General features: G+C 73.4%; 186 protein-coding genes, 2 tRNA genes and 4 pseudogenes. 67 read left to right on the top strand and 125 right to left on the bottom strand.

What is annotated here, in order from left to right:
- The 4 genes from I003_RS34540 to I003_RS0106200 all read right to left on the bottom strand — a co-directional run.
- On the bottom strand, positions 1–208 hold a 208-nt coding region (locus tag I003_RS34540), incomplete at its 3' end, for a leucine zipper domain-containing protein (protein WP_158688942.1).
- A gap of 122 nt (positions 209–330) precedes the next feature.
- Positions 331–1,236: an SDR family oxidoreductase gene (locus tag I003_RS0106210; RefSeq protein ID WP_027770719.1), complete on the bottom strand. Its 906-nt coding sequence runs from the start codon at positions 1,234–1,236 to the stop codon at positions 331–333.
- Positions 1,233–2,270, bottom strand: coding sequence for an alpha/beta hydrolase (locus I003_RS0106205; RefSeq protein ID WP_027770718.1), 1,038 nt, complete (start codon positions 2,268–2,270; stop codon positions 1,233–1,235). Before I003_RS0106205 ends, I003_RS0106210 begins: the two co-directional genes overlap by 4 nt.
- Positions 2,267–3,817 (bottom strand): flavin-containing monooxygenase, encoded by a 1,551-nt coding sequence (locus tag I003_RS0106200; RefSeq protein ID WP_027770717.1) that lies wholly within the window; start codon positions 3,815–3,817, stop codon positions 2,267–2,269. The genes I003_RS0106205 and I003_RS0106200 overlap by 4 nt, the downstream gene beginning before the upstream one ends.
- Positions 3,818–4,056: 239 nt before the next feature.
- On the opposite strand from I003_RS0106200, the gene I003_RS0106195 reads away from it, so the two are divergent.
- On the top strand, positions 4,057–4,827 hold the full coding sequence (locus tag I003_RS0106195; protein ID WP_027770716.1) for a MerR family transcriptional regulator: 771 nt from the start codon (positions 4,057–4,059) through the stop codon (positions 4,825–4,827).
- Positions 4,828–4,930: 103 nt separating this feature from the next.
- On the opposite strand, the gene I003_RS0106190 is transcribed toward I003_RS0106195, so the two are convergent.
- Positions 4,931–5,935, bottom strand: coding sequence for a DUF6528 family protein (locus I003_RS0106190; RefSeq protein WP_027770715.1), 1,005 nt, complete (start codon positions 5,933–5,935; stop codon positions 4,931–4,933).
- Positions 5,936–6,087: 152 nt separating this feature from the next.
- Here I003_RS0106190 and I003_RS0106185 point away from each other — a divergent pair, with 152 nt between their 5' ends.
- Entirely contained in the window at positions 6,088–7,095 is a 1,008-nt protein-coding gene (locus I003_RS0106185; RefSeq protein ID WP_486584109.1) for a sigma-70 family RNA polymerase sigma factor, read from the top strand.
- A 33-nt stretch (positions 7,096–7,128) separates the two neighbouring features.
- Here I003_RS0106185 and I003_RS0106180 read toward each other — a convergent pair whose 3' ends face one another.
- From I003_RS0106180 to I003_RS0106160, 5 genes are all read right to left on the bottom strand, one after another.
- Complete coding sequence (locus I003_RS0106180) at positions 7,129–8,466, bottom strand: sigma-70 family RNA polymerase sigma factor (RefSeq protein ID WP_037720170.1); 1,338 nt, start codon at positions 8,464–8,466, stop codon at positions 7,129–7,131.
- Between the two features lie 73 nt (positions 8,467–8,539).
- Positions 8,540–8,896: a YciI family protein gene (locus I003_RS0106175; protein ID WP_027770712.1), complete on the bottom strand. Its 357-nt coding sequence runs from the start codon at positions 8,894–8,896 to the stop codon at positions 8,540–8,542.
- Positions 8,897–9,003: 107 nt separating this feature from the next.
- Positions 9,004–9,873, bottom strand: coding sequence for a glutaminyl-peptide cyclotransferase (locus tag I003_RS0106170; RefSeq protein ID WP_027770711.1), 870 nt, complete (start codon positions 9,871–9,873; stop codon positions 9,004–9,006).
- On the bottom strand, positions 9,767–11,314 hold the full coding sequence (locus I003_RS34155; protein WP_486584108.1) for a DMT family transporter: 1,548 nt from the start codon (positions 11,312–11,314) through the stop codon (positions 9,767–9,769). Before I003_RS34155 ends, I003_RS0106170 begins: the two co-directional genes overlap by 107 nt.
- 219 nt (positions 11,315–11,533) lie before the next feature.
- Positions 11,534–12,448 (bottom strand): 3-hydroxyacyl-CoA dehydrogenase family protein, encoded by a 915-nt coding sequence (locus I003_RS0106160; protein ID WP_027770710.1) that lies wholly within the window; start codon positions 12,446–12,448, stop codon positions 11,534–11,536.
- A 98-nt stretch (positions 12,449–12,546) separates the two neighbouring features.
- Between I003_RS0106160 and paaI the strand changes: the two genes are divergently transcribed.
- Both paaI and paaK read left to right on the top strand, forming a co-directional pair.
- Positions 12,547–13,056 (top strand): hydroxyphenylacetyl-CoA thioesterase PaaI, encoded by a 510-nt coding sequence (paaI, locus tag I003_RS31585; protein WP_486584107.1) that lies wholly within the window; start codon positions 12,547–12,549, stop codon positions 13,054–13,056.
- A gap of 50 nt (positions 13,057–13,106) precedes the next feature.
- Positions 13,107–14,366, top strand: a complete 1,260-nt coding sequence (gene paaK / locus I003_RS0106150; RefSeq protein ID WP_199784240.1) for a phenylacetate--CoA ligase PaaK — start codon at positions 13,107–13,109, stop codon at positions 14,364–14,366.
- Positions 14,367–14,392: 26 nt separating this feature from the next.
- Here the strand turns inward: paaK and I003_RS0106145 are convergent, their stop codons facing one another.
- Positions 14,393–14,923 carry a GNAT family N-acetyltransferase gene (locus I003_RS0106145; protein WP_027770708.1) on the bottom strand — a complete coding sequence of 177 codons (531 nt, stop codon included), beginning with the start codon at positions 14,921–14,923 and terminating at the stop codon, positions 14,393–14,395.
- 104 nt (positions 14,924–15,027) lie between these two features.
- Between I003_RS0106145 and I003_RS0106140 the strand changes: the two genes are divergently transcribed.
- Both I003_RS0106140 and I003_RS0106135 read left to right on the top strand, forming a co-directional pair.
- Positions 15,028–15,636, top strand: a complete 609-nt coding sequence (locus tag I003_RS0106140; protein WP_027770707.1) for a hypothetical protein — start codon at positions 15,028–15,030, stop codon at positions 15,634–15,636.
- 372 nt (positions 15,637–16,008) lie between these two features.
- Positions 16,009–17,037, top strand: a complete 1,029-nt coding sequence (locus tag I003_RS0106135) for a LacI family DNA-binding transcriptional regulator (protein WP_051368111.1) — start codon at positions 16,009–16,011, stop codon at positions 17,035–17,037.
- Between the two features lie 61 nt (positions 17,038–17,098).
- Here I003_RS0106135 and I003_RS0106130 read toward each other — a convergent pair whose 3' ends face one another.
- The 6 genes from I003_RS0106130 to I003_RS0106105 all read right to left on the bottom strand — a co-directional run bounded on the left by I003_RS0106130 (position 17,099) and on the right by I003_RS0106105 (position 23,222).
- Positions 17,099–18,952: a sugar-binding domain-containing protein gene (locus I003_RS0106130; RefSeq protein WP_027770705.1), complete on the bottom strand. Its 1,854-nt coding sequence runs from the start codon at positions 18,950–18,952 to the stop codon at positions 17,099–17,101.
- Positions 18,953–19,293: 341 nt separating this feature from the next.
- Positions 19,294–20,622 (bottom strand): glutaminase, encoded by a 1,329-nt coding sequence (locus tag I003_RS0106125; protein ID WP_027770704.1) that lies wholly within the window; start codon positions 20,620–20,622, stop codon positions 19,294–19,296.
- A 27-nt stretch (positions 20,623–20,649) separates the two neighbouring features.
- A complete protein-coding gene (locus I003_RS0106120) occupies positions 20,650–21,318 on the bottom strand; it encodes an NAD(P)-binding domain-containing protein (RefSeq protein WP_027770703.1) in 669 nt (222 codons plus the stop codon).
- A complete protein-coding gene (locus tag I003_RS0106115; RefSeq protein WP_027770702.1) occupies positions 21,315–22,385 on the bottom strand; it encodes an LLM class flavin-dependent oxidoreductase in 1,071 nt (356 codons plus the stop codon). Before I003_RS0106115 ends, I003_RS0106120 begins: the two co-directional genes overlap by 4 nt.
- A 67-nt stretch (positions 22,386–22,452) precedes the next feature.
- Positions 22,453–22,884: a (4Fe-4S)-binding protein gene (locus I003_RS0106110; protein ID WP_027770701.1), complete on the bottom strand. Its 432-nt coding sequence runs from the start codon at positions 22,882–22,884 to the stop codon at positions 22,453–22,455.
- A gap of 29 nt (positions 22,885–22,913) precedes the next feature.
- Positions 22,914–23,222: a GNAT family N-acetyltransferase gene (locus tag I003_RS0106105; protein WP_027770700.1), complete on the bottom strand. Its 309-nt coding sequence runs from the start codon at positions 23,220–23,222 to the stop codon at positions 22,914–22,916.
- A gap of 442 nt (positions 23,223–23,664) precedes the next feature.
- On the opposite strand from I003_RS0106105, the gene I003_RS0106100 reads away from it, so the two are divergent.
- The gene (locus I003_RS0106100; protein WP_027770699.1) at positions 23,665–24,132 is read left to right on the top strand and encodes a MarR family transcriptional regulator; all 468 of its coding nucleotides are present in this window, start codon (positions 23,665–23,667) and stop codon (positions 24,130–24,132) included.
- 120 nt (positions 24,133–24,252) lie between these two features.
- Here the strand turns inward: I003_RS0106100 and I003_RS0106095 are convergent.
- The 7 genes from I003_RS0106095 to galU all read right to left on the bottom strand — a co-directional run bounded on the left by I003_RS0106095 (position 24,253) and on the right by galU (position 29,895).
- Positions 24,253–24,326 (bottom strand) — tRNA-Ala (locus I003_RS0106095).
- 71 nt (positions 24,327–24,397) lie between these two features.
- A complete protein-coding gene (locus I003_RS0106090) occupies positions 24,398–25,675 on the bottom strand; it encodes a gephyrin-like molybdotransferase receptor GlpR (protein ID WP_027770698.1) in 1,278 nt (425 codons plus the stop codon).
- A gap of 123 nt (positions 25,676–25,798) precedes the next feature.
- Entirely contained in the window at positions 25,799–26,377 is a 579-nt protein-coding gene (locus I003_RS0106085) for a GNAT family N-acetyltransferase (protein WP_027770697.1), read from the bottom strand.
- A gap of 35 nt (positions 26,378–26,412) precedes the next feature.
- Positions 26,413–26,943 (bottom strand): MogA/MoaB family molybdenum cofactor biosynthesis protein, encoded by a 531-nt coding sequence (locus I003_RS31580; protein WP_051368110.1) that lies wholly within the window; start codon positions 26,941–26,943, stop codon positions 26,413–26,415.
- Complete coding sequence (gene moaC / locus I003_RS0106075) at positions 26,940–27,431, bottom strand: cyclic pyranopterin monophosphate synthase MoaC (RefSeq protein ID WP_027770696.1); 492 nt, start codon at positions 27,429–27,431, stop codon at positions 26,940–26,942. The genes I003_RS31580 and moaC overlap by 4 nt, the downstream gene beginning before the upstream one ends.
- A 107-nt stretch (positions 27,432–27,538) precedes the next feature.
- Entirely contained in the window at positions 27,539–28,990 is a 1,452-nt protein-coding gene (gene glp, locus I003_RS0106070; RefSeq protein ID WP_027770695.1) for a molybdotransferase-like divisome protein Glp, read from the bottom strand.
- Positions 28,987–29,895: a UTP--glucose-1-phosphate uridylyltransferase GalU gene (gene galU / locus I003_RS0106065; protein WP_027770694.1), complete on the bottom strand. Its 909-nt coding sequence runs from the start codon at positions 29,893–29,895 to the stop codon at positions 28,987–28,989. Before galU ends, glp begins: the two co-directional genes overlap by 4 nt.
- Before the next feature lie 30 nt (positions 29,896–29,925).
- Between galU and I003_RS0106060 the strand changes: the two genes are divergently transcribed.
- Entirely contained in the window at positions 29,926–30,528 is a 603-nt protein-coding gene (locus I003_RS0106060; protein ID WP_027770693.1) for a 5-formyltetrahydrofolate cyclo-ligase, read from the top strand.
- A gap of 26 nt (positions 30,529–30,554) precedes the next feature.
- Here I003_RS0106060 and I003_RS0106055 read toward each other — a convergent pair whose 3' ends face one another.
- Complete coding sequence (locus I003_RS0106055) at positions 30,555–33,269, bottom strand: penicillin acylase family protein (RefSeq protein ID WP_027770692.1); 2,715 nt, start codon at positions 33,267–33,269, stop codon at positions 30,555–30,557.
- Between the two features lie 156 nt (positions 33,270–33,425).
- On the opposite strand from I003_RS0106055, the gene I003_RS0106050 reads away from it, so the two are divergent.
- The 6 genes from I003_RS0106050 to mscL all read left to right on the top strand — a co-directional run bounded on the left by I003_RS0106050 (position 33,426) and on the right by mscL (position 39,532).
- Positions 33,426–34,928, top strand: a complete 1,503-nt coding sequence (locus I003_RS0106050) for a potassium/proton antiporter (RefSeq protein WP_027770720.1) — start codon at positions 33,426–33,428, stop codon at positions 34,926–34,928.
- Between the two features lie 348 nt (positions 34,929–35,276).
- On the top strand, positions 35,277–36,605 hold the full coding sequence (locus tag I003_RS0106045; protein WP_199784237.1) for an MFS transporter: 1,329 nt from the start codon (positions 35,277–35,279) through the stop codon (positions 36,603–36,605).
- A gap of 67 nt (positions 36,606–36,672) precedes the next feature.
- The gene (locus tag I003_RS34535) at positions 36,673–37,047 is read left to right on the top strand and encodes an FmdB family zinc ribbon protein (RefSeq protein WP_037720166.1); all 375 of its coding nucleotides are present in this window, start codon (positions 36,673–36,675) and stop codon (positions 37,045–37,047) included.
- A 36-nt stretch (positions 37,048–37,083) separates the two neighbouring features.
- Complete coding sequence (locus I003_RS0106035) at positions 37,084–37,932, top strand: S-methyl-5'-thioadenosine phosphorylase (protein ID WP_027770689.1); 849 nt, start codon at positions 37,084–37,086, stop codon at positions 37,930–37,932.
- Positions 37,933–38,077: 145 nt separating this feature from the next.
- Positions 38,078–38,908 (top strand): hypothetical protein, encoded by an 831-nt coding sequence (locus I003_RS0106030; protein ID WP_486584110.1) that lies wholly within the window; start codon positions 38,078–38,080, stop codon positions 38,906–38,908.
- Between the two features lie 114 nt (positions 38,909–39,022).
- On the top strand, positions 39,023–39,532 hold the full coding sequence (gene mscL / locus I003_RS0106025; protein ID WP_027770687.1) for a large conductance mechanosensitive channel protein MscL: 510 nt from the start codon (positions 39,023–39,025) through the stop codon (positions 39,530–39,532).
- Positions 39,533–39,579: 47 nt separating this feature from the next.
- Here mscL and I003_RS36735 read toward each other — a convergent pair whose 3' ends face one another.
- Entirely contained in the window at positions 39,580–39,909 is a 330-nt protein-coding gene (locus tag I003_RS36735) for a hypothetical protein (protein WP_486584106.1), read from the bottom strand.
- Here I003_RS36735 and I003_RS0106015 point away from each other — a divergent pair.
- A complete protein-coding gene (locus tag I003_RS0106015; protein WP_027770686.1) occupies positions 39,862–40,962 on the top strand; it encodes a P1 family peptidase in 1,101 nt (366 codons plus the stop codon). The two genes, I003_RS36735 and I003_RS0106015, sit on opposite strands and share 48 nt — an antisense overlap.
- 72 nt (positions 40,963–41,034) lie before the next feature.
- Here I003_RS0106015 and I003_RS0106010 read toward each other — a convergent pair whose 3' ends face one another.
- Positions 41,035–41,979 carry an alpha-lytic protease prodomain-containing protein gene (locus I003_RS0106010; RefSeq protein WP_027770685.1) on the bottom strand — a complete coding sequence of 315 codons (945 nt, stop codon included), beginning with the start codon at positions 41,977–41,979 and terminating at the stop codon, positions 41,035–41,037.
- Between the two features lie 212 nt (positions 41,980–42,191).
- Positions 42,192–43,211: a sigma-70 family RNA polymerase sigma factor gene (locus I003_RS0106005; protein ID WP_027770684.1), complete on the bottom strand. Its 1,020-nt coding sequence runs from the start codon at positions 43,209–43,211 to the stop codon at positions 42,192–42,194.
- A gap of 465 nt (positions 43,212–43,676) precedes the next feature.
- Here I003_RS0106005 and I003_RS0106000 point away from each other — a divergent pair, with 465 nt between their 5' ends.
- Positions 43,677–44,798 carry a questin oxidase family protein gene (locus I003_RS0106000; protein ID WP_027770683.1) on the top strand — a complete coding sequence of 374 codons (1,122 nt, stop codon included), beginning with the start codon at positions 43,677–43,679 and terminating at the stop codon, positions 44,796–44,798.
- Positions 44,799–44,922: 124 nt separating this feature from the next.
- Here the strand turns inward: I003_RS0106000 and I003_RS0105995 are convergent, their stop codons facing one another.
- Positions 44,923–46,443: an MFS transporter gene (locus tag I003_RS0105995; RefSeq protein ID WP_051368114.1), complete on the bottom strand. Its 1,521-nt coding sequence runs from the start codon at positions 46,441–46,443 to the stop codon at positions 44,923–44,925.
- 134 nt (positions 46,444–46,577) lie between these two features.
- On the bottom strand, positions 46,578–47,240 hold the full coding sequence (locus tag I003_RS0105990) for a TetR/AcrR family transcriptional regulator (protein ID WP_027770681.1): 663 nt from the start codon (positions 47,238–47,240) through the stop codon (positions 46,578–46,580).
- A gap of 208 nt (positions 47,241–47,448) precedes the next feature.
- Between I003_RS0105990 and I003_RS0105985 the strand changes: the two genes are divergently transcribed.
- Positions 47,449–47,877, top strand: coding sequence for an OsmC family protein (locus I003_RS0105985; protein ID WP_027770680.1), 429 nt, complete (start codon positions 47,449–47,451; stop codon positions 47,875–47,877).
- A gap of 73 nt (positions 47,878–47,950) precedes the next feature.
- Here the strand turns inward: I003_RS0105985 and I003_RS0105980 are convergent, their stop codons facing one another.
- The 14 genes from I003_RS0105980 to I003_RS0105915 all read right to left on the bottom strand — a co-directional run bounded on the left by I003_RS0105980 (position 47,951) and on the right by I003_RS0105915 (position 61,775).
- Entirely contained in the window at positions 47,951–49,225 is a 1,275-nt protein-coding gene (locus I003_RS0105980) for a lytic transglycosylase domain-containing protein (RefSeq protein ID WP_486584105.1), read from the bottom strand.
- A gap of 55 nt (positions 49,226–49,280) precedes the next feature.
- Positions 49,281–50,018: a hypothetical protein gene (locus tag I003_RS0105975; protein ID WP_027770678.1), complete on the bottom strand. Its 738-nt coding sequence runs from the start codon at positions 50,016–50,018 to the stop codon at positions 49,281–49,283.
- A 64-nt stretch (positions 50,019–50,082) separates the two neighbouring features.
- Positions 50,083–50,655, bottom strand: a complete 573-nt coding sequence (locus I003_RS31570; RefSeq protein WP_078563773.1) for a hypothetical protein — start codon at positions 50,653–50,655, stop codon at positions 50,083–50,085.
- Between the two features lie 17 nt (positions 50,656–50,672).
- Entirely contained in the window at positions 50,673–51,311 is a 639-nt protein-coding gene (locus I003_RS31565) for a nuclear transport factor 2 family protein (RefSeq protein ID WP_027770677.1), read from the bottom strand.
- Entirely contained in the window at positions 51,308–51,850 is a 543-nt protein-coding gene (locus tag I003_RS0105960) for a hypothetical protein (protein WP_027770676.1), read from the bottom strand. The genes I003_RS31565 and I003_RS0105960 overlap by 4 nt, the downstream gene beginning before the upstream one ends.
- Positions 51,847–53,112, bottom strand: coding sequence for an MlaD family protein (locus I003_RS0105955; RefSeq protein ID WP_027770675.1), 1,266 nt, complete (start codon positions 53,110–53,112; stop codon positions 51,847–51,849). Before I003_RS0105955 ends, I003_RS0105960 begins: the two co-directional genes overlap by 4 nt.
- A complete protein-coding gene (locus I003_RS0105950; RefSeq protein WP_027770674.1) occupies positions 53,109–54,494 on the bottom strand; it encodes an MCE family protein in 1,386 nt (461 codons plus the stop codon). Before I003_RS0105950 ends, I003_RS0105955 begins: the two co-directional genes overlap by 4 nt.
- A complete protein-coding gene (locus I003_RS0105945) occupies positions 54,491–55,654 on the bottom strand; it encodes an MCE family protein (protein ID WP_027770673.1) in 1,164 nt (387 codons plus the stop codon). Before I003_RS0105945 ends, I003_RS0105950 begins: the two co-directional genes overlap by 4 nt.
- Positions 55,654–56,679 (bottom strand): MCE family protein, encoded by a 1,026-nt coding sequence (locus I003_RS0105940; protein WP_027770672.1) that lies wholly within the window; start codon positions 56,677–56,679, stop codon positions 55,654–55,656. The genes I003_RS0105945 and I003_RS0105940 overlap by 1 nt, the downstream gene beginning before the upstream one ends.
- Complete coding sequence (locus I003_RS0105935; RefSeq protein WP_027770671.1) at positions 56,676–57,707, bottom strand: MCE family protein; 1,032 nt, start codon at positions 57,705–57,707, stop codon at positions 56,676–56,678. The genes I003_RS0105940 and I003_RS0105935 overlap by 4 nt, the downstream gene beginning before the upstream one ends.
- Positions 57,704–59,002 (bottom strand): MCE family protein, encoded by a 1,299-nt coding sequence (locus I003_RS0105930; protein WP_027770670.1) that lies wholly within the window; start codon positions 59,000–59,002, stop codon positions 57,704–57,706. The genes I003_RS0105935 and I003_RS0105930 overlap by 4 nt, the downstream gene beginning before the upstream one ends.
- Positions 58,999–59,880: an MlaE family ABC transporter permease gene (locus I003_RS0105925; protein WP_486584104.1), complete on the bottom strand. Its 882-nt coding sequence runs from the start codon at positions 59,878–59,880 to the stop codon at positions 58,999–59,001. The genes I003_RS0105930 and I003_RS0105925 overlap by 4 nt, the downstream gene beginning before the upstream one ends.
- A 3-nt stretch (positions 59,881–59,883) precedes the next feature.
- Positions 59,884–60,762, bottom strand: a complete 879-nt coding sequence (locus I003_RS0105920; protein WP_027770668.1) for an ABC transporter permease — start codon at positions 60,760–60,762, stop codon at positions 59,884–59,886.
- Positions 60,759–61,775 (bottom strand): ATP-binding cassette domain-containing protein, encoded by a 1,017-nt coding sequence (locus I003_RS0105915; RefSeq protein ID WP_027770667.1) that lies wholly within the window; start codon positions 61,773–61,775, stop codon positions 60,759–60,761. The genes I003_RS0105920 and I003_RS0105915 overlap by 4 nt, the downstream gene beginning before the upstream one ends.
- Positions 61,776–62,510: 735 nt before the next feature.
- Between I003_RS0105915 and I003_RS0105910 the strand changes: the two genes are divergently transcribed.
- Positions 62,511–63,101: a hypothetical protein gene (locus I003_RS0105910; RefSeq protein ID WP_027770666.1), complete on the top strand. Its 591-nt coding sequence runs from the start codon at positions 62,511–62,513 to the stop codon at positions 63,099–63,101.
- A gap of 63 nt (positions 63,102–63,164) precedes the next feature.
- Here I003_RS0105910 and I003_RS0105905 read toward each other — a convergent pair whose 3' ends face one another.
- Together I003_RS0105905 and I003_RS0105900 are read right to left on the bottom strand one after the other, a co-directional pair.
- A complete protein-coding gene (locus I003_RS0105905; RefSeq protein ID WP_486584103.1) occupies positions 63,165–64,679 on the bottom strand; it encodes a DUF6801 domain-containing protein in 1,515 nt (504 codons plus the stop codon).
- 97 nt (positions 64,680–64,776) lie between these two features.
- Complete coding sequence (locus I003_RS0105900) at positions 64,777–65,406, bottom strand: hypothetical protein (protein ID WP_027770664.1); 630 nt, start codon at positions 65,404–65,406, stop codon at positions 64,777–64,779.
- Between the two features lie 599 nt (positions 65,407–66,005).
- Here I003_RS0105900 and I003_RS0105895 point away from each other — a divergent pair.
- Together I003_RS0105895 and I003_RS31560 are read left to right on the top strand one after the other, a co-directional pair.
- On the top strand, positions 66,006–67,217 hold the full coding sequence (locus tag I003_RS0105895; RefSeq protein WP_027770663.1) for a PucR family transcriptional regulator: 1,212 nt from the start codon (positions 66,006–66,008) through the stop codon (positions 67,215–67,217).
- 295 nt (positions 67,218–67,512) lie between these two features.
- Positions 67,513–68,763: a helix-turn-helix domain-containing protein gene (locus I003_RS31560; protein ID WP_051368109.1), complete on the top strand. Its 1,251-nt coding sequence runs from the start codon at positions 67,513–67,515 to the stop codon at positions 68,761–68,763.
- Positions 68,764–68,805: 42 nt separating this feature from the next.
- Here the strand turns inward: I003_RS31560 and I003_RS0105885 are convergent, their stop codons facing one another.
- Positions 68,806–69,270, bottom strand: coding sequence for an SCP2 sterol-binding domain-containing protein (locus tag I003_RS0105885; RefSeq protein WP_027770662.1), 465 nt, complete (start codon positions 69,268–69,270; stop codon positions 68,806–68,808).
- Positions 69,271–69,351: 81 nt separating this feature from the next.
- Between I003_RS0105885 and I003_RS0105880 the strand changes: the two genes are divergently transcribed.
- Positions 69,352–70,011: a TetR/AcrR family transcriptional regulator gene (locus I003_RS0105880; RefSeq protein ID WP_027770661.1), complete on the top strand. Its 660-nt coding sequence runs from the start codon at positions 69,352–69,354 to the stop codon at positions 70,009–70,011.
- Here the strand turns inward: I003_RS0105880 and I003_RS0105875 are convergent.
- Together I003_RS0105875 and I003_RS0105870 are read right to left on the bottom strand one after the other, a co-directional pair.
- On the bottom strand, positions 69,994–70,932 hold the full coding sequence (locus I003_RS0105875) for a MaoC/PaaZ C-terminal domain-containing protein (protein ID WP_027770660.1): 939 nt from the start codon (positions 70,930–70,932) through the stop codon (positions 69,994–69,996). The genes I003_RS0105880 and I003_RS0105875 overlap by 18 nt on opposite strands.
- Before the next feature lies 1 nt (position 70,933).
- The gene (locus I003_RS0105870) at positions 70,934–72,268 is read right to left on the bottom strand and encodes a 3-oxoacyl-ACP reductase (protein WP_027770659.1); all 1,335 of its coding nucleotides are present in this window, start codon (positions 72,266–72,268) and stop codon (positions 70,934–70,936) included.
- 104 nt (positions 72,269–72,372) lie between these two features.
- Here I003_RS0105870 and I003_RS0105865 point away from each other — a divergent pair, with 104 nt between their 5' ends.
- Together I003_RS0105865 and I003_RS0105860 are read left to right on the top strand one after the other, a co-directional pair.
- Positions 72,373–73,713, top strand: coding sequence for an acetyl-CoA C-acetyltransferase (locus I003_RS0105865; RefSeq protein WP_051368108.1), 1,341 nt, complete (start codon positions 72,373–72,375; stop codon positions 73,711–73,713).
- 25 nt (positions 73,714–73,738) lie between these two features.
- A complete protein-coding gene (locus tag I003_RS0105860; RefSeq protein WP_027770657.1) occupies positions 73,739–75,649 on the top strand; it encodes an AMP-dependent synthetase/ligase in 1,911 nt (636 codons plus the stop codon).
- A 90-nt stretch (positions 75,650–75,739) separates the two neighbouring features.
- Here the strand turns inward: I003_RS0105860 and I003_RS0105855 are convergent, their stop codons facing one another.
- From I003_RS0105855 to I003_RS0105850, 3 genes and pseudogenes are all read right to left on the bottom strand, one after another.
- The gene (locus I003_RS0105855; RefSeq protein WP_027770656.1) at positions 75,740–76,564 is read right to left on the bottom strand and encodes a hypothetical protein; all 825 of its coding nucleotides are present in this window, start codon (positions 76,562–76,564) and stop codon (positions 75,740–75,742) included.
- 198 nt (positions 76,565–76,762) lie between these two features.
- Positions 76,763–76,870, bottom strand: a pseudogene (locus I003_RS36730) (DUF2510 domain-containing protein); the annotation flags it as partial.
- Between the two features lie 113 nt (positions 76,871–76,983).
- Positions 76,984–79,140: a DUF6351 family protein gene (locus I003_RS0105850; RefSeq protein WP_027770655.1), complete on the bottom strand. Its 2,157-nt coding sequence runs from the start codon at positions 79,138–79,140 to the stop codon at positions 76,984–76,986.
- A gap of 224 nt (positions 79,141–79,364) precedes the next feature.
- Here I003_RS0105850 and I003_RS0105845 point away from each other — a divergent pair, with 224 nt between their 5' ends.
- A complete protein-coding gene (locus tag I003_RS0105845; protein ID WP_027770654.1) occupies positions 79,365–80,225 on the top strand; it encodes a peptidoglycan recognition protein family protein in 861 nt (286 codons plus the stop codon).
- A gap of 89 nt (positions 80,226–80,314) precedes the next feature.
- Positions 80,315–80,390 (top strand) — tRNA-Arg (locus tag I003_RS0105840).
- Positions 80,391–80,495: 105 nt separating this feature from the next.
- Here the strand turns inward: I003_RS0105840 and I003_RS0105835 are convergent.
- The 3 genes from I003_RS0105835 to I003_RS0105825 all read right to left on the bottom strand — a co-directional run bounded on the left by I003_RS0105835 (position 80,496) and on the right by I003_RS0105825 (position 83,901).
- Positions 80,496–82,592, bottom strand: a complete 2,097-nt coding sequence (locus I003_RS0105835; RefSeq protein WP_027770653.1) for a hypothetical protein — start codon at positions 82,590–82,592, stop codon at positions 80,496–80,498.
- 26 nt (positions 82,593–82,618) lie between these two features.
- Positions 82,619–82,858, bottom strand: coding sequence for a hypothetical protein (locus I003_RS0105830; protein ID WP_027770652.1), 240 nt, complete (start codon positions 82,856–82,858; stop codon positions 82,619–82,621).
- 458 nt (positions 82,859–83,316) lie between these two features.
- Positions 83,317–83,901, bottom strand: a complete 585-nt coding sequence (locus tag I003_RS0105825) for a TetR/AcrR family transcriptional regulator (protein ID WP_027770651.1) — start codon at positions 83,899–83,901, stop codon at positions 83,317–83,319.
- A 485-nt stretch (positions 83,902–84,386) separates the two neighbouring features.
- On the opposite strand from I003_RS0105825, the gene I003_RS36725 reads away from it, so the two are divergent.
- Positions 84,387–84,656 (top strand): hypothetical protein, encoded by a 270-nt coding sequence (locus I003_RS36725; protein ID WP_486584102.1) that lies wholly within the window; start codon positions 84,387–84,389, stop codon positions 84,654–84,656.
- Between the two features lie 112 nt (positions 84,657–84,768).
- Entirely contained in the window at positions 84,769–85,824 is a 1,056-nt protein-coding gene (locus I003_RS0105810; RefSeq protein ID WP_027770649.1) for an SDR family NAD(P)-dependent oxidoreductase, read from the top strand.
- 142 nt (positions 85,825–85,966) lie between these two features.
- Here the strand turns inward: I003_RS0105810 and I003_RS35925 are convergent, their stop codons facing one another.
- From I003_RS35925 to I003_RS0105780, 7 genes are all read right to left on the bottom strand, one after another.
- The gene (locus I003_RS35925) at positions 85,967–86,104 is read right to left on the bottom strand and encodes a hypothetical protein (protein ID WP_158688941.1); all 138 of its coding nucleotides are present in this window, start codon (positions 86,102–86,104) and stop codon (positions 85,967–85,969) included.
- A gap of 125 nt (positions 86,105–86,229) precedes the next feature.
- Positions 86,230–87,291, bottom strand: a complete 1,062-nt coding sequence (locus I003_RS0105805; protein WP_027770648.1) for a hypothetical protein — start codon at positions 87,289–87,291, stop codon at positions 86,230–86,232.
- Complete coding sequence (locus tag I003_RS31550; RefSeq protein WP_051368107.1) at positions 87,288–89,297, bottom strand: nSTAND3 domain-containing NTPase; 2,010 nt, start codon at positions 89,295–89,297, stop codon at positions 87,288–87,290. The genes I003_RS0105805 and I003_RS31550 overlap by 4 nt, the downstream gene beginning before the upstream one ends.
- A complete protein-coding gene (locus tag I003_RS0105795) occupies positions 89,294–90,103 on the bottom strand; it encodes a toll/interleukin-1 receptor domain-containing protein (protein WP_027770647.1) in 810 nt (269 codons plus the stop codon). The genes I003_RS31550 and I003_RS0105795 overlap by 4 nt, the downstream gene beginning before the upstream one ends.
- A gap of 47 nt (positions 90,104–90,150) precedes the next feature.
- A complete protein-coding gene (locus I003_RS0105790) occupies positions 90,151–91,497 on the bottom strand; it encodes a helix-turn-helix domain-containing protein (protein WP_027770646.1) in 1,347 nt (448 codons plus the stop codon).
- A 168-nt stretch (positions 91,498–91,665) separates the two neighbouring features.
- The gene (locus I003_RS0105785) at positions 91,666–93,414 is read right to left on the bottom strand and encodes an ABC transporter ATP-binding protein (protein WP_027770645.1); all 1,749 of its coding nucleotides are present in this window, start codon (positions 93,412–93,414) and stop codon (positions 91,666–91,668) included.
- Positions 93,411–96,770 (bottom strand): MFS transporter, encoded by a 3,360-nt coding sequence (locus tag I003_RS0105780; protein WP_027770644.1) that lies wholly within the window; start codon positions 96,768–96,770, stop codon positions 93,411–93,413. Before I003_RS0105780 ends, I003_RS0105785 begins: the two co-directional genes overlap by 4 nt.
- 220 nt (positions 96,771–96,990) lie before the next feature.
- Between I003_RS0105780 and I003_RS0105775 the strand changes: the two genes are divergently transcribed.
- Positions 96,991–97,695, top strand: coding sequence for a TetR/AcrR family transcriptional regulator (locus I003_RS0105775; protein WP_027770643.1), 705 nt, complete (start codon positions 96,991–96,993; stop codon positions 97,693–97,695).
- Between the two features lie 128 nt (positions 97,696–97,823).
- On the opposite strand, the gene I003_RS0105770 is transcribed toward I003_RS0105775, so the two are convergent.
- From I003_RS0105770 to I003_RS0105745, 6 genes are all read right to left on the bottom strand, one after another.
- Positions 97,824–98,231: a Rid family hydrolase gene (locus tag I003_RS0105770; protein WP_027770642.1), complete on the bottom strand. Its 408-nt coding sequence runs from the start codon at positions 98,229–98,231 to the stop codon at positions 97,824–97,826.
- An 88-nt stretch (positions 98,232–98,319) separates the two neighbouring features.
- The gene (locus I003_RS0105765) at positions 98,320–98,910 is read right to left on the bottom strand and encodes a hypothetical protein (protein ID WP_027770641.1); all 591 of its coding nucleotides are present in this window, start codon (positions 98,908–98,910) and stop codon (positions 98,320–98,322) included.
- A 109-nt stretch (positions 98,911–99,019) separates the two neighbouring features.
- Complete coding sequence (locus tag I003_RS0105760; protein WP_027770640.1) at positions 99,020–99,364, bottom strand: thioredoxin family protein; 345 nt, start codon at positions 99,362–99,364, stop codon at positions 99,020–99,022.
- Positions 99,365–99,377: 13 nt separating this feature from the next.
- Complete coding sequence (locus tag I003_RS0105755; RefSeq protein WP_027770639.1) at positions 99,378–99,788, bottom strand: MerR family transcriptional regulator; 411 nt, start codon at positions 99,786–99,788, stop codon at positions 99,378–99,380.
- A 74-nt stretch (positions 99,789–99,862) separates the two neighbouring features.
- Entirely contained in the window at positions 99,863–100,522 is a 660-nt protein-coding gene (locus I003_RS0105750; RefSeq protein ID WP_027770638.1) for a class I SAM-dependent methyltransferase, read from the bottom strand.
- A 64-nt stretch (positions 100,523–100,586) separates the two neighbouring features.
- On the bottom strand, positions 100,587–101,969 hold the full coding sequence (locus I003_RS0105745; RefSeq protein WP_027770637.1) for a radical SAM protein: 1,383 nt from the start codon (positions 101,967–101,969) through the stop codon (positions 100,587–100,589).
- A gap of 491 nt (positions 101,970–102,460) precedes the next feature.
- Here I003_RS0105745 and mihF point away from each other — a divergent pair, with 491 nt between their 5' ends.
- Positions 102,461–102,790 carry an integration host factor, actinobacterial type gene (mihF, locus tag I003_RS0105740; RefSeq protein ID WP_027770636.1) on the top strand — a complete coding sequence of 110 codons (330 nt, stop codon included), beginning with the start codon at positions 102,461–102,463 and terminating at the stop codon, positions 102,788–102,790.
- Positions 102,791–103,751: 961 nt separating this feature from the next.
- Here the strand turns inward: mihF and I003_RS0105735 are convergent.
- Complete coding sequence (locus I003_RS0105735; protein WP_027770635.1) at positions 103,752–105,860, bottom strand: hypothetical protein; 2,109 nt, start codon at positions 105,858–105,860, stop codon at positions 103,752–103,754.
- An 81-nt stretch (positions 105,861–105,941) separates the two neighbouring features.
- Complete coding sequence (locus I003_RS35920) at positions 105,942–107,849, bottom strand: D-alanyl-D-alanine carboxypeptidase (RefSeq protein WP_158688940.1); 1,908 nt, start codon at positions 107,847–107,849, stop codon at positions 105,942–105,944.
- A gap of 2,043 nt (positions 107,850–109,892) precedes the next feature.
- On the opposite strand from I003_RS35920, the gene I003_RS0105725 reads away from it, so the two are divergent.
- The 3 genes from I003_RS0105725 to I003_RS0105715 all read left to right on the top strand — a co-directional run bounded on the left by I003_RS0105725 (position 109,893) and on the right by I003_RS0105715 (position 112,272).
- Positions 109,893–110,642: a GOLPH3/VPS74 family protein gene (locus I003_RS0105725; protein WP_027770634.1), complete on the top strand. Its 750-nt coding sequence runs from the start codon at positions 109,893–109,895 to the stop codon at positions 110,640–110,642.
- A 342-nt stretch (positions 110,643–110,984) separates the two neighbouring features.
- Positions 110,985–111,842 carry a Scr1 family TA system antitoxin-like transcriptional regulator gene (locus I003_RS0105720; protein WP_027770633.1) on the top strand — a complete coding sequence of 286 codons (858 nt, stop codon included), beginning with the start codon at positions 110,985–110,987 and terminating at the stop codon, positions 111,840–111,842.
- A 220-nt stretch (positions 111,843–112,062) separates the two neighbouring features.
- Complete coding sequence (locus I003_RS0105715) at positions 112,063–112,272, top strand: DUF397 domain-containing protein (protein ID WP_027770632.1); 210 nt, start codon at positions 112,063–112,065, stop codon at positions 112,270–112,272.
- A gap of 163 nt (positions 112,273–112,435) precedes the next feature.
- Here the strand turns inward: I003_RS0105715 and I003_RS0105710 are convergent, their stop codons facing one another.
- From I003_RS0105710 to I003_RS0105695, 4 genes are all read right to left on the bottom strand, one after another.
- A complete protein-coding gene (locus I003_RS0105710; RefSeq protein WP_027770631.1) occupies positions 112,436–113,545 on the bottom strand; it encodes an ADP-ribosylglycohydrolase family protein in 1,110 nt (369 codons plus the stop codon).
- A gap of 161 nt (positions 113,546–113,706) precedes the next feature.
- Positions 113,707–117,102 carry a tetratricopeptide repeat protein gene (locus I003_RS0105705; RefSeq protein WP_486584101.1) on the bottom strand — a complete coding sequence of 1,132 codons (3,396 nt, stop codon included), beginning with the start codon at positions 117,100–117,102 and terminating at the stop codon, positions 113,707–113,709.
- Between the two features lie 154 nt (positions 117,103–117,256).
- Positions 117,257–119,920: a bifunctional FO biosynthesis protein CofGH gene (locus I003_RS0105700; RefSeq protein WP_027770629.1), complete on the bottom strand. Its 2,664-nt coding sequence runs from the start codon at positions 119,918–119,920 to the stop codon at positions 117,257–117,259.
- A gap of 94 nt (positions 119,921–120,014) precedes the next feature.
- Positions 120,015–120,935, bottom strand: coding sequence for an LLM class flavin-dependent oxidoreductase (locus I003_RS0105695; protein WP_027770628.1), 921 nt, complete (start codon positions 120,933–120,935; stop codon positions 120,015–120,017).
- A gap of 79 nt (positions 120,936–121,014) precedes the next feature.
- Between I003_RS0105695 and I003_RS0105690 the strand changes: the two genes are divergently transcribed.
- The 6 genes and pseudogenes from I003_RS0105690 (at position 121,015) to I003_RS0105665 (ending at position 130,889) form a co-directional block, all read left to right on the top strand.
- Positions 121,015–121,428 carry a hypothetical protein gene (locus I003_RS0105690; RefSeq protein ID WP_486584100.1) on the top strand — a complete coding sequence of 138 codons (414 nt, stop codon included), beginning with the start codon at positions 121,015–121,017 and terminating at the stop codon, positions 121,426–121,428.
- Positions 121,429–121,608: 180 nt separating this feature from the next.
- Positions 121,609–123,096: a CehA/McbA family metallohydrolase gene (locus I003_RS0105685; RefSeq protein WP_037720191.1), complete on the top strand. Its 1,488-nt coding sequence runs from the start codon at positions 121,609–121,611 to the stop codon at positions 123,094–123,096.
- A 665-nt stretch (positions 123,097–123,761) separates the two neighbouring features.
- On the top strand, positions 123,762–126,677 hold the full coding sequence (afsR, locus tag I003_RS0105680) for an SARP-family global regulator AfsR (protein ID WP_027770625.1): 2,916 nt from the start codon (positions 123,762–123,764) through the stop codon (positions 126,675–126,677).
- A 215-nt stretch (positions 126,678–126,892) separates the two neighbouring features.
- The gene (locus I003_RS35915; RefSeq protein ID WP_158688939.1) at positions 126,893–127,063 is read left to right on the top strand and encodes a hypothetical protein; all 171 of its coding nucleotides are present in this window, start codon (positions 126,893–126,895) and stop codon (positions 127,061–127,063) included.
- A gap of 313 nt (positions 127,064–127,376) precedes the next feature.
- Positions 127,377–129,594 (top strand): annotated as a pseudogene (locus tag I003_RS31540) (ATP-binding protein); the annotation flags it as partial.
- Between the two features lie 497 nt (positions 129,595–130,091).
- On the top strand, positions 130,092–130,889 hold the full coding sequence (locus I003_RS0105665) for a class I SAM-dependent methyltransferase (protein ID WP_027770624.1): 798 nt from the start codon (positions 130,092–130,094) through the stop codon (positions 130,887–130,889).
- Between the two features lie 73 nt (positions 130,890–130,962).
- Here the strand turns inward: I003_RS0105665 and I003_RS0105660 are convergent, their stop codons facing one another.
- Complete coding sequence (locus I003_RS0105660; protein ID WP_027770623.1) at positions 130,963–132,150, bottom strand: flavin-containing monooxygenase; 1,188 nt, start codon at positions 132,148–132,150, stop codon at positions 130,963–130,965.
- A gap of 87 nt (positions 132,151–132,237) precedes the next feature.
- Positions 132,238–132,891, bottom strand: a complete 654-nt coding sequence (locus tag I003_RS0105655) for a TetR/AcrR family transcriptional regulator (protein WP_027770622.1) — start codon at positions 132,889–132,891, stop codon at positions 132,238–132,240.
- A gap of 241 nt (positions 132,892–133,132) precedes the next feature.
- Between I003_RS0105655 and kbpA the strand changes: the two genes are divergently transcribed.
- Together kbpA and afsK are read left to right on the top strand one after the other, a co-directional pair.
- Entirely contained in the window at positions 133,133–133,993 is an 861-nt protein-coding gene (gene kbpA, locus I003_RS0105650; protein ID WP_027770621.1) for an AfsK-binding protein KbpA, read from the top strand.
- Positions 133,994–134,219: 226 nt separating this feature from the next.
- A complete protein-coding gene (afsK, locus tag I003_RS0105645; RefSeq protein WP_027770620.1) occupies positions 134,220–136,904 on the top strand; it encodes a serine/threonine-protein kinase in 2,685 nt (894 codons plus the stop codon).
- 21 nt (positions 136,905–136,925) lie between these two features.
- Here the strand turns inward: afsK and I003_RS0105640 are convergent, their stop codons facing one another.
- The gene (locus I003_RS0105640; RefSeq protein ID WP_027770619.1) at positions 136,926–137,807 is read right to left on the bottom strand and encodes an imine reductase family protein; all 882 of its coding nucleotides are present in this window, start codon (positions 137,805–137,807) and stop codon (positions 136,926–136,928) included.
- Between the two features lie 112 nt (positions 137,808–137,919).
- On the opposite strand from I003_RS0105640, the gene I003_RS31535 reads away from it, so the two are divergent.
- Together I003_RS31535 and I003_RS0105630 are read left to right on the top strand one after the other, a co-directional pair.
- Positions 137,920–138,312, top strand: a complete 393-nt coding sequence (locus I003_RS31535; RefSeq protein WP_106966254.1) for a winged helix-turn-helix transcriptional regulator — start codon at positions 137,920–137,922, stop codon at positions 138,310–138,312.
- A gap of 339 nt (positions 138,313–138,651) precedes the next feature.
- Positions 138,652–139,671 carry a helix-turn-helix domain-containing protein gene (locus tag I003_RS0105630; protein WP_027770618.1) on the top strand — a complete coding sequence of 340 codons (1,020 nt, stop codon included), beginning with the start codon at positions 138,652–138,654 and terminating at the stop codon, positions 139,669–139,671.
- Here the strand turns inward: I003_RS0105630 and I003_RS0105625 are convergent.
- The gene (locus I003_RS0105625; protein WP_027770617.1) at positions 139,649–140,644 is read right to left on the bottom strand and encodes an HTH domain-containing protein; all 996 of its coding nucleotides are present in this window, start codon (positions 140,642–140,644) and stop codon (positions 139,649–139,651) included. The two genes, I003_RS0105630 and I003_RS0105625, sit on opposite strands and share 23 nt — an antisense overlap.
- Positions 140,645–140,705: 61 nt before the next feature.
- On the opposite strand from I003_RS0105625, the gene I003_RS0105620 reads away from it, so the two are divergent.
- The gene (locus I003_RS0105620) at positions 140,706–141,101 is read left to right on the top strand and encodes a RidA family protein (protein ID WP_027770616.1); all 396 of its coding nucleotides are present in this window, start codon (positions 140,706–140,708) and stop codon (positions 141,099–141,101) included.
- Between the two features lie 60 nt (positions 141,102–141,161).
- Here I003_RS0105620 and I003_RS0105615 read toward each other — a convergent pair whose 3' ends face one another.
- Entirely contained in the window at positions 141,162–141,689 is a 528-nt protein-coding gene (locus I003_RS0105615; RefSeq protein WP_037720154.1) for a DUF1062 domain-containing protein, read from the bottom strand.
- 401 nt (positions 141,690–142,090) lie between these two features.
- Between I003_RS0105615 and I003_RS0105610 the strand changes: the two genes are divergently transcribed.
- Positions 142,091–142,990 carry a GNAT family N-acetyltransferase gene (locus I003_RS0105610; protein WP_027770614.1) on the top strand — a complete coding sequence of 300 codons (900 nt, stop codon included), beginning with the start codon at positions 142,091–142,093 and terminating at the stop codon, positions 142,988–142,990.
- A gap of 84 nt (positions 142,991–143,074) precedes the next feature.
- Here the strand turns inward: I003_RS0105610 and I003_RS0105605 are convergent, their stop codons facing one another.
- From I003_RS0105605 to I003_RS31525, 3 genes are all read right to left on the bottom strand, one after another.
- Positions 143,075–143,584, bottom strand: coding sequence for a DinB family protein (locus I003_RS0105605; protein WP_027770613.1), 510 nt, complete (start codon positions 143,582–143,584; stop codon positions 143,075–143,077).
- 82 nt (positions 143,585–143,666) lie between these two features.
- Positions 143,667–144,242, bottom strand: coding sequence for a hypothetical protein (locus tag I003_RS31530; RefSeq protein WP_051368105.1), 576 nt, complete (start codon positions 144,240–144,242; stop codon positions 143,667–143,669).
- A gap of 98 nt (positions 144,243–144,340) precedes the next feature.
- Complete coding sequence (locus I003_RS31525) at positions 144,341–145,762, bottom strand: MFS transporter (RefSeq protein WP_486584099.1); 1,422 nt, start codon at positions 145,760–145,762, stop codon at positions 144,341–144,343.
- 71 nt (positions 145,763–145,833) lie between these two features.
- On the opposite strand from I003_RS31525, the gene I003_RS0105590 reads away from it, so the two are divergent.
- Positions 145,834–146,880, top strand: coding sequence for a helix-turn-helix domain-containing protein (locus tag I003_RS0105590; RefSeq protein ID WP_051368104.1), 1,047 nt, complete (start codon positions 145,834–145,836; stop codon positions 146,878–146,880).
- Between the two features lie 84 nt (positions 146,881–146,964).
- On the opposite strand, the gene I003_RS31520 is transcribed toward I003_RS0105590, so the two are convergent.
- Both I003_RS31520 and I003_RS0105580 read right to left on the bottom strand, forming a co-directional pair.
- A complete protein-coding gene (locus tag I003_RS31520) occupies positions 146,965–147,855 on the bottom strand; it encodes an NAD(P)H-dependent oxidoreductase (RefSeq protein ID WP_078563765.1) in 891 nt (296 codons plus the stop codon).
- Positions 147,856–148,178: 323 nt separating this feature from the next.
- Complete coding sequence (locus I003_RS0105580; RefSeq protein WP_027770611.1) at positions 148,179–148,679, bottom strand: ATP-binding protein; 501 nt, start codon at positions 148,677–148,679, stop codon at positions 148,179–148,181.
- A 426-nt stretch (positions 148,680–149,105) separates the two neighbouring features.
- Between I003_RS0105580 and I003_RS0105575 the strand changes: the two genes are divergently transcribed.
- Both I003_RS0105575 and I003_RS0105570 read left to right on the top strand, forming a co-directional pair.
- The gene (locus I003_RS0105575) at positions 149,106–149,411 is read left to right on the top strand and encodes a helix-turn-helix transcriptional regulator (RefSeq protein WP_037720183.1); all 306 of its coding nucleotides are present in this window, start codon (positions 149,106–149,108) and stop codon (positions 149,409–149,411) included.
- On the top strand, positions 149,408–149,956 hold the full coding sequence (locus I003_RS0105570; RefSeq protein ID WP_027770609.1) for a hypothetical protein: 549 nt from the start codon (positions 149,408–149,410) through the stop codon (positions 149,954–149,956). Before I003_RS0105575 ends, I003_RS0105570 begins: the two co-directional genes overlap by 4 nt.
- A 19-nt stretch (positions 149,957–149,975) precedes the next feature.
- On the opposite strand, the gene I003_RS0105565 is transcribed toward I003_RS0105570, so the two are convergent.
- Positions 149,976–150,392, bottom strand: a complete 417-nt coding sequence (locus I003_RS0105565; RefSeq protein WP_037720152.1) for an STAS domain-containing protein — start codon at positions 150,390–150,392, stop codon at positions 149,976–149,978.
- 318 nt (positions 150,393–150,710) lie between these two features.
- Here I003_RS0105565 and I003_RS0105560 point away from each other — a divergent pair, with 318 nt between their 5' ends.
- Together I003_RS0105560 and I003_RS0105555 are read left to right on the top strand one after the other, a co-directional pair.
- Positions 150,711–151,286, top strand: a complete 576-nt coding sequence (locus tag I003_RS0105560; RefSeq protein WP_027770607.1) for a sigma-70 family RNA polymerase sigma factor — start codon at positions 150,711–150,713, stop codon at positions 151,284–151,286.
- Positions 151,283–152,464 carry a zf-HC2 domain-containing protein gene (locus I003_RS0105555; RefSeq protein WP_027770606.1) on the top strand — a complete coding sequence of 394 codons (1,182 nt, stop codon included), beginning with the start codon at positions 151,283–151,285 and terminating at the stop codon, positions 152,462–152,464. The genes I003_RS0105560 and I003_RS0105555 overlap by 4 nt, the downstream gene beginning before the upstream one ends.
- Positions 152,465–152,508: 44 nt before the next feature.
- On the opposite strand, the gene purU is transcribed toward I003_RS0105555, so the two are convergent.
- The 4 genes from purU to I003_RS0105535 form a co-directional block, all read right to left on the bottom strand.
- The gene (gene purU, locus I003_RS0105550; RefSeq protein ID WP_037720149.1) at positions 152,509–153,357 is read right to left on the bottom strand and encodes a formyltetrahydrofolate deformylase; all 849 of its coding nucleotides are present in this window, start codon (positions 153,355–153,357) and stop codon (positions 152,509–152,511) included.
- 21 nt (positions 153,358–153,378) lie between these two features.
- Positions 153,379–153,816 (bottom strand): SCO4402 family protein, encoded by a 438-nt coding sequence (locus I003_RS0105545; RefSeq protein ID WP_486584098.1) that lies wholly within the window; start codon positions 153,814–153,816, stop codon positions 153,379–153,381.
- 89 nt (positions 153,817–153,905) lie between these two features.
- A complete protein-coding gene (locus I003_RS0105540) occupies positions 153,906–155,405 on the bottom strand; it encodes a hypothetical protein (protein ID WP_027770603.1) in 1,500 nt (499 codons plus the stop codon).
- A gap of 39 nt (positions 155,406–155,444) precedes the next feature.
- Positions 155,445–156,947 carry an NsdA family TPR-like regulatory protein gene (locus I003_RS0105535; protein WP_051368103.1) on the bottom strand — a complete coding sequence of 501 codons (1,503 nt, stop codon included), beginning with the start codon at positions 156,945–156,947 and terminating at the stop codon, positions 155,445–155,447.
- 193 nt (positions 156,948–157,140) lie between these two features.
- Between I003_RS0105535 and I003_RS0105530 the strand changes: the two genes are divergently transcribed.
- Entirely contained in the window at positions 157,141–157,833 is a 693-nt protein-coding gene (locus I003_RS0105530; protein ID WP_027770601.1) for a bifunctional DNA primase/polymerase, read from the top strand.
- A gap of 82 nt (positions 157,834–157,915) precedes the next feature.
- Here the strand turns inward: I003_RS0105530 and I003_RS0105525 are convergent, their stop codons facing one another.
- The 14 genes from I003_RS0105525 to I003_RS0105460 form a co-directional block, all read right to left on the bottom strand.
- Positions 157,916–158,215, bottom strand: coding sequence for a hypothetical protein (locus tag I003_RS0105525; protein WP_027770600.1), 300 nt, complete (start codon positions 158,213–158,215; stop codon positions 157,916–157,918).
- A 121-nt stretch (positions 158,216–158,336) separates the two neighbouring features.
- Positions 158,337–161,384 carry a BTAD domain-containing putative transcriptional regulator gene (locus tag I003_RS0105520; protein ID WP_027770599.1) on the bottom strand — a complete coding sequence of 1,016 codons (3,048 nt, stop codon included), beginning with the start codon at positions 161,382–161,384 and terminating at the stop codon, positions 158,337–158,339.
- Between the two features lie 291 nt (positions 161,385–161,675).
- Positions 161,676–162,041 (bottom strand): SH3 domain-containing protein, encoded by a 366-nt coding sequence (locus tag I003_RS0105515; protein ID WP_027770598.1) that lies wholly within the window; start codon positions 162,039–162,041, stop codon positions 161,676–161,678.
- A gap of 149 nt (positions 162,042–162,190) precedes the next feature.
- Complete coding sequence (locus I003_RS0105510) at positions 162,191–162,532, bottom strand: hypothetical protein (RefSeq protein WP_027770597.1); 342 nt, start codon at positions 162,530–162,532, stop codon at positions 162,191–162,193.
- Positions 162,533–162,575: 43 nt separating this feature from the next.
- Positions 162,576–163,070 carry a Tad domain-containing protein gene (locus I003_RS0105505; protein WP_027770596.1) on the bottom strand — a complete coding sequence of 165 codons (495 nt, stop codon included), beginning with the start codon at positions 163,068–163,070 and terminating at the stop codon, positions 162,576–162,578.
- On the bottom strand, positions 163,067–163,462 hold the full coding sequence (locus tag I003_RS0105500) for a TadE family protein (RefSeq protein WP_027770595.1): 396 nt from the start codon (positions 163,460–163,462) through the stop codon (positions 163,067–163,069). Before I003_RS0105500 ends, I003_RS0105505 begins: the two co-directional genes overlap by 4 nt.
- Positions 163,463–163,581: 119 nt before the next feature.
- Positions 163,582–164,091, bottom strand: coding sequence for a TadE family protein (locus I003_RS0105495; RefSeq protein WP_078563763.1), 510 nt, complete (start codon positions 164,089–164,091; stop codon positions 163,582–163,584).
- 30 nt (positions 164,092–164,121) lie between these two features.
- On the bottom strand, positions 164,122–164,370 hold the full coding sequence (locus I003_RS0105490; protein WP_027770593.1) for a hypothetical protein: 249 nt from the start codon (positions 164,368–164,370) through the stop codon (positions 164,122–164,124).
- Positions 164,371–164,409: 39 nt separating this feature from the next.
- Positions 164,410–165,351, bottom strand: a complete 942-nt coding sequence (locus tag I003_RS0105485) for a type II secretion system F family protein (protein ID WP_027770592.1) — start codon at positions 165,349–165,351, stop codon at positions 164,410–164,412.
- Positions 165,351–166,271 (bottom strand): type II secretion system F family protein, encoded by a 921-nt coding sequence (locus I003_RS0105480; protein WP_027770591.1) that lies wholly within the window; start codon positions 166,269–166,271, stop codon positions 165,351–165,353. The genes I003_RS0105485 and I003_RS0105480 overlap by 1 nt, the downstream gene beginning before the upstream one ends.
- A gap of 6 nt (positions 166,272–166,277) precedes the next feature.
- On the bottom strand, positions 166,278–167,594 hold the full coding sequence (locus tag I003_RS0105475; protein WP_027770590.1) for an ATPase, T2SS/T4P/T4SS family: 1,317 nt from the start codon (positions 167,592–167,594) through the stop codon (positions 166,278–166,280).
- Complete coding sequence (locus I003_RS0105470) at positions 167,591–168,658, bottom strand: hypothetical protein (protein WP_027770589.1); 1,068 nt, start codon at positions 168,656–168,658, stop codon at positions 167,591–167,593. The genes I003_RS0105475 and I003_RS0105470 overlap by 4 nt, the downstream gene beginning before the upstream one ends.
- Positions 168,659–168,696: 38 nt before the next feature.
- Positions 168,697–169,422: a hypothetical protein gene (locus I003_RS0105465; RefSeq protein WP_027770588.1), complete on the bottom strand. Its 726-nt coding sequence runs from the start codon at positions 169,420–169,422 to the stop codon at positions 168,697–168,699.
- 543 nt (positions 169,423–169,965) lie between these two features.
- Positions 169,966–170,586, bottom strand: coding sequence for a hypothetical protein (locus I003_RS0105460; protein ID WP_027770587.1), 621 nt, complete (start codon positions 170,584–170,586; stop codon positions 169,966–169,968).
- Between the two features lie 102 nt (positions 170,587–170,688).
- Between I003_RS0105460 and I003_RS0105455 the strand changes: the two genes are divergently transcribed.
- From I003_RS0105455 to I003_RS0105445, 3 genes are read left to right on the top strand one after another with little or no spacing between them, the layout of a single operon-like run.
- Positions 170,689–170,985, top strand: coding sequence for a hypothetical protein (locus I003_RS0105455; RefSeq protein WP_027770586.1), 297 nt, complete (start codon positions 170,689–170,691; stop codon positions 170,983–170,985).
- Positions 170,982–172,340, top strand: a complete 1,359-nt coding sequence (locus tag I003_RS0105450; protein ID WP_027770585.1) for a putative T7SS-secreted protein — start codon at positions 170,982–170,984, stop codon at positions 172,338–172,340. The genes I003_RS0105455 and I003_RS0105450 overlap by 4 nt, the downstream gene beginning before the upstream one ends.
- Complete coding sequence (locus I003_RS0105445) at positions 172,337–173,050, top strand: hypothetical protein (RefSeq protein WP_027770584.1); 714 nt, start codon at positions 172,337–172,339, stop codon at positions 173,048–173,050. The genes I003_RS0105450 and I003_RS0105445 overlap by 4 nt, the downstream gene beginning before the upstream one ends.
- 40 nt (positions 173,051–173,090) lie before the next feature.
- On the opposite strand, the gene I003_RS0105440 is transcribed toward I003_RS0105445, so the two are convergent.
- From I003_RS0105440 to I003_RS0105430, 3 genes are all read right to left on the bottom strand, one after another.
- On the bottom strand, positions 173,091–173,426 hold the full coding sequence (locus I003_RS0105440) for a hypothetical protein (protein ID WP_027770583.1): 336 nt from the start codon (positions 173,424–173,426) through the stop codon (positions 173,091–173,093).
- Between the two features lie 102 nt (positions 173,427–173,528).
- Positions 173,529–173,831: a WXG100 family type VII secretion target gene (locus I003_RS0105435; RefSeq protein ID WP_027770582.1), complete on the bottom strand. Its 303-nt coding sequence runs from the start codon at positions 173,829–173,831 to the stop codon at positions 173,529–173,531.
- Between the two features lie 141 nt (positions 173,832–173,972).
- Positions 173,973–178,862, bottom strand: coding sequence for an FtsK/SpoIIIE domain-containing protein (locus I003_RS0105430; RefSeq protein WP_027770581.1), 4,890 nt, complete (start codon positions 178,860–178,862; stop codon positions 173,973–173,975).
- A gap of 212 nt (positions 178,863–179,074) precedes the next feature.
- Here I003_RS0105430 and I003_RS0105425 point away from each other — a divergent pair, with 212 nt between their 5' ends.
- Positions 179,075–179,719: a hypothetical protein gene (locus I003_RS0105425; protein WP_027770580.1), complete on the top strand. Its 645-nt coding sequence runs from the start codon at positions 179,075–179,077 to the stop codon at positions 179,717–179,719.
- A 60-nt stretch (positions 179,720–179,779) separates the two neighbouring features.
- Here I003_RS0105425 and I003_RS31515 read toward each other — a convergent pair whose 3' ends face one another.
- The 4 genes from I003_RS31515 to pdxH form a co-directional block, all read right to left on the bottom strand.
- A complete protein-coding gene (locus tag I003_RS31515; RefSeq protein WP_027770579.1) occupies positions 179,780–180,703 on the bottom strand; it encodes an alpha/beta fold hydrolase in 924 nt (307 codons plus the stop codon).
- Between the two features lie 445 nt (positions 180,704–181,148).
- Positions 181,149–181,835, bottom strand: coding sequence for an iron-dependent transcriptional repressor DtxR (locus tag I003_RS0105415; RefSeq protein ID WP_027770578.1), 687 nt, complete (start codon positions 181,833–181,835; stop codon positions 181,149–181,151).
- A gap of 166 nt (positions 181,836–182,001) precedes the next feature.
- Positions 182,002–183,528: a PAS domain-containing protein gene (locus I003_RS0105410; protein WP_027770577.1), complete on the bottom strand. Its 1,527-nt coding sequence runs from the start codon at positions 183,526–183,528 to the stop codon at positions 182,002–182,004.
- A 609-nt stretch (positions 183,529–184,137) separates the two neighbouring features.
- Positions 184,138–184,770, bottom strand: coding sequence for a pyridoxamine 5'-phosphate oxidase (gene pdxH / locus I003_RS0105405; protein WP_037720142.1), 633 nt, complete (start codon positions 184,768–184,770; stop codon positions 184,138–184,140).
- A 379-nt stretch (positions 184,771–185,149) separates the two neighbouring features.
- Here pdxH and I003_RS0105400 point away from each other — a divergent pair, with 379 nt between their 5' ends.
- Positions 185,150–186,256, top strand: coding sequence for a citrate synthase 2 (locus I003_RS0105400; RefSeq protein ID WP_027770575.1), 1,107 nt, complete (start codon positions 185,150–185,152; stop codon positions 186,254–186,256).
- Positions 186,257–186,304: 48 nt separating this feature from the next.
- Here the strand turns inward: I003_RS0105400 and I003_RS0105395 are convergent, their stop codons facing one another.
- The 7 genes from I003_RS0105395 to I003_RS0105365 are packed head-to-tail and all read right to left on the bottom strand — an operon-like array spanning position 186,305 to position 195,301.
- Positions 186,305–186,991, bottom strand: coding sequence for a TetR/AcrR family transcriptional regulator (locus tag I003_RS0105395; protein ID WP_051368102.1), 687 nt, complete (start codon positions 186,989–186,991; stop codon positions 186,305–186,307).
- Positions 186,979–187,782: an enoyl-CoA hydratase family protein gene (locus I003_RS0105390; RefSeq protein ID WP_027770573.1), complete on the bottom strand. Its 804-nt coding sequence runs from the start codon at positions 187,780–187,782 to the stop codon at positions 186,979–186,981. Before I003_RS0105390 ends, I003_RS0105395 begins: the two co-directional genes overlap by 13 nt.
- A 32-nt stretch (positions 187,783–187,814) precedes the next feature.
- Complete coding sequence (locus I003_RS0105385; protein ID WP_027770572.1) at positions 187,815–188,981, bottom strand: acyl-CoA dehydrogenase family protein; 1,167 nt, start codon at positions 188,979–188,981, stop codon at positions 187,815–187,817.
- On the bottom strand, positions 188,978–191,086 hold the full coding sequence (locus I003_RS0105380; RefSeq protein ID WP_027770571.1) for an ATP-binding protein: 2,109 nt from the start codon (positions 191,084–191,086) through the stop codon (positions 188,978–188,980). Before I003_RS0105380 ends, I003_RS0105385 begins: the two co-directional genes overlap by 4 nt.
- 38 nt (positions 191,087–191,124) lie before the next feature.
- Positions 191,125–192,723, bottom strand: a complete 1,599-nt coding sequence (locus I003_RS0105375; protein WP_027770570.1) for a carboxyl transferase domain-containing protein — start codon at positions 192,721–192,723, stop codon at positions 191,125–191,127.
- Complete coding sequence (locus tag I003_RS0105370) at positions 192,720–194,426, bottom strand: acyclic terpene utilization AtuA family protein (RefSeq protein ID WP_027770569.1); 1,707 nt, start codon at positions 194,424–194,426, stop codon at positions 192,720–192,722. The genes I003_RS0105375 and I003_RS0105370 overlap by 4 nt, the downstream gene beginning before the upstream one ends.
- On the bottom strand, positions 194,423–195,301 hold the full coding sequence (locus I003_RS0105365) for a TIGR03084 family metal-binding protein (RefSeq protein WP_027770568.1): 879 nt from the start codon (positions 195,299–195,301) through the stop codon (positions 194,423–194,425). Before I003_RS0105365 ends, I003_RS0105370 begins: the two co-directional genes overlap by 4 nt.
- Before the next feature lie 169 nt (positions 195,302–195,470).
- Between I003_RS0105365 and I003_RS0105360 the strand changes: the two genes are divergently transcribed.
- Entirely contained in the window at positions 195,471–196,061 is a 591-nt protein-coding gene (locus I003_RS0105360) for a Uma2 family endonuclease (protein ID WP_027770567.1), read from the top strand.
- Here I003_RS0105360 and I003_RS0105355 read toward each other — a convergent pair whose 3' ends face one another.
- Entirely contained in the window at positions 196,062–199,049 is a 2,988-nt protein-coding gene (locus I003_RS0105355) for an FAD-binding and (Fe-S)-binding domain-containing protein (protein WP_027770566.1), read from the bottom strand. It abuts the gene before it with no gap.
- A gap of 196 nt (positions 199,050–199,245) precedes the next feature.
- On the opposite strand from I003_RS0105355, the gene I003_RS0105350 reads away from it, so the two are divergent.
- The 5 genes and pseudogenes from I003_RS0105350 to I003_RS34515 all read left to right on the top strand — a co-directional run.
- Positions 199,246–200,643, top strand: a complete 1,398-nt coding sequence (locus tag I003_RS0105350) for a glycoside hydrolase family 10 protein (RefSeq protein WP_027770565.1) — start codon at positions 199,246–199,248, stop codon at positions 200,641–200,643.
- Positions 200,644–200,832: 189 nt separating this feature from the next.
- Positions 200,833–201,492 (top strand): hypothetical protein, encoded by a 660-nt coding sequence (locus I003_RS0105345; protein WP_027770564.1) that lies wholly within the window; start codon positions 200,833–200,835, stop codon positions 201,490–201,492.
- A complete protein-coding gene (locus I003_RS0105340) occupies positions 201,480–202,553 on the top strand; it encodes a hypothetical protein (protein WP_486584097.1) in 1,074 nt (357 codons plus the stop codon). Before I003_RS0105345 ends, I003_RS0105340 begins: the two co-directional genes overlap by 13 nt.
- Positions 202,554–202,616: 63 nt before the next feature.
- Positions 202,617–202,871 (top strand): annotated as a pseudogene (locus tag I003_RS34520) (WXG100 family type VII secretion target); the annotation flags it as partial.
- Positions 202,871–203,158: pseudogene (locus I003_RS34515) on the top strand (RHS repeat-associated core domain-containing protein); the annotation flags it as partial. The pseudogenes I003_RS34520 and I003_RS34515, both read left to right, overlap by 1 nt.
- Here the strand turns inward: I003_RS34515 and I003_RS36720 are convergent.
- On the bottom strand, positions 203,155–203,286 hold the full coding sequence (locus I003_RS36720) for a hypothetical protein (protein WP_486584111.1): 132 nt from the start codon (positions 203,284–203,286) through the stop codon (positions 203,155–203,157). The pseudogene I003_RS34515 and the gene I003_RS36720 sit on opposite strands and share 4 nt — an antisense overlap.
- Before the next feature lie 15 nt (positions 203,287–203,301).
- Here I003_RS36720 and I003_RS34145 point away from each other — a divergent pair, with 15 nt between their 5' ends.
- Both I003_RS34145 and serC read left to right on the top strand, forming a co-directional pair.
- Positions 203,302–203,676 (top strand): hypothetical protein, encoded by a 375-nt coding sequence (locus tag I003_RS34145; RefSeq protein WP_078563759.1) that lies wholly within the window; start codon positions 203,302–203,304, stop codon positions 203,674–203,676.
- Between the two features lie 134 nt (positions 203,677–203,810).
- Positions 203,811–204,929, top strand: a complete 1,119-nt coding sequence (gene serC / locus I003_RS0105325) for a phosphoserine transaminase (RefSeq protein ID WP_027770562.1) — start codon at positions 203,811–203,813, stop codon at positions 204,927–204,929.
- A 78-nt stretch (positions 204,930–205,007) separates the two neighbouring features.
- Here serC and I003_RS0105320 read toward each other — a convergent pair whose 3' ends face one another.
- On the bottom strand, positions 205,008–205,868 hold the full coding sequence (locus I003_RS0105320) for an ABC transporter permease (protein ID WP_027770561.1): 861 nt from the start codon (positions 205,866–205,868) through the stop codon (positions 205,008–205,010).
- Positions 205,865–206,914 carry an ATP-binding cassette domain-containing protein gene (locus tag I003_RS0105315; RefSeq protein WP_106966253.1) on the bottom strand — a complete coding sequence of 350 codons (1,050 nt, stop codon included), beginning with the start codon at positions 206,912–206,914 and terminating at the stop codon, positions 205,865–205,867. Before I003_RS0105315 ends, I003_RS0105320 begins: the two co-directional genes overlap by 4 nt.
- Positions 206,915–207,047: 133 nt before the next feature.
- Here I003_RS0105315 and I003_RS31505 point away from each other — a divergent pair, with 133 nt between their 5' ends.
- Positions 207,048–207,845 carry a TetR/AcrR family transcriptional regulator C-terminal domain-containing protein gene (locus I003_RS31505; RefSeq protein ID WP_051368099.1) on the top strand — a complete coding sequence of 266 codons (798 nt, stop codon included), beginning with the start codon at positions 207,048–207,050 and terminating at the stop codon, positions 207,843–207,845.
- A gap of 191 nt (positions 207,846–208,036) precedes the next feature.
- On the opposite strand, the gene I003_RS0105305 is transcribed toward I003_RS31505, so the two are convergent.
- Positions 208,037–209,041 carry a hypothetical protein gene (locus tag I003_RS0105305; protein WP_027770559.1) on the bottom strand — a complete coding sequence of 335 codons (1,005 nt, stop codon included), beginning with the start codon at positions 209,039–209,041 and terminating at the stop codon, positions 208,037–208,039.
- A 133-nt stretch (positions 209,042–209,174) separates the two neighbouring features.
- On the opposite strand from I003_RS0105305, the gene I003_RS0105300 reads away from it, so the two are divergent.
- The gene (locus I003_RS0105300; RefSeq protein WP_027770558.1) at positions 209,175–210,158 is read left to right on the top strand and encodes an aldo/keto reductase; all 984 of its coding nucleotides are present in this window, start codon (positions 209,175–209,177) and stop codon (positions 210,156–210,158) included.
- 249 nt (positions 210,159–210,407) lie between these two features.
- Positions 210,408–210,998: a Uma2 family endonuclease gene (locus I003_RS0105290; protein WP_027770557.1), complete on the top strand. Its 591-nt coding sequence runs from the start codon at positions 210,408–210,410 to the stop codon at positions 210,996–210,998.
- Positions 210,999–211,006: 8 nt separating this feature from the next.
- Here the strand turns inward: I003_RS0105290 and thpR are convergent, their stop codons facing one another.
- From thpR to I003_RS0105275, 3 genes are all read right to left on the bottom strand, one after another.
- The gene (gene thpR, locus I003_RS0105285; RefSeq protein WP_027770556.1) at positions 211,007–211,603 is read right to left on the bottom strand and encodes an RNA 2',3'-cyclic phosphodiesterase; all 597 of its coding nucleotides are present in this window, start codon (positions 211,601–211,603) and stop codon (positions 211,007–211,009) included.
- Positions 211,604–211,690: 87 nt separating this feature from the next.
- Positions 211,691–214,204: a cation-translocating P-type ATPase gene (locus I003_RS0105280; protein WP_027770555.1), complete on the bottom strand. Its 2,514-nt coding sequence runs from the start codon at positions 214,202–214,204 to the stop codon at positions 211,691–211,693.
- A gap of 10 nt (positions 214,205–214,214) precedes the next feature.
- Positions 214,215–214,481 carry a DUF2530 domain-containing protein gene (locus I003_RS0105275; RefSeq protein ID WP_027770554.1) on the bottom strand — a complete coding sequence of 89 codons (267 nt, stop codon included), beginning with the start codon at positions 214,479–214,481 and terminating at the stop codon, positions 214,215–214,217.
- A gap of 81 nt (positions 214,482–214,562) precedes the next feature.
- On the opposite strand from I003_RS0105275, the gene I003_RS0105270 reads away from it, so the two are divergent.
- Positions 214,563–216,032, top strand: a complete 1,470-nt coding sequence (locus I003_RS0105270; RefSeq protein WP_027770553.1) for an NCS2 family permease — start codon at positions 214,563–214,565, stop codon at positions 216,030–216,032.
- Positions 216,033–216,668: the final 636 nt, after the last annotated feature.

The following is a 216,668-nucleotide window of genomic DNA, read 5'->3' as shown; positions in this document are numbered from 1 at the left end:
TCCGGCGTGGGCTGCGATGCGGGCGGCAGGAGCGCTCACGCATCCCGGCCTCGCCCAGCTCCCGGTAGCGGCTCGCCCACCGGGATGCGGTGGTTGGTGAGACCTGGAACCGCTCGGCGGCCCGCCGCACGCTCCAGCCGTCCTCAACGACGCAGCGGGCCAGACGCAGACGACCGGTCTCGGTCAGCGGGGCATTACGGTGGTTCATGAGGGCCTTCTGATCGCTCGGTGGAGATGTCGCAATCCACACCGAACCCGGAAGGCCCTCACCCGTTCAAGAACCCCAGCCGAGACCTACATCACCGTCCACAACCTCCCGAGACAGAACAGCTAGTCCCGCGTCTCGCGCAGCGCCCGCGCCCGCTCGTCCGCCGCGCCGCCCGCGCCGACCAGACCGCCGCGCGCCTCCCGCGTCGCCGCGAGCCGCGGCGCCAGCTTCCGCATCTCCCGCCGCCCCAGCGGCCCGCTGACGACCGACGGCAGCGCACCGCGCACCGCCTGCATGCCGCGCAGCCACCACTGCCCGTAGACGTGCGGCGAGCGCCGCTCGATGCCCGCCACCAGCCGCTCGACCGCGGGCGCCAGCGGATAGGTCTTGTTGGACGGCCACGGCAGCCGCGCCCGCATGTCGCGCAGTACCTCGTCCTCGTCGGCGCCGCGCACCATGTCGGTGTCGGTCCAGCTCAGATAGCCGACGCCGACGTCCACGCCCTGATGGCCGACTTCGCCGCGCAGGCAGTGCGCGAACGCCTCCACGCCGGACTTCGACGCGCAGTACGCCGCCATCATCGGTGCGGGCGTCACGGCGGCGAGGGAGGCGATCTGGAGGTGGTAGCCGCGCGAACGGACCAGCGCGGGCAGGAAGGCGCGGGCGGTGGCCACGCTGCCCAGCAGGTTGACCTCGATGACCCGGTCGAAGGAACGGGCGTCGGAGTCGAGGAACGGGCCGCCGGTGGCGACGCCCGCGTTGGCGACCACCACGTCGACGCCGCCGAAGTGCTCCTCGACCTCGGCGGCGGCGCCCGCCATCGCGTCGTGGTCGGTGACGTCCGCGTGCCAGTGGGCGGCGTCGCCGGGCAGCGAGTCGACGACCTTCTTCAGCTCGTCCGGCTCCAGCCCCACCAGCGCGAGCCGCGCCCCGCGCGCCGACAGCCGGCGGGCCAGCAGCGCGCCGACCCCGCGGGCGGCGCCGGTGACGACGACCGTCCTGCCCTCGATTCCGTGCCAGCGGCTCATGCGCCCGCCTCCTTCTCCTCGGTGGCCGCGGCGGCGGCCGGTCCGGCAGGCGTCCCGGCAGGCGGCTCGCCGGCCGTCCCGGCGATCGTCCCGGACGCCCCTTCAGCCTGCGCCCGCGCCGGCGTTCCCGCCAGGTGGTCGCGGACGAGCCCGCGCAGCACCTCGGCGACCGCGTACGGCGCCTCGATGGGGGTCATGTGCCCCAGCCCGGCCAGCTCGGTGAACCCCGCGCTCTCCGGCAGCAGCCCGTCGATCTTCCGCGCCAGCCGCACCGGCGTCAGCCGGTCCGCGCTGCCGTGCACCACCGCGGCCGGCACCGGCATCCGCGCCACCTCCGCGTCCAGGTCCAGCGCCGCCAGGACCCGGCCCCACGTGCCGCGCGCCTTGCGCGGGGTGGCGAAGACGATCCGGGCGCTCGCCTCGATCTGCGCCGGAGTGGCGCCCCGGCCCAGGATCGCCTGGCCCAGGACCTTCTTCGACAGCGGCGTCACCGGCCCCATGGGCAGCCGTGAGACGAGCAGCGCGCGGTGCACCGCGGAGCGCAGCCCCCGGGCCCGTAGCGGCACCACCCGTGACTCGGGCACCAGCCGCGCGCTGCCCGTGCTGCACAGCAGCACGGCGGCGGCCCGCTCACGCAGGTAGGGACGCCCGGCGGCGGCCATCAGCGTCATGCCGCCCATCGAGTGGCCGCCGATCACGGCCTTCTCACCGGGGACCAGCGCCGCGTCGAGCACGGCACCGAGGTCGTCGGCGAGGGTGGCGGTCCGGTACGAGCCGTAGGTGCCGGCGGAGCTGCGGCCGTGGCCGCGCTGGTCGTACACGATGACCCGGTGGTCGGGTGAGAGCTGGCGGACGACCGACGCCCAGAAGGCGGTCGAGCAGCACCAGCCGTGCGCGAGGACGACGGCGGGCGCGTCCTTCGGACCGTGCTCCTCGACGTACAGCCGGGTGCCGTCGGCGGAGACGGCGGTCAGCTCCCGGCGGGGCACGGGCGGGGCGTACGGGCCGGAGGTGACGTGCATGAGCCGGGTCACCGGACTGCCTCCCCGCCCCGGCGCGCGCCGGCGGACTCCGGGGAGCTCTCCCCGGTACGCCGCGCTCCCCCGCCGGTGCGCAACACCTCGTACTCCTCCGGGTGCACCTTCCTCGTCACCTTGCGGAACTCGCTCGTCGTGCCCGGCCACACGGTGGTGTTGCGCCCGTTGGCGTCCAGGTACCAACTGTCGCAGCCGCCGGTGTTCCACACCGTGCGCTTCATCCGTTCCTGCACCCACGCGTTCCAGTTGCTCACCGCCGCCGGCCGCGCGTCGAGCGCGACCCGGCCGCCGGGCCTCGCGAGGTGGTCGAGACGGCGGAGGAAGTCGGCCATGTAGGTGAGCTGTGCCTCGATGATGAGGATCATCGAGCTGTTCCCGAGGCCGGTGTTGGGGCCGATGACCGTCAGCAGGTTGGGGAAACCGGTTGCGCTGGCGCCGCGCAGCGCGGCCATCCCGCCGCTCCACGCCTCGGCGAGCGTGGTGCCGTCGCGGCCCTTGATGCGCTCGGCGATGGGCATGTCGGTGACGTGGAAGCCGGTGCCGAAGACGAGCGCGTCGGCCTCGGTCTCGGTGCCGTCGGCGGCCACGAGGGTCGAGCCGCGCACCTCCTTCAGACCGGAGGCGACGAGGTCGACGTTGGGCTGGGTGAGCGCCGGATAGTAGTCGTTGGAGAGCAGGATCCGCTTGCAGCCGATGCGGTAGTCGGGGATGAGCTTGCGGCGCAGGCCGGGGTCCTTCACGGCCCGGGCCATGTGCCGCTTCGCCAGGCGCTCCAGGAATCCCAGCTCTCCCGGATGTCTGGTGAACGCCTGCACCTGAAGTTCACGGATGCCCCACAGGATGCCGCGGCGCAGCTTGGTCGTCGCGGGGACGCGCGCGTGCAGCCACCGTTCGGTGGCGCTGATGGTGCGGTCCGCCCGCGGCAGCACCCACGGCGCGGTGCGCTGGAAGACGGTGAGCCGGGAGACCTCGGGCTGGATGGACGGCACGATCTGGATGGCGGAGGCGCCGGTGCCGACCACGGCGACGCGCTTGCCGCCCAGCGGCACGTCATGGTCCCAGCGCGCGGAGTGGAAGACCTTGCCGGGGAATGTGTCGAGGCCGGGGATGTCCGGGATCTTGGGGTCGGACAGCGGCCCGGTGGCGGAGACCACGACGTCGGCGGTGAGTTCGCCGCGCGGGGTGTCGATCTCCCAGTGCAGTTCGTCGTCGTCCCAGCGGATGCTGCGCACCTCGTGGTCGAAGCGGACGTGCTGCCGTATGCCGAAGACGTCGGCGACCTGCTCCAGGTAGCTGCGTATGTGCCGCTGGCCGGAGAAGGTGCGCGGCCACTCGGCGTTGGGAGCGAAGGAGAACGAGTAGAGGTGCGAGGGGACGTCGCAGGCGCAGCCCGGGTAGCTGTTGTCCCGCCAGGTGCCGCCGAGCGCGCTCGCGCGCTCCAGCACGACGAAGTCCGTGATCCCCTCGCGGCGCAGCCGGACGGCGGCGCCGATGCCGCCGAAGCCCGAACCGATCACCGCCACCCTGACATGTTCACGCGTCATCGCCCTCGTCCTCCCAGCCGTGGAGTCGCGATTGCGCCAGCATTCACTGGCAGAATGAGAGTAGGCCGTGTCCTTACCGATGGGTAGGGGGCCGGCGCGATCGACTTCCGCCCGGGGGCGGGGTGTCGGCGGGAGGTCCTACCCTGGTGGTCCGGGCGTACGGCCCGGACCTGCGAGGACGGCGGGAGAACGGCGAAGGCCGCGCGGACCGGCCGCGGCGGACCGGCGGAGGGACAGAGGTGGGACGCGAATACCGGACGGAGGAGCTGGCCGAGCGCGCCGGCATCACCGTCCGCACCCTGCGCTTCTACCGCGAGCGCAAACTCCTCCAGCCACCGCGCCGCGAGGGCCGGATCGCCTGGTACGGCGAGGGCCACCTGTCCCGGCTGCGGACGATCTCCGCGCTGCTGGACCGCGGTCACACCCTCGGCGGCATCGCGGAGTTGATCTCCGCCTTCGAAAGCGGCAGGGACGTACGCGGCGCCGCCGAGCTGCTCGGCCTGGAGGAGACGCCGACGAAGCCGTGGTCGGAGGAGACCCCGGTGCGCATCACGCCGGAGGAGCTGGCCGACCGGTTCGCGGGTGAGGTCTCGCCGGAGAACCTGGCGACGTCCATCGACATGGGCTATGTCGCCGTGGAGGGCGAGGAGTTCATCCACGTCAGCCGGCGGCTGCTGGACGCCTCGTCGAAGCTGGTGGCCAGCGGGGTGCCGCTGGCCGCCGTGCTCGCCGCCGCTCGCGAGGTGCGCGCCCACGCCGACGACCTCGCCGGGCTGTTCACCGCGCTCATACGCGAGCACGTGCTGGCCGACGTCACGGAGACGCCGGCGGGCGAGCTGACCGGCGAGCAGGTGGAACGGCTGACCGACGCGCTGGAGCAGTTACGGCCGGTGTCGATGGAGGTGCTGGAGGCGGAGGTCGCCATGGCGATGGACCGGCGGCTGCGCAGGGAGTTCGAGGACGGGAAGCGCACGCGCGCCGGGTCCACCGCCGAGGAGCCCGAGGGCTGAACAGGCCGGACACCACCGGCTTTCAGGACGCCGGCGTCATCTCACCCGGGTGCGGGGCCGGGCACCGGAGGGGACGGCGCGGCCGGACTCGGCCACGCCGCGCTCACCGGGGTTCCGGCAGCCACCAACGGGCCTTGTAGATCCCGCCGTCCGGGAGCTTGTACGCGCCCTCCGGGTTGTGCGCCGAAACGGTCGTCGTCCACCAGGTCTCACCGAGACCCGGCTCCGGCACGGTGGTGGCGACCCGGCCGCTGCCCGGCACGTCGCTGACGGCCTTCACGCTGCGCCGGCTGATCTGCGCGGCGCCGGCGAAGTCCTGGCGGAACTCGCGCCGGGCGATGTCGTACTGGTACACCGCGTGGTTCGTGGTCAGCCACAGCCGGTCCGGGTGGCTCGCGACGAGGCCGAGGTCGTGCCCGCCGGCCCGCACCCCGTCGGGGTGCGGCAGGGCGGCGGTGTCGACGCGGGTGAGGGTGGGCTCGGCGGGGGTGCCGCCGACCTTCAGGGCGATCAGTTCGTCGTAGCCGAGGGCCCACAGCAGGCCGCGCCGCTCGTCCCACTGCAGTCCGTGCGCGTCGTCGAAGCGGTACTCGGCGTACGCGTCGGCGGCCGGACCCTGCGAGGCGGTGTAGATGCGGATGATGTCGCCGGTGCTGCCGGCGACGGCGACGTTGCCGTCGGGGAGCAGCTCGATGCTGTGCGGGTTGAGCGTGTCCGTGCCGCCGGCGAGGGCGCCCGCCCAGTAGCGGCGGCCCGTGGGCACCTCGACGACGGCGGCGAAGCCGAAGGAGGCGGTGGTCAGCAGGTAGGTACGGCCCTTGCGGCGGCGGGCCTTGGCCTCGTCGACGTACGTCCAGCTCTCCTGCGGCACGAGGTCCGCGTACCTCTCGTCGCCCTCCGGCGAGAAGGCCCAGCGCACGGCGTCCGGCGAGTCCCACGGCAGGCGCACATCGAGGACGAGGACGCGGCGGGACTTCTGGTCGGTGACGGCGACGGGCGGGGTGGGCTTCCCGCCGGCCGCGTGCGCGACGGCGGCGGGAAGGGCGGCGGCCGTGCCCGCGCCGAGCGCGGTGAGCAGGGCCGTACGACGGGTGGGTCTGCCGGTCATGGGCACTCCTGATCGGGTCGCTCTGATCAACATCTTCCGCACAGTGCCACGCCGGGTGGCCGGGAGTAAGCCCTTGCGGTGACCTGCTGGCGAATTCGGTGCATCTGTCACGACCGATGACCGTTGTCAGTGCCCGCCCGTACGATGCACACGTGACCAGACAAGACGTGGCGGAGCCCGCCGCAGAAGAGCCGGTGGAGAAGCGCCTGGAGTCCCACCGCGTCGAGCTGACCGGGTACTGCTACCGCATACTCGGCTCCGGCTTCGAGGCGGAGGACGCGGTCCAGGAGACGATGGTGCGCGCCTGGAAGGGCTTCGAGCGCTTCGAGGGCCGCGCGTCGATGCGCTCGTGGCTGTACCGGATCGCCACGAATGTCTGTTTCGACATGCACGGCAGCCCTCAGCGCCGCGCCCGCCCGATGGACCTGTCGTCCCCCGGCGCGGCCACCACGTCCCCGGAGGTCGCCCTCGGCTCGGCCCTTCCGGAGGCCACGTGGCTGGAGCCGATGCCGGACACGAAGGTCATCCCCGCCGGCGGCGACCCCGCGGAGGTAGCGGCCCAGCGTGACTCCGTGCGCCTCGCCTTCGTCGCCGCGCTGCAGCACCTGCCGGCCCGCCAGCGCGTGGTGCTGATCTTGCGGGACGTGCTCGCCTGGAGGGCGAGCGAGGTCGCGGAGCTGCTGGAGACCTCCGTGGCGTCGGTGAACAGCGCGCTGCAGCGCGCCCGCGCCACCCTGGCCGCCGAGGCCCCGGCCGACAGCGAGCCGGCCAAGCCGCTGGACGCGGACCAGCAGCGCTTCCTGGAGCGCTATGTGGACGCCTTCGAGCGGTACGACCTCGATGGGCTCACGGCGCTGATGCGCGAGGACGTCGTCCTCTCCATGCCCCCGCTCCCGCTGTGGCTGCAGGGCCCGGAGGCCGTCCGCACGTGGTTCCTCGGCACGGGCGCGGTCTGCCGCGGCTCCCGCCTGGTCCCCTGCGCGGCGAACGGGATGCCGGCCTTCGCGCAGTACCACCCGGATCCGGAGACCGGCGGCCACCGCGGCTGGGCGATCCAGGTCCTGGAGATCGAGGACGGCAAGGTCACCGGGATGAACAACTTCCTGAGCGCGGAGCGGTTGTTCCCGCTCTTCGGCCTGCCGCTGGTGCTGGAGACCTGAGCGCGGGCGGGCCGGCGAAGCCCGGCCCGGTCGTCACGGCCCGTCCGGCGAGGACTCCGCCCGGGTCTGCAGCAGCGTGCGCTCCTGCGTGTTGCGCGTCAGCTCCGCCGCGCGCGCGAACTCCTCCCGTGCCTCCTCCGCCCGCCCCAGCCGCCGCAGCAGGTCGCCGCGGACGCTCGGCAGCAGGTGGTAGTCCTTCAGCGCCGGCGCGTCGGCGAGCCCGTCGACGATCCGCAGCGCGTCCCGCGGCCCGGACGCCATGGACACCGCCACCGCCCGGTTCAGCTCCACCACCGGCGAAGGCGCCACCCTCGCCAGCGCCTCGTACAGCCGGACGATCTGCCCCCAGTCGGTGTCCCCGGCCCGCGGCGCCCGCGCGTGGCACGCCGCGATCGCCGCCTGCAGCGCGTACGGCCCGGGCCCCGGCGCCCCCGCCGCGACCAGCGACTGCGCACGCGCCAGCGCCGCGAACCCGCGGCGGATGAGCAGGTGGTCCCACCGCCGCCGGTTCTGCTCCAGCAGCAGCACCGGCTCGCCGTCCGGCCCCGTACGCGCCGCGGCCCGCGACGCCTGGATCTCCAGCAGCGCCGTCAGCCCGTGGACCTCGGGCTCCTTCGGCATCAGCCCCGCCAGCACCCGCGCCAGCCGCAGCGCGTCCTCGCACAGCGCCGGGCGCATCCAGTCGTCCCCGGCAGTCGCCGAGTACCCCTCGTTGAAGACCAGGTAGATGACTTCCAGCACCGACGCCAGCCGCTCCGCCCGCTCCGGCCCCTGCGGCTGTTCGAACGCCACCTCCGCCTTCGCCAGCGTCCGCTTGGCCCGCACGATGCGCTGCGCCACCGTCGGCTCCGTGACCAGGAACGCCCGCGCGATCTCGTCCGTGGTCAGCCCGCCCAGCAGCCGCAGGGTGAGCGCCACCCGCGCGGGCGTGGACAGCACCGGGTGGCAGGCGGTGAACACCAGCCGCAGCAGGTCGTCCTCGATGTCGTCGTCGAGGACCGCGGCGAGCTGCGCCTCGCCCTCCGGACGGCGGCTCTCCAGGTCGTGCCCGATCTCCGCCAGCTTGCGCGCGTAGCGCTCCTTGCGGCGTACGAGGTCGATGGCCCGCCGCCTGGCCGTGGCCATGAGCCACGCGCCGGGATTGTCGGGCACGCCCGAGACGGGCCACTGCTCCAGCGCGGCGACCAGCGCGTCCTGCGCCAGCTCCTCCGCCACGCCGATGTCGCGCACGACCCGGGCCACGCCCGCGATGATCCGCGCGGACTCGATCCGCCAGACGGCGGCCACGGCGCGGTCGGTGGCCCTCCGCGCGGCGGCGGGCGGCGGGGATACGTCCTCCCGCCGGGCGCGGGCGTCCTGCGAAGCCGTCACAGCCCCACATCAGAACAGCCCGCCCCGGCCGAAGGCAACTCGTCACGGCTTTGACCTGGGCCGTCACCCGCGGTCAGTCCTCCATGATCTCCCGCAGCTCCACGGTGATGACCCATTCCTCACCGTGCGCCCGCAGGAAGCGGTTCGCCCACTCCAGAGCCTCGTCCTTCGACTTGACCTGGACGATCAGATAGCCGCCGACCATCTCCTTGGACTCGGTGAACGGCCCGTCGACCACGGAGAGCTTCCCGCGGTCGGAGACGGCCCGCACGGCCTCCTCGGCCGGCTTCAGCCCGGCGGTGTCCAGCAGCACGCCGGACTTGGTCATCTCGTCCAGCAGCTTGCCCATCTCGTCCATGACCGCCTGGCTGGGCATGCCGTCCGCGGGGCTCTTCTCCAGGTCCGGCTCGATCAGCAACATGTAGCGCATCGCGCGTCTCCTCGTTCTCGTCGCGGGCGGCCGTGTGCCGTCCTTCTGCCCATGCGTCGAACGGCACCGTGCCGGATCGACACCCCGCGCGGACTTTTTCCGCGGCCTCAGCGCGGCACGAATCCGACCCGGAACATCCGGGGCCAGCGCTTGCCCGTGAGCAGGAACTCCTCGCCGCCCGGCACGGCGGCGATCCCGTTGAGCTCCTGGGCCCCGCCCCGCAGCTCCGCGGGCCGCAGCAGCCCCGAGGCGTCGATGTCCGCGGTGACGGCGCCGGTGTCCGGGTCGATACGGACCAGGGTGTCGGTCTGGTAGACGTTCGCGTAGACGCTGCCGTCGCCGGTGCACTCCAGCTCGTTGAGCTGGTCGACGGGTTCGCCGTCACGGGTGACGTCCACGTGGCCGACGGGCTCGAACGTCTTCGGGTCGCGGAACGTGAGCCGGGAGGTGCCGTCGCTCATGACGAGCCGGCCGCCGGTGCCGCCGTCCGTACGGTCGTGGCACAGGCCCCAGCCCTCGCCCTCGTAGCGCACGCGGCGCAGCTCTTCGAGGGTCTCCGCGTCGCGTTCGATGGCGATGCCGTTCTGCCAGGTGAGCTGCCAGAGCCGGGGACCGACGAGCGTCAGGCCCTCGCCGAAGAGCGGGGCGGGCAGGTCGCGGCGGACGACGGGCTCGCCGCCGACGGGGCCGCGGCGCACGGAGGAGCTGCCCTCCAGGCCGGTGCCCTCGTAGAGGACGTCCCCGCGCAGCTCCAGGCCCTGCGTGAACGCCTCGGGGTCATGCGGCAGGCGCTCCAGGATGCGTACCCGTAGCTCCTGGACGTCCTGCTCCGCAGGGGCCGGGCCGCTCGCTCCCCCGCCGGCTCCGCCCTCACCGGCGGGGGCGCCCCCGCTGGCCGCCGCCTCGCGGTCCCCTGTCGAGCACGCGGCCAGCGCCACGGTGAGGAGGGCGCAGGTGGTCAGGACGATGCGGCGCATGGGGCCACCATGGCACAGCCGCCGCACAGCACGGGGGCGGACCGGCCTCGGTGTCGTCGGCCCGGCGGGCGCCGGGCGGGCCGGCTAATCGGGAGCAGCCGGCGTGGTGCGGCGTCAGCGCGGTGCCGCCGGAGGCGGCGGCAGCGGCCATGATGAGCGCCGCCACCGCGGGAGACGGGCCCGCGGGGGCGGCGTTCTCCGGCTCCGGGACCCGGGGTGCAGGGGTCTCCGGCGCCGGAGTGCGGGGGTCGGTCGCGGACGTACCGGGGCCGGCTTCCGGAGTCCCGGCGGCGGCGCGGACGGCTTCGGGCACACCTGCCCCGGGCACGTCCGTCGTCGGCAGACCCGTCCCGGGCCCGGCTGTTCCGGGCCCGTCGGTCCCGCCCGCGCGGGTCCGGGTCTCCGTGGCCGGGGCGGTCTCGTACAGCGCCGCTGCCGCGCCCGCGTGGTACGCGGGGGCGGGTGCCGGTACGGAGCCGGGCGGAGCCCCGGGCCCGTCCGGAACCCCGCTGATCAACTCGGGCGGCGCGGCGGGGGCGGGTACCTTGCCGGTGACCGGTGCCGCGGCCCCGGGACCCGCAGCGGGGCCCGCGGGCTCCGCGGGGGGCTCCTCCGCCGGCGTACGGTGCGCCTGCACCGTCAGCTCTATCAGCCCCGCCGCCGCGACCGCGCCCGCTCCGACGGCGAGCAGGGCACCCAGCACCCCGTACCGCACCGTCTCGCCCAGCGCCGTGACGCCGACCGCCGCCGCTATCACGGGGTTGACCACCGTCAGCGTGGCCAGCGGCGCCGACAGACCCGCGCCGCGGTACGCCGCCTGCGACAGCAGCAGCCCCGCCGGGGCGAGGATCGCGATCATGCCGATCGCCAGCGGGTCGGTGAAGTCCGCGGTGACGTCCTTGGTGAACACCGACGCCATGCCGAACGCCGCGCCCGCGGCCACCGCGAGCGTCACGCTGCGGGCCGCAACGTGCCGTATCCGCATGCCCGCCAGCGTCAGCACGGCCAGCACGCCCACCGTCACCGCGGCCAGCGCCAGGGCCGTCGTGCCGGCCAGTTCCCGCGACTGAACGGGGTGGACCAGCGTCAGCAGGACCACCAGGCCCACGGTCGACAGCAGCGCCCCGCGCCAGGCGGCCCGCCCGGCGCGGCGGCCGAGGAACATCGCCGCCATCGGCAGCGCGAAGACGATGGTCAGCGCGCCCAGCGGCTGGACCAGGCTGAGCGGCCCGTACGCGAGCGCCACCACGTGCAGCAGCGCGCCCGAGGCGTTGAGTACGACGGAGGCCCACCAGCTCCCGCGGTGCAGGGGCGCGAACGTCCCGCCCGTGCCGTCGGCGTCGGTCGTCGTGGCCGCGACACGCTCCTGCACGAGGGCGGCACCGGCGTACGCCACCGCTGACACCAGCGAAAGCAGTACCGACAGCATGAGTGGGCTCATATCCCAACGATCCCGCGATCGGTGGCGAAAGTCGTCATCCTGGCGGATGCTCTGGGTCGTACTGCCGGAGCAGTACGACCCCTCGTGCAACCCCTCCCGAGTCGCATTCCGCCCTCATCGCGGCCCGGGCCGCAAGGGAGCGAGAGGGGGGCACCGGCGCCTGTGGGGGACGTGGAGGGAAGACCGGAACGCCGTCCGCTCCCGGCGGCGGGCGGGGGCTCACGGCCAGGCGTAGAACCCCTGGCCCGTCTTACGCCCCAGCTCGCCCCGCGCGACCTTCGCCCGCAGCAGCTCCGGCGGCGCGAACCGCTCCCCCAGCGTCCGGCACAGGTGCTCGGCGATGGCCAGCCGCACGTCCAGCCCGACCAGGTCCGTCAGGCGCAGCGGGCCCATCGGGTGCTTGTAGCCCAGCTCCATCGCGGTGTCGATGTCCGCGGGCGCGGCCACGCCCTCCTCGGCCATGCGGATCGCCTCCAGCCCCAGGGCCACCCCGAGCCTGCTGCTGGCGAACCCGGGCGAGTCCTGGACGACCACCGCCGTCTTGCCCAGCGTCCGCACCCAGCCACGCGCCGCCGCCAGCGCCGCGGCGCCGGTCTCCGGCGCGGTCACCAGCTCCACCAGCTCCGAGGCGGGAACGGGGTTGAAGAAGTGCATGCCGAGGAACCGGCCCGGCCGGCCGAGGGCGGCGGCCAGCTCGGCGACGGACAGCGAGCTGGTGTTCGTCGCCAGCACGGCGTCCGGGCCCACCGCCCGCTCGGCGCCGGCCAGCACCCGCGCCTTCAGCCCGGTGTCCTCCGGCACCGCCTCCACCACCAGCTCCAGCCCCGCGTCCGCCGGCAGCTCCGTGACGGACCCGACGGCCCGCACCCGCGAGAGCACCTCCGCCGGGTCGACCCCGGCGGCCAGCCGGCCCCGCTCGGCGGCCCGCCGCAGCCCGCCGGCGACCCGCTCCACCGCTGCCGCCGCCGCGTCCGCACCGCTCTCCACGATCACGACGCGCGATCCGGCGGTCGCGAACGACTGCGCGATCCCGGCGCCCATCCGGCCGCCGCCGACGACCGCCATCGCGCGGGGCGCCCCGGCGCGGGACTCCTCGGCGCCGGGCGCGTCCGGCGCTGTGCTGTGCTCCGTCATCTCGTACGTCCTGTCGTACCTCTTGACTGGGATCCGGCCGCTCCGCAAGCTAACCGAATGATCGGTCGGGCCACAAGGGGAGTCAGGTGGGGCAGCACATGACCGCGCCGCACGACGGCACGACGGTGTTCGCGGCCGACGCCGCGGCCCGCCGCCACGGCATCGAACTGCTGGAGGCCGCGCCGGGCGCCGCGACCCTGCGGATGGCGGTGACGGCGGAGATGGCCAACGGGCACGGCATCGCCCACGGCGGCTACGTCTTCCTCCTGGCCGACACCGCTTTCGCGTGCGCCTGCAACAGCCGCGGGGTCGCGGTCGCGGCGGGCGCGGACATCACGTACGCGGCGCCCGCGCACGTCGGCGACGTGCTGGTGGCGCGGGCCGAGGAACGGCTGTGCTTCGGGCGGAACGGGGTCTACGACGTGAGCGTGCTGCGCGGCACCGAGGTGATCGCGGAGTTCCGGGGCCGGAGCCGTATCGTCCGCGACCCCGCGACGGGAGCGAACGGCGCCGCCGGGGCACCCGGCGCACGCGGGGCGAACGGCGGACGGCACGGCACCGGAGCGGCACGCGCGTCCGACGGGAACGGGCCGGGGGGAACGGCGTGAGCGACACGACGGCCGGCGCCCACACCCCCCTGCTCGACGCCGGCGAGCGCATGACCCCCGGCGAGCTCGGCGCGTACCAGCTCGACCGCCTCCGCGCCACGCTCCGCCGCGCCTACGACCACGTCCCCCTCTACCGCCGCAAGTTCGACGCCGCCGGTGTCACCCCCGACGACTGCCGCACGCTCGACGACCTGGCCCGCTTCCCCTTCACGACGAAGGACGACCTCCGCGAGGGCTACCCCTTCGGGATGTTCGCCGTCCCCATGGCCGACGTCCGCCGCCTGCACGCCTCCAGCGGCACCACCGGCCTGCCCACCGTCGTCGGTTACACGGCGGCCGACCTCGACACCTGGTCCGGTCTCGTCGCCCGCTCCATCCGCGCCGCGGGCGGCCGGCCCGGTCACCGGGTGCATGTCGCGTACGGCTACGGGCTGTTCACCGGCGGCCTCGGGGCCCACTACGGCGCGGAGCGCCTCGGCTGCACCGTCATCCCCGCCTCCGGCGGGATGACCGCGCGGCAGGTGCAGCTCATCCGGGACTTCGCGCCCGAGGTCATCATGGTGACGCCCTCCTACATGCTCACGATCATCGACGAGTTCGAACGCCAGGGCATCGACCCGCGCACCAGCTCGCTGCAGGTCGGCATCTTCGGCGCCGAGCCGTGGACGGAGGAGATGCGCCACGAGATCGAGGAGCGGGCCGGGCTGCACGCGGTGGACATCTACGGCCTGTCGGAGGTGATCGGGCCCGGCGTCGCCCAGGAGTGCGTGGAGACCAAGGACGGTCTGCACGTGTGGGAGGACCACTTCCTGCCGGAGGTCGTGGATCCGGTCACGGACGAGGTGAGGGCCGCCGGCGAGAGCGGCGAGCTGGTGTTCACGTCGCTGACGAAGGAGGCCATGCCGGTCGTCCGCTACCGCACCCGCGACCTCAGCCGGCTGCTGCCGGGCACGGCGCGGCCGGCGTTCCGGCGGATGGAGAAGGTCACCGGACGCTGCGACGACATGATCATCCTGCGCGGCGTCAACGTCTTCCCGAGCCAGATCGAGGAAATCGTGCTCCGCACGCCGGGCGTGGCCCCGCACTTCCAGTTGCGGCTGACCCGCGAGGGCCGTCTCGACCGCATGACGGTACGGGCGGAGGCCCGGCCGGGGGCGCCGGTGGAGCAGCGGACGGCGGCGGGCGAGGCGATCGCGCGGCGGGTGCGGGAGGGCGTGGGGGTGGGCGTGGAGGTCGAGGTCGTGGAGCCGGAGACGCTGGAGCGCTCGGTGGGCAAGATCCGCAGGGTGGTGGACGAGCGGGAGGGGTGAGCGGTACGGGCCCGGCCCTCGCGCGCTCAGCGCGCCGCGACGCCCCGCGCCTGTTCGCCGTCCCGTTCGCCGTCCGGCGCCGGCCGCAGCGGCTTGGCGAAGCAGCGGCTCTCCGGATGAAGGCGGTAGTAGCCGAACTTCTCCGTCGGCTCGTACCCCTCCGACCGGTACAGCGCTATGGCCTCCGGCTGCTTCATGCCCGTCTCCAGCACCATCCGTGTCCGCCCCGCGGCCCGCGCGCTCTCCTCCAGCGCCGCGAGTATCCGCCGGGCCAGCCCGCGGCCCCGGGCCTCCGGGACCACGTACATCCGCTTCAGCTCCGCGTCACCGGCCCGGTGTCCCTCCGGCGTCGCGTCCATGGCCCGCCAGCCGCCGGTGGCGAGCGGGGTGCCGTCGGCGTCGTACGCCAGCAGGTAGAGCCCGCGCGGAGGCGCGAAGTGCAGCGGGTCCATCACCGTGTGATCACCTTCGCCGTACCGCTCCGCGTACTCGATCTGGACCCGGTCGTTGAGCATGACCGCGTCGGAGTGGTCGTAGGGCACGGCGACGATCTCCATGGCGCAATGGTACGAAGCCGCCGCCCGGTGCCGAACCGGGCATCCCGGTGCAGGTGGCCGGACCCGGAGACCACGAGGGGGCCCAGCGGCCATACTTTGGGACCGTGGAGGAGAACAAAGGTCTGAAGGTCACGCCCGTCAACGCCGCCGCGATGGACCCGGCCGCTCTGCCCGGCCTCGTATCGTCGCCGCCGGACGCGAAGGAGGAGGACGAAGCACCAGCAACAGACGAGAAGAAGGAACCCGCGACGGACGCGGAGGACGCCGGGGAGCCGGCGGACGCCGCGGACGCATCCGGGGACGACGACGGTGACACCGGCGGGGCCGGGGCTCAGGACGAGACCGGGGCCGCGGACGCCGACGGCAACGGGGTCGGGGACGCCGACGAGGACGAGGACGAGGCGACCGGGGCCGGGGACTCCGGCGACGACGGCCCCGTCTTCGAGGCCGCCGACCGCCGCGGCTCCGTGACCGTGAACAGCACCGGCGTCCGGTTCCAGCTCGACGACACCGAGGCCGAGTTCACGTGGCCGGAGATCGGCGCGGTCGAGTACAAGACCTCCCGGTTCGGCCGCCGCCTCGTCCTCAGCGTCCACGACAGCCGCGGCGTCTGCCCGGCCGAGGTGGAGGCCCCGGACAAGGCGACGCTGAAGGAGTGGGCGTCCGGCCTGGAGTCGGCCCTCGACGCCTACTTCGAGGACACGGCACCGTAACCGGCCCCGGGCCGCGGGGCCGCCGAAGAGAGGCCGGGACCGGCACGGAACCCGGCCGATCCGACGACGGCTACCTCGCGCCCGGGGTCGGACCACCCTCTCCTCAGAGGGGGACCGCCATCGCGCTGAACGGGGGCCGGCTCCTGCGGTGACGTGAAGCGGGCGTTGGCCGGCGTCGAAGACGCCGGGGGGCCGGACCCGGTCACCTTTCAGAGAGCGGGAGGGCGGGGGCCCCGCCGGGCCGGCCTTCCATGAACAGGGGCGGCAGGGGCAGGCGCACCTGGAACAGCTCTGCGAACGCTCGGCACCACGCTGTCCGCTTCCCGAAGTTCCCCGCGCGGCCCCGCCGCAGCCGCCTGAGAAGATGGCCCCATGCCGCCCCCGGAAGCATCGCCCCAGCGCGGCGCCATCGGCGTGCGCGACGTGGCCGCGCTCGCGCGGGTGTCGCCCACCACGGTGTCCAACGTGCTCTCGGGCAACCGTCCCGTCAGCGCCGCCACCCGCGAGCGTGTGCACTGGGCGATCGACCAGCTCGGTTACCGCCCCAACCTCTCCGCCCGCAACCTGCGGCTGCGCCGCGCCGGTCTGATCGCCGTCGCCGTACCCGAGATCGACATCCCGTACTTCGCCGAGCTGACGCGGCACGTCGTGCAGGCCGCCCGCGAGAGCGGCTACACCGTGCTCATCGACCAGACCGAGGGCCGGCTCGAAGCCGAGCGCTTCGTGCTCAGCGGCATGAACCCGGGCATGGTCGACGGCGTGCTCTTCAGCCCTCTGGGCATCGAGCGGCACGAGTTCGACAACCGCCGCGGCAGCACCCCGCTGGTGCTCCTCGGCGAGCGGATCACCGGTACCGGCGTCGACCACGTGGCGATCGACAACGTCGCCGCCGCGGCCGACGCCACCGCGTACCTGCTGGGCCGGGGCCGCCGCCGCGTCGCCGCGCTCGGGCACCAGGAGCCGCGCGGCGGCGGCACGGCGCCGCGGCGCACGGAAGGCTATCGCCGGGCGTTGCAGGCCGCGGGCGTGCCCTACGACCCGGCGCTCGTCGTCCACACGCCCTCGTACCACCGCCGCGACGGGGCCCTGGCGATGGCGGCGGCCCTGGACCGCGGCGCCCGTCCCGACGCGGTGTTCTGCTACACCGACCTCCTCGCCCTCGGCGCGATCCACACGCTGCACGAGCGGGGGCTGCGGGTGCCGGAGGACGTGGCGGTGATCGGCGTCGACGACATCGACGACGGCCGGTACAGCAACCCGACGCTGACGACGATCGCGCCGGACAAGGCGGAGATCGCGCGGACGGCGCTGGGGCTGCTGCTGGACCGGATCGCGGACGGGGGGCGGGCGGCGCGGCAGGTGGTGGCGGCGCACAGGCTGGAGGTCAGGAGGAGCGCGTGAGGGAGCACAGCGGCGGGCGCGTACGCACCCGGCGTACGCGCCCCTCCGCACACCGGCGGCTCTACGCCCCCGCGCCGCCCTCCTCCTCGTAGGCCGCCGCCCGGAGTTGCGCGGCCCGCACCCGCTCCACGTCGAGCTTCACCGACCGGTCGAACCGGTAGATCCCGTTCTGTTCCTGGAAGACGTCCGTCAACTGCGTGTAGCAGTACCCGAACATGTCCGGATCCCCCAGCAGCACCCCCGTCAGCCCGGCGAACCGCTCGTGGAACGCCTCCTCGTCGCGCGGTCGCTGCCCGTACCCCCACGAGACCAGCCGGTCCTCCCCCGCGGAGGCCGCTTCCTCGGGGTTCCACCAGATGCCGCCGAACTCGCTGCAGAAGTAGGGCTGCCCGCCGTAGGGCTGCGACCAGGTCTGCCCGGACAAGTCGTCCTGCGGGTTGACGAAGGGAGTGCCCGCACGCAGTCCGGCCATCAGCTCGCCGAAGACCTTCGGATCCTGCTCGTAGCAGTGCGAGTCGTAGACGTCGGTCTCCGGTACGCGGTGGGCGTAGCCGGAGGCGTCGAGAACGGGCCGGGAGGTGTCGGCGGCCTTGGTGGCGAGGAACATCGCACGGGTGACGTCGTCCAGGACGCTCTGCCGGTCGGTCAGCTCCTGCCGGGTCTCGTTGAGCGGGCACCAGCCGATGAGGGCGGGGTGGGAGTAGTCGCGTTCGACGGCCTCCAGCCACTGGGCCACGAAACCGGCGGTGGGCTGCTGGTTGTCGGGCCCGACGGGGCCCGTGTTGGCGCCCCAGTCGCCGAACTCACCCCAGACCAGGTAGCCGAGGCGGTCGGCGTGGTGCAGGAAGCGCTCCTCGAAGACCTTCTGGTGCAGCCGGGCGCCGTTGAAGCCGGCGGCCAGGGAGAGTTCGATGTCGCGGACGAGGGCGGCGTCGTCGGGGGCGGTCATCAGGCCGTCGGGGTACCAGCCCTGGTCGAGCACCAGGCGCTGGAAGACGGGCTTGCCGTTGATCAGGATCCGCTTCCCGTCGATCGTCACCGCGCGCAGGCCGGCGGTGCACACCGCACGGTCGATCACGGTGTCGTCGGGACCGGTCAGTTCCAGCGTCAGTTCGTACAGATGCGGGTCCTCGGGCGACCAGGCGCGGCGCCGGTCGCCCGGTACGGGCAGCACCAGGCGCGGCGCGAGATCGAAGTCCGCGGCGACGGCGGTCTCGACGACGATGCCGTGGGCGTCGCGCAGTTCGGCGCGGACGCGGTGGCCGGTGCGGCTGCCGGCGAGCGGGACCTCGACGTGGAAGGAGCCGGCGGCCAGGTCGGGGGTGATGCGGGGCCGCTGGAAGTGGGTGTCCGCGACGGGCTCCAGCCAGACGGTCTGCCAGATGCCGGTGGTACGGGTGTAGACGCAGGCGTGGTTGGCGTACTCGGTCGACTGCTTTCCGCGCGCCTGCGGCCCGTGCGCGGAATCCCGCGCCCGCACGACGACGACGGCCTCCTCCCCGGCCCGTACGACATCGCCGAGATCGGCGCTGAACGGGGTGAACCCCCCGCTGTGCCGGACGACTTCCCGCCCGTTGACCCACACGGTCGCATCGTGGTCGACGGCCCCGAAGTGCAGCAGAATCCGCCGCCCGGCCCACTCGCCGGGTATCCGCACGGTGCGGCGGTACCAGACGGCGTGGTGGAAGTCGGTGTCCCCGATCCCGGACAGCTCAGATTCGGGGCAGAAGGGTACGACGATCCGGTCGGGCAACTCGGAGCCGACGAGCCCGCGCTCGAACCCGCTGTCACCGGGATCGCGGGCGAACTGCCAGGTGCCGTTGAGGTTGAGCCACTCCGCCCGGGCGAAGCCGGGCCGGGGGTACTCGGGCCGGGGAGTCCCCGCGGGGGCGGAGGGTACGTACGCATCGGGCATGGCGAAGGTTCTCCTGGGGGAGGACGTCAGGTCGGACAGGGTGCGTCCCTGCCATCACAGCATCAAGATGCAACGTTGTAAACCACTCCCCGACCTGACTGGCACAGGCGGGATGCAACGTTAAACGGCGAATCCGGAGCGCTCGGCCCGGCTCCGGGACGCCCGGACACGGCAGGACCCGGCACTCACCCCCTGCCGGCGCCGGCCGAGCGCAGCCCGGTCAGACCCGGAGGCGGCCGGTGAACGGCACGCAGTACACACCCGCCAAGCGCGTCCCTGCCTGCCCGGGCGGTGACACCGCCCGCTACGCACAGGCGCGCAAGCGGCTCGCCGCCCGTGCGTCACGTCCCTCCGTGCGGTCGGCTCGTACGCCGGGTGACGGCCGCCTTGTGCGGCGGAAGCACCACTTGGCCCACGTCGCCCACGACCGTGACCCGGCCGCCGTCGCCGGGATCGGGATCGGGCACGAGCGATTCCGGGTCGACGAGGAAGACCTCCTGGCCGTCCAGCGTGAGCCGGCGCACGATCTCCAGCAGCATGCGCCGTGCCACGTCATCGACCGCAGAGACCCTCGTGAGGTCCAGAACCACCCCGGCTTCCGGCGGCGCGGTGGCCACGGTCTCCCGGACGATCCTCTCGGCCCCGGCGAAGCCGATCCCCCCTTGCAGTGCGAGGACCCGGATCGCACGCGGCCCGCTGCCGACGACGTCGTTGGACCGCACGACCGCGCGCCCGGCGGGCGGGACCTCCATCACATGCAGACCCATGTCGGAGGAGAATCGTTCGAACAGGGACACCCCGCGCACACTGTTCCCGTGGGAGTCCAGCCGGGGCGAGAACGTGGCGATGCCGATCTGGCCGGGGAGCGCCCCGATCAGTCCCCCGGCCACGCCGCTCTTCGCCGGAATGCCGACTTGCGTCGCCCAGTCACCGGCCGCGTCGTACATTCCGCAGGTGGACATGACGCTCAGCACCTGACGCACGACCTGCTCGTGCAGCACTCGCTCCCCCGAGACGGGGTTCACCCCGCGGTTGGCCAGTGTCGCGGCCATCATGGCCAGATCGCGCGCCGTGACGAGCACGGAGCACTGGCGGGTGTAGCCGTCCACGACGGCCCTCGGGTCCTCGGTGAGGATGCCGTAACTGCGGAGCATGTGCGCGATGGCGAGGTTGCGGTGCGCGTGCTCCATCTCCGACGCGCACACCGCCTCGTCGATCTTCAGCCGGCGGCCGGCGAACGCCGAAAGGCCGCGGACCACCCGCTCCACGCGCTCCGCCGGATCCGTCTCCACCGCCCCGGCCAGCGCGTGGGCGGTGATCGCACCTGCGTTGATCATGGGATTGAGGGGGCGCCCGGTATCGCTTTCCAGGGAGATCCGGTTGAACGCCTCACCCGACGGCTCGACTCCGACTTTGGCCAGCACGGCGTCGAAGCCGCGGTCGGCCAGGGCCAGCCCGTACGTGAACGGCTTGGAGATCGACTGGATCGTGAACTCGGTGTCGACGTCGCCGGCACCGTAGACCTCGCCGTCGACGGTGGTGAAGACCGCGCCGAGACGCTCGGGGTCCGCCGCCGCGAGTTCGGGGATGTAGCCCGCCGGCTCTCCGGACGTGTCCGGCTCGACGTCTCCGAGCGCCTCGGTCAGGTAGTCGGGAATCATCGACCGCATGCGTCCACCTTCCTCACGATCGGCGGTTCATGGGTGCTCCGGCACCGTGGCCGGAGCGGGGACGCCGGTGAGAGCGCGCAGCCGGCCGACGCCGACGTTGGCGCCGAAGGCGGGGGTGCCGGGCTCCAGCCGGGCGCCCGCGGCGAGGTCGCCGAGGGGAAGCGGATCGAATCCGAGCGTCCCGATCAGCTCCGACACGACGGCGACGTCCCCGGGCGAGTCACCGGCGAGCGCGATCGCCTTGCGCCCTGGGGTCCCGGCGGGGCGGGCCTCGTCCTCCAGGTCGTGGTAACCCATGTGGTTGAGGGCTTTGACGACTCGCGCACCCGTCAGAAACCGTTGCACGGCCTCGCTCGAGGAGATGCCGGACGGGACGACCGTGTCCCGGGGACCGTCGACCTCCCACCAGTGGTTCATCGCGTCGATGACGAGCTTCCCCGCCAGCTCGGAGACCGGGAGGTTGCGGTGTTTGCCGAGCGGGAGGGCGAGGATCACCGCGTCGGCGGTGCCCGAGACCCGGGACGGCCACGCGGCGGTCGCGCCGGGGGTGAGGATCTCGGTGGTCAGCGCGATCTTCGCGGGGTCTCCGGATCCGGAGACCAGGACCCGGTAGCCGGCCGCGACCGCCAGGCGCGCCAGGACGGTGCCGGCCTTCCCCGCCCCCAGGATGCCGACGGTGGTGACGGGGGCGGTCATCGTGTCGTCCCCGCCGTGGCCGCGGGCTGTTCGGCCAGAAGCTCGCGGACCCGGGGGATGACCCGGGTGCCGTACAGCTCGACCGAACGCAGCCGGGCGGTGGCCGAGACGGTGCCGGCGGCCGAATAGATCATGTCGAACCGGCCCGCGTCGATCGCCCGGACCGCCCGGGCGATCTTGTTCGCGACGGTCTCGGCCGAGCCGACGTACAGCGATCCGTGTGCCACCTCGGCCTCGAACTCCTCCCGGCTGATCGGCTGCCAGCCGCGCTGCGCCCCGATCCGGTCGCGGGTCTCCTTGAACCCGGGGTAGAACAGCTCTTTCGCCTCGGCGTCGGTGTCCGCGACGAACCCCGGCGAGTGCATCCCGACCGGCTGTGCGGTGGTGCCGAGCTGCTCGCTCGCCCGCCGGTACAGATCGGCGTAGGAAGCGAATCTGTCGGGTGCGCCGCCGATGATGGCGAGCATGAGCCGGAACCCGTAGCGGGCGGTGCGGATCACGGACTGCGGTGACCCGCCGACCCCGACCCAGGTATCGAGACGTCCCGACTCGGTCTTGGGGTACACATCGGCCTCGTGCAGGGGGGCACGGGTGGTGCCCTCCCAGGTGACCGGCGTTTCGTCCAGAAGCCGGTGGAACAGGTCGATCTTCTCCTCGAAGAGCACCTCGTAGTCCTTCAGGTCGTACCCGAACAGCGGGAACGACTCGGTGAACGACCCCCGTCCGAGGATCACCTCGGCGCGACCGCCGGAGAGCGCGTCGACGGTGGCGAACCGCTGGAACACCCGCACCGGGTCGTCCGAGGACAGCACCGTCACCCCCGAGGCGAGCCGGATGCGCTCGGTGGCCGTCGCGATGCCGGCCAGAACCGTCTCGGGGCTGGAGATCGCGTACTCCGGCCGGTGGTGCTCACCCAGCGCGACCACGTCGATACCGGTCTGATCGGCCAGCACCGCCTCGGCCACGGCGGCGCGGATCGCCTGCGCGTACGAGACGATCTCCCCACGGTCGTCACGGGGCCGGTCCCCGAAGCTGTCGATACCGAACTCGATCTGCGAAGCATCCATCGTCAACCCATCAGAGTCATGTCGTCGTGTCCGTGTGTGTGCAGGCGCGAGGCCGGATCGGGGCGGGTCAGGCGGGCCGGTCCGGGGCCGGCTGACCGCACACCCCCGCGTGGTCGCAGTACGGCTGCAGGCGGCTCTGCCCGCAGCCACACAGAACGGCCCTGGTCTCCGCGCGCGGGCCTGCCGCCGTCTCGATCTCCAACTCGCCGCGCGCGATCAACTGCCCGACAACGTTGCGCGTGATCTGCGTGGGCCGGTCCGCGGTCTCCGCCTCTCCGTCCGCGAGTGCGTACCGCAGCGCGCCCGAGGGACAACGCCGCACCACTGCGGCGAGCTGCTCGGCCTCGGCACCGTCCGGCCGGATCCACGGACGCTCACCCGGGTCGAAAACCTCCGGCAGCCCGTTGACGCATGCGGCGGCGTGCAGACAGCGCCCGGCTTCGAAGGTCACGGTGATCGCCTTGCCCTCGTACGCCTTCTTTCCGGTTCCCTTGCTCATACCGCCTCCCTCGCTGCCGTGCCCGGTGTTCAGTCGCTGACCCTGCTGCGGGACTGATACAGCAGGTCCTGGTATTCGGGGTGCCGGATGATCCACCCCGCGAAGAACGGGCAGGTGGCCAGCACCCGCAGACGCGCGGCACGCGCCTCGTCGAGGGCGGTGCGCACCAGCGCCGACCCGACCCCTCTGCCCGCGTACTCCGGCGGGACCTCGGTGTGCACGAAGGCGACGAGTTCCGGGGTACGGATGTAGTCCGCGAAGCCCGCAACCCGGGACTCTCCGTCGACCCTCGCCTCGTACCGGCGGGCGTCCGGAACGTCACTCACTTCCACCGACATGTGTCCTCCATTCGCCTGACGCGTGGGCCTTGTCCCACGGCGGTCGGCGCCGGGCCGTACCCGGCACGGGCGGGAGCCGGGACGGCAGCCATGTCAGGCTCCGCTCCGGCGGGGGCGGTGGCCGGGAGCTGCGTCTCCCGGGCACAGGCCGCGCCGCGGACCCCGCCGTACGGCGCCCGGACCCCGGCGGCACCCGCTCCGGTCTTACCGCGGGCCCGGCCCCGCTGCCACTCGCCCGTCACGGCCGGCAGGCGACCGGAACCACGCTCTCCCTCCCGGAGCTTCGCGCCATTTGGTTGACGCATCACCTACACTAACCGGGTAGTCGTTGAAACGTCAACTAGAGCCCGCTGCGCGAGCGGGGCGCCCCCCACGGGCCGGTTCGGAACCGGTCCCACCCGGGGGATGGATGAGCTGTCGGCGATCTCGTTACGCTCAGTTCATGGACGCAACGCCGCGCTGGCTGACCTCCGAGCAGGGGGCGGCCTGGGACAGCTTCATCCGCATGCAGGAGAAGCTCATCGGACGGCTTTCCCGCCGGCTCCAGGCCGACTCCGGGATGTCCGCCTCCGACTACATCGTGCTGGTCAGACTCACCGAAACCCGCGACGGACGACTGCGTTTCATGGACCTGGTGAAGCGGGTGGAATGGGAGAAGAGCCGGATGTCCCACCAGGTCGGGCGGATGGCGAAACGCGGACTGGTGGCCAAGGAGGAATGCCCCGACGACGGACGCGGAGCGTTCATCGTCGCCACCCCGGCCGGCTACAAGGCGATCGAGGACGCCGCGCCCGTCCACGTCGAACACGTCCGCCGGCTCTTCATCAGCGCCCTCACCCAGGAAGAACTCGACACCCTCGCCCGCATCTCGGACCGCGTCCTCGCACACATGGAGAAGCAGCCCGACTGACGCGGGCCGCCACGGCCAGGCGAAGGGCCCCGAAACGCAGAGATCCCGCCCGATCACGGGGATCGGCGGGATCTCGTCGACCGGGCTTGAGCCGACTCAGGAACGGTCCTGGAGGTGAAGTGGACCTGTGGGGATTTGAACCCCAGACCCCCTCGATGCGAACGAGGTGCGCTACCGGACTGCGCTACAGGCCCTCACAACGGAAGGAACCTTAGCATCCCGGATCGCCGCCCAGGAAATCGGTTCTCGTCGTCCGGGCAGCGCGCTACTCGTTGGCGGCGCGGGGGCGGGGCGGGTCGGCGTACTGGTCGAACAGGGGGGTGCGGTTGGTGGGGCGGGGGCGGCGGGACAGGGGGTCCGTCTCCGGGTCCGGGGTGGTCTTCGCGGGGTCCGCGGGCGGGGTTTCCGGCGGTGGCTCGTGGGGCTCCGCGGCGCTGGAGCGGGCCGAGCTCCAGGTGTCCGGGGCGTCGAAGTCCAGGCCCCGGGTGGCGCGGGGGGCCACCGGGGCCGTGACGTACGTGGGCAGCGGGACGGGGACGGGGTCCCAGCCGGCGTCCGCGGGGCGGTCGCGCTCGCGCTGCTGGTCGACCCACTCCGCGTGGTCGGTCTGCTCCACCAGCGCCCGGCGGTCCGCCTCGTAGGCCGCCGCCGGGGCGTCGAACGGGGCCGTGGCCGACGGGTCGCCGGCGTCGGCGCCGTCGCCTTCCCCGGCTCCGTCGCCGCGGCCGTCGCCGGCGTTGCCGTACGTCCGGCGCGGCCCGGCTTCGCGGTCCTCGCGCAGCCGGCGGGCCGCCGCCTCGCCGCGGGCCTGGTCGGCGGTGAACGTGCGGCGGCGGCGCTCCTGGGTGCGTACGCGGACGACGTACGCCGTGAGCAGCAGAACCGGGACCACGACGGCCCACAGGAAGCGCGGGCCGCCCACCGACGCCGCGACGGCGCCCGCCGTCAGCGCCACGAACAGCAGCGTCAGCGTGCGCCTCCGGCGCGCCAGCACCCGCGCCCGCGCCCGGCGTTCGGGGGTGGACTGGAGCTGCTGGTTGCGCGCGGGGGCGGGGCTCTCCTCCCGGGCGTGCGGGCCAGCGGGTGCGCCCGCCTGGGCGTCCGTACGCCCCGCCGGAGCCGCCTCCGGCTCCTCGTCCGCCCTCGCCGACACACCCTGACGTGCCACCGGCGCCGCCGGGGTCTCCGTGCGGGTACCGCGCCGGTGCGGGGCGGCGGCGCGGGGGTCGGTCACGGGCACGGCAGCGGCCCGGACGTCCACCACGCCGGGTGCGGCGGGTGCGGCGTCCGGGCGCTCGTCGTCGTCTCCGGCGTCCTCCCCGGAGTCCGGGTCCGGGCCGGAACCCGTGCCGGAGTCGGAGCCGTCCCGGTCCTGGGCACGGTCCGCCCCGCCGCCCCGTCCGGTCAGCAGCCGGATGGCGGTGCTGAAGCGTTCCGTCGGACGGGCTTCGTTCAGCTCGTCCTGCCTACGGAGCCACATCGGCACCAGGTAGGCGGCCCAGGCCCCGACGATCATTGCGTAGATGAGGCCGCTGCTGCTCACGCCTTACACGGTAGAGGCCGCGGCGACAGCGCATGGGCCAATTGGCTCGGTGTGTCGCACCATCTGGCTGATATCTCGACCTTTTCTTCTGACTTTTTACGGCTACGCTATCGAATATTTGTCTTATTTCTCCGAGTGGCGCAGCCCCCGCCACCGGTTGAGGAGCCCCTCCGGCACTTCCTCGGCGGTGAGCACGAACACCTGATGGTCGCGCCAGGCCCCGTCGATGTGCAGGTAGCGCGGGCGCACGCCTTCCTCGCGAAAGCCCAGCTTTTCCACCACACGGCGGCTCGGCATGTTCTCCGGCCGGATGCAGACCTCGATGCGGTGCAGCCCGACTGTCCGGAAACAGTGGTCCACGGCCAGCGCCACGGACGTCGGCATCACACCGCGGCCCGCGTAATCCCGGTCGATCCAGTAACCGACGTGCCCGGAACGCATCGAGCCCCACGTGATACCCGCGACCGTCAACTGTCCGCACAGCGTGCCCTCGTATTCGATGACGAAGGGCAGCATCCGGCCCGCGTTCGCCTCGCTGCGCAGGTGCCGGACCATCTGCCGGAATGTGGGGCGGCGGGTGTGCGGGGTGCCGGGCGGCGGGGGCGGGACGGTCGCCTCCCAGGGGCGCAGCCAGTCGCGGTTGCGCTTGTTGATCTCCCGCCAGGCGCGCTGGTCGCGCGCGCGGATGGGGCGGAGGGTCACGGGACCCTCCGTCAGCACCGCGGGCCAGGACGCGCTCAGGGGGCACCGCCCGGGCGTCCGGGCCGGCCGTCCGCCGGCCCCGGGCCGTCGTCGGCGCGCGCGTGGTCGCCGCCGTGCACCTGCTCGACCGCGTGCGGCAGCAGCCGCGCCAGCACCGCGAGCCCGTCGCGTACGCCGCCGGACGAGCCCGGGAGGTTCACGATGACCGTACGGTCCGCGACCCCCGCAAGGCCGCGGGAGAGAGCCGCCGTGGGCACCTTCGCGTAGCCGTACGCCCGGATCGCCTCCGGTACGCCCGGCAGGTGGCGGTCCAGTACCCGGGCGGTCATCTCCGGGGTGCGGTCGGTCGGCGAGACGCCCGTGCCGCCGGTGGTCAGGACCACGTCGTAGCCCGCGGCGACCGCCTCCCGCAGCACCGCCTCCACCGGCTCGCCGTCCGGCACCACCGTCGGGCCGTCCGCGGCGAAGCCCATCTCCGTCAGACCCGCGACGAGCAGCGGGCCGCCGGTGTCCGCGTACACCCCCGCCGCCGCGCGGTTGGAGACCGTGACCGCCAGGGCCCTCACGACCGGCTCCAGTCGCCGGACTTGCCGCCGGTCTTCGTCTCGACGCGTACGTCGGTGATGACGGCCGCCTTGTCGACGGCCTTGACCATGTCGACCACCGTGAGCGCCGCCACCGACACCGCGGTCAGCGCCTCCATCTCCACTCCCGTACGGTCCGTGGTGCGCACGGTCGCCGCGATCTCCACCGCGTCGTCGGCGACACCGAGGTCGACGGTGACGCCGGAGAGGGCGAGCGGGTGGCAGAGGGGGATCAGGTCGGGGGTGCGTTTGGCGCCCATGATGCCGGCGAGCCGGGCGGTGGCCAGGGCGTCGCCCTTGGGCAGCGTCTCGCCCGGGGCGGTACCGCGGAGCAGTTCGACGACGCGCGGCGAGACCAGGACGCGCCCGGAGGCGCGGGCGGTGCGTGCCGTGACGTCCTTGGCGGAGACGTCGACCATGCGGGCGGCGCCCGTGTCGTCGAGGTGGGTCAGGCGGCTTGGCTGGCTCATGGCGTCAGGAGCTCCCGGGGTGAATTCGCGCGGAGCCACCGTACCTCCACGGCCTGCCGTTCGGCTCCGCGCGTTTCCCGCCCCGGCGTATGCGGCCGGCCCGCCCCTCAGTCCAGGAGTACGACGTCCACGTCCGAACCCGGCGCCACCTCCGTGGTCTCCTCCGGTACGACGACGAGCGCGTTCGCGCGGGCCAGCGCCGCGATGAGGTGCGACCCGGCGCCGCCCACGGGGGTGACCGCCCCGGCGGCGGAGTCCAGGCCGCCGTCGGTCCGCCCGTGCTCGTACCAGCCGCGGAGGAACTGCCGGCGGCCCGCCGGCGAGGTCAGCGGCTCGTCGCCGGCCAGCCTGGCCCGTACCACCGGGCGGTGCACCGGCTCCACGCCCATCAGCCTGCGGATCACGGGCCGGACGAACATCTCGAAGGAGATGTACGCACTCACCGGGTTGCCCGGGAGCGCGAAGAGGGGGGTGCGGTCGGCGCCGATACGGCCGAAGCCCTGCGGCTTGCCCGGCTGCATCGCCAGCCGCCGGAACTCCACGCCGCCGCCCGCCTCGCCGTCCAGCTCGGCCAGCGCCTCCTTCACCACGTCGTACGCCCCGACGCTGACGCCGCCGCTGGTGACCAGCGCGTCCGCGCGGATGAGCTGGTCCTCGACGGTCGCGCGCAGCGTCTCGGCGTCGTCGGCGACGGCACCCACGCGATAGGCGATGGCGCCCGCGTCGCGGGCGGCGGCGGTCAGCGCATAGCTGTTGGAGTCATGGATACGTCCCGGGGTGAGCTGCTCGCCCGGGGGCACCAGTTCGCTGCCGGTGGACAGCACGACGACCCGCGGGCGCGGGCGGACCCGCACCGAGCCGCGCCCGATGGCGGCGAGCAGCCCGGTCTGCGCGGGGCCGAGCCGGGTGCCGGCGCGCAGCACGAGGTCGCCGGCGAGGACGTCGCTGCCGCGGGTGCGGACATGCCGGCCGGTGCCGGCGGGCGCGTAGATCCGCACCTCGCCGCCGGCGCCGGCGGGCGACTCGCTGTGCGGGCGCATGGCGTCGACCCGGCCGCGGCCCGTACCGCCGTCGGTCCACTCCACCGGGACGACGGCCTGCGTGCCGGGCGGCAGCGGCGCACCGGTCATGATGCGGGCGGCCTCACCCGGGCCGACGTGCGGCAAGTCGCCGCCGCCGCCCGCCGGTACGTCGCCGATGACGCGCAGGACGGCGGGGAACTCATCGCTCGCGTCCTCGACGTCGACGGTGCGCACCGCGTAGCCGTCCATGGAGCTGTTGTCGAACGGCGGGAGGGCGACGGCCGCGGTGACGTCCTCCACGAGGACGCAGCCCTGGGCGTCGAGGAGCTGCATCTCCAGCGGCTCCAGCGGGCGGATCTGCCGCAGTATGTCGTCGAGGTGCTCCTCGACGGACCAGAGTCCGGAGGACCTGCGCGCGGTGCGGCTCTCCTGTGCCGCGGCGCCGGTCTCCTCGGCCCCGGCCTCCGGCAGGCGTTCCGCACCGCCGGTCTCCGGCTCCTGCTCCCCCGTCTCCGTCGCCTTCACGACCTCGCTCAATCCGCCATCTCCTCGGCGACGTACTTCCGCAGCCACGCGCGCAGGTCGGCGCCGAGGTCCTCGCGCTCGCACGCGAGGCGGACGATCGCCCGGAGGTAGTCGCCGCGGTCGCCCGTGTCGTACCTCCGGCCCTTGAACACCACGCCGTGCACCGGGCCGCCGAGCGCCTCGTCCGCCGCCAGCCGCTGCAGCGCGTCGGTGAGCTGGATCTCGTTCCCGCGGCCGGGCTCCGTCGTGCGCAACACGCCGAAGATCGCGGGATCGAGGACATAGCGGCCGATGACCGCGTAGTTGCTGGGGGCGTCGGCGGCGGCGGGCTTCTCCACGAGGTTCGTGACGCGCACGACGTCGCTGTCCGCCGTGGTCTCCACGGCCGCGCAGCCGTACAGGTGGATCTGCTCGGGGTCGACCTCCATCAGCGCGATGACGCTGCCCCCGTGCTCGGCCTGGGCGCGCACCATGCGGGCCAGCAGCGGATCGCGCGGGTCGATGAGGTCGTCGCCGAGGAGGACGGCGAACGGCTGGTCGCCGACGTGCTCGGCGGCGCACAGCACCGCGTGCCCGAGGCCGCGGGGGTCGCCCTGGCGGACGTAGTGGATGTTCGCCAGGTCGTTGGACTCCGCAACCTTGGCCAGGCGCGCCTCGTCACCCTTCTTCCGCAGAGCCTCCTCCAGCTCGTGGTTGCGGTCGAAGTGGTCTTCGAGCGGCCGCTTGTTCCGCCCGGTAATCATGAGGACGTCGTCCAGACCGGCCGAGACGGCCTCCTCGACGACGTACTGGATCGCGGGCTTGTCGACCACGGGCAGCATCTCTTTCGGCGTCGCCTTGGTCGCCGGCAGGAAGCGGGTGCCGAGACCGGCGGCCGGGATGACAGCCTTGGTGATCCGAGTACGCGAAGAATCCATGTTCAGCACCATAAGGGTAGGTACGGACAAGTGGGCAGCGACCAGGCCGGAAAAGCGGCGTTGCGCCGCACCCTACTCGCGGCGCGGGCGGCCGTACCGCGGGACGAGACCGAGGCGGCGGGGCGGCGGCTGGCCCGCCGTGCGCTGGAGCTGCCGGAGCTGGCGGAGGCGCGGACCGTGGCGGCGTACGTGTCGGTGGGGCGCGAGCCGGGCACCCGCGAGCTGCTGGAGGAACTGCGGGCGCGGGGCACGGTGGTGCTGCTGCCGGTGCTGCTGGCGGACGACGATCTGGACTGGGCGCGGTACGGCGGTCCGGAGGCGCTGCGGGCCGCCGGGCGCGGACTGCTGGAGCCGGCCGGACCGTGTCTGGGGCCGGAGGCGGTACGCACGGCGGAGGCGGTGCTGCTGCCGGGGCTGGCCGTCGACGGGCGGGGGCTGCGGCTGGGGCGCGGCGGCGGGTCGTACGACCGGGTGCTCGCGCGGCTGGCGGACGGCGGGGGCGGAGCCGGGCCCGCCCTCGTCGTGCTCCTCTACGACGGCGAAGTGCTCGACCGCGTACCCGCCGAGCCCCACGACCGCCCCGTGACCGCCGCCGTCACGCCCTCCGCGGTGCACCGCTTCCCGCGGCCGTAGCCGCACAGCCACCCGGCCCGTACACCTCACGGCGACAGCGTCATCGTGTCCTTCGCGGCCTCCTGCACCGCCTTGGCCGAGAACGGCCACTCGTACAGCTCGCCCTTGGCCCACGCCGTCGTCTGGTCCGTGTAGTTCGGGTGGAAGGCGTGCCCGGAGGCGCCGGAGAGGTTGACCCAGCCGGAGGCGTCGAGGTCCGCCAGGTCCACCACCATCCGCATCGACGGAACCCACAGCACGTCGTATCCGCCCGCCGCGTTCCAGCCGGTGGCGTTGACGGCCGCCTCGCCGCCGCTGAGGTTCCACGGGCCGCGGTTGAGCAGCCACTGCACGACGCCCGGTCCCTCGGTGCCCAGCGTCTGGTTGCGCAGCATCAGTTGGTGCAGCCGGCCCCAGGACCAGGTGTCGATGTCCTTGCCCAGCTCGGCGGTCAGCTCCCAGCGGGCGTCGTTCATGGCGTGCTCGAACACTTCGTCGCGGTTCTCGTCGAGGGGCTCGCCGTCGCTGCCGGTGGTCTTCCACCAGCGGTTGTCCTCGTCCTTGAGGATGCTCCGGACGACCTCGAACCACCGGTCGCCGCCGTCCGGCTGGGCCGCGTCCGCGTCGCGCTCGCCGCACTCGCGCACGGTGGCCGGACCGTCGGGGTCGGCCGCGGGGTTGGCGGGCGGCACGTGCAGGCACTCACCCTCCGGGCGCAGCTCCTTGGGCATCTTGTCGCCGAAGGAGAGCTTGAGGATGCTGCGGAAGACCGCGTTGAAGTACGCGGCGGCGGAGGAGTCGGTGTCCTGGCTGTAGTCCCAGTCCTTCAGCAGGTCCTGGGCCTCGCGCACCATCGGGTCGTCGATCTCGATGTCCAGCAGCAGCGGGGTGAGGAGTTCGGCGATCTCGCTGTGGTTGTCGAGCTGCAGGGTGCGCATGTCGTCGGGGGAGATCTTCCCGCCGTCCTTGGTCTTCTCCTCGATGAGGTCCGCAATGCGCTTGCTGCGGGCGCCGTAGCCGGGGTCGGTGGTCAGCAGGTACGGGTAGGCGTTCTCGTCGACGACGGCCTGGTTGGCGGTGACGACGTAGCCGCGGTCGGGGTTGAGCTCCCACGGCAGATCGTCGAACGGGATGTAGCCGTCCCAGGCGTACGCCGGGTCCCAGCCGGGCGCCGGCAGGCTGCCGTCGCCGCTGCCGCGCCGCGGGATCTTGCCGGGCGCCTGGTAGCCGATGTTGCCCTCGGTGTCGGCGTAGACGAGGTTCTGCGAGGGCACGGCGAAGTCGCGGGCGGCGTCGCGGAACTCCTCGAAGTCCGCCGCCTTGTTGATGCCGAAGACGGCGTCCATGGTGCTGGACGGCTCCAGGGCGGTCCAGCGCAGCGAGACGGCGTAGCCGTCGCCGCGGTCGGGCGCGGAGTTGCCCACGGGGGCTTCCTTGCCCACCTCTGCCAGCTCGTCGCTGCGGTCCGAGATCACGGGTCCGTTGCGCGTGGTGCGTACGGTGATGCGTTTGTCGTCGCCCCCCGCGACCTTGATCAGCTCCTCGCGGGTGCCGAACTCGCGTGTCCTGCCGTCGTACAGATAGCCGTCGTCCTCGACCTTCTCCAGATACAGGTCGGCGACGTCGGCGCCCAGGTTGGTCAGCCCCCAGGAGATGTCGGCGTTGTGGCCTATGACCACGCCCGGCATGCCGGAGAAGGTGAAGCCGCTGACCTCGTAGGGGCAGTCGTCGCTGACCCTGGTGCACTGCAGGCCCATCTGGTACCAGACGGAGGGGAGCTGCGCGGACAGGTGCGGGTCGTTGGCGAGCAGCGGCTTCTCGGTGGTGGTCAGATCGCCGGAGACCACCCAGGAGTTGGAGCCGATGCCGCTGCCGCTGGGGCCGAGGAGTGCGGGGATGTCGTCCATGGTCTTCGCCAGCGAGCCCATCTGGCCGCTGAGGCCCGCGGAGGCGGCACCGTAGGTGTTCTGCGCCCCCTGCACGCCCTGCGCCCCGCCGGCGCTCTTCGGTATGAAGCCGTCGGTGCTCGCGGAGCCGCCCTCCACGATGGGCTTGTTGCGCTTGTACGGGTACGGCGGGTACAGGTCGGCGATCTCGTCCTCGTCGAAGCGCTGGGAGAGCAGCGAGCGGTCGATCTCGTCCTCGACGTTCGCCCGCAGGTCCCAGGCCATCGCCTTCAGCCAGGCGACGGAGTCGACGGGGGTCCACTTCTCCGGCTCGTAGTCGTTGACGAACCCCAGGGCGGCGTACTCCACGGACAGGCTGGAGCCGCTGTGGTCCGCGAGGTAGGCGTTGACCCCGTCGGCGTAGGCCAGCAGGTACTTCTTGGTCTCGGCGGAGAGCTTGTCGTCGTACTCCTTCTGCGCCACCTGCCGCCAGCCCAGCGTGCGCAGGAACTCGTCGGTCTCGACCTGGTCCTTGCCGAACATCTCCGAGAGCCGGCCCGACGTCATGTGGCGGCGGACGTCCATCTCCCAGAAGCGGTCCTGCGCGTGCACGAAGCCCTGCGCCCTGAAGAGGTCCTCGGCGGTGTCCCCGTAGAGCGTCGGTACCCCGCGGGCGTCGCGCTTGACCGTGACCGGCGAGACCAGACCGGGCAGTTTGAGCGATCCGGTGGTCTGGGGGAAGGAGTCGCGCACCGTGCTGACGGTCCAGAACGCGGCGGCGCCGACGCCCAGAACCAGCACGGCGGCGAGCCCGATCGCGACGTAGATGAGGCGGCGCCTCTTGCCTGCCGTGCGGCCGTTCTCGTTGACGGGCATGCCTGTCCTTCTGGAGCCAGCGGAGCACTTGCTGGAGCAACCTTAGGCGGCCGGTCAAGAGGCCCCGTACGGCCCCTTGGCTGTCCCGGAAGCGGCAGGCGGACGGACACTCAAGGTAAAATCTCCGTCAAGGAAGAAAAGACGAGAGGGAGAAAGCTGTCAGTCGAGGAACTCAACAAGCTCGCGCTCATCGCCGCCCTGGTTCTGCTGGTCGCGGTCGCGGCGGTCCGGCTCGCGTCCCGGAGCGGTCTGCCGAGCCTCCTGCTGTACATGGGCATCGGCGTCCTCGTCGGCGAGGACGGCCTGTTCGGCTACAACTTCGACGACGCCGAACTCACCCAGGTCCTCGGTTACGCAGCACTCGCCCTGATCCTCGCCGAGGGCGGCCTCGGCACGAAGTGGAGTGAGATCAAACCCGCGCTGCCCTCCGCGGCCGTGCTGTCCACCGTGGGCGTCGCGATCAGCGTCGGCGTGACGGCGGCGGGCGCGCACTATCTGGTCGGCCTGGAGTGGAAGGTGGCGCTCATCATGGGTGCCGTCGTCTCCTCCACCGACGCCGCCGCGGTCTTCTCCGTGCTGCGCAGGGTGCCGCTGCCCAAGCGGATCACGGGCGTGATGGAGGCCGAGTCCGGGTTCAACGACGCGCCCGTGGTCATCCTGGTCGTCGCCTTCTCCGCCTCCGGGCCCATCGAGTCCTGGTACATCCTCCTGGGCGAGATCCTGCTGCAGCTTGCCATCGGGGCGGCGCTCGGGCTGACCATCGGCTGGCTGGGCGCCCTGGCGCTGCGGCACGTGGCGCTGCCGGCCTCCGGTCTCTACCCGATCGCGGTGATGTCCCTCACCATCGTCGCGTACGCCGTGGGCTCCCTGGCGCACGGCAGCGGCTTCCTCGCGGTCTATCTGGCGGGAATGGTCCTCGGCAACGCGAAGTTGCCGCACTGGTCGGCCACCCGCGGCTTCGCCGACGGGGTGGGCTGGCTCGCGCAGATCGGGATGTTCGTCCTGCTCGGGCTGCTGGTGACGCCGCACGAACTGGGCCAGGACATCCTGCCCGCGGTGATCATCGGGCTGGTGCTGACCACGGTGGCCCGGCCGACCTCGGTGATCGTGGGCCTGCTGCCGTTCCGGACTCCCTGGCGGGAACAGGCGCTGATGTCGTGGGCCGGGCTGCGCGGCGCGGTGCCGATCATCCTGGCGACCATCCCGATGGTGAACGACGTCCCCGACTCCGGCCGCATCTTCAACATGGTCTTCGTGCTCGTCATCGTCTACACGGTGGTACAGGGGCCGACGCTACCGCTGGTGGCGCGGCTGCTGCGGCTCGGGGACCGTGACGGGGCGTTCGACCTGGGCATCGAGTCGGCGCCGCTGGAACGGGTGCGGGGGCACCTGCTGTCGCTGTCGGTGCCGGAGCGCTCCCGGATGCACGGGGTGGAGGTCGGCGAGCTGCGGCTGCCCCCGGGTGCGGCGGTGACGCTGGTCGTCCGGGACGGGACCAGCTTCGTGCCGTCGCCCACGGACATCCTGCGGCGGGGGGACGAGCTGCTGGTGGTGACGACGGACGAGGTGCGCGACGCGGCGGAGCAGCGGCTGCGGGACGTGGGCCGGGGCGGCAAGCTGGCGCGGTGGCTGGCGCCGGGCGACCGGGAGGCGGGGTAGGCCGGAGTCCGCGGCCACCGGGCTCCGGCCGCGGGGTTCGGTAGGGTCGCGGGGGAATCGCAGGAACATGTCTCTGTCTGATGCAGGGCCGGCGCGCCCGGCGGGCGCGTACAGCGGACGGTCCTCGGTGCGTTCCGGCGGACTCGCTCGCCGCCCGGTCCCGGGCGGGGCGGGCCGCGCCTGAACGGCGCGGTCGGCGCACCACCAGGCAGCAGGAAGGACCGGGCCGTGTCGCGCCCGCCTCAGCCTCCGCCTTCGGGATCTCCCTCCGATTCGCCCCCGGATCCGGCCTCCGGTGCGTCCGGCATGCCCGGTGCGCCCCCGGATCCGGCCTCCGGTGCGTCCGGCATGCCCGGTGCGCCCCCGGGGCCGGCCGGAGGCGACGGCGGCGCCGGTGCGCGCCCCGGTTACCGCCGGTTGCTGCGTCTGCCCGGCGCCCGGAGCTTCGTCCTCCCCGGCTTCGCGGCCCGTCAGCCGTTCGCGATGCTGCCGATGGGCATCGTGCTGCTGGTGGAGCACAGCTCCGGCTCGTACGCCCTGGCCGGCGCGGTGGCCGCCGCGGCGGGGCTGTCCATGGCGCTCTGCGCCCCCGTCGGCGGCAAGCTCGCGGACCGCTTCGGGCAGCCCGCGGTCCTGCTGCCGAGCGTGCTGCTGCACGCCGCCGCGGTGGCCTTGCTGAGCGTGCTCGCGCTGGCGGGCGCGCCGGGGTGGGCGCTGGTGGCCGCGGCGGTGCCGACGGGCGGGTTCATACCGCAGATCGGGCCGATGGTGCGGGCCCGCTGGTCGCATCTCTTCGCCGCCGGACCGGATCCGCGCACCCCGTTGCAGCACACGGCGACGGCGTTCGAGTCGGTGACGGACGAGTTCACGTTCGTCGTCGGGCCGGCGCTCACCGCGGCGCTGTGCACGGGGGTGCATCCGGCGGCGGGGCTGGTGGCGGAGGGGGTGCTGGCACTGACCGGCGGGCTGCTGTTCGCCGCGCAGCGGCGGACGGCGCCGCCGGTGGCCGGTGGGGACCGCAGGGACCGGCGGCGGGGGCGGCGCGCGTCCGCGCTGCGGGCGCCGGCACTGCCGGTGCTGGTCGCGGTGTTCTTCGGCGTCGGCGCGGTCTTCGGCGGCATGCAGGTCTCGCTGACGGCGTTCAGCGAGTCGATCGGCCGCCCCGGGCTCAGCGGGGTCCTGTACGGGGTCTTCGCCGCCGGCAACATGCTCGCCGGCCTGGTCTTCGGCATGATCCAGTGGCGCGGCCCGGCGCGACGGCGGCTGCTCGTGGCGTACCCGCTGCTGGTCGCGAGCGCGTCCGGGCTGTGGGCGGTGGCCGGGCTGGAGTCCGCGGCGGCGCTCGCAGGTCTGGGTCTGGCGGTCGGCGTGTGCGTCGCGCCCGCGCTGATCACGGGCTTCACCCTGGCGGACGCGCTGGTGCCCGGTCAGGCGCGGACGGAGGCGTTCACCTGGCTGACGGGCGCCGTCGCCCTGGGGCAGGCCACCGCGACGGTGGCGGCCGGCCGGCTGGTCGACGGCACGGGCGCGGCGGCCGGGTTTCTCGTGCCGCTGACGGCGACCGCGCTGGCGTGCGCCACACTGCTGCTGCTCCGGGGGAAGCTGCGGTCTCCGGACGGCCACGGAGCGATCACGGTCCGTGGTGACGGCCGCCCCGTTCCCGCGCCGGTGGACTGACGGGCGGGAATGCTGCATGATGAAGCGTCGTTAGCACTCACCAGTTGAGAGTGCCAGGAGGAAGCACGTGCCGACCTACCAGTACCAGTGCACCGAATGCGGCGAGGGCCTCGAAGCGGTGCAGAAGTTCACCGACGAGCCGCTGACGGTGTGCCCCGCCTGCCAGGGGCGGCTCCGCAAGGTGTTCTCCGCGGTCGGCGTCGTCTTCAAGGGCTCCGGGTTCTACCGGACGGACAGCCGCAGCGGCTCGGGTTCCGGCGGATCGAAGTCGGGCGGATCCGGGTCGGGAGAGAAGAAGGGTTCGGAGTCGTCGGCTTCGTCGTCCTCGTCTTCTTCCTCTTCTTCGGACTCGTCGTCTTCCTCGTCGAGCTCGTCTTCTTCGTCGTCTTCGTCCTCGTCGTCCAAGTCGGCCACGTCCTCCAGCGGGACCTCGGCGGCCTGAAAGCCGGCGGTGGGGCCGCACGGTTATCGTTGCGGCATGGCTGAGGAAGCGGCAGTACAGGCAGAGATCGGCGTCATCGGGGGCTCGGGGTTCTACTCGTTCCTTGAGGACGTCACGGAGATCGCCGTCGAGACACCGTACGGACCGCCGAGCGACTCCCTGTTCCTCGGCGAGATCGCGGGGCGGAGCGTCGCGTTCCTCCCCCGGCACGGCCGCAAGCACCACCTGCCGCCGCACCGGATCAACTATCGCGCCAACCTGTGGGCGTTGCGGTCCCTGGGCGTACGGCAGGTCCTGGGGCCGTGCGCCGTGGGCGGGCTGCAGCCGGAGCACGGGCCGGGCACGCTGCTCGTGCCGGATCAGATGGTGGACCGGACGAAGTCGCGCATGCAGACGTACTACGACGGCCGGCAACTGCCCGACGGCGCCACGCCGAACGTCGTGCACGTGAGCCTCGCCGACCCGTACTGCCCGACGGGGCGCCGGGCCGCGCTGAAGGCGGCGCAGGAGGGCGGCTGGCCGGCGGTCGACGGAGGGACGCTCGTCGTCATCGAGGGGCCGCGGTTCTCCACGCGGGCGGAATCGCTGTGGCACCGGGCGCAGGGGTGGGCCGTGGTCGGGATGACCGGGCACCCGGAGGCGGCACTCGCCCGCGAACTCGAACTCTGCTACACGTCGATGACCCTGGTGACAGACCTCGACGCGGGCGCCGAGGCGGGCGAGGGGGTCTCGCACGAAGAGGTGCTGGAGGTCTTCGCCGCCAACGTGGGGCGTCTGCGGGAGGTGCTCTTCGACGCGGTGGGGCGGCTGCCGGCGACGGCGGACCGGGACTGCTTGTGCACGGGGGCGCTGGCGGGGATGGACCCGGGGATCGAGCTGCCGTAGGGCGCCGGGGGCGCCGGCCGGATGACGGCAGAGTTATCCACAACCGGGGAGTTATCCACAGGCCGGAGCGGGGAGGGCCGGGGTCGGGCAGAGTCGAGGGCGTCACGGAACGCGATCGACTCGTCACGAACTGGTGGTGACCGCCATGTCCGGCCCGGCCCGCACCCTCTCCGCACCCTCTCCGCCCCGTCCCCCCGGCGCCGGCCCGGACCATCGCCGCGACAAGGCGGGCGCCGGCGGCGACGGCCGGCCCGGGGCGGTGGCTTCCCGCGGGGGCGGCGGCTTCGCGGCGGGACCGCGTCCGCTGCCGCGCGGCGCGCCGCCACCGCGGGAGGTGCCCGGGTTCGAGCCGCTGTGCCCGGGGCGCGGGGCCAGGCTACGGCGGGCGGTGGTGATGCGGCGGCGGCTGCTGGCCGCCTCGCTCGCGATGGCGGCGGCGGCGCTGGCCGCGGCGCCGTGCAGCGACGCGGGAGGCACGCCGCCCGCCGCGTCGCCGGGCGGGCCGGAAAGCGGCGTTCCCGGCGCTGCCGAAGGCTCGGCCGCCGAGGGGCGGGCCGGGGATGCGGAGGTGCTGGCGCCGGTGCGGATCGCGGACGCCGGGGTGGCCGGGCTGCTGAAGCCGGGCGACGTGGTGGACGTGCTGGCCGTCGGGGGTGAGGACGGCGGCCCGGCGCGGGTCGTGGCACGGGCCGCGCGGGTGGCGGAGATTCCGGGCGCGGCGAAGGCGCCGCACGCGGACCGGAATACGGACGCGACGGGGGCGGAGACAACGGGGGCGGCCGGGGCGCCGGAGTCGATACAGGCGCCGGACGAGGCCGCGGCGCCGGGGCTGCCGGAGGGGCAATGGCCGTCGGGAGCACCGGGGTTGACGGACGGGGGCGACGGGGCGCTGGTGGTGGTGGCCGTGCCGCGGTCCGTGGCCGCGGCGCTGGCCGGTGCGGCGGCCGGCGGGCGGCTGGCGGTGACGCTGCGATGACGGCGGTTTTGCGGATCGTCACCGACGCGGGCAAGGAGAGTGGACAATCCTTCCGTATCTCTGCCATACCTTGCTGGGTCGGCCCACCAGTCGAGAGTGAAGCGAGGAAGGGCATTGAGCACGCAGGACGCCGGGAGCACCTCGGACAAACAGGGCGTCATCGCCGGGTTCAAGCAGTTCGTGATGCGCGGGAACGTGATGGAGCTCGCGGTCGCCGTCGTCGTCGGCGCTGCCTTCACGAACATCGTGAACGCGGTGGTGAAGGGCGTCATCAACCCCATCGTCGCCATCTTCGGCTCGAAGAACCTCGACAAGTACCACTCCTGCTTCAGCGATGTCTGCACGAAGAGCCCGGAAGGCGAGGTCACCAAGGGCGTCGCGATCCTGTGGGGCCCCGTGCTGAGCGCCACGCTGACGTTCGTGATGACGGCGGCCGTCGTGTATTTCGCGATGATCCTGCCGATGAACAGGCTCAGGGAGCGGCAGGCGGCGAAGGCGCCGGTGGCAGAGCCCGTGGTGGTCACGGAGATCGAGCTGCTGACGCAGATCCGCGACGAGCTGGTGGCCCAGCGGAACGGCTCGGCGCCGCGCCGCGACGGCGGCACGCTGCCGACCCAGAGATAGCCGCGGGCGGACGCCCGGGAGCGGCGGAGGTGGCGGACCCGTGCGGGTCAGAGGTGATGGGGCGGCTTCTCGTCAAGGAAGCGGGCCAGGTCGGCGGCGCTCCCCTCGGCGGCCGGCCGCTCCCCCCAGCCCTCGTCGGTGTCGTCCCGGCTCGGCTGCGCCAGCGGATCGTCGAAGACGAGCGGGTTCTCGGGCTCGGTACTCATGGACCCCAGGGTACGTGGCGGGCCCCATGGGGGGGGCCGGGGTGGCGAGGCGGCGGGCGGTGCGGTGGCCGCCCGGGCTGTGGTGCCGGGTCCGGGGCGGTGGGCGCGGCTAGGGTGCGGTGCATGGGCGTGGACGCGATCACGGATGTGGCGGGGGTGCGCGTCGGGCATGCGTCGCGGACCGGGGACGGCTGGCTGACCGGGACGACGGTGGTACTCGCTCCCGAGGGCGGGGCCGTGGCCTCCGTGGACGTCCGCGGTGGCGGGCCCGGCACGCGGGAGACCGACGCTCTCGACCCGCGCACCATCGTGCAGCGGGTGGAGGCGGTGGTGCTCACGGGCGGCAGCGCGTACGGGCTGGCCGCCGCGGACGGCGTCATGGCCTGGCTGGAGGAGCAGGGCCGCGGCTTCCGGGTGGGTCCCGACCCGGCGCAGGTGGTGCCGGTGGTGCCGGCCGCGGCCCTGTTCGACCTGGGCCGCGGCGGCGACTTCCGGGCGCGCCCGGACGCCGCGATGGGCCGGGAGGCCGCCGCCGCGGCGGCATCCTCCGCACCCGGCGCCGCGGTCGGCCAGGGCAACGTCGGCGCGGGCACGGGCGCGGTGTGCGGGGCGGTCAAGGGCGGGGTCGGCTCGGCGAGCGTCGTGCTTCCGTCGGGCACCACGGTCGCCGCGCTGGCCGTCGTCAACGCGGCCGGCTCCGCCCTCGATCCGGCCACCGGCGCGCTCTACGCCGAGCTGTACGGCGATGCCGGCGCGGCGGACGGCCTGCCCGCGGAGAAGACGCACACCGCCGCGTCGCGGCGGCTGGCGGCGGCGCGGGTGGAGACGGCGCGGCGTTTCGCCGCCTCGGCCCGGCCGCCGCTGAACACCACGCTGGCCGTCGTCGCCACGGACGCGGCGCTCGGCACGGCACAGGCGCAGAAAATGGCCGGTTGTGCCCACGACGGTCTGGCGCGGGCCGTACGGCCCGCGCACCTGCTCTCCGACGGGGACACGGTGTTCGCTCTGGCCACCGGAGCCCGCCCGCTGCTGCCCCCGGACGAGGCCGCCGCCGACCCGGCGTTCGCGGTGCACCAGGAAGCCGGCGCGCTCAACGAGGTGTTCGCGGCCGGGGCGGACGTCCTGACCCGCGCCATGGCCAAGGCGCTCCGCGCCGCCGAGAGCGTCGACGGCGCGGGCGGCGTCTTCCCGTCGTACGGCGATCTCTACGGCACCGCCCCGTGACGTCCGCGCCGTCGCCCGCGGCGCCGCGGTCCCGCCCGGCCGCCCGGTGACGGGCGGCCGGGCGGGGCCGGTTCAGGTGAGGACGGCGCCGTAGGCGGCGAGGATCTCGTTGATCGGCTGGACGAAGGACGTGCCCCCCGCGGCGCAGTTGCCGGAGCCGCCCGAGAGCACCCCGACGGCCAGCCCCGTCGTGCCGTCCCCGGTGCGGATGAACACCGGGGCGCCGCTGTCGCCGGGCTCGCTGCAGAGGTTGGTGCGTATGAGACCGCTGACGATCCCGTCGCCGTAGTTGACGGTGGCGTTGAGGCCGGTGACGGCGCCGCTGTGGCAGCCACTGGTGCTGCCGGCCATCCAGATCGTCTGGCCGACGCCGGCGTTCGCGGGGCCGGTGATGTCGATGATGGTGCCGTCGCAGTTGACCGTGCCGGGCCGGGGCACCGCGGTGTTGGTGTACCGGACGATGCCGTAGTCGTTGCCCGGGAAACTGCTCCCCGCGGTGGGGCCGACGACCGTGGTGAAGGACGAGTTCGTGTACCAGGTGGGGGAGCCCAGGGTGCAGTGGCCCGCGGTCACGAAGTAATCGGCGCTGCCGGCCCGTACGTTGAAGCCGACGGTGCAGCGGCCGGCGCTGCTCCAGACCGGCTCGCCGCCCTGGAGGTGCGGCCGGAAGGTGCCGGTGGTGCGCTCGAAGGTGAGGGCGTCGGCCTGCGCGCCCGCGCTCCTGCGCAGCGCGGCTATCTCGGCGGCCGACACCCGCTCGTCCACCGTGACCAGGACGGTGCCGGTCGCCCGGTCGACGCCCCAGGCCGTCCCGGCGATGTCGGCGGCGAGGACGGCGTCGCCCGCCGCCGCCAGCTCGGTGGCGCTGAACGTCCGCTGCTGGGCCTGCGCCGCCTGCGGGCCGCCCAGCCCCAGTACGGCGGGGAGGGCGAGCACGGCCAGAGCGGTCAGGGCGGTCGCGGGCCGCCGTAAACGCCGGACGGTACGTCTGAGGGGGTTGGTGCGCCTGGTGCTCACGTTGTCCTCCACGGGGGCCGGGAACGGAAGGGACCGGACATCATGTCCCTGACAAACAGCTTCGCATCGCAGACGGCGTTGCCAAGACCGCCTTCAGGCCACCCGTCAGCCGGCCCGCCCGCCGTCGGCGAGCCGGCAGGCGGGGCGGGTTCCGGGCACGGAGAAGCCCCCGGCGCCGGGGGGAGACACCGGGGGCGGTTCGGGATGCGGCGTCAGGCCGCGGATTCGAAGCCCGTGTCGCGGGCGAGCTTCTTCAGTTCGACCAGCGCGTGCTTCTCGATCTGGCGGATCCGCTCGCGCGTCAGGCCGTGCTGCTTGCCGACCTCGGTCAGTGTGCGCTCGCGGCCGTCCTCGATGCCGTACCGCGCCTTGATGATCGACGCCGTACGCGGCTCCAGCCGGCCGATGAGGTCTTCCAGCTCCTCGCGGCGCATCATCACCAGCACGGAGTCCTCCGGCGAGTCCGCGCCGGTGTCCTCCAGCAGGTCGCCGAACTGGGTCTCGCCCTCGTCGTCCACCGACATGTTGAGGCTGACCGGATCACGGGCCCAGTCCAGGACGTCCGTCACGCGCTCGGGCGTCGAACCCAGCTCCGCCGCGACCTCCGCGGGCTCCGGCTCGCGGCCGTGCTCACGGTTGAACTCGCGCTGGACCCGCCGGATGCGGCCCAGCTCCTCCACGAGGTGGACGGGCAGCCGGATCGTCCGGGACTGGTCGGCGATGGAGCGGGTGATGGCCTGACGGATCCACCACGTCGCATACGTGGAGAACTTGAAGCCCTTCTTGTAGTCGAACTTCTCGACGGCGCGCACCAGGCCGGCGTTCCCCTCCTGGATCAGGTCGAGGAGCGGCAGTCCGCTGCGCGGGTAGCGGCGGGCCACGGCGACGACCAGGCGAAGGTTCGAGCGGATGAAAAGGTCCTTGGCCCGCTCGCCCTGGGCGACGATCGCTTCGAGTTCCTCGCGGTCCGCCGACGCGCTCGGCGCGTCCACCGCCTCGGGCTTCGCCTCGCCGGCGAGCAGCTTCCCGGCGTAGACTCCGGCCTCGATGTCCAGGGAGAGTTCGACTTCCTTCGCGGCGTCGAGCAACGGCGTCCTGGCGATCTCGTCGAGGTACATCCCGACGAGGTCGCGGTCGGCGATCTCGCCGCTCTTGCCGCGAGCGCCGCGGGCGCTGCTTGCCGCGCCGGCCGAGGTCTCGGCCTGGCGGCGGGCGACGGCACGGGTTGCCATGCGTGCTCCCTTGCGAGTGAGTTCCTCACCGATAGTCCGACCTACCGGGTGTGTCCGTTCCACCTGGTCCAACGACGGGAATCAGGACAGAATTCCCCTCGCGTGCACCGATTTTCGTGATCTTGCAGTATCCTGCCCCACCTCACGGCAGGCACCGCGCCCGTACGGGGTGCCGGACGGGCCGGTGACAGCCTGGTCAGGTGGGGCGGGTAACCACCGGCGGCGTCCTGAGTCGGCGCCGGCCGTCGCGGGATCGTGAGACGTCCGTCACATCCGGCATCGTGACCCTCCCCCCTGGGCGGCACCGCTCCGGGCCGGCCCTCCCCCGTGAAGACGGCGTGCGCGGCCTTCCGGTTGCTTCCGCGGCCGGACCTCGCGGGTGAGTCGCCTGGGCCCGCAGACCCAGGGAGGTCCTAGGGCCGACGGCCGTTACGGACCGGTGGCGGCGGACGTAGCGTCGCCGCCATGGAGACGAGCCGTGAGGACGCGCGTACGACGACGGGCCGGGGCAGCGATCAGGACGACAGCGGGGTACTCGACGAGGCCCTGGAGCGGCTGCACGCCGCGGGCCCGGAGCGGCAGGGCTGGCTGACCAACCACGCACCGATGGCCGTCGAGGTTCTGGTGCACGGCGACCGGGCGGCGACCGTGCACCGCTGGCTGGACCGTTACCGCGACAAGCTGGAGGACATGCCGCCGCAGTCCCGGCCCATCGACCCCGCCGCGTGGCGGGACGCGCTGGGCGACCCGGCGCGGCTCGGGGACTGGCCGGCGTACTTCGCGCGCGAGCTGGAGGCCCGCCCGTGGCGCGAGGTGCTGGCCGCATGGTGGCCGCGACTGCTGCCCGGCCTGGCCGGCGCCGCCACGCACACCGTGATCCGCGCGGGTCATGCCGTACGGACCCTCCAGGACACCGAGGCCGCCGGCCGGGCCCCCGGCGGCCCCCGCGTCACCGAGCTGGCGCACGCCCTCGGCTACTGGGCCGCCCGCTACGCCCGCCTGCCCAGCGCTCCCGTCCCCGCCGGCACCGCGGCACCGGACGCCGCGCTGGCCGCCGTGCCCGCCGTGCCCGCGCAGGCCGGCGGCATCCGCGAGCGGCTGGCGCAGCTCACCGAGGAGTCGGCGCCCGGCTGGCCGGCGGCGGTGAGCGCCCTGGCCCCGGCGCGCACCCCCGAGGAGGCCCGCGAGGCGCTGGCCGGGCTGGTACGGGCCGCGGTCCACCGCTACGCGGCGTACGGTCACGGCGAACCGGTGATGCTGGTGCACGCCGCCACCGCCCCGAACGCGGTGCTCCGCGCGCTGCCCGCGCTCCCCCGCGACCTGTGGATCCCCAGCTACGCCGCCGCGTGGGCGGCGAGCGCCGCCGTCACCGCCGCGTACGGACCGGCCGCCCCGCTGCCGCCGGAGCGCATCCCGGCCCCACCGGCCGGGGACGCCGCGGCGACGGCGGACGAACTGCTGACCCGGGCGGCGGCGCACGGCGACGAACACACGATCAAGTTCGTCGACACCGCGCTCGACGTCGGGGACGACACCGCGCGCGTGGCCGCGCTGCAGTCCGTCGCGCTCATCGACCCGGCGTTCTGACACCTACCCACGGCCTTCCGCCGCCGACGCGCGGCGCGGCAAAGGCCCCTTCCCGTCCCGCGAGGAACGGAAAGGGGCCTTCGCTCAGCCCTGAACTCTCCTTTGAGTCAGTGCGTCAGCGCGGTCAGTGGACCATCACCGGCGCCTGCGCCTCGTCCGCCGCGCCCACGTCCTTGCCGTCGCCGGAGACCTCGTGTCCCGACTGGGCCCGGGCGTTGACCAGGACGTACGCGAGGGTCGCGGAGACCAGCAGGATGCCGACCGCCCACCAGATCGCCGTCGAGTAGCCGTGCACGGCCGCGGAGTTCGCGAAGCCCTCGCGGCCCAGGGTGCGGGCCTCGGAGGCGTGCGAGGAGATCCAGCCGGTCGTGGCACTGGCGGCGATCGTGTTCAGGAGCGCGGTGCCGATGGCGCCGCCCACCTGCTGCGAGGTGTTGACCATCGCCGAGGCGATGCCGGAGTCGCGCGGCTCGACGCCGTAGGTGGCCAGGGACATGGCCGGCATGAACGCCGTGCCCAGGCCCAGGCCCAGCAGCACGAGACCGGGCAGGACGACCACGGGGTACGAGCTGCCGGGCTCGATCTGAGCCAGCAGCAGCATCCCGAGGGCGCCCGTGAGGAAGCCCGGCACCAGCAGCAGCCGCGGCTGCACACGGGTCATCAGCCGGGCGCCGATCTGGGTCGAGCCGGCGATCATGCCCGCGACCATCGGCAGGAACGCCAGTCCGGACCTGACCGGGCTGTAGCCCTTCACGACCTGCAGGTAGTAGGTGAGGAACAGGAAGACGCCGAACATCGCGATGACCGCGAGGCCGAGCGAGAGGTAGACGCCGCCGCGGTTGCGGTCGAGCACGACGCGCAGCGGCAGCAGCGGGGCCTTGACCCGCGACTCCACCGCCACGAACGCGGCCAGCAGCACCACGGACGCGACGAACATGACCAGCGTCAGGGTGTCGCTCCAGCCGTGCGACTCGGCCCGGGTGAAGCCGTACACCAGCGCCACCAGACCGGTGGTCGCCAGCACCACGCCCGGGATGTCGAGCGACGAGCGGTTCCGGCTGCCGGACGGCTCGTGGATGGAGTACAGCGCGCCGAGCACGGCGACGATGGCGAACGGGATGTTCACGAAGAACGTCCACCGCCAGTCCAGGTACTCGGTCAGGACACCGCCGAGTATCAGCCCGACGGCGCCGCCGCCACCGGCGATGGCACCGTAGATGCCGAACGCCTTGGCGCGCTCCTTGCCCTCGGTGAAGAGGACGGCGAGCAGCGACAGCGCGGCGGGCGCGAGCAGTGCGCCGAAGACGCCCTGCAGCGCGCGGGCGCCGAACATCATGGCCTGCCCGGTCGCGGCGCCGCCGAGCGCGGAGGCGACCGCGAAGCCGATGAGGCCGGTGATGAAGGTGCGCTTGCGGCCCCAGAGGTCGGCGATGCGGCCGCCGAAGAGCAGCAGGCCGCCGAAGGCGAGCGCGTAGGCCGTGATGACCCACTGGCGGTTGCCGTCGGAGATGCCGAGGTCCTCCTGCGCGGAGGGCAGCGCGATGTTCACGATGGTCGCGTCGAGGACGACCATCAACTGGGCCACAGCGATGAACGCGAGGGCTTTCCAGCGCCTCGGATCAGGCTGCAGTGCCGTTTCTGGCATGGGGGTACCCACCATTCGAGTTCAGGGTTGATCTTGGTACGAATCGGACGGGCCGGTGTCCATCACCGCACAGGGCCCGGAAGGAGAGGAGACTCGGTGATCAGAACAGACTCACCGCTCGCTGATCACCTCATTTACGTGCCCCTCTGCTTCAGGGACTCCAGCGTCGCGGCGCTGCCGGACAGCGTTGACCTGGCCGGACTCATCAGCCCGTCGACGAAGAGATCCAGGTGCCGGTGCATATACGTGTCGAACCCCACACCGCACTCCAGACCGGGCAGCGGCCGGGTGAGCTGGGCGAGCGCGACCATCAGGTCGCCGATGCCCACGTCCGCCCGGAGCGTGCCCTCGGCGCGGGCCCGCGCCAACAGGTTCTCCAGCGCGGTCTCCAGCCGGTTCCGCGTTTCGGTCACCTCGGTCACCGTGTGGTCGAAGCTGTCGGCGAGCACCGGGCACAGCGACCCCATCCGCTCGTCGGCGCCCCGGTGCACGAAGTCCCGCAGCGCCTCGAACGCCTCGGTGTCCTCGGCGAGCGCGGCCTCCGCCAGCTCCGCGATGCGGCGCATGGATTCCAGGGTCACCTGGAGGATCAGTTCGCGGCGGTCGGCGAAGTGCCGGTAGACCGTCGCGTTGCCGACGCCGGCGCGGCGGGCGATCTCGTCGAGCGGGACCTCCGGCCCCCACTCCACGAACGCCTCGCGGGCGGCGCCGATGATCCGTTCACGGTTGCGGGAGGCGTCGGCGCGCATACGCGACTGCCGCTGGTCGGGGAGCGTGCTGCTCCTGCCCGTGCCCATCGTTGCCTCCCTGGCGGCTTCCGGGGAATCACTCCCCGGTTTTCTTCGGACACCAGCTAAACGGGGAAGCACTCCCCGCTATTTCCCGGCCCTGCTGTGATCTGCGCCACGCGGGCCCCGGGCCGCGGCCCGGACGCACCCGGGCGCCCCGGCACCGATAACTTGGGGCACGTACCGTCTTTCGCTCCAGACTCGGAGGCAGACCGCCATGGCAACCACCCGCACCGCGAAGACCCACTGGGAGGGCAACCTGCTCGAGGGCAAGGGGACCGTCGCCCTCGAGTCCTCCAAGATCGGCACCTACGACGTGAGCTGGCCGGCCCGCTCCGCCGAGCCCGGCGGCAAGACCAGCCCCGAGGAGCTGATCGCGGCGGCGCACTCGGCGTGCTACTCCATGGCCTTCTCGCACGGCCTGGCCGGCAAGGGCCACACGGTCGAGTCCCTCGACACCAGCGCCGACGTGACCTTCCAGCCCGGCGAGGGCATCACCGGCATCGTGCTGACGGTGCGCGCGACGGTGCCGGGGCTGTCCGAGGAGGACTTCCAGGCCGCCGCCGAGGACGCCAAGAAGAACTGCCCGGTGAGCCAGGCGCTGGCGGGCGTCAAGAACATCACCCTCAACGCCACGCTGGTCTGAGCCGGCTCCGCAGGCATTCTCCCGCCCGGCCCGTGTCCCGGCGCGGGCCGGGCGGGAAGCCGGGAGCGACCCGTCAGTCCGTGCCCGACGGGTCCGGCGAGGCGGAGTCGTCCGGGCACGGCGACGCGCCGGGGTCGTCGGGGTCACCCGGGTCGTCGGGGCTGGGCGAGGGCGACTCGCCCGGGTCGGCGGAGCAACTGTCGCCGGGGTCCGGATCGCCCGTGCCGCCGCCGGGCTCGCCGCCCGGGTCACCGGAGCCGCCGCTGTCGCCCGGGTCGCCGGGGCTGGGGCTGGGGCCCGGACTCGGCTCGCCGCCGCCGGAGTCACCGCCCGGGTCGCCCGTGTCCCCCGGATCGCCGGAGCCACCGGAGCCGGAGTCGCCCGGATCGCCCGATCCGCCGCCCGTACTCCCCGAACCGCCGTCCGACGGGTCCGGCCTCGGCCCCACGACGATGCCGCCACCGGGCCCGTCCGATCCGTCCGGCGCCTTGCGGCTTCCCTTCTCCGGTACGGAGCGGGGGTTGCCCGCGCCGGAGCTGGCGGGCAGCACGCCCGTACCGTCCGGCACGGCGTGCACGCCCGAGCGGTAGAACCCGAGCCAGGCCAGCACGGTGGTGAGGTAGTCCCGCGAGTAGTTGTAGCTGAGGATCGCCCGGTGCAGATCCGCCTGCACCGTCAGATCCCGCGCGCCCGCGCACAGGTAGTGGCCGGCCGCCAGCGTGGCGTCGTAGACGTTGTTCGGGTCGGAGCGTCCGTCGCCGTTGCCGTCCGCCGCCCATCCCGCCCAGGTCGAGGGGATGAACTGCATCGGCCCCACGGCCCGGTCGTAGCCGGTGTCGCCGTCGTACCGGCCGCCGTCGGTGTCGGAGATGTGCGCGAAGCCGTTGCCGTCGAGCACCGGCCCCAGGATCGGGGTCACGGTGGTGCCGTCCGCGTCGACGGCGCCGCCGCGGGCGTGGCCGGACTCCACCTTGCCGATGGCGGCCAGCAGTTCCCACGGAAGCCCGCAGCCGGGGTCGTCGGCCGCGAGCCGGCGCTCCGCGTTCCGGTACGCGGCGAGCACGGTCGCCGGGATGCCCGACTGCCGCTCGATCACGGCGGGCGGCGTCGGCTGCGTGCCGACGACCGGATCCATGCCCTGCAACGGCGGTATCTCGGTGTGGTACTGGCCGTCGCCGGGTGTACCGGGCGGCAGCACGGGCGCGGTGGCGAGCCGGTCACCGGCCCCGCCGCCGGCCTCGCGGCCGGCCGTCTCGTCGCCCGGGGCCTGCGAGGCGGTCAGGGCGACCATCGCCGCCGCCGCCAGCGCCGCCGTCGCCACGCTGTGCCGCATCCTGCCACGTGCCATGGGCCTGCCTCCCGGCGGAAGTCGAGTCGTGCGGTGGTTGCGGGGTGCGGTGCCGTCAGCCGAAGGTGTCGATGTTCGAGATCCGCCACCTGTCGCCGTCCTTCACCGCGTCCACCGCGACCATCGCGGCGCCGTACGACGTCTCGTCCGTGTCCGTACGGGTGTTGCGCTGGTCGGCGAAGACCAGCACGCGGGCCGCGTCGTCACCGGCCAGCTCCACCGCCGAGTCGGTCACGGTGGTGGTGAGGACGAGCTTGTGGGACGGGGCCTGCTCGCGGACGTCCGCGAGCATCCGCCGGTGCTGCCCGACGGCTTTGCCGGTGAGGTACGCACGGGCCGCCTGCCGGTTCTCGTCGAGATCGGTGTAGTCGACCGAGAACACCGCCTCCACCGCCTCGCCGACGCCGCCCTTGACCTCGCTGGTCAGCGGGGCGTCCACGAGCGCCGAGTTCCCGGCCGCCGGGTCGTCGGACCGGCTCGCCTGCACGGCGGCGAAGGCCGCGAAGCAGCCGAGCAGCACGGCGGCGGCGCCCAGTGCGGCGGCGAGCCGCCCGCCGCGCGGCGGCGCCGCGGACGCGGTGCCGGGCGCGGTGCCGGGCCCGGCGGCGGGCCGCGGCCGGCGGGCCGGCGCCGGGCTCTGCTTTCCGGCGGGCTCGGCGGGCCGGGCCGCGGGCCGGGGTCTGGTCCTGGTCCGTACGGCGGACGCGGACTGCCGCCGGGCCGCCGACGGCGGCTCCCCGGCGGGGGTCGCGGTGCGGCGGCGCCGGTTGATCAGGTGGCGGGTGGTCGACATCTGTGCGGTCCTCTCCGGAAGTTCACTGTCCGGCTTCGCCGGCCCGGCCCGAGTCCGGGCCCGATCACTGGTCGGCGCCCTGGCCGGAGCCCGCGCCCGGCTCCGCGCTCCCGTCCCCGCCCGCGGAGTTCCCCGCCGGGGCCTGCCCGAGGGCACTGAGCTTCCAGCCGTCGCCGGTGCGGGTCACCTCGCCGAGCATCCGGCTCTCCTTGGCCTGCGGCTTCTCCCCGGGCGCGGTGACCGTGATACGGACCGCGACCAGCACGTCCGCCCGGCCGGCCCGGTCGTCCAGCTCGGTCAGCGCCGCCGACAGCACCTCGGCCGTGGTCACCGTCTTGGCCTTGCGCACCTCCTTCTCGAACCCCTCGCGCCCCTGCTGCAGTTGGGCGAGGAGTTCGCCGGTGGCGGACGCCTCCCAGCGGTCCAGGCCCTCGTCCAGCTCGCGGTGGTCGAGGGTGTTGAGGTTCGTCACGGCCTGCCGGGCGGCGGCCAGGGCGTCGTCCCGGCTGGCCGCGAAGTCCGCGGCGTCGTCGTTCGCGGCCGCGTACCAGGAGGTGCCGGCCCACGCCGCGAGCACCGCCGCCAGCGCCGCCGCGACCAGGGCCATCGCCAGCAGGGGGTTCTTCCTCAGGCTCACGTCGATCCGCCCTTTCGCTACCGGGACTTCAGGTCGGTGATGCGCCAGTGCCCGTCCTGGCGCGCGGCGGTCACGGAGAGCTGCGCGCCGACGCTCGTCGGGTCCTCGCCCCGGCGCTCGGTGACCTGGTCGAGCAGGACCAGCAGCGTGGCGTCGTCGCCGTCGAGCCGGATCACCCCGGCGCGGACGACGTGGGTCGTCAGCGTCAGCTCCTGGGCGACGACCCGCTGCCGGATCTGGCCGAAGAGCTGCCGGTACTGCTCGCGGGCGCGGCCGGCGAGGAGTTCGTCGGCGTCCCGCGCGGTGACGCCGGGGTCTTCGGGCGCGTACGAGAAGACTTTGCTGAGGGCGTTGCTGACGTCGCCGGTGACGGCCGCGGTGGCGGAGGCGTCGGTGAGCGCCCGGTTGGCCAGCGCGTCGTCACCGTTCAGGCGGGCGGCCTGGACGAGCAGGCCCGTACCGGCGAGCAGCAGCACGACCAGCGCCGCGACACCGCCCGCCCGCCACCGCCGCCGCCGGGCCGCGGCAGGGCCCGTACGCTCCGCACCGCCTCCCTCGGCGGGCCCGGCCGCCGAGCCCGCCACCGGCTCCTCCGGCTCCACAAGCTTCCGGTCGCGCGCCTCGACGGCGGTCCCCGCAGTGCCGTCCCGGCTCATGTCCCGCTCCCCTCCACGGTGATCGCGGTGAGCGACGCGATCTTCCAGCCGTCCGCCGTCCGCTCCAGGCCCGCCTCGTACCGCTTGCGGTCCGTCCGGGCCCCGTCCGCGCCGCCGCTGGTCTCCACCCGCAGCGTGGCCAGGGCCTTCGCCGTGCCCGCCCGCATGTCCAGCTCGATGACGGCGGCCTCCGTGACCGTCGCGCGCGCCGTGACGCCGGCGCGGTCGAACGCCTCGGCGCTCGCGGCCCGCGACCGGCGCAGGTCCTCGTGCAGCGGACCGGTGGTCGCGTCCAGCCAGCGCGCCAGGCCCGCGCCGGGGTCGGCGCCGTCGATGCTGTTGAGCGTCCCGATGTGCTCCTGGCCGGCGGCGAGCACGCGGTCGCGCTCGCGTGCGAAGTCCAGGTCGTCGCGGGTCGCGGCGGCGGCGTAGCGCCAGGCGGAGAACCCGGCGAAGGCGACGACCAGCGCGGTCACGAGTGCGACGAGGACCGTCCCCCGGCGGGGTGCCCCGAGGGCGTACGGCAGTCGGGGGCTCATCGCGCCTCCTTCAGACCGAGCAGCCCGGCCATGTCGGTGGGCCCGTCTCCGGCCGAGGGCAGGCCGAGCGCGCCGGGCAGGGCGCCGGGTGCGGCGCGGGTGCCCGGCCGGTCGTCCGCGAGGCCGGAGCCCGGCGTGGCGGGCTCGGGCACACCGCCGCCGCCGGGGGCGTGGGCGGAGCCGCGGACGTTGACGCCGCTGGACGCCGGAGCGGTGCAGCGCGCGGCGGTGTTGAGCCCGGCCGGGCTGGTCTTCAGGCCGTTGCGGTACACCGTGGCGCCGTATCCCCGGGTGCAGGGCAGCGGGTCGAAGAAGCTGAGCGCCAGGCCGAACCGCGCCCCGTCGGAGGTGATGGCGGTGGAGCCGGCGGCGGCCACCTGCGGCAACTGGACGAGCAGTTGCTCCAGGCCGTCCTGGCGGGTGACCGCGATCTCCGAGGTGGTCAGCAGATTGGCCAGCAGCACGCTCAGGCTCGGGTCGAGATCCCGCAGCAGCCCGGTGACCTGGCTCGCGGCGCCCGGCCCCGCCTCGATGACGCGGCGCAGATCGCCGTCGGAGCGCTCCAGTTGCGCGGTCAGCTCCTCGGCGCCGTCCGCGAACTCCTTCAGCGCCTCGCCGGATTCGTTCTGCGTGCGCAGCACCGTCTCGCCGTCGATCATGAGCCGGGTGCTGTACGGCAGCGCCGCGTCGGCGGCGCTGATGAACTCGCTGCCGGTGTCGAGGAGGCGCTGCAGGTTCTCCCCCTGCCCGGCGAAGGCGTTGCCGAGCTCGTCCACGGCGGTGCGCAGCTCCGCGGTGTCGACGGAGGTGGCGAAGGAGTCGACGCTGGTGAGGAGGTTGGTGACGGGCTCGGGTGTGGTGGTGTGCTGCCGGCCGACGACGGCTCCGTCCGCCAGGTACGGGCCGGAGTCGCCGGCGGGCTTGAGGTCGATGTACTGCTCCCCGACGGCCGAGTAGTTGGCGACGTCGGCGGACAGGTCGGTGGGGATCGGCGGCGCCGAGTTGCGGATCTGCAGTTCGGCCTCGACGCCCGTGCCGGTCAGCTCGATCGCCCCGACGCGCCCCACCGACACCCCGCGGTAGGTGACCTCCGCGTGGGTGAACAGGCCGCCGGTCTCGGCGAGTTCGACCCGCACCGTGTAGTGGTCGCGCATGCCGACATACCGTCCGAGGTCGGCGTAGCGCACGCCGACGTAGCCGATGACCAGCACCGCGACGACGGCGAAGACGATGTTCTTGACGATGACGGACCTGGTGATCACCGGTTCTCACCCCCGGACGGCCGGCTCCCCGGCGCCGGGGACGACTCCGGCTCCGTACCGGCCGTGCCGCCCGGCGACGAGGCCGGCGGCGTGCCGTCCGGGTCCGGCGTGCCGCCCTCGCCGGGCGATGCCGACCCGGTGTCGTCCGGCGCCGGATCCCCGGGATCCGGTGAGGAAGGCGTCCCGTCCGCGGGCGCCGTGGGCGCCACCGACGGCAGCGGCAGTGTCAGGGCGGTGCCGGGGGCGGCGGCGCCGCCCGGGTCGGCGGAGTGGGGCATCGGGTCCTCGGTCAGCGGCGGGATGATCTCCGTACCGGCAGGTGCGGTGACCGCGAGGTAGATGTTGAGGTAGTCGCCCTTGACACCGTGCAGCACCTCGTCGGTGAAGGGATACGTGAACAGCACCTCCAGCGAGTCCGGCAGCGCCTGCCCGGCGTCGGCGAGGTTCTTCAGCACGGGGCCGAGGGCCTTGAGGTCGGCGACCATGTCCTCTTTGCCGGCGTCGATGGTCTCCACCGCGACGTCGGAGAGCCGGTCCAGCGAGCGCAGCATCGTGACCAGCGCGCCGCGCTGTTCCTCCAGGACCTTCATGCCGGGGCTGAGGTCTTCGAGCACGGTGCCGATCCCGGTCTTGCGCGCTTCGAGCGTGGCGGACAGCCGGTTGACGCTGTCGAGGGCGTCGGTGAGGGATTCCTTGTTGTCGTCCAGGCTCGTCATCAGGGTGTCGACCCGCTTGAGCATGGAGCGGACCTGCGGCTCGTTGCCCTGCAGGGCGTCGTTCAGCTCCCGGCTGATGGTGCGGATCTGCTCGATGCCGCCGCCGTTGAGGAGCATGGACAGGGCGCCGAAGACCTCCTCGACCTCCGGGTTGCGGTTGGTGCGCGCGAGCGGGATGTCGGCCTTCGTGTCGTCGGGGAGCAGGGCCGTGGTCACGTCCCCGGGCGCGCTGCCGAGGTCGCCCGCCTGCTGCGCGTCGATCTGCTTCTTCCCGGGCGGCGCGATCAACTGGACGTACTTCTCGCCCAGCAGGCTCGACTGCTCGATACGGGCGTACGCGCCCCGCGGCAGCCGCACGTCGCCGTTGACCTTCATGGTGACCATCGCGGTCCACCCGTCGTCGGCCACCTCGATGCCGGTGACCCGGCCGACGGCCACGTCGTTGACCCGGACCGCCGACTGCGGCACGAGGCTCAGCACGTCCTCGAACTCGGCGGTGACCTCGTACGGGTGGTCGCCGAGGTCGGCGCCGCCGGGCAGCGGCAGGTCCTGGATGCCGGTGAACTCGACGTCGGCGTTCTCGTACACCCGCATCAGCACGAACGGCGAGGCGAGGACGAGCGCGGCCACCAGGAGTCCGGCCGCCGGTTTGAGGTGGCGCTTCATCGGTCGCCTCCCCGCTCGGGCGTGCCGTAGACGTCGCCGACGGCGGGCAGCGGCAACGCCGGCAGTTGCCCGGCCCGCTCCTTCGGCGCCGGCACCAGCCCTTCGGTGCCGGTGGCGGGGTTCACCGCTGCGGCGTCCGGGGTGCCGCCCATGCTCAGCTCGTTGAGGTTGCCGCGGCCGTCGATGGTGCGCTTGCCGGGGTTGTAGGCGTTCAGCACGTTGTCCGTCGCGAGCGGCGCGGTGTCCAGCGCCTCGGCGAGCGAGGCCCGGTTGTCCACGAGCGTGCGGGTCAGCGAGGCGAGTTTGCCGACGTTGGCCTTGATCCGGCCGCGGTTGTCCTCGATGAACCCCTGCACCTTGCCGAGTGCCTTGCCCAGCTCCCTGAGCGCCGCGGCCAGTTCGTCCTTGTCCTCGGCGAGGAAGGTGCCGACGTCGGCGAGCTGCTGTTCGGCGTCGCGCACCTGTGTGTCGTTCCGCTTCAGCATCGAGGTGAAGGACTGCAGGTTCTTGATCGTGGCGAAGAGGTCGTCGCTGCGCCCGGAGAGCGTCTGGGTGGCGTCGCCGAACTGGGCGATGCTGTCGCCGATCTCCTTGCCGTTGCCCTCCAGGTTGCGGGCGCCGGTCTCGACGAGTCTGCTCAGCTCCCCCTCGGCGTTGGCGCCGTCGGGGCCGAGGGCGTCGCTGAGGTCGGTGAGGGAGGCGTACAGCTCGTCGATCTCCACCGGTGTCGCCGTCCGTTCGACGGGGATCTCGTCGCCGTCCGCCAGCTCGGGCCCGCCCGAGTAGGCCGGGCTGAGCTGCACGTAGCGGCCGGAGACCACGCTCGGCGCGATGACCGCCGCGCGCACGTCCGCGGGTGCCCGCACGTCGTGGTCGAGGGTCAGCTCGACGCGCACCCGGTCCCCCTCGGGCTCGACGGAGTCCACGGTGCCGGCCTTGACGCCAAGGATCCGCAGGTCCGAGCCGCTGTAGAGGCCGACTCCGGAGTCGAAGTAGGCGGTGACCGCCTTGCCCTCCGGGCCCGTGAGCGCCCGTACGCCCCAGGTGCCCGCGGCCACCAGCACCGCCGCGGTCACCAGCAGCGCGACCGGTCTGCGGCTCCGCAGCCGTCCGGCGGCGGCGCGGATCCGCCGGGCCGCTCCCGTTCCAGGCCGTGGCATCATCGGCCCCCCTTCGGCTTGGGCGGCTTGCACCCGGCGTCCGGCACGACGTCCGGCGCGTAGGACTTGGGCACCAGTCCGCACAGGTAGCTGTCGAACCAGCGCCCGTTGCCGAGGGTGTTGCCGACCAGGCGGTAGTACGGGCCGGCCGTGGCCAGCGCCTTGTCGAGGTTCTTCTCGTTGTCCCGGAGCACGTCGGTGATCCGGTCGAGGGCGTCGAGCGTCGGGCCGAGCTGCCTTTCGTTCTCCTCCACCAGGCCGTCCAGTTCCTCGGCCAGGTCGCGGGTGCCGGTGAAGAGGGCGTGGATCGCGTCGCGCCGGGCGCGTACCTCGGCGAGCAGGTCGTTGCCGTCCTTCAGCAGCGTTTCGAACGTCTCGTTCTGGTTCTTCAGCGTCCTGGTGATCCGGTTGCTGCCGGCGAGCAGCCGGGCCAGCTCGGCATCGCGCGAGGAGATGGTCTTCGACAGGGCGGAAAGGCCGGTCGCCGCCTTGCGCACGTCGGGCGGGGTGTCCTCGAACGTCTCCGACAGCACCCGGAAGCTCTCCGACAGCGCGTCGGTGTCCAGTTCGTCGACGGTGGACGACAGGTCCTGGAACGCCTGGGTGACGTCGTACGGGGACGTGGTGCGGTCGACCGGGATGGGCTGGTCGGCGTCCTGCCGGGCGTCCCCGAGGGGATCGACGGCCAGGTACTTCTCGCCGAGCAGCGTCTCGATGGCGATGGCGGCGGTGGACCGGTTGCCGATCCAGGCGTCGCGCACCGTGAAGGCGACGGCGACTTTGGGCCCGTCGAGCGCGACGTCGTCCACCTCGCCCACCTTCACCCCCGCGATGCGTACCTCGTCGCCGGAGCGGAGCCCGGCGGCCTCGGAGAAGTGGGCCGTGTAGGAGGTGCCGCCGCCGACGCCGGGCAGCGCGTCGGCGCGGTACGCCGCGAGCCCGCCGAGGGCGAGGACCAGCAGCCCCACCAGCGCCACGGCGACGGGGTTGCGTTCACGGACGGGCTTCAGCGCGGGCAGTCTCATCGCTCGCACCTCGGCTGGGTCACGGAGATCCCGGTCGGCGGCTCGCTGCCGTCGTACGTGCTCACGCCGGACACCTTCGCCTCGCAGAGGTAGAGGTTGAACCAGGAGCCGTACGACGCCAGCCGGCCCAGCGTGGCCATCTTGACCGGCGTGCGCTCCAGGAAGTCCGCCACCAGCGGGGCGTTGTCCGCCAGCCGCTCCGAGACCCGGCCGAGCTGGCGGATGTCCTCCTTCAGCGGGGCGCGGCCGTCGCGGACGAGGCCGGCGGTGCTGGTCGTCAGGTCGCCCATGGCGTCGACGGCGCGGAAGAGCGGCTTGCGGTCGTCGGAGAAGCCGGACACCAGGTCCTGGAGGGTGACCAGCAGGTCGTTGAAGTCCTGTTCGCGGGTGTTGACGGTCTCCACCACCTCGGTGAGGTTGTCGATGACCTCGCCGATCACCTTGTCCTTCGCGGCGAGGGTGGTGGTCAGCGAGCCGACCGTCTCGACGAGGCTGTCGACCGTCCCGCCCTGCCCCTGGAGCACCTGGACGATCTCCTGCGCGAGCTTGTTGGTGTCCCGCGGCGACAGCCCCTGGAAGAGCGGCTGGAAGCCGTTGAAGAGCTGGGTGAGGTCGAGCGCGGGGCGGGTGCGCTCCAGCGGGATCGTGGCGCCGGGGGCGAGCGTCCCGCCGACCGGGCCCTCGCCCTGCTCCAGGTCGATGTAGCGCTGGCCGACCATGTTGAGGTACTTGACGGAGGCGTTGACGGAGGCGGGCAGCTCCCGTCCTTCCCGTACGGTGAAGTCCACCCGCGCGTGCCGCCGCCCGCTCAGCTCGATGGACTCCACCTCGCCGACCTTCACGCCCGCCACCCGCACGCTGTCGCCCTCGACGAGGCCGGTGACGTCGGTGAACCGCGCGCTGTAGCCGTCGGTGGGGCCGACGCCGGTGTTGGCGATGGAGAAGGCGAGCGCGGTGGTGGCGAGCGCGGTGACCGCGACGAAGACGAGGGACTTGATCAGGGGCCCCGCGAGGCTTCTTCTGTTCACTTCAGCCGCACCTCCGTGCCGCGGTAGACGGGCCCGGCGAGCACGCTGGACCAGTCGGGCAGGTCGGCGGGCGGGCTCTCCATGCCGGCCGCGAGGAGTTCGTTGACGAGCTGGTTCTCGGCCGGGGAGTTGGGCAGTCCGAGGGCTTCCTCGTCGCTGGCCAGCTCGGTGGCGAGTGTCTTCGCGGACTGCGGCCGGCCCGCCGCGCCGCCGCTCCTCGACGGTGCGCCGGTGTACGGGACGCCGTAGCACTGCGGTCCGCCGCCGGCGTCGAAGCGCGGGGTGTCCCGGCCGGGTTCGTACTTGCCGCGGTGGGGCAGCACCTCGACGTCCACGTGCAGGCCGGGCTCGCGGGTGCCCTTGCCGAGCGCCTTGTCCATGACGGGCACGAAGTCGGCGAGCGTACGCAGCGTGCAGGGGAACGCCGGCGCGTACTCGGCGAGCTTCTCCACCGTGGGCCTGCTGTCGGCGGACAGCCGGATGATGTTCTCCTGGTTCTGCTCCAGGAAGGTCTCCAGGTCCTGCGACGTGGTCGTCAGCGTGCCGTAGAGCCCGCCCAGGTCCTCGGCCTTCTCGGCGATGGTGCCGCTCGTGGTCGTCGCGTCCTGCAGCGCGTTGATCAGGTCGGGGGCGGCGTCGGCGTACAGGTGGCCGAACTCGACGAGTTCGCGGATGTCGCGGTTGAGCGTCGGCAGGTGCGGGTTGAGCTTCTTCAGGTGGGCGTCCAGCTCGACGAGGGTGTCGCCGAGCTTCTCGCCGCGGCCGTCGAGCGCGTCGGCCATGGCGGTGAGGGTGGCGGACAGCTTCGCCGGCTTCACGGCGGTGAGCAGCGGCATCACGTTGTCGAGGACCTGCTCCAGCTCGATGGCGTTCTCGCTGCGGTCCTGCGGGATGACGCTGCCGGCCGTCAGCGTCTCGCCGGCCGTGCCCCCGTCCGCGGGCGGGACGAGGGAGACGAACCGCTCGCCGAAGAGCGTGGTGGGGAGCATCCGCGCGGAGACGTCCGCGGGTATCCGCTCCAGTTGCCCCGGCTTGAGGGCGAGCGTCAGCTTCGCGGTGCGCCCGCCGTCCTCCGCGGAGATCTCCCGGACCTCGCCGACGACGACGCCGCGCATCTTCACCTCGGCGTACGGGTGCATCTCGTTGCCGACGCTGCCGGTCTCGACCGTGACGGTGGCGGTGTCGGTGAACTGCTTGTCGTAGACGGCCACCGACAGCCACACCAGCAGCGCCATCACCAGCAGGAACACCAGTCCCGCGAGCCTGCGTCCCGTGGTCTCCAGCCGGCCGCTCATCCGGACACCTTCACCGTGGTCGTGGTGCCCCAGATCGCCAGGCTGAGGAAGAAGTCGGTGACCGCGATGAGCACGATCGCGGTACGCACCGAGCGCCCCACGGCGACGCCGACGCCGGCGGGGCCGCCGGTGGCGCGGAAGCCGTAGTAGCAGTGCGCGAGGATCACCATCACGCTGAAGATCAGCACTTTCATGAACGACAGGAGCACGTCGGTCGGGGAGAGGAAGAGGTTGAAGTAGTGGTCGTACGTGCCGGCGGCCTGGCCGTTGTAGAGCACCGTCACGGCGCGCGACGCGAGATACGAGCTGAGCAGCCCGATCCCGTAGAGCGGGATGATGGCCACGACCCCGGCGATGATGCGCGTGGTCACCAGGTACGGCATGGACCGCACGCCCATGCCCTCCAGCGCGTCCACCTCCTCGTTGATCCGCATCGCGCCGAGCTGGGCGGTGAACCCGGCGCCGACGGTGGCGGAGAGCGCGAGACCGGCGACGAGCGGGGCGATCTCGCGGGTGTTGAAGTACGCGGAGACGAAGCCGGTGAAGGCGGCGGTGCCGATCTGGTTGAGGGCCGCGTAGCCCTGGAGGCCGACGACCGTGCCCGTGAAGAGGGTCATCGCGAACATCACGCCGATGGTGCCGCCGATGACGCCGAGACCCCCGCTGCCGAAGGCGACCTCGGCGAGCAGCCGCTGCACCTCCTTGAGGTAGCGGCGGGCGGCGCGCGGGGTCCACAGCAGGGCGCGTACGTAGAAGATGAGCTGGTCGCCGGCCTGGTCGAGCCAGGAGAGCGGGCGGTCGAGGAGCCGGCCGGGACGCAGCCGCCGGAAGGTCCGCCCGTCCTCCCCCGCCGCGCCGTCCTTCTGGGCCAGGGCCATCGCTCAGCCTCCCTTCGGGGGGACGACCTGCAGGTAGATCGACGTCAGGATGGTGTTGACGAAGAACAGCAGCAGGAAGGTGATGACGACGGACTGGTTGACCGCGTCGCCCACGCCCTTCGGGCCGCCGCGGGGATGGAGCCCGCGGTACGCGGCGACGATGCCGGCGATGAACCCGAAGATCAGCGCCTTGATCTCGCTGATGTAGAGGTCGGGGAGCTGCGCGAGGGCGGAGAAGCTGGAGAGGTACGCGCCCGGCGTGCCGCCCTGGAGGATGACGTTGAAGAAGTAGCCGCCGAGCGTCCCGACCACCGAGACCAGGCCGTTGAGCAGGACCGCCACACCCATCGCGGCCAGCACCCGGGGCACCACGAGCCGCTGGACCGGCGAGACGCCCATGACCTCCATCGCGTCCAGTTCCTCGCGGATCTTCCGCGAGCCGAGGTCGGCGCAGATCGCCGAGCCGCCGGCGCCGGAGATCAGCAGCGCCACGATGAGCGGTGACGCCTGCTGGATGACCGCGAGCACGCTGGCGCCGCCGGTGAAGGACTGGGCGCCGAACTGCTGGGTGAGCGAGCCGACCTGAAGCGCGATCACCGCGCCGAAGGGGATCGACACCAGGGCCGCGGGCAGGATCGTCACGCTGGCGATGAACCAGAACTGCTCGACGAACTCGCGCAACTGGAAGGGCCGCTTGAAGACCAGCCGGATGACGGACAGCGCCAGCGCGAACAGCTTCCCGGTCTCGCGCAGCGCCCCGGCGCCGGGCACGGACCAGGCCGGACGTACCGGCTCCTGCTGCTCGGCGGCCTCCGGCGGCTCGCCGGGATCCGGGTCGGGCGCATCCGGCGGGTGCGGTCCGGGCGGCAGGGTCGTGGTCATGGCCGCTCCTCCGGGGGAGCGGGCATGGTCAGTGTCGGCGCGTGGGCGACCGAGCCGCCGATGCCGGCGACGATGGCCCTGCGCGCGGCGGACGGCAGTTGCGTCAGCATGCCGAGCACCCGCTCGCGGTGCCGGTCCACCGCCTGCCGCGGCGGCATCCCGGGCGACGGCTCCAACTGCGGCACGATCTCGCGCGGGCCCGCACCGGGGGCGGCGGCGTCGAAGCCCTCGGCGGCGAGCGTCGCCGCGTCCTTCTCCTCCGACATGCCGATGGGGCCGAGCCGGCTGCCGCTGAGGAACTGCGAGACCACCGGCTCCTCGCTGGTCAGCAGCACCTCGCGGGGCCCGAAGGTGACGAGGTTGCGGCGGAAGAGCATCCCGATGTTGTCGGGGACGGTGGAGGCGATGTCGATGTTGTGCGTGACGATCAGCATCGTCGCGTCGATCTGCGCGTTGACGTCGATGAGCAGTTGCGAGATGAACGCCGTGCGCACCGGGTCCAGGCCGGAGTCCGGCTCGTCGCACAGCACGATCTCCGGATCCAGGACGAGCGCGCGGGCCAGCCCCGCCCGCTTGCGCATGCCGCCGGAGATCTCGCCCGGAAGCTTGCCCTCGGCCCCGCCGAGGCCGACCAGCTCCATCCGCTCCATGACGATGCGGCGGATCTCGGACTCCTTCTTGCGGGTGTGCTCGCGCAGGGGGAACGCGACGTTGTCGAAGAGGCTCATCGAGCCGAAGAGCGCGCCGTCCTGGAACATCAGCCCGAACTTCTTGCGGGCCTCGAAGACGTCGCGCTCGCGGTCATTCACCATGTCGACGCCGTCGACGAGCACCTGCCCCTCCTCGGGCTTGAGCAGGCCGATGAGCGACTTGAGGAACACGGTCTTGCCGGTGCCGGACGGGCCCAGCATCACGCTGACCTCGCCGGCCGGCAGCGTCAGCGTGACGTCGCGCCAGATGTTCTGGCGGCCGAAGGACTTCGTCAGGCCGTCGACGACCACTTCGATTCCCATCACAGCCCCCTGGCGGGTGCGCAGCGCCGGCCGTGTACACCGCGGCCGGTCCCGTCAACTCCCGTGCCGGCCCAGCACAGCACGGCCGGCGCCGGGACGCCCCCGCCGCAACCGGCGACTGGCATCCGGTGACAATCCCGGAGGGCGCCCTTGTCTCCGAGTGAGCAAAGAGCGTCGGGCCGGGCCCGGCTGTTGCGCGACGCGTCGTCTGCCGTGCACATGCGTGCCTCACTCCATGAGCAGTCCTGCAGCAGCCGGTGCGGCCTCTGCGCCTACGAGATCCGCGCTGCGGCGGACACGACTTCTGCGGTGCGGCCTTGCTGGGGGACGGGGCTGCACGAGCACCTGCGGGAGGAGACGCTACGCACGGGTAACCGGTGAATCAATAGCCGCGGCAGGGAAAGTCACCGCCTCCTTACCAGCGGGTATTTTCTTGTCGCCCGCTGAGCAATCAGGCACCTCGGTTTATCACCGGGTGACAAGGTCCCCCGCCGTGGCCGCCGACACTCACCCGACAACACATCACCCGCCCGCAATTCTCATCCGATGACAATGGATTCGAATATCGGGAGATCCCCGGACCCGGCACATTGCCAGCCTTATTACTGGCGCGTAGCATTCCCACGGCCGACAGTCGGCAGTAACCAACCCGGGCTCCCCCACACGACATTGAGGAGATTCTCGATGGCCAGACGGTTGACTCTATCGAGAGGACAGCGGAATCTGAGCCGCGCGGTGCTGGCGCTGCTCGCCGCGGCGGGCTTCACCGTCGCCACCACGGGCACGGCGAACGCCGCACCCGTCCGGCTCGACTACCCGCTGTCCGGTACCTCGCACCTCGCGGGCACGGACTCGGACCTCGAACTGGGCCCGGGGAAGCTGGAGACCACCGTGGACCTGTCCACCGGTGCGCTCACCGCCAACACCAAGCTCCCGCCGGCCACCGGCTCCTTCAAGACCCTCGACCTGATCCCGGCGACGGCGACCACGGAGTTCATCGAGAGCGAGCCCACGACCGGCACCATCAGCAACGCGACGGGCGAGGTCAACACGGTCTCGAAGCTGACGCTGCGGATCACCGAGCTGAAGGTCGCCGGGCTGCCGATCTGGGTGGGCAGCCGCTGCCAGACCGAGGTGCCCGCCGAGATAGCGCTCACCTCCGAGCCGGGCTTCAACCCGCTCGCGGGCGGCACGCTCAGCGGCACCTACACGATCCCCGACTTCGAGAACTGCCTCCTCGCCACCCCCGTGATCAACGCGATCATCCCGGGCGAGGGGAACACCATCAGCCTGGACCTCGGCGCGGCGCAGGCGCCGACGGGCTGAGGCACCGGCCGTACGAGCCCGCCCGGATTCCTTCGCCGGAAGGAAGCCGGGCGGGTTTCGCGCTCAGCCGTGGGCGGGCAGTTCCGGAACGTCCGGTGTACACGGAACCCCGCACAGCCTGGACTGGTTCAGTTCGACGTAGTTTCCCGAGCCGGAGAGCGCCGCGGTGAAGATGGCGTCCAGGTCTTCACCGCCGGTACCGCACCCGCTGAACGGCGGCACCGTGACCTGGCTTCTCAACGTCCCGCCCGGAAGGACTTGGTATTCCGGGTACTTGCCTTTGAGTACCACGTCGACGGGCCTGCTCGTGCGGCAATCGTCACCCACGTCCAGCGGAACGCCGTTCACCTTCACGTCGTAGACCCTGAGTTCCTGATAGAAGCCCGCCGTGGTCGTGTTGGTTTCGATGGACCGGAACTGCTCGGTGACTATCGTCATGGGGTGGTTCGTGAACTCGACCTTCCCCGACACCGGCACGAACCCGAAGGTAAGGAATGTCGCCGCGGAGTCCGGCAGGGTGAACTCTGCAACGCTGCGTGTACCGTTGTAGGCATCGGGACCGTAAATCGTCTGCTTGTTCAGCAGGACGCGCACGCTGTCGAGCGTCGGCGCGAACGGATCATTGGCGATGAGCGCGCCGTCCAGCTTTCTGGAGTTCACCATGCCGACCGCGGTCGTGCACGTGTAGACGCCCGGCAGGTCGAAGACCGTCGAGCCCTCGGGGGGTTCGATCAGCCTGTCGGGGTCCAGCTCCGCGGTCGGCCGCTCCTCCGGAAGACACGGCTTGACCTCACCCGTCTCGGCGGGCTCTTCGCCGGGTGCCTCAGCCACGCCGGGGCTCGCGCCGCCGGGCCCGCCGCCTCCGGCGCCGGACGCGTCCGGCCCGGTGCCGCCGCTGTCGGCGCCACCGTCCTCGCCGCCCGGTGTGCCGGACTCGTCCGGTGCCGCGACCACCGCCAGGGTCGCGTCCTGGCCCTCCGCGAGGGTGCAGGTCAGGGTCGTCGCCCCCGGCTCGCCCGGCTCGGCCGGCGGGGACACCGGATCGGCGGACGGCGCGGAGGTGTCGCCCGGTACGGGCGGGTTGCCCTGCAACTCCAGCGTCAGCGGGCCGAGAGTGAAGACCACGTCGCCGGAGCCGCCGGGAGTCGCGGACGACATCCCGCCGGTGAACGCCACAGCGACCGTACCGTCCGCCGCCACCTCGGCCGGGGCTTCGGTCGCTCCGGCCCACGGGTAGTCGGCGGACTCCGGCCCCTGGGCCACGCTCATCGCGACCGACGCCGACCCGGCAAGGGTCGCGCCCTCCCGGGCGGGCAGCCCTTCCAGCAAAGGGGCGTCCAGCGTCGCCGACATCGTCAGGTCGCCGGGACGGATGGCCTCCCCGGAGCGCACGGACGCCGGAAAGGAACCGGTGAACTCGACCGGCAGGTCGCCGGCTCCGCCACCGGCGGGCTCGCACACGTAGCCGGCGGAGACCGAGACGGCCCCCTCCTGTGCCGCCGAGCCGGCGGCCGGGAGCAGCCCCGCGACGAGCGCACCGGCAGCGATCACGGTGAGCCGCCCGGTACGTGGGCTCATCGGGACTCCTTCCGACAGGGATGGAAACGCCGGGGGCCCGGGGGCGCGGCCGACCGGAGATCAGGTCGGACGCGGCCCCGGGCCGGTGGGCCGGGCGTCAGTCCATCGTGATGGTCTGCCCCGGCGAGACGTCGTAGGTGCCGGTGAACGCGGCGTGGTCGCCGTCGTTGATGATGCCGATGCAGTTCGCGTTGTGGGCGGTGAGGTCGCCGTCCTCGATCACGAGCTGGCTGGTCGAGTTGTCGTAGTAGCCGGTGACCTCGGCCTCGTCGGTGGGACCGGCCGGGCCGGCGAACGTCGCCGTGCACAGGCCGTTCGGGTCCGAGATCTCCGCGACGATCCCCGTGATCGACCCCAGCACCCGGTCGGAGTTGTCGGGGTCCACGCCGCTGACGTTCAGAGCCCACGGGAGGGAGCCCGACGTGTCGACGTTGAACACGATCCCGGCCACCGAGCAGTTGGTGAACGTCAGGTTCGCGATGGAGCCGATCCCGGCGCCGTCCAGCCCCGGCCCGCTCTTGAGCGTCCCGGAGGCGTCCGAGTCCGTACAGCGGAGCACCGCGTTGGGCACGGCGAGCTGCGTGTCGTCCGAGTGAGCGGTGAACGCCCCGCCCGGAGAGACCGTCCAGGTCGCCTGTGCGGTCGCCGAGGCCGAGCTGACGGTGAAGCCGGCCGCCGCCACGACGGCTGTTGCTGCGACTGCGGCGCTTCTCGTGAGTCTTCGCACTGCGATTCCCCTCGTGAGTTGAAGTGACGGTTCTACGCCGCTGCGTCATCCGCCTCCCGGGAGCGGACGGCGCACGGCATATCGAAACCGTGGAGCGATCCGGGCCCGGCGTGCAGGCCACAAAGGATGCCCCGACCAGCGCCTTGCAGAGGGGTACGTTACGTACGAGTAACAAGCGAACGCAATACCTCGGTCGCCGAATCGGGGAACTTTATTACGGCGGTGTATTTTCTTGTCAGCTACGCAGCATCCCGCCACCGGAGTTTGTCGCGGAGTGCGCAATCGCGGGCGTCCCCCTCCCGCACCGCCGCCCCGCCCCGCATGCTGGTCCGCGGCACGCATGCGCCCCCGGCCGGTCCGCCCCGCCCGGCCCCGCGCCCGCGCGCCGTCCGCCACCGGCGCTCCGCGCGGGCCGCGCCGACCCCGGATGCCGTCCCGCGGCACCACGCTGACCAGCGCAGTCCGGCGACCCCGCGCGCGCCCGGCACCGCCCCGACGTCCCGCCGCCGCACCCCCGTTCCACCGCCCCGTCACACGCACCGCCCGCAACGGAGCCCGGCCGGCCGGTGCTCCGCCCCGGGGTGGGAGGAGTCACGCAGATGCCAGACGCAGGACCCGCCGCCGGGCTCGCCGAGCCGCCCGAGCCGCTGCCCCCGGAGTTCGCCGCGATCATGCGGCCGGAACTGCCGAGCCTGGTCGAGGAAATCGCGCAGGAAATCAGGAAGGCGATCCCGGAATACGACCAATTACTCCGGGGCCCCTACGGCGAGGTTTTGCAGCAGCAGGTGGAGCAGAATCTCTCCACATTCGTCGAGCAGGTGGCGAACCCGGCATCCTCGACGGCCCGCTGGGACGACGTGTGCAGAAGGCTCGGCAGGTTCGAGGCGTACGAGGGCCGCAGCTTCCAGTACCTGCGCTCCGCGCTGCGCATCGGCGCACGGGTGGCGCTGCGCCGCGCCAAGTCGGTGGGCGCCCGCTACAACATGTCCCCCACGCTGATGGCGATGTTCGCCGACGCGGTCTTCGCCCACGTCGACGCGACCGAGGAGCTGTGCCACGAGGGCTACCGGGAGGCGCAGTCGGGCCCCGAGGACGCCGGGGCGCGCCGGCGGCGGCTGCTGCGGCTGCTGCTCTCCGGCGGAGAGCTGCCCCTGGCCCATCCCGCGGTCACCGACCTCGCCGAGAAGGCCGGCTGGCCGCTGCCGGAGGTGGCGACGCCCGTCGCGCTGGCGGCCGACCGCCCCCCGGACCCGGCGCCCCTCCACCCCGACGTGCTGGCCGAACTCGCCGACCCGCAGCCGCACCTGCTCGTGCCCGGCCACCTCACCGGGGAGCGCCGCGCCATGCTGGACGCGGCGCTGGCCGGCTGCCGCGCGGCCATCGGCGTGACGGTGCCGCTCGGCAGGTCGGCGGACTCGCTGCGCTGGGCGCGGCAGGCGCTCGCGCACGCGGAGGCGGGCACCGTCCGCGACGAGCCGGTGTTCGCCTGCGACGACCACCTGGTGACCCTGTGGCTCCTGGCCGACCCGCCGCTCGCCGAGGAACTGGCCCGCCGGCGGCTGGCGCCGCTTTCCGGACATACGCCGGTCCGCCGCGACCGGCTGGTCGACACCTTGCGGGTGTGGCTGACGACCCGCGGCACGGCGGCGCGGATGGCGCGGATGCTGCACGTGCACCCGCAGACCGTCCGCTACCGGCTGCGCAGCCTCCACCAGCTCTTCGGCGCGCAACTGGACGACCATGACCAGCGGTTCGCGGTGGAGGTGGCGGTGCGGACGCTGCATCTGCGGCGGCGGGGCGACGGCTCCTGAGGGGCGCGGGCAGCCCCGGGGCGGTGGCGGGGAACTATCACCCGCGTACAAAAGATGCGTACAAGCGCTTGCCCGGTGAGTAGTGCCGCATCCACTCTGTGTGGGCTACACCGTTCCTCCGGGTAACCAGACAAGCCACGCGCAACACCGCGGACACCGGTGCGCTGCCGGGCGCCCGCGGATCTTCATCCGAACAGTGAGCCGCCGGCACCACCCGTTCCGGAGGGCACCTGACCTGCACACCCCCCACCGGGTCGGTGTCCTCTGCGCTGCCGGCGGCGTGAGGGGTAGACGTATGCCGTCCGAAGTGCAGACGATCGCACTGGCCGAGCCGCCCGAGCCGCTGCCGCGGGAACTGGCCGCGCTGATCCGGCCAGAGTTACCGAGTCTCTACCGGGAGATCGTCGCGGCGATCCGCCGCGGGGTGCCGGAGTACGGACTCCAGCAGGGCGAGGCGTACGACCGGGCCGTCAGACTGGGTGTCCGGCAGTCGCTGAACACCTTCACCGACCGGGTGGCGACGCCCCGCAAGCGGGCCGTCAACCTCGCCGAGGTGCACCGAAGACTCGGCCGGTTCGAGGCGCAGGAGGGCCGCAGCCTCGACGCCCTGCAGTCGGCGTACCGCATCGGCGGCCGGGTCGCGTGGCGGCGCGCGATGGTCGTGGGCGAGCGCAACCACCTCGCCTCGCACGTCATGAACGCCTTCGCCGACGCCCTCTTCGCCTACATCGACGAGCTGTCGGAGCTGGCCAGGGAGGGCTATGTGCAGGCGGAGGCCGACTCGGCGGAGCGGCTGAAGAGTCTGCGCAGGCGGCTGCTGCGGACGCTGGTCGCCGACCCGCCCGTACCGCGCGGCACGATCGAGGAGATCGCCGCGCAGGCCCGGTGGGAGCTGCCGGACGAGGTGACACCGGCCGCGCTCATGCCGGCGGAGCGGCTCGCATCGCCGACCGCGCTCCCCGGCGACGTGCTCGCGGACACCGCGGGCGCGCACCCGTACCTGCTCATCCCCGGCCCGTTCGACGACGAGCGCCGCGAGGCGCTGGACGTCGCGCTGGGGCCGGTGGGCATGGCCGTCGGGCTGACGGTGCCGCTCCACAAGACCGCGGACTCGCTGCGCTGGGCGCGGCAGGCCCTCGGCATGGCCGAGTCGGGCGCGATCCGGGCCCCTTCGCCGGTACGGGTCGAGGACCACCTGCTCACCCTCTGGCTGCTCACCGATCCCGCCCTCGTGGAGCAGATGGCCGGCCGCCAGCTCCAGCCGCTCGCCGCCGTGACGACCGGCCGGCGCGAACGACTGGTGGAGACGCTGCGGATCTGGCTGACCACGCGCGGCACCGCCGGGCGTATCGCGGAGCAACTGCACGTCCACCCGCAGACCGTGCGCTACCGGATGCGGACGCTCGGCCGGCACTTCGGCTCCCAGCTCACCGAGCCGGACCGGCGCTTCGCGCTGGAGGCCACGCTGCGGGCGCTGTGGCTGCGCGACCAGGCGGACCTGCCGTCGACGGGCCCGATCACGGGGCGGGGCGAACCGCCCGGCTGACGGCGGGGCCCGGACGGGGCGGGGCGGCGGGGGTCGCCGCGCTCAGTCGGCCCGGGGGATGTCGAACATGCCCGTCAGCCTGAGCGCGAGCGCCACGTCGCCGATGACCTTCAACTTCCGTGTCATGAACAGCTTGACGGGACCGGCGTTCCCGGACGTGACGTTCAGGAACTCCTCGTCACCCATCTCCAGCGTCACCCGCGGCCGCCCCTCGCCCGGTCCCTCGCGCACCACACAGGTGCCGCCCGAGACGGCGACGTCGTACACCACCTCGGTCACGCCCGCGATGCGCCAGCGGATGACCGCATCCAGCTCGCCTGCCTTCTCCGGCCGGAACTGCTGCTCCATCCGCCGGAAGACCTCGCCGAGGACCCTGGCGCGCAGCGCCTCGTTGCGGGTCAGTTCCCCGATCTCCCGCGAGGAGAGCGCCTTGACGATGCGCGCGTACTCCTCGGGAGACACCGCGGTGAGGTCCAGGCCCTCAAGACCCGGCGCGTCGTCGGCCATCTGCACCACCCCATCCTTCTTACCGAACAGTAGACTTACTGGTGAGTTAAATATAGGAGGAGGCAGAGTAGGCTCGCAAGGGTGACCGAAAAGCGCAGGCGGCGGCTCCCCCGGCAGGTGCGGGAGCAGCAGATCATCGACGTGGCCGTACGGGTCTTCTCCAAGCGCGGCTACCACGCGGCCTCCGTGGACGAGATCGCCGAACTGGCCGGGATCTCCAAGCCGATGGTCTACCTCTATCTGGAGTCCAAGGAAGGGCTCTTCATCGCCTGCCTGCGGCGCGAGGCGCGGCGGCTGGTGGCCGCGTTCCAGGAGGCGGCCGAAGGAGGGCTCACGCCGGAGCTGCGGCTGCGGGCGGGGCTGCGGGCCTTCTTCTCGTTCGTCTCCGAGTACCGCGACGGGTGGGTCGTGCTGCACCGGCACGCCGCCGAGTTGAGCGAGGCCATCGCCGCGGAGTCGGCGCAGGCACGGCGGGCGGTGATGGCGGAGGTCACCGCGCTGGTGCGGACCGGGATCGAGGAGAACGGCGGGCAGGTCCGGCTCGGGGACGAGGACGCCGAGTTCGTCGCGCACGCCATCGTGGGCGCGGCGGACGCGCTGACCGACTGGATGGCCGAGCACCCCGCCGAGTCGCCGGAGGGCATGACGCGGCGGCTGATGAACATGATCTGGGTGGGCATGCGCAACGTGCTCGGCGGCGAGACCTGGACGCCGCCGGAGGAGTCAGCCGGGGAGGGGTGAGACGGCCCCGCGCAGATGCGCGCGGGCGCCGTCCGCACCGCGTACGTCGAACGACCAGCCGTCCGGCGCGTGCGCGGCCCGTTGCGCGCGGAAGCGCACCGCCGCCGGCAGCAGCACCGGCGAGCGGAACGCCACGTCCACCGCGTACGCCCCGGGCAACTCGTCCGCCAGCGCCGCCAGACAGCGCGCCTTCGTCCACATCCCGTGCGCGATCGCGCGCCGGAAGCCGAACAGCCGCGCGGCCAGCGGGTGCAGGTGGATCGGGTTGCGGTCGCCGGAGGCCGCGGCGTACGCGCGGCCCAGCGAGCCGGGCAGGTGCCAGCTCTCCTGCCGCGCCGCGCCGGTGAGGTCCGGCGTGGCGGCGGCCTCCGCGGTCGCCTCGCCGGTGCCGGCCCCGCGGCTCAGGTACGTGCTCGTCGAACGCCACACCGTCTCGCCGCGCAGCCGCGCCTGCGCGGACACCGGGAACGCGATCCCCCGGGGATGCGCCTGCGGACGGCCCGTCGCGACGGTGTACGTCAGCCGCTCACCGGCGCCGACGGGACGCAGGTGCTCGACGCGGTTGGCGAGGTGGACGAGACCGAGGAGGGGGAAGGGGAAGTCGCGGGCGGCCATGAGGGACATGGCGAGCGGGAAGGCCACGACGTGCGGGTACGTGGCCGGGAGCCGGCCGTCGTCGGGGAAGCCGCAGACGGCGGTGTACCGGCGCAGCCGGGCGGGGTCGGGGCGTACGCCGGGAAGGACCAGGCGGCGCTCGGGGACCGCGGGCAGCCGGACGCCCGCGCCGGCCGCTGCCGCGCTCCCGGTCTCCGAGTCCGCTCCGGGCCGTGCCCCGTACGCCCGGCCGCGGCGCTTCGGCACCACCGCCCGCCCGTACAGCGGCAGCAGCCGCGGCGCTCTGTTCAGCTCCCGTGTCTCCATCTCACGCCCCCAGCAGCGCCTGGCCGCACACCCGCAGCACCTGTCCCGTCACGGCCCCGCTGCCCGGCGCCGCGAAGTACGCCACCGCCTCCGCCACGTCCACCGGCAGCCCGCCCTGCTTCAGGCTGTTCAGGCGGCGGCCCGCCTCGCGGATGACCAGCGGGACCGCCGCGGTCATCGGCGTCTCGATGAACCCGGGCGCGACCGCGTTGACCGTCACGCCCTGTGCGGCCACCGCCGGGGCCGTGGCCTCGACGTACCCGACGAGACCCGCTTTGCTCGCCGCGTAGTTGGTCTGGCCGACGTTACCCGCGATGCCGCTGATCGAGGAGGTGCAGACGATCCTGCCGTCCGCGTGCACCCGGCCGTCGCCGAAGAGCCGGGCGGTGAGGGTCTCCACGGCGGTGAGATTGACGCCGAGGACGGCTTCCCACTGCTCCGCGCTCATCCGCCCCAGCGTCTTGTCACGGGTGATGCCCGCGTTGTGCACGACGACGTCGACGCCGCCGTGGTGTTCGCCGAGGTACGCGGCGAGCCGGTCCCCCGCGTCGGCCGCCGTGACGTCCAGCTCCAGCGCCCCGCCGCCGATCCGGTCCGCCACCGCGGCCAGCTCCGCGCTCCGCGCGGCGACGTCGAGGCAGACCACGTGCGCCCCGTCCCGGTGCAGCGTCTCGGCCACCACCGCGCCGATCCCCCGCGACGCGCCCGTGACCAGCGCCGTCTTCCCGGCCAACGGCCGTTCCCAGTCCGCCGTCCGGGGCACCGGCGCCGTACCGGTGACGCGCAGCGCCTGCCCCGAGACGTACGCCGAACGCGCCGACAGCGCGAAGCGCAGCGTCGACTCCACCCCGCTCTCGGCGCCCGGCGCGACCAGCAGCAGATGCGCCGTCGAGCCGTTGCGCAGCTCCTTGCCCACCGACCTGACGAACCCCTCCAGCGCCCGCTGCGCCACCGCCTCCCCCGCGGTGGCGGCGTCCCCGGGCGGCGTGCCGACGACCACGACGCGCCCGCAGGGCGCGAGTTCGCGTATCAGGGGGTGGAGGAAGTCGTAGAGCGCGCGCAGCCCGGCGGAGGAGTCGATGCCGGTGGCGTCGAAGACCAGCGCCCCGGCCCGTACGGACCGCTCGTCGGCCGGCTCCGCGCCCACCGCGTCCAGCAGCCCGCGCAGCGTCTTGTGCATCCGGCCGCCCGGCGCGGCACCGAGGACGACGGGCCCGCGCGCCACGGGCTGCCCCGGCCGGTACCGCTCCAGGCGCGCGGGCCGCGGGAGGCCGAGCCGCCTGGCGACGAAGGCCCCGGCTCCGCGGCTCGTGAATTTCAGGTAGCGATCGGCCATTGGCATTCTCCTTACGCCTGAGTAAGTTTACTGCGGAGTAAGGAGCGTAGGAACGAGACCCCCGCGGCACAAGAACCGCGGGCAGGCGAGGAGGGAGCGCGGCCATGACGACACCTTCGGCAACGGGCGGGCATACCGGCACAGGCGCGCGACGCGTCGCGATCGTCGGCGGCAACCGGCTGCCCTTCGCCCGCGCGGACGGCGCCTACGCCACCGCGTCCAACCAGGAGATGCTCTCCGCCGCCCTCGACGGCCTCATCGAGCGGTACGGGCTGCACGGCGCGCTGCTCGACGAGTTCGCCGCCGGCGCCGTGCTCAAGCACAGCCGCGACTTCAACCTCGCCCGCGAGGTCGTCCTCGGCAGCAGGCTCGACCACCGCACCCCCGCGTACGACGTCCAGCAGGCGTGCGGCACCGGCCTGCAGGCCGTGCTCCAAGTCGCCAACAAGATCGCGCTCGGCCAGATCGACGCGGGCGTCGCCGGCGGCGTCGACACCGCGAGCGACGCGCCCCTGGGCCTCAACGACGGCCTGCGCCGCGTGCTGCTCCACGCCCGGCGGCAGAAGTCCCTCGGCAGGCGCGCCGCCGCCCTCGCCGGGCTCCGCCCGCGCCACGTCGTCCCCGACATCCCGCGCAACGCCGAGCCCCGCACCGGGCTCTCCATGGGTGAGCACGCCGCGCGCACCGCCCGCGAGTGGGGGATCACGCGCGCCGCGCAGGACCGGCTCGCCGCCACCAGCCACCGCCGGCTGGCCGCCGCGTACGACGCGGGCTTCTTCGCCGACCTGCTCACGCCCTTCCGCGGTCTCGACCGCGACGAGAACCTGCGCCCGGACTCGACACCGGAGCGACTGGCCCGGCTGAAGCCGGTGTTCGGCACCGCGGACCCGGACGCCACCATGACCGCCGGCAACTCCACCCCGCTCACCGACGGCGCGGCCACCGTGCTGCTGGCGAGCGAGGAGTGGGCCGCCGCGCGCGACCTGCCGGTCCTGGCGTACCTCACGCACGCGCGCACCGGCGCGGTCGACTTCGCCGGCGGCCCGGACGGGCTGCTGATGGCGCCCGCGTACGCCGTGCCCAGGCTGCTCGCGGACGCCGGACTGCGCCTGGCGGACCTCGATCTGTACGAGATCCACGAGGCGTTCGCCTCCCAGGTGCTCGCCACGCTCGCCGCGTGGGAGGACCCGGTGTTCTGCAAGGAGCGCCTGGGCCTCGACGCGCCGCTGGGCACAATCGACCGGGAGCGGCTGAACGTCACCGGCTCCTCGCTCGCCGCCGGGCACCCCTTCGCCGCGACCGGCGGGCGGATCGTCGCGACGCTGGCGAAACTGCTGCACGAGCGGGCGGCGGAGCGCCCGTCCGGCGGCACCGCGCCCGTCCGCGGGCTGATCTCCCTCTGCGCCGCCGGCGGCCAGGGCGTCACGGCGCTGCTCGAAGCCTGAACCTCCGCTACCCGAAGGAGCGATCGTGGGCGTACGAAAGGACCTCAGGACCGCGCGGAAGCGCTCGGATCTCGCCGAGCGCACCCCCGTCGACGTACGCACCGGCAACGGCGTCGTCCGCGAAGCCGCCGTCCCGCCGCTTGCCGCGCCGCCCGCCGCCCGGGGCAGCGCCGTCGCCGAGATCCCCTACACCAACGCCGCGGAGGACCCCGGCGCCGCGGTCGTCCGCCGCAAGACCGGGGGCCGCTGGGTCCCGGTCACCGCCGCGGCGTTCGCCGACGAGGTGACGGCGGTGGCCAAGGGCCTCGTCGCCGCCGGGCTGGAACCCGGCGGGCGGGTCGCGATCATGTCCCGTACCCGGTACGAGTGGTGCGTGCTGGACTTCGCCGTCTGGGCGGCCGGCGGCCAGTCCGTCCCGGTCTACGCGACCTCCTCGGCCGACCAGGTGGAATGGATCCTGCGCGACTCCGGCACCCGGTTCGTCGTCACCGAGACCGCCGCCAACGAGCAGACGGTACGCGGCGTCTCCGGCGAGGCGCGTATCTGGCAGCTCGACGCCGGCGGCCTCGACGAGCTGAAGGAGGGCGGCCGGGACGTACCCGACGACGAGATCGCCAAGCGCCGCGCCGCCCTCACCCCCGGCACCATCGCCACCCTCTGCTACACCTCCGGCACCACCGGCCGCCCCAAGGGCTGCGTCCTCACCCACGGCAACCTGTACGCCGAGGCCGCCAACAGCGTCGAACTGCTGCACCCGATCTTCAAGGAGGTCACCGGGCAGACGGCGTCGACGCTCCTCTTCCTGCCGCTGGCGCACATCCTCGGCCGGACGATCCAGATCGCCTGCCTGTCCGCGCGGATCGAGATCGGCCACTGGCCCTCGATCAAACCCGACGAGCTGCGCCCGGAGTTCAAGGTCTTCCAGCCGACGTTCCTCGTCGGCGTCCCGTATCTCTTCGAGAAGATCCGCGACACCGGCCGGGAGATGGCGGAAAAGCTCGGCCGCGGCTCGTCGTTCGACCGTGCGCACCGCATCGGGGTGCGCTACGGCGAGGCCCACCTGAACCGCTTCCTCGGCACCGGCAAGGGCCCCGGGTTCGGGCTCTCCCTGGCCTGGGGCCTGTACGAACTGCTGGTCTACCGGCGCATCCGCAAGGAGCTGGGCGGCAGGCTCAACTACGCCATCAGCGGCGGCTCCCCGCTCGACCGCGACCTCAACCTCTTCTTCTACGCCGCGGGCGTCGTCATCTACGAGGGCTACGGCCTCACCGAGACCACCGCGGCCGCCACCATCACCCCGCCGCTGAGCCCCCGCCCCGGCACGGTGGGCCGGCCGCTGCCGGGGACGGCGGTCCGCATCGCGGACGACGGGGAGGTGCTGGTCAGGGGCGGCATCGTCTTCGGGGAGTACTGGCGCAACGCGGAGGCGACCGGGGAGGTGCTGGCGGACGGCTGGTTCGCGACCGGTGACCTCGGCGCCCTGGACGAGGACGGCTATCTGACGATCACCGGGCGGAAGAAGGACCTCCTCATCACCACGGGCGGCAAGAACGTCTCGCCCGCGGTGCTGGAGGACCGGCTGCGCAGCCGGCCGCCGGTGGGGCAGGTGCTGGTCGTGGGCGACAAACGGCCGTACGTGGCGGCGCTGGTGACGCTGGAGCCGGAGGCCGTGGCGCACTGGCTGGCGGTACGGAAGCGGCCCCGGGACACGCCGGCGGCGGAGCTGCGGGACGACCCGGCGCTGCGGGCGGAGGTGCAGCGGGCGGTGGACTACGCGAACGAGGCGGTGTCGCGGGCGGAGTCGATCCGCAGGTTCGTCATCGTGGACGGGGAGTTCACGGAGGAGAACGGGATGCTGACGCCGTCGCTGAAGGTGAAGCGGCATGCGGTGGAGAAGGCGTACGCGGCGGAGATCGAGGGGCTGTACGAGGGGTGAGCGGCGGGGCCTCCGGCACCGGCGGAAGGGGACTGGCGGGGCGGCTCGGTGCCGCCCCGCCCGGTCCCCCGCCCGGTCACCGCCGCGCGCTCAGTGCCGCGCGTAGCTCGCCGGCCGGCCGCCTCCGCCGGGCAGGCCCGCGCCGCCCTCGGACTCCTCGATGCCGTCCGTGATCTCCTCCAGCTCATCCAGCGCGGGCGCCTCGTCGCCGATGTCGAAACCGGCGCGGACGAGGACCAGCGTGTCCGGGTTCGCCGGGGACGGGAACGCCAGCGACTGCACGTAGCCGTCGTCGCCCTCCTTCGTCACGACCTTCCAGCGCACCAGGTAGCCCTTCTCGCCGGCGACCTCGACCTCGCCGGACTCCACCTCTTCGTGCGAGGTGATGCCCCCGTACGCCTCCTCGCCGTAGGACGCCTCCGCGTTGGGCTCGATGTCCTTCTCGGCGATGCTCTTCGGGCTGGTCGCGCCGATGCCCAGGGCGAGGGCGGGCGCGGAGTTCACCCCGCCGCGTACGCAGGTGTCCTTCGGCGACGTCGGGCACTTGTACTCGCCCACCGACACCGAGGCGCCGATCTGCCCGGACTGCCCCTTCCAGCCGTCCGGCACCGGGATCTTGATGCCGCTGGCCAGGTCGGTGGCGAAGCCGTCCTCGGTGGGGATCTCCCTCGGCGGCTGCCCGCCCTCGGGGGCGCCGGGATCCCGGTCGCCGCCCTCCGGGTCCTGCGGATCGGGCGACTGGCCGGGCCCGCCGCCCGAGCCGCCGTCGGGCCCTTCACCGGGGCCGGGTGAGCGGCGCTCGCCGTCCGGCCCGTAGACCACGGGGCCACCGCCGCCGGCCTCGTCGCCGTCGTCGCCGCCCCACAGCGCGTACCCGCCGGCGACGCCGCCGCCGACGAGCGCCGCGGCGGCCACGCCGATGGCGATGCCGAGCGCGAGCGGGCGCTTGCCCGTCCAGCGCTTCCTGCCGTACGGCCCCTCGGGACCGAGGGGTTCCGCGTGGCCGCCGGATATGACTTCCGTGGGCGCCTCCGGCCCGCCGCCGGGCGGAGCGTCCTGCACGGCGGGCCCGGTGCCCGCCACGGGACTCTGCGCAGGGACATCTGGGGCGACAGCAGCGGGCCTGACCTCGTCCGTCCAGCCTTCACCGTCCCACCTCCGCTCCCTCGGCGACTTCTCGTCGCTCCGGTCCGGGTCGGGATACCACCCTGCAGGTGCCATTCCACTCATGGATGCAGGCTACCGAGGCTCCCTGAGAACCGGATGAGAGCCTTCTGAGCCTTTTGCCCGTCCAACTGCGCAGACCCTCAGATGAGGGATCCGGACGGAAGCGGTCAGAAGGAGAGCCAGGTTCCCGCCAGCCCCTGCTGTCCCACCCCCGGCCGGGAGTAGTCGCACACGCCCCGGTCGAAGACGGTCAGCAGGCGCCGCCACTCGGCGTCCGTCCACGTCACGCCGTACTCCTTCGCGTACGTGTCCCGCCGCGGCGGCTCCGTACGGCACTTGATCACGTCCGTGGCGATGTCCTCGCCCGCGACCTCGCGCGGGAAGGAGTGCGACGGGTAGAGCCGCTCGCAGGTGCTGTCCGGATCGCGGTCCAGCGTCTCGGCGACGAACCGGGGTTCGGCGTCGCGGGTGTTGCACCCCTCCCGCAGCTCCGCGGGCTTCGCCGCCACGATCTTGTCGATACGCGGGGCCGCGGAGGTGTCGGCGGCGAGGCCGGTGAGCCAGCGGTCCATCATCGTGAGGGAGTGGCGGACCAGCGGGCTCGCCGTGCTCTGGCCGCCGTAGCGGCCGTCCTCCATGAGGCTGACCATGTTGGCCGCGGTGCCGTTGGCCTTCTCCAGGCGCTTGCGCATGGACAGGGAGTAGTAGCGCAGGTGGGTGTCGCCGCGGGGGGCGTCGTCGACGTACGCCCGGTACTCGATGATCGGCACGTCCTTGAGGCCGCCGCCGCCGTTGGTGAGCCGCCCGGTGCGGTACGCGGTGCGGGTCGCGACCGGGTCGGCGGTGGTACGGGCGTCGACGATACGGGCATCGTGGTCGTAGCCGCCGATGCGCGCGTTCAGCTCCAGGAACTGCTGCTTGTCGATCGTCCCGGCCGCGAGGGCACCGAGGCCGTACTGCACGCCGACGTTGTCGAGCGGGCGGCGGGCGAAGCCGGTGCGCGGGTCGGGGCCGTAGACGTTGAGGGCGTGGTCGTAGAGGTCGCAGCGCGCGCCGCCGGGGTTGGTCTCCGGGTCGTACTGCAACTCCTCCGGCAGGGCGCCGCAGTTGCCCTGCGGGTCGATGCGCGCGGCGTCGCCCTGGGTGCCGGTGGCGACGGCGTACGAGGCGAAGCCGGTGACGGCGCGCTTCTGCTCCTCGGTCCACGCCAGGTCGGTGTCGCCGGCGAAGTACTCGGTGAGCAGGCGGGTGTCGGTGACGCGGTTCGTCATCGCGAAGCCGACGTCGGGGAAGGAGCAGGCGGGCAGGATGCCGTCGAGGATGCCGGGGTAGTTGTCGACGATCTGGTACGCCTGGTACGAACCGCCGGAGCAGCCGAAGCCGATGGTGTGGTCGACCGGCCCGTACGCCTCGGTGAACCGCTCCTTGACCATCATGGCGGTCTCGGCGGCGGTGAGGTCGTGGCAGTTGACGCCGAAGACGTTCAGGGACGACGACATGACGGCGTACCCGCGGCCGAGCATGAAGGCGTCGGTGACGCCGCCGGTGGTGCTGCCCTGCCGGTACCAGCCGCCGATGCAGCCGCCGCCGAGGGTGTAGACGGCACGGCCGTTCCAGCCCGCGGGGCGGGTGCGGGGATCGGGGGCGGGCTCGGCGAGGGGGTCGTGGAGGATCGTGGACTGGTAGATGCCGCGGTTGGCCGTGCCGGTCTCCATGCGCACGATGAACGGCACGGTGCGGCCGGTGGAGGTGGTGGTCCGGCCGAGGTCGTCGGGGTAGTCGGTGGCGCCGGCGGGCCAGGCGGTGTAGGCGCCGGCGGTGTTCCGGTAGAAGTAGTCGACGCGGGTCTCGGCGGAGCAGTCGGCGTCGAGGGGGTCGCCGAGGGTGCCGCCGATCACGGGCAGCCGGAAGGCGCCGGTCTCGCAGACGAAGGGCTGCTGGTGCGGACCGGAGAAGACGGGGCCCTGCGCGGGGTGGCCGGTGAGCGTGAGCCGGGCCTCCCGGTGGCCGGGGGCGGTGGCGGTGACGGTGTTGCGCCCGTCGCGTATGCCGTCGACGACGCCGGTGAGGGCGCCGGGGCCGGCGGGGGCGAAGAGCGGGGTGACGTCCCGCCCGTTGAGCCGGATCCGCACGTCGCCGGTGTCGGGGGCTTCGACCCGGAGCAGCGCGTCGCCGCCGGTCACGGTGCCAGGGCGGCCCGAGAGCACGTCGACGTCGAGGGGCGCGGACGCGGCCCGGGGGGCGGCCTGCGCGGTGAGGGGGAGGGCGAGGAGGGCGGCGAGCGCGGCGGAAAGGGGGACGAGCAGAGCACGGCGTGGGCGCATGCAGGGGTCCTCCGGTTCGTTGCGGCGTACAACTTGACCGTACGCGTTCAATTCGAACGGCGAAAGACACCACCCGGCAGACGCACCCCTCCGGCACCCCGGGCACCAGGACCGGGGCAGGAAGCCGCCACGGCGTATCCGTACAGGGGCGTCACGGAACGTGCACCCCCGTTCAGAGCAGTCCGACGGGCGGGACGGGAGGGGAACCCTCACCTTGGACGGATATGAGAAGAGCGCGAGGTTCTGGCATACACCGGCGCCAGCGCTGGACGGCCACCGGAGCCGGAGCCGCGATCGCGGCCGGGCTGACCACCCTGGCCCTCGCCGGCACCCTGCCCATCCGAGCCCTTCCGACCCCCGCCCCAGGCCCCCCGCACGCCCCGGCTGCCCCTCTCACCCTGGCCGACGTGCTGGAGCCCCCGGTCATCACCCGCGAACAATGGGGCGCCGACCCGCGCCTCCTCGACCAGAAACCCCGCTACGCGGACGCCGTACACGCCGTGGTCCTCCACCACACGGGCCACTCCAACGACTACGACTGCTCGGACAGCCCGCACCTCATACGCGACATGTACCGCACCCACGCCGTCGCCAGGGACTGGGGCGACATCGGCTACAACTTCCTGGTCGACAAGTGCGGCAGGATCTACGAGGGCCGCCAGGGCGGCGTGGACCGCCCGGTGGTCGGGGCCCACACCATCGGCCTCAACCGGGGCACGACCGGCATCGCCGCGATAGGCACCTACACCGAGGGCGCGCCCGTACCGAAGCCGCTGCGGCACTCCCTCGCCGCCCTCACCGCCTGGAAACTGGGCCTCACCGGAACCACCCCGGCCGACCAGGCCCGGCTCGTCTCGACGGACAACAGCAGCAGGTTTCCGAAGGACTCCTCGGTCCGGTTGCCGACGGTCTTCGGCCATATTGACGGGTACGAGACGAACTGCCCGGGAGAAGCACTCATGCAGGCGGTGCCCACCCTCCGTAAGGAGGCGACCCGCCTGCAGAGCAGGGCGAAGGCGGTCATCCAACAGCACCGCGAACACCCGCGGAACCCCAAGGACCCGGCACGACACCCGGACCGCTGACCACCCAGCGCCCCCACCGAACGCACCCCCCGGCCGAGCGCCCCGCGCATCCGGGTGATCCGCTAACCTGTCCCCAGGCCGACTACCGGGCCTCCGTAGCTCAGGGGATAGAGCACCGCTCTCCTAAAGCGGGTGTCGCAGGTTCGAATCCTGCCGGGGGCACCACACTGCGATGCGTGGATCCGCAGGTCCGTGCGGCTCCGGACACGCCTGGCTCCCGCTGCGGCGGGCGCACGCGGGTGGCGGCGCCTGGGCGCGCCGCCGCACAGGTCAGTCGGGCCTGGCCATCGAGTGGATCTGCTCCGGAAGCTCGCGGAGCACCCCGAGGGAGTACGTGAGGTCCAGGGCTGCGGCCTCGGCCTGGTCGCGGCTGAGGGGATGGTCCATGCCCGCCTCCCTCGCCTGGTCGTTGAGCTGGGCGACGAGGTCGTTGAGGTCCCTGGCGAGAGCTTTCACATCGCCGACGCCCTTGCCGAGGTCTTCGGCGAGCCGCACGACGGTCTGGGCCGGGGTCTCCTCCACCTGAGCGACACGGGTCGGGTCGGTGCGCCCCACGGCGGGGATCGTGCCGGGGAGAGGCGCGGGGGCCGCCGCGGCGTCCTCACCGCGGGGCTTGTAGCTCCGTGTTCCGTCCTCCTTGGGGAAGGTCCGGTTGAACCACGCCCTGGTGGCGGTCCCCTCGTACGGATTCCCCTGGTCGTCGATCTTCCTGGGCCTGCGATCCTGCTCATCCATCGCCAGGGCGATCTCACGGAGCAGACCGACGGCCCTCCTGCGGTGCTTGCGCAGGGCGTTCAGGCTGTTACCGACCGTACGCCGGACGCGTTCGGCTCTGGTGCCGTCGTCGTCGTCGGTTTTCTGGCCGGTGAGGGAGCCGCGGTCGGCGTCGATGATGTCGAAGGCCGCCAGCCAGTGCGCGGCGCGGAAGGCGATCAGTTCTTCGAAGGCGTGGTCGTCGGTGTCCGCGGCGTCGAGGAGTTCGGGGAGCCGGCGCGGGGAGGGTGAGAACCCCTTGCGTGCGTCCGTCACCTTGAAGGTCTCCGCGATGCGCGGGTTCCAGGCAGCGGGGTACGACTCCGAGGTCATGGCGGACCAGGCGCGGGCGCGAAGGCGGACCTCCCGGCTGGTCAGTTGGGACGGCATGCCTTCGCTCAGGGCCCGCCGGATCAGCCTGCGCTGCGGCTCCTTGGTCGGAAACAGGTGGGTGAGGAGCAGCATCGACCGGAGATCGCGGAGCTCGGACACCGAGGCGTCGGACGCCACCCCGGGCAGCGCACGGACGGGGGTGGTGCCGGAGAGCACATCGGCCGTCAGCTCGTCCATGATGCCGTCGGCGACATAGACGCCGAGCACGGTGCGGCCCAGCGCGCGGCTGCGGTCGTTCGGCGCGAACTCCAGTGGCGGGTGGATGTGTTCACGGCGGTTGCTGCCCTGCACGATGCGGTAGAGGCGTTGCGGCTCGGGGCAGCCGATGACCAACTGGGCCGTGACCTCGGCGACCCGGGAGGCGCGGACGGCCGGTGCGTCGTCGTGGCCCTGCGCCACGGCCTCCGCGTACTCCTGGTTGAGCCGGCGGGAGAGGGCCTTGAGCCAGTAGGCGGGGTTCAGGGAGATGTCCCCGCCCTCCTCGGCCAGCTTCTTGAACGGCACTCCTGTGAGCACCTCGGCCGAGGAGACGTCGAAGAGTTCCTGTCGCCGCCAGGTGCGGTTGTTGCCGCGGACGGCCATCCAGCCCCAGTACGCGCCCGGATGGAGCGGCCGGCCGTCGGGGTGCTCGGGCGGTGGTTCTGTGAGGCGGGTCTGCTGGGGGACGTAGAGGCAGGGCTCCTGCTGGCCGTTGAGGACCAGGTCCTCCTTGAGGTCGTAGGAGCGGTGGCCGTCGCGGTTCTCGAGTTCCGCGGCCGCACGCTCGACCCTGGCGACGAGCGACCGGCGGTCGGGGGCGGTGCTCTCCAGCGCGGAGAACGTCACCTCGCGGCCGTCCTCGGTGCTCCGGATCCACGGGCGCACCAGGGGCTGCCGTGTGTGCTCGCCCGCGGAGGCGGGGTCGGCGACGGACCGCCAGGTGGAGCTGATCCGTTCGTTGTGTTCCCAGACCACGCCCCCGACGCCGTGCATCCGTACGTCCATGACGAGCAGGTCGCCGGCCTCGGCTCTGATCCTCCGGGCGATACCGGCCCGTAGCCTGCGTACGCCGTGCTCCCCCCTGGTCAGCGACCCCTTCGGCCAGACGATGAACGGAGCGATGTTCTCCAGGGCGCCCCGGGGGACGTTGGCGCCCTCCTCGGCGAGCACGGCGTCGATCCACCGGGCCTGCCAGTCGGGTGTCGGGGGAGAAGGGTACGGCCCTTCTGCGTCTGTGCTCATGTGCATACTCCTCGCCTGACCCGGAGCTAACTGCCCAGCACGTAGAGCAGGAGGGCGCTCACCAGCGTCAGAGATCCGCCCAGCCCCCAGAGCACGCGTTCGACGGAGCGCATCCGGGCTTCCAGGTCACGGTTGGACCGCTCGAGTTCGGCGGCCCGGGAGGCCATCTCCTGCACCTTGCCCTCGGCGGCGAGCAGCCGCTCGTGGATGTGACTGAAGGGAATGTTGATGCCGGGCTCCTGCTGGCCGGCCGGCGACGCGGTCATGTCTCTCCTCGACGTAGTGGATCTCCGCTTGCCCTGGTGGGAAGTGGGCAGCGGTCTCGCACTACGTGAGGCCGGTCGCCGCCACGACCGACACGGTCCGCCGGAGCGGCGGCAAGTGCGTCATGACCGCCCCTCAGGTCCGTCGTCCCGATGAACCGCCGGCGCGCGGTCCGCCCGGTGACGCATGGGGCGATCCGGCATGGGGAGGTTCGCAGCCGCCCGGGGTTCCGGGACGGGCTGACGGGAGTCAGGCTGCATAGGGCGCAGCATCCGCGTACACCCTGGCAGCGCACTCGGGGCGATACATCACATGACAGAAAATGGATGAGAAGTGCCCGGATGGTGTCATCCTCTGTTTTCTTCCGTTGACCTCCAGACGACCGCGACGTCAAGCCGGTCATGCGGCGGCTTGCGGCCGGCCCGGGTCCGGCGGCGCGTTCCCGGCGCCGCCGGCCGGCTCAGCCGCGCGTGGTGTCCTCGGGCAGGATCGCCGCCGCGGTCTCGCGCGCGTATCTCGCCGGGGCGGTGCTGCCGGAGATGGCGGCGAACGTGAGGGAGCCGGAGTACAGGACCAGGAAGCGGTTCGTGACCGTGTCCGGGTCCGGGACCCCGGTGGCGGCGATCAGGCCGCGGAGGTACGTGCTGACGGCGAGCTGGTGGTCGCGGACCGCGGCGGCGGCGCCGGGGCTGTCCGCGCCGACCTCGTTGAAGGCGTTCGTGAACGGGCAGCCGCGGAAGTCCGGTTCGCCGAACCACCACTCCAGCCAGGAGAAGACCGCCAGCGCCCGCTCCCGCGGCAGACCGGTGGTCTCCTTGGCGACGAAGTCGGCCAGTTCCCCGCGCACCCAGCGGTCGCGTCGCCGCAGGTACGCCTCGACCAGCTTGTCCTTGGAGGCGTAGCAGCCGTACAGCCGCTTGAGGGAGACGCCGGCGGCGTCGCGGATCCGGTCCATGCCGACCGCGCGGATGCCGTGGGCGTAGAAGAGCCGGTCAGCGGCTTCGAGTACGCGCTGCCGGGCGGCCTCGTTGTCCGCGTCGTCCATGTCCCCGCTCCGTTCCGCCGGCCGTACGCCGGCGTGCCGCCCGTCGCACCGCTGCGTCGTCCACAACGTACCGGCGCTGTCCCGATCTTGTCGCGGCAGTGTCCGGCCGCTTGAGAACGACCGTTCTCCAGACTACTCTCCCCGGAGAACGGTCGTTCCCCGGCCGTTCCGCACCGTCGGTGCCGGCGGACCCGGGACGGGGGTCCGGGTCCGCCACGCACCGCCGGGATCTCCCGGCGCAGGAAGGACCGGGAAACGGGGACGTGCCCGCCAGACGGGACACGACACGGCGGAGGGCCTGTGCTGCGCGTGCATGTCACCGCCGCCGACCTGGCGCGCACCCGGATCGCCGACGGTCCGGACCCGCTGGGGGAGACCGTTCTCAGCGTGCATCAGCTCACCGAACGGAGCCGGGTCCCGCGCTGCGCGCCTGGCGTACGCGGGAGTGCACCCGCGGCCGGTCCGCGCTGCGGATGCTGCGGCCGGTGATGCCGCCGCGGGGCTACTTTCCCGACTTCCTCACGACGGCGGCCTCGCTGGGCGGCCTGGAGTCCGGCATCGACGCCGTGCTGTCCACACCCCGCTCGCGGCTGCGCGCCCAGTGGGCCCGGCTGGTCGCCGGCCTCGTGATCGCGGACGGCGCCCTCGGGGTCTCCGCGGGCGCCGCGATGGCCGAGGACGACGACCGGGACCACTCCTTCCCGGCGCAGGAGACGGACCAGCAGGTCGCGCCGCCGGGGACCGACGGGCCCTGAGGCCCCCCGGTCCGCCTCCCCGGGGGCCAGAGGAGGCCGTCGGGGGCGAGACCGGCCCTCCGACCGTGTCGCGTTTGCGGTGGAGCGCCCTCTAAGTCGTAGCGTCCGAGACATGACGCACACGACCACTCCGCAGCACCACATCGGCTCCGGATTCAATGCCCGGAGCACCACCGCCGACGTCCTGCGGGGCGTCGATCTGAGCGGCCGGCTCGCCGTCGTCACCGGCGGCTACGTCGGCCTGGGACTGGAGACGACCCGCGCCTTCGTCGGGGCCGGGGCCCGCGTCGTCGTACCGGCCAGGCGGCGCGACGTCGCCGAGGAGGCGGTCGCCGGGCTGACGGGCGCCGGCTCCGGCGGTGGCCGGGCCGGTGCCGGAAACGGGGGCGGGGCCGGGGCCGGTGTCGAGGTCGAGGAGATGGACCTCGCCGACCTGGACAGCGTCCGCGGGTTCGCCGACCGGTTCCTCGCCTCCGGCCGCTCCCTCGACATCCTCATCAACAACGCCGGCGTCATGGCCACCCCCGAGACCCGCGTCGGCCCGGACGGCTGGGAGGGGCAGTTCGCCATCAACCACCTCGGCCACTACGCCCTCACCAACCACCTCCGCCCCGCCCTGGTCCGCGGCGGCGGCGCCCGCGTCGTCGCCCTGTCCTCCCGCGGCCACCACCTCTCCGGCATCCGCTGGGACGACCCGCATTTCCGCGCCGAGCCGTACGACAAGTGGCTGGCCTACGGCCAGTCGAAGACCGCCGATGCGCTCTTCGCCGTCCATCTCGACGCCCTCGGCCGGGATCACGGCGTACGCGCCTTCAGCGTCCACCCCGGAGAGATTCTCACCGAACTCGCCCGCCACGTTCCGCGCGAGGAGCAGATCGCGCAGGGCTGGATCGACGAGGAGGGCAACCTCAGCGGCGCATTCAAGTCCATCGAGCAGGGCGCCGCCACCCAGGTCTGGGCGGCGACCTCACCGCAACTGGACGGCCTCGGCGGCGTCTACTGCGAGGACTGCGACATCGCCGAGCTGACCGACCCCGACCGCGGGCAGGAGATGCACTCGGGGGTACGCGACTACGCCACCGACCCGGACCAGGCCGCCCGGCTGTGGGCGCTGTCGGCGGAGCTGACGGGCATCGACACCTTCGGAACGGCGTCCGCCAGGGGGTGAACCCGCGCCCGGCCGGCGCCACCCCGGCTTGCGGCACCCGGTAGTCGTCGGAGGTACGCCTGGCCGGATGCGGATACGCCGACGGGACCGCGGCCCGTCGGCGTACGGCCGCCCGGCGTACGCCCCCGAGGACCCCGGGCGGTCAGCAGCGCTTCTCGGACGCGGCCTGGTGGGGCAGCAGCGCGCCCTCGGGGCACAGCGTGCCGACGGCGGCCGCACACTCGTCCGCGGTGGCGGTGCCTGCTGACGCCCCGAGGGGTGTCGAAGCATCTGATCGCACGCCGCGCAACGAAGCGCGGGCGCACCGGCATTGGCGCCGGCGCACACGGACGGCACCAGCGCGACCCTCCCCCTGTCGGGCATGGGGCGCGAGGCTATAGGGAGCGCCCTGCTGTCACGGTGTGTTCAGCCCGCGTGCGGGAAGGAACCGTCCTCGTCGGGCGGCGGCTCTGGCGCTGCGAAGACTCGGAGGAACTTGTCCGCCTCGTCCTTTCTTCCCGTTGCCCGTACGCCCTCGGCCACACGCGCCGCCAGATGGACCATCTCGGGATCGTCGCTGTTGAACCCGAGCCACCGCATCATCTGCTCGGCCACCCACTCCTCCGGTGGCACGACCGCCTCCTCCGGCCCCGGCGCGTGTTCCGGCTGCGGTGCCTCCTCCGTCACGGGCTCCTGCTCCCGCGCCTCCAGCAGGTCGCGGAAGGGCGGAGCCACCTCGCTGTTGTTGGCCGCGGCGGAGAGCTGCGCCAGCAGCCCGATGCGCTCCACCGTGCCCTCCACCTGCTCGCCGTTGCGCGCGAGCCACCAGACGACCGCACTGCCGGGATCCTTGAGCACGTCGTCGGAGAGATACATGCGCTTGTTCCGCTCGTAGTTGCGCTCGTGCTCCCAGACGTCCTCGTCCTTGCGTACGTCCGACAGCTTGCTCAGGCGCTCCCGGTCGGAGTCGGACAGAACAAGGCCGACGTCCTTGGCCATGGCCAGCACACGGCCCGAGGCATCCGGTTCCATGACGCTCAGTACGCCGTTGAGCTGGTGCTGCGCCATGGCGGGCGACCGCGGTGACTGCCGGGCGGCGAACTCCCGGGCGCGCAGCAGAACGGCATGCACCGCGAGGCCGCAGGGGTCGAAGTGCGGGGTCCCGCACTCCTGCGGGATCCAGCGCACGGTGGCGGAGAAGAGGAAATCGTAGTCGGGCATGGCGCTGGGCAGCGCGACGTTCGTGACGCGGTGCTCCTGACGCGGCGGGGGAGGTATCGGGAGGTCGGGCTCCAGGGTTGCTTCGGGCAGGATCCGGTCGCCGCGGGCGGCGCCCGCCCGGGCGGCGGCGACGGCACCGGTCAGCGCTGTGGCACCAAGGGCGGGCCAGTACCAGCGGGGCCAGTCGGTGGCGAGGCCGGCGATGGTGAGGACAAGCAGGCAGATGACGGTGAGGAAGACCGTCAGGGTGCGGTGACCGGAACTCATCGGGCGGCCTCCGGGCGGTCGTCGCGGTCGGAGGGCGGGTCTGCGACGGGCCTACCGCCGATGCCCTGGGAGATGTCGAGGCATCGGCGGTAGTGCTCGGCCACGTCGCGGCGCCGGGCGCGATCGGTGCCGGGCTCAAGCGCCCAATGTTGTGAGAGGAGGTACGTCCGGCCCGCGGCCGTGGGGAACGGGGCCGCGGCGGTGGCCAGCGTCGTGAGCAGCGCCTCGCGGTCCGCTCCCGCGGTCAGGACGGCCTCCAGCCAGGAACGGGCGTGCGGCATCCACTCCTCGTACGGGCGGTGCGCGAACACGGTGGCCCAGCACTCGGTCAGCCGCCCTCGGGCAGAGGGGTCGGCGCACAGGGCCGGGTACCGGGCCGCCGCGTCGGCGAGAGCGAGGAAGATGCGGGCCTCGGACGGCCGCCGGAAGCCGGCGGGGCCCATGCCGTAGGCGGTGAGGCGGGAGAGCAGCAGGGCGCAGAGGCGGGGTTCGCTGGTCGCCAGGCTGAGCAGGGCGTCGAGCGCGGGGCGGCGGGGGCCGTCGTCCTCGGCGCGCGCCAGGTAGTGCAGCCGGACCAGCGCCTCGTCCGGATGGGTCACGGCGATGACGTCGGAACAGACGAGGGTCAGTGCCATTCGGTACGCCCGGGACAGGCTCTCTTTCCTCAGTTGAATGAGGATCTGCTGCCGTACGGCGCGGCCCTGGATATCGTGGCGCAGCCCGGCCGCCAGCGCCTGCACGGCGTCTGGCATGCACCCACCCGTTCCCTCGGGGGTCCACTCGCGGGCGAGTGCGACCAGTTCCCCGGGATGGCCGGTGCGTAGCGACTGCTCGGCGAAGTTGCCGATGAGCCGGTCCCGTTCCTCGGGGTCCAGCCGCATGCTCCGGACGCAGTGCGCGACCCAGGTACGGAACTGGGGCCGCAGGTCGGGGAAGTACGACCAGAAGTGGGTGAGCACCGCTCGGACGCGGCCGGGCTCCGTGAAGCGCACCCGGCCGCCGCTACCCGCGACGCAACCGAGGTTGCTCAGCTCCGCGTTGAGATCGGCCCGGTCCAGGCGGGGGCGTTCGTCCTCGGGATGGCCGAGCGCCGCCAGCAGTGCGGTCACGGCGTGGAAGACGGTGTCCGGGGCGGAGCCGTGGAACATCGCGACGGTCAGTACCAGCGCCCGCTGCCGTCCGTCGGCCAGCCCGCTGATGAACTCGGGATCACGCGGGTCGTCTTCCGCAAGCTGCGCCAGCCGGTCGGGCCACCAGGTACCAAAGGATCGGTCGGGCGAGTCGTCCCGGGAACGTCGGATGAGATCTGCGAGCCGCGCGACGTCGCGCATCGGGGCGGCGGCGAGGAAGCGGGCGAGAGCGGGCGCCGCGAGTGCGGACGGTGACGGCGTGATGCCTTCCCGGCGCAGGTGGCGCAGCAGCACGTGGTCAGCGCGCGGCCGGCCCAGGTGCACCGAGAGCCGCTGCAACTCCGCGGTCAGGGAGCCGTCGAGGTGCGGGGAGAGCACGACGACGAGCCGCGCGTGGCGCTCCTCGACGACGGCGCGGAAGGCGGACAACTCCCTCTGGAATCCGAGGAACCGGGTCGCCTCCCAGCCGGAGAGGTCGAGCAGCAGACGGTCGCCCTCGGCGACGGCCCGACGGTCGAGCGTCGCCCGTCCCTCCTCGCCGTCTTCCGGGTCGACCTCGTGGATGCCGGCGTCGGCGGTGGTCCGTTCGTACAGCAGCATCTGCGCTGCGGAGCGGCGTCCCACGCCCGGTTCTCCGGAGAGGACGACGGTGCGGTTGTCGCGCAGCAGACCGCGCGCCTCGCCGAGCCGCCGGGGCGGAACGAAGCGCTGGTAGAGGAAATGGAGTTGCCGCTCGGCGATGGCCCGCCGGTCCTCGCCGTGGGTGCCGAGGCGCTGGGACGCCTCGGCCATCTCCGCGATGAAGACGTACTGGTCGCCCGGACCGCTGTGGAACGGGGCGTACGCCTGGGAGACGAAGGTGCCGAAGTCCGTCATCGGTCGTTCTCCCGGCGGCGGCGCGCGGGGCCGAAGTTCTGGTCGATGCCGCCGTGGTCACTGCCGCCGACGATGTTGCCGTCGCCGCTGACCTGGGGGCCGTTGATCTGGTCGCCGTCGATCCGGTCTCCGTTGATCTGGTCGCCGGAGCCGGTGTGGAACGGGGCGTTCGCCTCGCCGACGACGGTGCCGATACGGCCGCTGATGTTGCCGATGCCGCCGCTCTGGCCGGTGTTGTGCATGCCGCGGGCGGCGTCGTCGGACCCGGGCACGGCGTCCGCGGAGGGCTCCGCCGAGGCGGCGGCGGGATCGCTGCCGCGGTCGGCGGCGGCGAGTTGGGGAACCTGCTTGGCGAGTTGGTCGCCGATGAGCGCAAGGTCGTGGCGGGCGGTGCGTAACGTGAAGCGCATGTACTGGCAGTCCGCCAGCGCGACGATGCTCTCCGGCAGCCGGGCAGGGTCGAGCTGCTCGGTGCTGCGGCCGACGAGGACGGGCATGACGGCGACGCCGTAGGCGAAGGCCTCCTCGATCTCGCGGCGCACCCAGTCGTCCTCGTGGTCGAGCGCCCTGGTGCCCGGCCGGGCGGGGTGGACGGTGTCGGTCCAGCCGGCGCCGATCAGCGCCAGCAGGACGCTGCTGCGGCGGACGCCCTTGGTCAGGGCGTCGTTGTAGTTCTCGCCCGGGGGGATGGACTGGGCGGCGAGGAAGACCATGCCGTCGCCGAAGCGGCGGGTCAGCTCGTGGTAGATCGCGTAGGCGGCGTCCTTGCCATCGCTCGTGCGGTAGTTGATGAAGATTTCGGGCATGGCGGGGTGTCCTTTCGTACCTGTGGTGGTGGAACGGGTGGTGTGGGTCAGCGGGTGGTACGTGGCGCGGTGGCGGTCAGGGCCGCGGTGAGGTCAGGGCTCAGCTCCCGTACGGCGGCGTTGCGCGGGTGGCGGCCCAGGATGCGGGCCGTGCGGCGGAGGTCGGCGGCGATGGTGGCGGAGTGGACGAGGGCGGCGTGGCCGAGGAGGGGACGCAGGAGGTCGCAGGCGTGCTCGACCTGGCCGGACGCCGCGTGCGCGAGGGCCAGCCGGACGCCGGAGCGGGTGCGGCTGCGTAACGCGTGGGGTGGCATGCGGGCCGTCTCCCGGGCGAGGTAGTCGGCGGCGCGCTGGGGGCGGCCGAGGTGGTACAGGCACCAGCCGGTGTACAGCGACACCACGTCCGCGACATGGGAGGCGCCGACGACCGGCTCCGCGGGGTCAGGCCCATCGAGGGCGAGGAGTTCGCGGGCCCGGTCGAGGCTGTGCATGGACGCGCTGTAGTTGCCGTCGAGCGCGTGGCCCTGAGCCTCGTGCTGGGCGGCGAGGCCGCGGATACGGGGCGGAGCGTCCCTGTTGCGGGCCTGCCCGGCGAGGTCGACGGCCCGCGCCACCTCGCCGCGGAGCAGGCTGACGAGGGCCCGCCGGACCAGACCGTACGCCGCCAGGTGGCGGTCGTCGCCGGCCTCCGCCAGTGCCACGGCCCGGTCGGTCCACCACAGGGCGGCCTCGTCGTCGCCGGACTCCTGGGCCATCCAGCCGGTGTACTCGGCGAACCGGGCGGACAGGACCAGAAGTTCGCGGCGGGTGCGCGGGCCGCAGCGCAGGGCGAGCTGCTCGGTTGTGTGCGTCTGGGCGATCAGCGCGGGCAGCAGGAGCGCAGGGCCGGCCGTCTGGCCGAGGCGGCGGAACTGGGAGAACATCGCGCGGGACGCCTCGACCAGGGTCGTCCCCCCGGCGTCGGCGGACGCACGTATCCCACGGGCGTCGAGCGCAAAGGCGGGGGCGGCTTCGCGGCCGGTGTCGTGCGCGAAGACCGCGGCGGCGTCGAGGCCGGCGCCGGCCGCGGCGGCGCGCCGGCCCGCCGTCGACTCGAACCGGTTCGAACCGTCTTTGTGCATGCGCAACGACCACACCTCACCGTCATGGTTCGCAGGAGAGCGCCGGGGGGACGCGGCGCGCTCGGGGACGAGACCGGCGAGCGCGCCACCCGCGCCGAGCGCGGTGTCGCACCACCGGGCGAGCTCGGGCGTGGGACTCTTCTGCCCGGTCTCGACCTTGCTCAGATAGCCCTTGCTGTAGTGCACCAGCGCGGCGAGCCGGTCGAGCGTGAGCCCTGCCGCCAGGCGCTGCCTGCGAAGTTCGGGCCCGAACCAGTGGGTGCGCTCAGGCATCCGGCCTCCCGTGACCGGACCGCTCACGCGGCCGTCGATCGCCGGCATCAGTCAGCCTGCGGCACCGGACTCGGGCGGAACAAGGCGAATGTGGTTGTTTCCCGTTTCCCATACGGAGAGTGAACGAATAGGTCTCCTCGGCTGTCGAGGGTGTCCCCGCGCCAATCGTCAGGGGGCCGTGGGGGCGGGGGCCGGGGGGTGGGGTTTGTTGCCGGCTGGGGTGCCGGCAGCGTGGTGGAAGGCGGCGTAGGGGCCGTTGCGGGCCAGGAGGGTGTCGTGGGTGCCCTCCTCGGCTATGCGCCCGGCGTCGAGGAAGACGATGCGGTCGGCGCTGCGGACCGTGCGCATGCGGTGGGCCACGATGACGACCGTGCGCCCGGCCATGAGGCGTTCGATGCCCTGGTGGACCGCCGCCTCGTTCAGAGGGTCGAGCGCCGAGGTGACTTCGTCCAGCAGGACGACGGGGGCGTCCTTCAGCAGCGCGCGGGCGATCGCCACGCGCTGGCGTTCGCCGCCGGAGAGCGCGGTGCCGCCCTCGCCGACGCCGGTCGCCCAGCCGCCGGGAAGGCGGTCGACCACCTCGTCGAGGCGGGCGGCGGTGGCGGCGGCGCAGACCTCGGCGTGGGTGGCGTCGGGGCGGCCGAGGCGGACGTTGTCCTCGATGGTGCCGTCGAAGAGGTACACGTGCTGGAAGACGATGGCGATCTTGGACATCAGGGTCTCGGTGGCGATCGCGCGGACGTCCTGGCCGCCGATGCGGACGGCGCCCCCGTCGACGTCGTAGAAGCGGGTGAGGAGGTGCAGCAGGGTGCTCTTGCCCGCGCCGGACGGGCCGACGACCGCGAGGCGTTCGCCTTCGGCGACGGTCAAAGACACGCCGTCCAGGACCGTACGGTCGCCGTGGCGGAAACGGACCGCGTCGAACTCCAGGGCGTGACCGGCAGGCTCGGCCGGGTCGGAGGCTTCGGGGAGGGGCTCGGTGCGCAGGACCCTGTCGAGTCCCGTCACCACGGTGTGCGCGGCGCGGAACTTGCCCGCCACGTCCGACAGGGACAGCAGCGGGTCCGCGCAGCGGGCGGCGAGAACGAGGAGGGCCAGCACGTCGGCCGCGCCGATGTCGCCGTCGAGTGCGAGGTAGGCGCCGAGAGCGAGGAGGACGGTGAAGAGCGCCTGCACCGTGAGTGCCAGGCCCAGGGCGCCCGGCAGCACGGACAGGGTGGTGCGGCGGGAGGCGCGCTGCACGTCGTGCAGGGAGTCGTCCAGCAGCCGGAACCGCTCGGCGGACCTGCCGCCGGCGCGCAGCACGGGCTGGGCCTGAAGGTATTCGATGACGCGGCCGGCGGCCTCCTGTTCGCGGGCGGCGCGCTCCTCGTCGGCGGCGGCCATCGACCGGCTCGTCCAGACCTGCACGGCGGCGACCACCGGGACGGCGGCCAGCGCGGCGAGTCCCAACTGCCAGTCGAAGACGAGCATGACGGCGACGATCGTCAGCGGGGTCACGGCGGCGGAGACGGACGGGGCCAGCAGGTGCGCGATGACGCTCATGGCCTGGAGCACCCCCTGGCCGGCGAGGGCGGAGACCTCGCCGACGCGGCCCGGGCTGTACCAGCCGACGGGCAGCCGGGCGAGGTGGTCACCGAGCCGGTGGTACAGCCCGCGCAGCAGTTCGACGCCGACGCGGAAGCCGGCGAGGTCCCCGGCGAACCGCAGCACGCCGTAGACCGCGAAGACGGCGCCGTAGGCGATCAGCCAGGGCCAGGCGTCCTCGGGCGAACTGCCGAAGAGTGCGCGCAGCACGGGGACCAGCAGCGCGTAGGACAGCCCCTCCACGACCGCCGTCGCCAGCATGAGCACGAGGGTCCCGAGCATCGGGCGGGCGTGCCGGTGTCCCAGCACCCGCAGCAGGGTGCGGATCATCGGGGCTCGTCTCCTTCCCGGACGGCACCGCGGCCGGCCGTCGCCCTTGCGGGGGTGGGTGCGGGTCCGGCGGCGGGCGGGGCGCCGGGGCCGGGCGGGGTCTCGGGCCGGGGCTCACCGGCGTCTGCCGCCGCGGACCGGTGCGTACGCCAGAACTCGGCGAACGCACCTCCTCGGGCCAGCAGCTCCGCCGGGCTGCCCTGTTCCGCGATCGCCCCGTCCGCGAGCAGCACGACGGTGTCGGCCTCGGCGACGGTCTCCAGGCGGTGGGCGATGACCAGCGTCGTCCTGTCGTCGCCTGCGGGAGTCGCGAGGGTGCGGCGCACCGCGAGTTCCGTCTGCGGGTCGGCGAAGGAGGTCGCCTCGTCGAGCACGAGGACGGGGGTGCGTGCGAGCAGGGCGCGGGCGAGGGAGAGACGCTGTGCCTCGCCGCCGGACAGCTCCGCCTCCTGGCCGATCACCGTGTCGTAGCCGCGGGGCAGTTCGAGGATCCGGTCGTGGACGTGCGCCCGGCGGGCGGCACCGATGACGTCCTCCCTGCTCGCCTGCGGTACGGCGAGGGCGATGTTGTCGGCGACGGAGGCGCGCAGCAGGCGGACGTCCTGGAAGACGAACGAGACCGCGCGGTACAGGTCGGCGCCGGCCATGTCGCGGAGGTCGACGCCGCCGAGGAGGACCGCGCCCCGGCCGGGGTCGAAGAACCGCGGCAGCAACTGGACCAGAGTGGATTTCCCGCTGCCCGACGGGCCGACGACCGCGGTGACGCTGCCCGGTTCGAGGACCAGGTCGATCCCGCGCAGCACGTCACGCTCCGGCCCGTAGCCGAAGTGGACGCCGCGCAGCTCGACGCGGTGGCCCCGCGGCGTGAGCGGGCGCGCGGGCTGCGGCAGCGGGTCCACGTCGAGGACGTCCCGGATGCGCGCGACGGCGCGGCGGGCGCCCTGCAGGTCGTCGAAGCCGTGGCCGAGGGCGGCGACGGGGGCGGTGAGGCCGAGGCCGAGGAGGAGGAACGGCAGGAGGTCGGCGGGGGCCAGGGCACCGGCCGTGATCATGGAGGTACCGCCGACGAGCACGACCAGCAGCACGAACGGCGGCGACAGCGCCACCTGCATGCCGGCCCCGATCGGCGAGAGGCCGTGGACCATCCGCTGGAAGACGTCGGCGAAGTCGTCGGCGGCGGAACGGAACGCGCGGTGCGCGCGATCACCGCCGCCGAACGCCTTGACCTCGGCGATCCCCTGCACGAACTCGACGGACGCGCTGGAGATCCGGCCCATGGCCGCGTCGAACTCCTCCTGGTCGCGCACCCGCGCGGGGGCCATGAACAGCGGAACGTGCGCGAGGGCGAGGACCACCGGGATGAGCGTGACGAGCGTGAGCCGCCAGTCGACGGTGATGAGGTACGCCAGGGAGACGCCCGGTACGACGAAGGCGGAGACCAGCTCGCTGGGCGCGTGCGCGATGAGCGGGTGCATCGCGCCCACGTCCTCCCGGAGCACCTTGGCCAGCTCACCGGTGCGGCGCCGGGAGAACCAGCCGATGGGCACGTTGCCCAGGCGGGCGGCCAGCCGGCGCCGGAACGTCAACTGCACCCGGCCGTCGAGGAGATGCCCGGCGCCGGACGACGCGGCCGTGAACAGCAGCCGCACGAACAGCCCGGCGGCGCCCACGGCGACGACGGTCCAGACGCGGTCACGGTCGACGGGACCGGCGGCCAGCAGCGCACGGCCCAGTTCGACGACGGCGAGCAGCGGCACGAGGCCGGCGAGGGCACCGACGACCTGGAAGAGAACGACGGCGGCGAACCCGCGGAGGTGAGGCCGGACAAGCCCGGAGACCGTGCGGGAAGAGACGGGCGACGCGCTGGCGTGCGGTTGCGTCGCGTGGGCGTCCGGCGGCGACGGGGGGTGCTCTGTGCCGACCGCGCCGTCCTCCGGCCGCGTCCCGTTCGCGTCGCCGCGCGGAGGGTCCCCCTCCGCGCGGCGCGGCAGCACCGTGGCGGCGATCAGGACCGCCACCACCAGCAGCGCCGCGCACAGCGTCAGCCCCAGCGCGTACCCGGCGCTGAGGGCCTCCGGCGTCCGGGCCTCTCCCGTGCGGTCGTGGGCCACGGTGCCGAGGGCCGCCAGGCCCAGTGCCGCGCCCAACTGGCGGGCACTGTTGAGCAGGCCGGAGGCCATGCCCGCCTCGTGGGCGGCGACGCCGCCGGTGGCGACGCTGACCAGCGGGCCGAGGACGAGGCCGAAGCCGACACTCGCCAGGATCGACGGCCCGAGAACGTCCGCCGCGTACGAACCGTCCGCGTCGACGAGGCCGAACCAGGCGAAGCCCGCCGCCGTCAGCAGCCCGCCCCCGGCGAGCAGATGCCTCGGCGCACACCGGTAGCCGAGCTTCACCGCGAGCACCGAGCCGGCGACCACCCCGAGGGCGAACGGCAGGAACTGCAGGCCCGTCTGCGCCGGCCCGGTCCCCAGCACCCGCTGCAGATAGAGCGACATGAAGTAGAACGACGAGGCCATCGCCCCACCGATCACCAGCGTGTACGTGATCGCGCCGAGCACCGCGCGGTTGGCGAGCAGGCCGAGCCGCACCAACGGATCGCGCCCGGTGTTCCGCTCGACCAGGACGAACGCGGTCAGCAGCGCGAGGGCCACGGCCAGCGTCGTGACCGTGACGGCGGAGGTCCACGCGTGCCGGTCGGTACGGACGATGCCGAAGACCAGCAGCGACATCCCGCCCGTCGCCAGCACTCCCCCGAGCACATCGGGACGGCCCCGCTCTGCGCCACGCTCCCCGCCGCCGGCGAGCCCCCGTGACCCGCCGGCCGCGACGCCACGCCAGGTCATGGCCAGCGCGATCAGCACCATCGGCACGTTCACGAACATCACCCAGCGCCAGCCCGCGTACTGAGTGAGCACGCCGCCGATCAGCACCCCCAGCGCGCCGCCCGCGGCGTTCATCGCGCTCCAGACTCCGAACGCCCGGACCCGCGCCCGCCCTCCCGGGAACGTCGCCGTCAGCAGCGCCAGCCCCGCCGGGGCGAGAGCCGCGGCGCCGACGCCCTGGGCGGCCCGCGCCGCAACCAGGTGGCCGGGCTCGGTGGCGAGGCCGCCGAGGAGCGAGGCGACGCCGAACAGGCCGAGGCCGATGAGCAGCATTCGCCTGGGCCCGTACCGGTCGGCGGCCTTGCCGCCGAGCAGAAGCAGTCCGCCGAAGGTGAGCGCATACGCGTGGATGACCCACGTCAGACCCACCTCGCCGAAGCCGAGAGCGGAGCCGATCTCCGGCAGCCCCACGTTCACCACCGAGAGGTCCAGCGACACCAGGAACTGCGCCACCGCAGCCGTGGCGAGCACGAGCCCTGCCTCCGCCCTGCTCCCGGAGCCGCCCGCCGCCCGTTCCCGGCCCGCCGCCCCCGCCTGCTCCCCCGTCATGAGTCCTCCCGTGCCCCGTCCGACTTCCGGAACATGTTCCGGAACACGTTCCTAAAGTACCCCATCCCTCCGACAACCCGCCGGAGTGGTCGCTGACCTGGGGCGATTTCCCCGGCAGGCTCCGGGGCAGCATGATGGGACGGTGCCCGGACAACGAGACCGCCGACAGCCCGCCCCCACGCCCTCCGGCCGCACCGGCCGGCCGCGCTCGACGTCGCGCGCCGAGATCCTCGCGGCGGCCCGCCGGGTCATCGACGAGGACGGCTGGGAGACACTGACGGTCCGCCGGCTTGCCGCCGAGATCGGCGTCGGGACGACGACGCTCTACCACCACGTCCACAACAAGGACGACCTGGTGGTCGAGCTGGTCAACCAGCACCTCGGCCAGCTCCCGCTCCCCGAGCTGCCCGACGACCCGCGCGAGCGGATCATCGTCGCCGCCACGACGATGCACGACGCGCTCACCGACTGGCCCTGGGCGGCCGAGGCGCTGACCGCGGACGGCTTCATCGGGCGGCTCGGCGACTCCGCGCTGTGGATCGTCGAGACGATCGTCGCCGGCGCGGTGGCCGCCGGGTGCACGCAGGGGCAGGCGGTCGACGTCTTCCGGAACATCTGGTACTACACCGTCGGCGAAGTCCTCGTACGCGCCCGCTCGGACCGCCGCCGCGCGGAAGTCGGCTCCGCCGACCTGGCGTTCGGCCTGCGCCGTCTCGACCCGTCCAGGCAACCGCAGTTGGCCGCCATCGGCGAGCTGTGGCCGGAGCGGTCCGCCCTCGACCTGTACCCGCGGGTGCTGCGGATCATCGTCGACGGATTCCTCGCCGAGGCCGGCCGGCCCGCATAAGCCCGCCCGCGGTCGGCGCGGCCTCGGGGGACAGACGGCCTGTGCGCGGACATCCTGCTCACCGGCGCCCGTCCGGACATCCGCCGTATCCGCGCCGTGCTCGCGCACAGCCTGCGGACCGGCGACGGCTAGTCCACCACCGCGGCGACGGCCTCGATCTCCACGAGCTGGTCGGCGTAGCCGAGGACGGTGACGCCCATCAGCGTGCTGGGCACGTCGTGTTCGCCGAAGGCGTCGCGCACCACCTGCCACGCCGCCACCAGGTCCTCCTGGCGGGTGGAGGCGACGAGGACGCGGGTGCTGATCACGTCCGGCAGCGCGGCGCCGGCGTCGGCGAGCGCGGTGCGCAGGTTCTCGACGGCTTTCGCCGCCTGTCCGGCGTAGTCACCGACCGCGGCGGTGGAGCCGTCCGCGTTCAGCGGGCAGGCGCCCGCGAGGAAGATGAGCCGGGCCTCGGCGGGCGCGGTGGCGGCGTAGGCGTATTCGGCGACGTCCGACAGGGACGCGGAACGGATCAGCGTGACGGCACGGGGCACGGGCGCTCCTTCGGAGGCGGGTCGGGCGCCTACGACCCTCGCAAAGCCCGGCCCCGGCCCGCCACGTATTTCTCCGCGGCCCCGGGAGTCACAGGGGGCAGGGGTGGTAGTGCAGGCTCAGCGCCGCGTCGACCGCCTTGCTGGTACGGGTGGACGCGGCGATGACCGCCGGCCACGAGCCGTACCTGGAGTGGAGCTGGTCGGCGGTCGGGCCGAGGGGGTTGCCGTACTTGGCCTGGTTGCGCTCCTCCAGGACGCGGACCTCCTCCGCCGACATACCGGCGCGGGTGATCTCCTTGGCCTGGTTGCGCATGCCGACGAGCTTCCTGGCGATCTCCTCGTCGGAGGCGCCGGCCGCGCGCATCCGGGCCTCGGTGCGGCGCATGTCCTCCAGGAGCCCGTGGTAGCGCATCCGCGACTGCTGGGCCGCGGCCTTCTCGTACCACGGCAGCGTCCGGATCCGGCACACGGCGGGATCGTCGCTGGGGCACGGCTCCGTGGCGGGGGCGGACGGTGCGAGCGGACCGGTGACGACGGAGCCGCACTCTGTGGCCGGGCAGGCGGCTGCGGGGTCCGCGGCCGGGCCGGCGAGCAGGGCGGCGGCGGTGAGGAGGGGCGCGAAAAGGAGGGTGAGGGCACGGCGGAAACCGCGCGCGCCGCGGGGAGCATTTGCGTACATACGCGGATTTTCGCCTCGGATACGCGTACGAGCCCGCAGGCGCACCGGCGACCACCCCGGCCGGCCGATGCCCTCGGTCCGCGCCCTTCCTCCCCCGGTGCCGCCGGGGTCAGATCACGCCGTCGAGGTCCCTCAGCAGACGGGCCCTGGAGCGGGCGCCTACCACGGAGCGTACGGGCTCGCCGCCCCGGAAGACGAGCAGCGTCGGCACGGCGAGGACGCCGTGGGCGACGGTCGTGCGCGGGTTGTGGTCGACGTCCAGGCGCACGGCCCTGACCCGGTCGCCCAGTTCGGCGGCGAGCGCGCCGAGCACCGGCGTGAGCTGCTTGCACGACGGGCACCACTGGGCGGTGAACTGCACCAGCACCGGCACGTCCGCGTGCAGCACCTCCTCGGTGAACGTCTCGTCCGTGACGTAGGGAACGCCGTACGTCGTCGTCTGTGGTGTCGTCATGTGCCCTCTCCCGTCAGCCGCCGCACAGCGGCATGTCTCCCCCGGACCCGTCCGCGCCGCACGGCGACGGCAGCGCCTCCGCGCGCGACAACTGGGCGGTCAGGTGGTCGCGCGCCGCGCGCAGTTCGGTCATCAGCCCGTCCAGCTCGGCGATCTTCCTGCGGTACATCGCGCGTGCGTCGGGGCACGAGTCGCCAGCCGGATGACCTGCGCGCAGGCACTCCACGAACGGCCGCGTGTCCTCCAGCTCGAAGCCGAAGTCCTGCAGCGTGCGGATCTGCGCGACGAGCCGCAGCGCGTCGTCGCCGTACACGCGGTGGCCGTTGGCGCCGCGGTCGGCGGCGGGCAGCAGCCCGCGCGACTCGTAGTAGCGCAGGGTCCGCGTGCTGACCCCGGCTCTCTCGGCGAGTTCCCCGATGCGCATGGGACCGACGTTAGACGTTGACGCCGACGTCAGGACAAGCGCCGCATGCGGGTGCCCGGTGCACGGGCCGGGCGCTACGCCTCAGGGCGGCGGGCGAGGACGTAGGCGCGCGTCGTCTCGGGCTCCTGGGCGTAGTGGGCGCGCTCCAGCGTCGCCTCGACGTCGAAGCCGGCCGCGCCGAGCAGGGCGCCGACCGCGGCCGGCTCCAGGAAGCGGAAGTCCACGTCCACCCGGTGCCCCCACCAGTCGTCCAGGTGCCGCACCTCGGTGCCCGCGTGGAACGCGACCAGCAGCCGCCCGCCCGGGCGCAGCACGCGCCGCGCCTCGGCGAACGCGGGCGCCAGCTCGCCGGGTTCGAGGTGGATCACCGAGTACAGCGCGACCGCCGCCGCGAACTCGCCGTCCGCGGCGGGCAGCCGCAGCAGGTCGCCCTCGCGGAACTCCGCCGCCGGGTGCTCCCGCCGGGCGAGCGCGATCATGCCCGGCGACAGGTCGACCCCGACCGCCCGCGCCCCGTGCGCGGCGAGCCACCCCGTGACGTGCCCGGGACCGCAGCCCAGGTCCGCGACCGGCGCGCCGTCCCCCGCCTGCTCCAGGAGCGCCGCGAGCAGCGCCCGGTCCAGCGGCTTGTGCGCCAGCTCGCCGCCGACGGTGTCGAGATACGACTCCGCCACGGTGTCGTAGCTGGCCCGTGTCCGGTCGTGGTGGTGGTCCTGGTCTCCCGCGCGCGCCATGGGGCACAGCATCCCACCCCGGGGGCGGGGCGGTCGCGCGGGTTTCAGCGCGCCGGGGGCCGCGTCACGTCCGTGCCGGAACCGCGGCCTGCGCCGTGTCGTCGGGCAGCGGCATGGAGTCCATGAAGGAGCTGACCGAGAACACCGCGCGCCCGGCCCCGGGCGGCCCGTACCCCGGCGGGGACGACAGGCCGTGGGTGTCCAGCGCGTCCTGGTACGACTCCAGCAGCCGGATGTGGTACTCCAGCGGCGCGCCCTCGGGATTGGCCTTGCCCAGTGGCGTCGTGGGCTCCGGGCACCAGGTGGTGAACCGCGGCACCACCCCGTGCGACATGAAGAAGTCCAGCCCCTCGCGCGTGGACGCGATGGCCTCGTCGACGGTCGTGAAGCCGAACGGCTCGGCCATCTCCACCCCCGCCACGAAGTTGGGGATGACGTTCGAGGGCCCGAAGACCTCGGCGGAGTCGAGGATACGGCGGTGCCACTCGTCGCGCCCGACGTAGCGCTCCTTGCCGGGGCAGTACAGCTCGAACAGCCGGCGGTCCCACACCTCGAAGTTGGGGTGGTAGATCTGCGCGCCGTAGTCGCGGAAGCGCTGCACGTCGGCCTTGGGCAGCGCCTGGGCGACGACCTTGCCGATCCAGCGGCCGGGGAAGCGCTCCTCGATGGCCTTGGCGTACTGGCCGTAGAAGTCGGCCTCGTCCTTGCCCCCGATGTGGCGGGTGACGGCGCCGCCGGTGAGGGTGTACGCGGTGGAGGTCTTCGCGGTGTCGTACCGGTCGATGATCTCCAGCGCCTCCAGCACCTCCTCCACCGGCTTGACGCCCGTGTACGGGCGGCCCGCGGCCCTGTGCTGGCGCCAGTTGTGATTGATGTCGCAGTACTGGCACTCCTCCTTGGCGCCGAAGTACTGGCAGACGCGGAAGACCGTGAGGTAGATCAGGTAGCCCCATTGGATGGTGGGCGCGACCTCCATGACGGACTTCCCGTTGGCGAGCTTGTGCCGGTAGTAGTCCGGCATCGGCGGCAGGCCGACGTCGGCGATGCGGACGCCGTCGAGGTAGAGGCCGAGGGCGCCGTCGTCGCCGGGCTTCACGCGGTACGGGGACGCGGGGTTGACCCGTACGGAGACGACGGTGCGGCGCAGGTCGTACGGGCCGCCGGTGAGGACGATCTCCTCCGGCGGGCGGTTGAGTGCGGCGGCGCCCAGCTCGGGGAGCGTGCCGTGGTCGAAGGAGAAGATGAAGTACGACTTCGGCTTCACCTCGCCGCTGCCGTCCTCGCCCGCGCCGCTGAGCGCGGAGTCGTCGAAGGCCATTCCGCCGCGCAGCAGGTCTTCCTTGATCACGGCCTCCCGGGGCACGTGCGGGAAGCGGCCCATCAGGCCCTCGACCAGGTCGGTCCGGCTGCGTTCGGCTGCGGTGGCTGCGGTGGCTGCGGTGGCCATGTAGTAGCTCCTTCCCGGCGCCCGTGGCGGAGCGACGCCGCACCCTCCATTGAACACGGGCGGCCGGCCGGGACAGGCGGCGGGGGCGCGGGGGCCGGCTTTTTCCTTTCGGGTGAATTCGGGTGGCGGTGTGCGGAGGCCGTTCCCGGGGGCTCGGGCGTCCGCGGGGGTCCGCCGGCGCCCCGAGGGGGTCGCGGGGGCGCGGGCGGCGCGCGCGGCGCCGCCCGGGGCGGAACGCGCCGCGGGGAGGCCACGCACGGGCGGGGCTGCGGCGGAGGCGGCAGGGGCGGGGCGTGCCGGATGCGGGGGTCAGCCATTCGGCGGAGCCGTGGATAGGTACAGCAGACCGTCCGACATCGCGACTTAACGCCCAAGTCGCCTTCTTTTCAGCACAACTGACTTTAGCGGCACACACTCAAATGGCGGATCAAATCCGGATACTCCGGCTACTGTTCTCCTCAAGTCGCAGGAGCTAGAGGGGAGTAGTGCGGATGGGGCCGATGAAGAAGATCCCGGGACAGCGCAGTCCGGTGGAGTGTGCGCGCGCCTTGGACCAGGCACTTGAGGCCCAGCGAGCCCGGACCGCTCTCGTCCGGGCGGTCAGGAACGGGCAGGTCGACTGCGTGCAGGCGCTGGAACGCGCGGCGCGGGACGCCCTGGCCGGGGACATGCTGGCGAAGGACTTCCTGCTGGCGCTGCCGGGGGTGGGCCCGGCGCAGACGGCGAAGCTGATGACGAAGCTGGGCCTGTCGGACACCCGCAGGCTCCGCAGTCTGGCACCGGTGCAGCGGGAGCTGATCGGAGCGGCGGTCCGGAGCTGATCCCTCCGGAGAGGCGGGGCGGGCGCCGGTACGCGGGCACGGCCCGCGGGGCGGCGCCGACGGCGGGGGCACGGAGAAGGGCACGGCCCGGGCTCGGCGGCCCGGATCGTACGGCCCCGGGCGCCCGGGAACGCGGGGGCGCGGGGGCTTTCGGAGGGCTCACCCGGGGCGTTCGCCGAGCCCCGCCACCGGGCACAGGCGACTCGCACCGGTCCTCCGTGACGCGTGGGGCCCACCTCGGTCCGGCCCGCCCTCGGCTCGATCCCGGCCGCCTTCCCCCGCGCCGCGAAGAGGTCCCGGGCCCGGCCCGCGGGGGCGGCGAGCCGGCGGGCGACGTCCTGCGGGGTGGCGGGGGCCGTAGGCGTGCAGGCACAGGTAGCGGCGTACGGGCGCGCCGAGCGCCGCGTCCGGGGCCGCGGGGGCGAAGCCCGGCAGCCAGCGCTGCGGGCTCGTGTACGTGACCTTCCGGCCGCGGTTCTGCCCGAAGCACAGCGCGCCGCGGTGCGCGGCCGGCGCGGTGGCCGCCCGCCGGCACGGCCGCTTCGTCTGGAAGGCGTCCATCCCCGGGTCCGCCGCCCACGACCCGGCGCGCGGCGATGGCCTCGGTCAGCTCCTGTCCGCGACCCGACCCGTGCGGCACCCGCGACCGCCCTTTACCACCAGCCCCACCCGCACGCGGCCGTTTCCCGCGGAATCGGCCCGCGGACCCGCTCCCCCAGCACACTGGGGGCACGGCCGGCGCACGGGGAAGCGGCGCGGGCCGGGGAGGTGAGCGCCGATGGCATGTGGCCCGTGGAACTCGCGCCGTTGCAGGACCGGGCGCTACTGGCGCACGCCGTCGCCGAGACCCTGCGCCACGCCCGGGGGACCTCAGGTACGCGACCGGCGCTGCGCCACGACCGGGCCGCGGCGCCGCACCTGCCGCTGACCCGCGGCGCCCGCGCCCGGCGCGCGACCGCCGCTAGTCCGGGCAGTGCGTGCCGCGCGGCAGTTGGTAGGGGGCCGAGATGCGGTACGTGCCGGGGCGGGGGGCGTGCAGGCGGGTCCACTCCCCGGCCTTCGTCACGCAGCCCTCCAGGTTGATGTAGAGCTGCCCGCTCTCGGACCACTCGCGGACCCCGTCGACGTCCGGCTCGTCCGACCCGTCGCCCTCCAGCACCTCCGGTGCCTCCACGCCCTCGCCGTCCTCGTCGACCAGCCCGAGCCATGGCGAGAACGGCACCCGCACCAGCACGGGCCCCGCGTACTTCACGTCGATGACCAGCTCGCCCTCGTCCGCCCGCCGCACCTCGGCGGGCGCCTCGACCAGCGGCGTGGGGTCGTTCACCCGGAAGAGCCGCCAGTTCGCGTCCGCCCAGATCTCCGTCAGGTACGGCTGCCCCCTGGCGACGATCTTCGCCTCCTCGTGCGCCCCGGTGTCGGGCCGGTCCTCCACCGGCAGCACCACATACCGCACCGCCCAGTTCTTCAGCCAGGCGTGGTACGTCTCCGGGGTCAGGCTGCCGTCGTAGAAGAGCTCGTGCCGCTCCAGGTCCGCCTGCCGGTTCCAGCCGCGCGCCAGGCTCACGTACGGCTGCAGCGCGGACGCCTCCCGGTGGCTGCGTACGGGCACCACCTCGACCCTGCCCGCCTCCGCGTCCACCTGCCGCAACTGGTCCACCAGCGGCGCCAGCTCCCGGGTCCAGGCCGCGGTCGGGCTGGTGAGCACGAGATCGACGACGGGCTTGACGACCACCCAGACCGTGATGGCCCCGAACGCCAGATACACCGCCGCCGCCGAACGCATCACCCGCGGCGCCGCGGCCCGCGTCCCCGTCTGCGCGATGACCAGCAGCACCGTGCCGCCGAAGATCAGCGCCAGCCGCTCGATGTTGCTGCCGATCGGCGAGGGGATGATCCAGGCGCCGAGCGTGCCCAGGAAGTAGAGCGCCGCGCTGATCCGGACCGTACGCCACGACTCCGGCGCCAGCAGCCAGATCAGCCCCGAGGTGATCATCGGCGCCACCGCGGAGATCCACGGCATCGGCTGGGTGCCCTGGAACGGGAAGAGCCAGCTCGACAGCGCGACGACCACCGGCGGCGCCGCCCCGAGCAGATACGCCTCGGTGCGCCGCTTCTGCAGGAACAGCCCGGCCGCGACGACCCCGGCGAACAGGCCGGCCACCGGGCTCGCCGCCGTCGCCAGCATGCTCGTCAGCACGATGGCGGTCCCCCGCCGGCCGCTCACGCGCCGCCGGCCCTTCTCCCCCGCACCGGCCTCGTCGTCCTCGTCGTCGCGGTCGCCCGGGAAGACCAGCACGATCGCGACCAGCGCCAGCAGCAGCCCCAGCGCGAACGTCACGCGGCCGGAGGCCGCGTTGCCCAGGAGCGCCACGGCGCCGAAGAGCGACGGCACCAGCGGGCGCGGCACCTGGCGGCAGCGGGCGAGGATCAGCGCCAGCACACCCGCGGACAGCGTGCCCGCGAGCACCATCGTCGTCCGCACCCCGAGCACGGCCATCAGGTACGGCGAGACGACGCTGTACGAGACCGGGTGCATACCCCCGTACCAGGCGAAGTTGTACGCCGTGGAGGGATGCCGGCCCGCGAACTCGGCCCAGGCGTCCTGCGCCGCCAGGTCGCCGCCCTCGTTGGCGAGGAGCAGCAGCCACAGGATGTGCAGGATGCCGGCGGCGACGAGGGTGGTGAGCACGGGGCGCTGGGCGAGCCAGCGCAGATGGGGCCGGAACCGCTCGGGCGGGGGGAGGCGCAGCCGGGCGGCGAACGGAGGACGGGCCGCGGCGGCGTCTGCGCCGCCGCTGCTCACGCCGGCACCGGCACGGTCACCGGTTTCGGCAACGGCACGGTCAGCCGTGCCCGGACCGCCCTGGTCCGATGCACTCTTCTCCGCCTTCTCCGCCTCCCCGGTCTTCCCCGAGTTCTCCGAGTCGCCCGTCTTCTTCGCCGGGGTCGCCGGGTCGCCGGAGCCCGTGGACGCAGGACCGGTTCCCTCCGCGGCGGCGCCTGCGGCGGCTCCCTTTGCTGATCGGCTGCCGGCCGCGGCTTCACGGCCCGGCTGCACGGTGGTCACTGCGACGACTCCCCGTCTTTCTTTGACGTCCCCGGGGACGGTGCCAGCGACGCTAGCACGGGCGTACGACGCCCCCGGGCGCTAACCGAGCCTGCTGAGCTTCGCCCCTATGCCAGGCTCCGCCATGTCCTCCGCCAGCGCCACCGGCACCCGGACTTCCCCCTGGCCGGAGCCCATCGTCAACACCCCGACCACGTCACCCTTCGCACCCTCGTGCGGCACCTCGCCGGAGCGGTCGGCGCCGAGCTCCAGGCCGACCTTCAGCCCGCCCCAGCCCGGCGCGACGACGTCCTTCGTCGCCACCACCGGCGTCGTCCCGCCGAGGCCGTCGTCGACCTCGCCGACGACGTCGCCCTTCTTCACGACGGTCATGTCCGTGAGCGCGTCCTCGCCCGCCGCCATCAACTGGCGGCCGAACTCCATGGCCGTCGGAAGCTGCGGCACCGCGTACTGCCCGAGGACCGCGCCGACGATCAACTGCTGCTTCCCCGCCACCTTCTTCTCGGTGGCGAAGAGGAAGTTGCCGCCGGCCCTGGTGGTCGAGCCGACCTTGATGCCGATGCCGTGCAGCGGAACCATCTTGTTGCTGTTGTCGTGGTCGTCGCCGCGGCTGTCGGTGTAGACGGGCATGGCGACGATCTGCTTGAACAGCGGGTCCTTCATCGCCTCCTTGCCGAGGATCACCTGGTCCTCGGCGGTCGAGACGGTGGTGTCCTTCAGGCCGCTGGGGTCGGTGTACGTGGTGCCGTCCATGCCGAGCTCTTCGGCGGTCTCGTTCATCTCGTCCACGAACGCCTGCATGTCGCCGTCGGAGTGCCAGCGGGCCAGAAGGCGGGCGACGTTGTTGGCGGAGGCGATGAGCAGGGCCTGCAGGGCCTCCTCCTGGCTGAGCCTGGAGTCCGGGTCCAGCTCGACGGTCGTCTCCCCCTCGGCGCTGAGTGCGGCCTCGTCGACGGCGGTGTCGTCGACGGGGATGGCCGCCCCCTTGCCGCCGGGCTTCACGGGGTGGTCGCGCAGGATGATGTACGCGGTCATGACCTTGGCGACGCTGCCGATCGGGACGGACTTCTGCTTCCCGTACGAGCCGAGGCTGCCGAGTCCCACGACGTCGACCGACGCCTGCCCCTCGCTGGGCCAGGGCATCTCGGGGGCGCCGCCTTCGAAGGCGTAGGAGGACTGGGCCGTCAGAGTGAGGGACGGGGCGGGCAGCGGGCGGAGCATCTGGACCACGCCGAGGACGATCGCGAGGAGGATCACCAGCGGCGTCCAGATCTTCACGCGGCGTACGAGGGTACGGGCGAGGGTCTCGGGCGGCGGCGGGGTGTTGGTCAGCTCGGCGAGCAGGTCGAGCGGCCGCTTCTCCTCGTAGGGCGGGAGGGGCTGCTGCTGCGTCCGCTCCCACCCGGGCGGCGCGTCCGGCCCGCCGTCGGGCGGGGCCGGCGCGGGCGCGCCGGCGGGCCTGGGCGGCACGGAGCCGGGGGCCGCCGCGGGGGCGGGGGCCCCCGGGGGCGCGGCGGGCGGCGGCGGCGCGGCGGCAGGTCTGGGCGGCAGGTCGGAGTCGGGCTTGAGCGGGACGAAGGTGCTGCCGGGGGGCCCGGCGAGCTTCCCCGCGGGCGGGGTGCCGGAGGGCTCGTCGGCGGCGGTCCCGGGCGCGGCGTCGGCCGGCTCGTCCTCGACGGAGCCGTCGTCGGCGTCACCGCGCGCGGCAGCCGGCACGGCGTCGGCGGGCTCGTCCTCGACGGCGGCGGCCGGGGCGCCGGACTTCGTCACCCAGGCGGCGACGGCCGCACGCAGCCGGTCGTCGCCGACCTTGGCGGCGTCGGCCTCGGCGACACGCCCGAAGCTGGCGGTGGCGGAGTCCCTGGCCCCGGAGGCGGAGGAACCGCGGAGGGAGCCGGAGGTGCCGGAGCCGGTGACCGTGGCCGGGGAGCCCTCGGAGCGATCGCCCGCGGAACGCGCGGCACGGCCGGGGGCGGAATCGCCCTCCACACGCGCCTCAGCCGCCCCAGAGCCCCCGGACCCACCCGAGCCCTCACGAGACCCACGGGAGTCGCTCAGAGCCCCCGCAGAGCCCTCCTCGGCCCGAGCCCCGGGCACGGAGCGGCCTGCGGCCCGCGCGTCACGGTCGGCGCCACCCGGCGCCCCGTCCTCCGCGGGGGACGAACCGGGCACGTCCGCCCTGGCGGCCGGAACCCGGAACGTCCGGGTCGCCGTGTCCTCCTTCGCCCGGCCGCCGGACGGCACCGCGGACGTACCGGCGGCCTCCGGCCCGGGCGCGGCCTTGGATCCCGCACCGGCACCCGCCGACCCGGAACCAGGCCGGCCCGCGGGCGTGTCGGCCGCCTCCGGCCCGGACGCGGACCCGGAACCGGGAGCACCGGCGCCCGCCGGTCCCCCGGCCTTCGGCCGGGAGGAGCCGGACGCGCCGCCGTCCCCGCCCGGTGCACCGGGCGTCGTACCGTCCGCCCCGCGCCGCACCGCAGACGGGGCCGCCGCCTCCGGCCCGGACGCGGACGTGGCGCCGGAACTCTCGCGGTCCGCGGGCTTCGACCGCGGCGCCGCCGACGCAGCTCCGCCGCCGGCAGCGGAGGCACCGCGACGCGCCGCGGGCGCGTCCGCGCTCTCCGGCCCGGCATCGGGCCCGGCGCCGGAGTGATCGCTCTTCGCGGGCTTCGACCGCGATGCCGCGGTCTCTTCGCCGGAGTCCGCGGCGCCTGTCGGCGGCTGGGGGGCGGCCGGGGCATCGCTCTTCGCGTCCGTGCCACCGCGCGCCGCAGGCGCGGACTTGGGCTTCGGCCGGGCCCCGGCCTTCGTGCCGGAACCACCGCCGGTCGCCGGCGTCCCGGCGCCGGCCGATCCGCCGGATGTGCCGTCCCGGTCCGCACCGGCCGGTCCGCCGGGCTTCCGGCGCGCCGGGCCCGGTGAGGTCGCGGAGTCGGCGTCAGCCGCCGCCGCGCCGCGCTTCGGACCGGCGCCGTCCGCCTCGCCGCCGGCCGCCGCCGTGCGGCCCTTCGCCTTCGGAGCGGCCTTGGCCTTCGCCCCGGTGGCCGCCTTCGCTCCGGAACCCTCCGGGCGCGTCGCGGGGGCGCCGTCCGTGGGGTCCGGCGCCTTGCCGTCCCCGTCCGCGGGCGTGGCCTCCGCGTCGTTCTTCGCCTTGGGCGCGCCCCCGCCGGACGCCGCACCGGCGCCGCCCCCGGCGGACGTCGTGCCCTGGGACTTGGAACGGGATCCGGCCCGTGCACCCGGGCCTTCGGCGCTCCCCGCCCTGGGCGGGGTCTTGCGCTCCGGCCGGGGTGCCACCTCCGCGCCCGGACCGTCGCCGGGCGCCGGCGTCTCGCCGCCGGAGCCGGAGGCCGCACCGGCGTCGGCACGGGCGGCTGCCGTCTTCGCCGGCTCCGGACCCGATCCGGTGCCGGTGTCCGCCGGGGCGGGTGCCCTGGTGTTCTTGTTCGCAGCCTTCGCCCCGGTGCCGTTTCCGGCCTTCGGGCGGGATCGCGGCTTGCCGCCGGAGCCGTCACCCCCGGTCTTCGGCCGGGATCCCTCACCGGCCGCCGGGCCGTCCGCGGCGCCTGCCGCGTCGCCCCGCGCGTCGTCATCGTCCGCCGCGTCATCCGCCGCCACCCCGGGGGCAGTTCGCTCCTCCGGCCCGGTGCCGGAGGAGGCGGGAACCGGCGCGGAGGCGGGCGCGTTGTCGGTGGGGGACGTGAACGCCAGGCGCGGGTCACGTTCGCCGTCCGGATCACGCGAGTCGCCAGGTTCACGTTCGTCCACGGTCGCCGACCCCGACGGTTGCTGCTCCTCGGGCCTCCCGGGGGACTCGACCGCCACCGACTTCCTCCTCCTGCGTCACAACCGCACAACCGCGTCAACCATGGCGTGGCCACCCACCCTAAGGGGACGCAGCCGTCTCTCGCCCGCACCTGAGAGACGAGAACGACATACCTACAGGTTCCCGATCAAAGCGCCCACGCACTCTCGACAGACCAATGTGAGAGGCGTCACCCTGTCATTCATCCACGCGGGGAGGCATGGATGGGCAGGAGCCGCAGAACACTTCCGGAGGAGCTTCTGCTGCTGGCACTGGACCCGGCCACGGGTACCACTGCACAGCCGCAGTCGCTCGACCTCGGCCTGGCAGGAGCACAGCTCGTCGAGCTCGCTCTGGCCGGGCGAATAGCCCCGGACGGGGATCGTATCGCCGTGATACTTCCGCGTCCGACCGGGGACCCCACTTTGGACACAGCGCTGGAGTTGCTGCGTCGCCGGGGCAGTCCCGTGCGCGCAGTGAACTGGATAGGCGGGCCACGTCTGGGGTTGCGCCAGACGTATCTCGCTCATCTGGAGCGCTGCGGCATGGTGCATGCCGTGGAAAGCCAAATGTGCGGGGTCCTACCAACCACTCGATATCAGGCAACCGACACCGCAATCAGCCGGGAGATACGTGCCCGGCTGGACAGCGCGATCCGCACCGGCGTCCCGCCGGACCCGCGGACCGCGGCGCTTGCCGCACTGGCCCACGCGGTCGGGCTCGGCAAGCATCTCTACCCCGGGAACGAGGGGCGCTCCGCGCGCTCCCGGCTCCGGGATCTGATCAGGCACGACCCGATGGGCGGTCTGGTGGCGCACGCCGTGATGGATGTGCAGAACGGCGTCACCGCTCAGCCGCGGCGCACTCCCGGAGGCGGCCGTCCCGCGGCTCGTCCGCCGGCTGTCGCGCAGCCGGCCGGAGTTCCCGCGGGGTCCCGCCGCGCGGGGATGATCCGGACGGCCGCGGTGCGCTGAGCCCGCCCGGCGGCCGCGAGCGACGCCGAGCCCGTACGCGCCAGTCCGCGTACGGGCGAGGCGTGGCACGCCGGTGCGCCGGGCCGGGAACGGGAGCCGCAGCGCAGGGTCCCGTCCGTCGAGTGGCCTCGACGGACGGGGCCCTGCCGTGCGTTCCGGTGACCACTCCCGGTGACCGCACAGGCGCACGCGGCCCCTCTGCGGCGCATATTGTGGGCCAATCCTTTGCCCCCTGAGGCGAATTCGCGACGATCGCAGCGGCGCACACTCCGTCGGTGGCAGGCTGCACCCAGTAATGAGATACGTCCGTACGCGGATTACGCACCCGGAGGTGCAACCCCCTTGGCGTCCAACGTCAACCCCACCGTCAGGCGGCGCCGCCTCGGCCAGGAGCTGCGCAGGCTGCGCGAGCAGAAGAACATGACCGCCGAACAGGTCGCGGACCGGCTGCTGGTCTCGCAGTCGAAGATCAGCCGCCTGGAGAACGGCCGGCGCAGCATCAGCCAGCGCGACGTACGCGATCTGTGCGGGGTGTACGAGGTGGACGACGAGCGCATCGTCAGCTCCCTGATGCAGATGGCGAAGGAGTCCCGCCAGCAGGGCTGGTGGAATGCTTTCGGGGACGTGCCGTACAGCGTCTACATCGGCCTGGAGACCGCCGCCGCCTCGCTGCGCATCTATCAGTCGCTCGTCGTGCCGGGGCTGTTGCAGACGCGCGCATACGCGGAGGCCGTCATCGCCGGCAGTTCGCCGGAGGTGGCCGCGGCGGACGTCGAGAAGCGGGTGAACGTGCGCATGCGGCGGCAGGACCGGATAAAGGACGCGGAGCAGCCGCTGCGTCTGTGGGCGGTGTTCGACGAGGCCGCGCTGCGCCGCAAGGTGGGCGGCGAGCCGATCATGCGCGAGCAGTTGGACCATCTCATCGAGGTGTCGGCGCTGCCGCACGTCACCGTGCAGGTGCTCCCGTTCGAGACCGGCGCGCACCCGGGCGTGACCGGGCAGTACGCCATCTTGGAGTTCCCCGAGGAATCCGACTCCAGCGTGATCTATCTGGAGGGCGTCACCAGCGATCTCTACCTGGAGAAGAGCGACGACGTCCACAACTACAGCATGATGTATGAACATTTGCGGGCGCAGGCACTCAATCCCGAACAGACCCGGAATTTCATCGCGGATGTCGCGAGAAAGTACACCGGCTGATAATCGGGCGCGCGGCCGGGTACCACGAAACGGAGGCACGGTACACCCGTACCGGGACGCACGGGAAGGGCAGGGCCCTTTCGCCATCCGGTTGAGTGAACGGCCCCTGACCGGCGCGTGAATGAGCGGTAGCGTCTCGGCGTCGGGCCGGGGCGTCGACAACACTCCGGCCTGGAACGGGCAGGGAAGAAGTTGAGTCCTTCAGTAAACCGGAGAGAACATGGCAATCGAACTCGGCGCCACCGGCGCCTGGACCAAATCGACCTACTCCGCCGGCAACGGCGAGTGCATCGAGGTACGTTCGACCGCTCCCGGGCAGGTCTCGGTGCGTGACTCCAAGGTCCCGGACGGGCCGGTCCTGGACTTCACCCCCGAATCGTGGGCCGCATTCGTCGCCGGAGCCGCCGGCGGCCTCTTCCGTACGGAGTGAGCGCGGGGTGGCTCCGTGACCCCATCCCGGAATCACCCGACCGCATGGACGAGGGCCCTCTCGACTGGATCGCCGTCCCGGCCGAGAGGGCTCGGTCTTTTCCGCCCGGCCGCGGGAGTACGGCGGCACCGTGCCGGCGTCGCGAGGGCCGAGGCGGACGATGTCAGCGCGGATAGCGCAGCAGCCAGGACTCGTTGGGGGCCGACTCGCCGTGGAGCGCCGGGCCGAGGGTCATCTCCAGCGCGAAGTCGTCCGCCAGTTGCAGGATCGTGCCCCGGCCCTCGACCTCCGCCACCCACGCCGGCGGCAGCGCCGTCTCGCCGTGCTGCGCGCCCAGCAGGCTGCCGCAGAGGGAGCCGGTGGCATCGGAGACGCCGCCGTGGTTGACGGCGAGGAGCAGCCCGTGGCGTACGTCGGTGGCCGCCAGCGCGCAATACAGCGCCAGGGCGACGGACTCCGCGGCGGTTTCGCCGGTGCCGAGGGCCTCCACCTGGTCCGGGCCGGGGCCCGGGCCGCCCTGGGCGTCGAGCGCGGCTCGTACGGCCGCCGTGGTCTCCTCGTGCCCCGGGCGGCCGGCGAGGATCTCCAGCCCCCGCGCCACCGCCTCCTCCGGCGCGTCGCCGCGGGCGAGGCCGTGGACCACGACCGCGTACACGCCTGCCGCCAGATAGCCGGTCGGGTGGCCGTGGGTCTGCGTGGCGCACTCCGCGGCGAGCTGGAAGACCAACTGCGGCTCCCAGCCCACCAGCAGCCCGAACGGCGCCGAGCGCACCACGGCCCCCGGGTCCTTCGCCTCCGGGTTGCGGGGCCGCTGCAGGGTCCCCATGCGGTCGTCGGCCAGGCCGCGCAGGCAGGAGCGGGGCGCACCGCGCTGCGAGTACAGCCACTCCTCGCGGGCGAGCCAGCCGTCCTCGGCCTTGCGCTCGTCGGGACCCCAGTCCTTCTGCGTGGCGTACCAGCGGCGGTACGCGGCGTGCACGTCGGTCGGCGGGTGCCACCGGCCGCCGTCGCGGCGCACCTGGGCGCGGATGAGGCCGTCGACGGTGAACAGCGTCATCTGGGTGTCGTCGGTGACCGCGCCGCGCCGGCCGTGGGCCGGAACGAAGTCGGCGGCGCCCTGCGGCCCGTGCGCGGCCCGTATCTCCGCCAGGGAGGCGTCCGCGATGCCGGCGCCGAGTGCGTCGCCTATCGCGCCGCCGAGCAGGCAGCCGCGCACTCTGCTGCGGAAGTCCTGTTGCTCGGCGCGGCCCCAGGTGCGGCGTGCGGTCGTCACTCGGCCACCTCAGTCCGGACGTTCGGTCAGGTCTCGCTTGGGTCTGGTGCTCTCTGGTCTGGTGCTCTGCGTCTCGCGCCGTCACGTTCCGCGCTGTCGGCACGTGCTCCGGCCCAGCACTGTAATCGAGGCAAACCGGGAGGCCGGAAGGCGTGGGTGCGTCAAGCGCCGGGCAGGGCGCGGAGCACATCGCCGAGTACCCGCCGATACCCCTCGATCCGGGCCCGGTCAGCCGCCGTGGTGTCCGGGGCCGCGGCCAGCACGAGGAACACCGTGCGCAGGTCCTGGAGCAGCAGCCAGTACGCGGCCCCGGAGCCCAACTCGGCCAGCGCGGCCTCCGCCGCCGCCCAGTCCCCCGCGGCGGCGCGGCACATCAGCCGGCACGACACCGCGTCCACGGCGGAGGCGCACTCCGCCACCGCCACCATCCGCGCCTCCGCCGCCGCCCAGCGCTCCGCGGGCTGCGGGCCCCGCGTCACCCGGTCCAGCAGGGCCTCGCCGAACTGGAAGAAGCCGTCCTCGGGATCGCTCTGCAGCCCCGCCTCGACGTCCGGTCGCGCGTCGTCGTACCGGCCCAGCACCATCAGCACCTCGGCCCGGTCGGCGAGCCCCGGCCCCCGCCCGGGCTCCGCCGCGAGGACCCGGTCGAGCACCGCGAGCGCGTCCTGCCAGCGCTCCTCCAGGGCGAGCAACTGGCCCTGCAGGCTCAGCGCGCCGAGGTGGCCCGGGTGGCCGGCGAGGACCGTGTCGATCTCGGCGTGCGCCTCCGCCGTCCTGCCGACGTGGCCGAGCGTGCGGGCCCGGCCGATGCGCGTCCAGACGAGCGTGCCGTCGATCTCCAGGCCGCGGTCGAAGTCCGCGAGCGCGTCGTCGAAGCGGTTGAGGATCCGGTACAGATCGCCGCGCTCTTCGTACACCCAGGCCATGCCGGGGGCGAGTTCCAGCGCCCGGTCGAACTCCGCCAGCGCGTCGTGCGACCGCCGCAGGGCCACCAGGCACTGTCCGCGGCTGGCGATCGACCAGGGGTTTTCCGGCGTCAGCTCCACGGCCCGGTCGAAGTCGGCGAGCGCCTGCCCGGTCCGGCCGGCGAGCCGGTGCACCTCCCCGCGTTCGGCCCAGCACCACGACCACTGCGGATCCAGCTCCAGCGCCCGGTCCAGGTCCGCCAGCGCCTCGTCGAGCCGGCCCATGACCCGGTGGCAGTGGCCCCGGTTGGCGTACGCCCAGTCGTAGGCGGGCGCCAGCTCCAGCGCGCGGGTGTGGTCGGCGACGGCGGCCTCGTACCGCGCGGCCTCCTGGTGCATCTGGCCGCGTTCGGTCCAGCACCAGGACCACTGCGGATCCAGCTCCAGCGCCCGGTCCAGGTCCGCCAGCGCCTCCTCGGCCCGGCCCAGCTTGGCGTAGCACTGCGCGCGGCTGGCGATGGCGTACGCGTAGTCGCCGTCCGCCTCCTCGACGGCCTTGTCGAAGTCGGCGAGCGCCTTCTCCAGGGCGCCGGTGAGGCGGTGCGCCTCGCCGCGCATCGCCCACGTCATCGGGGAGGGGCCCAGCTCGATCGCCTGGCTCAGGTCGGCCTTCGCGTCGTCGAAGTGCTCCAGGGCCAGCCGGGCCCGGCCGCGGTGGGTCAGCGACCAGGCGCGGTCGGGGTCGTGCGCGACGCAGTGGGTGAAGTCCGCCTCCGCCTCCGCGTAGCGGTCGAGGAGCATGTATGCCTGGCCGCGGCCCGCGTACGCGCGGGTGAAGCCCGGGTCGAGCGTGAGCGCCTGGTTGAAGTCGCGGAGGCCGGCTTCGAGGGCGTCGCCGTTACGGCGGTCCCGCCCGCGCAGCGTGTACGCAAGCACCCGCTCCGGCTCCGTCAGCTCCGCCTCCCGCAGCAGGAACGTGCACACCCCGTCGACTCCGTGCACCCCCTCGTCCAGCGCCGCCAGCAGCAGCCTGCCCCAGTCCCGTACGGGCTCGCTGTCCGCGTCCGTGCCCGCCTGCTCCAGCGTCTGCGCCCACCGCCGGGCTTCGGCCGGGCCGACGTCGGCCGCCTGCAGCGCGTCACGCCGGGCCCGCGGCAGGGCGCCCAGAGGGTCGGCGCACAGCAGGTGGTACGTCTCGTTGCGGCGGTGGCCGAACCACCGCTCGTCCGTCCAGCGGTCCTCCGCCGGGTCGCCGTCGGCCGGCAGGCTCGCCTCCAGCTCCGCGCACCAGCCGGCGTGCGCCGCCGCGAGCGCGCGGTGCTGCTCGCGCCACTGCTGGGGCGAGCGGGTGCGCTGCACCCGCAGCATGGCCGAGCGCACCACGCCGTGGTACTGCACCCGGCCCGCCTCGTCGCTGACGAACGGCAGCGCGCGCAGCCACCCGTACAGCCCGGCGGCCTGCGGCGCGACGGCGACGCGGAACACGTCCTCGTCCAGCGCGGGCGGCAGCGCCGCCGCCTGCGCCGCGGCCTTCTGCACCGGGTCCGCCACCCACTTCAAAAACCGCTCCACCGCCGTGCCGCTCGGATCCCCGCCGCCGGGCCCGGCGGGCGGCGTCTCCGCCAGCATCGAGATGAGCACCGGCAGCCGCCCGGACAGGTGCAGGATCTCGTCCACGACCCGCGTGTCGGCGATGCCCCTGGCGGCGATGAGCCCGCGGGCCTCCTCCTCGGTGAACACCTCCAGCTCCAGTTCGGCCGCGAAGTCGCCGGCCGGCCAGCGGGCGGGGTCGAGCCGCTGCTGTCCGGCACGGGTCACCACGACGTTGGCGGGCAGCGCGCCGTAGCGGTCGCTGGTCATGACGTCGCACAGCCAGGCGTCGAGGACCGGCCCGGTGCGCTCGTACGTGTCGAAGAACAGGGCGAGCCACGGGACGGCGGCGCCCACGGCCCGCAGATCGTCCAGGAAGGCAGGGGTGAGGGCCTGGAGCGGGGAGAGGACGAGCTGGACGTCGTCGTGGCTGCGCAGCCGGGTGGAGAGCGCGGCGCGCCACCGGTCGAGGCTCTGCGCGACCTGCTGCGGGTCCAGGGCGCCGGCGACGGCCCCGAGGCCGGGGACGAGACCGAGCCCGGCCAGGCCCGCCTGGGCGGCGATGCCGGCGGCGGGCGAGGCGGGCGGCTGCTCCGCGGGGGCGGTGGCGCCCACCGGGCCGGGCTGGGCCGGCACACCGGGTACGGCGGCGAGCGCACCGGGCGGGCCGTGGCCGCCGTCGAAGGCGGCGACGACGGAGTCGGCCTCGTGGCGCCGCTGGCGGTAGCGCTGGAGCAGCCGGTCGAAGCCCTTCAGCGGGTGGCCCTGGCGGGCGAGTTGGGCGCTGATCGCCTCCATCGCCTCGGGCACGCTGGCCACCGCCTCGTCGACCTGCGCGGTCAGCGCCCCCTGCTCCCCGGCGAGCTGGATGAGCCGGCGCAGCAACGACGTCTTGCCGACGCCGGCGACGCCGTGGAAGTGGAAGAGGAAGCGGTGCGCCGGATCCTCCGGCGGACAGCGGAAGTTATCCCGGTACGCGGCGATCTCGCGCTGCCGCCCGACGAAGCCGGACCGGCGGCGGTCGCGGATCAAGTCCTGCATGGACGGACGCACTTCGGACACGGCGCCACCTCCCCCGGGGCGAGCTTAGAGCCTCGGGCGGGGGGCATGGGGCAGGCCCGGTCGGGTCCGGTCCGGGGCTCCGGTACCCGGCGTTCCCCTGCGGTACGGGCGCCCCCGCACGTACCGAACGGGCCGCCCCGGTCCGTACCGTCCGCTACTGGCCCAGCACCGGCAGCAGCTCCGGCAGCCGGCCGTCCGCCGCCTCCGCCGCCCGCCGCCGCTCCTCCGGCACCTCCCCGTACGTCGTCGTCCGCGGCCGGGCCGGGCGGCCCGCGGCGGCGGCGATGGCGACGAGGTCCTTCACCGAGCGGTACGACCCGTACGACGACCCGGCCATGCGCGAGATCGTCTCCTCCATCAGCGTGCCGCCCAGGTCGTTGGCGCCGGAGCGGAGCATCTGCGCCGCCCCGTCGGCGCCGAGCTTGACCCAGCTCGTCTGGATGTTGGTGAGGTGCGGGTGGAGCAGCAGCCGGGCCATCGCGGTCACCGCGCGGTTGTCGCGCATCGTCGGCCCCGGCCGGGCGATGCCCGCCAGGTAGACCGGCGCGTTGGTGTGGATGAACGGCAGCGTGACGAACTCCGTGAAGCCGCCCGTGCGCTGCTGGATCTCCGCCAGCAGCCGCAGGTGGCCCAGCCAGTGGCGAGGCTGGTCCACGTGCCCGTACATCATCGTGGACGAGGACCGCAGGCCCAGGTCGTGGGCCGTGGTGACGACCTCGATCCAGTCGGCCGTGGGCAGCTTGCCCTTGGTGAGGATCCAGCGCACCTCGTCGTCGAGGATCTCGGCGGCCGTGCCCGGGATGGAACCGAGGCCGGCTTCCTTGGCGGCGGTCAGCCAGTCGCGTACGGACATGCCCGTGCGGGCGGCCCCGTTCATGACCTCCATGGGCGAGAACGCGTGCACGTGGATGCCCGGCACGCGCTCCCTGACCGCGCGGGCGATGTCGAAGTAGGCCGTGCCCGGCAGGTCGGGGTGGATGCCGCCCTGCATGCAGACCTCGACGGCGCCCACGTCCCACGCCTGCCGGGCCCGGTCGGCGACCTGGCCGAGGGAGAGGGTGTAGGCGTCGGCGTCGGTGCGGCGCTGGGCGAAGGCGCAGAAACGGCAGCCGGTGTAGCAGACGTTGGTGAAGTTGATGTTGCGCGTGACGATGTACGTGACGTCGTCGCCGACGGTGGCGCGGCGGAGATCGTCGGCGATGCCGCAGAGGGCGTCGAGGGCGGGTCCGTCGGCGTGCAGCAGGGCGAGGGCCTGGGCGTCGGTGAGCCGGACGGGGTCGTCGGCGGCGCGGGCGAGGGCGGCGCGTACGTCGGCGTCGAGGCGCTCGGGCGCGGGGGCACGGGTGCCGGCCGCCGGAGCCGGGTCGCCCGCGACCGGATCGCCTGCGGGGGCCGCGGCCCCGCCGGATACCTCCCGGGCCGTCTCGCGCAGGGCCTCCCAGTCGCCGTAGACCGCGTCGAAGTCGGTGCGCCGGTCGCCCGTGCGGCCCTCGGTGTCGATGGTGCGGTGCAGGTCCGTACGGCCGCCGGCGGCGAAGCCGCCGTCCGGCTCCTGCCAGGGCAGCCCCCGCGGGCGCACGTCCCGCGCGAGACCGGTCTCCGGGTCGGCCAGCGCCCTGACGTGCGGCAGCACCCGCGGATCGAGCCACGGCTCGCCGCGCAGGACGAACTCCGGATAGACCGCGAGCCGTTCGCGCAGCTCGAACCCGGCCGCCGCCGACCGCGCCGCCAGTTCGTCCAGGTGCGGCCAGGGCCGCTCCGGGTTGACGTGGTCCGGCGTGAGCGGCGAGACCCCGCCCCAGTCGTCGATGCCGGCCGCGATGAGCTTGCCGTACTCCTCGTCCACGAGGTTCGGCGGCGCCTGCACCCCGATCGCGGGGCCCAGGATGAGCCGGGTGACGGCGACGGTGGCGGCGAGGTCGTCCAGCTCGGCGTCCGGGATGCCCCGCATCGCCGTGTCCGGCTTGGCGCGGAAGTTCTGCACGATGACTTCCTGGAGACCCTGGTACGCCCGCTGCACCCGGCGCAGCGCGAACAGCGACTCGGCGCGCTCCTCCGGCGTCTCGCCGATGCCGATGAGCAGCCCGCTGGTGAACGGCACGGAGGAGCGCCCCGCGTCCTCCAGCACCCGCAGCCGTACGGCCGGCTCCTTGTCGGGAGAGCCGTGGTGCGGCCCGCCGGGCTCGCTCCACAGCCGCTCGGCGGTGGTCTCCAGCATCATCCCCATGGACGCGGCCACGGGCTTGAGCCGCTGGAAGCCGGCCCAGGTCACCACGCCCGGGTTGAGGTGCGGCAGCAGGCCGGTCTCCTCCAGCACGCGGACGGCCATCGCGCGGACGTACGCCTGCGTGTCGTCGTACCCGTGCGCCTCCAGCCACTCGCGCGCCTCGGGCCAGCGGTCCTCGGGCCGGTCGCCGAGCGTGAACAGCGCCTCCTTGCAGCCGAGCGCGGCGCCGCGGCGGGCGATGTCGAGCACCTCGTCGGGCGACATGAACATCCCGTGGCCGGCGCGGCGGAGCTTGCCGGGGACGGTGACGAACGTGCAGTAGTGACAGCGGTCGCGGCAGAGCCGGGTCAGCGGCAGGAAGACGCTGCGGGAGTACGTGAGGACGCCGGGCCGGCCGGCCGCCGCCAGACCGGCGTCCCGCACCCGGGCGGCGGAGGCGGAGAGGTCGGTCAGGTCGTCACCGCGGGCCTGGAGCAGCACGGCGGCCTCGGAGACGTCGAGGGCGACGCCGTCGCGGGCGCGCCTGAGGGCGCGGCGCATGGCGTTGGCGGTGGGGGCGGGGACGGACGGCGGGTTCATCTTTCCGAGCATACGAGGCAGGACGGACACCCGGGCCGGGCGCGCGGGCCCGGCGGCTGCGGCGGAGGGGGTTGCGGCCGGAGGGTTGCGGGCGGGACGGGGCCGGTCAGAGGAAGCGGGCGTACTCGTCGAGCATGCGCAGGACCTCCGACTCGCCCGCGGGCGGCAGTTGGACGACCGTCTCCCGGACGCCCTGCGCGGCGAAGTACGCGAGCTTGCCCTCGCTGGGCCGCACGGCGTACGGCACCACCTCCAGCGCCTCCGGATCCCGCCCGGCGTCCTCCCACGCCTGCCGCAGCCGGGGGATGCTGTCGGTGAGCCCGCCGCCCCCGATGGGCATCCAGCCGTCGGCGTACTCGGCGACGTGCGCGAAGAGCGCCGGCCCCGGCCGACCGCCGAGCAGGGTGCGCGGCCCGTGGAGCGGGGAGGCGTCCTTGCGCACGCGGGGGGCCTGGACGGGCTTGGGGTGCGCGTCGGAGGCCCGGACGGCGGTACGCGGCACCGAGCCGCCGGCCCCGTCCCCGGTCCCGCTCCCGCTCCCGCCGGCCGCCTCCGCGTCCGCGTCGTACGCCGTGGGCTCCGGCGCCCAGAGCGCGTTCATCAGCCCCATCCGCCGCCGCACCGACTCCCGCCGCCCGCGCCAGTCGACGCCGTGGTCGTCGGCCTCCTCGACGTTCCACCCGTAGCCGATGCCGAGCGTGAACCGGCCGCCGGAGAGGAAGTCGAGCGTCGCGGCCTGCTTCGCCAGCACGATCGGGTCGTGCTGGGCCACGAGCGTGATGCCGGTGCCGAGCGCCAGCCGCTCGGTGACGGCGGCGGCCTGGCCGAGGGCGACGAACGGGTCGAGGGTGCGCCCGTACTCGCGGGGCAGCGGCTCCCCCATCGGTGCGGGCGTGTCGCGGCTGACGGGGATGTGGGTGTGTTCGGGGAGGTAGAGCCCGTGGAAGCCACGTTCCTCCAGCTCTCGGGCGAGGGCAGGGGGACGTACGGTCTCGTCGGTGAGGAAGATCGTCACGGACAGGCGCATGCGCGCAGTATCCAGTGCGAGTCGTACGCTGGGAACGACCGCGGCAACGATTCCCCCGCCCTGATCCGGGAGGTTCGTGATGCTCGTCCGACGACGTCCCCTCGGGATGCTCCCGTCATGGCTTCCGTGCGCCGTCGCGTCGTGCGTGTTCCTGCTGCCGGGGGTCGCGGCGGCGCAGACCTCCGGCGGTGGCATCGGCAGCGCGAGCAGCGCCGGCGGGCGCTACATCGACCCGGGGATGAGCGCGGGGACGACGATGGGGGCGACCGCGGGGGCGGGGACGACGGCGTTCTCCGGGGGATTCCCGTCGAGCACCGGAACCACGACGTCCGGCGGCTCGGGCACCACGGACGGGGGCGGCGGCACCGGCTGGAGGTCGACGCTGCTCGTCGTCGGCGGCGTAATGCTGGTCTACTTCCTGGCCGGGCCGGCGAACCGGCTGACCGGCGCCGCGGCGAACGCCGTGCACCGCCGCCGCGGGCGCGGGCACTGACGCCGGTCCCGGCCGCACCGCCCGTCACTCACGACCGCGCGTCCCGCACTGTTCCCTTCCGCGTCACCTGCGTATAGGACCCGTGTAGCACCGTCTCTGCGACGGCCGAACCCACGCGAAGGGACCGCACCCGTGGACAGACGTGACCTGCTGAAGCTCTCGGCGGCCACCGCCGGAGTGATGACGCTCGCCCCCGTGAGCTTCGCCCATGCGGCGGACGGCCCGGACGGCTCCGGCGCCGCCGGCTCCGAGGACAGCCGGACCGTCACCGGCCATCTGGAGCCCGGCGCGCCGGACTTCGTCTACCTGCCCGTCGACGTACCGCGCGGGGTGCGCGAGATCCACGTCTCGTACCGCTACGACCGCCCCCAGGTACCTGCGGGCACCACCGGCAACGCCCTCGACATCGGCATCTTCGACGAGCGCGGCACCCGCGACGGCGGCCGGGGCTTCCGCGGCTGGTCGGGCGGCTTCCGCACGGAGTTCGCGATCAGCGCGGACCGGGCGGCGACGACACCGGCGTATCTGCCGGGGCCCGTACGGGCCGGGCGCTGGCACGTCGTGCTCGGCCCCTACACGGTCGCCCCGCAGGGTCTCGACTACGAGGTGACGGTCACCCTGCGCTACGGCCCCGCCGGCGAGACCGCCCCGCCGCGGTTCCCGCCGGAGCGCGCGAAGGGCCGCGGCCGGGCCTGGTACCGCGGCGACTGCCACCTGCACACCGTCCACTCCGACGGCGCCCGCACGCCCGCGGAGACCGCGGCGGCGGCGCGGGCGGCGAAGCTCGACTTCCTCACGACGACGGAGCACAACACCTCCTCCGGGCACGCCGCGTGGGAGGGACTGTGGGGCGATGACCTGCTCGTGCTCTGCGGCGAGGAGGTGACGACACGCAACGGGCACTACCTGGCGATCGGCACCGACCCGGGCGTGTTCGTCGACTGGCGCTACCGGGCACGGGACGACGCGTACCCCCACTACGTACGGCAGATCCACGCGGCCGGGGGCCTGGTCGTCCCGGCGCACCCCAACTGCCCGTTCGTCGGCTGCCAGTGGAAGTTCGGCTACGAGGGCGCGGACGCGGTCGAGGTGTGGAACGGGCCCTGGACGGCGGACGACGAGCTGGCGGTGGCGGCCTGGGACAACGCGCTGACAGCGGGCCGCGAGGGCGGTGACCGCGACCCGGTGGACTGGCTGCCGGCGGTGGGCAACAGCGACGCGCACCGGGACGGGCAGGTCGTGGGCCTGCCGCAGACGGTGGTGCTGGCGGAGGACCTGTCCCGGCAGGCGCTGCTGGAGGGCCTGCGGGCGGGACGGAGCTGGCTGGCGGAATCGGCGGACGTGGACGTGGAGTTCACGGCGTCGGGTCCGCGGGGCGAGCACGCCGGCATCGGAGAGCGGCTGCGGGCGGCGCCGGACGGGAGGGTGACGGTGCGGCTGAAGGTCACCGGCGGCCCGGCGGACGCGCAGGTGCGCTTCATGACGGACGAGGGCCAGTTGTACGCGACGACGCTGGCGGACGGCGCGGGGACGGTGGAGTGGCGGACGACGCCGTCGTACGCGGCGTTCGTCCGCGCGGAGGTCCGCCATCCGGTGGCGGACGGCGGGGCCAGCGGGCTGCCGGGGGCGATGGCGGCGATGACGAACCCGATCTGGCTGGGGCGTTGAGGCAGCGGCACGCGGGGCGGGCGGGGACGTAGAAGGGGGCGGGGCGTGGAAGAGGGCGCCCCGCCTCCCGTACGGCCCGGGGCAGCGGCGCCCTCCGGTGACGGAGTCGCCGCTGCCGGTCGCCTGCGGAGGACACCGGAGGCGTCCCCCGGTCGGAGTCGCGTTCGATTATTCCGTTCGACAATGGCTCGGCGGTGACCGGCAAAGAGCGCACAGGCGCGCCACAAGCGGAGGCCATCGGCCGGCCCCGCATTTCGCGAGGGCACGGGAACCCCTTGACCACGCCATCGGGTTACGGACGCCCCTGTTTCGGCCGTGCCCGAACGAGCGGCGCCTGGAGAGGACATATAGAATCCAGCCGATCTGCCGTGCCCCGCAGGTTTGGCCTATATGGTCGTCCATCGTGATCGTCTTCGCCACGGTGGTCGGCACGGACTCACCACAGCAGGCTCCTGACGAGGCATCAGATCACCCGCGGTGCGTGGACGGGGGCGCACGGCAAGGATCACGCGTCGCGCCGTTGCGCTGGGTGTGCTCCCGAAGGCCGAAAAACGTCCACTTACTGGGCCATTGGCCCGGCCGGAGCGCTGACGCTGCTGACTAAAACACCACCGGCAGGGCAGACTTGGCTATCTGGAATCACCGGGACCGGGGAGGGGGCGGCCATGGCCAACGACGACGAGACGAAAGCACTGCGCTTCGCCGTGCTCGGTCCCGTTCGTGCATGGCGCGGCGAGGAGCCCCTTCCGGTCGGCACGCCGCAGCAGCGCGCGATGCTCGCGGCGCTGCTGCTGCGCGGTGGCCGCACGGCCACGGCCCAGGAACTGGTCGACGGCATCTGGGGTGAGGACCCGCCGCCGCGGGCGGTGTCCGCACTGCGGACGTACGCGTCCAGGCTGCGCCGGACCCTCGGTGCGGACGCGCTGGTCAGCGAGGCCGGCGGCTACGCGATCCGGGCCCACGGCACGGAGGTCGACATCGCCACCGCCGAGGAACTGGTCCGCTCCGCGGAGGCCGCGGCCGCCTCCGGAGACGCCACGCAGGCACGGGAGCTGTACGCGGGTGCGCTGGCCCAGTTCACCGGCGAACCGCTCGGCGGTGTGCCCGGCCCGTACGCCGACTGGCACCGCGACCGCCTCGAAGAGCTGCGCCTGACCCTGCTGGAACACCGCATCGAGCTGGACCTCGACGCCGCCCGGCACGCGGAGGCCGTCTCGGAGCTGACGGCGCTGACCGCAGGTCACCCGCTGCGGGAACGGTTCCGCGAACTGCTGATGCTCGCCCTCTACCGCAGCGGCCGGCAGGCGGAGGCCCTCGCGGTCTACGCGGACACCCGCCGCCTGCTCCAGGACGAACTGGGCGTCGACCCCCGCCCCGAGCTGGCCGAGCTGCAGCAGCGCATCCTGCAGGCCGACGAGGAACTGGCCGCCCCGAAGGCCGAACCCCAGACGGGGGAGGCGCCCTTCCGCGTCGTACGCCCCGCACAGTTGCCGGCGACGGTCTCGGACTTCACCGGCCGCGTCAGCGTCGTGGAGGAACTGGGCAAGGAACTGGCGAACGCGCCGGACACGGTGATGGCGGTCTCCTCGGTGTCGGGTATCGGCGGAGTCGGCAAGACCACCCTGGCGGTGCACGTCGCGCACGCCGCGCGGGAGTCCTTCCCCGACGGCCAGCTCTACGCGGACCTCCAGGGCTCGGGACCGTCCCCGGCCGAACCGGCCGCGGTCCTCGGCGCGTTCCTCCGCGCCCTCGGCACCCCGGACGCCGACATTCCGGAACCGGTCGACGAACGCGCGGCCCTCTACCGCTCCGTCCTCGCCGGCCGCCGCATACTCACCCTCCTCGACAACGCCCGCGACGCCGCCCAGGTTCGCCCTCTCCTCCCCGGCACGGAGGGCTGCGCGGCCCTGATCACGTCCCGCACGAGGATGACGGACCTGGCCGGCGCCCACCACGTCGACCTCGACGTGATGGCCCCGGACGAAGCCCTCCTGCTCTTCACCCGCATCGTCGGCGCGGAGCGCGTCGGCCTGGAACGCGATGCCGCCATGGACGTCGTAGCCGCCTGCGGCTTCCTCCCCCTGGCCATCCGCATCGCGGCCTCCCGCCTGGCGGCCCGCCGCACGTGGACGGTGTCGGTGCTGGCCCGCAAGCTCTCCGACGAACACCGCCGCCTGGACGAACTCCGCGTCGGCGACCTGGCGGTGAAGGCCACCTTCGCACTGGGCTACGGCCAGCTCGAACCCGAACAGGCCCGCGCCTTCCGCCTCCTGGGTTTGGCCGACGGCCCGGACATCTCGGTCACGGCGGCGGCGGCGATCGTGGACCGCACGACGGAGGACGCCGAAGAACTACTGGAAGCCCTCGTCGACGCCAGCCTGGTGGAGTCGGCGGCCCCGGGCCGCTACCGCTTCCACGACCTGGTCCGGCTGTTCGCCCGCGACTGCGCGGAGCGCGAGGAGCCGCCGGCGGAGCGCGAGAGGGCGCTGTCGCGGCTGCTGGACTTCTACCTGGCGACGGCGGCGCGGGTGTACGAGCTGGACCGCCCGGGCGACAACCTCACCTCGCACCTCGCCCTCCAGGAGAACCGGGGCCTGCACTTCGCTGACCGGTACAGCGCACAGGACTGGCGGCTGGGCGAGGCGAACTGCCTGCTGGCCACCGCACGGCACCTCGGAGGCGAAGGCACCCTCGCCCGCGCCGTCGACCTCCTGATGGTGACCGTCGACCTGGCCGAGTCAGGTACGTACTCGCACCAGTTCTCGCAGGTCACGGGCCACTTGCTGAAGGCCGCACAGCGCCTGGGCGACCATCGCAGCGAGGGCCGGGCGCACGATGTGCTGTCCGCCTCGCACCTTGGCTCAGGCCGCTTCGAGCAGGCGGACAAGCACGCCGCGGAGGCCATGCGGCTGGCGCGCGCAAGCGGAGATGCAGTCATCTGCGGCCATGCCGCCTCTGATCGAGGCATCATCGCTGACCTCCAGGGACGCTCCGACGAAGCCGCAGTCCACTTGGAGGACGCCCTCGCCGCGTACCGCGCCGACGGGAATCTTCTCGGTGAGGCCAGCGCGTTGGCGAACCTGTCCCGCATGCACGGCGACGCCGGCCGGACCGCACTCGCCGTCGAACTCGCTCAGGAGTCTCTTGCGCTCCACCACAAGCTCGGGTCGAGCTTCCGGATGGCCAACTGCATGTACGCCCTCGGCATCATCCTCACCGTGGCCGGCCGGCCGGACGACGCACTCGCTCAACTCGAGGCGGCGCTGAAGCTCTTCCGCGAGAACCGGATGCACCTCTGGTACGGCATGACCCAGTTCCGGATGGCGGAGGCGCATCTGACCGCCCAGCGGCCCACCAAGGCCGCCACACTCGCCGAACAGTCGCTCACCCGGCTCCAGGGCATCGGCGGCGACTGGCACCGCGCGCAGGTGCTCACAGCCCTCGGCCGAAGCCTTCATGAGCTCGGGCAGATAGGGCGCGCGCAGGCATGCTGGAGCGAGGCCGCAACCCTTCACGAGAAGACGAACTCCGCGGAGGCGGCGGAGGTACGGGCCCTCCTGGAACCCGCCACGACTGCCTGAGCGTCTTCTGTACGAAGTCATTCATCGAACGTTTATCACCAGCCGTCATGCTCTTTGTCAGTGACTCGTCACGTCGGGGGAATGGCGGGTCACGCGGGGCCGCTCCCCCGGCACGACAGGGGAAGAGCGGCCACGTAAGCCCGTCCGGCGATCCGCGGGGGAGTCGCCGGGCGGGCGGCTGCGGAACGCCCAAAGGAAAAGACAGGGGGAGCAAGATGCCGGACGAGAAGAAGTCGACCGAGGCCGAGGTGGAGCGGAACAAGCGCAGGACCGTTCCGCCGCGCAAGATCGAGCCTACCGACACCGTCGAGCCGACACTGCCGGATGACCCGGCGAAGGACGACGATGAGGACGTCTTCAAGCCGCTCGACAGGCAGAAGCCCTGATAGGGCTTTAACAGAACGGCCCGAGGGGGGGCCAGACGGCCCGGTCGTGGCAGCAAGATGGGGACTGCTGCGGCCGGGCCTTTCCCTGCTTCGGAGCTCACCTTGCCTTCTCCCGGCCACGCCATCCGTAGACATCAGGCCGTGCAACTCGACGCCGGTGACCAAGCGCCGCGTTCTACGGCTGTCAGTCGGACGGGCTGGGCCTACCGGAAGCGATGACAGCAGGGTAAGGCCGGGAGTGTCGGGGCACGCCCGACGCTCCCACTGTCCCGCATGCTCCCACTGTCCCGCGGCGGCAGCAGACGGGGAGCCGGCGCTCTCAACGGACAGTCGGCGGCTCTTGATCGATGAGCTGGGCGTCGAGCCCGGCCCTGAGTCGGCGGAACTGCAGCAGCAGGTCCGCCGAGGGAGGTGAGCGGCCTGTGGCACTAGCGGCCACCACACCAGCCCGGTTGTGGCCTGCTCAATTGCCGGCTGGATTAGTGGACTTCACGGGCCGGGACGCGTTCGTGGACGAGCTGGCCAAGCAGTTGCAACAGGCGTCCGGCATGGTGATGGCGGTCTCGTCGGTCTCCGGCATCGGCGGAGTCGGCAAGACCGCCCTGGCGCTGCACGTCGCGCACGGCGTACGGGAGTCGTTCCCCGACGGCCAGCTCTACGCGGACCTCCAGGGCTCGGGGCCGTCGGCGCCGGCGGAACCGGCCGCCGTCCTCGGCGCGTTCCTTCGTTCCCTGGGCGTCCCGCACGTCGACATCCCCGAATCGCTGGCGGAACGCGCGGCTCTCTACCGGTCTTTGATCGCCGGCCGCCGTGTCCTGGCCCTGCTCGACAACGCCCACGACGCGGCCCAGGTACGCCCTCTCCTCCCCGGCACCGAGGGCTGCGCCGCGGTGATCACCTCCCGCGCCCGTATGGGAGACCTGGCCGGCGCCCACCATGTCGACCTGGACGTGATGGACCCGGACGAAGCTCTCCTCCTCTTCACCCGCATCGTCGGTGACCGCCGCGTCGCCCCGGAACGCGACGCGGCCATGGACGTCGTGGCCGCCTGCGGCTTCCTGCCGCTGGCGATACGCATCGCCGCGTCCCGCCTGGCGGTGCGCCGCACGTGGACCGTCGCGGTCCTTGCCCGCAAGCTCTCCGACGAACACCGCCGCCTGGACGAACTCCGCGTCGGCGGCCTCGCGGTCAAAGCCACCTTCGAAGTCGGCTACGGCCAGCTCGATCCCGAACAGGCCCGCGCCTTCCGTCTGATCGGCCTCATCGACGCTCCGGACATCTCCCTCCACGCGGCGGCCACCTTCCTCGACCGCCCCGAAGACGACACCGAGGACCTGCTCGAAACGCTGGTGGACACCAGCCTGCTGGAGTCCGCCGCCCCGGGCCGCTACCGCTACCACGACCTGCTCCGCCTCTTCGCCCGCACCTGCGCGGAGCGCGACGAGCCCCCGGCGGAGCGCGAAGCGGCAGAGCAACGCCTCCTGGACTTCTACCTGGCCACGGCAGCGCACGTGTACGGACTCGGTCGCCCCGGCGACACCCTCCCCAGGCATCTCGGCATCCCAGCCACCCACGGCCTGCACTTCGACACCCACCACGCGGCACTGGACTGGCTCTTCAGCGAAGCGGAGTGCCTGCTCGCCGCCGCCCGCCAGTTCGCCCGCGGCGATTCGCTGCCGCGCACCATCGAGTTGCTCCTCGCCGCCAAGGATCTCGCGGAGTCCGGCCCTTACTCCACCCGGTTCGTGCCCCTGGCCAGGGCGGCACTCCAGGCGGCCGAGGAGCGGGGCGACCTCCGCAGCCGGGCACGTGCCCACGTCGTCCTTTCGTTCGCCCATCAGTTCACGGGCCGGTTTGAGCTGTCGTACGAACACGCCGCCGCCGCCCACCGACTCGCCGCTGCCTGCGACGACAACTGGGTGGCCGGCGAGGCCGCGAACGACCGTGGCATCACGGCATCCCTCCTGGGGCACCTGGAGGAGGCTACGGACAGCCTCGAACAAGCCCTCGCCGCCTACCGCAAGGACGGGAACCGCGACGGGGAGTCCTGCGCGCTGCTCAACCTCGCCCGGATCCACAGCGACACGGGCTCGACGACCAGAGCTGTCGAGCTGGCCGAGCAGACCGTGGAGATCGACCGGAGGGCCGGCGCTCCGCTCCGCCTGGCGAACAGCAGGTACTCCCTGGGCATCGTGCTGCACTCCGCGGGCCGGCATCCCGAAGCACTCACCCAACTGGACACGGCTGCAGCGATCTACCGGGAGCACCGAAGGGAACTGTGGGAAGGACTGGCCTACCTCCGTATCGCTCAGGTCCACCTCGCCATGCGCGCGCCCGCGGAGTCGGCCTCGTACGCGGAAAGGGCCCTGTCCCGCTTCCGGGGAATCGGCGGCGACTGGCACCGCGGCAGCGTGCTGACCGTACTCGGCCGCGCCCTCGGCGAACTCGGCCAGCCCGACCGCGCCCAGGCATGTCTGTCGGAGGCCCGCCAACTCCGCGAGTCCGGATCGACGCAGGCGTTACAGGCATAGGCGCGCCACGGCGCGGTGGCCTTGAGGCCGGCCAGGGCATCAGTCCCGGGGTGCCCGGGAGCCCTCCAGCCCTCCGTTTCCCAGTGGCACGGCAGCCGCGAAGTATGCGGGCCGCCGCAGCAGCGTCAGGGGATCCGGACGGCCCGGCGCAATGCCGGCGATGACCTCGCCACCCTCCCACCGCGCCCCTGCGGCCACACCCCGTCCGCCCTGCACAGTGCTCGGCCGACGGGCCCGGCCGCCCCTGGGCGCGCCCTCAAAGGAAGCTTGACGTGGCCGTTAAGCAAACGTTCATCGGCCCCTGCCATTCTCTTCTCAGGCCCGCAACAGGGGGAAATGCCGGGCCGAGCGGTCGGCCGCTTTCTACACCGATGAGGTGAGCGGCCCACACGGTGCCCGTCCGATGACCTTCAGGGGAAGTCGTCGGACGGGCACCGTCCTCGTTTCCGCACGCGGGTCACGTACCGTCGGGTCCCGGAGCAGGAAGGAGCGCGCGCGTGGAACGGGACGTACGGTCCGTCGAAGACGTCCTGCGGCTGCTGGACGGGATGTTCGAGGCCCGGGCCGACCGGTGGAGCGGTCGGGGCGGCGGGTGGTGGGACGGCTTCTACGCGGACCGGGAGCGGAGGGTCCCGTTCTTCGCGAGCAAGCCCGACGAGAACCTCGCCACGTACCTCGACCGCGGCCTCGTCGCACCGGGCCGGGCGCTGGACCTCGGCTGCGGCCCCGGGCGCAACGCCGTGTTCCTCGCGCGGCACGGCTTCGACGTCGAGGCCGTCGACCTCTCCGCCTCCGCCGTCGCGTGGGGCGAGGAGCGGGCGCGCGAGGCGGGCGTGGAGGTGCGGTTCCACTGCGGTGACGCCTTCGACCTCGTGCGCGGCGAGCCCGATCGCGAACGCGCCGAGCCTGGTCTCGTACGCGGTGAGCCCGCCCCGCTGCGCGGCGGCCCGTACGACCTCGTCTACGACTCCGGCTGCTTCCACCACCTGCCCCCGCACCGCCGCGTCAGCTACCTCGCTCTGCTGCGCGAACATCTCGCCCCCGGCGGGCACTTCGGTCTCGTCTGCTTCGCGGCCGGGGCCGGAGGGATGGGCTCCGAGGTGTCCGACGCTGCGCTCTACGGGGACGGAGGGCTGCACGGCGGGCTGGCGTACACGCCGGAGTCGTTGCGGTGGATCTTCGGGGAGCGGGGGTGGGAGGAGGTCGAGGTGCGGCGGATGAGGGACGAGGGGGCGCAGTCGGCGTACTTGGGGGAGGCGTTCTTGTGGACGGCACTGTTCCAACGGGCGGTGTGAGTGGGCAGAGGACCCGCCGGGCCGCGGGAGGTGACTGCGGCGGTGGCATCGCTCCGCTGGCGCCGGTCCCGCCTCAGGCGGGGGTCCTGAACGCCTTTCTCGCCAGTTCCACCGCTTCCAGGCCGATTTCCCGCAGGCTGCCGCTGGCCGGTCGTGTGTAGCCCACGAAGTGCAGGCCCGCGGCGCCCTCCGGGGAGCGCCAGCTTCGCGTGCGCGGCAGGCCGGTGTCGTCGAGGACGTCGAGGTGGCCGACCATCTCCTCCAGGCCCCGTCGCCAGCCCGTCGCCGCGATCACCGCGTCGGGTTCCGCGCGTTCGCCGTCCGCCAGGATGACGCCGTCGGCGTCCAGGGCGGAAACCGCCGGGGCCGGGAGCACCCGGCGGTCGCGTACCGCCGCGGCCAGGCCCGTGTCGACGACCGGGACCGCCCCTTCGCGCAGCCGGGTGTAGAGGCCGCTCGCCGGGCGGGGGAGGCCGTACGCGCCGAGGTCCGGGATGCCGGTGTGGCTCACCCGGGCGGCGAGCCGGTCCACCGTGCGGGCGGGCAGCACGCGGCTCAGGCGCCGGCCCGTCACCGCGCACCAGCCGGCCGTCTGTCTGCGCACCAGGTGCGGCAGCGTCCGTACCGCCAGCCGCACCCGCTTCGCGCCGCCCTCCGCCAGTTCCACGGCTACCTCCGCGCCCGTGTTGCCCCCGCCGACGACGAGGACGTCCTTGCCCTCGTACGGGGCGGGGTTGCGGTAGTGCGCGGCGTGCAGCAGTTCGCCGCGGTACGCCTCGCGCCCCGGCCAGTCCGGTACGTACGGAGTGTGGCAGTAGCCTGTGGCGACGACGACGCGGCGGGTGTCGAGGACCCGGCCGCCGGTCGCCGCCACCCGCCAGCCGGGGCCGGTGCCGCCGGCCGCGCGGTCGATCCGCGCCACCTCCACGTTGTGCACGATCTCCAGCTCGTGGCCCTCCGCGTACTCCTCCAGGTAGTCCGCGAACCGGTCCCGCGCCACCCATCGCCCGTACCGGCGCGGGAGCGGCATGCCCGGCAGCCCCGACATTCCCCGCGGCGTGTGCAGCCGCAGCCCGTCGTAGTGCCGGCGCCAGGAGTCGCCGACCCGGGCGCCCCGTTCCAGGACCACGGCGCGGATCCCGGCCGCGCGCAGCGCCGCCGCGGTCGCGAGGCCCGCGGGTCCGCCGCCGACGACGAGCACCGGGCGGTCGTCCGGGCCGGCCGGCCGCCCGCGGTTTGCATGGACACGGTCATGAGACATGCCGGTGAGCGTAGTGCGGCGACGGCACGGTGAGGCGGCTTGCCCGGCTCGCTGCACTAACGATTCGGCAGCGGCTGGGCTGCGCCCTCATACCTGCTTCGGCGGCTTCCGCCCGGTCACCCCGAGGTGCACCAGCAGGGCGAGCGACGGCTTCAGGTCCGCCTGCTTCACCCCCCACGTCTGGAACGCCTTCTGGTGTGCCGCCACGCCCGCGAGCATCACGACCAGCGACCCGGCCACCGCCGCGGGCTGCACGGCCTCGTCGACCTTCCCCTTCGCCTGCAGCTCCTTGATCGACTCGGTGAGGGACTTGGTGACGGAGTTGAGGATCTTCATCCGGATCTTGTAGAACCGCTTGTCGCCTTCCGCGGCGCCCAGATCGACGACCCGCAGGATCGCGTCGTTCCGCCGCCAGAACCCGAGGAACCCGTCGACCAGTTCCTCCGCGGCCCGGGCGCCGGACTTGCCGGCCCACGAGCGGCCGGCGACCAGGCCGGTCAGGTCGGCGCCCTCCTTGGCCGTCCGGTCCGCCAGTTCCAGGACTGCGCCCTCGACGTCGGGGAAATACTGGTAGAAGGTCGCGGGTGACGTGCCCGCCCTGCGGGCGACGTCGATCACCTTCACGTCCCGGTACGGCGAGGAGTCGAGCATCTCCCCGAGGCATGCGAGCAACTTGGTGCGGGTCGCCTGGCCGCGCCGGCCGGCGACACGGCCGTCGACCGTCCGAACTTGACCTGTCATGCCGTCAGCTTACCGACGCGTGATCGAACCGCGATCTGACGAGGGCAAACGGGGAGGTCACACGGTCGGAAATGCGCGAATTGCCGCTCTCGAACAGAATTGACCCGACGTTCGGGGTATTTTCGCAAGAGCCGATGTCCCTTCCGGGTACGTTGGCGATGCGACCCGTCGCACGATCCCCGTCCCGCCAGTCCCCCATCACGCCATTCCCACCACGGTCCCATGGAAGGACGACGACGGCATGGACGCATTCGCCGAGGGCTCACCCTGCTGGGCCGACGCCACGCTGCCCGACCTCCGCGCCGGTGAGCGCTTCTACGGTGAGCTGTTCGGCTGGACGTTCACCGAGGGCGGCGCGGGTACGGGTTCCGGCCGCGGCTTCCCCCGGCACTCCCGGGCGCTCCTCGACGGCAGGCCGATCGCCGCGCTCGTCGCCAAGCGGGACGGCCGGATGCCCACCGCCTGGGGCATCCACCTGGCCTCCCCGGATCTCGACGGCACCGTGGAGAAGGTCCGGCGGGCCGGCGGCACCGTGCTCACCGAGCCGGTGGCGCGCTCGGAGGCCGGCCGCTCGGCGGTGGTCGCGGATCCGGACGGCGCGGTCTTCGCCGTCTGGCAGGCCGGTACGCGGCCGGGCTTCGGCGTGACCGACGTGCCGGGCGCTTTCTGCTGGGCCGAGGTCTACGTACGGAACGCCGACGCGGCCGACGCCTTCTACCCGGCCGTCTTCGGCTACGAGCTGACGGCTCCCCCGTTCGACGCGGGCGACTTCACGGCGTGGGCGCTGCCGGACTCCGGCCGGCAGGTGGCGGGGCGGGGGCTCGTCGGCGACGTGCTGCCGGCGGAGATGCCCCCGCACTTCCTCGTCCACTTCCGGGTGGCCGACGTCTCCGACGCGATGCGGACCGTACGGCGCGCGGGCGGGCGGGTGCTGGTGGACCGGCGGGAGATCCCGGGGGCGACGTTCGCGGTGGTGGTGGACAACCAGGGGGCGGTGTTCGCGGTGAGGGACGGGGCGTCCGGCGGCGAGGACGGCGAAGCCGGTGCCGGGCACGCCGCGGAGAGCGCCTCCGCCCCCGCCACCAGCACCGACGGGAGCTGATGCGGTGCCGTCCCGCGTCTCGCGGGCGGCGCGGCCCGCGGGGTTCGTGCGGACCCGGCGGTTCCAGGGGCGGCGGTGCCCGGAGCCGCCCCCCGGGTGAGCCCCGGCGTGTTCCGGAGTGGAGAATCGGCAGGCGTACTTTCGGGACTGACGGCCGTACGCCTGCGGTGAGAGGCTGCAGGGGGGCCCGGTTCCGGGAGCCCCCCACGGGGAGGTGGATGGTTACGTGGTCGAGCAGCTTGCGCAGCACGACCCGAGGCGGATCGGTCCTTTCGAGGTGCTCGGCAGGCTGGGCGCCGGCGGGATGGGTCTCGTCTATCTCGCGCGGTCGGCATCCGGCCGCCGCGTGGCGATCAAGACTGTCCGCACGGAGCTGGCCGAGGACCAGCTCTTCCGCGTGCGCTTCACCCGTGAGGTCGAGGCCGCGCGGGCCGTCAGCGGCTTCTACACCGCGCCCGTCGTCGACGCCGACCCGCGGGCCGCGGTGCCCTGGCTCGCCACCGCGTACATGCCGGCGCCGTCGCTGGAGGAGATGGTCAACGACTGCGGCCCGCTGCCGCCGCAGGCCGTGCGGTGGGTGGCCGCCGGGGTTGCGGAGGCGCTGCAGTCCATCCACGGCGCCGGGCTCGTCCACCGCGACCTCAAGCCGTCGAACGTGCTGATCCTGGAGGACGGGCCGCGCGTGATCGACTTCGGGATCGCGTCCGGGGTCTCCAACACGCGGCTGACCATGACCAACGTCGCCGTCGGCACACCCGCGTACATGTCGCCGGAGCAGGCGCGCGACTCGCGCAGCGTGACGGGCGCGAGCGACGTCTTCTCCCTCGGATCCACCCTCGTCTTCGCCGCCACGGGGCACGCGCCGTTCCACGGTGCGAACCCCGTCGAGACCGTGTTCATGCTGCTGCGCGAGGGGCCCGACCTGGAGGGGCTGCCGGACGAGCTGCGCCCGCTCATCGAGGCGTGCATGCAGATGACCGCCGAGCACCGGCCCACGCCGGAGGCGCTCCAGTCCGACCTGGCGCCGCACCTGTTCGGCGCCGCGGGCGACGACAGCGGTACGGCCTCGGCGTGGCTGCCGCGGACGGCGATCCGGATGATCGAGGCGCGCCGGGGGGCCGCGGCCACGCTGGGCGGGACCGGGCACGGCGGGTCGTCCGGGCGGAGCGGGGGGTCGCGGGGGTCCTCCGCCGCGCGCCGGTCGATGCCGCCGCGCCCCCCGCACCCGCCGGGGCAGCCGCCGGCCGTGTCGCCGTCCGCCGGGCCGGGGGCGGGGGCGCCGCCGCAGTCGGCTCCCCGTTCCGTACCGCAGCCGGCACCGCACTCCGCGCCGCACTCCGCCCCGGGGCGGCACGCCGGGCCGCCCGGGCCCGGCTCTCCCCACGGCCCCGGCGGCCCCGGTGGTGCGGGGCCCGCCCACGCCGCACCGGCCGGTGCTCCGGCAGCCCCGCCCGCGGCACCGCCGGAGCACGTCCCGGCGCAGCCCGGGAACGCGGTGTCCGCGGCACAGCAGCATGCTCCCGGCGCCGAGGTCCAGCTGGCCGGTGCCGCCGTGCCCATCGGCCCGGGGCCCCGCGTGGTGGACGCCCGCGCCGCGCGCGCCCGGGCCGCCGCGGACGGCGGGCTCGACCTGGGCTGGGCCCGGCCCCGCGGCTCGGCGGGGACGCAGGGGACCCACCAGGCGCCCGCCGCGCACTCCGGCGGCCATCAGCACGCCGCCTCCCCGCCCACCACCGCCCCGGCGCCCGGGACCGCGCCGCAGGAGCCGGCGCGGTGGCGGCCGTGGCGGTTCCGGATGTCCAACGACGTCTGGGGCAAGCCCGTCGTCTCCGGAAACCTGCTCTACGTCACCTCCTTCGAGGTCCACGCCCTGGACGTGACCAGCGGCAGGCGGCAGTTCAAGACCCGCGAGGTCGCCTGGTCCATGGCGCTGTCCGAGGGCCTGATCCACGCCTCGGACGGCCCCAGCCTGTACGCCCTCGACGCGGCGGACGGACGCGAGCGCTGGCGCCAGGGCACCGGCGGCTGGGTGTACTCTCTCCAGGTCGCCGCCGGCACCGTCGTCACCGGCACCCGCGGCGGCGGCCTGCAGGCCCGGCACGCGGCGACCGGCGAGCCGCTGTGGGAGCTGAACGGCGCCCAGACGGAGTTCGAGACGCAGGAGGCCGGGCCGCTGGCCCACGACGGCACCGTCTACGTCTGGGGCGAGGGCCGGCTGCGCGCCCTGGACGTCCGCTCCGGCGCCGAACGCTGGTCGTATCCCATCGGCGACGCCGCCGCCTGCGGCGGCGTCCCGGTGCGGCTGCTCCCGGTGGATGCCACCGCCGGTGCGGCCACGGGCCCGACGGTCTTCGCGGCGGCGGGCAAGCGGGTGCTCGCCCTGGACGCGGCGTACGGCACGCTGCGCTGGACGTTCGAGGCGCCGGCGGTGATCCTCAGCCCGCCCGCGTACGCCCCGGGCGCGGCCCTCACCGGCGGCGGCGTCTTCGTCGCCGACCACCTCGGCACGGTCTACGCCCTCGACGCCGCCGACGGACGCGAGCGCTGGCGCATCGCCACGGAGGCCCGCCAGTCCATCGAGCCCGTCCTCGTCGCCGACGGCCACGTGCACGTCGGCAGCGGCGCCGCCCTCTACACCCTCGACGCCGTCGCCGGCACCCCGATGTGGCGCTTCGCCACCCGCGGCGAGCTGATCGGCGCCCCGGTCACCGCGGACGGCCGCGTCCACTTCGGCTCCGCGGACCACTGCATCTATGCGGTCGACGCGGTCGGCGGGCAGCTCCGCTGGAAACTCGCCACGGATGGCGAGATCACCGGCTCCCCGGTCGTCGCCAACGGCGTCGTCTACGCCTGCAGCAAGGACCGCTGCGTCTACGCGCTGGACGCCGAGAAGGGCACCGCCCGCCGCTGACCCGGGGCGGCACGGCCGGGCTCAGCGCCGCAGGAGGTCGACCATGCCCTTCGGGTTCTCCGCCTCGTTCCGCTCCGCCAGGCTGCGGCGCATCAGCTCGAAGTAGGGGGTGAGGAGTTCCGTGCCGACGCCCTGCCCGTGGGCGGTGCCGAGGAAGGTGGGGATGCCGGCTACCTGCATGGCGAGGCCGGAGACCTCCTGCTCGCCGGCGCCGCCGGCGGTGAGTTCGGCGGCGATGCCGTGCGCGGCGGGGGCCATGGCCGTGAGCCAGCCGGTCAGCAGCCCGGCGAACGCCGCCGGGTCCACGTCCTCTCCGCGGATCAGGGCGAAGGCGTGCGTGATGCCGGCGAACATGCCGTACATGGCGCTCAGCAGCGCCACGTCCTGCAGCGCCGCGAAGCCCGGGTCCGCGCCGGCATAGGTGGCGCCGGCCGGGACCGCCAGCGTCGCGCGGTGCTCGTCGAACACCTCGCGCGGGCCGCTGTAGAGGACGTAGCCGCCGGATTCCGGGACGCCGATCATCGGCGGAACGGCCATGATCCCGCCGTCCAGGTAGCGCGCGCCCCGCTCGTTCGCCCAGGCCGCGCGGTCGCGGGCCTGGGCGGGGGTCGACGTGGTGAGGTTGACGACGTCCTTGCCGGTGAGGTCCGCGCCGGCCAGGACCTCGCCGACCGAGGCGTCGTCCAGCAGGCAGACGACGACCAGGGTGCCGGCCGCGACCGCCGCCGCGGCGGTGTCCGTCGTCCGGGCGCCCTCGGCGGCCAGTGCCGCGGCGCGGGCGGGGGTGCGGTTCCAGACGGTCGTCGGGTGACCGGCGGCGAGCCAGGTCCGGGCCAGCGCGGTGCCCATCGAGCCGAGGCCGAGGAGGGTCACGGGGGTGGTGTGTCCGTTCTGCGGTGTCATGACGACAATGCTGGTCACAGCCCTGTGGACGATCAAGTACGCACTTCGGAGTGGGTGGTTACCCTGGGGTGAGCGTGCACCTCGGCGGGGTGCGGAAGCGAGAGGGCAGAGCATGACCACGCTGAACCGGCCCGGTGCACCGGACGGCCACGTCTGCGGCATCGACGCCGCCATGGAGATCATCGGCGGCAAGTGGAAGGTACTGATCCTCTGGGCGCTGGACGATCGCCCCGCCCGCCGCTTCGGCGAGCTGCGCCGGCTGCTGCCGGGCATCACCGAGAAAGTCCTCACGTCGCACCTGCGCGAGATGGAGGCGGACGGGATCATCCGGCGGGTCTCGTACGAGGAGGTGCCGCCCCGCGTCGAGTACTCGCTGACGGACTCCGGTATCCGGCTGAACACCGCGCTGGTGCCGCTGGCGCAGTGGGGCGGCGAGTGGGTCGCCGCCGTGCGGTCGGCCGGCGGGGAAACCGGCGAGCGGACCGCCGGTTCCGTCGTCACGTGAATCCGCGCAACGCGCCGCCTCCCGCGAGATCGCCCCGGCCGCCGCCGTGACCACGGGGCCCCGTCCGGGACCCCGCCCCCCGCCGGGGCCCCGGACGGGGACCTCCCGCCCCCGTGTCGTACACGCCGCCGGTGGCCCGGCGGCCGGCCCTCCCCGAGTACCGGCCTGCGCTGCCGGATGCTTGCGGCGCCTGGACCGAGGGTGTCCGCGGCGGTGCCGCGCTGACAAGGCAATGCGGTGTTCGGGTGTGTTCGGAACGCTGCTCGCCTGTTCCGAACATGCGAGAACAAGGCCGGTTTCAGCTCGCCGGGCGGCCATGGTTGCCGCCATGCTGGGGTCATGAGCCAGGAGGAGGACGGCTTACCGCGATCGGGGTCGCCGGCGCCGCAGCCGGCGCGGCTTCGTACGCGGGCCGAATACCTGGCGGCGCTGCGGACGTTGCGTACGTGGTCCGGGCTGACGTACCGCGAGCTGGAGGCGAAGGCCCTCACGCACGCCGACTCCCTGCCCGCCAGCACGATAGCCACCACCCTCGGCCGCACGACGCTGCCCCGGGAGCGTTTCGTCGACGCTTTCACCCGTGCCTGCGGCCTGGCCGAGCAGGACGTCGGCGCGTGGCTGGAGGCGCGCCGCCGGATCGCGACCGGGGAGCATGCCGCCCCGCCGCCCGACGTGCCCCCGCCGGCCGGCGAGGACGATCCACCCGACACGCAGCCTTCCCGGGCCGTCCCGCGGTGGCGGTGGGCGGCGGCGCTGCTGGCGGCGGCCGGGATCGGCGCGGCGGTCACGCTGGGCGTACAGGCACTGCTGCCGGAAGCATCCGAACCGGGCGGATCGCGTGCCGCGGTCACCGGCGGTCCGGGGCTGAAGATCGAGGGTCTGGAGGATCTCAAGGCGGTGGGCAGTTGGGCGCAGATCCATCCGGCCCGTACGCCCGCGCTCTGTGTCACGGAGGGAACGGACCGCACGGAGCGCTACCGCACGGCGGTCGCCGCCCAGCAGCCCTGCGCGCAGGCCGTCCGGCCGCGGGTCTACCTCGAACCGGTCGGCGGCGGCGCGGTGCAGATCCAGTGGCACCATCCCGAGCACGGCATCGGCTGTCTGACCGTCATGACCGAAGGCCCCGGCCGCGGCCTGCTCGAACCCCGCGACGAGTGCGCCGAGGACGCCCCGGCGCAGCGCTTCCGCGTCGAGGCGGCCGGCGGGGAGGGCGCGACGCGCTTTCGCCTCCGGCCGGGCACCGGCGAGTGCCTGGCGCTGCGGGACGAGGACACCGCCCCCGGCGCCGAGATCGTCCTGCGCCGCTGCTCCGGCGCCGCGGACGAGGAGTTCGGGATCAGTCTGACCCCGCCGCCGTAGCCGCGCCGCCGGCGTACCGGGCGGCGAGGGCGGCGCCGCGGTCGCGCAGGGCCGTACGCAGCCACCCGGGCGCCAACGCCTCGGCGTCCGTCGCGAGTTGCCACACGGCCCACTCGGCGTGCCGCGCGTCCTGGAACGCCACCTCCAGCCGCAGCCGCCCGTCGGACTCCACCTCCTCGGCCAGCACGGCGAGCGCGGTGCCCACCAGTTCCTCGCGGCGTCGCGGGGTGAGGCGTACCGTCACGGCGACCTGCTCGCCACCGCTGCGGAACCGGGCGCTCCGTTCCTGCCAGGCCCGTTCGAGGTGGACGTGCGCGGGGCGCCGCGCCGGTTCGGGCAGCTCCTCGGCGGCGGTGACGCGCGAGAGGCGGTAGGTGCGGTCCTCGCCGGCCCGGGTGGCGAGCAGGTAGCCCTTGTCCCGTACGGTCACCAGGCCGATCGGGTCCACCGTGCGCCACGCCGCGGCGCGGCCCTCGGGTACGTAGCGGATCCGCAGCCTGCGCCCGGCGAACACGGCGCCGCGGAGGGCGGCCATCACCTCGTCCGGCACGTCCTCGGCGGTGAGCGGGCGGGCGAGGAGGTCGGTCTCGGGGTCGACGAGGAGCCGTTCGGCGACCCCGGCGGCGGTGTCGCGGTAGCCGGGCGGCAGCGCGTCGACCACCTTGAGCATCGCCGACGCGAGCGCCGAGCCGAGGCCGAACGCCTGCGCGCCGCGGCGCGATCCGGCGATGAGGAGAGCGAGGGCCTCTTCGTGGGTCAGCCCGGTCAGCTCCGTACGGAACCCGGGCAGCAGCGCGAACCCGCCGTGCCGCCCGCGCTCGGAGTGCACCGGGACGCCGGCCGCGGACAGCGCGTCGATGTCGCGCAGCACGGTGCGGGTGGAGACCTCCAGCTCGCGGGCGAGCGTGGCGGCGGAGAGCCGGCCGCGCTGGCGGAGCAGCAGGACCAGCGAGACCAGGCGATCGGCGCGCATACAAAAAATCTAGCAAGATATACGACACAGGTTGTCGTCATTTGTTGCGAGGCTGACGGCCATGGAACGTACAGCGATAAACCCGGTCACCTGGTCGACGGAGATGGGCTTCCACCAGGGCGAACTGGTCGCCGGTCACACCCGGACCCTCTTCGTCTCCGGCCAGACCGCCATGAGCCCCGAGGGCCGGCCGCAGCACACCGGCGACATGGCCGCGCAGCTCACGCTCGGCCTCGACAACCTCGAAGCGGTCCTCGCCGGGGCGGACATGTCCCTGGAGAACCTCGTCCGCCTCAACGTCTACACCACCGACGTCGACCTCCTCTTCCGGCACTACGGCGAACTGGCCGCCCGTCTGGCCGCGGCGAAGGCCGCCCCGGCGACGACGATGCTCGGGGTGACCCGCCTGGCACTCCCCACCCTGCTGGTGGAGCTGGAGGCCACCGCGGTCGCGTAGCCCGGTACGGGCCTGCCCGGCGGAGCCGCCGGGCAGGCCCGTACCCCGTGCCGGGAGGGCTCAGCGTTTGAGGGTGAAGGTGAAGTCCCCGGTGAGCCTGGCGGTGAGGCGGACGGCCGAGATGAGCCTCCCTTCGCCGATCAGGCGCTCCGCCTCGCCGCGCGTGAGCCCGCAGCCGTCGGCGATCAGCCGCACCGGCCGCACCGGGATCCGCGCCGCGAAGCGCACCGCGACGTCGATGACCTCGCGGTCCAGGTGATCCGTTCCGCCGGTGTCGAGGCGCCAGGCGCCGGTCCAGTCCAGCGCGATGCGGTTGCGGCGCAGGAGGGACGGATCCTGGAGCAGAGTGGCGGCCAGGTGGATGTCGTCGTGCTGGAGCCGGGCCAGGAGCCCGGGGGGTACGGAGCGTACGTTCACCCGCTCCAGGACGGTGAGCTTGGCGGTCTCCCCGCAGCCCGTACAGCGCACGAGGAGCCAGGCGTCGAGGAGTTTGTGATGGGCGTTGACACGAAAACTGCCGTTCGCCCGGAAGCGGCCGGACGCGCACGCGTGGCAGCGGCGGCGGACGAGCGGCAGGCGGGTGGGCATGACCAACCAGTCTGTGAGCACAGGAGTACACCGGTATCCGTGTGAGAAAACCGCAGCAAAAAGCAGCGCGGCGGCGCCCGCGGGAAGCGGCGCACGACGCGCGACCGTTCAGCGCTTGGGAGGTCTCACACGGTGTACAACGGCACGCCCTTGCCTCGACGACTCGGCCGCGCCCACGGTACGGGCCCGGGCCGGCCCCGCTCCACCGGATATCCCGCCCCCGAAAGACGTGGACGGACCGGCGGCGGTCACTTACTGTGTGACGGCACGCCCCGAGACCGGCGGAAGGAGGCGAGTGCCGTGACGTTCACCCTGATCCAGCGCTCCCCTCGTCCGCAGTCCGGCGTGGTTCGTAAGTCCTGACGGGAGCGCGCCGCACCGCACGTATCCCGGAGGAATCCATGACCGATCCGGTCATCCGCGCGCTCACCGAGAGCGACGCCCATCTCTTCGACGCCCTGCCCGACCCCCTCGGCGCCCGCGAAAGCCACCGCCGCACCCGGTTCCGTACGGACTGGAAGCGCGTCGCCCTGCGCGACGGCCGGGTCGTCGCCCGCGGGGCGTGGTGGGGCGGCCCCGACGACGACGAGCCCCTCACCATCAACTGGTTCGATGTGGCCGAAGGCGAGGAGGAGGCCGGGGCCCGGCTCCTGCGCTCGGCACCCCGGCAGGTCGACCTCGAAATCAACCTGCCCGGCGGCTGGCGCGACGACCCCGCTCTGCGCGCCGCCGCCCACACCCGCTTCGCCGCCGCCCGCGCGGCCGGGTACGACCTCCTCGTCGAGCGTTTCCTCTACCGCTGGACCCCCGACCGCGGCCTCCCCGAGCGCCGCGGCCGGCTGCGCTTCGGCGCCGAACCGGACGACGCCGTCTTCTTCGACGCCCTGCGCCGCATCCACTCCGTCACCCTCGACGCCCACGCGCTCAGGGCCATCGAGGAAGGCGGCCTCGACCGGGCCGCCCGGGAAGAGCTCGACTTCTTCCACTGGTGCCCCTCGCCCCGGGAGTGGTGGCAGACCGCGTACACGCCGGACGGCGACCTGGCCGGGATCCACATCCCCGCCCACAACCCCTCCGGCCCGACCATCGGGTTCATCGGCGTCGTCCCCGAACAGCGTGGCCACGGCTACGCCTACGACCTCCTCGCCGCATGCACCCACGTCCTCGTCGAGCACGGCGCGGAGTTCATCAGCGCCGCGACGGACCAGGGCAACTTCCCCATGGCCGCGAACTTCGCCAAGGCCGGCTATCCCGTCGTCAGGGAACGCGTCCACTTCCACCCGGCGGGCCCGGCGGCGTAACCCCGAAGGCCCACCCCGAAGGCGCAGCCCGGGAGGCCGGGGCCCGGCAGGAGGCCGGGCCCCGGCTCCCCGGCGCCTGCGGGCTCAGGCGCCCACGGTCCCGTCGACGCCCTCCCGCAGGAAGTCCGCGTGCCCGTTGTGGCGGCCGTACTCCAGGAGCACGTGCAGCATCACCATCCGCAGCGACACCTCCTCGCCCCACCGCGGCTGATACCCGGTCCGCTCCAGGGATCCGGCCGTCCGCTCGATCCGGCGCGAGTTCTCCACCTCGGCCTCCCAGGCGCCGAACGCCTCGGCCCTGGTCGAGCTGCCCGCGTCGTACGCCGCCTGGAAGTCGATCCGGTCGGACCAGACCATGGGCGCGTCGTGGTCGTCGAACACGCGGCGGAACCACGCGCGTTCCACCTCCGCCATATGCCGGACCAGACCGAGCAGCGAAAGCGTGGACGGCGGCATCGACTGCCGCCGCAGCTCCTCGTCGCTCAGCCCCGCGCACTTCATGGCGAGGGTGGCGCGGTGGTAGTCGAGAGAGGCCCGCAGCATCTCGCGCTCGCTTCCCGAACGGGGCGGTCCCACACGGTCGTCACCGGTCACCGGCCGTACTCCTCGCTCGTGCGTCTGCGGTTCCGGGCCAGTATCTCCCCGGGCGCACGGCTGCCGGGCCGCCGGACGGCGGCTAGGCGGCGCGGGGCGGTTCCTCGGGCCGGTCGGCGGAGGGCTCCGGGGATTCCCCCTCACCGGGCCGCCGGGGCTTGTCGGTGGTGGAGACGACATGGAGGTGGGCGTCGGTCGTCCTCCCCTCCGGGGTGAGGGGGCGGCGGCGCTGCTTGCCCCAGACACCGACGCCGATCAGCATGAACGCGCCGCCGAACACGGCGTTCGCCGTCCCGACGTCCAGCCCGGTGCCCTGGGTGTTGATCTTCACGCCGCCGACCAACTGGCTCTGCCGGAGCATCCACACCGCGGTGATGAACAACACCAGCAGCCCGGCGAGGACGACGAGGAGGCGCCAGCGCGTCAAGGTCCCGTAGAGGGCGATCAGCGCGGCGACCGCCATGGGCAGGAAGAGCGACCCGAAGAGCTGGGCACGGGTGTTCGAGATGCCGTCGAAGACGTCGCCCAGCCCGTAGTGCCGCCCGTCGCGGCCGTTGTACCAGGGGAGCCAGGCGCTCCAGACGACGGCCACAGCGCCGATCAGCACGAGGACGGATCCGGCGAGGTAGCGCTTCTTGTGGGCGGTGTTCTCCAGCATCTTCGTACTCCTCCGATGCCGTAGTCCCCCGTCCGACGCTACGTCCGCCTCTCCCCTCCCGCCACCGGAGGAGCGGCCGGCCGGGGGGGGCGGCGGGCCTACGCCGCCCGTACCTGCTCGTCCTGCCGGCCCTGCCTGACCACCAGCGACATCATCGCCGCCAGCGCGCACAGCCCGCCCGACGCCAGCCACACCATGTCGTACGAGCCCGTCACGTCGCGTGCCACACCGCCCAGCCAGGCGACCAGGGCCGCGCCGATCTGGTGGGAGGCGAGGACCCAGCCGAAGACGATCGCGCTGTCCTCCCCGAAGTGCTCCCGGCAGAGGGCGAGGGTGGGCGGGACGGTGGCGACCCAGTCGAGGCCGTAGAAGACGATGAAGAAGATCATCGGCGGGTGGATCGACGGGCCGAGCAGCAGCGGCAGGAACATCAGGCTCAGGCCGCGGAGCCCGTAGTAGACCGCGAGCAGCCGGCGGGCGTCGTGGCGGTCGGTGAGCCAGCCGCTGGCGATCGTGCCGATGATGTCGAAGATGCCGACGACCGCGAGGAGCGAGGCCGCTGCGGTCATGGCCATGCCGTGGTCGTGGGCGGACGGCACGAAGTGGGTGCGGATGATGCCGTTGGTGGACGCCCCGCAGATGGCGAACGCGCCGCAGAGCAGCCAGAACGTACCGCTGCGCGAGGCGTCGCGCAGGACGCGCAGAGCGCGTCCCGCGGCGCCGTGCTGGGGCGGCGGCTTGGGGACGAACTCCTCGGAGCCGTAGGGGGCGAGACCGACGTCGGCGGGGTGGTCGCGCAGGAGCAGCCAGACGAAGGGGACGGCAGCCGCGGAGACCAGCGCGACCGTCACCGTGGCCGGCCGCCAGCCGTGGCTCTCCACGATCCAGGACAGCAGGGGGAGGAAGACCAGTTGGCCGGAGGCGGTGGCGGCGGTGAGGAGGCCGGTGACCAGGCCCTTGTGCCTGACGAACCAGCGGTTGGTGACCGTGGCGGAGAAGGCGAGGGCCATGGAGCCGGTACCGAGACCGATGAGCAGGCCCCAGTAGAGGATCAGTTGCCAGCTCGCCGTCATCCAGTGGCTGAGCAGGGCGCCCGTGGCGATCACCAGGAGCGCGGCGGCCACCACGCGGCGTATGCCGAAGCGGTCCATGAGCGCGGCGGCGAAGGGGGCGGTGACGCCGTACAACGTCAGATTGACCGAGGCCGCGAGGCCGATCGTGCCCCGGGACCAGCCGAACTCGTCGTGGAGGGGGCCGATCAGCAGCCCGGGGAGCGCGACGAAGGAGGCGGCGGCCACGACGGTCACGAAGGTCACCGCCGCGACGAACCAGGCGCGGTGCACGCCCCGCCCGGCGGAGCGCTTGGCCGGAGCGGGCGCGGGGACGGAAGCGGGGAGGCCAGGGCTGCCGGTCTCGGTTTCGGTCTCGGTCTCGGTTTCGGTCTCGCGCTCGGTTTCGGTCTCGCGCTCGGTTTCGGTCTCGGTTCCGGTGCGGGCGGAGGGTGCGGGTGGCTGCGTCACCAGTCGAGGATGGGCGCGAGGGGCACGGTCGTACGAGTGGCCCGAGGGTCAAGGTGTGCAAGGATTGGGCCATGACCCTGGTCCAGCGCCCCACCCCGTCACGGCTGAAGGCCCCGGTGCCCGTGTTCCGGCACCCGGAGCGGCATCCTGTCGCGGTCTTCGTGCGGCACGGGATGCTGCCCATCGAGCTGGGTATCGTCCACCGCCTCTTCGGCAAGTCCCGCAGTGCGTCGGGGGACCCGTTGTACGAGGTGGTGACCTGTACGGTCGCGCCGGGTGAGGTGCGTACGGACGCGGACGTGAGCATCAACGTGCGGTACGGGCCGGAGGCGCTGGCGGAGGCCCGTACGGTGATCGTGCCCGCGTCGCACGAGACGGACGAGGCGTACACGCACGGGCGGCTGCCGGAGGAGGTGGCGGGCGCGCTGGCGTACCTGCGGCCGGAGACACGGATGGCGTCGATCTGCACCGGGGCGTTCGTGCTCGCCTCCGCCGGGCTCCTCGACGGACGGCCGGCGACGACGCACTGGGCGTCGGGAGACCGGTTCCGGACGCTGTTCCCGAAGGTGCGCTTCGACCCCGACGTGCTGTACGTGGACGACGGCGACGTGCTGACGTCCGCGGGGGTGGCCTCCGGGGTCGACCTGTGCCTGCACATGATCCGGCTCGACCACGGCTCCGCCGTGGCCAACGACGTGGCGCGGCGCACCGTCGTACCGCCGCACCGGGACGGCGGGCAGGCGCAGTTCGTCCGCCGGCCGGTACCGGAGCCGGCGGTGTCGACGACGGCGAAGGCGCGGGCGTGGGCGCTGGCGCGGCTGCACGAGCCGCTGGCGCTGCGGGACTTGGCGGCGTGCGAGTCGATGTCGGTGCGGACGTTCACGCGGCGGTTCCGCGACGAGGTGGGAATGAGCCCGGGGCAGTGGCTGACGGTGCAGCGGCTGGAGCGGGCACGGCACTTGCTTGAGGACACGGACCTGGCGGTGGACCGTATCGCGGCGGACGCGGGATTCGGGACGGCGGCGTCGCTGCGGCAGCACATGCAGGCGGCGCTGGGGGTGTCACCCAGTGCGTACCGGCGCACCTTCCGCGCGGAGGGGGCCGGCGCCGCCGCTTGAGGCGGGGCGGCCGCTTGCGCCGGGGCAGTCGCTTGAGGCGGGTCGGTCGGCGTCGGCGCCGGACGTCCGCGGTGGTGCCGCGGATCAGCCGGCCGGCCTGCCGACTGGTGTGCCGGCCGGCTTGTCTGCTGGATTGTCGGCGGGGCGACCTACCCTTGGGTGGGTGTGCGGGGAGGTGGGGGTGGTCGCGCGCGAGGTGTCCGCCTGTGTGCTGTGGACGCCCAGGCCCCGTTCGCCCGCCGCCAGTTCCGGCCGCAGCACCAGCCTTTCGTCGTAGTCCCCGCCCCTTTCCGTCCGGTACGGCAGCGGGGCGGTCGTCCACAGCCCGTGCAGCCGCTCGCGCAGCGCCGCGGCGACCGGCGGGTAGTCCTCCCGCGCCAGGCGGTCCGCACCGTGGACGACGAACGGCGGCAGCGGTGCCATGCCCGTGTAGAAGAACGTGCCGTGGTGCAGCGGCCACAGCACCTCGTCGATGTGCCCGTGGATGCCCCGCGGGCCGAAGCTCGCCTCGCGGGCACCGACCGACGTGACCACCATCGCGCGCTTCCCGGCCAGGCCCCCGTCCCCGTACCGCCGGGTCCTGCCCGCCGCGTCCTTCACCTTGGACGCGAGCCCCTGCACGAGCACGCGGTCGAACCAGCCCTTGAGGATCGCCGGGGGCCCGAACCACCACAGCGGGAAGTGCACGATCAGCGCGTCCGCCCACGCCAGTTTCCCGTGCTCGGCCGCGATGTCGGGACGCACCGCCCCGGCCCGCCAGGCGTCCTCCTGGGCGTCGCCGACGAGGAAGCGCCCGGCGCCGGCGGCAGAGGCGGCGTAGTCGTCCGGGTCGAGTACGGCCTTGAAGCCCATGGCGTACAGATCGCTCTCCCGGACCTCGTGCCCCGCGGCGCGCAGCGCGCGGATGCCGTCGTCGCGGAGTGCGGCGTTGAGGGAGCGGTGTTCGGGGTGGGCGAAGAGCCAGAGAACGTTCATGCGTCGAGCCTCGTGCCGCGGAGGCCCGCGGGACGAGAGCCGTATCGCCATCCTTCGCAAGAATCGCGCCATGAGCCCGCGGGGGCCGTGCCTGTCGCGGCGGGAGAGGGTCGAGTGGCGGTGCGCCCGTGCAACCCCGAGCCCTGCACGGCGAACCGCCACCCGGCACCGGCGGATGGGGACTGACGCCGGATGCGCGACCCGCTTTCGCCAAGGGCGTCCCGACCGGCCGGCAGCCCTCGGCGTCCCCTCACAACGAATCGCTGCCCACAAGGTTGATCAGGCCCGTACGGATCGTCAACACCTGTTCCATACCGGAGGTGTCACGTGCTGTTCGTGCCGGCGCGTGCGTGTTCGTGTGCGCCCGCGAGGAGCGCGCCGTCCGCGCCGTCCGCGCGCTCCCCCCGCAGCGGAACGAGGGGGCAGGCGCGGTCGATCTCGCACCAGATGACCTTGCCGAATCCTTCCGCCTGCCAGCCCCAGCGGTCGGCGATGGCGTCGACCAGTTCCAGCCCGCGGCCGTGCGTCTCGTACTCCTGCGCGCGCCGCTGCCGCGGCGGGGCCGCACAGGTGTCGACGACCTCCACCCGGTACGGACCGCAGTCCGCGGTCGACGCCGGGAGGGCGAGGCGAAGCTCGGCCGGGCGGTCGGTGTGCACGACGGCGTTGGTGACCAGTTCCGAGACGAGCATCACCAGCGACTCGGCGTACGGCTCGTCGACCGCCACCCCGGTCCACGCCAGCCGCGCCCGCGTCCACCGCCTGGCCCGGCCGACCTCGACCGGGTCGGGCCACACCTTGAGCTGTACCTGCAGGGTCTGCACCGCTCACACCATCCTCGGGATCACGCTGCGTGATCTCTCTGCCGTCCAGGATGATTGACGTAGCGTCACGGCAACAAGCGCTTCGGGCATATCCCAGCGCGAAAGAGTACGCGTGCGGCATACTGTGCGACGCTCGCGCCCGACGGTCGAACGCCGGTCCGACGTCGACCCCTCGTGCTGCTGTGACCTTGTACGAGTCCGGCACGTCCACACCGCCGCGGCCACCCTTTCGCGGGCCGCGGGTCCGTGTCGCCGCATGACAACTCGCACCCGATGAAGGGTAGTGGAGTCGGGGCCGACTTCGTTGCGTAACGGAAGAGTTCCCCCATGCGTGTTGGGGCTCTCCCCAGTTTCAACACTCTCCGTAGTCAAAGAGCGATCCCCTCCCTCTTGCACGGACGGGGACAGATGTATAACTTCTTATACATGAGCGAGCGGGTCCACAACAGGCTGGCAGTGATCCGCGCGGAGCGGAGCGTGTCGCGGAAGCAGTTGGCCGAGGCCGTCGGCGCGCACTACCAGACGATCGGGCACATCGAGCGCGGGCAGTACAACCCGAGCCTCGACCTCGCCCTGCGCATAGCGGAGTACTTCGCACTGCCGGTGGAAGTGCTGTTCGCCCTCCGGCCGTTCCGCCCGCTCAGCGACGAGCTGTACGGGGCGGACAGAACGGACGGGAACGGCAACGGGAACGACGACGCGAAAGACAGCACAGGCAGGGGAGCACGATGACGCAGCCCACCACCGGTCCCTCCTCCGGCAGGGCGAAGCCGGCCACGAAGCACGACCGTGCGATGTTCCGCCTCATGAACGACCCCGCCGCGCGTACGGTGTTCGCCACCGCCGGGCGGCGCCGCGCCGTCGTCGGCGCGCATGTGGCGCTCACGGGCGCGACGCTGACGTGCACCGCCTTGCTGTATGCCGTCGACGGCGCCTGGCTCACCGCGCCGTTGGCCGTCCTGCTGATGCTGTGGGTGATCGCCACCGGCATCCTGAACGGCGGCACGCGCGGCCTGCTGGAGCTGCGTACGCGGATGCTGGACGAGCGGCAGCTCGCCGACCGCGACCGCGCGCGGGCCGTGGCGCACCGGGCGGCGACAGGGCTGCTGGCCGTGGCCGCGGGGGTGTTCGTGCTCGGTGAGACGGCGGGCGCGGGCGGGCTGCCGGGGGTGCCGGCGGCGTGGGTGCTGGTGTACGCGCTGGCGGCGGTGTGGCTGATGCCGCTGTGGGTGGCGGGGCTGCAGGCGCGCGACGAGCCCGCGGAGGAGGCCGAGTAGGGCCCAACTCACCCGGCGCCTACGCCGACAGCGGCTCCGCCGTGCCGCTCGTCGCGTCGTCCACGTCCGCGTAGACGGCGAACAGCCGCCGCACTCCCAGCGCCGCGAGCACCCGGTTCACGTGCGCCCCGCCGGAGACCGTGCTCCCCGAGACGCCTCCGGCCGCGCCCGCCGCGCCCACTCCGCCGTCGGCCGGCAGGATCAGGCGGAACTCGCCGCCGCAGGAGCTCAGGAGCCGGCGCGCGGCGATGAGCACGCCGACGCCGCTGGAGTCGCAGAAGCGAACCGCGGAGAGATCGAGGACGAGGCGGCGGCGGCCCTCGGCGACGGCGTCGTGCACGTGCTGCCGCACGCGCGGCGAGGTGACCAGGTCCAGCTCGCCGCAGACCCACAGGACGTACCAGTCGCCTCGGTTGTCGGTGGTCACCTGCAGCAAAGTCACCCGGTCGCTGTCCTTCCGTCGCCCGTCAGCCTGTCGCGCCCGCTCGCCCGTCCGTTTCTGCCATTCGCATCTGCCGTGTTTGCACGTGTCACCCCGTGTGCCCACGGCACACAAGATGAAACACCGACCCTATGCGCAATCGCCCCACACGTCCCCCGCATTCCGGTCAGCACTGGATAACCGTTGGCAATTCGTTGCCTTCCGCTGCACGTCATGCGGTGCGGATAACGCTCCGAGGGCGTACGCCCGTGCTCACCGGCGCTACATTCGTTGACACCGCTCACCACGGGACGGGCGACGGAGAGGGGGCGCATGGCGCACGGCACCGGACCGCACGGCACCGGCCAGGGCGCCGTCCCGCCCCGCTGGAACCGCAAGATGCAGCAGCGGATCGCGCGCGGCGAGGCCGCGGCGCTCAGCGAGCTGTACGACCGCTTCGCGCCCCTCGTCTACGGCCTCGCGCTGCGCGTGCTGGAGAACGAGGAGGAGGCGAACGGTGTGCTCGCCGAGGTGTTCTCGTACGTCTGGCAGCACCCGGACGCGTACGACCCCAAGCGCGGTCAACTGCGCTCCTTCCTGGCCGGCCTCGCGCACAAGCACGCCGTACGGCGGCTGCGCTGGGCCATGATCCAGGCGGGCGCGGCCGGCGAGATCGCGGACAGCGAGGAGCGCATCCGCGCCGTCTCCGCCGCCGCCCGCGCCGACTACATCGTCACCTCCATGCCGGAACCGCTGCGCGCCGCGCTGGAACTGGCGTACTTCCAGCGCCGCGACTACCGGCAGACCGCCGCCGAACTCGGCGTCTCCGCAGACGAGGCCCGCCGCCGGCTGCGCCTGGGACTGCAGATGCTCGCCACCGCGCATACCGAGGCCGGGCGATCCTCGTGATCACGGACCCCTACGACCACGGCCGGCTGACGTCCCTGCTCGGCGCGTGGGCGCTGGCGGCCTGCGCTCCCGAGGAGACCGCCGCCGTCGAAGCGCATCTGACCGACTGCGCGCCCTGCGCGGACGAAGCGCTCCGGCTGCGCGATGCCGTACGCCTCCTGCACCCGCACGACCATCTCGACATGGACCCGGCCCTGCGCAGCCGGGTGCTGGAGCTGTGCCTCACCCGGCGGATGCCGGGGATCCCGATGCCGGTCTGGTCCGCGCCGTACGACGCCGAAGCGGCCCGGCTCGACGCGCTGCTGGACGACATGGGCGAGGACGACTGGGGCGCTCCGGTGCAGCTCGCGTGGTACGACGACGACCGGCCGGCGGTGCGCGAGACGTCGGTGGCCGGCGTCATCGGCCACCTGCTGGCCGTCGACGGGCTACTGGCCCTCGCGCTCGGCCTCCCCGACCCGCTCGCCGCCGACGCGCGCCTCGGTGAGACCCACGCGCGCACGGTCGCCTCCCCCGCCGAGCGCACCGAGACGCTGTGGCGGGAGGCCGGATCCTCGCACGCCGAACAGCAGTCGCTCGCACAGAAGTTCCGGCGCAAACACGCGGGCACCATGCGCGGGGAGTGGCGGGACCAGACGTACGCGCTGATAAGGACCGCGGGGTTCGCCGGCGGCAGCGTCGCCGACGTGTGGGTGCCGTACGGCGGCGGGGCGAGGCTGCCGCTGCGCGACGCCTTCCTGGACCGGGCCTTCGAATGCTGGATACACGCCTGGGACATCGCGGAAGCCGTGGACTACCCGTACGTGCCGCCGACGCCCGAGCACATGCATCTCATGATCGATCTGGCGGCGCGGCTGCTGCCGCAGACGCTGGCCGACCGGCGCCGCTCGGGGCGCGCGGCGCCGCCGCGCACGCTGGTCGAGGCGGGTACGCCGGGGCGGACGCTGCATCTGGAGGTGGAGGGCAAGGGCGGCGGGAACTGGTATCTGCCGCTGGACTCGCCCGCGGCGGCCGCGGCCCCGGAGCGGACGGTGGCGCATGTGGCGCTGGAGGGCCTGGAGTTCTGCCGGCTGGCGGCGGGCCACGTGTCGCCGGAGGAGGCCGCGGCGGGGCGGGACGGCGAACGCGAGGCGGTGGACGAGTTCCTGTACGCGACGGTGTCGCTGTCGCGGTTGTAGAGGCGGCCCGCGCGGGGCCGGGCCCGGGCCCGCAGCGGCTGCCGCTACGCGAAGACCACCGTGCGCGAGCCGTTCAGCAGCACCCTGTGCTCGCTGTGCCACTTCACCGCCCGGGCCAGCGCCTGGCACTCCACATCCCGGCCGACCGCCACCAACTGCTCCGGCGTCACCTCGTGCCCGACCCGCTCGACCTCCTGCTCGATGATCGGGCCCTCGTCGAGATCCGCCGTCACGTAGTGCGCGGTGGCGCCGATCAGCTTGACCCCGCGCGCGTGCGCCTGGTGGTAGGGCTTGGCTCCCTTGAAGCTCGGCAGGAAGGAGTGGTGGATGTTGATGATCCGCCCCTCCAGTTGCTTGCACAGGTCGTCGGAGAGCACCTGCATGTAGCGCGCGAGGACCACCAGCTCGACGTCCTCGGCCCGGACCAGCTCCAGCAGCCGCTGCTCCGCGTCCGCCTTGGTGTCCCTGGTCACCGGCAGGTGGTGGAACGGGACGCCGTAGGAGCGGGCCAGTTCCCCGAAGTCGGTGTGGTTGGAGACCACGGCCGCGATCTCCACCGGCAGCGCACCGGTGCGGGCACGGAACAGCAGGTCGTTCAGGCAGTGCCCGAATTTGCTGACCATGAGCAGCACCCGCATCCGCCTGCCCTGCTCGTGGATCTGCCAGTCCATCCCCCAGGACTCCGCCACCGCCGCGAAGCTGGCCCTCAGCTTGTCGACGTTCGCCTGCGCCTCGGCGGAGAAGTGCACCCGCATGAAGAACAGGCCGGTGGTGGGGTCGCCGTACTGCTGGCTGTCCTCGATGTTGCAGTCCGTCATGAAGAGGTAACTGGAGACTGCGTGCACGATGCCCTTTTTGTCCGGACAGGACAGCGTCAGTACGTACTCGCTCATGGGGCTACGATCCCACACCCGTCAGGCGGCGCCCGTCATGATCGCCAGCACTTCGAGGGAGCGCGGCGGGGCGTCCGGGTCCTCGCCGTCGTTCTCCGCGAGCCGTACGTGCGCCTCACGCGCCGCACGCACGGCCTCGGGCCAGGCGTGGTTCTCCATGTACGCGGAGACCGGCGCGTCCGCGCCGACCTGGTGCATGATGCGCAGCACCCGCAGCACGGCCACGTCGACGAGCGCGGCCTCGCGGGAGTCGCGGAAGATCGTCCCGACGTACTTCTCCGCCGACCAGTTGTCCAGCCAGGTGTCCTCGACGAGGCGGTAGACGGCGTCGGTGACGTCCCCGTACCCCGCTGTCCCCGCCGCCCAGTACTCCCGCTGGAAGTCGGGGTCGGAGAGCATGTGCAGCGCGGAGCGCACATTGGCGCGCCAGCGCCACCACGGCATGTCGTTGATGGGCATGGGCACCATGGTGGAGGAACGGCGGGCGCGGCGGGAAGCCCTTTCACCGACGCGACCGCCCGCGTCCCCTCCGGCGCCGTCCGCGTGGCTCACAGTTCCGTCGCCTGGCGCTGTGTGAGGCCGTACTCCTCGGCGATCGGGTTCCAGAGTCCCGCGGCCTCCTCCTTGGCGGCGGTGGCGTCGCCGCTGGCACGGTTGCCCGCCGACATGTGGTTCCCGCCGCCGCCGCAGCCCTTGCCGCGCTTGGCAGCGTCGGCCCAGCGGGCGTAGTGGTCGTCGGCGGAGGCGCTGGCGTTCCAGGCATCGGTCAGCGAGCGGGTCAGGTCCTGGTGCGACGGGAGTTCGTCGACGCTCAGGTCCTCAAGCCGGGCGACGAGGTCGCGGCGCTGGCCCGCCGCGCCGCGCAGGTCCCTGGCGGCCTTGCCGAGCGCCTTGCACTGACGGATGTTCTCGACCGAGCGGATGACCGCGTCGCGGCTGTCGTTGCTCTCCGCGAGCAGCGCGTCCAGCTCCTTCGCCTGCTCTTCGGCGGGGTCGTCCTCGACCGGCTTGTCGCCGCCGCCCTTGTCGCCGTCCTCGCCGCCCGGGTCCTGGTCGGCGCTGGCGCTCGGGGTGGCGCCGCTGGCCGTGTCGCCGCCGCCGTCGCCGCTGCTGAGAAGCCAGCCGGCGGTGATGCCGACGGCGGCGCAGGCGGCGGTGCCGATGGCGATGGCGGCCCAGCGGGGGATGCCGCCGCGGCGGTCGTCGTCATCGTCGTAGTAGCCGCCGCCCGGCCCGCCGGGGCCGTTGCCGTACGGGCCCGGGGGCGGGCCGGCGGCGTGAGGGCTGTGGGCGGCGGGCTGCTGGGGGCCGCCGTAGGAGGGCGGCGGGCCGCCCGCGGGGGCGGCGGGGCGGACCGGGGGGAGCCGCTGCGTGGCGCCGGGGTCGCCCGCGGGGGCGTCGCCGGGGGCGCCGGGCCCGCCGGGGGTGTCGCGGAAGAGGCCCTCGAACTGTGTGTGCACCGGCGCCGCGTGCCGGGCCGGGCGCGGGGCCTCCTCGTCGAAGGGCGGCGGGGCGAACGGCGGCTGGGCCGGGGGCTGCGCGGGCGGTGCGCCGGGGTGCGGGCCGGCGAGCGGGGGGATGAGCTGGGTGGCGTCGGAGTCGTCCCCGGGTCTCTGCTGCGGTGCGGCGGCGACCGGGGGGATGAGCTGGGTCGCGGCCCCGTCGTCCGCCGCGCCCGGCGGCGGGCCGGCGGGCGGCTGCTGCGGGGGGCCGCCGTACGGCGGCCGGGCGGCGGCACCGGCGGCGGCCTCCGGACCGCCGAAGGCGCCGGGGGCTCCCGGCGCACCCGGTGTGGCCTGGAGCGGCCAGGGCTGCTGCGGATCGGCCGGCACCGCCCCCGGCGGCTGCGGGCGCTCCGGGCGGCGGCCGAGGTGACGTATCTGCTGCGTCGACTCGTCCTCGGTCTCCGCGGCTGCCGCGGCCGGGGACGGGTCCTGGGCCCACCACGGTTCGCCGCCCGGGGGCGGCCCGGCGCCGTCCGACGCGGGGGGCACCGCTCCCGCGCGCTCCTCGCGCCGGGGTTCGCTGCCGTGTCCGTTGTGGGTCAACGGGACTCCTCATGGGTACGGGCTCTGACCGTCCGGACACTACCTGCTCGGTGCCGGGGTGAGCCAAGAGCCCAGCCCATGGCACCGGGCGGCGAACTCCCGCACCGCCGGCTCCGTCTCGTACGGCTCCAGGCTCCGCACCAGCCGCGCGAGTTCGGCCGCCGCCCGGCCCGAGGCGAGCCCGTCGAGCAGCCGCAGCGCCCGCACCCCCGTACGGGACGCCTGCACCGGCTCGCGCCGGCCGCTCTGCGCCCGCCCCAGCGCCACGAGCGCCAGGCAGCGCAGCCGCGCCGACGACTCCGGCAGCCCGGCGAGCGCCTCCTCCGCGCGCCGCTGCGCGGCCTCGTAGCGGCCCAGTTCGAGCAGGGCGCAGGCCAGCTCGTAGGCGAGCGCGGGCCGGCCGAAGCGTGCCAGCCACGCGGGTTCGCGTCCGCGCGCCGGGTCGCGGCCGGAATCCCGTACACCGCCCGCGGGTCCCGGTGCCGCTACCGCCGCACCCGCCGCGCCCGCCGGGCTCCCGCCGCGCGTTCCGCCCGACTCCGCCTGCTCCAGGGCCGCCCGGGCCCGCCCCGCCGCCTCCCGGAACGCCGCCTCGTCGCCGAGCCCCGCCGCACCGCGTGCCTCCGCGGCGCTGAACAGCGCCTCGGCGCGCGGCGGCACCCGGTCGCGGGTGCCCTCCCGGGCGGTACGGGCCAGTTGGACGACCTCGCGGTGGTTGCCGAGCGCGGCGGCCAGCCGGCTCATGCCCGCGGCCAGGATGTAGCCGCCGAAGGCGCGGTCGCCGGCCGCGTCGGCGAGGCGCAGGGCCTGGACGTAATAGCGCTGGGCGACGCCCGGGAGACCGGTGTCGGCGGCCATGCCGCCGGCCAGCTCGGTCATCCGGGCGACGGCGGCGAGGAGTTCGCGGCCGACGCCGTCGTCGTACCGGCCGGCGAGCAGGCCGGAGACGACGGAGTTGAGGTAGTGCACGGTCACCGGCCGGTAGTGACCGCTGCCGTAGCGGCGGTCGAGGGCGGCGAGGGTGGCGGTGGTCTCCCGGACGGCGGTCACGTCGGTACGGGTGACGGGCCGCCCCGAGGTACGGGCGAGCGGCGGGCCCGGGGCACTGATCAGCCAGTCGCGGCTGGGCTCGACGAGCGCGGAGGCCACGGGGGTGGCGCGGGTCAGCACCTCGCGCCGGCCCACGTCCGCGCGCCACAGCTCGCAGACCTGCTCCACGGCGGCGGTGACGGTCGGCGCGTAGACGAGGCCCAGCGCGGTGCCGGAGTGCCGGGAGTCGGCCATGCCGACCTCGTCCAGGGTGACCGCGCGGCCCAGCTTGCGGCCCAGCGCCTCGGCGATCATCGCGGGCGCCTGGCCGCGGGGTCGCTGACCGCGCAGCCAGCGGGCCACGGAGGTCTTGTCGTAGCGCAGGTCGAGGCCGTGCTCGCGGCCGCACATGTTGACGCGGCGGGCCAGCCCCGCGTTGGAGCAGCCGGCCTCTTCGATCACCACCTGAAGTCGTACGTTCGGCGTGCGTGCCTCGATTGGCCTGGCGGCCATGGGTAGTCCTCCCTCAGGGGGCCGTGCTCGGCCGGTTCCTGACGGAACCGCCAGGACGATCATTTCCCGCGAAATAAGCGGAAAACGCCATGCTCCCCACCCGCGCATCCGTGCGCCCCGCTGCCGCAACGTTGCTGCGGCCGAACCCCCACCGGGCCCGTAACCCCTGCTCACGGCTGGAGTTGAGCCGTTCGTGAACGAGATCCCGGGAGCAGAGGCGAGCCACGTACCCCGACGGGAGAGCCCACGCGAGCAGAGCGGAGAACTGCTGTCCGCGGCGCTGCAGTACGCCGAGCTCCGGCACTGGGACGTCGTACCGGGCACATGGATGGAGACCGGCGACGAAGCCGGCGCACAACGGTGCTCCTGCGGCGATCCGGCGTGCCACGCGCCGGGCGCGCACCCCGCACGGCGCGACTGGAAGGCAGCCGCTACGGCCAGCGCCACCACTCTGCGCCGCATGTGGGCGGAGCATCCGCGGGCTGCCGTACTGCTGCCCACCGGGCGGACGTTCGACGTCGTGGACGTCACGGAGAACTCCGGGTGCCTGGCGCTGGCCCGGCTCGCCGGGGAGCGGACGGAACCCGGGCCGGTGGCGGCGGCGCCGGACCGGCGGATGTACTTCTTCGTGCGGCCGGGCGCCACGGCGAAGGTGATCGACGGCCTGCACGCGCTGGGCTACGCCTCGTCGGCGTCCCTGGACCTGGCGGTACGGGGCGAGGGCGACTGGGCGGCGGCACCGCCGACACGGTTCGGCACGGCCGGTCCGGTGCAGTGGGTGCGGCGGCCGTCGGCGCCGGACGCGTGGCTGCCGGATGTGGAGGACCTGATCGGCACGCTGGCGTACGCCTGCGGCAGGGAGCGGATCGGGGCGCGGCGGGGGTGACGCCGTGCGCTGACGGGCCCGCGGCCCCGGATCACCGGCCCGGCGGGCCGCGACCGGCGCGCGGCTGCGGGACGCCGCGGTCCTACCCCGCGGTCGCGGTGGGGGCGCGCTCGTCCACCCGCCCTTCCGTACGCAGGTCGGCCCACACCTGTGCCGGAATCCGCGCGCCGCACGCGGTGAGATTGTCGCGCACCTCGTCCGCGCTGCGCATGCCGTAGTGCGGCGAGCGGTCGAAGGAGCGGATGCCGCCGTCCCACGCCGCGTCGAGGGCCTGCGCCGCGGTGGCGTCGTCGAGCGGCGCGAACAGGCCGCCCAGCGGGCCGCCCCCGAAAGCGGGTGCGGTGACTTCGGCCCCGGTGCCGCCGAGTGTGCGGGTACGCATGCTTACTCCCCTCTCGTACGGGCCCCGGTCCCGCCCCGTTCGCCGGCGGGCAGGCAGGGGCTCGCGGCACACGCCGGCACCGTCGGTCCGGCCGCCGGGCGGGCCGGGCGGAGGCGCCCGCTCAGCTCGCCGCCCCGGCGGAGCCGGCCTGCGCCCGCCAGCCCGGGAGCAGTTCGTCCAGCAGCGCTTCCGTGCGCGGCGGCAGGCCGCGGGCGCCGTGGAGGGCCGCGGCGCGGTCGAGGAGGTCCGAGGCGGTGGCCTCCAGGCGGGCGGTCTCGCCGGTGGCGTGGACCGCGCGCAGCAGTTCGTTCCACAGCCGCTCGTCCGCCGGCGCGACGACCAGCGCCGCCTGCACCGCGAGGACCGCGCCGTCCGCCTGCCCCGACTCGCGGCGCAGCGCGGACAGCGCCAGGCCCGCGTCGGCGACGAGGAGCGGCAACTGGGCCTCGACGATCTCGTTGGAGAGCCAGCCGTACCGCCCCTGTGGCCGGTCCGCGAGCAGCGGGCCCGCGGCCAGCGCCAGCGCGTCGTTCAGCAGGCGCTCGCGCGTCTGCGGGCTCGACTGCCGGGTGGGGTCGGTCGCTTCGAGGTGCAGGGTGCGCAGCACGTCCCAGTCGGAGACGACCGACCTGGAGAGCGCCAGCCGCCCGTCCGCGTCCGGCGCGAGCCGCGCCGCTCCGGAGGGGTCCCGGCCCAGCCAGGTGACCAGCCGCTCGATGAAGGCGTCGCGCACGTCGTCCGTCACGCCGCGCGGCCACAGCGCCGCGGCGAGCACCTGCGGGTGCACGCCCTCGCGGTGGAACAGCAGCAGCGCCAGCGCTTCGCGCAGCAGCGGGCTGCGCTGGCCGTCCGGTTCGTCCAGGCCGGTGATCTCGTACGAGCCGAGCAGCCGCGCGTACACCGCGGGCCGCCCCTGCTCCGACAGGTCCACGGTGAAGCCGACGTCGCCCGCCTCGCGCCGGACGGAGATCCCGCGCCCGTCGGTGCCGCTGGTCGCCGCGCCCTCGACCTCCACCTGCGAGAACAGCTCCACGAGCGCCTCGTGCTGCTCCTGTGGCAGCCGCTGCGCGGCCAGCTCCAGGCCCAGCAGCGGGGCCCGCAGCCGGCCGTCGCGGGTGATCTCGAACTCCCAGGAGGCTCCGGACAGTTCCTCCTGGCCCGTGCCGACGAGGTAGCCGATGCCCAGCCGCGAGGAGCCGCCCGCCAGGTGCGCGAGCCGGTCGGCCTCGGCGGCGGTGGGCTCGGTGGCGACGATGACGAGGTGCGGCGCCCACTGCGTACGCCCCGCCTGCCCGGCGCGGCCGGTGAGCACGCTGTCGTGGCCCGCGTTGCCCAGCGCGTTGGCGCGCTGGGCGGACTCGGCCTCCATGACCTCGAGGAGCGCCGGTATGTCCTCCAGGTAGCGCACGCGCGTCGGGGCCAGGTCCGTCAGCCGCTCGCCGAAGCCGACGACGGTCACCGACATCCGGTCCGACCACCCGTTGGTGGCCAGCTCCGCGGCGATCGACGACAGCACCGCGAGCCGGTCCGCGGGGGCGCCCTTGACCGCGGCGATGCCGGGGACCGCCTCCAGGTTCAGCAGCAACCGGGCCTCCTCGCGGGTGCCGAGGCTGGCGAGACCGGGGTACGGGGCCGCGGCGTCGCCCGACTCGTCGGGCTGCGGGTAGCTTTCGATGTCGGCGCGGTCGATGCGCCAGAACGTCTGGTCCTGGCCGGTACGCCACGGGGCGGGCGGCTCGCCGGCCACACCGGCCAGTTGCAGGTACAGGTCGGCCTCGGTCAGCCAGGCGGCGTAGATCGTGGGCAGCGGGCGGGCGGCCTCGGTCAGCGAGGCGGACAGGCCGCGCAGGGCGCGGTCGAGGAAGCGCACGCCGCCGGGGTCGGCGCCCACGAGCAGCGCGTCACGGGCCAGCGCGGCGCGCCCGGTGGGCTCCGCGCCCGTACGGCCCGCGCCGCCGGTCTGGAACGCCGCCTGCCACAGCGCCTGCCGGCGCCGCCGGCTCAGCGCGCCGAGCACGCCGGCGGCGAGCAGCGGCGCGGCGATGAGCACCTCCGGCAGGCCGATGCCGCCGCCGTCGCTCTGCACCTCGGGGACGGCCTGGTCGCCGCCGTCGCCGCCGGCGTCGCCACCGTCGCTCTCGCGGGTCGGGATCTGCTGGACCGACTGCTCGCCGCCGCGGTCGCCGGAGTCGTGGTCGACGGCGGGGGTGTCGGGCACGAGGCGCTCACCGCGGCCGGAGGTGGCCTGCCGGTCCTCCCCGCCGCCCGTGCCGCGCTCGTCGAGGGTGGGACTGGACTTGTCGTACTCGTTGATCTGCTCGGCCTCGGACTTGGACACCTCGTTGCGCTCGTCGGGCATCTCGACCAGGTCGCCGCCGTGCGCGTCCGCGGGCATCTCCATGATCCAGCCGGGGCGGATGAGGCTGGCCTGGCTGAGCTTGGAGCCGTCGGGCTGGATGCGGTCCTTGTTGAGCTGGTAGATCTCGCCGTAGCGGCGGCCGTCTCCCAGATGCCGTTCCGCGATCTCCCACAGCGAGTCGTGGTGGCGGCCCTCGGGCGGCTGGATGCGGTAGAACTTCGTGTCCCGCTCGGCCTGTTCACGGGTGTCCTTGTGGACCTCGCCGCCGGCGCCCTGGCCCCGGGGGGCCTCGACGTCCACGGCGGGCCTGGCGGTGTCGACCTGCTGGCCCGGGGTCTGCTGGGCGGCGGCGACCGGCGGCGGCTTGTGCTGGTCGAGCTGCTGGCCGAGGTCGGACAGGCCCGGCGCGAAGCTGGCGGCGCTGGCGGTGAGCAGGAGAACGGCGGCGACGAGCTGGCGGGCGAGCGCCTGGCTGGCGCCGGAGCCCGGCACCCGTCCCGGCATGCCCATCCCGGAGACGGCGGCCTTGGCCTCGACGAGCACGCAGGCGGCGAACTGCGCCCAGGCCAGCCAGACGACGACCGCGAAGACCTTGACGAAGACGTCCGCGGTCACGTCCTCGTTGAGCATGCTGAGCGAGGGCGTGGAGCTGGGCAGCGGCCAGCCGATGAAGTAGGCGAGCGCGCCCGGCACGCCGACGACGAGCACCACGAGTGCGAGGAAGGCGAAGAACGCCTTGATGACGTCGCCGAAGGTCCGGCGCGGGATGCGTACCGGTACCGGAGTCCTGTTCGCACTGCTGCGTGCCATCGCTGGTCCTCAGCCCTCCCGGTCGGCGCGGCGCGGACCGCGACCCCCTGATGCGCGCGCGTCGCGCGCAGGCCGCTGGGCGGCGTCCCCGTACTTGCCCACATGACGTTACCGAAGGCCGTTTTGAGGGTCGAGCCCGGACAGGTGACTGCCTCGTCACGACCTCGTCACCGCTGCCGTGCAGCGTACGGGGCGGGAGGCCGCCGGGCACGCGCGGCGGAGCCGCCGGAGCCGCCCCGCGCTCAACGGGGCGGCTCCGGCGGCCTGCACGGTGCGGGCGGGTCCGCGCGCTCAGCAGAACGGGATGTGGTCCACGTTCTTCACCCACCGCGCGGCGACGAAGCCGTTGTGCGACTTGAGCCTGTACCAGAGGGAGTTGCCGAACACGTTCTGGCCCTTGACCTTGCAGTCGATCCAGACGATCTCGCCACGCGGGATGAAGCCCTTCTCGCGGGAGGCGGTGGTGGGCTGCGAGCGGATCAGGACGCCGGGCTTGGCGATCACCACGCCGCGCTGCGAGTGGCGCCAGTCGTCCCAGGTCTTCATCGAGGGTGCGTGGCCGGTCGTTCCGGTGGCCGCCACGGGAGCCGCACCCAGCACTCCCAGCGCCATGGCTCCCGCGGTGAGCGCGACGGCAGTCTTCGTTCTCTTCAGCACAGATGCCCCTTGACAGTCGATCGGAGTGAGGCGGTCGCCTCATCCGGTTTGTACGACTATCTGACCGATGGTCGGGGTGGAGCTCGCCGAAGAGAAGCTAATTCCCCCGATCGGCAGGACCGCCTCCCGCGTACGGCCCACACCCCCGGCTACGCGGGGCCGTGCGCGGACTCCACCAGACGCAGCAGCAGTGCGGCGGCGTCCTTGACGTCGCCGGTCGTGCCGGGAAGGACCAGGGAGCCGACGTGGTTGCCCCAGCCGGGCGAAGCGGTGTACTTGGTGCCGTTCAGCGTCAGCGCCACGGTCTTGCCGCGCGTGAGGCGGACCGGTGCGGCCTGGATGGCCGCCAGCGGGCCGCTGGCGATGACCTGCCCGTTCGAGTCGAGGAGGCTCAGCGTGCCGCGGTCCACGATGATCGTGCCGTGCTGGGCCAGGGGCCGCAGGCCCTTGCCGATCTGCACCTGGTCGAAGACGTACTCGGGCTCACTCACGTGCTCTGCCTCTCGGGTTGCGCGAAACTTCGGAGGTGCACCGTTACGGCTCGCCGACCTCCGTGCGGGGCTCGGCACGGGCCGTGCCGGTGGCCTCCAGGGGCCCGTTGAGGGCCAGACCCGTCAGCAGCGGGCGGTAACTGAGGACGATCTCGACCTCGACGTGGTCGGCCGCCGCGCTCGTACACGTCGCGGACTCGACCTCGCCGTTGTGGACCGTCACGTGCGACATGAACTCCTGCACCCGGCTGTCGCAGTTCTCGAACCGGATGGGCGCCTCCAGCTCGGTCTGGCCCTCGTACAGCGCGTCCCTGTCGGTGTCCTGCGCGGCGTACCTGGCCGCCTGCTCGGCGATGTCCGCGGCACGCTCGCGCTGCGAGATCGCCAGCCCGCCGTCGACCACGAACGCCGCCAGCGCCATGAACAGGAACGCGAAGATGATGACCGCGCCCGCGCCCGAGCCCCGGTCGTCGAGCCGGTCCGCCCGCCCCGCCAGGCCCTCGCGCAGCCGCGCGGCCAGGGCACGTATGCGCGTCATCCCGCCCTCCGGTACGGGTCGAGCGGCGCGGACGACGAGCCCGTCATCCGCGGGTCGATGTCCAGGCCCAGCATCGCCAGGCCCTTCACCTCGCAGCTCACCTCCACGGTGATGATGTTGCTGGCGGCGCCCGGCTCCGGCGGCGAGAAGTCCCCCGACAGGTCCACGTCCACCGGGCCCTTGCACACGTCGCCCTCCAACTGCGACTCCGCCGCCCGCTCCGCGGCCGTCTGCGCTCGGCCGGCGTCGCGCTGCAGCGACGCGGCCCGTACCGCGTCGCGCGCCGCGCCGTCGATCCCGCCGCGGCCGTCGACCAACTGGCCGAAGGCGACGAGGACGAGGATGAACAGGAACATCACCGGGGCGAGGATCACCACCTCGATGGTCGTCACCCCCCGGTCGGACCGGACGTCCCGGCGCTCCCCCGGCTCCCCGGCCCCGTTCTCCCCCAGGTCGCCGCGCGCCCCGCTCACCGCGCTCACAGCCATGCGTCCCCGTCCCCCGTCACCTGTCATCCCAGATCCGGTACGAACCGCTCGATCGGCCCCTCCGACTCCGCCCGCGCCCGGAGGTCGATGAACGGGAAAACGTTGACCACGCCCCCCTCCACCTCCACCCCGACCCGGTCGTCCGCGGCCTCGTACACCCGGATGTCCGGGCTGGTGAGCAGCTTCGGGCCGACCGTGTTCAGCCGCTCGCGCGCCGCCTGCTGGGCCAGGCCCTGCCAGCCGCCCGGGTTCGACTCGGCGGTCCTGCGCGCCTCGCGTGCCCCGTGCTGGGCGGTGGCCTGCGCGACGTGATCGGCGAAGAAGTACAGCCCGAACTGCACGGTGGCGAAGATCATGAAGTACAGCACCGGCGTGAGCAGCACGAACTCGATCGCGGACATGCCGCGGTCGCCTCCGCCCACACCGTGCCGTCCGCTGCCCGGCCCCGTGTCACCGCCGCCGCCGTCACCGCGGCAGGCGTCCAGCCTGCGCCGCAGCCACGCCGGCGGCTGCGGCCGTGCCGTTGTCCCCATGATCGTCAGCTCACCCCGTCAGCCGCCGGCTCAGCAGCCGTCGGCGCCGGCGTTGCTGATGCAGTCCTTGACGTCGTTCGCGCCGTCCGACAGCGCCTGGTTGATGATGACCGCGACCGCGCTGACGATCGCCACCACGATGGCGGAGATGATCACCCATTCCACGGCGGAGGCGCCGCGGTCCAGTTCGCCCGAGCGGGCGCGCTCCACGCGACCGCGCAGGAAGGTGACCAGGAAGTCGATGGCCGGATGTCCGGTGCTGGTGAAGCGGTTCTTCATGACGTCGTTACGTCCTCTCTGCGTAGTGGGGGGGATGACTCAGACCTGCAACACGCGGATCGCCGCGGGATAGACCAGGAAGACCAGGAACCCGGCGCACAGCAGTAGTTGTGCGACGAGCATGGACTGCGATTTCTCGCCTGCCGCCCCCTCGATTTCGGCAAGCTCGCGATGTCTCATGGTCTCCGCCCTGGACGCCAGCGACTCGCGCACCTTTGCGCCGTCGTCGGAGACCAGCGCCAGCGACGCCGACAGGTCCTTCAGCTCTTCGATCCCCAGCTCGTCGCCGAGATTGCCGAGCGCCTGCCACTGGCTGGTGCCGGTGATGCGGGCGTCGGCGAGTGCGTTGCGCACCCTGCGCAGGGCCCAGCCGTCACTGATGTCGGCCGCGGCCATCAGGGCCTCGGGCAGGCCGCGCCCGCCCGCCAGGTTCATCGCCACCAGGTCCAGGTACGCGCCCACCACGCGGCGCAGGTCCTTGCGCTTGTCGGCGGCGTCCCTGCGCACCTCCAGGTCGGGCAGGAGGAAGAAGAGCAGGGCGGCGACCAGCGCGAGCCAGACCGGGATGACCGGATTGAGGCCGAAGCCCGCCACCGATATCAGCGCGTACACGCCGGGGCCGAAGACCAGCCCCACCGCGGACAGCAGCACCTTCGTGGCAAGGAAGCTCTCCCAGGAGCGGTCAAGCACCGCCAGGTCGGAGCGGAGCGAACGCTGCTCCCAGCCCTGCCGCAGATAGAACTCCGCGGCCCGCTCCCCGACCTGCGCGCGCAGCCCCCCGAAGCGCCCCTCCTCCTGCTGCGGCGAGGACGTCGTCGTCCGGCCGGAGCCGCGGGCGCGCAGCGCGTCGACCCGGGCGACCGTCGCGACGGCGCCGCGGCGGCCGGGTGCGATGGCCCGTACGAGCAGATAGATGCCCAGGCCCATCACCGCACCGATGACGACGGAGTACGTCAGCGTGTCCGCACCCTGGAAGTTCATCAGGAGACCTCCTCACGCGGCCGGACGAAGGCGACCTGCTGCGGCTGCTGCTTCGCGCCGGCCAGGAAGCGCTCCGGCGTCTCGATCGTCGACAGCTTGCGCAGCCACCAGAAGCCGGCCGCGAACAGCCCGCAGACGCAGGCCAGGACCGCCTGGCCGACCGGCGAGCCGTACGGCTCGACGAAGCCGCGGTTGAAGACCGACAGGCCGAGCACGAACGCCACCGAGACGCTGACGACGATCTGGACGCTGCGCCGCGTCGAGGCGCGCTGCGCCATCACGCGCTGGCGCATGTCCACTTCCTCGCGCGCCGACTTCGCCAGCGCGCCCAGCACCTCGCGCAGGCCGGGGCCGCGCAGCCGGGCGTTGAGGATCAGCGCCGCGATGATCAGGTCGGCGGAGGCGTCGTCGAGGTCGTCGGCGAGGTGCTGGAGGGCGTCCGGCAGGGGCGTACGGGAGCGCAGCCGGTCGACCATCGCGTCCAGGTGCGGGCGCAGCGCGGGCGCCGCGGCGCGGGCCGAGGCCGGAATGGCCTGCTCCAGGCCGACCGCGCCGGCGATCGTGTCACGCAGCGACTCCGTCCACTGGGCCAGCGCCTCGACCCGCTTCATCGCCATCCGCTCGGCCGCCGCGCCGCCGAAGAGCTTGTCCCAGAAGGCCACCAGCACGCCGGTGGCCAGGCCGGCGACCGGCCAGCGGGTCAGCAGCAGCACCAGCAGCCCGGCCACCGCCGCGAGCGTCGCCCGCTGGCTGGCGAACCGCACCAGCTCCGCGGCCCGTTCGCCCTGCTGCTCCTTCTCGTGCTCCGGCTTCGCCGGCAGCCCGCGGATCGCGACGATGAGCAGCGCGATACCGCCGCCGATCACCGCGCCGGCGAGCAGCCCGTAGCCCATCGTGGCGGAGAAGACCGAGCCGTTCATGAGCCGCTACCTCCATTCCCCGCTGGGCTGGTAACCGAACGGAATCAGCTCGTCGATGCAGTGGATCGGGGCGTGCGGGTGGAGCAGGCCGTCCGGGCCCTCCCTGAAGACCTCGGACGACATCACGCGGCCGTCCACGCCGTTGACCTCGCGCACCGAGGTGACCATGCGCTGGAGGCCGCCGCCCTGGTGGTAGAGATTGCGACGCTCGATGAAGACGACGAAGTCGATGGCGCCGGCGACCAGCATCTGGCTGGCCTCCACCGGCAGCCGCTCGCTGGCCTGGAGGGCGTACGTCGAGATGCGGTTGAACACCTCGGAGGAGCTGTTGGCGTGGATCGTGGACAGCGAGCCGTCGTTGCCCTGCGACATCGCGTTGAGCATGGTGACGATCTCGTCGCCGAGCACCTCGCCGACGATGACGCGGGACGGGTTCATACGCAGAGACCTGCGCACCAGCTCGGCCATCGTGATGGCGCCGTGGCCCTCGGAGTTGGGCAGCCGCTCCTCGAACGCGACCACGTTGGGGTGGAGTTCGGGGAACTGGTCCAGGCCCAGCTCCAGGGCGCGCTCCACCGTGATCAGCCGCTCGGGGGCGGGGATCTCGTTGGCCAGTGCGCGCAGCAGCGTCGTCTTCCCGGCGTTGGTGGCGCCGGCGATCATGATGTTCTTACGGGCCCGGACCGCGCAGGTCAGGAAGGAGCCCAGCTCCGGGGTGATCGTCGCGTTGCCGACCAGGTCGGGCAGGAACACCTTGCCGAGGCGGGCGCGGCGGATGGACAGCGCCGGGCGGCGGGTGACGTCCATGACCGCCGAGAGCCGGGAGCCGTCGGGCAGGCGCAGGTCGAGCTGCGGGTTGGCGGAGTCGAAGGGCCGGGAGGACAGGCCGGAGTAGGCGCCGAGTATCTGGATCAGCTCGACGAGTTCCTCGTCGCTCTCGGCGACCGGATCGACCTTGGCCTCGCGGCCGTCGGCGTAGCCGACGAAGACCTGGTCGAAGCCGTTGATGTCGATGTTCTCGACCTCGGGGTCGTCCAGCAGCGGCTGCAGCCGGCCGACGCCGAAGAGGGCGGCGTGCACGGCCGCGGCGTACGCCTCCTCGGTCTCGGCGTCCAGCGGCGTGCGGCCGTAGTTGATCTCGGCGCGGGCGTAGTCCTCCAGGATCTGCGCGATGACGGCGCGGGCGAAGTGCCGCTCGTCCTCGGCGGACATGGGGGTGACGCCGGCGAGCTGGTCCTCGTGGCGCTGGCGCGCGATGCGGTCGCCGGCTTCCTGGCGGAAGCGTTTGACGAGGCCGTGGTCTACTGCGGGTCCGCTGCTCATCGGGCGGCTCCATGGCGGGGGCCGGGGCCCTGGGCGGGGCCGGGCCCGGGGTCGGCGCCGGGGGCGCCGTAGGCGGGGTGGCCGGGGGCGGCGGGCTGACCCGGCCGGCCCGGGGCCGGCGGCTGCTGGCCGTGCGGCTGCCCGGTCGGCTGGCCCGGCTGCTGCGGTACGGCGCCCGCCCCCTGGCCGGCGCCGCCGTACGGTGCCTGCGGCGCCCCGCCGCCGTACGGCGCCTGCGGTGCGCCGGCGGACGCCGGCTGGGCCAGCAGCGAGCTGCCGAAGTTCTGGTGCAGGTCGCTGGCGACCTTGCGGATGGACCGTACGAGCATCGACTTCTCCGCGCGCCCGCGCCGCCGCCCCGCCAACTGCTCGGCGCCCGCGGCGTCGTCCGCGACGACTCCGAGCACGCGGGCGCCCGACTGCGACGCCGTGAGCATGTCGTTGACCTGCCCGGCGACCTTCGCGGCGCCGGACGGCTCGGTGACCAGCAGCACGCCGATCAGCGGCGTGCCCAGCGCCGCGGCGCCGCGCTGGGTGCCGTGCAACCGCGCGGACAGCGACGACGCCCGGTCCCGTACCCGCGCGATCTGCTCCGGCAGCGCGCGGGCCACCAGCAGCACGAGCGCGGCGTGCGAGAACAGCTCGACGGTGCCCGAGTCGAGGCCGACCCGGCCGCAGTCGGCGATCACGTCGGCGCCGCCGTGCGGCGACTCGGCGAGCGCGGCGAACGCCCGGCCCAGCGTGGGCCAGAGCCGGGTGAGCCCCGCGGACTGGTCGGAGTTGCCGAGGCCGATGATGACGTCGAGCCCGCCCGACATCGGCTGCGCGTGGTCCCACAGTTGCTCCGCGGCGATCCCGCGGCGGGCCGTGGCGGCCAGCGACAGCATGCCGGTGTTCGGGTCGAGTGAGCCCCCGTTCTGCCCGACCGAGCGGTAGACGAGGTCGCCGCCCGCCGGGTCCGCCTCGGCGAGCAGCGCACGCCGGGGCCAGACGGCGGCCAGCGCGACGGCGGTCGTCGTCACACCGGGCGCGCCCTTGTCGGCCGCGACTGCGATCAGCGCCATGGTGAGTTCCCTCGCTCCCGTGAAGACCCGTTACGACGTCAGCTACCGCTGGATACGAGAGTCAGGCCGACTTCCTTCTCGGACGCCGCCGCCACGAGAGGGCCCGCCTGTGTCTTGTCGACGAGGATATTGACGGTGACGGTTCCACTGGTCACCGTGCCCTCGTCGCCGCGGCTGATGCTCTGTACCTTCACGCCCTCCGCGAGCACCTCGCCGGGCCCGACGGCACCGGTCGAGCCGGTGCTGCCGTCGTCGCTGCCGGAGGTGCTCGGGCTGTCGCCGACGAAGTAGGCGTCGACGCGGGCGCCGTCGACCAGACCGCCGGGCATCTGGCCGGACTCCATGGTCACGCCGACCACGGTCTGGCCCTCTTCCAGGCCCTTGCCCTCCTGGATCATCTCGCTGACCAGGACGCTGCCGGGGACGAGGTCGGTGGTGGCGTAGAACTTGTCGAGCTCGCCGCGCAGGTCCCAGCGGATGTAGGGGATGTCGCTGTCCTCCGGCATCATCACCTGCTCGATGTCGTCCTCGGAGATGCCCTCGCCCGCGGGGACGCGGTCGGAGATCTGCACGGCGGCCACCTGGTTGCCGGCGCGCAGCACGAGCACGGCCGTGCCCAGCGCGCCCGCGAGGATGAGCAGCACGGCCAGCGCCGCCAGCGCAGGTTTGCGTTCGCGAGGAGCAAACGGCAGTCTGTCGCCGGACTGCGGAACAGGGGCGGCCGACCTGCCGCCCGCGGCTGCCGTGCGTTCCCTGGTCTTCACGGAATCACCCCGTAACTCGCCGTTTCCTGGCCGAAATTCCCCTACCTGATCGGCCGAGAACGCCGCAACAGGTTGTCAAGCCATCGAACCGTAGCAGTAGCCTAAACCCCCCTCAACCCGCGTCAGGCAACGAGAGCGTCACAGCCCATCGACAGTTCCGACAGCTGAGACGACGACCTTGCCGGAAAGACAAATGGCCAGCGTACGAGGGGGTGTGGGACCCGCTCGGGAGGGCGTACGGGGCCACGCGCACGCCGGAGCCGACGGCGCCGGAGGCGTTGACGGTGTGCTCTGTGACAGACCCGCGAACCGGGTATTGGCGAATCCGGATATGTGCAGTCGCCAACTCGTCAATGGGAGGGGAATTCCCTGGGCGTCGGGGCGCGATGAGGGATGCCGGTGGCCGTCGCCACGATCCGGCGGGAAAGGAGATACGGATGAGACGGCCGGTGCGGGCGGGGATGTGCCGCGGGCCCGGGGGATCCGGGAGAGGGTGAAGTCCGGCCCTTTACCCGCCACGGACACCCCGTACGGCGCGGGGTGTCAGCCGGCCGCGTTCCCCGGCGGCCACTCGATGCCCGCCTGCTCCAGCATGGCGCGGTACCTGCGCAGCCCCCGCTGCATGATCGCCGAGGTCAGCCACAGGTACAGCCACCACGCCACCGAGATCCCGCCCGCCACCGCCAGCGGCCCCGGGTCCAGCGAGTCGTTGACCGCGAGAGCGATCAGGACGCCCAGCGGCACCGCCACCGCGAGCATCCGCAGCCTGCCGCGGCGCGACGTGCCGTAGAGGTCCACCGCGATCCGGGCGTGCAGCAGTTCCACCTCCTGCCGCGCCTCCGGCAGCGGCTCGGGCCTGCGGCCCGCCGTCAGACCCGGCAGGGAGCCGCCCAGCGGGCCGTCCGGGTGGCCGGCGCGCGTACGGGCCGCGCGTTCCGCCGCGTCCGGGAGGCGGCGGAAGGCGAAGACGGGGTGGCTGCGGCTCGTGCCGTGGTGCGCGGAGAGGCCCGCATAGCGGTATCCGTACTGCTCGGCGAGGTAGGCGAAGGCCGCGAACGTCTTCCGGGAGTTCCAGGGGTTGATCGTCGTATACGTCTCGGCGCCCTGCTCTCCCGCCTTCAGCAACGCCCCGAGCTGGGTCCGGAGTTGCGGCCGTGGTGACATCGCCGTCCTTCGTGTGGAACCGTGCACGCCGTATGCGGCTTCCTATCATGGTGCGACAGGCGCATGCGGTTGGGTAACAGTTCCGACCTTCCGGGGGATTTCGTGTCATTTTTGAGGTTCTTGCACGACGACGTCATGGCGATGGCCAGGACCCTCGAATCCAGCGGGGACCGGATGAAGGAGTCCTCGAAGAAGATCGCCGGCACCGACGCGAGCCTCGTCGGCCACGACGAGCTGCGCTCCGCGTGCGACGACTTCGCCGACTCGTGGGACTACGGCTTCGGTCAGCTCTCCAAGCTCACCAAGGGCGTCTCGAAGTTCGTCGTCACGGCCGCCGACGAGCTGGAGAAGCTGGACGGCAAGCTCCACGACGAGCTGCAGAAGGCGGGCAAGAAGTGACGCGCCCGGAGGACTTCACGCACCTGGGCTTCGACCCGGCGCCCGGCGACCTCGACACGGTACAGCGCCTCGTCACCGCGATCGGGGCGGTCACCGGCCAGAGCGGGACCGCGCAGTCCCAGCTCAAGCGGATCGGGGAGACGGACGGCATCTGGGTCGGCAAGGCGGCCGACGCCTTCAGCGACTCCGTGTCCGAGATCCCCCCGTATCTGGAGCGGGCCCTCACCTCCCTCAACGCCGCCCACCGGGCGCTGTCGTCGTGGGAGACCAGCCTGAGCGGCTACCAGACCCGCGCCCGCAAGCTGGAGCGGGAGGCCGAGGACGCCGCCGCCCGCGTCGGCTCGGCGCAGCGGGCCGTCGACGGGCTGCCGGGCGACACCGAGGGGATGACGGACAAGGAGAAGGAAGAACACAAGAACGACAAGAAGGGCAAGGCCGATGCCCTCGACACCGCCACTGCCGAGCTGGAAGCGATCCGGGCCCGGGCGCGGACGCTGAACGCGGAGTTCAACGGCGACGCCGAGACCGCCGCGCGGCAGATCAAGAACGCGGCGGACGACGCACCGCCGGAGCCCAACTGGTTCGAGCGCCGGCTCGACGATCTGGGGAACCTCCTCGAAGCCGCGTGGGACACGATCACCGACCCGAACTTCTGGAAGCTGATCGGCGACATCCTGGCCGACGTCGCCATGGTCATCGGCATCATCTGCCTGTTCGCCATGCCGTTCGGCGGCATCGCCGGCCTGGCCCTGATAGGCCTGTACGTCGGCGCGGGTGCGTTCGCGGCGCACGCCATCGCGCTGGCGGGCGGCGCGGAGGGCATGACGTGGGAGACCCTGGCCTGGGACGCGGCCGGCGTACTCGCCGGCGGCCTCAGCGTCGCCGGGGCGCGGCTCGCGCAGTCCGGCCGCGGGCTCGTGCAGGCCGGGCGCAACCTGCGCGCCACCGAAGGACTCGCCGCCACCCTCGGCCGGATCGGCCCCGGCAACTGGGGCAACCTCGCCCGGCTGCCCAGCGGCGTGGCCAACTCCCTGCGCGGCTTCGCCATGTCGGGCCAGGGATGGGCGCACGTGGCCGCGGGCAACCTCGTCGACTGGTCGGCCACCATCGCCGGCGCGGGCTTCGCCCTCGGCTCCAACATCAACCCCGGCCGGTGGAACGACGGCAACTGGAACATCGCCGACATCCCCGTCGTCGGGCCGATCACGGCGCTGGCCCAGTACCGGCCGCCGGAGCCGGACGTCCTCGCGCCCGGTCCGCTGCCGCCGCAGGTCGACCCGCCGGCCATGCTGGCGTCGGCGGGCGACAGCTTCACCCGCGGGCTGAGCCCCTCGCAGATGGGGACGGCCGCATGACGACGGCGACGGGCGGGCGCAAGGTCCCGTACGCCTTCAGCTACCGGGTGCCGGACGAGTTCGTCCGGCTGCCCGAGGCCGACACCCTGGCGGGCTGGGACGAGGCGCTGGGCCGGCTGATGCCCGAGGCGAACGAGGAGGAACTGGCGGCCGCCGGGCTGCAGATGCGCAGGTTCCTGCCCATGCTGGCCGAGGGCGGCGAGACGACCGTCCTGACCGCCATGTGCGCCGGCACCGAGGACGTGGCGGGCGAGGAGCGGCTGTCCATGGGGCTGCTCGCGGTGTCCGCCCGGCCCAGCGACCACGACGACCAGCTCATGGCGGCCGAGGGGATCTTCCGCGCCAAGGAGCAGAAGTTCTTCGCCGGGCAGAAGGAACCGGTGGAGCTGGACTACGCGTTGGGCAAGGGACTCCAGGGCGAGCAGGACATGCTGCTGGCGGTGAAGCTTCCCGGCGGCCCCGGGGTGATGTCGGCCTCGCTGCGCTCGCTCACCCTGCCGACCGGCGAGGCGGGGGCCGCGGGGCCGGTGATCCCTTTCGCGTCGCTGCAGCTCGTCGTGCCGGCGCCGTACGGCTATTGCGCGTACGTCACGATCGCCACGCCGTCGGTCTTCCTGCTGGACTCCTACTGCATGCGGCTCGCGCACATCGGACGCACCTTCGGCTTCGACGTGCCCACGGGCGGCGGCCCGGCGGAGAGCGGGGCGTAGAGGGCGGCGGGGGACGGGAGGAAGGGCCCGGCCGCGGCGGTCACTGCTTGCCGCCGCCGATCTGGCTCTCCTCCTTCTTCATGCCCTTCTTCAGCTCCTTCTCCAGGTCCACATCCACCTTGTGGGCCTCGCGCACCACCGTGTCGGACATCTCCGCCAGGCTCGTCAACTGGTCGTCGATGTCGCCGCGGCCGTCCTTCCAGCCGGACTCGAAGTCCTCCAGCTTGTCGACCACGCCGCTGTCCCCGATGTCGTCGCGGTACGACTCGAAGGTGGCCTTGGTGCGGTTCATCCGGTTCTTGATGCTGCGCAGCCGCCCGCCGAAGCCGTCGAGCTCGCTGAGCGGAATCGCCAGCCTGTCGCCGTCGTTGCCCATGAGCCTTACCCCCAGTCCCTACGAAGCGGGGCGCCGCCGCACCGAACCAACGATGCCACGGCGCCCCGGCCAAGCGAAACGAACCGAACCGAATCGCGAAGGTCAGCCCTTGAGGCCCTTCTCCAGCTCGGAGTCCAGGTTCTCGAAGGCGTCGGCGGCGGACTTCAGGAAGTCGCCCATTCCCTCAAGGCCCTCGATGGTCTTCTTCGCACCGGTGGTGAACTCGTCGAAGGACTGGTCGAACTGCTTCGAGGACCGACCGGTCACGTAGCCGTCGCTCACCAGGCTCTGGATGTACTTACGCAGGTCATCCAGCTTGCGGTCGATGTCCTGCCGCTCGTCCTTGAGTCGCTTGGCGGCATCCCGCATATCCTGATATGTAACATCGACATCGGCCTTGCCCATGGCAGCTACCCTCCCGTTTGTCTTCGTCGTCGCGAGGGCCGTCCCCGAGACGTCAGTCATGCATATTTCGTCACTCGCAACCGTAGACGCAATCCCCCGCCCCCGCGGTTGCACGGCCGATCCGGGCCGCCGTGAGGGGGGTTACGGCAGCGGTGTCGTCACCGCGAACGGCTCGCCGTCCCCCAGGTGCAGCAGGCCCTTGCCCGGTTGCACCTGATCGCCGACCGAACCGCGGCTGAGCCGGATGCCGATGAGGTCGCCCGCCGACGGGTCCTGCGGAGACAGGGCGACGCCGCGGCGGGCCTTCTTCGCCTCCACCTGCCAGCCGGAGAAGCCCGAGGCGACCTCCTCCTCGTCGCCCGCGAGCACCAGCGCCCAGCCGCGCTCCGCGCCGCGCCGGGTGATGGCCTTGAACTCGTCGCCCGCGTCGCAGTTCGTCAGCATCTCCGCATCGTCCACGAGAACGGCGATCGGCTCGTCCGGCGACGCCTGCTTGAGCAGGTCGTGCACCTCGTCCTCGTCGATGTCGTCCTCGGTGAAGACCTGCAGCACTCCCTCGCGGTCCGCCAGATCGCGCATCGGCGACGGCCGCGGCGCGGCGATGACGAGCCGTACGCCCTGCTGGAGCAGCGTCAGCGCCATCGTCTTCAGCACCGTGCTGCGCCCGGACTTGGCCGGTCCGCCAATGAGGAACGCCGGGATGCCGTCGGCCAGATTCGGCCCGAAGCCCATCAGCTCGTCGCCGCCGACGCCGACCAGCGCCCACAGCTTGCTGCTCTCCTGCGCCTGTACATCGCGCATCTCCCACGCCTCATCGAAGCCGAGGCGGCTGGGGAGCACGTCGACGCGGAACGGGCGCAGCGAGCGCGGCACCGCCGCGTCCCGCTCGGTGGCCGCCTCGCCGATGGCGGCGACGGCGGCGGCCTGGGCGGCACCGGACAGATCGTCGGACAGGACCGCGATCTGGGTCTCCAGACCGCTTTCCGCGCGGAACATCCGGCCGGGCTCGATGTCCTCGGGGATGTTGCGGGCGTTGAGGCTGATCATGGAGAAGTCGGAGCGGTCCGGCAGCCGGAAGGCGAACTTGTCCTCCGTCAGCGTGCTGATCCGGCCGGTGAGCACGCTGCGGTCACCGGTGATGATCATGTGGATGCCGACACTCGCACCCTCGCGCAGCAGCCCGTAGATCTCGTCGGTCAGATCGCCGTGGTTGATCTCGCCGAGGGTGGGCAGCCAGCCCTCCCAGCGGTCGAGGAGCACCACCGTGTACGGCAGCTTCTGCTCGGGGTCCGACGCCGCGGCCCGCTGCTCGGCGATGTCGGCGAAGCCGTCGGCGGCCAGCAGCTCCTGACGGCGGCCCAGCTCCTGCTTGAGCCGGCCGATGAGGCGCACCGCGCGCTCCGTCTGGTTGCGGCTGACGACGGCGCCGCAGTGCGGCAGCCGGGTCAGCGCGTTGAGCGCGCCGTTGCCGCAGTCGATGCCGAACAGGTGCAGGTCGGCGACCGAGTGCGTACGGGCCAGGGAGGCGGCGATCGTACGGAGCATCTGCGAACGCCCGCTGCGCGGGGCGCCGCCGACGATGAGGTGCCCGAAGTCGGCGAAGTCGATGGCGACGGTGCGCCGGGCCTGCTGCGCCGGCAGGTCCTCGATCCCGTACGGGGCCGGGGGCAGCGGGCCGGCGCCCTGCGGCGCGGGCAGCGCGTCCAGCTCGATGCTGTCGGGCAGCGCGGGCAGCCACGGGCTGTGCTGCTCGGGGATGCCCAGGCGCTCGTTGGCCTCGTTGACCGCGTCGACGAGCACCTTCAGGTCGGTGATCTCGTCCTCCTCCTGCTGCGCTCCCGCGGGCCGCTTCAGCGCGCCCCGCCCCAGCTCGGCCCAGCCGAGGCGGCCGGCCCAGGGGGCGGCGGTCGCCGGGTCGGCGGCGCCGGGGCGCCGGCCGCCGACGCGGCCGGACTGGAAGGGGACGAGGGAGGCGTGCCCCAGGCGCACATAGGCGCGGCCGGGCATGGACTTGGCGATGAAGCCGGCGTCCGGGGCGTCGATGACGTCCGCGGACTCGCCGCCGTCGGTGACCCGAAGCGCGATACGCAGGTTGGTGTTCGCCCGGATCTCCGGGGAGACCACACCGCTGGGACGCTGGGTGGCGAGCATCAGGTGAATGCCGAGCGAACGGCCTCGGGCGGCGATGTCGACCAGGCCGGTGACGAAGTCGGGCAGCTCGCGGACCATGGCGGCGAACTCGTCGATGACGAGCAGCAGCCGCGGCAGCGGCGCGTACCTCCCGGGCTCCCGGCGCAGCAGGTCCTGGAAGTCCTCGATGTCCTTGGCCTCGGCGTCGGCGAGGATGTGCTCGCGGCGGTGCAGCTCGGCGCGGAGCGACTCCAGGGCGCGGGTGACGAGGTGGTTGTCGAGGTCGGTGACCATGCCGACCGTGTGCGGCAGCTTGACGCAGTCCTTGAACGCCGACCCGCCCTTGTAGTCGATGAGGACGAACGTCATGTTCTCCGGGGTGTTGGACACCGCGAGCGCCGCGACGATCGTCTGCAGCAGCTCGGACTTGCCGGAGCCGGTGGTGCCGGCGATGAGGCCGTGCGGGCCGTCCTTGCGGATGTCGATGGAGAACGGGCCGTCGTACGACTCACCGATGACCGCGGTCGTCGACTGCCCGCCGATCTGCCAGCGGGCGGCGATGGCGTCCCCGGTCGGCGGCTCCAGCTCCACCACGTCGAGCAGCCTGCTGGACGACGGGATGGCCGCGTCCTCGGCCTCGCCGCTGATGTCGCGCACCGGCGACAGGCCGCGCGCCACCAGCGCGCACCACGCGGGCGAGACGAAGTCCGGGCGCACCCCGCGGCGCCGCTCGGCGCCGGCCTGCTCGACGCGCAGCCGGATGGGCCCGGTGCCGTCGGCCGCCGCGGCACGCTGCGCGGCGTCCTGCGACTGGCCGGTGCCCCAGGCGCCGACCTGGAACGGCGGGAAGCCCCCGGCGCCGCCGGGCCCGCCGGCGCCGGCCACCTGCTGCATGGGGATGCCCTGCGCGGCGACCGCCCGCGGGCCGTGCTCCTCCGGCTTGGGCTCGGCGACGACGATCGCCTGGCACTCACCCGGCAGGAAGCGGTCCTCGGAGTCGAGGCAGATGGCGAACATCGACACCGCGGGGCCCTCGCGCAGCAGCCGCACCACGCCGGGCAGCGAGCGCAGCCGGCGCGAGCCGTCGAAGACGATGACGATGTCGGGGTCCTTGAAGGACGTCGGCCCGGTGGACCGCTGGTCCTTCGCGGCCTTCTGCCGGGCGTCGAGCAACTGGGTCAGCTCGGCGATACGGGCGGCGACGGTCTCGGTGTCGGTGCCGACCAGGGCGTTGGTGTCGTACTCCCCCGGCGGGCGGGCGTGCGGCAGCCAGCGCATCCAGTCCCAGCCGGACTGCCCGCCGGGCTCGGTCAGCACGTAGAACTGGACGTCCAGCGGGCTGTGCAGGACGGCGGCCTGCGCCACGGCCCAGCGGCCGAGGGAGCGCGGGGTGTCGCCGGCGCCCGCGATGCCGAGCACGCCGGCCTCCCGCAGCGGCACGGTGACCGGCGCGTCCTGGATCTTCCACAGCACCTGGCGGCGGTGCTCGTCCTGCTCGGGGTCCTCCAGCAGGACTTCGGAGTCCAGCTCGGCGGTGCCGAAGCGGATCAGCAGATGGTCGGCGTCGGTACGGCGCCGCTCCCACAGCCGGGTGCGCGGGCCGGTGGCCGTGGACAACAGCAGAGCGGGATCAGGACCGCCGAGCCGGCGCTCGTAGCGCTCGGCGACGAGGGCGTCGCGGGCGTCCTTCTCGATCCGGGCCTTGTGCTCCTTGTACTCGGCGACGGCCTTCACATGGGACTTGCGGCCGTGCTTCTTGTCCATGAAGTAATTGCCGATCATGATCATCGGACTCATGAACGCCATCAGCAGGTAGTACCAGCGGCCCATGACCAGGACCATCGTCACGCCCATGACGGCCGGCATCAGCGCCATCAGCCACGGCAGCGGGCGGGCCTGGCCCTCCTTGGGCGGCGCGGGCAGCTTGAAGCGGGTCTCACGGTCGGGCGGCAGCAGGCGCGGCGGACGGTTGTAGTCGAGCCCGGCGCCGTCCTCCGAGACCGCGACGGCGGCGTCCGGCGGGGTGTAACGCACCAGCTCGAAGAGCGAGTTGCCCATGGCGACCTGTGCCCCGTACGGCCAGGCGTCCTTGCTCCGCGGCGGTTCCTGCGGCGGCGGCGGGGGCGCGGCCTCGCCGCCGCGCCGGCGGCGTTGCGCACGACGGGCCTCGCGGCGGCGGCGCCTGCGGACCCGGCGGCTGTCGTCGTCGTCCGACTTCTCCCTGGGCTTGGCCAGCTCCGCGAACGTCGTGCCGTCGAGGGTGGCCTTCTCCTGGTCGCCGTGGACGTGGACCTTGCACGTGCCGTCCGCGGAGACGGTGAGGCTGAAGGCGCGCTCGGGCAACTCCGGGTCGTTGACCCGGATGTGCGTCGCGTTGCCGCTGCCGATGTCGACGCGGCCGAGGCCCAGGCGGTGCACCGCGCCGGCCATGGGGCCGCCGACGACGCGCAGTTCGACCAGGCCCGTGACCTCGCGGGGCGGGCAGCCCACCGGGTCGTAGAGGCTGACGACCGTGCCCTCGCGCAGGGGCGACTGGGCGACGGGCATACCGGGGTCGACGGCGAAGCCGTCGACGAAGACGGGCGGAGGCGCGGGCGCCGCCGCGCCGGGCTGCTGCGGCGAGGCGCCGGGCGCGCCGAAGGGGACGGCCGCCGGGGGCGCTCCGGGCGGGGCGGCCGGCGGCGGGCCGGCCGTGGCCCAGCCCGCGGGCGCCTGCGCCGCGGCCTGGGCGTGCTGGGCCGGCACCTGGACCGCCGGTGCCGCGTGCGCCGGCGGCGCCGAGTCGAGCTGGCCGGCCAGGACGCGGGCGACATCGCCGACGGATGACTCCGCCTCGGCGTCGAGAACGACGTCGGCACGGTCGCCCCCGAGCGGATCCACGACGGTCAGGGTGAGGCGCACGCTGATCCTCCTCGAACGTCCCCGGCTGTTCCCCGGCTTTCCCCCCGCGGAAATGCGTTCAGCCCGGACACTAGGGTCTACGAAACGATATCCGCCCCGGGCTTCGCGGGAACAGCGCGTATCCGGGATTGTGGATAACCTCGCCGCCGCGGCCCGGCAGCGGAGCCCGGCAGACGGCCGGGCATACGACACGTGCGACACGAGGGGGCAGGATGAGCCGCTGGATGGAAGCACTCACGATCGAGCGCGGAGGCTTCCGGATCCGGGTGCCGGAATCGTGGTGGGAGTTCGACGTACGGCCCGAGTCGCGGGACGACGCCATCCGGCAGATGGTCAACGACCGCGTCCGCCGCAACCCCGAACTGGCCGAGCAGCGCGGCGTGCTGGAGGCTTTCCTGCGCAGGGCCGCCAAGGACGCCTGGGCCTCCGGTGCCCTGTACTGCGGCTGCATGGCGGAGAGCTTCGGCGGCGACGTGCCGGTGACGGGTTCGATCACCGTCTCCCTCATCGGCGCCCGCACCGAGAGCGGCGAGCTGCTGCCGACCGACCCGTCGCTGATCGTCGGCCAGATCAAGCAGATCCGGCCGAAGAAGGAGGGCGACGCCTGGCGGAAGGTCTCGACGGTCGAGATCGAGGGCATCGGAACGGCGGCCCGCACGCAGGGCGTCGAGGACATCAAGATCCCCGGCGACGACCGCACGATCCGCGCCGTGCTGATGCAGACCTTCATTCCGGTCCCCGGCCAGGAGGGCAAGGTGGCGCTGGTCGCGGGGAGCAGTCAGGTGCTGGACCTCGCGGACTCGTTCTTCGACGTGTTCGACGCGATCACGTCGACCTTCCGGTTCGTCGGCGGGTAGCGCCGGGCCGTCCCCCCCGGATCGTGCGCACGGGGCCGCGCAACGCGCCCCGCCTTCCCGTCACTTCGGCGTGAGGACGTCCTTCAGGAACGGATCCACCGCCCGGTGGAACGCCTCGGGGTCCTCCAGGTGCAGCAGATGGCCGGCCTCCAGCTCGGCGTACACACCGCGGGGCAGGACGCGGACCATCTCCTGGGCCTCCGCCCGCCCCAGCTCACCGTCGATACCGCGGATCACCAGGGCCGGACACCGCACGTGGGCCAGCTCCTCCCAGTGCGCGTCGTGCACCCAGGTCTCGCGGGCCCGCAGCATCTGCCGGCGGGAGAAGACCGGGCGCCAGCCGTCCGCGCGCTCGGCCATCACCTCGGCGAAGAATTCGCCGCGCGCGGGGCGCGGGCGCTCCAGGACGGGATCGTCCTCGCCGAACCATCTGCGGACGTCGGCGAGCGTGGCGAACGGGACCGGCCAGGAGCGGAACCACTCCCCCCACTCATGCTGCGAGGCCGCGCCCAGCGCGGAGGCGCGCATGTCGCAGATCACCAGTCCGCGCACCAGGTCGGGGCGGCGGGCGGCGAGCTGCCAGGCGGTCAGGGCGCCCATCGAGTGGCCCACGAGGACCACCGGCGCGAGGTCCAGTTGCTCGATGACGGCCTCGGCGTCCGCGATGTACGCCTCGCGGTCGAACGGGCCGTCCCCCGGTTTGTCGCTGCGCCCGTGCCCGCGCTGGTCGAGCGCGATGGCCCGGGAGCGGGCGGAGAGCCAGCGGGCGGTCGTCGCCCAGTGGGACGCGCGCCCCATCAGTCCGTGCAATAACAGCACGCCCGGGCGGTCCTGCGGGACCGTCCCCGGCGGCCCTCCGGCCGGACCGGCGGCGGACCGCGTGCGCGTCGCGATGCTGTCGGCACCGCGCTTCGGCGGGGCTCCGTACTCCCAGGCGGCCAGACGCAGCCCGCCCGCCCCCGTCACATTAATACGACGCACCATGTGTGCCGACACCCCCAATCCGTTCGGCGAAGCTCACGCTATCGAATACCTATTCGAACACCGGGACACGAGGCCCCACACCCCTCGTTTGAGTGACCGCGGCCGGGGATTGGCCGCAGCCGTCGCGGGGAGACAGAGACCGGGAGGCGGACCCGCATCGGGGACATCGGGTCCGTGGGGAGACGACCCTGGGAGCTCGGGGCTCCGGGTCGGTACGGGGAGGCGGGGCCCCGGCGAGCCAGGCGCCGGGGCCCTCGACATGCCCCCGGCACGTACGCGGGGGCCTGGATATGTCAGCGGCATGACCCACCCCTCCCTGATGGCGTCAGCGACAGCGTGGCACGCTCCGCCCCCGTGCGCTGCCGTTCGGACAGGAATCCCGCGGTCCGCTTAACGCCAACCGCGGTGGCGGCGCAAACCCGCCACCGGCCTGGCCCGAACAGATCTAGCGCTTGGCCACGAAGACGTGAGAAGCGACCTCGGCGTCCAGCTCGGCGGCCTCGCCGCCGCTGCCGACGAGCACCCCGCCCGCCGAGTCCGTCACGCTCACCACCGCGCCCGGCTGCACACCGGCCCGCCGCAGCGTGTACATGAGCTGGGAGTCGGTCTGGATCGGTTCCCCGATACGGCGAATGATCACCGTCCCGGCGTCCGGGCCCAGCGCCGACAGGCTCACCATGCCCTCGTCCAGGAACGGGTCCGCCTCGGACTTCTCGCCCAGCTCCTCAAGGCCGGGGATCGGGTTCCCGTACGGCGACTCCGTCGGGTGCTTGAGCAGCGCGAGCACGCGGCGCTCCACGGCCTCGCTCATCACGTGCTCCCAGCGGCACGCCTCCGCGTGCACGTGCTCCCACTCCAGGCCGATCACGTCGACCAGCAGGCACTCCGCCAGGCGGTGCTTGCGCATCACCCGGGTCGCGAGCATGCGCCCTTCCTCCGTCAGCTCCAGATGCCTGTCCCCGGCCACGCGCACCAGGCCGTCCCGCTCCATGCGGGCGACGGTCTGGCTCACCGTGGGGCCGCTCTGGTCGAGCCGCTCCGCGATTCTCGCGCGCATGGGGACGACGCCCTCCTCTTCCAGTTCGAGGATGGTGCGGAGATACATCTCCGTTGTGTCGATCAGTCCGGACATGCGTGCCCCTAGATTTCTCGTGCGGTGGCCCTTCACCAATTCTGACGCATCCCGGTGACAACCGGACCTGCCGCGAGCTTTTCGCCTGACTTTCGCCGTCGATCTGCGGGAAAAAGATGATCCGCACCCGCCCCGTGAGCGCCTTCACCAGGCCCCGCCGGGCGTCCTAACCGAGCAGCTCCGCCAGGTCGAGGGAGGCCGCGACCCGTACGGCCACGTCCTCCGCGTACGCCGCGTCCTGGCGGGTGAAGCCGCGCCGGCCGCCGGCGCGCAGAAACGTCACGACCCCCAGGGTCCGGCCACGGCTGCGCAGCACCGTGCACAGCGCGTGCATCGTGCCCGGCGGCCACTTCCGCGCCACCGACCAGCCCTCCGCGACCTCGGGGTCCACGCCCCCGCAGCCCGCGCGCACCGTGCCGCCGCGCTCCACCGCCTGCAGCGCGGGGTGCCCGGCGGGATAGCGCACGGGGAAGCCGTGCGGCCCGGTGGGCAGGCACGGGCCGGGGCCCTCGGCGGGGGTGGCCGCGGCCCGGGTGAGCTGCACCGGACCGGGCGGCGAACTCGCGTCGTGCGGCGCACCGGGACCGGGCGGGGAGCCCGGTTCTGCGGGCGTGGCGGCCAGGTCGACCAGCGCGTGGTCGGCGAAGCCGGCGAGCGCGAAGTCCAGGTAGACCGTGGCCGCCTCCATCGGGTCCGCGCACTCGGCCGCCGCGCGCGAGGCGCGGTGAAGCTGATGGTCCCTGAAGCGCAGCACCGAGGCCGCGTCCTCGGCGAGCTTCGCCTCGGTGACGTCCTGGAAGAGCCACCCGACACCGAGCGGCACCGGGTGCTCGGCGAGCGGCGAGGCGAGCCGTACGAACGCGCCGCGCAGGCACCGCCGCCGCACCGCCCGATCGCCACCGGCCTCACCGCGCACCGTGACCCACACGTCGGCGGGGACCGCGGTGCTGCCCTGCGCCAGGACGTGCTGCAGCGCGCTTTCGACCTCCTCCGCGCCCTGCTCCAGCAGCTCCCCGAAGGGGCGCCCGAGCAGCCCCGAGCGCCGGGCGCGCAGGACGCGCGCCGCCTGGCCGTTGGCCAGCGCCGGCCGCAGGTCGGCGTCGACGAGGAGCACGCCCCAGGCGGCGTCCTCGCAGAGCGCCTCGCTGAAGGCGATGGACCGCTCCAGGTCCATCTGCGTATGGACCTCGCTGAACGCGCAGTAGACCCCGACGGCGGCGCCGCCCGTCTCGCCGCCGTCCGGGCGGACGGCGGAGGTCTGGGTGCGTACGAGCACCCGGCCGCCGTCCTTGCGCAGCAGGGCGAACTCCTGCACCTGCCGCCCCGGCGCGTCCATCGCCCCCATCAGCCGCGCCTCCGCCTCGGCGGCGTCCTCCGCGCGGGCGGCCCAGCCGGCCAGCCCGCGGCGGCCGACCGCCTCCGCGGCGGTCCAGCCGAGCAGCCGCTCGGCCTCACGGTTCCAGTGGGTGACGACACCGTCGGCGTCGAAGGCGCACAGGGCGGCGTCCATGCCGTCGAGCAGCGCCACCAGCAGATCGGGGGCCGCGGTGCGGCGGTCCTGCGGCGGTGCGTCCACCGCCCCGTCCGCCGCCGGCGGGGACCCGGCGGCGTCGTCTCCTGTGTCAGGAGCGTTCGCGGCCTGCTCGCCGGCGGGGTTCTTGCGGTCCCGGTTGGTACGCCGGGTCGCGCTCATCAGGCACCCCCTGCTCGCCGCGGCATCGTGTGCGTGGTGTGGTGCACCCGGATCATTCAACTCGAACGTGACGCAGCACACACCCCATTCCGTCGAAATCGTTGCACGCAAGCGGCTCCGCCGGAAGCCGCCGCCGCAAAGGCACCCGGCGGGCTCCCTCTCCGAACCCCCGGGGGGACCAGCACGTTTCCCGCTGCGCACGGCCCGTGGCCGGGCCGGCTTCCGCCCTCTCGGGGGCCGCCGGGAAATCACTTGAGACGGGCCGGGGGCGTGCCTAATGTGTGAGGCACACGAGAAGGGAGGTGGTTCGGCAGATGATGAAGTACCGGACGCGTGAGGTGGCTGCGGGCTAGTGGTCCGCCGTCGCGCTTGAGCGCAATGCCGGACCGGGGCGCCTAGGACGCGCCCAGCCGGCCCTTATCCCAAGCAGTTCACCCGACCCGCGGTCCGCCGGTACGTCCGACCGGCTCCCCTCCAGGGGAATGGGCCGCGGGTCGCCCTTGTGTGTGCGCCTGTTCGCTTCCGCCGCGGCAGCGGTGCCGGGTCCGGCGCCGGACCCGGCGGGCCTGCATCCGTACGGCTGGTCCGGTACGGCTGGGTCCCGTATGGCTACGGGCAGAGGCGTTCCACGGTCCAGCCGCCGGCCGCGCCCTCGGTACGTACGTACCGGAGGCGGTCGTGGAGGCGGTTCTCGCGGCCCTGCCAGAACTCCACCGTCCGCGGCCTGACCCGGAAACCGCCCCACTCCGGCGGCGCCGGAACCTGTTCGCCCTCCGGATAGCGGCTGGCCAGTTCCTCGTACATCCGGTCCAGCTCCGCCCGCGACGCCACGGTCGAGGACTGCTCGCTCGCCCACGCGCCCAACTGTGAGCCGTGCGGCCGGGTACGGAAGTACGCCACCGTCTCGTCGCGGCCGGTACGCTCCGCCGCGCCCGCGACGATCACCTGGCGGGCGACGGGGTGCCACGGGAAGAGCAGCGACACGTGCGGGTTCACGGCCAGCTCGCGGCCCTTGCGCGAACCGTAGTTGGTGTAGAAGACGAACCCCCGCTCGTCCACCTGCTTCAGCAGCACGGTCCGGGAGCTGGGCCGGCCCTCGGCGTCCGCGGTGGAGACGACCATCGCGTTGGGCTCGTGCAGCCCGCTCTCCGCGGCCTCCTTGAACCAGCGGCCGAACTGCTCGAAGGGATCGGCGGCGAGTGAGTCCTCCGGGAGTCCCGCGGCGCGGTAGCGCGCGCGCATGGCAGCAGGATCGAGGGAACGTTCGGTGTCAACGTCAACGTGTCGCACCCACACATCTTGCCGTATGAGCGGCCGTGACGGTGCGGGAGTCTGCCCGCTCGACGCCGTCCGTAACCCTCCGGACCGGGATCCGCGGAGTGTGCCCGATCTCACCCCCGCCCGCATGTGGGCAACCCGACAGAACGGCCGCCCGACCACTGTGGAAAGCCCACACCCCCGGTTATGGTGGCCCGGAATGTACGCCCCGGACCGCGAGCGATGGCGCCGCGGAACCTGGCCAGCAGGTATACCCCCCGCACCACACCACGCCCTGGGGCTGACCCGCCCGTGCGCCGCAGAGCCCCACCGGGGCGCACGCCACACACTAGGGAGCCGCCTGATGTCCGATTTCGTACCCGGACTTGAGGGAGTCGTCGCCTTCGAGACGGAGATCGCCGAACCCGACAAGGAGGGCGGCGCGCTCCGTTATCGCGGCGTGGACATCGAGGACCTGGTGGGTCACGTCTCGTTCGGCAACGTCTGGGGTCTTCTGGTCGACGGCGCGTTCAAACCCGGTCTGCCGCCCGCGGAGCCCTTCCCCATCCCCGTGCACTCCGGCGACATCCGCGTCGACGTCCAGTCCGCGCTGGCGATGCTCGCGCCCGTCTGGGGGCTGCGCCCGCTGCTCGACATCGACGAGGCCCGCGCGCGCGAGGACCTGGCGCGGGCGGCCGTCATGGCGCTGTCGTACGTCGCGCAGTCCGCCCGCGGGCAGGGGCGGCCGATGGTGCCGCAGCGGGAGATCGACAAGGCCCGTACGGTCGTCGAGCGGTTCATGATCCGCTGGCGCGGCGAGCCCGACCCCAAGCACGTCGCCGCCGTGGACGCCTACTGGACCTCCGCCGCGGAACACGGCATGAACGCCTCCACCTTCACCGCCCGCGTCATCGCCTCCACCGGCGCCGACGTGGCGGCGGCGCTGTCGGGCGCGGTCGGTGCGATGTCCGGACCGCTGCACGGGGGTGCGCCGTCGCGGGTACTCGGGATGATCGAGGAGATCGAGCGCACCGGCGACGCCGAGGGCTATGTGCGGCGGGCGCTGGACGGCGGCGAGCGGCTGATGGGCTTCGGCCACCGCGTCTACCGCGCGGAGGACCCGCGGGCCCGGGTGCTGCGGCGGACGGCGAAGCAGCTCGGCGCGCCGCGGTACGAGATCGCGGAGGCGCTGGAGCGGGCGGCGCTGGCGGAGCTGCGGGCGCGGCGGCCCGACCGGGTGCTGGAGACGAACGTCGAGTTCTGGGCGGCGATCGTGCTGGACTTCGCCGAGGTGCCGGCGCACATGTTCACATCGATGTTCACCTGCGCCCGCACGGCGGGGTGGTCGGCGCACATCCTGGAGCAGAAGCGCACGGGGCGGCTGGTGCGGCCGTCGGCGCGGTACGTGGGACCGGGGCCGCGGTCGCCGCAGGAGATCGAGGGCTACGCGCAGTCGGAGGGCACGGCCTGAGCGCCCCCGGGGGCCGGGTACCGGGTCCGGCGCCTTCGCGGACGCGGGTCAGCGGGAGTGCGCGAGGGCCGTCGCCAGCAGGTGCGACCACTGCGCCACGACGCGGTCGCGGCGCACGCTGTCGTCCGTGAGCAGGGTCGCCAGGCCCAGGCCCCGGGCCATGTCGAGGAAGCCCTGCACCGTCTCCCGTACCCCCGGCACCGACTCGTCGGCCCCGAGCAGCGCCACCGTCATGCGGTGGGCCTCGCGGCCGACGCGGGCCTCCAGTGCGGCGACGCGGGGGCGAAGGTGCTCCTCGTTGGCGGCGGCGACCCAGAGCTGGAGCGCGGCGCGGAAGAGCGGGCCCGTGTAGAGGTCGACGACTCCGCGCACGACGGCGACGGTGGCGGCGTCGGCGGCGGGGAGAGCCGCGCCCGCGGCGGCCCCCTCCGAGGGCCCCTCCGCCACCGCGGTGACCTCCCGCGGCGGGAGCGCCCGCAGCGCCGCCGAGCGTTCCGCCGCCACGTGTTCCACCGCGGCCGTGAACAGGTCCTCCCGGGTCGGGAAGTGGTGCTGCGCCGCGCCCCGCGAGACGCCCGCGCGCTCCGCGACCACGCTGACCGTGCTCCCGCTCCAGCCCAGCTCCGCCAGGCACGCGACCGCCGCCTCCAGCAGCCGCTGCCGCGTCGCCCGGCTGCGGTCCTGCCGCGGCCCCCGTCCCCGCGGCTGCCGGGGGGCGTCCGTCAGCGGGACCACTTCGGCTCCCGGCGCTCCAGGAACGCCGTCATGCCCTCGCGGGCCTCGGGGGACGCGAACAGCGACGCCGACAGCTCCGCGAACGGCTCCGTGTCGCGGTCGAAGGCGCGCAGCACCTCTCCGGTGACCAGCCTCTTCGACGCCGCGAGCCCTTGCGGCGACGACGCCCGCAGCCCGTCGAGCACCGGCGTGAGCAGCGCGTCCACGTCGTCACCCGCCAGGGTCACCAGCCCGATGCGGGCCGCCTCCTCCGGGCCGAAGCGTTCGCCCGTGAGGTAGTAGCGCGCCGCCGCGCGGGCGTCGAGGCGCGGCAGCAGCGGCATCGAGATCACCGCCGGCGCGAGCCCGAGGCGCGCCTCGGTGAACGCGAACGTCGCGCCCGTGCCCGCCGCCGCGACGTCGCAGGCGCCGAGGAGCCCCAGGCCCCCGGCGCGGACGTGCCCGGTGACCCGGGCGACGACGGGCTTCGGGCACTCCACGACCGCGCGCAGCAGCCGCGCCAGCGCCAGCGGCCCGTCCGTGGGGCCGGCCGCCGCCGTGGCCTCGCCGAGGTCGGCGCCGGCGCAGAAGGTGTTGCCGGTGTGGGTGAGCAACACGGCCCGTACGTCGTCGTCCGCCGCCGCTGCGGCGAGGCCGTCGTGCAGTTCGGCCATGAGGCGGGTGGAGAGCGCGTTGCGGTTGTGGGGGGAGTCGAGGGTGAGGGTGAGGAGGACGCCCCGGTCGTCGCGCGCGGTCCGGACGAGGGGCGCGGGCACGTCGGCGGCGGCCGGTCCTGCGGGTGCGTCGGTCATGCGTGGGGTGCTCCTTCGGTACGTCGGCGGCGTCAGTACGACTTGGGCAGGCCCAGCGTCTGGTGCGACACGTAGTTGAGGATCATCTCCCGGCTGACCGGGGCGATCCTGGCCACGCGGGACGCGGTGAGCATCTGGGCAAGACCGTACTCCGTGGTGAGCCCGTTGCCGCCGAGCGTGTGCACGGCCTGGTCGACGGCCTTCGCCGCCGCCTCGGCCGCCGCGTACTTCGCCATGTTGGCGGCCTCGCCCGCCCCGGCGTCGTCCCCGGCGTCGTACAGCGCGGCGGCCTTCTGCGTCATCAGCCGGGCGAGTTCCAGCTCGATGTGCGCCTGCGCGAGGGGATGGGCGATGGCCTGGTGCACGCCGATGGCGCCGCCCTTCCACACCTGCCGCGTTCGGGCGTAGTCGACGGCCCGCGCCACCGCCTGCCGCCCGAGGCCGAGCGCGAACGCGGCCGTCATGATGCGCTCGGGGTTGAGGCCGGCGAAGAGCTGGAGGAGGCCGGCGTCCTCGTCGCCGACGAGGGCGCCGGCGGGCAGCCGCACGTCGTCGAGGACCAGCTCGAACTGCTTCTCGGGGGCGTGCAGCTCCATCGGTATCGGCACCCGCTGGAAGCCCTCGGCGTCACGCGGGACGATGAACAGGCAGGGTTTGAGCTTGCCCGTGCGGGCGTCCTCGGTGCGGCCGACGATCAGCGTGGCGTCGGCGATGTCGACGCCGGAGATGAAGACCTTGCGGCCGGACAGCACCCAGTCGTCGCCGTCGCGGCGGGCGGTGGTGGTGATGCGGTGGGAGTTGGATCCCGCGTCGGGCTCGGTGATCCCGAAGGCCATCTTGCGGGTGCCGTCGGCGAGTCCGGGGAGCCAGTGCCGCTTCTGGTCCTCGGTGCCGAAGCGGGCGATGACGGTGCCGCAGATGGCGGGCGAGACGACGAGCATGAGCAGCGGGCTGCCGGCGGCGCCGAGTTCCTCCAGCACGATGGCCAGCTCCGCGATGCCGCCGCCTCCGCCGCCGTACGCCTCCGGGAGGTTGACGCCGAGGTAGCCGGCCTTGGCCGCGTCGGCCCACAGCTCGTCGGTGTGCCGGCCGTCGCGCACGGCGGCGGTGAAGTAGTCGCGGCCGTAGCGGGCGCCGAGCGCGGCGACGGCGGCACGGAGGTCGCGGTGCTCCTGGGATTCGAGGATGGCGCTGGTCATGGCTGTCGGCCTTCCTGGTCGCGGGGCGGGGCTTCTTCGACGACGGCGAGGAGGGCGCCGACCTCGACCTGACGGCCGGGGACGGCGTGCAGGGCGGTGAGCACGCCCGTGGCGGGGGCGGTGACCTCGTGCTCCATCTTCATCGCCTCCAGCCAGAGGAGGGGCTGGCCCTGCCGTACCGGCCGGCCCGGGCTCACACCGTCGGCGAGGCGGACGACGGTGCCGGGCATGGGGGCGAGAAGGGACCCGGGCGCGGCGTCGGCGCGGGGATCGGGAAAGCGGGAGAGGGGACGCAGGGCGTACGAACCGTGGGGGGTGTCGACGTGGACGGCCGGGGCACCGGGGCGGCCTCCGGCCGGAACGGCGGAGCGCGGGGAACCGGCCGGGACGGCGGGATCGGGCGCCGCGGGGCCGGCGTCGTAGACGGCGACGTCGAAGGCGCGGGCGACCCCGGCGACGTCGAGCACCACGCGCCCGGGCGCGGCGGCGAGGACGCGCACACCGGGCAGGTCGTCGGCGCGGACGCCGTCGCGGGTGAGGCGGTAGCGCACCTCGGCCTCCGCGCCGCCGGGTTCGGCGCGGTACGCCTTCAGCTGCGGCTGCGACGGCACGTTGCGCCACCCCCCGAACCGGGCGGGCGGCACGCTCCCGCGCGCCTGATGCCGTGCGGCGGCATCGGCGAGCGCGGCTGCGAGGGCGGCGAGCCGGAGGGGGTCGTGCGCGGTGGCCGCCGCGGCGCCTCCGGCGGCGGCACCGGCCGCCCCGGCGGCGTCGGCAGGCGGGCGCGTCAGCGCCGTCAGGTGGTCGTCGTAGAACGACGTCGTCATCCGCCCGGCGGTGAACTCCTCGTGTTCCAGCGACCGCACCAGCAGGTCCCTGTTCGTCACCGGTCCGTGGATCCGCGCCCCCCGCAGCGCCGCCGTCAGGCGGCGGACCGCCTCCGCCCGCGTCGGGGCGTGGACGATCACCTTCGCCAGCAGGGCGTCGTAATAGGGGGTGACGGTGTCGCCGGCGGCGTAGCCGGTGTCGAGACGGAGGGCGGTGCCCCCGGCCACGACGCCCGGGACCTCCAGGCGGTGGACCGGGCCCGTCTGCGGGGTGAAGTCCGCCGCCGGGTCCTCCGCGTACAGGCGGGCCTCCACGGCGTGTCCCGACGGGCGCGGCGGCGACGGCGGCAGCGGCCTGCCCTCCGCCACGCCCACCTGCAGGGCGACCAGGTCGACCCCGTACACCGCCTCCGTCACCGGGTGCTCCACCTGGAGCCGGGTGTTCATCTCCAGGAACTGCGCCCGCCCGTCCGGCGCCAGCAGGAACTCCACCGTCCCCGCGCCCACGTACCCGATCGACCGTGCCGCCCGTACCGCCGTCTCCTCCAGCGCGGAGGCGACACCCGCCGGCAGCCCCGGCGCGGGGGCCTCCTCCACCACCTTCTGGTGCCGCCGCTGCAGTGAGCAGTCGCGCGTGCCCAGCGTCCACACACCCCCGTGTGCGTCCGCGAGCACCTGCACCTCCACGTGCCGCCCGCCCTCGACGTACGGCTCGACGAACACCTCGCCGTCCCCGAACGCCGCGGCGGCCTCCGCCGAGGCGGACGCCAGCGCGGCGTCCAGCGCAGCCAGGTCGCGGACGATCCGCATCCCGCGCCCGCCGCCGCCCGCCGCCGCCTTCACCAGCAGCGGCAGGTCCGACGCGACCGCCTTCGCGGGGTCGAAGGGCGCGAGGCCCATCAGCTCCTTCGCGCGTGTCTTGGACGCCATCGCCTCGATCGCGTCCGGCGGCGGCCCGATCCACGTCAGCCCCGCCGCGGCGACCGCGCGGGCGAACTCCGCGCTCTCGGAGAGGAATCCGTAGCCGGGGTGCACGGCGTCCGCGCCGGCCGACACCGCCGCCGCGACCAGCAGATCGGCCCGCAGGTACGTCTCCGCCGCGGTGTTCCCCGGCAGCCGGACCGCCGCGCCGCCGGCGTCCAGCGCGGCCCGTACGTGCAGCGCGCCCGCGTCCGCGTCGGAGTGCACGGCGACGGGCGTGATGCCCAGCTCGCGGCAGGTGCGCAGGACGCGGCAGGCGATCTCACCGCGGTTGGCGACAAGGAGGGTGCGGATCACGGGAGTTCGGTCCTCCGTCGTCGAAGCGGATGACACGCTCACAGGCGGAACACCCCGTAACCGTCGTGCACCCCCGCGTACGGCGCCGTGTGGATCGCCGACAGGCAGATCCCCAGTACCGTGCGGGTGTCCCGCGGGTCGATGACCCCGTCGTCGTACAGCCGCCCCGACAGGAACACCGGCAGCGACTCCGCCTCGATCTGCTGCTCGACCATGGCCCGCAGCGCCGCGTCGCCCTTCTCGTCGTACGGTGTCCCCTTCGCCTCCGCGGAGGCGCGCGCGACGATCGACAGCACGCCGGCGAGCTGCTGCGGCCCCATGACCGCCGACTTGGCGCTGGGCCAGGCGAAGAGGAACCGCGGGTCGTACGCGCGGCCGCACATGCCGTAGTGGCCGGCGCCGTAGCTGGCGCCCATGAGCACCGACAGGTGCGGGACGCGGGAGTTGGAGACGGCATTGATCATCTGGGCGCCGTGCTTGATGATGCCGCCCTGCTCGTAGTCCTTGCCGACCATGTAGCCGGTGGTGTTGTGGAGGAAGACCAGCGGGATGTCGCGCTGGTTGGCGAGCTGGATGAACTGCGCGGCCTTCTGCGACTCCTCGCTGAAGAGCACGCCGCGGGCGTTGGCGAGGATCCCGACGGGGTAGCCGTGCAGCCGGGCCCAGCCGGTGGCCAGGCTCGTTCCGTACAGCGGCTTGAACTCGTCGAAGTCCGAGCCGTCCACCACCCGCGCGATCACCTCGCGCGGGTCGAACGGAACCTTCAGGTCGCCCGGCACGATCCCCAGCAGCTCGTCCTCCGGGTACGCGGGCGGGACGGCCGGCGGCGGGTCGGGGTGCGCCTTGCGCCAGTCGAGGCGGGCGACGACGCGGCGGGCGGTGTGCAGGGCGTCCGGCTCGTCGACGGCGAAGTAGTCGGCGAGTCCGGAGGTACGGGCGTGCATGCCGGCGCCGCCCAGCGACTCGTCGTCGCTCTCCTCGCCGGTGGCCATCTTCACCAGCGGCGGGCCGCCGAGGAACACCTTCGCCCGTTCCTTGACCATGATCACGTGGTCGCTCATGCCCGGCACGTACGCGCCGCCGGCCGTGGAGTTGCCGAAGACGACGGCGATCGTGGGGATACCGGCGGCGGACGACCGGGTGAGGTGCTTGAAGAGCGCGCCGCCCGGGATGAAGATCTCCTTCTGCGACGGCAGGTCGGCGCCGCCGGACTCCACGAGGTGGATCGACGGCAGCCGGTTGGCGAGGCTGATCTCGTGGGCGCGGAACGCCTTCTTCAGCGTCCAGGGGTTGGACGCCCCGCCGCGTACCGTCGGATCGTTGGCGGTGATCAGGCACTCGACGCCGGAGACGACGCCGATGCCGGTGACGAGCGAGGCGCCGACGGCGTAGTCGGAGCCCCAGCCGGCCAGCGGGCTCAGCTCCAGAAACGGGGTGTCCGGATCGAGGAGCAGTTCGACGCGCTCGCGGGCGAGCAGCTTGCCGCGGGCGCGGTGCCGGGCGACGTACTTCTCGCCGCCGCCCGCCACGGCCTTGGCGTGCTCGGCGTCGAGCGCGGCGAGTTTGCCGAGCATCGCGTCGCGGTTCGCGGCGTAGTCGGGGCCCGCGGTGTCCAGCGACGAGGCGAGCACCGTCACAGCAGCTCCTCGGGGATGTCGGTGTGCCGGGCGCGCAGCCACTCGCCGAGCGCCTTGGCCTGCGGGTCGAAGCGGGCCCGGGAGGCGACGCCCTCGCCGAGGAGGCCGTCGACGGTGAAGTTGAGGGCGCGCAGATGCGGCAGGACGTGGCGTACGACGGGGAAGGGGGCGGTCTCGGGGAGGAGTTCGCGAAGGCGGTCGGCGGTGAGGGTGTGGGCCAGCCAGGGCCAGGCGGCGTCCGTCCGGGCCCAGACGCCGACGTTGGCGCTGCCGCCCTTGTCGCCGCTGCGCGCGCCGGCGACGGTGCCGAGCGGGACGCGGCGCGTCGGCCCCGGCGGCGGGGGCGGCGGCAGCGGCGGTTCCGGTACGGGGGCGAGGGCCCGGGTGCGCGGCGGCGGGGCGACGGGGACCCGGGTGCCGTCGGGCAGCACGGCGGTGTGCGGGACGTCGGCGGCGGGGACGTACGCGGCCTCGAAGACGCCGTACGGCTGCGCGCTGCCGGGCGGGGCGGTGACGTGGAAGCCGGGGATGCCGGAGAGGGCCAGTTCGACGGCGGCGCCGCTGACGGCGCGGCCGACGGCCGCCTCGTCGGGGTCCCGGACGGCGAGGCGGAGCAGGGCGGACGCCTCCTCCTGCACGTCGGCGTCGGGGCGGTCGGTGCGGGCGAGGGTCCAGCGGACGCCGGCGACACCGGCGAGGACGGGGGCCATCTGGGCGCGGACGAGGGCGGCTTTGGCGTCGATGTCGAGGCCGGTGAGGACGAAGACGACCTCGTTGCGGTAGCCGCCGAGGCGGGAGAGGCCCACCTTGACGTCGGGCGGCGGCGGCTCGCCGCGTACGCCCGAGATGCGGACGCGGTCGGGGCCGTCGGGAGCGAGGCGTACGGAGTCGAGACGGGTGGTGACGTCGGGGCCGGCGTAGCGGGCTCCCGCGGTCTCGTAGAGGAGCTGGGCGGTGACGGTCTCGACGGTGACGGCACCGCCGGTGCCCGGGTGCTTGGTGATGACGGAGCTGCCGTCGGGCTCGATCTCGGCGAGGGGGAAGCCGGGGTGGCGGACGTCGTGCTCGGTGAAGAAGGAGTAGTTGCCGCCGGTGGCCTGAGGGCCGCACTCCAGCACGTGGCCGGCGACCACGGCCCCGGCGAGGGCGTCGAGGTCCCCGGCGCCGGATGCGGCGGGGTCGCGGGGGTCCTGCCCGCCCCAGCCGTAGTGCGCCTGGGCGACGCCCGTGACGAGCGCCGCGTCGGTGACGCGGCCGGTGACGACGACGTCGGCGCCCGCGCGCAGGCAGGCGGCGATGCCGCCGCCGCCGAGGTAGGCGTTCGCGGCGAGGGCGCCGGGCCACGTGCCGCGGGCGGTGAGGTCGTCGCCCTCGACGTGGGCGACGCGGGCGGGGACCCCGACGCGCCCGGCCAGCTCGCGGACGGCGGCGGCCAGCCCCGCGGGGTTGAGGCCGCCGGCGTTGACGACGAGGCGCACCCCGCGGTCGCGGGCGAGGCCGAGGCCGTCTTCGAGCTGGCGGAGGAAGGTCTTGGCGTAGCCGGTGGCGGGGTCCTTGAGGCGGTCGCGGGCCAGGATGAGCATGGTCAGCTCGGCGAGGTAGTCGCCGGTGAGCACGTCGAGTTCGCCGCCGGTGAGCATCTCGCGGACGGCGGCGAAGCGGTCGCCGTAGAAGCCGGAGGCGTTGCCGACACGGAGGGTCACGGGCGGACCTCCGGCGCGGCGGGGCCGCCGTGAGGGGCCGCGGCGGCCGGGCCGCCGGCGGCTTCGGAGCCGGGGACGCTCCCGGACCGTGCCCGGCCGCCACCCGGCGGACCGGCGAACGCCTGGGCGATGCCCAGCCAGCGCTCCGCCTCCGCGCCCTCGGCGACGAGCGCGGTGTCGGCGCGGTGCACGCGCTGGGTGGCCAGCAGGCAGAAGTCCAGCGCCGGCCCGGTGACGCGCTCGGCGGCGTCCTGCGGCCCGTACGCCCAGACGTCGCCGCCGTCGCCGGGCGCGGTCAGCTCGACACGGAACTCCGCGGCGGGCGGCGTCAGTCCGTTGACGGCGTATGCGAAGTCCCGTGTCCGCACGCCGATACGAACCACGTGCCGCAGCCGGGCGGTGGGCGCGCGCCGTACGCCGAGCGCGTCGGCGATGTCCTGCCCGTGCGCCCAGGTCTCCATCAACCGCCCCGAGGCGACGCCGCCGACACTCATCGCCGGCCCGAACCACGGCATCCGCACCCCGGCGGGCTGCGCCAGCAGCACCCGCCGCAACTCCGCGCGCCCCTCCCGCCACCGGCCGAGCAGCACCTCCGGCGCCAGCGCGGCGCCCTGGGCGGCGCCGTCGTCGACGAACCCGTACGGCCTCTCCTGAGCGTGCGCCAGCATCCGCCGGAACTCCGCGGGATCGACGGCGGCGGCGAGCGCGGCGCGGTCGGTCCACGCGAGGTGCGCGATCTGGTGCGCGACGGTCCACCCGGCGGCGGGCGTGTCGAGCGCCCACCGGTCGGGTGGCAGATGGGCGACGAGGTCGTCCAGCGCGGCGCTCTCGTCGCGGAGGTCGTCGAGCAGGGAGATGATCTCCGGGCCCGCCATGGTGCGCTCCCCTCGTGGCTACTGCGCAGTAGGGTGACAGGGGCGGAGAAAACAAGCAAGCATGCTTGCTGGATCATCTCATCGGCTACTGTCCGTGACCATGCGGCTGCGCGTATCGTTTGACGGGGCGGCAGCATGCCACCACGGAGCTGCGGGGAGGAGAGCCGGAATGACCCTCGTCGACGACAGGATCGAGATGGCCGACACCGATGACAAGACGCCCCTGGACGACCTGTTCGAGGTGTTCGAGCGGACCCCCGCCTTCGAGGGCTATCGCATCGAGGTCGTCGAAGGGGTCGTCTACATGGTGCCGCAGCGCAGCGTTCACTGGGAGATCATTCTTGAGATCATCCGTGCGCTGGACAGGACGTTCGACGGCAACGTCAAGGTCTTCTCAGGCGTGCGGATCGACTTCCCCGGCGAGGAGAACGCCTTCTGCCCGGACGTGGCGAAGCTGCGCGACGACGCCAAGCCGGACGACAGGGGTCGCTGGCGCCACCAGGACGTCGAATTCGTCGCTGAAGTGGTGTCCCGCGGCACCGGGAAGAACGACTACGGCCCGAAGAAGACCGCCTACGCCCTCGCGGGCGTGCCCGTCTACGTGATCGCCGATCCGTATCAGCGCAAGTGCCACGTCTACACCGAGCCCAAGGACGGCGACTACGCCAAGGAAGTCGTCGTCTCCTTCGGCGCGGCCCTCGATCTCAAGGTGACCCCACTCGGCTTCGTCCTCCGTACCGACAGGTTCCCCTCCGACTGATCACCCCTCCTCCGGCAGGCCCTCCGCGAGAAGTTCGGCAAGGTGGCGGGCGCGGATGCCGGCGAGCTGGTCGAGCTGGGTGCGGCAGGAGTAGCCGTCCGCCACGACCGCGGCGTTCTCGGGGGCCTCGCGTACCGCCGGGAGGAGCTGGTCCTCGGCGCAGGCCGCGGAGACCTCGTAGTGGCCGCGTTCGAAGCCGAAGTTGCCCGCCAGACCGCAGCAGCCGGCCGCGAGTCCGCCTTCCAGACCGGCCTTCGCCATCAGGCGGCGTTCGGCGGCGTCGCCGAGAATCGCGTGCTGATGGCAGTGCTTCTGGCCGGTGACCGGACGGTCGAGGCGGGGCGGTGTCCAGTCGGGGGCGGCGGTTTCCAGGGCCTCGGCGAAGGTGCGGACGCGGGCGGCCAGGCGCGGGGCGCGTGCGTCGTCGGGCAGGAGCTCTACGAGGTCCGTCTTGAGCGCGGCGGCGCAGGGGGGTTCGAGGACGACCAGCGGCGGTCCGGCTTCGCCGCCGCCGGTCCCGCCGCCCGTACCCGTACCGCCGCTCGTGTCGCTGCCCCCGCCGCCTTCCAGTGCGTCCAGCGTGCGCCGCATCACCGCGCGGGCCTGGTCCAGTTGGCCCGTGGAGACGTACGTCAGCCCGCAGCACACCTTCCCCGCCCCGGGTGGCAGCCCCACCCGCAGTCCCGCCGCCCGCAGCACCCGTACCGCCGCGGAACCCGCCTCCGGCGACAGGTAGTTCGTGAACGTGTCCGGCCACAGCAGCACGTCCGGATCCGTGTCGGTCCCCCGTGCGAGCGACCGCGTCAGCGGCACCCGCGCGATCCGCGGGATCGCCCGCTCGCCCGCGAGCCCCGCCAGCCGCTTCGCCACCGCCGCCAGCGGCCCCACTCCGGCCAGCGCGTTCGCCGCACCGGCCGCCCGCAGCGCCGCCGTCAGCCGCAGCCACTGCGGCAGCCGGCCCATCGCGTAGTGCGCCATCGGCCGCCGCCGCCCGGCGTAGTGGTGGTGCAGGAACTCCGCCTTGTACGTGGCCATGTCGACGTCCACCGGGCAGTCGCTGCGGCACCCCTTGCACGACAGGCACAGGTCGAGCGCCTCGCGCACCTCCTCCGAGCGCCACCCGTCCGTGATGACCTCCCCCGCCAGCATCTCGTGCAGCAGTCGCGCGCGCCCGCGGGTGGAGTGCCGCTCCTCGCCCGTGGCCCGGAACGACGGGCACATCACCCCCGCGCTCCCCGCCGGATTGCGGCACTTGGCGACCCCGACGCACCGCCGCACCGCCGCCGCGAAATCGCCGCCCTCCGGCCCGTCGTGCGGATACCCGAACGCCACCGGCACCGGCTCGCGCGGCAGCGGCGCGAAGCGCAGGTCGGCGTCGAGGGGGGCGGGGCGGGCGATCACGCCGGGGTTGAGGGCGCCGTCGGGGTCCCAGAGGTCCTTGAAGCCGCGGAAGAGGCCGACGAGCGCGTCGCCGTACATCGCGGGCAGCAGCTCGGACCGCGCCCGCCCGTCGCCGTGCTCCCCGGAGAGCGAGCCGCCGTGGGCGACGACGAGGTCCGCCAGCTCCCCCGAGAACTCCCGGAAGCGGGCGATGCCCGGCGCGGTCAGCAGGTCGAAGTCGATCCGCACGTGGATGCAGCCGTCGCCGAAGTGCCCGTAAGGCAGCCCGCGCAGCCCGTGCGCGGCGAGCAGCCCACGGAAATCGCGCAGGTACGCGCCGAGCCGCGCGGGCGGCACCGCGCAGTCCTCCCAGCCGGGCCACGCCTCGCTGCCGTCGGGCAGGCGGGTGGCGGTGCCGGAGGCGTCCTCGCGGATACGCCACAGGGTGCGCTGCGCGGCCGGGTCCGCGACCACCGTGTGGCTGACGGCGTCGGCGGCGCGGCACACCTCGTCGGCGGCGGCCCGCGCGGCGGCGGGGGTCTCGCCGCCGGTCTCGACGAACAGCCAGGCGCCGCCCGGAGGCAGCGCCTGTGCGTCGGGCACGAGATCGGCGGCCATGCCCTCGACGGTCAGGGGACGCAGCGGCAGGAGTCCGGAGGCCGCCTCGGCGGCGGCGGACTCGTCGGCGTAGCCGAGGACGGCCAGGGCGCGGGCCGGTGGTGACTCGACGAGGCGGACGGTCGCCTCGGTGAGGACGGCGAGGGTGCCTTCGCTGCCGGTGAAGGCGCGGGCGAGGTCGGCGCCGCGCTCGGGCAGGAGGGCGTCGAGGGCGTAGCCGGAGATGCGGCGGGGGAGGTCGGGCCAGCCGGAGAGGTCACGGGGGTACGGACCGGGGGCGCCGGCTCCGTCCCGTACGCCGCCCGCCGGCCCCCTCGCCTGCCCGGCTGCACGCCCGTCCGCCTGCCCGCCCGTACGCAGCGTCGCCAGATGCCCCGCGACGAACTCGTCCAGCCCCGGCAGCACCCCCAGGTCCCGCTCCAGCCGCACCTCCCGCCCCCGGTACGTCACCACGTCCAGCGCCCGCACGTTGTCGGCCGTCGTCCCCCACGCGACGCTGTGCGGGCCGCAGGCGTTGTTGCCGATCATCCCGCCGACAGTGCACCGGCTGTGCGTCGACGGATCCGGCCCGAACGTCAGCCCGTGCGCCGCCGCCGCGCCCCGCAGCCGGTCGAGCACCAGCCCCGGCTGCACGAGTGCGGTGCGCGTCCCGGCGTCGAGGTCGACGAGCCGGTTCAGGTGCCGGGTGAAGTCGAGGACGACGCCGGCGCCCACGGCGTTGCCCGCGATGGACGTACCGCCGCCGCGGGCGACGACAGGCGCGCCGTACTCCCGGCACACGGCCAGCGCGGCGGCGACGTCGGCGGCGTCGCGGGGCGCGACGACGCCGAGGGGGACGCGGCGGTAGTTGGAGGCGTCCATGGTGACGAGGGCCCGCTCCCCGTTCTCGAATCCCACGTCGCCGCGGACGGCGTCGCGCAGCCGCCGCTCCAGCGCCACGACATCCACGTCGGTGTCCGTATGCGCGTCCGCGCCCGTCTCCGTATCCATGACCCCAGCGTGCCCGACACCCCCGCCCCGTCGCGCGTATTGACGTGCCCCACTCGCGCCTCTAACGTCCGACCCCAGAAAGATTCGAAGCCTGTCCCGAAACATTTCGACCCTTCACCACCTGCACGTACGGATCCGGCGCCACCACTCCACCACCGCCCCCGCACCCTCCCGCGGGGGAGGAAAGAAGGGGAACATGCGAAGACTCCGCAGCAGGCCCAGGACCCTGCTCGCCGCACTCGCCGGTGCCCTCTGCCTCTACGGCCTCGGCACCGCCGCCCCGGCACAGGCGGCAGCCCCCGCGGAAGCCGCCCCGCCCACGACCGCCGCCGCCTCCCTGAACGAGCTGGCACAGGCCCACGGCAAGTTCATCGGCTCCGCCGCCGCGACGGCGCACTTCTCCGACACCCAGTACACCGGGATCCTGGGCAGCGAATTCGGCCAGGTCACGGCGGAGAATGAGATGAAGTGGGACACCGTGGAGTCGTCCCGCGGCCAGTTCAACTTCGGCCCCGGCGACCGGATCGCCGACTTCGCAGAGCAGAACGGCCAGTCGATCCGCGGCCACACCCTCGTCTGGCACAACCAGCTCCCCGGCTGGGTCTCCAGCCTGCCGAGCGGCGAGGTCCGCACGGCGATGGAGAACCACGTCACGCAGGTCGCCGGACACTACGCCGGCGACATCGCCGCCTGGGACGTGGTCAACGAACCGTTCAACGAGGACGGCACGTTCCGCAACAGCCCCTTCTACAACGCCATGGGCACCGACTTCGTCGCGCACGCGCTGCGCGCCGCGAAGGAGGCGGACCCGAACGCGAAGCTCTGCATCAACGACTACAACATCGAAGGCGTCAACGCGAAGAGCACCGCGATGTACAACCTGGTACGCGACCTGAAGGAGCAGGGCGTACCGATCGACTGCGTCGGCATCCAGGGCCACCTGGCGACCCAGTACGGCTTCCCGAGCGACCTGCGGCAGAACATGCAGCGCTTCGCCGACCTGGGCGTCGACGTGGCGATCACGGAGCTGGACGTACGGATCCAGCTCCCGGTCAGCTCGGAGAAGGAAGCCACCCAGTCGCAGTACTACGCGAACGTCATCGACGCCTGCCTGGCCGTCACCCGGTGCACCGGAGTCACGGTCTGGGGCTTCCCGGACAAGTACTCCTGGGTGCCGGACGTCTTCCCGGGCGAGGGCTCGGCGACCCTCTGGAACGACAGCTACCAGCCGAAACAGGCATACAGCGCGGTGGCCGAGGCCCTCGGCGGCGACCCGGGCCCGGGCCCCGGCCCCGGCGACGGCTGCACCGCGGCCTACGCCGTACCGCAGGAATGGAACGGCGGGTTCACCGCGGCGGTGACGGTGAGCTGTGACGGCGACTCGCTGACCGGCTGGAGTGTCTCCTGGGACTACACCGCGGGCCAGCAGGTCACCAACGCCTGGAACGCGACGTGCCAGCAGAGCGGGACGACGGTGACCTGCACCAACGCCGCGCACAACGGCAACGTCCCGGACGGCGGCTCGGTCACCTTCGGCTTCAACGGCACCTGGACGGGCAGCAACCCGGTCCCGGCCACCCTGACCCTGGGCTGACGCCCCCGCCTCCCCCCGCCCGCCGGCGGCCACTCGTTGGTGGCCGCCGGCGGGCGGCTGTCTGGGGTGAGGCGTCGTCGGCGCTCCGGTGAAGGGTCGGCAACGAGCCAACGATCGCGCTGGCGAAACCGTGCGCCCCACGGATAGCGTCTTCTACCCGTAGTGACCCGTCTCCTACAGGGAGTTGACGTGAGACGCCGACACACCCTCCCCGCCGCCCTGGCGGCCTTAGCCGCCACGAGCCTGCTGCTGACGGCCTGCGGGTCGGACGACGAGGGCGGGGGTGACGACGACAAGGTCACGGGCGCGGACGACGCCTCCTCGGCGCCGCCGTCACCGAAGCAGAGCGAACCGGAGACGGACCGCCCGGAGATCCGGCTCCCCTCGTACGCAAAGGTCACCTTCGAGGAGTCGGAGACGGGCGATCCCGTCAAGGACGCCATCCTGCAAGACCACGCGCAGCGGGCCCTTGCCGCGGAGGAAGCGATCCTCACGGGTGAGCTGACCACCTCGACCCTGACGTCTTACACCTCCGGGGAAGCCCTGGCCGGCACAAAGGACTTCATCAAGTCGTGGGTCGACGCCGGCGACAAATGGGCGGGCACCATCCGGTACTACGACAGAGAAGTCACCATCAAGGACGACCGCACCGCTTCGGTCATCTCCTGCGCCGACGAGAACAAGTCGTGGATCACCAAGAACCCCGAGTCGGGGAAGAAGCCGGAGGAACAGCCTCCCTCCGCGGACAACTACGTGATGTACAACTCCCTGCTCGAGAAGAACGACGAAGGAATCTGGGTGACGACCCGCATGATCTCTGACCGGGGAGCCGAGCGGTGCCAGCCTTAACGAACTTACTCAGGGCCGCCGTCATCGCGACGGCGGCGAGCAGTCTGCTGTTAGGCACAAGCCACGCGCAGGACCCCGAATGGGGTCGTGGTGGCCAGCGCACCGACAACGAGCCGCCTCCCGGGGAAGCCTCCGGCGGGTCCGACGGGAACGGGAACATTCACGCCCAGGTCAGGATCGTCTGGGACGAGACCCGCAACGGCCCCGGCGGGGACGGCGGCGGGGCCGTGGCCCCCGTGAGCGACTGGGAGCCGCCTCCCTGCTGGTACGGCCCGGCCTACAACCCCGACAAGTTCGAGGAACTGGCCAGGGGCGTGTGGTTCACGATGATCCACGACCCCGACGGGCGGACCCTCGCCTCGGACTTCATGGACAAGTACAGCCGCGGCAACCCGTACCACAACTTCAACCAGGACAAGGCCGGCGAAGGCTACTGGTGGGACGACTTCTACGACGAGAGCCGCACGGACGACCCCGCGATTTTCGACTGCATGGAGCCCTGGTTCTGGGTCGACACCGGTGACCCGCCGCCGGTCGGGTACGAGAACGCCGTCACCCCCGAAGTCCTGGCCGAACTGGCGTACGACAGGCTCCGCATCCCCCGCGACGAGGCGACCCTGCGCCCGGGGGCGGCCGACCAGAAGGTCAACCTGCCGACGTGGGTGTGGCTCGACGAAGGCACCTTCCGCCCCGTGGCGGTCAGCGCCTCCATCCCCGAGATCGGTATCGAGGCGACCACCACGGCCCGGCCCGTGGGCCTGCACATCGATCCCGGCACGGACGACGCCGAGCTGTATCCAGGGAACGGGGTCTGCCGCATCAACGACGACGGTTCCATCGGCACCCCGTACGCCGCCGGCCGCTCCGAGGAGGCGCCGCCCTGCGGCCTGACGTACCTCCGCTCCACGGAGAGCACGGGCCCGTACGAGCTGACGGCCACGGTCACCTGGGAGATCAGCTGGACCGGCACCGGTCGGACGGACCCTGTCCGGCTGCCCGACGGGGTCTTCCACACGACCACCGAGGTCGACGTCGCCGAGATCCAGACCGTCGTCCGCTAGCTCCCTGCGGGACCACGTACGGCTGCTGAGGGGGACCCTGGGTAACCACCCCCCGACTGGCACATACTCGACCTCGACGACGATCCGACGCCGGGGGATCCGGAGCGGGTCAAGCAGTTGGCGCGTGAGCTGCATGATTTCGCCGATGATGTGGCGGACGCGCTGCGCCAGATCAAGGGCATGGCCGGTGAGGACGCGCTGCTGCGGTGGGCGGGGGAGACGGCGAAGGCGTTCCAGGACGAGTTCGAGGAAGTCCCCAAGAATCTGAAGAAGCTTCAGCGTTCGTACGACCTTGCGGGGGATGCGCTGGCGGCGTACTGATCGCCAGCCGGTTCTTCGCGATCGTCACCGATCTCATCGGCACACCGCGGGAACTGATCGACGAGTCGGGAACCGTGGCCTGGCGGAGCCGGAGCACGCTGTGGGGCAGCACGTCGTGGAACAGCGGCGCCACCGCGTACACGCCTCTGCGATTTCCCGGTCAATACCACGATCAGGAGACCGGACTCCATGACAACTATTTCCGCCACTACGACCCCGAGACGGCTCGTTATCTCACGCCCGATCCGCTGGGTCTTACGCCGGCACCCAATCCGGCGAGCTACTGGATGCGAAGTTCGTTGAAAAGCCCGGCCGCAGCCCATTCATTTTCACGAACCACCCCGACGCCGTACCCTTCTTCCAGGGAAAGATGCAGCAGCACGGCATCCCGGGGCGCGTCGACCTGCCCCATAGCAAGGAGCAAAACGTGACATTCCTCGCCGTATTCGACAGCAAGACGTTTCACGTCCCCCGCGACGAACTGGCGCGGCGGCTGGAGGCCGACTGGCCGACTGCCACCCTGGCGGTCAGCAGTGGAGACTCGACGCGTCGCGAGGTCCGCGACGTCACGTGGACATACCGAAACAGTGAGGGCGAAATCGAGGGCCGGTCTCACATCGACGGGACATGCATCTACCTGGACGGTCCTCTCGGGCCGGCCGCGGAGTTCGCAGCTTGGTACCGGAAGCTGGTGCCGTCCGATGTGGAACTCATCTTCTGTGACGATTCCTACTCCTTCGCCGTCAGCGTTCCCGAGGGAGCCTCCCGTACGCAGATCGAAGAGAACGCCGACGCCGACTGAGCGGTCGGCCGTCCCGGGCCACGGCCCTGAGCGCCGGCACAGTGGCTTCTCACCCTGCCCACCACGTGGGTGTTCTCGTCTCAGACCGTGGACTGCCGAGTCGTCCCGGCCGGGGCACGCCGTAGGCTTCGGGCGTGGCTGAGATCGAGATTCCCGCTGACATCAAGCCCGCCGACGGACGCTTCGGGTCGGGCCCGTCCAAGGTGCGGACCGAGGCGCTTGAGGCCCTGGCCGCCACCGGTTCCTCCCTTCTCGGTACGTCCCACCGGCAGGCTCCCGTGCGGGATCTGGTCGGGCGGGTGCGTGACGGCGTGCGTGAGCTGTTCTCGCTGCCCGAGGGGTACGAGGTGGTCCTCGGTAACGGGGGGTCGACCGCGTTCTGGGATATCGCCACCCACGGGCTGATCGAGCGCAAGTCGCAGCATCTGTCCTTCGGTGAGTTCTCCTCGAAGTTCGCCAAGGCCGCCAAGCTCGCCCCGTGGCTGGAGGAGCCGACCGTCGTGGCGTCGGAGCCCGGGACGCACCCCGAGGCGCGGGCCGAGGCCGGGGTCGACGTGTACGCGCTGACGCACAACGAGACGTCCACCGGTGTCGCCATGCCGGTGCGCCGGGTCGAGGGGGCCGACGACGGGGCGCTGGTGCTCGTCGACGCGACGTCCGGGGCCGGCGGGCTGCCGGTGGACGTGGCGGAGACCGACGTGTACTACTTCGCTCCGCAGAAGTCCTTCGCCGCCGACGGCGGGCTGTGGATCGCGGCGTTCTCGCCGGCCGCGCTGGAGCGGGCCGCGCGGGTGCACGCCTCCGGGCGGCACGTGCCGGAGTTCTTCTCGCTGCCCACGGCGATCGACAACTCGCGGAAGAACCAGACGTACAACACCCCCGCCCTCGCGACCCTCTTCCTCCTCGCCGACCAGCTCGACTGGCTGAACGGGCAGGGCGGTCTGGACTGGGCCGTGCGGCGTACCGCCACCTCCGCCCGTACGCTCTACAACTGGGCCGAGGAGGCGAAGGCCGCCACCCCGTTCGTCGCCGACGCGGCGCAGCGGTCGCAGGTCGTGGGCACGATCGACTTCTCCGACGACGTGGACGCCGCCGCCGTGGCCAAGACGCTGCGCGCCAACGGCATCGTGGACACCGAGCCGTACCGCAAGCTCGGCCGCAACCAGCTCCGGGTCGCGATGTACCCCGCGGTCGACCCCGCCGACGTCGAGGCGCTGACCCGCTGCATCGACTACGTCGTCGAGCGGATCTGACACCGGTTCGTCCCCGCCACGGGCCCGGCGCGTCCGCGCGCCGGGCCCGTGGCGTACGAGTCCCGCGTGAGGGCCCGCTCAGTGCGACAGCCGCTGGTACTTCCGGACCGCCAGCGGCAGGAACACCGCCGTGATCACCACCGGCCACACCACCGCCATCAGCATCGCGTGCTGCTCGATCCACGAATCGCCCAGCCGCCCCGGGTTGCCGAACAGCTCGCGCACCGCGTTGGCCGTGGAGGACACCGGGTTCCACATCGCTATGGCGCCCAGCCAGCCCGGCATGTCCGCGGGTGACGCGAAGACGCTGGAGACCATGCCGAACGGGAACGCCACCGCGAACAGGTTTCCCGCCGCCTCCTGGTTGGGCGTGAGCAGGCCGAGCACCACCCCGACCCAGATGAGCGCGAAGCGCAGCCACAGCAGCAGCCCGAAGGCCGCCGCCGCCTCCAGCGCCGTGCCGTCCGAGCGCCAGCCGATGACCAGCGCGATCGCGGTCATCACCGCCAGGTCCAGCGCCGCGCCGATGAGGTCGGAGACGCCCCGGCCGCTGACGACGGCGGAGGGGGACATCGGCATGGAGCGGAAGCGGTCGGTGATGCCGTGTTCCTTGTCGATGGCGATCAGCATGGCGGTGTTCATGAACCCGAAGGCCATGGTCATCGCGAACATGCCGGGCATCGCGTACGACTTGTAGGCGCCCGCGCCGCCCTCCATCGCGCTGCCGAAGACGTACACGAACAGCAGCACGGAGACGACCGGGAAGCCGAGCTGCCAGGCGATGTTCGACGGCTGCCGGCGGTAGTGCAGCAGGCCGCGGCGTACGACGGTCCAGCAGTCGGCGAACGCCCACTTCAGCGCTCCGCCGGGAGCCTGCTCGGCCGCCGGGGGGCGGGGCTTCTTCTGCCCCGCGGCGGTTTCGGTGACGGGGGTGCTCATGCGGCCGGGGCCTCCTCTTTCCTGCCGGCCTTCCTGCCGGAGCGCTCTTTCCTGCCGGTGCTCTCGTTTCCGCCGGTGCTCTCCGATGCCTCCGCGTCCGCCGCGGTGTGGCCGGTCAGGCTGAGGAAGACGTCGTCGAGCGTGGGCCGCCGCAACGCTATGTCGTCCACCGCGACCCCCTCGTCCTGCAGCGTGCGGGCCACCTCCGTCAGCGCCGCGACCCGGTCCGTGACCGCGCCGTGCACCCGCAGCTCCTCCAGGTCGATGGCCGGGTCCGCGGCGGAGACGCGGGCGACGGCCTTCACCGCGTCCGGGATCTCCTCCGCCGAGCCGACGACGACCTCGATACGGTCGCCGCCGACCGTGTTCTTGAGCGCGGCCGGGGTGTCGTCCGCGATCGTCCGGCCGTCGTCGATGACGGCGATGCGGTCGGCGAGCTTGTCGGCCTCGTCCAGATACTGCGTCGTCAGCAGCACCGTGGTGCCGGCGGCCACCAGGTCCCGCACCGCTTCCCAGACCTCGCCGCGGCTGCGCGGGTCCAGACCGGTCGTCGGCTCGTCCATGAACAGCACGTCCGGCGCGAGGATCATGCTCGACGCCAGGTCCAGCCGGCGCCGCATGCCGCCGCTGTACTCCTTGGCGCCCTTGTCCGCGGCGTCGGTCAGCCCGAACTGCTCCAGCAGCTCCGCCGCGCGCTCACGGGCGCGCCGGGAGCCGAGGTGGAACAGCCGGGCGAACATCTCCAGGTTCTGCCGGCCGGTCAGCACCTCGTCCACCGCCGCGTACTGCCCGGCGAGGCCGATCCGCCGGCGCACCTTGACCGGCTCCTTCATCACGTCGTGCCCGCCGACGCGGGCTTGTCCCCCGTCCAGGCGGATGAGGGTGGACAGGATCCGCACCGCGGTCGTCTTGCCGGCCCCGTTGGGGCCGAGCAGGCCGTAGACCGTGCCGTACGGCACGGTCAGGTCGAATCCGGCGAGGGCCCGCTTCTCCCCGTAGCGCTTCTGCACGCCGTCCGCCACGACGGCGTCGGCCGAGCTTGCCATCACGCTCTTCCTCCCCTATCTGAGTACGCCGTACTCATTTACGCATACGCCGTACGCAGTTCGCAAGTCCGCAGCTAGACTCGGTCGTATGGCGGCAACGGAACACAGCGGCAGCGGCGACCTCAGCCGCAGCATGGCCCTGCTCTGGGGTATCGAGGAGCGCGGCAAGCGCGGTCCGAAGCCCGGCATCTCGGTGGACCGGATCGTCTTCACCGCGATCCGCATCGCGGACGCCGAGGGGCTGGAGGCGGTCTCGATGCGCAAGATCGCCGGGTGTCTGGGCGTGGGCACCATGTCGCTGTACCGGCACGTGCCCGGCAAGGCCGAGTTGCTCGACCTGATGCTCGACGGGGTCGGCTCGGTCGAACCGCAGGACGTCGAGCGCTTCCGGAGCCGGCCGACCTGGCGGGAGCAGGTGCGCGAGCTGGCCCGCTCCATGTGGGAGCACTATCTGGAGCACCCGTGGCTGCTCCACGTCGACCAGGGCCGCCCCGTGCTCGGCCCCAACGGCCTCGACGCCTTCGAGCTCGCCCTCAGCGGCTTCGACGGGCTGCTCCTCACCGACCAGGAGAAGGTCGGCTTCATCAGCTCGCTGGACTGCACCGCCGCCGGCCTCGCCCGGGTGCACGTCAACGCCAAGCAGGCGGAGGCGCGGACCGGGATCAGCGACCAGGAGTTCTGGGAGGCGCAGTCACCGGCGCTGGAGTCGGCGATGGCCTCCGGACGCTATCCGAGGATCGCCGGACTGGCCGAGGACTCCTTCTCCGCCCTGGGCGAGGAGACGTTCATGTTCGCGATAGACCGGATGCTCGACGGGCTGGAGGTGCTGCTCGAACGCCGCCGCGGGGCGGGGTGGACTCCGCCGCAGCAGGCGGCGCCGGTCTTCGACGGGGCGGACGGACGCGAGTGCCGCGAGGGGGAGACGGTCTGAGGGGCGGACGGCCCGGGAGGGTCGGGTTCGCGTCGTCCCGTTCAGCCGCGTACCCCGCCCGGCCGCCGCACGTCCGTCCCCCTCACACCCGCCCCAGGGTAGGCCGCCCCACCGACAAACGGTCTCCGTACGGGCGGCAGCCGCACCCGGCTGCCCGACTGCCCAACTGCTCGCCTGCCCCGGCATCCCGCTCAGTGCGGTCGCGGGCGCCGCGCCAGCGCACGGCGCAGCAGCAGCACGGCGCCGATGCCCCCGGCCACCAGCAGCACCGCCGTCACCGGGTTGCGCTCCCCGTCGTCGCCGGCTGCGCCCGCGCCGTCCCCCCGCCCGTCCGAGCCGCCCGGCCCGTCCGACGACGAGTCGCCCCCCTCGGCCTCACGCCAGATCAGGTCGCTCTGCTCCCCCTCGCTCCCGAACACGATCGCCGACCCGTCCGCCGTGTACGTCATCGACTCACCCTGCTTCTGCACCGGCACGTCCAGCCGCCCGTCCTCCTCCGGCTTGCCGTTCTCGAAGCGGTACATCCGGCCGCCGAAGTAACTGCGCAGCGCCATCCGCGTGCCGTCCGGCGAGAACGCCCCGTCCGTCACCCACAGGTTGATCGGCGCGACCCGCCGGAAGATGTTCATCGACGCCGTCGACAGCTCCTCCGGTCCGGCGTACATCGCCGCGCCCCCGTCCTTCTTCTTGCTCACGACGTACACGCGCCCCGTCTTCGGATGCACCATCAGCGCCTCCGCGTCGCGCGGCCCGTCCTCGTACTGCGCCTCGTACTGGACGGCGTCCACGGTCGCGTCCTTGAGCTGCTTCGGCTCGGGGAAGCGGTAGATCCACACGTACGACCAGGAGCCGTCCATGTTGTCGCCGATGTCGCCGACGTAGAGCTGGTTGCCGGGCCCGAGGGAGACGGCCTCGACGTCGCGCGGTTCCCCTATGCCGCGCAGCGTGATCGTGGCCAGCGTCCTGCCGGTCTTGCCGTCGACGGCGTAGAGGTACGGGCCGTCGTCGGAGTCGTTGTGCGTCCAGTACACGTCGTCGTGCTGCCGGCTGGCGGCCAGGCCGCTGGACTCGGTGATACGGGGGTCGGTGAGTATCACGTCGTCCTGCGCCGCGGCGGGCGGGGCGTACGCGGCGGAGGTCGCCACCGCCGCCGCGGTGAGGAGGGCGGCGGCGGTCGGCAGGCGGTGGGCGCGCATGCCGCCAAGCCTGCCATGCACGCCCACCGGTGCGGGGACCGGTAGGCGGGCCGGTACGCGGACCCGATGCGTTCGTGCCGGGCGCGCAGAGGTACTTGCTTCGAGCGCGCTCGAAGCACTTGGCTTGATCCTCATGAGGTATACGCAGTTGGGACGTACGGGACTCAAGGTCAGCCGGCTCGTGCTCGGCACCATGAACTTCGGGCCGCACGCCGACGAGGCCGCGAGCCACGCGATCATGGACGCCGCCCTCGACGCGGGCATCAACTTCTTCGACACCGCCAACGTGTACGGCTGGGGCGAGAACAAGGGCCGTACCGAGCAGATCGTCGGCTCCTGGTTCGCGCAGGGCGGCGGGCGCCGCGAGAAGGTCGTCCTCGCCACCAAGGTCTACGGATCGATGGGCGCGGACCCCGCCACCACCTGGCCCAACCACGACCGGCTCTCGGCGGTCAACATCCGCCGCGCGGTCGACGCCAGCCTCACGCGGCTGCAGACGGACCACATCGACCTCTACCAGTTCCACCACGTGGACCGGCACACGCCGTGGGAGGAGATCTGGCAGGCCGTCGACGTCCTCGTCCAGCAGGGCAAGATCCTCTACGCCGGCTCGTCCAACCACGCCGGCTGGCACATCGCGCAGGCCAACGAGGCGGCACGGCGGCGCAACTCGCTGGGTCTGGTGAGCGAGCAGTGCCTGTACAACCTGCATGAGCGGCGGGCCGAAATGGAGGTCATCCCGGCCGCCGAGAGCTACGGCCTCGGCGTCATCCCGTGGTCCCCGCTGGGCGGCGGGCTGCTCGGCGGCGCGCTGCGCAAGGAGCGCGAGGGCGGCGGCGCGCGGTCCGCGGCAACGCTGGCGCGCGGTGACGTGCGCGAGCAGGTGCAGGCGTACGAGGACCTGGTCGCCGAGCACGGCCTGGACCCGGCGGAGGTGGCGCTCGCCTGGCTGCTGACGCGCCCGGGCGTCACGGGCCCGATCGTGGGCCCGCGCACGATGGAGCAGCTCACCTCGGCGCTGCCGGCGCCGGACCTGACGCTGTCGGACGAGCTGCTGGCGTCGCTCGACGAGATCTTCCCGGGCACGGGACCGTCACCGGAGGCGTTCGCCTGGTGAGCGTCGGGTAGGCCGGGCCGCCTCAGCCGCCGAAGGCGGCGGCGAGGGCGACGACGGCGAAGATCAGCACGAGCGTGGCGCTGACGACGCGGATGCGGGTCTTGGCGTTCACGCGTACGAGCTTACGGGCCCGCCGCTCCCCGCGGGGCGGCGGGCCCGGGCGTGCGGTAACGAACCGTGACGGCTGACCGTGAGTATCGTTGCACTACCGGCTGCGGCGTTCGGGCGGCAGCGGGGAGGAGCGGCACGATGACCGTCGTGGAGACCGACAGGATCGAGATGGCCGACGAGAGCGACGAGCTCACCCTCGACATGATGTTCGAGTGGCTGGAGCGGATGCCCGTCCCCGAGGGATACAAGATTGAGATCGTCGAGGGGAACATCTACATGTCGCCGCAGCGGCAGAAGCACTGGGTGATCATTGCGCTCATCTACGATCAGATTCGCGCCCAGTACCCTGTCACGCGGACCGCATCCGATGTCCGCATCGACTTTCCCGGGCACCTCAACGGCTTCGCCTGCGACATCGCCGCAATGGCGAAGGGCGGTGAACCCGACGACAAGGGACGCTGGCGCCCTCAGGACGTGGAGTTCGTCGGCGAGGTGATCTCCAAGGCAACCGCTGCCAACGACTACGGGCCGAAGAAGGACGCCTACGCCACCGCAGGTGTGCCGGTCTACCTGATCGTCGATCCGTACACCGCCAAGTGCCACCTGCACCTGCTGCCCGAGGACGGAGAGTACCGCGTCGAGACGACCCTCGACTTCGGTGTCGACATCGATCTCACCAATACCCCCGTCGGGCTCAAGCTGGCGACCGGCGAGTTCCCCCGCGACTGAGCCTCCGGCTATGTCCCGCTGCGGCCCAGAGGCCAGGTGGCCAGGGGTTCGTAGTCGGGCTGGGCGCCGAGGTGGCCCGGGGGCGGGGGGTGGCTGCGGATCAGGGTGAGGGCGGGGATCTCACGTTGCGGGGTGGTGAAGTCCCGCAGGGCGTACGTGAACGGGGTCAGGTCCGTGCCGCCGCCGTGGCGCTGGCGCGCCAGGGTCAGGTGCGGGCGGTACCGGCGCTCCGCGCCGCGTCCCGGCGCCTGCGGCATCCCCCGCGTGCGCCGCCCCGCCGCCACCGCGCCCGCCGCCAGGCGGCCCAGCTCCTCGGCGTTCCCCACCGCCTCCGTCCACAGCACCGTGTCCGAGACCCGTCCGCCGCCCGCCAGTCCCAGCCGCACCGGCCCCCGTCGCCGCGCCGCCGCCCGCGCCAGCCGCTCGCCCAGCTCCGGGACGGAGCCCGCCGGCACCTCCCCGTAGAACGCGACGGTGATGTGCCACCCTTCCGGCGGCACCCAGCGCAGCCGTCCCGCACCGGGCAGCCTCCGCAGCCGTTTCACCGTTTCCGTCAGTTCCCCCAGCACGTCCGCGGGCGGGACCACGGCGGCGAAGAGCTTCACCGGGGCCTCCTCACCGGGACCGCCTCACCGCAGCCGCCCCGCACCGGGCAGCCTCCGCGAACGACCCGGGTCACCCGCACCACCACCTCAGTCCGGGAAGCGGCGCGTCACCCACCGCCACGCGAACTCCAGCAGCACGGACGCCGCCACGGCGATCCCCACCGCCGTCCACGGCATCTGCGCACCCACCAGCTTCAGCGCGAAGAAGTCCTGCAACCAGGGCGTGATCAGCACGATCACGAACCCCAGCGCCATCGTCGCGACCAGTCCCACCCGCCACCACGTGTACGGCCGCGCGATGATCACCAGCACCCACATCGCGATCAGGAACAGCGTCAGCGTCGCCGCCGACGTCTCCGCGTCCAGCGCGCCGTGCCCCGAGTAGTGCGACCGCGCCAGCATGTACGTCACGAACGTCGCCGTCCCCGCGATCAGCCCCGCCGGGATCGCGTACCGCATCACCCGGCGCACGAAGTTCGGCCGCGCCCGCTCCTTGTTCGGCGCCAGCGCGAGGAAGAACGCCGGCACGCCGATCGTCAGCGTCGACAGCAGCGTCAGATGCCGCGGCAGGAACGGGTACGGCACCTGCGTGGCGACGACCAGCAGCGCGAGCAGCACCGAGTAGACCGTCTTGACCAGGAACAGGTTCGCGACCCGCTCGATGTTGCCGATGACCCTGCGGCCCTCGGCGACGACCGAGGGGAGGGTGGAGAAGCTGTTGTTCAGCAGCACGATCTGCGCGACGGCCTTGGACGCCTCCGAGCCCGAGCCCATGGACACGCCGATGTCCGCGTCCTTCAGCGCCAGCACGTCGTTGACGCCGTCGCCGGTCATCGCCACGTCGTGGCCGCGGGACTTCAGCGCGGCGACCATGTCGCGCTTCTGCTGCGGGTTGACGCGGCCGAAGACCGCGTTGTCGTCGAGGACGGCGGCCATCTCGTCGCGGTCCGCCGGCAGCGTGCGCGCGTCGACGGTACGGTCCGCGCCCGGCATGCCGAGCTTCGCGGCCACCGCGCCCACGGACACCGCGTTGTCGCCCGAAATGATCTTCGTCTCGACCCGCTCCTCGGCGAAGTAACCGAGAGTGTCGGCGGCGTCCGGACGCAGCCGCTGCTCCAGCACGACCAGCGCGGCCGGTTCGACGCCGCGCGCCACCTCCGGGTCGTCCAGCTCCCGCACGGCGCGGGCGAGCAGCAGGACGCGCAGGCCCTGCGCGTTCAGGTCGTCGATCTCGGCGAGGGAGGAGTCACCGGCCGGCAGCAGCACGTCGGGGGCGCCCAGCAGCCACGTGCCCGCACCGGTGCCGGCGCCGCTGAACGACGCCCCGCTGTACTTGCGCGCCGAGGAGAACGGCAGCGAGCCCGTGCAGCTCAGCTCCCCGGTGTCCGGGTACGTCTCGATGAGGGCCTGCAGGCTGGCGTTCGGCCGCGGGTCGGACGAGCCGAGGGCGCCCAGCACCCGCCGCACGTCCGCCTCTGTCGCGCCGCGCAGGGGCCGCAGCTCGGTGACGTCCATGCCGCCCTCGGTGAGGGTGCCGGTCTTGTCGAGGAAGACGACGTCGACCCGCGCGAGCCCTTCGATCGCGGGCAGCTCCTGCACGAGGCACTGCTTGCGGCCGAGCCGGATGACGCCTATCGCGAACGCCACCGAGGTCAGCAGCACCAGCCCCTCGGGCACCATCGGCACGATGCCGCCGACCATGCGGCGGATGGCGTCCCGCAGGCCCTCGTTCTCGACCACGAGCTGGCTGATGACCAGGCCGATGGCGGCCGGGATCATCATGTACGTCACGTACTTGAGGATCGTGCTGATGCCGCTGCGCAGCTCGGAGTGGACGAGCGTGAAGCGCGACGCCTCCTCGGCCAGCTGCGCGGCGTACGCCTCGCGTCCCACCTTCGTCGCCGTGAAGGCGCCGCCGCCGGCGACGACGAAGCTGCCGGAGAGGACCCTGTCGCCGGGCTGCTTGACGACGGGGTCGGCCTCGCCGGTGAGCAGGGACTCGTCGATCTCCAGGCTCTCGGATTCCAGCACCTCGCCGTCGACGACGACCTTGTCGCCGGGGCCCAGCTCGACGAGGTCGCCGAGGACGATCCCGGCGGTGGGGATCTCGACGGTGCGGCCGTCGCGGCGCACCCGCGGCTTGGCCTCGCCGATGACGGCGAGGCTGTCGAGCGTCTTCTTGGCGCGCAGCTCCTGGATGATGCCGATGCCGGTGTTCGCGAGGATCACGAAGCCGAAGAGGGTGTCCTGGAAGGGCGCGACGGCCAGCATGATGATCCACAGGACACCGATGATGGCGTTGAAGCGGGTGAAGACGTTGGCGCGGACGATGTCCCCGGCGGAGCGGGAGGAGCGTACGGGTACGTCGTTGACCTCGCCGCGGGCCACGCGCTCGGCGACCTCGGCGGCGGTGAGCCCGTCGTGCCGCCGCGCAACGCCCGCCGCAGCCGCCCCGTTTGGCCCCGTCCCGCCCGGTTCCCCGCCCGTCTTCCCGCCCGTACCCCCCGTCCCGCCCGGTTTCCCGCCTACCGCCCCGCCCGGCCCACCGCCTGGCACCGGCCCCTCGCCGCCGTCGGCGGCCGTCTCGACCCGCTGCGTCATGCGTACGACGTTACGTGTTCGACCGGTCGCCTGCGCGCCCGCCCCGGGCGAGGGCCGCCTCGCGGCGGCGTACGTACCAGATGCCGACGAGACCGAGGCCGGCACCCGCGAGACAGGTCCACAGCCACCACAGGCGGTCCTGGTCGTCCAGCCGGCCGAGGAACGGCAACTGGACGAGGAAGAGCACCGTCCACAGCACGGTGCCGCCCACGGTCACCGCCATGATGTCGCCCTCGAACGGCTCCGGCGCCGGATGCCTGTACGCCTTCTTGCCCATGTCACCAGGGTACGGGCCCGCGCACGGCGGCATACTGAGTGGGCGCCGAAGTCCGGCCGCCGCTCAGCCCGAAGGTCGCGCATGCCCCCCGCCTCGAAGACCGCCGGCACGGGCCCCGGGGACGGGCCCCCGCCCCGGCCCTCCTCCCCCCTCGATTCCTTCTTCCACCTCTCGCGCCGCGGCTCGTCGGTCACCCAGGAGCTGCGGGGCGGGCTGGCGACCTTCTTCGCCATGGCGTACATCATCGTGCTGAACCCGATCATCCTGGGTTCGGCGACGGACAAGTTTGGCCACAAGCTCGACCACGGCGAGCTGGTCACGGCCACCGTGCTGGTCGCGGCGGTGACCACACTGCTCATGGGCGTCATCGGCAACGTCCCCGTCGCCTGCGCCGCGGGCCTGGGCATCAACGCCGTGGTGTCGCTCCAGCTCGCGCCGGAGATGTCGTGGGCGGACGCGATGGGCATGGTGGTGCTGGCAGGGCTGATCATCATGCTGCTGGTGGCGACGGGGCTGCGGGAGCGGGTGATGTCGGCGATCCCCGACGGCCTCCGCAAGGCCATCGTGATCGGCATCGGCCTCTTCATCGCCCTCGTCGGCCTGGTCGACGCGGGCTTCGTCACCCGCAACCCCGACTCGGCGCACACCACCGTCCCACTCACCCTGGGCACCGCGGGTCACCTGAAGGGGTGGCCCGTGCTGGTCTTCGTGCTGGGCCTGGCGCTGACCTTCGTCCTGCTGGCCCGCCGCTTCCGGGGCGCGATCCTCGTCAGCATCGTGACGATGACGGTGCTCGCGGTGATCATCCACGCGCTCGCCGACGTCCCGGACGGGGCGTGGGGCCTGACGGCCCCGGTGATCCCCGACCACGTCGTCGAGGCCCCCCACTTCGGCCTGCTGGGCGAGGCGAGCCTCTTCGGCGGCTTCCGCGAGGCGGGGATCCTGACGGGCTGTCTCTTCGTCTTCACCGTGCTGCTGTCCGGCTTCTTCGACGCGATGGGCACGATCCTCGGCGTCACCGAGGAGGCCCGCCTCCTCGACGAGAACGGCCGCCTTCCCGAGATGAACCGGGTCCTCATGGCCGACGGTGCCGCCGTCGCCCTCGGCGGCGCCGCCTCCGCCTCGGCGAGCACGGCCTTCGCCGAGTCCACGGCGGGCGTCGGCGAGGGAGCCCGTACGGGCCTGGCGAACCTCGTCACGGGCGCGCTGTTCCTGCTGGCTCTGGTCTTCACCCCGCTGGTGACGATCGTCCCCTCCCAGGCGGCGACGCCGGCGCTGGTGGCGGTCGGCTACCTGATCCTGTCGTCCAACATCCGCGGCATCGACTGGTCCGACCCCACGATCGCGGCCCCGGCCTTCCTGACGATCATCCTGATGCCCTTCAGCTTCAGCATCACGGCCGGCATCGGCATGGGATTCCTGGCCCACACCCTGCTCCGCACGGCGATCGGCCGCCCGGGCAGCGTCCGCCCGGCGCTGTGGGTGACGTCGGCGGTGTTCGTCGTCTACTTCGCCCTGGATCCCCTCGAACGCTGGCTGGGCCTCGGCTGACGTCCGGCGGGACCGCATGGCGGCATCGAGTACCGGCTCCGACGAGTACGCTCCGGGTCGCTCTTGATGGCGGGCGCCGGAATCGTGGTCGTCCAGGCGGCGGCTCGCTTGCAGCGGCCGGCGGCCGCGAATCTCTTCGCGGCCGGTGGCCGCGATCCTCTTCGCGGCCGAGGCCGCCGCCGAGACCGTCCGCACGCCTCGCCCTCACACCCGCCCAAGGGTATGCGCCCGGTCTGACAGTGAGCCCGGGTCACGGGTGTCGACGACTGGTGCGTCGTATGCGTGAGGCGAGTGCGGGGGTACGCGCCCGGGGCGGGCCCTTGGTTCGCCGAGCGGACCGGTGTTCCGGAGTGCCCGTGTCGGGGTGCGCGCCCGTCCGTGAGGGAGGCGGTGCCGGTGGGGTCCGTGTCGGGGTGGGCGGTGCCATACGGCAGGCCGGGCACGGGGGTCCCGCCGTCGGAGCGGACGGTGCCATACGGCAGGCCGGGCACGGGGGTCCCGCCGTCGGGGTGGGGCGGTGTCGTGAGGGCTCCCCCCGGGCCACCCCGCTCTTTGATTGTCGGGCCTGCGTCCGGCGTCAAGGGCGCCCCCTCCGCTTCGCTGCGGGGGCGTCGCTGCGCGATGGGGCTTCGCCCC

It is taken from the genome of Streptomyces sp. CNQ329, from assembly GCF_000482585.1.
Note: the sequence above shows the minus strand (reverse complement) of the source record. Positions and strands in the feature narration are given on the sequence as shown.

What these genes read in the sequence shown, in the direction of transcription:
- I003_RS0106110 (WP_027770701.1), bottom strand. Translation starts at nt 22,884, where the DNA reads ATGAGCAAGGGAACCGGAAAGAAGGCGTACGAGGGCAAGGCGATCACC.
- I003_RS0105535 (WP_051368103.1), bottom strand. Translation starts at nt 156,947, where the DNA reads ATGGCCGCCAGGCCAATCGAGGCACGCACGCCGAACGTACGACTTCAG.
- I003_RS0106115 (WP_027770702.1), bottom strand. Translation starts at nt 22,385, where the DNA reads ATGGATGCTTCGCAGATCGAGTTCGGTATCGACAGCTTCGGGGACCGG.
- I003_RS0106120 (WP_027770703.1), bottom strand. Translation starts at nt 21,318, where the DNA reads ATGACCGCCCCCGTCACCACCGTCGGCATCCTGGGGGCGGGGAAGGCC.
- I003_RS0105825 (WP_027770651.1), bottom strand. Translation starts at nt 83,901, where the DNA reads ATGGACGACGCGGACAACGAGGCCGCCCGGCAGCGCGTACTCGAAGCC.
- I003_RS31530 (WP_051368105.1), bottom strand. Translation starts at nt 144,242, where the DNA reads ATGCTGGAGAACACCGCCCACAAGAAGCGCTACCTCGCCGGATCCGTC.
- I003_RS0105525 (WP_027770600.1), bottom strand. Translation starts at nt 158,215, where the DNA reads ATGCGTACCCGCACACTCGGCGGCACCGGGGCCGAAGTCACCGCACCC.
- I003_RS0105785 (WP_027770645.1), bottom strand. Translation starts at nt 93,414, where the DNA reads ATGATCCGCACCCTGCTGCGGGTGCTGGGACACCGGCACGCCCGCCCG.
- I003_RS0105445 (WP_027770584.1), top strand. Translation starts at nt 172,337, where the DNA reads ATGACGACGGCGACGGGCGGGCGCAAGGTCCCGTACGCCTTCAGCTAC.
- I003_RS0106145 (WP_027770708.1), bottom strand. Translation starts at nt 14,923, where the DNA reads ATGGAGATCGTCGCCGTGCCCTACGACCACTCCGACGCGGTCATGCTC.
- I003_RS31505 (WP_051368099.1), top strand. Translation starts at nt 207,048, where the DNA reads ATGGCCCTGCTCTGGGGTATCGAGGAGCGCGGCAAGCGCGGTCCGAAG.
- galU (WP_027770694.1), bottom strand. Translation starts at nt 29,895, where the DNA reads ATGGATTCTTCGCGTACTCGGATCACCAAGGCTGTCATCCCGGCCGCC.
- kbpA (WP_027770621.1), top strand. Translation starts at nt 133,133, where the DNA reads ATGGACGCATTCGCCGAGGGCTCACCCTGCTGGGCCGACGCCACGCTG.
- I003_RS0105755 (WP_027770639.1), bottom strand. Translation starts at nt 99,788, where the DNA reads ATGCGCATCGGGGAACTCGCCGAGAGAGCCGGGGTCAGCACGCGGACC.
- I003_RS0105925 (WP_486584104.1), bottom strand. Translation starts at nt 59,880, where the DNA reads ATGGCCCTGGCCCAGAAGGACGGCGCGGCGGGGGAGGACGGGCGGACC.
- I003_RS0105830 (WP_027770652.1), bottom strand. Translation starts at nt 82,858, where the DNA reads ATGACCGCGTCGCCGGCCGGCCAGCAGGAGCCCGGCATCAACATTCCC.
- I003_RS0105975 (WP_027770678.1), bottom strand. Translation starts at nt 50,018, where the DNA reads ATGTCGACCACCCGCCACCTGATCAACCGGCGCCGCCGCACCGCGACC.
- paaI (WP_486584107.1), top strand. Translation starts at nt 12,547, where the DNA reads ATGACCGCGCCGCACGACGGCACGACGGTGTTCGCGGCCGACGCCGCG.
- I003_RS0105460 (WP_027770587.1), bottom strand. Translation starts at nt 170,586, where the DNA reads ATGTCACCACGGCCGCAACTCCGGACCCAGCTCGGGGCGTTGCTGAAG.
- I003_RS0105615 (WP_037720154.1), bottom strand. Translation starts at nt 141,689, where the DNA reads ATGCCCACCCGCCTGCCGCTCGTCCGCCGCCGCTGCCACGCGTGCGCG.
- I003_RS0105885 (WP_027770662.1), bottom strand. Translation starts at nt 69,270, where the DNA reads ATGGCCGACGACGCGCCGGGTCTTGAGGGCCTGGACCTCACCGCGGTG.
- I003_RS0105940 (WP_027770672.1), bottom strand. Translation starts at nt 56,679, where the DNA reads ATGAGACTGCCCGCGCTGAAGCCCGTCCGTGAACGCAACCCCGTCGCC.
- I003_RS0105315 (WP_106966253.1), bottom strand. Translation starts at nt 206,914, where the DNA reads ATGGCAAGCTCGGCCGACGCCGTCGTGGCGGACGGCGTGCAGAAGCGC.
- I003_RS0105995 (WP_051368114.1), bottom strand. Translation starts at nt 46,443, where the DNA reads ATGCCAGAAACGGCACTGCAGCCTGATCCGAGGCGCTGGAAAGCCCTC.
- I003_RS0105470 (WP_027770589.1), bottom strand. Translation starts at nt 168,658, where the DNA reads ATGGCGCTGATCGCAGTCGCGGCCGACAAGGGCGCGCCCGGTGTGACG.
- I003_RS0105845 (WP_027770654.1), top strand. Translation starts at nt 79,365, where the DNA reads ATGAGAAGAGCGCGAGGTTCTGGCATACACCGGCGCCAGCGCTGGACG.
- I003_RS0105685 (WP_037720191.1), top strand. Translation starts at nt 121,609, where the DNA reads ATGACGCTCGCCCCCGTGAGCTTCGCCCATGCGGCGGACGGCCCGGAC.
- I003_RS0105280 (WP_027770555.1), bottom strand. Translation starts at nt 214,204, where the DNA reads ATGACGCAGCGGGTCGAGACGGCCGCCGACGGCGGCGAGGGGCCGGTG.
- I003_RS0105610 (WP_027770614.1), top strand. Translation starts at nt 142,091, where the DNA reads ATGACCGATCCGGTCATCCGCGCGCTCACCGAGAGCGACGCCCATCTC.
- I003_RS31565 (WP_027770677.1), bottom strand. Translation starts at nt 51,311, where the DNA reads ATGAGCCGGGACGGCACTGCGGGGACCGCCGTCGAGGCGCGCGACCGG.
- I003_RS0105575 (WP_037720183.1), top strand. Translation starts at nt 149,106, where the DNA reads ATGAGCGAGCGGGTCCACAACAGGCTGGCAGTGATCCGCGCGGAGCGG.
- I003_RS36720 (WP_486584111.1), bottom strand. Translation starts at nt 203,286, where the DNA reads ATGGGGCAGGTCGACGCGCCCCGGGATGCCGTGCTGCTGCATCTTTCC.
- I003_RS0105485 (WP_027770592.1), bottom strand. Translation starts at nt 165,351, where the DNA reads ATGAACTTCCAGGGTGCGGACACGCTGACGTACTCCGTCGTCATCGGT.
- I003_RS0105695 (WP_027770628.1), bottom strand. Translation starts at nt 120,935, where the DNA reads ATGCGCCTGTCCGTGACGATCTTCCTCACCGACGAGACCGTACGTCCC.
- pdxH (WP_037720142.1), bottom strand. Translation starts at nt 184,770, where the DNA reads ATGCGCGCGCGCTACCGCGCCGCGGGACTCCCGGAGGACTCACTCGCC.
- I003_RS31560 (WP_051368109.1), top strand. Translation starts at nt 67,513, where the DNA reads ATGCCGTCCGAAGTGCAGACGATCGCACTGGCCGAGCCGCCCGAGCCG.
- I003_RS0105320 (WP_027770561.1), bottom strand. Translation starts at nt 205,868, where the DNA reads ATGAGCACCCCCGTCACCGAAACCGCCGCGGGGCAGAAGAAGCCCCGC.
- I003_RS0105415 (WP_027770578.1), bottom strand. Translation starts at nt 181,835, where the DNA reads ATGTCCGGACTGATCGACACAACGGAGATGTATCTCCGCACCATCCTC.
- I003_RS0106200 (WP_027770717.1), bottom strand. Translation starts at nt 3,817, where the DNA reads ATGACGCGTGAACATGTCAGGGTGGCGGTGATCGGTTCGGGCTTCGGC.
- I003_RS0105545 (WP_486584098.1), bottom strand. Translation starts at nt 153,816, where the DNA reads ATGCCCATCAACGACATGCCGTGGTGGCGCTGGCGCGCCAATGTGCGC.
- I003_RS0106045 (WP_199784237.1), top strand. Translation starts at nt 35,277, where the DNA reads ATGCCCGGTGCGCCCCCGGGGCCGGCCGGAGGCGACGGCGGCGCCGGT.
- I003_RS0105715 (WP_027770632.1), top strand. Translation starts at nt 112,063, where the DNA reads ATGGCAATCGAACTCGGCGCCACCGGCGCCTGGACCAAATCGACCTAC.
- I003_RS0105930 (WP_027770670.1), bottom strand. Translation starts at nt 59,002, where the DNA reads ATGAGCGGCCGGCTGGAGACCACGGGACGCAGGCTCGCGGGACTGGTG.
- I003_RS0105655 (WP_027770622.1), bottom strand. Translation starts at nt 132,891, where the DNA reads ATGACAGGTCAAGTTCGGACGGTCGACGGCCGTGTCGCCGGCCGGCGC.
- I003_RS0105660 (WP_027770623.1), bottom strand. Translation starts at nt 132,150, where the DNA reads ATGTCTCATGACCGTGTCCATGCAAACCGCGGGCGGCCGGCCGGCCCG.
- I003_RS0105805 (WP_027770648.1), bottom strand. Translation starts at nt 87,291, where the DNA reads ATGAGTTCCGGTCACCGCACCCTGACGGTCTTCCTCACCGTCATCTGC.
- I003_RS0106175 (WP_027770712.1), bottom strand. Translation starts at nt 8,896, where the DNA reads ATGCGCTACATGTTGCTGATCGAGCCGGACCTGGAGAAGAGCCCCGCG.
- I003_RS0106170 (WP_027770711.1), bottom strand. Translation starts at nt 9,873, where the DNA reads ATGCGCCGCATCGTCCTGACCACCTGCGCCCTCCTCACCGTGGCGCTG.
- I003_RS0106030 (WP_486584110.1), top strand. Translation starts at nt 38,078, where the DNA reads ATGTCCGGCCCGGCCCGCACCCTCTCCGCACCCTCTCCGCCCCGTCCC.
- I003_RS0105980 (WP_486584105.1), bottom strand. Translation starts at nt 49,225, where the DNA reads ATGGCACGTGGCAGGATGCGGCACAGCGTGGCGACGGCGGCGCTGGCG.
- I003_RS0105630 (WP_027770618.1), top strand. Translation starts at nt 138,652, where the DNA reads ATGAGCCAGGAGGAGGACGGCTTACCGCGATCGGGGTCGCCGGCGCCG.
- I003_RS0105835 (WP_027770653.1), bottom strand. Translation starts at nt 82,592, where the DNA reads ATGAGCACAGACGCAGAAGGGCCGTACCCTTCTCCCCCGACACCCGAC.
- I003_RS0105950 (WP_027770674.1), bottom strand. Translation starts at nt 54,494, where the DNA reads ATGAAGCGCCACCTCAAACCGGCGGCCGGACTCCTGGTGGCCGCGCTC.
- I003_RS0105810 (WP_027770649.1), top strand. Translation starts at nt 84,769, where the DNA reads ATGACGCACACGACCACTCCGCAGCACCACATCGGCTCCGGATTCAAT.
- paaK (WP_199784240.1), top strand. Translation starts at nt 13,107, where the DNA reads ATGACCCCCGGCGAGCTCGGCGCGTACCAGCTCGACCGCCTCCGCGCC.
- I003_RS0105560 (WP_027770607.1), top strand. Translation starts at nt 150,711, where the DNA reads ATGGCGCACGGCACCGGACCGCACGGCACCGGCCAGGGCGCCGTCCCG.
- I003_RS0105385 (WP_027770572.1), bottom strand. Translation starts at nt 188,981, where the DNA reads ATGACCAGCGCCATCCTCGAATCCCAGGAGCACCGCGACCTCCGTGCC.
- I003_RS0105640 (WP_027770619.1), bottom strand. Translation starts at nt 137,807, where the DNA reads ATGACACCGCAGAACGGACACACCACCCCCGTGACCCTCCTCGGCCTC.
- I003_RS0106190 (WP_027770715.1), bottom strand. Translation starts at nt 5,935, where the DNA reads ATGACCGGCAGACCCACCCGTCGTACGGCCCTGCTCACCGCGCTCGGC.
- I003_RS0105795 (WP_027770647.1), bottom strand. Translation starts at nt 90,103, where the DNA reads ATGCCCGAAATCTTCATCAACTACCGCACGAGCGATGGCAAGGACGCC.
- mihF (WP_027770636.1), top strand. Translation starts at nt 102,461, where the DNA reads ATGGGGCCGATGAAGAAGATCCCGGGACAGCGCAGTCCGGTGGAGTGT.
- I003_RS0105390 (WP_027770573.1), bottom strand. Translation starts at nt 187,782, where the DNA reads ATGACCGACGCACCCGCAGGACCGGCCGCCGCCGACGTGCCCGCGCCC.
- I003_RS0106055 (WP_027770692.1), bottom strand. Translation starts at nt 33,269, where the DNA reads ATGCCCGTCAACGAGAACGGCCGCACGGCAGGCAAGAGGCGCCGCCTC.
- I003_RS36735 (WP_486584106.1), bottom strand. Translation starts at nt 39,909, where the DNA reads ATGCCCGACGCGCACCCCCGCCACATCCGTGATCGCGTCCACGCCCAT.
- I003_RS0106000 (WP_027770683.1), top strand. Translation starts at nt 43,677, where the DNA reads ATGGAGACGAGCCGTGAGGACGCGCGTACGACGACGGGCCGGGGCAGC.
- I003_RS0105745 (WP_027770637.1), bottom strand. Translation starts at nt 101,969, where the DNA reads ATGGCCACCGCAGCCACCGCAGCCACCGCAGCCGAACGCAGCCGGACC.
- I003_RS0105435 (WP_027770582.1), bottom strand. Translation starts at nt 173,831, where the DNA reads ATGGGCAAGGCCGATGTCGATGTTACATATCAGGATATGCGGGATGCC.
- I003_RS0105290 (WP_027770557.1), top strand. Translation starts at nt 210,408, where the DNA reads ATGACCGTCGTGGAGACCGACAGGATCGAGATGGCCGACGAGAGCGAC.
- I003_RS0105945 (WP_027770673.1), bottom strand. Translation starts at nt 55,654, where the DNA reads ATGCCACGGCCTGGAACGGGAGCGGCCCGGCGGATCCGCGCCGCCGCC.
- I003_RS0105570 (WP_027770609.1), top strand. Translation starts at nt 149,408, where the DNA reads ATGACGCAGCCCACCACCGGTCCCTCCTCCGGCAGGGCGAAGCCGGCC.
- I003_RS0105960 (WP_027770676.1), bottom strand. Translation starts at nt 51,850, where the DNA reads ATGAGCCCCCGACTGCCGTACGCCCTCGGGGCACCCCGCCGGGGGACG.
- I003_RS35915 (WP_158688939.1), top strand. Translation starts at nt 126,893, where the DNA reads ATGCCGGACGAGAAGAAGTCGACCGAGGCCGAGGTGGAGCGGAACAAG.
- I003_RS0105870 (WP_027770659.1), bottom strand. Translation starts at nt 72,268, where the DNA reads ATGGCCGATCGCTACCTGAAATTCACGAGCCGCGGAGCCGGGGCCTTC.
- I003_RS0105875 (WP_027770660.1), bottom strand. Translation starts at nt 70,932, where the DNA reads ATGGAGACACGGGAGCTGAACAGAGCGCCGCGGCTGCTGCCGCTGTAC.
- I003_RS0105505 (WP_027770596.1), bottom strand. Translation starts at nt 163,070, where the DNA reads ATGACGCGCATACGTGCCCTGGCCGCGCGGCTGCGCGAGGGCCTGGCG.
- I003_RS31550 (WP_051368107.1), bottom strand. Translation starts at nt 89,297, where the DNA reads ATGACGGACTTCGGCACCTTCGTCTCCCAGGCGTACGCCCCGTTCCAC.
- I003_RS31535 (WP_106966254.1), top strand. Translation starts at nt 137,920, where the DNA reads ATGACCACGCTGAACCGGCCCGGTGCACCGGACGGCCACGTCTGCGGC.
- I003_RS0105915 (WP_027770667.1), bottom strand. Translation starts at nt 61,775, where the DNA reads ATGGGAATCGAAGTGGTCGTCGACGGCCTGACGAAGTCCTTCGGCCGC.
- I003_RS0105850 (WP_027770655.1), bottom strand. Translation starts at nt 79,140, where the DNA reads ATGCGCCCACGCCGTGCTCTGCTCGTCCCCCTTTCCGCCGCGCTCGCC.
- I003_RS0105725 (WP_027770634.1), top strand. Translation starts at nt 109,893, where the DNA reads ATGGGCAGGAGCCGCAGAACACTTCCGGAGGAGCTTCTGCTGCTGGCA.
- afsR (WP_027770625.1), top strand. Translation starts at nt 123,762, where the DNA reads ATGGCCAACGACGACGAGACGAAAGCACTGCGCTTCGCCGTGCTCGGT.
- I003_RS0105790 (WP_027770646.1), bottom strand. Translation starts at nt 91,497, where the DNA reads ATGCCTGAGCGCACCCACTGGTTCGGGCCCGAACTTCGCAGGCAGCGC.
- I003_RS0105305 (WP_027770559.1), bottom strand. Translation starts at nt 209,041, where the DNA reads ATGCGCGCCCACCGCCTGCCGACCGCCGCCGCCCTCCTCACCGCGGCG.
- purU (WP_037720149.1), bottom strand. Translation starts at nt 153,357, where the DNA reads ATGAGCGAGTACGTACTGACGCTGTCCTGTCCGGACAAAAAGGGCATC.
- I003_RS0105360 (WP_027770567.1), top strand. Translation starts at nt 195,471, where the DNA reads ATGACCCTCGTCGACGACAGGATCGAGATGGCCGACACCGATGACAAG.
- I003_RS31520 (WP_078563765.1), bottom strand. Translation starts at nt 147,855, where the DNA reads ATGAACGTTCTCTGGCTCTTCGCCCACCCCGAACACCGCTCCCTCAAC.
- moaC (WP_027770696.1), bottom strand. Translation starts at nt 27,431, where the DNA reads ATGAGCCAGCCAAGCCGCCTGACCCACCTCGACGACACGGGCGCCGCC.
- I003_RS0106210 (WP_027770719.1), bottom strand. Translation starts at nt 1,236, where the DNA reads ATGAGCCGCTGGCACGGAATCGAGGGCAGGACGGTCGTCGTCACCGGC.
- I003_RS0105490 (WP_027770593.1), bottom strand. Translation starts at nt 164,370, where the DNA reads ATGAAGAACCGCTTCACCAGCACCGGACATCCGGCCATCGACTTCCTG.
- I003_RS0105350 (WP_027770565.1), top strand. Translation starts at nt 199,246, where the DNA reads ATGCGAAGACTCCGCAGCAGGCCCAGGACCCTGCTCGCCGCACTCGCC.
- I003_RS0105440 (WP_027770583.1), bottom strand. Translation starts at nt 173,426, where the DNA reads ATGGGCAACGACGGCGACAGGCTGGCGATTCCGCTCAGCGAGCTCGAC.
- I003_RS0105400 (WP_027770575.1), top strand. Translation starts at nt 185,150, where the DNA reads ATGTCCGATTTCGTACCCGGACTTGAGGGAGTCGTCGCCTTCGAGACG.
- I003_RS0105690 (WP_486584100.1), top strand. Translation starts at nt 121,015, where the DNA reads ATGCTCGTCCGACGACGTCCCCTCGGGATGCTCCCGTCATGGCTTCCG.
- I003_RS0105905 (WP_486584103.1), bottom strand. Translation starts at nt 64,679, where the DNA reads ATGAGCCCACGTACCGGGCGGCTCACCGTGATCGCTGCCGGTGCGCTC.
- I003_RS0105410 (WP_027770577.1), bottom strand. Translation starts at nt 183,528, where the DNA reads ATGAGCGCGACCCGGCGTACCAACCGGGACCGCAAGAACCCCGCCGGC.
- I003_RS0105480 (WP_027770591.1), bottom strand. Translation starts at nt 166,271, where the DNA reads ATGAACGGCTCGGTCTTCTCCGCCACGATGGGCTACGGGCTGCTCGCC.
- I003_RS0106105 (WP_027770700.1), bottom strand. Translation starts at nt 23,222, where the DNA reads ATGTCGGTGGAAGTGAGTGACGTTCCGGACGCCCGCCGGTACGAGGCG.
- I003_RS0105760 (WP_027770640.1), bottom strand. Translation starts at nt 99,364, where the DNA reads ATGACGACACCACAGACGACGACGTACGGCGTTCCCTACGTCACGGAC.
- I003_RS0105765 (WP_027770641.1), bottom strand. Translation starts at nt 98,910, where the DNA reads ATGTACGCAAATGCTCCCCGCGGCGCGCGCGGTTTCCGCCGTGCCCTC.
- I003_RS0105920 (WP_027770668.1), bottom strand. Translation starts at nt 60,762, where the DNA reads ATGACCACGACCCTGCCGCCCGGACCGCACCCGCCGGATGCGCCCGAC.
- I003_RS0105365 (WP_027770568.1), bottom strand. Translation starts at nt 195,301, where the DNA reads ATGGCGGGCCCGGAGATCATCTCCCTGCTCGACGACCTCCGCGACGAG.
- I003_RS0106035 (WP_027770689.1), top strand. Translation starts at nt 37,084, where the DNA reads ATGGCTGAGGAAGCGGCAGTACAGGCAGAGATCGGCGTCATCGGGGGC.
- I003_RS0105990 (WP_027770681.1), bottom strand. Translation starts at nt 47,240, where the DNA reads ATGGGCACGGGCAGGAGCAGCACGCTCCCCGACCAGCGGCAGTCGCGT.
- I003_RS0106130 (WP_027770705.1), bottom strand. Translation starts at nt 18,952, where the DNA reads ATGCCCGATGCGTACGTACCCTCCGCCCCCGCGGGGACTCCCCGGCCC.
- I003_RS0106100 (WP_027770699.1), top strand. Translation starts at nt 23,665, where the DNA reads ATGGACGCAACGCCGCGCTGGCTGACCTCCGAGCAGGGGGCGGCCTGG.
- I003_RS0105425 (WP_027770580.1), top strand. Translation starts at nt 179,075, where the DNA reads ATGAGCCGCTGGATGGAAGCACTCACGATCGAGCGCGGAGGCTTCCGG.
- I003_RS0105355 (WP_027770566.1), bottom strand. Translation starts at nt 199,049, where the DNA reads ATGGATACGGAGACGGGCGCGGACGCGCATACGGACACCGACGTGGAT.
- I003_RS0105495 (WP_078563763.1), bottom strand. Translation starts at nt 164,091, where the DNA reads ATGGGGACAACGGCACGGCCGCAGCCGCCGGCGTGGCTGCGGCGCAGG.
- I003_RS34155 (WP_486584108.1), bottom strand. Translation starts at nt 11,314, where the DNA reads ATGAGCCCACTCATGCTGTCGGTACTGCTTTCGCTGGTGTCAGCGGTG.
- I003_RS0105475 (WP_027770590.1), bottom strand. Translation starts at nt 167,594, where the DNA reads ATGAGCAGCGGACCCGCAGTAGACCACGGCCTCGTCAAACGCTTCCGC.
- I003_RS0106125 (WP_027770704.1), bottom strand. Translation starts at nt 20,622, where the DNA reads ATGCGGTCGATGATTCCCGACTACCTGACCGAGGCGCTCGGAGACGTC.
- I003_RS0106135 (WP_051368111.1), top strand. Translation starts at nt 16,009, where the DNA reads ATGCCGCCCCCGGAAGCATCGCCCCAGCGCGGCGCCATCGGCGTGCGC.
- I003_RS0105620 (WP_027770616.1), top strand. Translation starts at nt 140,706, where the DNA reads ATGGAACGTACAGCGATAAACCCGGTCACCTGGTCGACGGAGATGGGC.
- I003_RS0105750 (WP_027770638.1), bottom strand. Translation starts at nt 100,522, where the DNA reads ATGGCGCGCGCGGGAGACCAGGACCACCACCACGACCGGACACGGGCC.
- I003_RS0106015 (WP_027770686.1), top strand. Translation starts at nt 39,862, where the DNA reads ATGGGCGTGGACGCGATCACGGATGTGGCGGGGGTGCGCGTCGGGCAT.
- I003_RS0105270 (WP_027770553.1), top strand. Translation starts at nt 214,563, where the DNA reads ATGCCCCCCGCCTCGAAGACCGCCGGCACGGGCCCCGGGGACGGGCCC.
- I003_RS0105625 (WP_027770617.1), bottom strand. Translation starts at nt 140,644, where the DNA reads ATGCGCGCCGATCGCCTGGTCTCGCTGGTCCTGCTGCTCCGCCAGCGC.
- I003_RS0105865 (WP_051368108.1), top strand. Translation starts at nt 72,373, where the DNA reads ATGACGACACCTTCGGCAACGGGCGGGCATACCGGCACAGGCGCGCGA.
- I003_RS0105700 (WP_027770629.1), bottom strand. Translation starts at nt 119,920, where the DNA reads ATGCTCGGAAAGATGAACCCGCCGTCCGTCCCCGCCCCCACCGCCAAC.
- I003_RS0105275 (WP_027770554.1), bottom strand. Translation starts at nt 214,481, where the DNA reads ATGGGCAAGAAGGCGTACAGGCATCCGGCGCCGGAGCCGTTCGAGGGC.
- I003_RS31515 (WP_027770579.1), bottom strand. Translation starts at nt 180,703, where the DNA reads ATGGTGCGTCGTATTAATGTGACGGGGGCGGGCGGGCTGCGTCTGGCC.
- I003_RS0105895 (WP_027770663.1), top strand. Translation starts at nt 66,006, where the DNA reads ATGCCAGACGCAGGACCCGCCGCCGGGCTCGCCGAGCCGCCCGAGCCG.
- I003_RS0106160 (WP_027770710.1), bottom strand. Translation starts at nt 12,448, where the DNA reads ATGACGGAGCACAGCACAGCGCCGGACGCGCCCGGCGCCGAGGAGTCC.
- I003_RS0106005 (WP_027770684.1), bottom strand. Translation starts at nt 43,211, where the DNA reads ATGGCAACCCGTGCCGTCGCCCGCCGCCAGGCCGAGACCTCGGCCGGC.
- I003_RS0105300 (WP_027770558.1), top strand. Translation starts at nt 209,175, where the DNA reads ATGAGGTATACGCAGTTGGGACGTACGGGACTCAAGGTCAGCCGGCTC.
- I003_RS0105985 (WP_027770680.1), top strand. Translation starts at nt 47,449, where the DNA reads ATGGCAACCACCCGCACCGCGAAGACCCACTGGGAGGGCAACCTGCTC.
- I003_RS0105520 (WP_027770599.1), bottom strand. Translation starts at nt 161,384, where the DNA reads ATGGCACGCAGCAGTGCGAACAGGACTCCGGTACCGGTACGCATCCCG.
- I003_RS0105590 (WP_051368104.1), top strand. Translation starts at nt 145,834, where the DNA reads ATGACCCTGGTCCAGCGCCCCACCCCGTCACGGCTGAAGGCCCCGGTG.